The 230,686-nt window shown below is 59.7% G+C and carries 199 protein-coding genes and 2 pseudogenes (2 of these 201 running past the window's edge); 92 read left to right on the top strand and 109 right to left on the bottom strand.

The genetic code is table 11. The features are described 5' to 3' along the window. The 9 genes from lysS to AB4N53_RS25010 form a co-directional block, all read right to left on the bottom strand. Nucleotides 1–1,480, bottom strand: the 5' portion of a protein-coding gene (lysS, locus tag AB4N53_RS25050) for a lysine--tRNA ligase (protein WP_076566067.1). Its footprint begins 23 nt before the window's first position; only the first 1,480 of its 1,503 coding nucleotides appear in the window; the start codon lies at nucleotides 1,478–1,480; its stop codon lies off the left edge, out of view. Nucleotides 1,481–1,559: 79 nt separating this feature from the next. Then, nucleotides 1,560–2,655 (bottom strand): peptide chain release factor 2 gene (gene prfB, locus AB4N53_RS25045; RefSeq protein WP_099758102.1). Its coding sequence is split into 2 segments (ribosomal slippage): nucleotides 1,560–2,582 and nucleotides 2,584–2,655, totalling 1,095 coding nucleotides; the frame shifts between segments, so codons are not numbered across the junction. Nucleotides 2,656–2,857: 202 nt separating this feature from the next. Next, nucleotides 2,858–3,859 (bottom strand): diguanylate cyclase domain-containing protein, encoded by a 1,002-nt coding sequence (locus tag AB4N53_RS25040; protein WP_460124380.1) that lies wholly within the window; start codon nucleotides 3,857–3,859, stop codon nucleotides 2,858–2,860. 48 nt (nucleotides 3,860–3,907) lie between these two features. Further along, nucleotides 3,908–4,918, bottom strand: a complete 1,011-nt coding sequence (gene cheB, locus AB4N53_RS25035; protein WP_460124377.1) for a chemotaxis-specific protein-glutamate methyltransferase CheB — start codon at nucleotides 4,916–4,918, stop codon at nucleotides 3,908–3,910. Then, nucleotides 4,915–7,170, bottom strand: coding sequence for a response regulator (locus AB4N53_RS25030; protein WP_460124374.1), 2,256 nt, complete (start codon nucleotides 7,168–7,170; stop codon nucleotides 4,915–4,917). The genes cheB and AB4N53_RS25030 overlap by 4 nt, the downstream gene beginning before the upstream one ends. Then, nucleotides 7,167–7,850, bottom strand: coding sequence for a chemotaxis protein CheW (locus tag AB4N53_RS25025; RefSeq protein ID WP_460124371.1), 684 nt, complete (start codon nucleotides 7,848–7,850; stop codon nucleotides 7,167–7,169). The genes AB4N53_RS25030 and AB4N53_RS25025 overlap by 4 nt, the downstream gene beginning before the upstream one ends. Continuing rightward, nucleotides 7,847–9,118 (bottom strand): CheR family methyltransferase, encoded by a 1,272-nt coding sequence (locus tag AB4N53_RS25020; RefSeq protein WP_460124368.1) that lies wholly within the window; start codon nucleotides 9,116–9,118, stop codon nucleotides 7,847–7,849. Before AB4N53_RS25020 ends, AB4N53_RS25025 begins: the two co-directional genes overlap by 4 nt. Beyond that, nucleotides 9,115–9,651, bottom strand: a complete 537-nt coding sequence (locus AB4N53_RS25015; RefSeq protein ID WP_460124365.1) for a chemotaxis protein CheW — start codon at nucleotides 9,649–9,651, stop codon at nucleotides 9,115–9,117. Before AB4N53_RS25015 ends, AB4N53_RS25020 begins: the two co-directional genes overlap by 4 nt. After that, a complete protein-coding gene (locus tag AB4N53_RS25010; RefSeq protein ID WP_076566055.1) occupies nucleotides 9,651–11,273 on the bottom strand; it encodes a methyl-accepting chemotaxis protein in 1,623 nt (540 codons plus the stop codon). The genes AB4N53_RS25015 and AB4N53_RS25010 overlap by 1 nt, the downstream gene beginning before the upstream one ends. A 708-nt stretch (nucleotides 11,274–11,981) precedes the next feature. Here AB4N53_RS25010 and AB4N53_RS25005 point away from each other — a divergent pair. The 6 genes from AB4N53_RS25005 to AB4N53_RS24980 all read left to right on the top strand — a co-directional run bounded on the left by AB4N53_RS25005 (nucleotide 11,982) and on the right by AB4N53_RS24980 (nucleotide 22,142). Further along, complete coding sequence (locus tag AB4N53_RS25005; protein ID WP_007949952.1) at nucleotides 11,982–12,497, top strand: Hcp family type VI secretion system effector; 516 nt, start codon at nucleotides 11,982–11,984, stop codon at nucleotides 12,495–12,497. A gap of 134 nt (nucleotides 12,498–12,631) precedes the next feature. Further along, nucleotides 12,632–14,674: a type VI secretion system Vgr family protein gene (locus AB4N53_RS25000; protein WP_460124362.1), complete on the top strand. Its 2,043-nt coding sequence runs from the start codon at nucleotides 12,632–12,634 to the stop codon at nucleotides 14,672–14,674. Then, nucleotides 14,664–15,407 carry a DUF4123 domain-containing protein gene (locus tag AB4N53_RS24995; RefSeq protein ID WP_460125256.1) on the top strand — a complete coding sequence of 248 codons (744 nt, stop codon included), beginning with the start codon at nucleotides 14,664–14,666 and terminating at the stop codon, nucleotides 15,405–15,407. Before AB4N53_RS25000 ends, AB4N53_RS24995 begins: the two co-directional genes overlap by 11 nt. Continuing rightward, the gene (locus AB4N53_RS24990; RefSeq protein ID WP_460124359.1) at nucleotides 15,404–20,134 is read left to right on the top strand and encodes an RHS repeat-associated core domain-containing protein; all 4,731 of its coding nucleotides are present in this window, start codon (nucleotides 15,404–15,406) and stop codon (nucleotides 20,132–20,134) included. The genes AB4N53_RS24995 and AB4N53_RS24990 overlap by 4 nt, the downstream gene beginning before the upstream one ends. Continuing rightward, nucleotides 20,131–20,547 (top strand): hypothetical protein, encoded by a 417-nt coding sequence (locus AB4N53_RS24985; protein WP_460124356.1) that lies wholly within the window; start codon nucleotides 20,131–20,133, stop codon nucleotides 20,545–20,547. The genes AB4N53_RS24990 and AB4N53_RS24985 overlap by 4 nt, the downstream gene beginning before the upstream one ends. 569 nt (nucleotides 20,548–21,116) lie before the next feature. Then, on the top strand, nucleotides 21,117–22,142 hold the full coding sequence (locus tag AB4N53_RS24980) for a hypothetical protein (protein WP_460124353.1): 1,026 nt from the start codon (nucleotides 21,117–21,119) through the stop codon (nucleotides 22,140–22,142). Nucleotides 22,143–22,284: 142 nt separating this feature from the next. Here the strand turns inward: AB4N53_RS24980 and AB4N53_RS24975 are convergent, their stop codons facing one another. The 4 genes from AB4N53_RS24975 to AB4N53_RS24960 form a co-directional block, all read right to left on the bottom strand. Further along, nucleotides 22,285–23,007 (bottom strand): tellurite resistance TerB family protein, encoded by a 723-nt coding sequence (locus tag AB4N53_RS24975; RefSeq protein WP_252875659.1) that lies wholly within the window; start codon nucleotides 23,005–23,007, stop codon nucleotides 22,285–22,287. A gap of 281 nt (nucleotides 23,008–23,288) precedes the next feature. Next, complete coding sequence (locus AB4N53_RS24970) at nucleotides 23,289–23,846, bottom strand: hypothetical protein (RefSeq protein ID WP_042606925.1); 558 nt, start codon at nucleotides 23,844–23,846, stop codon at nucleotides 23,289–23,291. Between the two features lie 5 nt (nucleotides 23,847–23,851). Continuing rightward, complete coding sequence (locus AB4N53_RS24965) at nucleotides 23,852–24,433, bottom strand: ComF family protein (protein ID WP_281924607.1); 582 nt, start codon at nucleotides 24,431–24,433, stop codon at nucleotides 23,852–23,854. Nucleotides 24,434–24,736: 303 nt separating this feature from the next. Next, entirely contained in the window at nucleotides 24,737–24,922 is a 186-nt protein-coding gene (locus tag AB4N53_RS24960; protein WP_016771524.1) for a hypothetical protein, read from the bottom strand. Between the two features lie 403 nt (nucleotides 24,923–25,325). Here AB4N53_RS24960 and AB4N53_RS24955 point away from each other — a divergent pair, with 403 nt between their 5' ends. Continuing rightward, nucleotides 25,326–26,954 carry a glucan biosynthesis protein D gene (locus AB4N53_RS24955; RefSeq protein WP_071174494.1) on the top strand — a complete coding sequence of 543 codons (1,629 nt, stop codon included), beginning with the start codon at nucleotides 25,326–25,328 and terminating at the stop codon, nucleotides 26,952–26,954. Nucleotides 26,955–27,131: 177 nt separating this feature from the next. On the opposite strand, the gene AB4N53_RS24950 is transcribed toward AB4N53_RS24955, so the two are convergent. The 3 genes from AB4N53_RS24950 to AB4N53_RS24940 all read right to left on the bottom strand — a co-directional run bounded on the left by AB4N53_RS24950 (nucleotide 27,132) and on the right by AB4N53_RS24940 (nucleotide 30,811). Next, the gene (locus AB4N53_RS24950) at nucleotides 27,132–28,238 is read right to left on the bottom strand and encodes an NADH:flavin oxidoreductase/NADH oxidase (RefSeq protein WP_460124346.1); all 1,107 of its coding nucleotides are present in this window, start codon (nucleotides 28,236–28,238) and stop codon (nucleotides 27,132–27,134) included. A gap of 266 nt (nucleotides 28,239–28,504) precedes the next feature. Next, nucleotides 28,505–30,214: a single-stranded-DNA-specific exonuclease RecJ gene (gene recJ / locus AB4N53_RS24945; protein ID WP_460124343.1), complete on the bottom strand. Its 1,710-nt coding sequence runs from the start codon at nucleotides 30,212–30,214 to the stop codon at nucleotides 28,505–28,507. 54 nt (nucleotides 30,215–30,268) lie between these two features. Next, nucleotides 30,269–30,811, bottom strand: coding sequence for a YaeQ family protein (locus AB4N53_RS24940; protein WP_083366913.1), 543 nt, complete (start codon nucleotides 30,809–30,811; stop codon nucleotides 30,269–30,271). Between the two features lie 146 nt (nucleotides 30,812–30,957). Here AB4N53_RS24940 and AB4N53_RS24935 point away from each other — a divergent pair, with 146 nt between their 5' ends. Beyond that, nucleotides 30,958–32,157 (top strand): CaiB/BaiF CoA transferase family protein, encoded by a 1,200-nt coding sequence (locus AB4N53_RS24935; RefSeq protein WP_024011725.1) that lies wholly within the window; start codon nucleotides 30,958–30,960, stop codon nucleotides 32,155–32,157. Between the two features lie 222 nt (nucleotides 32,158–32,379). On the opposite strand, the gene AB4N53_RS24930 is transcribed toward AB4N53_RS24935, so the two are convergent. The 7 genes from AB4N53_RS24930 to xerD form a co-directional block, all read right to left on the bottom strand. Then, nucleotides 32,380–32,661 (bottom strand): DUF3509 domain-containing protein, encoded by a 282-nt coding sequence (locus AB4N53_RS24930; protein ID WP_016771530.1) that lies wholly within the window; start codon nucleotides 32,659–32,661, stop codon nucleotides 32,380–32,382. Between the two features lie 162 nt (nucleotides 32,662–32,823). Next, complete coding sequence (locus AB4N53_RS24925) at nucleotides 32,824–33,231, bottom strand: response regulator (RefSeq protein WP_460124339.1); 408 nt, start codon at nucleotides 33,229–33,231, stop codon at nucleotides 32,824–32,826. A 117-nt stretch (nucleotides 33,232–33,348) separates the two neighbouring features. Further along, on the bottom strand, nucleotides 33,349–34,722 hold the full coding sequence (locus tag AB4N53_RS24920; RefSeq protein WP_460124336.1) for a transporter substrate-binding domain-containing protein: 1,374 nt from the start codon (nucleotides 34,720–34,722) through the stop codon (nucleotides 33,349–33,351). A 120-nt stretch (nucleotides 34,723–34,842) separates the two neighbouring features. Beyond that, nucleotides 34,843–36,252: a threonine synthase gene (thrC, locus tag AB4N53_RS24915; RefSeq protein ID WP_460124333.1), complete on the bottom strand. Its 1,410-nt coding sequence runs from the start codon at nucleotides 36,250–36,252 to the stop codon at nucleotides 34,843–34,845. Between the two features lie 106 nt (nucleotides 36,253–36,358). Beyond that, nucleotides 36,359–37,663, bottom strand: coding sequence for a homoserine dehydrogenase (locus AB4N53_RS24910; protein WP_024011722.1), 1,305 nt, complete (start codon nucleotides 37,661–37,663; stop codon nucleotides 36,359–36,361). 131 nt (nucleotides 37,664–37,794) lie between these two features. Beyond that, nucleotides 37,795–38,526: a bifunctional protein-disulfide isomerase/oxidoreductase DsbC gene (gene dsbC, locus AB4N53_RS24905; protein WP_016771534.1), complete on the bottom strand. Its 732-nt coding sequence runs from the start codon at nucleotides 38,524–38,526 to the stop codon at nucleotides 37,795–37,797. A gap of 255 nt (nucleotides 38,527–38,781) precedes the next feature. Continuing rightward, complete coding sequence (xerD, locus tag AB4N53_RS24900; RefSeq protein WP_071174488.1) at nucleotides 38,782–39,678, bottom strand: site-specific tyrosine recombinase XerD; 897 nt, start codon at nucleotides 39,676–39,678, stop codon at nucleotides 38,782–38,784. Between the two features lie 108 nt (nucleotides 39,679–39,786). Between xerD and AB4N53_RS24895 the strand changes: the two genes are divergently transcribed. Continuing rightward, complete coding sequence (locus tag AB4N53_RS24895) at nucleotides 39,787–41,595, top strand: cation:proton antiporter (RefSeq protein ID WP_460124328.1); 1,809 nt, start codon at nucleotides 39,787–39,789, stop codon at nucleotides 41,593–41,595. Nucleotides 41,596–41,765: 170 nt separating this feature from the next. On the opposite strand, the gene rplS is transcribed toward AB4N53_RS24895, so the two are convergent. The 5 genes from rplS to ffh form a co-directional block, all read right to left on the bottom strand. Next, nucleotides 41,766–42,116: a 50S ribosomal protein L19 gene (rplS, locus tag AB4N53_RS24890; protein ID WP_003175895.1), complete on the bottom strand. Its 351-nt coding sequence runs from the start codon at nucleotides 42,114–42,116 to the stop codon at nucleotides 41,766–41,768. A gap of 45 nt (nucleotides 42,117–42,161) precedes the next feature. Then, entirely contained in the window at nucleotides 42,162–42,872 is a 711-nt protein-coding gene (gene trmD, locus AB4N53_RS24885) for a tRNA (guanosine(37)-N1)-methyltransferase TrmD (RefSeq protein ID WP_231507574.1), read from the bottom strand. Nucleotides 42,873–42,916: 44 nt separating this feature from the next. Then, on the bottom strand, nucleotides 42,917–43,453 hold the full coding sequence (rimM, locus tag AB4N53_RS24880; protein WP_460124325.1) for a ribosome maturation factor RimM: 537 nt from the start codon (nucleotides 43,451–43,453) through the stop codon (nucleotides 42,917–42,919). Nucleotides 43,454–43,458: 5 nt separating this feature from the next. After that, nucleotides 43,459–43,710 carry a 30S ribosomal protein S16 gene (gene rpsP / locus AB4N53_RS24875; RefSeq protein ID WP_003185073.1) on the bottom strand — a complete coding sequence of 84 codons (252 nt, stop codon included), beginning with the start codon at nucleotides 43,708–43,710 and terminating at the stop codon, nucleotides 43,459–43,461. 262 nt (nucleotides 43,711–43,972) lie between these two features. Further along, nucleotides 43,973–45,349, bottom strand: a complete 1,377-nt coding sequence (gene ffh / locus AB4N53_RS24870; RefSeq protein ID WP_007967791.1) for a signal recognition particle protein — start codon at nucleotides 45,347–45,349, stop codon at nucleotides 43,973–43,975. 210 nt (nucleotides 45,350–45,559) lie between these two features. On the opposite strand from ffh, the gene AB4N53_RS24865 reads away from it, so the two are divergent. The 3 genes from AB4N53_RS24865 to AB4N53_RS24855 all read left to right on the top strand — a co-directional run bounded on the left by AB4N53_RS24865 (nucleotide 45,560) and on the right by AB4N53_RS24855 (nucleotide 49,215). After that, nucleotides 45,560–46,372 carry a cytochrome C assembly family protein gene (locus tag AB4N53_RS24865; protein ID WP_016771539.1) on the top strand — a complete coding sequence of 271 codons (813 nt, stop codon included), beginning with the start codon at nucleotides 45,560–45,562 and terminating at the stop codon, nucleotides 46,370–46,372. Between the two features lie 12 nt (nucleotides 46,373–46,384). After that, complete coding sequence (locus AB4N53_RS24860) at nucleotides 46,385–47,626, top strand: transporter associated domain-containing protein (protein WP_460124322.1); 1,242 nt, start codon at nucleotides 46,385–46,387, stop codon at nucleotides 47,624–47,626. Nucleotides 47,627–47,898: 272 nt separating this feature from the next. After that, entirely contained in the window at nucleotides 47,899–49,215 is a 1,317-nt protein-coding gene (locus AB4N53_RS24855; RefSeq protein WP_016771542.1) for an MFS transporter, read from the top strand. A gap of 125 nt (nucleotides 49,216–49,340) precedes the next feature. Here the strand turns inward: AB4N53_RS24855 and purT are convergent, their stop codons facing one another. The 5 genes from purT to AB4N53_RS24830 all read right to left on the bottom strand — a co-directional run bounded on the left by purT (nucleotide 49,341) and on the right by AB4N53_RS24830 (nucleotide 52,596). Next, nucleotides 49,341–50,522: a formate-dependent phosphoribosylglycinamide formyltransferase gene (gene purT / locus AB4N53_RS24850; RefSeq protein ID WP_460124318.1), complete on the bottom strand. Its 1,182-nt coding sequence runs from the start codon at nucleotides 50,520–50,522 to the stop codon at nucleotides 49,341–49,343. A 100-nt stretch (nucleotides 50,523–50,622) separates the two neighbouring features. After that, nucleotides 50,623–51,090, bottom strand: a complete 468-nt coding sequence (locus tag AB4N53_RS24845) for a VUT family protein (RefSeq protein WP_016771544.1) — start codon at nucleotides 51,088–51,090, stop codon at nucleotides 50,623–50,625. Between the two features lie 131 nt (nucleotides 51,091–51,221). Then, nucleotides 51,222–51,437, bottom strand: a complete 216-nt coding sequence (locus AB4N53_RS24840; RefSeq protein WP_460124315.1) for a DUF1289 domain-containing protein — start codon at nucleotides 51,435–51,437, stop codon at nucleotides 51,222–51,224. Between the two features lie 2 nt (nucleotides 51,438–51,439). Continuing rightward, nucleotides 51,440–51,958, bottom strand: coding sequence for a gamma carbonic anhydrase family protein (locus AB4N53_RS24835; protein ID WP_460124312.1), 519 nt, complete (start codon nucleotides 51,956–51,958; stop codon nucleotides 51,440–51,442). 38 nt (nucleotides 51,959–51,996) lie between these two features. Then, the gene (locus tag AB4N53_RS24830) at nucleotides 51,997–52,596 is read right to left on the bottom strand and encodes a CoA pyrophosphatase (RefSeq protein WP_460124309.1); all 600 of its coding nucleotides are present in this window, start codon (nucleotides 52,594–52,596) and stop codon (nucleotides 51,997–51,999) included. A 147-nt stretch (nucleotides 52,597–52,743) separates the two neighbouring features. On the opposite strand from AB4N53_RS24830, the gene AB4N53_RS24825 reads away from it, so the two are divergent. The 8 genes from AB4N53_RS24825 (at nucleotide 52,744) to AB4N53_RS24790 (ending at nucleotide 67,396) form a co-directional block, all read left to right on the top strand. Beyond that, nucleotides 52,744–53,298, top strand: a complete 555-nt coding sequence (locus AB4N53_RS24825) for an NUDIX hydrolase (protein ID WP_460124306.1) — start codon at nucleotides 52,744–52,746, stop codon at nucleotides 53,296–53,298. Nucleotides 53,299–53,372: 74 nt separating this feature from the next. After that, entirely contained in the window at nucleotides 53,373–53,888 is a 516-nt protein-coding gene (locus AB4N53_RS24820) for a L,D-transpeptidase family protein (protein ID WP_460124304.1), read from the top strand. Between the two features lie 282 nt (nucleotides 53,889–54,170). Continuing rightward, nucleotides 54,171–54,902, top strand: a complete 732-nt coding sequence (locus AB4N53_RS24815) for a GntR family transcriptional regulator (RefSeq protein ID WP_460124301.1) — start codon at nucleotides 54,171–54,173, stop codon at nucleotides 54,900–54,902. Nucleotides 54,903–54,957: 55 nt separating this feature from the next. After that, the gene (gene nagA / locus AB4N53_RS24810) at nucleotides 54,958–56,064 is read left to right on the top strand and encodes an N-acetylglucosamine-6-phosphate deacetylase (RefSeq protein ID WP_460124296.1); all 1,107 of its coding nucleotides are present in this window, start codon (nucleotides 54,958–54,960) and stop codon (nucleotides 56,062–56,064) included. Continuing rightward, nucleotides 56,045–57,067, top strand: a complete 1,023-nt coding sequence (locus AB4N53_RS24805; RefSeq protein ID WP_460124293.1) for an SIS domain-containing protein — start codon at nucleotides 56,045–56,047, stop codon at nucleotides 57,065–57,067. The genes nagA and AB4N53_RS24805 overlap by 20 nt, the downstream gene beginning before the upstream one ends. A 151-nt stretch (nucleotides 57,068–57,218) precedes the next feature. After that, nucleotides 57,219–59,732, top strand: coding sequence for a phosphoenolpyruvate--protein phosphotransferase (gene ptsP, locus AB4N53_RS24800; protein ID WP_460124290.1), 2,514 nt, complete (start codon nucleotides 57,219–57,221; stop codon nucleotides 59,730–59,732). A 23-nt stretch (nucleotides 59,733–59,755) separates the two neighbouring features. Continuing rightward, complete coding sequence (gene nagE, locus AB4N53_RS24795) at nucleotides 59,756–61,471, top strand: N-acetylglucosamine-specific PTS transporter subunit IIBC (RefSeq protein ID WP_460124287.1); 1,716 nt, start codon at nucleotides 59,756–59,758, stop codon at nucleotides 61,469–61,471. A gap of 201 nt (nucleotides 61,472–61,672) precedes the next feature. Beyond that, nucleotides 61,673–67,396, top strand: coding sequence for a membrane-targeted effector domain-containing toxin (locus tag AB4N53_RS24790; protein WP_460124284.1), 5,724 nt, complete (start codon nucleotides 61,673–61,675; stop codon nucleotides 67,394–67,396). A gap of 167 nt (nucleotides 67,397–67,563) precedes the next feature. Here AB4N53_RS24790 and AB4N53_RS24785 read toward each other — a convergent pair. From AB4N53_RS24785 to purL, 3 genes and pseudogenes are all read right to left on the bottom strand, one after another. Continuing rightward, nucleotides 67,564–67,909 (bottom strand): annotated as a pseudogene (locus AB4N53_RS24785) (DUF6124 family protein); the annotation flags it as partial. A gap of 615 nt (nucleotides 67,910–68,524) precedes the next feature. After that, entirely contained in the window at nucleotides 68,525–68,836 is a 312-nt protein-coding gene (locus tag AB4N53_RS24780; protein ID WP_102356444.1) for a YqfO family protein, read from the bottom strand. Nucleotides 68,837–68,841: 5 nt separating this feature from the next. Continuing rightward, nucleotides 68,842–72,738 carry a phosphoribosylformylglycinamidine synthase gene (gene purL, locus AB4N53_RS24775; protein ID WP_460124281.1) on the bottom strand — a complete coding sequence of 1,299 codons (3,897 nt, stop codon included), beginning with the start codon at nucleotides 72,736–72,738 and terminating at the stop codon, nucleotides 68,842–68,844. Between the two features lie 285 nt (nucleotides 72,739–73,023). Between purL and mltF the strand changes: the two genes are divergently transcribed. Beyond that, nucleotides 73,024–74,484 carry a membrane-bound lytic murein transglycosylase MltF gene (gene mltF / locus AB4N53_RS24770; RefSeq protein WP_460124278.1) on the top strand — a complete coding sequence of 487 codons (1,461 nt, stop codon included), beginning with the start codon at nucleotides 73,024–73,026 and terminating at the stop codon, nucleotides 74,482–74,484. A 126-nt stretch (nucleotides 74,485–74,610) separates the two neighbouring features. Here mltF and pdxJ read toward each other — a convergent pair whose 3' ends face one another. The 8 genes from pdxJ to lptF form a co-directional block, all read right to left on the bottom strand. Next, a complete protein-coding gene (gene pdxJ / locus AB4N53_RS24765) occupies nucleotides 74,611–75,354 on the bottom strand; it encodes a pyridoxine 5'-phosphate synthase (protein WP_076566005.1) in 744 nt (247 codons plus the stop codon). Between the two features lie 39 nt (nucleotides 75,355–75,393). Continuing rightward, nucleotides 75,394–76,083 (bottom strand): DNA repair protein RecO, encoded by a 690-nt coding sequence (gene recO, locus AB4N53_RS24760; RefSeq protein ID WP_041479514.1) that lies wholly within the window; start codon nucleotides 76,081–76,083, stop codon nucleotides 75,394–75,396. Nucleotides 76,084–76,249: 166 nt separating this feature from the next. Continuing rightward, entirely contained in the window at nucleotides 76,250–77,152 is a 903-nt protein-coding gene (gene era, locus AB4N53_RS24755; RefSeq protein WP_016771562.1) for a GTPase Era, read from the bottom strand. Continuing rightward, nucleotides 77,145–77,834 (bottom strand): ribonuclease III, encoded by a 690-nt coding sequence (gene rnc / locus AB4N53_RS24750; RefSeq protein WP_024011703.1) that lies wholly within the window; start codon nucleotides 77,832–77,834, stop codon nucleotides 77,145–77,147. Before rnc ends, era begins: the two co-directional genes overlap by 8 nt. A gap of 169 nt (nucleotides 77,835–78,003) precedes the next feature. Continuing rightward, nucleotides 78,004–78,858, bottom strand: coding sequence for a signal peptidase I (gene lepB / locus AB4N53_RS24745; protein WP_460124273.1), 855 nt, complete (start codon nucleotides 78,856–78,858; stop codon nucleotides 78,004–78,006). Nucleotides 78,859–78,867: 9 nt separating this feature from the next. Beyond that, entirely contained in the window at nucleotides 78,868–80,664 is a 1,797-nt protein-coding gene (gene lepA / locus AB4N53_RS24740) for a translation elongation factor 4 (RefSeq protein ID WP_016771564.1), read from the bottom strand. Nucleotides 80,665–80,837: 173 nt separating this feature from the next. Next, nucleotides 80,838–81,899, bottom strand: coding sequence for an LPS export ABC transporter permease LptG (gene lptG / locus AB4N53_RS24735; protein ID WP_460124270.1), 1,062 nt, complete (start codon nucleotides 81,897–81,899; stop codon nucleotides 80,838–80,840). After that, entirely contained in the window at nucleotides 81,892–83,013 is a 1,122-nt protein-coding gene (gene lptF / locus AB4N53_RS24730; RefSeq protein ID WP_016771566.1) for an LPS export ABC transporter permease LptF, read from the bottom strand. Before lptF ends, lptG begins: the two co-directional genes overlap by 8 nt. Nucleotides 83,014–83,588: 575 nt before the next feature. Here lptF and AB4N53_RS24725 point away from each other — a divergent pair. Genes AB4N53_RS24725 through AB4N53_RS24715 form a run of 3 tightly spaced genes read left to right on the top strand, consistent with a single transcriptional unit; the run spans nucleotide 83,589 to nucleotide 85,966 of the window. Next, entirely contained in the window at nucleotides 83,589–85,079 is a 1,491-nt protein-coding gene (locus tag AB4N53_RS24725; protein WP_460124266.1) for a leucyl aminopeptidase, read from the top strand. 60 nt (nucleotides 85,080–85,139) lie between these two features. Then, a complete protein-coding gene (locus AB4N53_RS24720; RefSeq protein ID WP_460124263.1) occupies nucleotides 85,140–85,568 on the top strand; it encodes a DNA polymerase III subunit chi in 429 nt (142 codons plus the stop codon). Between the two features lie 8 nt (nucleotides 85,569–85,576). After that, a complete protein-coding gene (locus AB4N53_RS24715; RefSeq protein WP_460124260.1) occupies nucleotides 85,577–85,966 on the top strand; it encodes a DNA polymerase III subunit chi in 390 nt (129 codons plus the stop codon). Between the two features lie 51 nt (nucleotides 85,967–86,017). On the opposite strand, the gene AB4N53_RS24710 is transcribed toward AB4N53_RS24715, so the two are convergent. Further along, on the bottom strand, nucleotides 86,018–88,975 hold the full coding sequence (locus tag AB4N53_RS24710) for an RHS repeat-associated core domain-containing protein (RefSeq protein ID WP_460124257.1): 2,958 nt from the start codon (nucleotides 88,973–88,975) through the stop codon (nucleotides 86,018–86,020). Between the two features lie 157 nt (nucleotides 88,976–89,132). Between AB4N53_RS24710 and AB4N53_RS24705 the strand changes: the two genes are divergently transcribed. From AB4N53_RS24705 to rlmF, 3 genes are all read left to right on the top strand, one after another. Beyond that, on the top strand, nucleotides 89,133–91,979 hold the full coding sequence (locus AB4N53_RS24705; protein WP_460124254.1) for a valine--tRNA ligase: 2,847 nt from the start codon (nucleotides 89,133–89,135) through the stop codon (nucleotides 91,977–91,979). A gap of 598 nt (nucleotides 91,980–92,577) precedes the next feature. Next, nucleotides 92,578–93,738 (top strand): hypothetical protein, encoded by a 1,161-nt coding sequence (locus tag AB4N53_RS24700; RefSeq protein ID WP_460124251.1) that lies wholly within the window; start codon nucleotides 92,578–92,580, stop codon nucleotides 93,736–93,738. Between the two features lie 158 nt (nucleotides 93,739–93,896). Next, nucleotides 93,897–94,916 carry a 23S rRNA (adenine(1618)-N(6))-methyltransferase RlmF gene (gene rlmF / locus AB4N53_RS24695; RefSeq protein WP_016771571.1) on the top strand — a complete coding sequence of 340 codons (1,020 nt, stop codon included), beginning with the start codon at nucleotides 93,897–93,899 and terminating at the stop codon, nucleotides 94,914–94,916. Nucleotides 94,917–95,133: 217 nt separating this feature from the next. Here the strand turns inward: rlmF and AB4N53_RS24690 are convergent, their stop codons facing one another. Further along, nucleotides 95,134–95,415: an HU family DNA-binding protein gene (locus AB4N53_RS24690; RefSeq protein WP_003221909.1), complete on the bottom strand. Its 282-nt coding sequence runs from the start codon at nucleotides 95,413–95,415 to the stop codon at nucleotides 95,134–95,136. 485 nt (nucleotides 95,416–95,900) lie between these two features. On the opposite strand from AB4N53_RS24690, the gene yejK reads away from it, so the two are divergent. Together yejK and AB4N53_RS24680 are read left to right on the top strand one after the other, a co-directional pair. Further along, entirely contained in the window at nucleotides 95,901–96,905 is a 1,005-nt protein-coding gene (gene yejK / locus AB4N53_RS24685; protein ID WP_039759184.1) for a nucleoid-associated protein YejK, read from the top strand. Then, entirely contained in the window at nucleotides 96,905–97,255 is a 351-nt protein-coding gene (locus tag AB4N53_RS24680; protein ID WP_460124248.1) for a glutaredoxin family protein, read from the top strand. The genes yejK and AB4N53_RS24680 overlap by 1 nt, the downstream gene beginning before the upstream one ends. An 83-nt stretch (nucleotides 97,256–97,338) precedes the next feature. Here AB4N53_RS24680 and AB4N53_RS24675 read toward each other — a convergent pair whose 3' ends face one another. The 5 genes from AB4N53_RS24675 to AB4N53_RS24655 form a co-directional block, all read right to left on the bottom strand. Further along, nucleotides 97,339–98,274 (bottom strand): glutathione S-transferase family protein, encoded by a 936-nt coding sequence (locus AB4N53_RS24675; protein ID WP_460124245.1) that lies wholly within the window; start codon nucleotides 98,272–98,274, stop codon nucleotides 97,339–97,341. Nucleotides 98,275–98,358: 84 nt separating this feature from the next. Beyond that, the gene (locus AB4N53_RS24670; RefSeq protein ID WP_434767794.1) at nucleotides 98,359–98,661 is read right to left on the bottom strand and encodes a GIY-YIG nuclease family protein; all 303 of its coding nucleotides are present in this window, start codon (nucleotides 98,659–98,661) and stop codon (nucleotides 98,359–98,361) included. A 41-nt stretch (nucleotides 98,662–98,702) separates the two neighbouring features. Further along, nucleotides 98,703–99,173: a nuclear transport factor 2 family protein gene (locus AB4N53_RS24665; RefSeq protein ID WP_460124241.1), complete on the bottom strand. Its 471-nt coding sequence runs from the start codon at nucleotides 99,171–99,173 to the stop codon at nucleotides 98,703–98,705. A gap of 190 nt (nucleotides 99,174–99,363) precedes the next feature. Beyond that, nucleotides 99,364–100,668 (bottom strand): CynX/NimT family MFS transporter, encoded by a 1,305-nt coding sequence (locus AB4N53_RS24660; protein ID WP_460124238.1) that lies wholly within the window; start codon nucleotides 100,666–100,668, stop codon nucleotides 99,364–99,366. Further along, nucleotides 100,658–101,317 carry a FadR/GntR family transcriptional regulator gene (locus tag AB4N53_RS24655; protein ID WP_460124235.1) on the bottom strand — a complete coding sequence of 220 codons (660 nt, stop codon included), beginning with the start codon at nucleotides 101,315–101,317 and terminating at the stop codon, nucleotides 100,658–100,660. The genes AB4N53_RS24660 and AB4N53_RS24655 overlap by 11 nt, the downstream gene beginning before the upstream one ends. Before the next feature lie 166 nt (nucleotides 101,318–101,483). Here AB4N53_RS24655 and AB4N53_RS24650 point away from each other — a divergent pair, with 166 nt between their 5' ends. After that, the gene (locus tag AB4N53_RS24650) at nucleotides 101,484–101,795 is read left to right on the top strand and encodes a type II toxin-antitoxin system MqsR family toxin (RefSeq protein ID WP_122601892.1); all 312 of its coding nucleotides are present in this window, start codon (nucleotides 101,484–101,486) and stop codon (nucleotides 101,793–101,795) included. After that, nucleotides 101,792–102,280 (top strand): type II toxin-antitoxin system MqsA family antitoxin, encoded by a 489-nt coding sequence (locus tag AB4N53_RS24645; RefSeq protein WP_122601891.1) that lies wholly within the window; start codon nucleotides 101,792–101,794, stop codon nucleotides 102,278–102,280. Before AB4N53_RS24650 ends, AB4N53_RS24645 begins: the two co-directional genes overlap by 4 nt. 52 nt (nucleotides 102,281–102,332) lie before the next feature. Here AB4N53_RS24645 and AB4N53_RS24640 read toward each other — a convergent pair whose 3' ends face one another. The 4 genes from AB4N53_RS24640 to AB4N53_RS24625 all read right to left on the bottom strand — a co-directional run bounded on the left by AB4N53_RS24640 (nucleotide 102,333) and on the right by AB4N53_RS24625 (nucleotide 106,495). Then, on the bottom strand, nucleotides 102,333–103,097 hold the full coding sequence (locus AB4N53_RS24640; RefSeq protein WP_016771581.1) for an amino acid ABC transporter ATP-binding protein: 765 nt from the start codon (nucleotides 103,095–103,097) through the stop codon (nucleotides 102,333–102,335). Between the two features lie 13 nt (nucleotides 103,098–103,110). Then, nucleotides 103,111–104,205, bottom strand: a complete 1,095-nt coding sequence (locus tag AB4N53_RS24635) for an amino acid ABC transporter permease (protein ID WP_460124230.1) — start codon at nucleotides 104,203–104,205, stop codon at nucleotides 103,111–103,113. Between the two features lie 10 nt (nucleotides 104,206–104,215). Then, a complete protein-coding gene (locus AB4N53_RS24630; RefSeq protein ID WP_460124227.1) occupies nucleotides 104,216–105,397 on the bottom strand; it encodes an amino acid ABC transporter permease in 1,182 nt (393 codons plus the stop codon). Nucleotides 105,398–105,463: 66 nt separating this feature from the next. After that, nucleotides 105,464–106,495, bottom strand: coding sequence for an amino acid ABC transporter substrate-binding protein (locus AB4N53_RS24625; protein ID WP_016771583.1), 1,032 nt, complete (start codon nucleotides 106,493–106,495; stop codon nucleotides 105,464–105,466). Nucleotides 106,496–106,963: 468 nt separating this feature from the next. Here AB4N53_RS24625 and AB4N53_RS24620 point away from each other — a divergent pair, with 468 nt between their 5' ends. The 5 genes from AB4N53_RS24620 to AB4N53_RS24600 all read left to right on the top strand — a co-directional run bounded on the left by AB4N53_RS24620 (nucleotide 106,964) and on the right by AB4N53_RS24600 (nucleotide 112,236). After that, nucleotides 106,964–107,620 carry an alpha/beta hydrolase gene (locus AB4N53_RS24620; RefSeq protein ID WP_460124224.1) on the top strand — a complete coding sequence of 219 codons (657 nt, stop codon included), beginning with the start codon at nucleotides 106,964–106,966 and terminating at the stop codon, nucleotides 107,618–107,620. Nucleotides 107,621–107,716: 96 nt separating this feature from the next. Then, the gene (gene rhlB / locus AB4N53_RS24615) at nucleotides 107,717–109,195 is read left to right on the top strand and encodes an ATP-dependent RNA helicase RhlB (protein ID WP_460124221.1); all 1,479 of its coding nucleotides are present in this window, start codon (nucleotides 107,717–107,719) and stop codon (nucleotides 109,193–109,195) included. A gap of 118 nt (nucleotides 109,196–109,313) precedes the next feature. After that, nucleotides 109,314–110,258: an ornithine cyclodeaminase family protein gene (locus AB4N53_RS24610; protein ID WP_460124218.1), complete on the top strand. Its 945-nt coding sequence runs from the start codon at nucleotides 109,314–109,316 to the stop codon at nucleotides 110,256–110,258. Nucleotides 110,259–110,397: 139 nt separating this feature from the next. Then, nucleotides 110,398–111,525, top strand: a complete 1,128-nt coding sequence (locus AB4N53_RS24605) for an NAD(P)/FAD-dependent oxidoreductase (RefSeq protein ID WP_460124216.1) — start codon at nucleotides 110,398–110,400, stop codon at nucleotides 111,523–111,525. A gap of 84 nt (nucleotides 111,526–111,609) precedes the next feature. Beyond that, the gene (locus tag AB4N53_RS24600; protein ID WP_016771588.1) at nucleotides 111,610–112,236 is read left to right on the top strand and encodes a helix-turn-helix transcriptional regulator; all 627 of its coding nucleotides are present in this window, start codon (nucleotides 111,610–111,612) and stop codon (nucleotides 112,234–112,236) included. A gap of 101 nt (nucleotides 112,237–112,337) precedes the next feature. Here AB4N53_RS24600 and AB4N53_RS24595 read toward each other — a convergent pair whose 3' ends face one another. The 6 genes from AB4N53_RS24595 to AB4N53_RS24570 all read right to left on the bottom strand — a co-directional run bounded on the left by AB4N53_RS24595 (nucleotide 112,338) and on the right by AB4N53_RS24570 (nucleotide 117,639). Continuing rightward, the gene (locus AB4N53_RS24595; protein ID WP_460124213.1) at nucleotides 112,338–113,114 is read right to left on the bottom strand and encodes an ABC transporter substrate-binding protein; all 777 of its coding nucleotides are present in this window, start codon (nucleotides 113,112–113,114) and stop codon (nucleotides 112,338–112,340) included. Between the two features lie 262 nt (nucleotides 113,115–113,376). Beyond that, on the bottom strand, nucleotides 113,377–113,829 hold the full coding sequence (moaE, locus tag AB4N53_RS24590; protein WP_016771590.1) for a molybdopterin synthase catalytic subunit MoaE: 453 nt from the start codon (nucleotides 113,827–113,829) through the stop codon (nucleotides 113,377–113,379). Between the two features lie 2 nt (nucleotides 113,830–113,831). After that, complete coding sequence (locus tag AB4N53_RS24585) at nucleotides 113,832–114,074, bottom strand: MoaD/ThiS family protein (protein ID WP_460124210.1); 243 nt, start codon at nucleotides 114,072–114,074, stop codon at nucleotides 113,832–113,834. Continuing rightward, complete coding sequence (gene moaC / locus AB4N53_RS24580) at nucleotides 114,071–114,544, bottom strand: cyclic pyranopterin monophosphate synthase MoaC (protein WP_460124207.1); 474 nt, start codon at nucleotides 114,542–114,544, stop codon at nucleotides 114,071–114,073. Before moaC ends, AB4N53_RS24585 begins: the two co-directional genes overlap by 4 nt. Before the next feature lie 237 nt (nucleotides 114,545–114,781). Beyond that, nucleotides 114,782–116,176, bottom strand: a complete 1,395-nt coding sequence (locus tag AB4N53_RS24575) for a PhoH family protein (protein WP_024011685.1) — start codon at nucleotides 116,174–116,176, stop codon at nucleotides 114,782–114,784. A gap of 338 nt (nucleotides 116,177–116,514) precedes the next feature. Further along, nucleotides 116,515–117,639 (bottom strand): polysaccharide deacetylase family protein, encoded by a 1,125-nt coding sequence (locus AB4N53_RS24570; RefSeq protein ID WP_460124203.1) that lies wholly within the window; start codon nucleotides 117,637–117,639, stop codon nucleotides 116,515–116,517. Nucleotides 117,640–117,905: 266 nt separating this feature from the next. Here AB4N53_RS24570 and yaaA point away from each other — a divergent pair, with 266 nt between their 5' ends. From yaaA to AB4N53_RS24490, 16 genes are all read left to right on the top strand, one after another. After that, nucleotides 117,906–118,685, top strand: coding sequence for a peroxide stress protein YaaA (yaaA, locus tag AB4N53_RS24565; protein ID WP_460124200.1), 780 nt, complete (start codon nucleotides 117,906–117,908; stop codon nucleotides 118,683–118,685). An 809-nt stretch (nucleotides 118,686–119,494) separates the two neighbouring features. Further along, entirely contained in the window at nucleotides 119,495–120,811 is a 1,317-nt protein-coding gene (locus AB4N53_RS24560) for a nucleotide sugar dehydrogenase (protein ID WP_016771595.1), read from the top strand. A 230-nt stretch (nucleotides 120,812–121,041) separates the two neighbouring features. Further along, nucleotides 121,042–122,523 carry a mannuronan synthase gene (gene alg8, locus AB4N53_RS24555; RefSeq protein ID WP_371924006.1) on the top strand — a complete coding sequence of 494 codons (1,482 nt, stop codon included), beginning with the start codon at nucleotides 121,042–121,044 and terminating at the stop codon, nucleotides 122,521–122,523. A 35-nt stretch (nucleotides 122,524–122,558) separates the two neighbouring features. After that, complete coding sequence (locus AB4N53_RS24550) at nucleotides 122,559–123,728, top strand: alginate biosynthesis protein Alg44 (RefSeq protein ID WP_024011680.1); 1,170 nt, start codon at nucleotides 122,559–122,561, stop codon at nucleotides 123,726–123,728. Nucleotides 123,729–123,737: 9 nt separating this feature from the next. Further along, nucleotides 123,738–125,246 (top strand): alginate biosynthesis TPR repeat lipoprotein AlgK, encoded by a 1,509-nt coding sequence (algK, locus tag AB4N53_RS24545; protein WP_460124196.1) that lies wholly within the window; start codon nucleotides 123,738–123,740, stop codon nucleotides 125,244–125,246. Beyond that, nucleotides 125,243–126,724 (top strand): alginate export family protein, encoded by a 1,482-nt coding sequence (locus tag AB4N53_RS24540; RefSeq protein WP_016771599.1) that lies wholly within the window; start codon nucleotides 125,243–125,245, stop codon nucleotides 126,722–126,724. The genes algK and AB4N53_RS24540 overlap by 4 nt, the downstream gene beginning before the upstream one ends. A 26-nt stretch (nucleotides 126,725–126,750) precedes the next feature. Further along, entirely contained in the window at nucleotides 126,751–128,322 is a 1,572-nt protein-coding gene (gene algG, locus AB4N53_RS24535; RefSeq protein ID WP_125918316.1) for a mannuronan 5-epimerase AlgG, read from the top strand. Between the two features lie 10 nt (nucleotides 128,323–128,332). Continuing rightward, the gene (locus AB4N53_RS24530; RefSeq protein ID WP_460124191.1) at nucleotides 128,333–129,799 is read left to right on the top strand and encodes an alginate O-acetyltransferase; all 1,467 of its coding nucleotides are present in this window, start codon (nucleotides 128,333–128,335) and stop codon (nucleotides 129,797–129,799) included. An 8-nt stretch (nucleotides 129,800–129,807) separates the two neighbouring features. Next, nucleotides 129,808–130,932, top strand: coding sequence for a mannuronate-specific alginate lyase (locus AB4N53_RS24525; RefSeq protein WP_460124188.1), 1,125 nt, complete (start codon nucleotides 129,808–129,810; stop codon nucleotides 130,930–130,932). Nucleotides 130,933–131,141: 209 nt separating this feature from the next. Further along, on the top strand, nucleotides 131,142–132,707 hold the full coding sequence (locus AB4N53_RS24520; protein WP_024011674.1) for an MBOAT family O-acyltransferase: 1,566 nt from the start codon (nucleotides 131,142–131,144) through the stop codon (nucleotides 132,705–132,707). 10 nt (nucleotides 132,708–132,717) lie between these two features. Next, a complete protein-coding gene (locus AB4N53_RS24515) occupies nucleotides 132,718–133,890 on the top strand; it encodes an alginate O-acetyltransferase (protein ID WP_016771604.1) in 1,173 nt (390 codons plus the stop codon). A 14-nt stretch (nucleotides 133,891–133,904) separates the two neighbouring features. Continuing rightward, nucleotides 133,905–134,561, top strand: a complete 657-nt coding sequence (locus tag AB4N53_RS24510; RefSeq protein ID WP_016771605.1) for an alginate O-acetyltransferase AlgF — start codon at nucleotides 133,905–133,907, stop codon at nucleotides 134,559–134,561. Nucleotides 134,562–134,715: 154 nt separating this feature from the next. Further along, on the top strand, nucleotides 134,716–136,167 hold the full coding sequence (locus AB4N53_RS24505) for a mannose-1-phosphate guanylyltransferase/mannose-6-phosphate isomerase (RefSeq protein WP_315435692.1): 1,452 nt from the start codon (nucleotides 134,716–134,718) through the stop codon (nucleotides 136,165–136,167). A 267-nt stretch (nucleotides 136,168–136,434) separates the two neighbouring features. Further along, complete coding sequence (locus AB4N53_RS24500; protein WP_460124183.1) at nucleotides 136,435–136,899, top strand: multidrug transporter; 465 nt, start codon at nucleotides 136,435–136,437, stop codon at nucleotides 136,897–136,899. Nucleotides 136,900–136,934: 35 nt separating this feature from the next. Beyond that, on the top strand, nucleotides 136,935–137,759 hold the full coding sequence (locus tag AB4N53_RS24495) for an SDR family oxidoreductase (protein ID WP_460124180.1): 825 nt from the start codon (nucleotides 136,935–136,937) through the stop codon (nucleotides 137,757–137,759). A 174-nt stretch (nucleotides 137,760–137,933) separates the two neighbouring features. Further along, the gene (locus AB4N53_RS24490; protein ID WP_460124177.1) at nucleotides 137,934–139,241 is read left to right on the top strand and encodes an NHL repeat-containing protein; all 1,308 of its coding nucleotides are present in this window, start codon (nucleotides 137,934–137,936) and stop codon (nucleotides 139,239–139,241) included. A 45-nt stretch (nucleotides 139,242–139,286) separates the two neighbouring features. Here the strand turns inward: AB4N53_RS24490 and AB4N53_RS24485 are convergent, their stop codons facing one another. From AB4N53_RS24485 to AB4N53_RS24470, 4 genes are all read right to left on the bottom strand, one after another. After that, nucleotides 139,287–140,153, bottom strand: a complete 867-nt coding sequence (locus AB4N53_RS24485; protein ID WP_400556018.1) for an efflux RND transporter periplasmic adaptor subunit — start codon at nucleotides 140,151–140,153, stop codon at nucleotides 139,287–139,289. Nucleotides 140,154–140,163: 10 nt separating this feature from the next. Beyond that, nucleotides 140,164–140,364 (bottom strand): DUF1656 domain-containing protein, encoded by a 201-nt coding sequence (locus tag AB4N53_RS24480; protein ID WP_041479478.1) that lies wholly within the window; start codon nucleotides 140,362–140,364, stop codon nucleotides 140,164–140,166. Further along, on the bottom strand, nucleotides 140,354–142,546 hold the full coding sequence (locus tag AB4N53_RS24475) for an FUSC family protein (RefSeq protein WP_460124172.1): 2,193 nt from the start codon (nucleotides 142,544–142,546) through the stop codon (nucleotides 140,354–140,356). The genes AB4N53_RS24480 and AB4N53_RS24475 overlap by 11 nt, the downstream gene beginning before the upstream one ends. Nucleotides 142,547–142,685: 139 nt before the next feature. Continuing rightward, nucleotides 142,686–144,185, bottom strand: coding sequence for an efflux transporter outer membrane subunit (locus tag AB4N53_RS24470; protein ID WP_460124169.1), 1,500 nt, complete (start codon nucleotides 144,183–144,185; stop codon nucleotides 142,686–142,688). 265 nt (nucleotides 144,186–144,450) lie between these two features. Here AB4N53_RS24470 and AB4N53_RS24465 point away from each other — a divergent pair, with 265 nt between their 5' ends. From AB4N53_RS24465 to AB4N53_RS24450, 4 genes are all read left to right on the top strand, one after another. Further along, complete coding sequence (locus tag AB4N53_RS24465) at nucleotides 144,451–145,419, top strand: LysR family transcriptional regulator (RefSeq protein ID WP_460124166.1); 969 nt, start codon at nucleotides 144,451–144,453, stop codon at nucleotides 145,417–145,419. A 414-nt stretch (nucleotides 145,420–145,833) separates the two neighbouring features. Further along, nucleotides 145,834–146,208, top strand: a complete 375-nt coding sequence (locus tag AB4N53_RS24460; RefSeq protein WP_460124163.1) for a DUF6124 family protein — start codon at nucleotides 145,834–145,836, stop codon at nucleotides 146,206–146,208. Between the two features lie 1,883 nt (nucleotides 146,209–148,091). Further along, nucleotides 148,092–149,066 carry a 2-hydroxyacid dehydrogenase gene (locus tag AB4N53_RS24455; protein WP_460124160.1) on the top strand — a complete coding sequence of 325 codons (975 nt, stop codon included), beginning with the start codon at nucleotides 148,092–148,094 and terminating at the stop codon, nucleotides 149,064–149,066. A 149-nt stretch (nucleotides 149,067–149,215) separates the two neighbouring features. Beyond that, nucleotides 149,216–149,725 carry a DUF2165 family protein gene (locus tag AB4N53_RS24450; protein WP_460124157.1) on the top strand — a complete coding sequence of 170 codons (510 nt, stop codon included), beginning with the start codon at nucleotides 149,216–149,218 and terminating at the stop codon, nucleotides 149,723–149,725. An 18-nt stretch (nucleotides 149,726–149,743) separates the two neighbouring features. Here the strand turns inward: AB4N53_RS24450 and AB4N53_RS24445 are convergent, their stop codons facing one another. Further along, nucleotides 149,744–150,646, bottom strand: coding sequence for a DMT family transporter (locus AB4N53_RS24445; RefSeq protein ID WP_460124154.1), 903 nt, complete (start codon nucleotides 150,644–150,646; stop codon nucleotides 149,744–149,746). 141 nt (nucleotides 150,647–150,787) lie between these two features. Between AB4N53_RS24445 and AB4N53_RS24440 the strand changes: the two genes are divergently transcribed. Further along, entirely contained in the window at nucleotides 150,788–151,663 is an 876-nt protein-coding gene (locus AB4N53_RS24440; protein WP_460124151.1) for a helix-turn-helix domain-containing protein, read from the top strand. Nucleotides 151,664–151,756: 93 nt separating this feature from the next. Here the strand turns inward: AB4N53_RS24440 and AB4N53_RS24435 are convergent, their stop codons facing one another. The 6 genes from AB4N53_RS24435 to AB4N53_RS24410 form a co-directional block, all read right to left on the bottom strand. Then, complete coding sequence (locus AB4N53_RS24435) at nucleotides 151,757–154,186, bottom strand: TonB-dependent siderophore receptor (protein ID WP_460124148.1); 2,430 nt, start codon at nucleotides 154,184–154,186, stop codon at nucleotides 151,757–151,759. A gap of 212 nt (nucleotides 154,187–154,398) precedes the next feature. Continuing rightward, complete coding sequence (locus tag AB4N53_RS24430; protein ID WP_460124145.1) at nucleotides 154,399–155,388, bottom strand: FecR family protein; 990 nt, start codon at nucleotides 155,386–155,388, stop codon at nucleotides 154,399–154,401. Further along, nucleotides 155,385–155,951 carry an RNA polymerase sigma factor gene (locus tag AB4N53_RS24425; protein ID WP_415763603.1) on the bottom strand — a complete coding sequence of 189 codons (567 nt, stop codon included), beginning with the start codon at nucleotides 155,949–155,951 and terminating at the stop codon, nucleotides 155,385–155,387. Before AB4N53_RS24425 ends, AB4N53_RS24430 begins: the two co-directional genes overlap by 4 nt. Nucleotide 155,952: 1 nt before the next feature. Continuing rightward, entirely contained in the window at nucleotides 155,953–156,279 is a 327-nt protein-coding gene (locus tag AB4N53_RS24420) for a DUF3325 domain-containing protein (protein ID WP_460124142.1), read from the bottom strand. Next, a complete protein-coding gene (locus AB4N53_RS24415; protein ID WP_460124139.1) occupies nucleotides 156,279–157,862 on the bottom strand; it encodes a PepSY-associated TM helix domain-containing protein in 1,584 nt (527 codons plus the stop codon). Before AB4N53_RS24415 ends, AB4N53_RS24420 begins: the two co-directional genes overlap by 1 nt. Then, entirely contained in the window at nucleotides 157,859–158,164 is a 306-nt protein-coding gene (locus AB4N53_RS24410) for a DUF3649 domain-containing protein (RefSeq protein ID WP_285407628.1), read from the bottom strand. Before AB4N53_RS24410 ends, AB4N53_RS24415 begins: the two co-directional genes overlap by 4 nt. A 146-nt stretch (nucleotides 158,165–158,310) precedes the next feature. Here AB4N53_RS24410 and AB4N53_RS24405 point away from each other — a divergent pair, with 146 nt between their 5' ends. The 3 genes from AB4N53_RS24405 (at nucleotide 158,311) to fecA (ending at nucleotide 162,283) form a co-directional block, all read left to right on the top strand. Next, nucleotides 158,311–158,841 carry a sigma-70 family RNA polymerase sigma factor gene (locus tag AB4N53_RS24405; protein ID WP_460124135.1) on the top strand — a complete coding sequence of 177 codons (531 nt, stop codon included), beginning with the start codon at nucleotides 158,311–158,313 and terminating at the stop codon, nucleotides 158,839–158,841. Beyond that, on the top strand, nucleotides 158,838–159,770 hold the full coding sequence (locus AB4N53_RS24400; protein ID WP_460124132.1) for a FecR domain-containing protein: 933 nt from the start codon (nucleotides 158,838–158,840) through the stop codon (nucleotides 159,768–159,770). Before AB4N53_RS24405 ends, AB4N53_RS24400 begins: the two co-directional genes overlap by 4 nt. Before the next feature lie 179 nt (nucleotides 159,771–159,949). After that, nucleotides 159,950–162,283, top strand: a complete 2,334-nt coding sequence (gene fecA / locus AB4N53_RS24395) for a TonB-dependent Fe(3+) dicitrate receptor FecA (RefSeq protein WP_460145077.1) — start codon at nucleotides 159,950–159,952, stop codon at nucleotides 162,281–162,283. 91 nt (nucleotides 162,284–162,374) lie between these two features. On the opposite strand, the gene AB4N53_RS24390 is transcribed toward fecA, so the two are convergent. Together AB4N53_RS24390 and AB4N53_RS24385 are read right to left on the bottom strand one after the other, a co-directional pair. After that, entirely contained in the window at nucleotides 162,375–162,782 is a 408-nt protein-coding gene (locus tag AB4N53_RS24390; protein WP_039759281.1) for an HPF/RaiA family ribosome-associated protein, read from the bottom strand. A 200-nt stretch (nucleotides 162,783–162,982) separates the two neighbouring features. Next, nucleotides 162,983–163,930, bottom strand: coding sequence for a LysR substrate-binding domain-containing protein (locus AB4N53_RS24385; protein WP_217864317.1), 948 nt, complete (start codon nucleotides 163,928–163,930; stop codon nucleotides 162,983–162,985). 135 nt (nucleotides 163,931–164,065) lie between these two features. Here AB4N53_RS24385 and AB4N53_RS24380 point away from each other — a divergent pair, with 135 nt between their 5' ends. Both AB4N53_RS24380 and AB4N53_RS24375 read left to right on the top strand, forming a co-directional pair. Then, the gene (locus tag AB4N53_RS24380; RefSeq protein WP_460124128.1) at nucleotides 164,066–165,442 is read left to right on the top strand and encodes an L-serine ammonia-lyase; all 1,377 of its coding nucleotides are present in this window, start codon (nucleotides 164,066–164,068) and stop codon (nucleotides 165,440–165,442) included. A gap of 263 nt (nucleotides 165,443–165,705) precedes the next feature. Continuing rightward, nucleotides 165,706–166,023, top strand: coding sequence for a DUF3509 domain-containing protein (locus AB4N53_RS24375; protein ID WP_460124125.1), 318 nt, complete (start codon nucleotides 165,706–165,708; stop codon nucleotides 166,021–166,023). On the opposite strand, the gene AB4N53_RS24370 is transcribed toward AB4N53_RS24375, so the two are convergent. After that, nucleotides 166,020–166,520, bottom strand: coding sequence for a phosphate-starvation-inducible protein PsiE (locus AB4N53_RS24370; protein WP_016771633.1), 501 nt, complete (start codon nucleotides 166,518–166,520; stop codon nucleotides 166,020–166,022). The genes AB4N53_RS24375 and AB4N53_RS24370 overlap by 4 nt on opposite strands. A gap of 336 nt (nucleotides 166,521–166,856) precedes the next feature. On the opposite strand from AB4N53_RS24370, the pseudogene AB4N53_RS24365 reads away from it, so the two are divergent. Continuing rightward, a pseudogene (locus tag AB4N53_RS24365) lies at nucleotides 166,857–167,111 on the top strand (YebG family protein); the annotation flags it as partial. A gap of 157 nt (nucleotides 167,112–167,268) precedes the next feature. Here AB4N53_RS24365 and AB4N53_RS24360 read toward each other — a convergent pair. Beyond that, nucleotides 167,269–168,288, bottom strand: coding sequence for a Glu/Leu/Phe/Val dehydrogenase family protein (locus tag AB4N53_RS24360; RefSeq protein ID WP_460124122.1), 1,020 nt, complete (start codon nucleotides 168,286–168,288; stop codon nucleotides 167,269–167,271). A gap of 183 nt (nucleotides 168,289–168,471) precedes the next feature. Here AB4N53_RS24360 and AB4N53_RS24355 point away from each other — a divergent pair, with 183 nt between their 5' ends. Beyond that, a complete protein-coding gene (locus AB4N53_RS24355) occupies nucleotides 168,472–169,275 on the top strand; it encodes a SirB1 family protein (protein ID WP_460124119.1) in 804 nt (267 codons plus the stop codon). 90 nt (nucleotides 169,276–169,365) lie between these two features. On the opposite strand, the gene AB4N53_RS24350 is transcribed toward AB4N53_RS24355, so the two are convergent. The 4 genes from AB4N53_RS24350 to hmgA form a co-directional block, all read right to left on the bottom strand. Then, nucleotides 169,366–170,736: an MFS transporter gene (locus AB4N53_RS24350; protein WP_460124116.1), complete on the bottom strand. Its 1,371-nt coding sequence runs from the start codon at nucleotides 170,734–170,736 to the stop codon at nucleotides 169,366–169,368. 161 nt (nucleotides 170,737–170,897) lie between these two features. Continuing rightward, the gene (maiA, locus tag AB4N53_RS24345; RefSeq protein WP_460124113.1) at nucleotides 170,898–171,533 is read right to left on the bottom strand and encodes a maleylacetoacetate isomerase; all 636 of its coding nucleotides are present in this window, start codon (nucleotides 171,531–171,533) and stop codon (nucleotides 170,898–170,900) included. A 12-nt stretch (nucleotides 171,534–171,545) separates the two neighbouring features. Next, nucleotides 171,546–172,850, bottom strand: a complete 1,305-nt coding sequence (gene fahA / locus AB4N53_RS24340) for a fumarylacetoacetase (protein WP_460124111.1) — start codon at nucleotides 172,848–172,850, stop codon at nucleotides 171,546–171,548. Between the two features lie 3 nt (nucleotides 172,851–172,853). Further along, nucleotides 172,854–174,158 carry a homogentisate 1,2-dioxygenase gene (hmgA, locus tag AB4N53_RS24335; RefSeq protein WP_460124108.1) on the bottom strand — a complete coding sequence of 435 codons (1,305 nt, stop codon included), beginning with the start codon at nucleotides 174,156–174,158 and terminating at the stop codon, nucleotides 172,854–172,856. A 163-nt stretch (nucleotides 174,159–174,321) separates the two neighbouring features. Between hmgA and AB4N53_RS24330 the strand changes: the two genes are divergently transcribed. Next, the gene (locus AB4N53_RS24330) at nucleotides 174,322–175,101 is read left to right on the top strand and encodes an IclR family transcriptional regulator (RefSeq protein WP_460124105.1); all 780 of its coding nucleotides are present in this window, start codon (nucleotides 174,322–174,324) and stop codon (nucleotides 175,099–175,101) included. A 38-nt stretch (nucleotides 175,102–175,139) separates the two neighbouring features. Here the strand turns inward: AB4N53_RS24330 and AB4N53_RS24325 are convergent, their stop codons facing one another. The 4 genes from AB4N53_RS24325 to AB4N53_RS24310 form a co-directional block, all read right to left on the bottom strand. Beyond that, nucleotides 175,140–178,610, bottom strand: coding sequence for a dermonecrotic toxin domain-containing protein (locus AB4N53_RS24325; RefSeq protein WP_460124102.1), 3,471 nt, complete (start codon nucleotides 178,608–178,610; stop codon nucleotides 175,140–175,142). A 148-nt stretch (nucleotides 178,611–178,758) separates the two neighbouring features. Next, nucleotides 178,759–181,314 (bottom strand): helix-turn-helix transcriptional regulator, encoded by a 2,556-nt coding sequence (locus AB4N53_RS24320; protein WP_460124099.1) that lies wholly within the window; start codon nucleotides 181,312–181,314, stop codon nucleotides 178,759–178,761. Nucleotides 181,315–181,452: 138 nt separating this feature from the next. Beyond that, on the bottom strand, nucleotides 181,453–182,820 hold the full coding sequence (locus AB4N53_RS24315) for a DUF1329 domain-containing protein (RefSeq protein ID WP_039759308.1): 1,368 nt from the start codon (nucleotides 182,818–182,820) through the stop codon (nucleotides 181,453–181,455). Nucleotides 182,821–182,843: 23 nt separating this feature from the next. Next, nucleotides 182,844–184,637, bottom strand: coding sequence for a DUF1302 domain-containing protein (locus AB4N53_RS24310; protein WP_460124096.1), 1,794 nt, complete (start codon nucleotides 184,635–184,637; stop codon nucleotides 182,844–182,846). Nucleotides 184,638–185,435: 798 nt separating this feature from the next. Here AB4N53_RS24310 and AB4N53_RS24305 point away from each other — a divergent pair. After that, nucleotides 185,436–187,427: an S-type pyocin domain-containing protein gene (locus AB4N53_RS24305; protein WP_460124093.1), complete on the top strand. Its 1,992-nt coding sequence runs from the start codon at nucleotides 185,436–185,438 to the stop codon at nucleotides 187,425–187,427. Next, on the top strand, nucleotides 187,424–187,684 hold the full coding sequence (locus AB4N53_RS24300) for a hypothetical protein (RefSeq protein ID WP_460124090.1): 261 nt from the start codon (nucleotides 187,424–187,426) through the stop codon (nucleotides 187,682–187,684). The genes AB4N53_RS24305 and AB4N53_RS24300 overlap by 4 nt, the downstream gene beginning before the upstream one ends. Nucleotides 187,685–187,727: 43 nt before the next feature. Here the strand turns inward: AB4N53_RS24300 and AB4N53_RS24295 are convergent, their stop codons facing one another. The 4 genes from AB4N53_RS24295 to AB4N53_RS24280 all read right to left on the bottom strand — a co-directional run bounded on the left by AB4N53_RS24295 (nucleotide 187,728) and on the right by AB4N53_RS24280 (nucleotide 191,109). After that, entirely contained in the window at nucleotides 187,728–188,639 is a 912-nt protein-coding gene (locus tag AB4N53_RS24295) for an SDR family oxidoreductase (RefSeq protein ID WP_460124087.1), read from the bottom strand. Between the two features lie 153 nt (nucleotides 188,640–188,792). Further along, nucleotides 188,793–189,695: an alpha/beta fold hydrolase gene (locus tag AB4N53_RS24290; RefSeq protein ID WP_460124084.1), complete on the bottom strand. Its 903-nt coding sequence runs from the start codon at nucleotides 189,693–189,695 to the stop codon at nucleotides 188,793–188,795. Then, nucleotides 189,695–190,477 (bottom strand): class II aldolase/adducin family protein, encoded by a 783-nt coding sequence (locus AB4N53_RS24285; protein WP_460124081.1) that lies wholly within the window; start codon nucleotides 190,475–190,477, stop codon nucleotides 189,695–189,697. The genes AB4N53_RS24290 and AB4N53_RS24285 overlap by 1 nt, the downstream gene beginning before the upstream one ends. 176 nt (nucleotides 190,478–190,653) lie before the next feature. Next, entirely contained in the window at nucleotides 190,654–191,109 is a 456-nt protein-coding gene (locus tag AB4N53_RS24280) for a flavodoxin (protein ID WP_460124078.1), read from the bottom strand. 154 nt (nucleotides 191,110–191,263) lie between these two features. On the opposite strand from AB4N53_RS24280, the gene AB4N53_RS24275 reads away from it, so the two are divergent. Together AB4N53_RS24275 and AB4N53_RS24270 are read left to right on the top strand one after the other, a co-directional pair. Continuing rightward, nucleotides 191,264–191,740: a PAS domain-containing protein gene (locus AB4N53_RS24275; RefSeq protein WP_460124075.1), complete on the top strand. Its 477-nt coding sequence runs from the start codon at nucleotides 191,264–191,266 to the stop codon at nucleotides 191,738–191,740. Nucleotides 191,741–191,794: 54 nt separating this feature from the next. Further along, the gene (locus AB4N53_RS24270; protein ID WP_460124072.1) at nucleotides 191,795–192,400 is read left to right on the top strand and encodes a hypothetical protein; all 606 of its coding nucleotides are present in this window, start codon (nucleotides 191,795–191,797) and stop codon (nucleotides 192,398–192,400) included. 3 nt (nucleotides 192,401–192,403) lie between these two features. Here AB4N53_RS24270 and AB4N53_RS24265 read toward each other — a convergent pair whose 3' ends face one another. Next, a complete protein-coding gene (locus AB4N53_RS24265; RefSeq protein WP_460125253.1) occupies nucleotides 192,404–193,363 on the bottom strand; it encodes a MerR family transcriptional regulator in 960 nt (319 codons plus the stop codon). A 211-nt stretch (nucleotides 193,364–193,574) separates the two neighbouring features. Here AB4N53_RS24265 and AB4N53_RS24260 point away from each other — a divergent pair, with 211 nt between their 5' ends. From AB4N53_RS24260 to AB4N53_RS24240, 5 genes are all read left to right on the top strand, one after another. Then, on the top strand, nucleotides 193,575–194,144 hold the full coding sequence (locus AB4N53_RS24260) for an antibiotic biosynthesis monooxygenase (protein WP_460124069.1): 570 nt from the start codon (nucleotides 193,575–193,577) through the stop codon (nucleotides 194,142–194,144). A 58-nt stretch (nucleotides 194,145–194,202) separates the two neighbouring features. Further along, nucleotides 194,203–194,913: a dihydromonapterin reductase gene (folM, locus tag AB4N53_RS24255; RefSeq protein ID WP_460124066.1), complete on the top strand. Its 711-nt coding sequence runs from the start codon at nucleotides 194,203–194,205 to the stop codon at nucleotides 194,911–194,913. A gap of 72 nt (nucleotides 194,914–194,985) precedes the next feature. Then, on the top strand, nucleotides 194,986–195,357 hold the full coding sequence (gene folX, locus AB4N53_RS24250; RefSeq protein WP_460124062.1) for a dihydroneopterin triphosphate 2'-epimerase: 372 nt from the start codon (nucleotides 194,986–194,988) through the stop codon (nucleotides 195,355–195,357). A gap of 119 nt (nucleotides 195,358–195,476) precedes the next feature. Next, nucleotides 195,477–195,773, top strand: a complete 297-nt coding sequence (locus AB4N53_RS24245; RefSeq protein ID WP_056782977.1) for a DUF1244 domain-containing protein — start codon at nucleotides 195,477–195,479, stop codon at nucleotides 195,771–195,773. Beyond that, a complete protein-coding gene (locus AB4N53_RS24240; protein ID WP_460124059.1) occupies nucleotides 195,766–196,104 on the top strand; it encodes a HopJ type III effector protein in 339 nt (112 codons plus the stop codon). The genes AB4N53_RS24245 and AB4N53_RS24240 overlap by 8 nt, the downstream gene beginning before the upstream one ends. A gap of 188 nt (nucleotides 196,105–196,292) precedes the next feature. Here AB4N53_RS24240 and trxB read toward each other — a convergent pair whose 3' ends face one another. After that, entirely contained in the window at nucleotides 196,293–197,255 is a 963-nt protein-coding gene (trxB, locus tag AB4N53_RS24235; protein ID WP_016771656.1) for a thioredoxin-disulfide reductase, read from the bottom strand. Nucleotides 197,256–197,567: 312 nt separating this feature from the next. Here trxB and cysZ point away from each other — a divergent pair, with 312 nt between their 5' ends. Both cysZ and AB4N53_RS24225 read left to right on the top strand, forming a co-directional pair. Further along, nucleotides 197,568–198,320, top strand: coding sequence for a sulfate transporter CysZ (gene cysZ, locus AB4N53_RS24230; RefSeq protein WP_460124056.1), 753 nt, complete (start codon nucleotides 197,568–197,570; stop codon nucleotides 198,318–198,320). Nucleotides 198,321–198,360: 40 nt separating this feature from the next. Next, nucleotides 198,361–199,560, top strand: coding sequence for a glycosyltransferase family 4 protein (locus AB4N53_RS24225; protein ID WP_460124053.1), 1,200 nt, complete (start codon nucleotides 198,361–198,363; stop codon nucleotides 199,558–199,560). Nucleotides 199,561–199,668: 108 nt separating this feature from the next. Here AB4N53_RS24225 and AB4N53_RS24220 read toward each other — a convergent pair whose 3' ends face one another. The 3 genes from AB4N53_RS24220 to AB4N53_RS24210 all read right to left on the bottom strand — a co-directional run bounded on the left by AB4N53_RS24220 (nucleotide 199,669) and on the right by AB4N53_RS24210 (nucleotide 202,059). Further along, entirely contained in the window at nucleotides 199,669–200,772 is a 1,104-nt protein-coding gene (locus AB4N53_RS24220) for an NADH:flavin oxidoreductase (protein WP_460124050.1), read from the bottom strand. 195 nt (nucleotides 200,773–200,967) lie between these two features. After that, nucleotides 200,968–201,450, bottom strand: a complete 483-nt coding sequence (locus tag AB4N53_RS24215) for a glutathione peroxidase (protein ID WP_252868811.1) — start codon at nucleotides 201,448–201,450, stop codon at nucleotides 200,968–200,970. Between the two features lie 123 nt (nucleotides 201,451–201,573). Then, the gene (locus AB4N53_RS24210) at nucleotides 201,574–202,059 is read right to left on the bottom strand and encodes an FKBP-type peptidyl-prolyl cis-trans isomerase (protein WP_101159261.1); all 486 of its coding nucleotides are present in this window, start codon (nucleotides 202,057–202,059) and stop codon (nucleotides 201,574–201,576) included. On the opposite strand from AB4N53_RS24210, the gene AB4N53_RS24205 reads away from it, so the two are divergent. From AB4N53_RS24205 to AB4N53_RS24195, 3 genes are read left to right on the top strand one after another with little or no spacing between them, the layout of a single operon-like run. After that, nucleotides 202,028–202,354, top strand: a complete 327-nt coding sequence (locus AB4N53_RS24205; RefSeq protein WP_073473919.1) for a DUF3565 domain-containing protein — start codon at nucleotides 202,028–202,030, stop codon at nucleotides 202,352–202,354. The genes AB4N53_RS24210 and AB4N53_RS24205 overlap by 32 nt on opposite strands. Nucleotides 202,355–202,405: 51 nt before the next feature. Continuing rightward, nucleotides 202,406–204,505: a phosphate acetyltransferase gene (gene pta, locus AB4N53_RS24200; RefSeq protein ID WP_024011632.1), complete on the top strand. Its 2,100-nt coding sequence runs from the start codon at nucleotides 202,406–202,408 to the stop codon at nucleotides 204,503–204,505. Continuing rightward, the gene (locus AB4N53_RS24195) at nucleotides 204,506–205,411 is read left to right on the top strand and encodes an acyltransferase (RefSeq protein ID WP_460124045.1); all 906 of its coding nucleotides are present in this window, start codon (nucleotides 204,506–204,508) and stop codon (nucleotides 205,409–205,411) included. A 196-nt stretch (nucleotides 205,412–205,607) separates the two neighbouring features. Here the strand turns inward: AB4N53_RS24195 and cysN are convergent, their stop codons facing one another. The 4 genes from cysN to AB4N53_RS24175 all read right to left on the bottom strand — a co-directional run bounded on the left by cysN (nucleotide 205,608) and on the right by AB4N53_RS24175 (nucleotide 209,936). Then, complete coding sequence (cysN, locus tag AB4N53_RS24190) at nucleotides 205,608–207,506, bottom strand: sulfate adenylyltransferase subunit CysN (protein WP_460124042.1); 1,899 nt, start codon at nucleotides 207,504–207,506, stop codon at nucleotides 205,608–205,610. 53 nt (nucleotides 207,507–207,559) lie between these two features. After that, on the bottom strand, nucleotides 207,560–207,901 hold the full coding sequence (locus tag AB4N53_RS24185) for a four helix bundle protein (RefSeq protein WP_150705949.1): 342 nt from the start codon (nucleotides 207,899–207,901) through the stop codon (nucleotides 207,560–207,562). Nucleotides 207,902–208,005: 104 nt separating this feature from the next. Then, nucleotides 208,006–208,923 carry a sulfate adenylyltransferase subunit CysD gene (gene cysD, locus AB4N53_RS24180; RefSeq protein WP_007912374.1) on the bottom strand — a complete coding sequence of 306 codons (918 nt, stop codon included), beginning with the start codon at nucleotides 208,921–208,923 and terminating at the stop codon, nucleotides 208,006–208,008. A 254-nt stretch (nucleotides 208,924–209,177) separates the two neighbouring features. Beyond that, the gene (locus AB4N53_RS24175; protein ID WP_460124038.1) at nucleotides 209,178–209,936 is read right to left on the bottom strand and encodes a Nif3-like dinuclear metal center hexameric protein; all 759 of its coding nucleotides are present in this window, start codon (nucleotides 209,934–209,936) and stop codon (nucleotides 209,178–209,180) included. Between the two features lie 104 nt (nucleotides 209,937–210,040). Between AB4N53_RS24175 and algW the strand changes: the two genes are divergently transcribed. The 3 genes from algW (at nucleotide 210,041) to AB4N53_RS24160 (ending at nucleotide 214,124) form a co-directional block, all read left to right on the top strand. Next, nucleotides 210,041–211,198 carry a Do family serine endopeptidase AlgW gene (gene algW / locus AB4N53_RS24170; RefSeq protein ID WP_016770590.1) on the top strand — a complete coding sequence of 386 codons (1,158 nt, stop codon included), beginning with the start codon at nucleotides 210,041–210,043 and terminating at the stop codon, nucleotides 211,196–211,198. Between the two features lie 88 nt (nucleotides 211,199–211,286). Next, on the top strand, nucleotides 211,287–213,392 hold the full coding sequence (locus AB4N53_RS24165) for a TonB-dependent siderophore receptor (RefSeq protein ID WP_460124035.1): 2,106 nt from the start codon (nucleotides 211,287–211,289) through the stop codon (nucleotides 213,390–213,392). 12 nt (nucleotides 213,393–213,404) lie between these two features. Then, the gene (locus AB4N53_RS24160; protein WP_460124032.1) at nucleotides 213,405–214,124 is read left to right on the top strand and encodes a DUF4198 domain-containing protein; all 720 of its coding nucleotides are present in this window, start codon (nucleotides 213,405–213,407) and stop codon (nucleotides 214,122–214,124) included. 116 nt (nucleotides 214,125–214,240) lie between these two features. On the opposite strand, the gene hisC is transcribed toward AB4N53_RS24160, so the two are convergent. From hisC to AB4N53_RS24110, 10 genes are all read right to left on the bottom strand, one after another. Beyond that, on the bottom strand, nucleotides 214,241–215,293 hold the full coding sequence (hisC, locus tag AB4N53_RS24155; RefSeq protein WP_460124029.1) for a histidinol-phosphate transaminase: 1,053 nt from the start codon (nucleotides 215,291–215,293) through the stop codon (nucleotides 214,241–214,243). Between the two features lie 3 nt (nucleotides 215,294–215,296). Continuing rightward, nucleotides 215,297–216,634 (bottom strand): histidinol dehydrogenase, encoded by a 1,338-nt coding sequence (gene hisD, locus AB4N53_RS24150; RefSeq protein ID WP_460124026.1) that lies wholly within the window; start codon nucleotides 216,632–216,634, stop codon nucleotides 215,297–215,299. Between the two features lie 125 nt (nucleotides 216,635–216,759). After that, nucleotides 216,760–217,395, bottom strand: coding sequence for an ATP phosphoribosyltransferase (gene hisG / locus AB4N53_RS24145; protein ID WP_016771668.1), 636 nt, complete (start codon nucleotides 217,393–217,395; stop codon nucleotides 216,760–216,762). A gap of 128 nt (nucleotides 217,396–217,523) precedes the next feature. Continuing rightward, nucleotides 217,524–218,789: a UDP-N-acetylglucosamine 1-carboxyvinyltransferase gene (murA, locus tag AB4N53_RS24140; protein WP_016771669.1), complete on the bottom strand. Its 1,266-nt coding sequence runs from the start codon at nucleotides 218,787–218,789 to the stop codon at nucleotides 217,524–217,526. Nucleotides 218,790–218,811: 22 nt separating this feature from the next. Continuing rightward, nucleotides 218,812–219,051, bottom strand: coding sequence for a BolA family protein (locus AB4N53_RS24135; RefSeq protein ID WP_016771670.1), 240 nt, complete (start codon nucleotides 219,049–219,051; stop codon nucleotides 218,812–218,814). Nucleotides 219,052–219,166: 115 nt separating this feature from the next. Beyond that, nucleotides 219,167–219,472 carry an STAS domain-containing protein gene (locus tag AB4N53_RS24130; protein WP_039759362.1) on the bottom strand — a complete coding sequence of 102 codons (306 nt, stop codon included), beginning with the start codon at nucleotides 219,470–219,472 and terminating at the stop codon, nucleotides 219,167–219,169. Continuing rightward, nucleotides 219,469–220,122: an MlaC/ttg2D family ABC transporter substrate-binding protein gene (locus AB4N53_RS24125; RefSeq protein ID WP_076565863.1), complete on the bottom strand. Its 654-nt coding sequence runs from the start codon at nucleotides 220,120–220,122 to the stop codon at nucleotides 219,469–219,471. Before AB4N53_RS24125 ends, AB4N53_RS24130 begins: the two co-directional genes overlap by 4 nt. 11 nt (nucleotides 220,123–220,133) lie before the next feature. Next, a complete protein-coding gene (gene mlaD, locus AB4N53_RS24120) occupies nucleotides 220,134–220,601 on the bottom strand; it encodes an outer membrane lipid asymmetry maintenance protein MlaD (RefSeq protein WP_016771673.1) in 468 nt (155 codons plus the stop codon). After that, nucleotides 220,601–221,398 (bottom strand): lipid asymmetry maintenance ABC transporter permease subunit MlaE, encoded by a 798-nt coding sequence (gene mlaE, locus AB4N53_RS24115; protein ID WP_039759366.1) that lies wholly within the window; start codon nucleotides 221,396–221,398, stop codon nucleotides 220,601–220,603. The genes mlaD and mlaE overlap by 1 nt, the downstream gene beginning before the upstream one ends. Next, nucleotides 221,398–222,207 (bottom strand): ATP-binding cassette domain-containing protein, encoded by an 810-nt coding sequence (locus tag AB4N53_RS24110; RefSeq protein WP_122508228.1) that lies wholly within the window; start codon nucleotides 222,205–222,207, stop codon nucleotides 221,398–221,400. Before AB4N53_RS24110 ends, mlaE begins: the two co-directional genes overlap by 1 nt. A 272-nt stretch (nucleotides 222,208–222,479) precedes the next feature. On the opposite strand from AB4N53_RS24110, the gene AB4N53_RS24105 reads away from it, so the two are divergent. The 10 genes from AB4N53_RS24105 (at nucleotide 222,480) to AB4N53_RS24060 (ending at nucleotide 229,483) form a co-directional block, all read left to right on the top strand. Continuing rightward, entirely contained in the window at nucleotides 222,480–223,454 is a 975-nt protein-coding gene (locus AB4N53_RS24105; RefSeq protein ID WP_039759372.1) for a KpsF/GutQ family sugar-phosphate isomerase, read from the top strand. Next, the gene (locus tag AB4N53_RS24100) at nucleotides 223,454–223,978 is read left to right on the top strand and encodes a KdsC family phosphatase (RefSeq protein ID WP_460124019.1); all 525 of its coding nucleotides are present in this window, start codon (nucleotides 223,454–223,456) and stop codon (nucleotides 223,976–223,978) included. The genes AB4N53_RS24105 and AB4N53_RS24100 overlap by 1 nt, the downstream gene beginning before the upstream one ends. Nucleotides 223,979–223,986: 8 nt before the next feature. After that, a complete protein-coding gene (lptC, locus tag AB4N53_RS24095) occupies nucleotides 223,987–224,559 on the top strand; it encodes an LPS export ABC transporter periplasmic protein LptC (protein ID WP_042608756.1) in 573 nt (190 codons plus the stop codon). Then, the gene (lptA, locus tag AB4N53_RS24090) at nucleotides 224,546–225,091 is read left to right on the top strand and encodes a lipopolysaccharide transport periplasmic protein LptA (protein ID WP_460124015.1); all 546 of its coding nucleotides are present in this window, start codon (nucleotides 224,546–224,548) and stop codon (nucleotides 225,089–225,091) included. Before lptC ends, lptA begins: the two co-directional genes overlap by 14 nt. Next, nucleotides 225,091–225,816 (top strand): LPS export ABC transporter ATP-binding protein, encoded by a 726-nt coding sequence (gene lptB / locus AB4N53_RS24085; protein WP_024011621.1) that lies wholly within the window; start codon nucleotides 225,091–225,093, stop codon nucleotides 225,814–225,816. Before lptA ends, lptB begins: the two co-directional genes overlap by 1 nt. 166 nt (nucleotides 225,817–225,982) lie before the next feature. Further along, a complete protein-coding gene (locus tag AB4N53_RS24080) occupies nucleotides 225,983–227,473 on the top strand; it encodes an RNA polymerase factor sigma-54 (RefSeq protein ID WP_460124012.1) in 1,491 nt (496 codons plus the stop codon). A 73-nt stretch (nucleotides 227,474–227,546) separates the two neighbouring features. Next, nucleotides 227,547–227,855 carry a ribosome hibernation-promoting factor, HPF/YfiA family gene (gene hpf, locus AB4N53_RS24075; protein WP_007912419.1) on the top strand — a complete coding sequence of 103 codons (309 nt, stop codon included), beginning with the start codon at nucleotides 227,547–227,549 and terminating at the stop codon, nucleotides 227,853–227,855. 12 nt (nucleotides 227,856–227,867) lie between these two features. After that, nucleotides 227,868–228,332 carry a PTS IIA-like nitrogen regulatory protein PtsN gene (gene ptsN, locus AB4N53_RS24070; protein ID WP_460124009.1) on the top strand — a complete coding sequence of 155 codons (465 nt, stop codon included), beginning with the start codon at nucleotides 227,868–227,870 and terminating at the stop codon, nucleotides 228,330–228,332. Between the two features lie 2 nt (nucleotides 228,333–228,334). After that, nucleotides 228,335–229,192, top strand: coding sequence for an RNase adapter RapZ (gene rapZ, locus AB4N53_RS24065; RefSeq protein WP_460124006.1), 858 nt, complete (start codon nucleotides 228,335–228,337; stop codon nucleotides 229,190–229,192). A gap of 15 nt (nucleotides 229,193–229,207) precedes the next feature. Further along, nucleotides 229,208–229,483 (top strand): HPr family phosphocarrier protein, encoded by a 276-nt coding sequence (locus AB4N53_RS24060; RefSeq protein ID WP_460124004.1) that lies wholly within the window; start codon nucleotides 229,208–229,210, stop codon nucleotides 229,481–229,483. Between the two features lie 88 nt (nucleotides 229,484–229,571). Here the strand turns inward: AB4N53_RS24060 and AB4N53_RS24055 are convergent, their stop codons facing one another. Both AB4N53_RS24055 and AB4N53_RS24050 read right to left on the bottom strand, forming a co-directional pair. Beyond that, the gene (locus tag AB4N53_RS24055) at nucleotides 229,572–230,465 is read right to left on the bottom strand and encodes a ZIP family metal transporter (protein ID WP_460124001.1); all 894 of its coding nucleotides are present in this window, start codon (nucleotides 230,463–230,465) and stop codon (nucleotides 229,572–229,574) included. Between the two features lie 29 nt (nucleotides 230,466–230,494). Then, nucleotides 230,495–230,686 carry the final stretch of a superoxide dismutase gene (locus tag AB4N53_RS24050; RefSeq protein WP_133334726.1) on the bottom strand. The gene runs 420 nt beyond the window's last position, so 192 of the gene's 612 nt are visible here — the last part of the coding sequence; its start codon lies beyond the right edge, outside the window; it ends in the stop codon at nucleotides 230,495–230,497.

The raw sequence follows: 230,686 nt of genomic DNA, 5'->3' as shown, positions 1-230,686 counted from the left end.
GGAACAGGATCACATCGCGGATCGACGGCGAGTTGGTCAGCAACATCACCAGACGATCGATGCCGATACCTTCACCGGCGGTTGGCGGCATGCCGTACTCCAGCGCACGGACGAAGTCGGCGTCGTAGTGCATGGCTTCGTCGTCACCGGCGTCCTTGTCCGCAACCTGCGCCATGAAGCGCTCGGCCTGGTCTTCGGCGTCGTTCAGCTCGGAGTAGGCGTTGGCGATTTCACGGCCACCGATGAACAGCTCGAAGCGGTCGGTGACGTTCGGGTTTTCGTCATTGCGACGGGCCAGCGGCGACACTTCGAACGGGTACTGAGTGATGAAGTGCGGCTGCTCCAGCTTGTGCTCGACCAGCTCTTCGAAAATCATCACCTGCAGTTTGCCCAGACCTTCGAAGCCCAGCACCTTGGCGCCGGCCTTCTTGGCGATGGCGCGAGCTTTGTCGATGTCGTTCAGATCATCGGCGGTCAGCTCAGGGTTGTACTTGAGGATCGAGTCGAACACCGACAGGCGCACGAACGGCTCGCCGAAGTGAAACACCTTGTCGCCGTACGGCACGTCGGTGCTGCCCAGCACCAGCTGCGCCAGCTCGCGGAACAGTTCTTCGGTGAGGTCCATGTTGTCTTCGTAATCGGCGTACGCCTGATAGAACTCCAACATGGTGAATTCAGGATTGTGGCGGGTCGAAACGCCTTCGTTACGGAAATTGCGGTTGATCTCGAAGACTTTCTCGAAACCACCGACCACCAGACGCTTCAGATACAGCTCAGGGGCGATACGCAGGAACATTTCCATGTCCAGCGCATTGTGGTGCGTTTCGAACGGCTTGGCCGCAGCGCCGCCGGGAATGGTCTGCAGCATCGGCGTTTCGACTTCGAGGAAGTCGCGCTTCATCAGGAAGCTGCGAATGTGCGCGATCACTTGCGAACGCACGCGGAAGGTCTGGCGCACGTCTTCGTTGACGATCAGGTCGACGTAGCGCTGGCGGTAGCGCTGCTCGGTGTCGGTCAGGCCATGGTGCTTGTCCGGGAGCGGACGCAGCGATTTGGTCAGCAGGCGCACGTTGGTCATTTCAACGTACAGGTCGCCTTTGCCGGAACGCGCCAGGGTGCCTTCAGCGGCAATGATGTCGCCCATGTCCCAGGTTTTCACTGCAGCCAGGGTTTCTTCCGACAGCGTCTTGCGGTTGACGTAGACCTGAATGCGCCCGGTCATGTCCTGAATCACCATGAACGAGCCACGGTTGAGCATGATGCGACCGGCAACCTTGACCGGGATTGCAGCCTCTGCCAGCTCTTCCTTGGTCTTGTCCGCGTACTGTTTCTGCAAGGCATCGCAGTAGTTTTCGCGGCGGAAGTCGTTCGGGAAGGCATTGCCCTTGGCGCGCTCGGCAGCAAGCTTTTCCTTGCGCAGGGCGATCAGGGAGTTTTCTTCCTGTTGCAGGGCTTGCGGGTCGAGTTGTAGGTCGCTCATGTCTTTAAGTATTCCATCAGGTTCGTTGCCCCCAGCCTTCGGCTGGGGATCGCGGGCGAGCCCGCTCCCACAGAGGGTGTTACAGGCCGGATTTCAGGCTCGCTTCCAGGTACTCGTCGATGTCGCCATCGAGCACCTTGTCGCAATCGCTGCGTTCGATGTTGGTACGCAGATCCTTGATCCGCGAGGCATCGAGCACGTAAGAGCGGATCTGGTGACCCCAGCCGATGTCCGACTTGGTGTCTTCCAGCGCTTGCGAGGCGGCGTTGCGCTTCTGCATTTCCTGCTCGTACAACTTGGCCCGCAGCATTTTCATCGCGGTGTCCTTGTTGGCGTGCTGGGAACGCTCGTTCTGGCAGCTGACCACGGTGTTGGTCGGTACGTGGGTGATACGTACGGCCGAGTCGGTGGTGTTTACGTGCTGACCACCGGCACCGGAGGAACGATAGGTGTCGATCCGCAGGTCTGCCGGGTTGATTTCGATTTCCACCTTGTCATCGATCTCTGGCGAGACGAAAACAGCGGAGAACGAGGTGTGACGACGGTTGCCGGAGTCGAACGGGCTCTTGCGCACCAGACGGTGCACGCCGATCTCGGTACGCAGCCAGCCAAAGGCGTATTCGCCCTTGATGTGCACGGTAGCGCCCTTGATCCCGGCGACTTCACCGGCGGACAGTTCCATGATGGTCGCGTCGAAACCGCGTTTGTCGGCCCAGCGCAGGTACATGCGCAGCAGGATGTTGGCCCAGTCCTGCGCTTCGGTGCCGCCGGAACCGGCCTGGATGTCCAGGTAGGCGTTGTTCGGGTCCATTTCATGGCTGAACATGCGGCGGAATTCCAGCTTGGCCAGATTTTCCTCGAGACGGGCCAGCTCGGCGACGACATCGCCCACTGCGCCTTCGTCGTTCTCTTCGACGGCCATGTCCAGCAGGTCGCGGCAATCGGCCAGACCGCCGTTCAGTTCGTCGAGGGTGTCGACGATCTGCGCCAGCGCGGCACGCTCGCGGCCCAGCTCCTGGGCGTATTCAGGTTTGTTCCAGACACTCGGATCTTCAAGCTCGCGATTGACCTCGGTCAGACGCTCATGCTTTTGATCGTAGTCAAAGATACCCCCGAATAGTTTCGGAGCGCTCGGACAGGTCCTTGATGGTGTTCAGGATCGGGTTGATTTCCATGACGGGCAGCACTCGTTGGCGAACTTTTGAAAGCCGGCGAGTATAACGTAAACAGGCTGTCGCGGCAGCCCGTCTGGCGGGTGTGGGGGTGATTCACTTGACACAGTCTCACTGTAGGAGCTGCCGAAGGCTGCGATCTTTTGATTTTGCTTTCAAGATCAAAAGATCGCAGCCTTCGGCAGCTCCTACCAGGATCGCGGGCCTATTCGATCCCGACCTGATTACGCCCGTTGTTCTTGGCCAGATACAACCCGCGATCCGCCGCCGAAATCAGCAGCCGGCAATCGCTTCCGGACTGCGGCACCATGGTTGCCAGACCAATGCTGATGGTCAGACTGGAGCCTTCGGTCGGCGTGTTATGGGGAATCTTCAACGCCGCCACAGTCTGGCGCAGCTTCTCTGCCAACAGCCGCGCGCCGCCCGGCGAAGTGTTCGGCAGGACCAGCACAAACTCCTCGCCGCCATAACGCGCCGGCAGGTCCGACGGGCGCGCGCTGGCGTCACGGATGGCTGCGGCGACCTTGCGCAACGCTTCGTCGCCTTCAACGTGACCGAAACTGTCGTTGTACGATTTGAAGTAATCGACGTCGATCATCAGCAGTGAAAGCTGCGTCTGATCGCGCAGCGAACGGCGCCACTCCAGTTCCAGGTACTCGTCGAAGTGGCGGCGGTTGGACAGCCCGGTCAGGCCATCGGAGTTCATCAGCCGTTGCAGGACCAGATTGGTGTCGAGCAATTGCTGCTGGCTGACCCGCAACGCACGGTACGCGGCGTCGCGTTGCAGCAACGTCATGTAGGACCGCGAGTGATAGCGGATGCGCGCGACCAGTTCGATGGTGTCCGGCAGTTTCACCAGGTAATCGTTGGCGCCGGCGGAGAACGCCGCGCTTTTGATCAGCGGGTCTTCCTTGGTCGAGAGGACGATGATCGGGATGTCCTTGGTCGCCGGGTGATTGCGGTATTCGCGCACCAGGCTCAGGCCATCGAGGCCGGGCATCACCAGATCCTGAAGGATCACCGTCGGCTTGATCCGCACCGCCTGCGCGATCGCCTGCTGCGGGTCGGAGCAGAAGTGGAAGTCGATGTTTTCCTGATTCGACAGCCCACGGCGCACCGCTTCGCCGATCATCGCCTGATCATCCACCAACAACACCATGGCGGCGTTCTCGTCGGTTTTAATGTCGTCGATCTGTAAATCATTCATGAGCGGTCACCTGAGTACTGCGGGGGCCTGGATTGCCGATCAACCTGTTCATTTGGGGAAAATCTCCAGCAATCGTGGCGCTATCTTTTCCAGCGGGCGGATTTCCACCGCGGCATCGATCGCCGCGGCGGCCTTGGGCATGCCGTACACCGCACTGCTGTGCTGATCCTGCGCAATGGTCAAATAACCCTGCTGGCGCATGAGCTTAAGCCCTTGCGCGCCATCGCGCCCCATCCCGGTCAATAAAACCCCGACGGCGTCACCGTTCCAAAAACTGGCGACGCTCTCGAAAAACACATCGATAGAGGGGCGATAGATCTCGTTGACCGGTTCGGCGGTGTAGGCCAGCGTGCCGTTTTTCAACAAGCGAATATGGTGATTGGTCCCGGCCAGCAGCACCGCGCCACTTTGCGGCGGCTCGCCTTCACGGGCCAGACGCACATCGAGGCCACTGGCGCTGGCCAGCCATTCGGCCATGCCGGCGGCGAACACTTGGTCGACATGCTGCACCAGCACGATCGCGGCGGAAAAATCTCTCGGCAGGCCTTTGAGCAACACTTCCAGCGCCGCCGGCCCACCCGCAGACGACCCGATCGCCACCAGCCGCTGGCGTGACGGCGAACTGCGCGGCGAACTCGGCGCCGGGCGCGCACGTGGCGCCTTGTCGCCGATCAGCCAGCCGATGTTGAGGATCTTGCGCAACAACGGCGCCGCCGCTTCCTGGGCATTGCCCGCGCCGATCGCCGGGGTGTCGACCACGTCCAGCGCGCCGTGGCCCATCGCCTCGAACACACGGTGCACGTTCTGTTGACGGTCGACAGTGACGATGACAATCGCGCACGGCGTCTCGGCCATGATCCGCCGCGTGGCTTCGACGCCGTCCATGATCGGCATGATCAGGTCCATCAAAATCAGGTCTGGCGTGCACTCGGCGCAGCGTTGCACCGCCTCGGCGCCGTTGCTGGCGACCCAGATCACCTGATGCGCCGGCTCGAAGGCCACCGCTCGGCGCAGGGCCTCCACCGCCAGGGGCATGTCGTTGACGATTGCGATCCTCATGCCCGCGCTCCTCCGATGAGCTCGACCACTGCATCGAGCAGGGCGTCGTCATGAAAACTGGCTTTGGCTAGATAATAGTCGGCGCCGGCGTCCAGTCCACGGCGGCGGTCTTCTTCGCGATCCTTGTACGACACGACCATCACCGGCAGCGATTGCAGACGGTTGTCGCGGCGCAGCAGCGTGACCAGCTCGATGCCGTCCATGCGTGGCATATCGATGTCGGTGATCAGCAGATCGAAGTTCTCCGAACGCAGCGCGTTCCAGCCGTCCATGCCGTCCACCGCCACCGCGACGTCGTAGCCACGATTGAGCAGCAGTTTGCGTTGCAGTTCGCGCACGGTCAGCGAATCGTCGACCACCAGCACCCGTTTGCGCGCGGCTTCGGCAGCTTGGTTGCCATGACGAGCGATGCGCTCCAGGCGCCCGGTGTTGAGCAGCTTGTCCACCGAACGCAGCATGTCTTCGACATCGACGATCAGCACCACCGAACCATCATCGAGCAAGGCCCCGGCGGAGATGTCCTGAACCTTGCCCAGACGCTCGTCCAGCGGCAACACCACCAGCGTGCGCTCACCCACGAAGCGCTCGACCGCCACCCCATAAATCGCTTCGCGCTCGCGGATCACCACAACTTTCAGGGTAGCGCCATCGTTCTGGCTGGCCGGGCGATTGAGCAATTGGCTGGCGGCAACCAGGCCGACATGCTGGCCTTCGTGCCAGAAATGCTGACGCCCCTCAACCTGCACGATGTCTTCCGGGGCCAGATCGCACATGCGTTCGATGTGCGCCAGCGGGAACGCGTAAGCCTCTTCGCCGACCTCCACCACCAGACTGCGCACAACCGACAAGGTCAGCGGCACTTCCAGATGGAAACGGCTGCCCTCGCCTGCCGTCTGCTCCAGCACCACGGCCCCACGCAACTGGCGAACCATGTGCTGAACAGCGTCGAGACCGACGCCACGCCCGGACACTTCGGTGACTTTGTCGCGCAGGCTGAAGCCCGGCAGAAACAGGAAGGTCAGCAGCTCCTCTTCGCTCAACTGCGCTGCGGTTTCGGCTGGTGATAACTGCCGTTCAACGATGCTGCGGCGGACTTTCTCCAGATCGACACCACCGCCGTCATCGCTCAATTCCAGCACCAGCAAACCGGCCTGATGGGAGGCGCGCAGGCGAATCAGGCCCTCTTCCGGCTTGCCTTTGAGCAGGCGTTGTTCCGGGGTTTCGATGCCGTGATCGACAGCGTTGCGCAGCAAGTGAGTCAGCGGCGCTTCGAGCTTTTCCAGCACATCGCGATCGACCTGGGTTTTCTCGCCTTCGATCTCCAGGCGCACTTGTTTGCCGAGGCTGCGGCCAAGGTCGCGAACCATGCGCGCCTGCCCGCTGAGCACGTCGGCGAACGGGCGCATGCGACAGGCCAGCGCGGTGTCATAAAGCACTTGTGCGCGCTGACTGGCCTGCCAGGCGAACTCGTCGAGTTCGGCGTTTTTCTCGCTGAGCAATTGCTGCGACTCGGCGAGCAAACGTCGCGCATCTTCCAGCGACTCGAGCGCTTCCAGGCTCAGCGCATGCTCCTTCAGGTGCACATTGAGATTTTCCAGCGCGCGCAGGCCATTGTTCTGCATGCGCTTGAGGCGCTGCATGGTCGCCAGATGCGGCTTGAGACGCTGGGTTTCCACCAGCGATTTGCTCGACAGATCGAGCAGGCTGTTCAGGCGTTCGGCAGTGACGCGCAAAACGCGCTCGCCGCCTTCGGTGGTGCGTTTGTTTTTACGCGGGGCCGGCTCGACGGGCTCTTCAACTATCGGCGCTGGCTCGATCGACAACTCGGCCATCGGCGGCGTGGCAACCACAGCGGCTGGCGCCGACGGATCGAGCAAACGCCCCATCAGCGCCACGTAGGCATCAATGTCCACAGGTTGCGGCGCATTGGCCGGCGTGGCGATGCGCATCAGCAGATCGGTGCCCTGCAGCAATGCGTCGATGTGCTCGGGCCGCAGCAACAAACGGCCTTCCTGCGCACTGACCAGGCAATCTTCCATGACGTGGGCGACGCTGACGCCGCTGTCGATACCAACGATCCGCGCCGCGCCCTTGAGCGAGTGCGCCGCGCGCATGCACGATTCCAGTTGATCGGCCTGGGTCGGGTTGCGCTCCAGCGCCAGCAACCCGGCGCTGAGCACTTGGGTCTGGGCTTCGGCTTCGAGGCTGAACAGTTCGAGCAGTGAGGCGTCGCGCATTTGCTCGGGGGTCATGTCAGGCTCCGGGTCACGGCGGACAACAGCTGTTCTTCATCCAGCCAGCGCAGGCTGCGACCACGATATTGCAGAACGCCACGGGTGTACTTGGCACTGGCCTGCGCACCGGACTGTGACGCCGCGTCGAGGATGCGTTCGTCGATGGCATGAATGCCGTCAACCTCATCGACCGGCACCACCACCGGCCCGCCATGGGCGGCGATGATCAGCATGCGCGGCATGACTCGCCCGCCGCTGGCCGGCGCAACGCTGCCGTCGAGGTCGAGCAACTCCACCAGCGACAGACACGCGACCAGTGCGCCACGGACATTGGCCACACCGAGCAAGGCCCGCGAGCGCTGGTGCGGCAGGGAATGAATCGCCTGTAACGGCGCGACTTCGACGAGGCTGCGCGTTGCCAATCCGAGCCATTCCTCGCCGAGGCGGAACATCAACAGCGAGCGGGTCTTGACGTCGATTTCGACTTTGCTGACCACCGCTTCGCGCTGATCCTGCTGCAACGAATAGCGGTCGAGCAGGCGCGTGGCGGCGGCGGAATACACCGAGCAGTTGCGGCAATGGATGTGCTCTTCCAGCAACGGGCAGGACTTGTCGCCATGAATGCCGATGCGATTCCAGCAATCGTCGATGGCGCGGGCGTCTTCGTGGGTAACGTTCAAGGTGTCGGACGCGCTCATCGTTTACGCTCACTGTCGGCGGTGCGCCCGCTACGGGCGGCGCGCTCCTGCAATCGTCGGGCACCCGCCGTGTCACCCTGGGCCTGCAGCAACGCGGCCAGGTGCATCAACGCTTCGGGGTGTTGCGGTTCAAGGTACAAGGCCTTGCGGTAATAACCCTGGGCTTCGAGGCTCAAGCCGGCGACATCGCTGAGCAGGCCAAGCCAATAGAACACCTGCGCCACCGGCTCATGGCTGCGCAGATAGTATTCGCACGCGGCACGGGCCTCGGCGCTTTTGCCTTCGTTGGCCAGTGCAGCGATTTGGGCCAGCAATGTCGCGGCGTCGGGGTTGGCAGTTTTTTTCGTTACCGGCAAAGGCGTCACGGCAGCGAAGGGCCGGTTGCGCACTGGCGCTGGCGGCGCGCCGCGCATTGGTTGGCTGGCCGGCACGGCGACCGGTTTAGGCGTCGGCAGCGGTTCGGGGAGCGGCTCGCTGTGACGGCTGAAAGCGAACGACTGCGGGATGCCGATCGAGCGCATGCCCAAACGCCCGAGCAGACTGCCCTCCGCCGGGCCGATAAACAGCACGCCGTCGACATGAGTCAGGCGCTTGAGCACTTCGAACACCTGCTTCTGGGTCGGCTGGTCGAAGTAGATCAGCAGGTTGCGGCAAAACACGAAATCGAAGGCAGGCTCGTTCGCCAACAGCGTTGGATCGAGGACATTGCCGACCTGCCAGCGCACTTGTTCGCGAACGTATTCGTTGACCCGGTGGCCGTCCTGCTCGGCAAAAAAATGTCGTTCGCGGTATTCCAGATCCTGACCGCGAAACGAGTTCTTGCCATACACCGCACGCCGCGCCTTTTCCACCGAAAGCGGGCTGATGTCCATGCCGTCGACCTTGAATTGATGCGGCTGCAATCCGGCATCAAGCAAGGCCATGGCAATCGAGTAGGGTTCTTCGCCGGTGGAGCACGGCAGGCTGAGGATGCGCAAGGCACGCATATTGTTGAGTTCTTTAAGCCGAGCTCGCGCCAGTTTGCCCAGCGTCGCGAAGGATTCCGGGTAACGGAAAAACCACGTTTCCGGGACGATCACCGCTTCGATCAGCGCTTGCTGTTCATCCCGCGAGCCTTGCAACAGCTGCCAGTATTCGTCGGCGTGGGCGGCTTGGGACAACGTCGTGCGCTGGCGCACGGCACGCTCGATGATCGCCGCGCCCACCGACGCGACATCGAGGCCGATGCGTTCCTTGAGGAAATCGAAAAAGCGCTGATCACCACTCATGGCTGCGCCTCTAACTGCGCCGGATCACGCGGCGGATCGGGGAACAGCAAACCGCGCACGGCGTCATCGAGCAAGTCATTGACCCGCACCCATTGCAGCAATCCCTGCGCATCTTCGCGCACCGGGCCGAGGTACGGTGCCTCGCGGTTGTCGAGGCCGTAGGGCTGGAAATCCTGCGGATGACAGCGCAGCGTGTCGGTGGCCTGTTCGAGAATCAGCCCGAGCCATTGCGCTGGTTGCGATTGCTCCGGCTGATAATTGACCAGCACCAGCCGCGTGCTGGTGCGCGCCTCGGCGGGCTGACCGAAAGTGAGCGCGCTGAGGTCGATCACCGGCACCACCGCCCCGCGATAGGCGAACACCCCGGCCACCCACTGCGGCGCCCGGGCAATCGGTTTCAGCGGCAGGCGCGGCAGCACTTCGGCCACTTCCGTGGCGCGCAGGGCGTAGCGTTCGCTGCCGATGCGAAACAGCAGGAACAGCGCCGGCTTCGCCACTGGCGCACTGCCTCGTTTGGCGATGATTTCGCTCATCAGACTTTGAATCGCGAAACGCCGCTGCGCAGGCCGACGGCCACCTGGCTCAGTTCGTCGATAGCGAAACTGGCCTGACGCAGCGACTCGACGGTCTGGCTGCTGGCATCGCCCAACTGCACCAGCGCATGGTTGATCTGCTCGGCGCCAGTGGCCTGGGCCTGCATGCCTTCGTTGACCATCAGCACGCGCGGCGCCAGCGCCTGCACCTGATGGATGATCTGCGACAGCTGCTCGCCGACCTGCTGCACTTCCGACATACCGCGGCGTACTTCTTCGGAAAACTTGTCCATGCCCATCACCCCAGCCGACACCGCCGACTGGATCTCGCGAACCATCTGCTCGATGTCGTACGTGGCCACGGCGGTCTGATCGGCCAGACGCCGGACTTCGGTGGCGACTACGGCAAAACCGCGACCGTACTCGCCGGCCTTCTCGGCTTCGATCGCCGCGTTGAGTGACAGCAGGTTGGTCTGGTCGGCCACCTTGACGATGGTCACCACCACCTGATTGATGTTGCCGGCCTTCTCGTTGAGGATCGCCAGTTTGGCGTTGACCAGATCCGCTGCGCCCATCACCGAGTGCATGGTGTCTTCCATGCGTGCCAGGCCTTGCTGGCCGGAGCCGGCGAGCACCGAGGCCTGATCGGCAGCGGTGGACACTTCGGTCATGGTGCGCACCAGATCCCGCGAGGTCGCGGCGATCTCCCGGGAGGTTGCGCCGATTTCGGTGGTGGTCGCTGCGGTTTCGGTGGCGGTGGCCTGTTGCTGCTTGGATGTGGCAGCGATTTCGGTCACCGAGGTGGTCACCTGCACCGAGGAGCGCTGGGCCTGGGATACCAGCGACGTCAGCTCGGTCATCATGTCGTTGAAGCCGGTTTCGACCGCGCCGAACTCGTCCTTGCGATCAAGGTTCAGGCGCGAACTCAGATCACCGGTGCGCATGATGTCGAGGATGGTCACGATGCGGTTCATCGGCGCCATGATCGCGCGCATCAACAGCAGGCCACAGAGGCCGGCGGCCAGCACCGCGACCAGCAGGGAAATGACCATGCTGACTTTGGCCGTTGCTACGGCGTCGTCGATGTTGGCCATGGCGTTATCAGCGACGACTTTGTTCTCGCCAATGATGTCGTTGAGTTTCATCCGCCCGGTGTACCACGCCGGGGTCAGTTTCTCATTGAACAGCTTGATGGCATCGGCTTCCAGATTGCGCTTGTGCAGGTCCAGCACGGCATCCTGAATCTGCATGTAGGTATCGTGGTACTTCTCGAACAGGGCGAATTCGGAACGGTCTTCATCGGTGGCCATGGTCTTGCGATAGCTGGCCATGTGTTCTTGCAGACGCGCCTCGAACGCCTTGTAGTCGGCAGCGTCTTCACTGGAAACGCCCTGGCCTTCCTTGAGGCCAAGCAGTTTTTGGGTCTGCAAATAACTGTCGACCCAAGCGCCGCGAATCATCGAGCTGTAATAGACGCCGGGGATGGCATCGTCGCGCACGCTGTTTTCACTGGCCTCGATCTTCAACAACCGCGAGTAGGACAGCACCACCATCAACAGCATGATGGCGATAATCACCGCAAAGCTCGCCAAAATGCGTTGGCGCAACGTCCAGTTCTTCACAGTGAATCCTCGTGCCTGATCGAAATGCGGGGAGTATAGCCGAGGGCGGTGTTTCATTTATAAGACGCTTTCCAACCCGCATTTCGCGCGCACCTGTAGGAGTGAGCCTGCTCGCGATAGCGGAGTTTCAGTCACCCCATGCTTTGCCTGACCCACCGCCTTCGCGAGCAAGCCCGCTCCCACATATTCCGGGGTGGGCTCCAGGTTGCGGGCAAACCACAAATCCGGTGTAGGAGTGAGCTTGCTCGCGAAAGCGGTGTGTCAGTCGCCGATGTTTTGCCTGAACAGACGCCTTCGCGAGCAGGCTCGTTCCCACAGGTTTTGCGGCTTAAGCCAAATTCGGGCAACCCATAATTCCCTTGTGGGAGCGAGCCTGCTCGCGAAGCAGACACCTCGGTCCCGGCAAATACCAACTGCGCAAGAAGTTGCGCAGTTGGTCGTAATATTTCAGGGGTGAATTGCCCTGCAGCCCGCGCTGGGCAAGCCCTGCAGCCAAGTGCGCAAGAAGTTGCGCAGTACTGCGCAACTTCTTGCGCACTTTCTCCCGGTTATCCCGGTGAAAATCGCCGCGAAAGATGACCGACCAGCGTGGCGCCCCCGTCATCCGGGCACCGCGCAGAACCTGGCACGCTCCTTGATAACTCTCAGCCACCCACCGGGCGATTTCGCCTCCGGGCACCCTAACCTTATCCGCAAGGAGAGCACCCCATGGCAACACCAGCGTACATGTCGGTTACCGGCGAAAAACAAGGCCTGATCACTGCCGGCGCTTTCACCGCCGACTCCGTTGGCAACACCTACCAGGAAGGCCACGAAGACCAGGTCATGGTTCAGGCGTTCACCCACGACGTGATCATCCCGCGTGACCCGCAATCCGGTCAGCCAACCGGTCAGCGCGTACACAAGCCAGTTGTGATCACCAAGGTCTACGACAAGGCTTCGCCACTGCTGCAAGCAGCTCTGACTTCCGGCGAGCGCATGAGCGAAATCGTTATCCAGTGGTACCGCACTTCGGCTCAAGGCACCCAAGAGCACTACTACACCACCAAACTGGAAGACGCGATCATCGTCGCCATCAACAACAAAATGCACAACTGCCAGGATCCAGGCAACGCGCACTTCACCCACCTGGAAGAAGTGCAGTTCACCTACCGCAAAATCACCTGGACCCACGAAGTATCCGGTACTTCGGGTTCCGATGACTGGCGTGCTCCAGTCGTTTAATTACGGCTGACCGTTACACGCATCGGCCAGCTCTGCTGGTCGATGTTGTTTACGCCCCTCCAGAATTTCGCGTACGTTGAGCCGCTTTTTTGCGGTCGTCGACGAGCGCCGCTGTACAGCACGAGGAACAAGGGATGTTCGCGCCGGCCAATGAAACCCACTTTGCCCTGACCATCGAAGGGCTTTCCGCTGACTTTCAGGTATTCACCCTGCAAGGCCGGGAAGCCATCAGCCAGCCTTTTGTCTTTGAGGTGGAGCTGGTCAGTGAGCAGCCGTCGCTGGACCTCGAAACCCTGCTGCACAAACCGGCCTTTCTGCAGCTGTCGCCTGACGGCAGCGGCATTCATGGCCAGATCTACCGCGCCGCACAAGGCGATTCCGGCAAGCGTCTGACCCGTTATTCGGTGACGTTGCGCCCGCAACTGGCGTACCTCGCGCACCGCATCAACCAGCGCATCTTCCAGAAGCTCAGCGTGCCGAAGATCATCGGCATGGTGCTGGAAGAGCACGGCATTCAAGGCAACGCCTACGAATTCAAGACCGGCTCGATCTATCCCGAGCGCATCTACTGCGTGCAATACGACGAGTCGGATCTGCACTTCATCCAGCGCCTGTGCGAAGAAGAAGGCATTCATTTCCACTTCCAGCACAGCGCCACGGCGCACAAGCTCGTGTTCGGCGATGACCAGACGGTGTTCCCAAAACTTGCGCCTGTGCCCTATCAGCAAGACTCGGGCATGGTCGCCAGCAACCCGGTGATCAAACGTTTCGACCTGCGCCTGGAAACCCGCACCAGCCGCACCACCCGTCGCGACTACGACTTCGAAAAACCGCGCCTGACCCTGGAAAGCGAAAACCGTGGCGACGCCCTGCCCGACCTCGAAGACTACGATTACCCGGGCCGCTTCATCGACCGCGAGCGCGGCAAGCACCTGGCCAAACGTGCCCTCGAACGCCATCGCAGTGACTTCCAACTCGCCGAAGGCAAGAGCGATCAGCCATTGCTGGTCAGCGGCCATTTCCTCGCCCTGACTGAACACCCGAAAGCCAAGTGGAACGACCTCTGGCTGCTCACTGAAGTCCTGCACGAAGGCAAGCAACCGCAAGTGCTCGAGGAGTCGGTGACCAGTGACACCACCGCACTCAAAGACGATTTCCACCAGGGCTACCGCAACCGCTTCCAGGCCACGCCGTGGGACGTGCCCAACCGCCCGCCGCTGCGCCACCCGAAACCGCGCATCCTCGGCAGCCAGAGCGCGGTGGTCACCGGCCCGAAAGGCGAAGAAATCCACTGCGACGAATACGGCCGGGTCAAAGTCCAGTTCCACTGGGACCGCGAAGGTCAGGCCGACGACAAAACCAGCTGCTGGCTGCGCGTCTCCAGCGCCTGGGCCGGCGCCCAGTACGGCGGCATCGCCATCCCGCGCATCGGCATGGAAGTGCTGGTCACCTTCCTTGAAGGCGACCCCGATCAACCGCTGATCAGCGGCTGCCTGTACCACAAGGAAAACACCGTCCCCTACCCACTGCCGGCGAACAAGACCCGCAGCACCTTCAAGACCCTGAGCTCGATGGGTGGCGGCGGCTATAACGAACTGCGCATCGAAGACAAGAAAGGTCAGGAACAGATCTACCTGCACGCCCAGCGCGACTGGGACGAAAACATCGAGCACGACCAGAAAATCCGCGTCGGCAACGAACGCCACGACACCGTCGAACAGAACAGCTACACCGAGTTCAAGGCCGAAGAACACCACACCGTCTACGCCGACCGCAAAGTCGAAACCCGCGCCAACGACCACCTCACCGTCGGCGTCAACCAGCACATCAAGATCGGCACCGGCCAATTCATCGACGCCGGACAGGAAATCCACCTGAGCAGCGGCATGAAAGTGGTGATGGAAGCGGGTGCGGAGCTGACCCTGGTCGGCGGCGGCAGCTTCATCAAGATCGATGCTGGCGGCGTAACCATGAGCGGGCCGGTGATCAACATGAACTCTGGTGGCAGCCCGGGCAGTGGGACTGGTGCTGCGCCGTTGATGCCCGGCATCCTGAAACAGGCTGACGCGGACAAGGCTGGCCAGGTCCTTACCCCGGCGCAGATCAACACCCTAAAACGCAACGCGCCGTTCTGTGAAGAATGCGAAAAATGCAAGGCAGGTGCCTGTGCCATCTGAACGAATCACCCCCAAGGACTGGCTGGCGCAACAGCCACTGCAAAGCGGCGAGCGCCTGTACCTGATCATCAGCGCCGCCAGCGACGCCGATGCGCTGAAAACCCTGTACATCACCGAACCCACCGCCCAGCTCATCCCGATCTGGGGCGGCACGCCCTACTCCACCTGGCAACCGGTGATGCCCTACCTCACCGAACTCAAAGCCAACTCCGCCTTCCTGCCATGGATCGCCGATACCGACGCCCTCGACTGGGGCTGGCTGGCCGTGTCGCGTTCAGAACCGAACGAAGTGTTCGAACATCTGCGCAGCCTGACGCAGGTGAAAATGCCGGATGGCACCGAGGTGTTTTTCCGGTTTTGGGATGGGCGGCATATCTATCCGATCTTGCGAGGGCTTGGGGAGAAGGCTGGAGAAGTGCTGCCGGTGTTTGAACGGTATCTGATCAATGGGCAGGCGCTGGAAGTGGGCACGCGGGTGGTGCCGAAGGTGCGGGATTGGCCGTGGTGGGAGGTGCCGAAGGGGTTGTTGGAGGGGTTGATGGCAGAAAATCCATCAACCGTTATCGGCAACATGCTGCAGTGGCTGCAGGAGGAACACGCCGATCTGTATTTCTCCTTTCCCGAATCGAACCTGAAACAAAAAGTGGCGCGCTTTGTTAAACGCACGCCACTCACGGAAGAAAACTTTACCGGGCTATTGAAGGCCTATCTGGAAAAAGAGGTGGTGGTATGAGCGTTCTAATGGGCGGGATCGTTGGCGGTCTCACAGCAAAACAACCCGATGCTCAGGCCATCATCAACGACTTCAAGAAGTGCCTGAAGGATTACCGCGAGCATGCCGAAGCTTGGTACGGCGGCATTCTGGATGCGGAGCAGCAATTCAAAGTCGGTGACGAAGTTGGCACGGCTGACAAGGACAGCAAGAAGGAAAATACCCTTTATGCCAACTGTCCTGCGAACGGCAAGCTGGTGCTGATCCATAGTTTCGAGTCCGCGCGCTTTGTGCCGATCGGCAATACGCCAGTTCAACTGACACCGGTCGTCAATGGCCGCTTCATTGGCAAAAACGAAGTTGGACCGACCATCAATAAAACCATTGATGCATCAGGGATTCTTGAAGTCTCAGGCCTTACTCCCAATCAGCAGTACAAAATCACCTTCTTCCCGAATCCTACGCGTGCCCAGATCGACAGTTTGTTCAATTCCTACCAAGGCGTGATCGGCGAGTTGGGCGGCTGGCTACAAACTGAATGGAGCACCAGCTTCCTACCGCTATGGCAGGCGCACACCGATGCCTCCCTTGGTGGTCGCGCGTTGCAGGAACTGGAAGCGGCCTGGGAAGGCTTCATGAAAGCGATCATGGGCTTATGGGGCGATATCAAAAGTCTCTACGACCTCATTGCCCATCCTCGCGAAAACTACGAGAAGCTGAAAAACTTTTTTACTGAAGAACAGATCAAGAAGATCTACGACGCCTCTGCCGACGCTATTCACACGGCTTTGTTAATCGCGAGCGATGAGCCGCTGATGTGGATATACGTCGCGGCCATCGTGGCCTGGGTGAAGATGCTGCCGCCGCAGACTTGTACCGAAGTGCTGGCGCAAATGTCGACAGAGTTCCTGCTCAACATTTTGATCGGCGTTGTTTTGACTGGTGGTCTTGGCTTGGCCGTACGCGTGGGTACAAAAGCCGTCAAAGGGGTACAAAGCAGCGGCAAAGTCATAAAGCTGATTGAAGACTTCACCGGCATGTTGATGAAAGTCAGCAAGTCCAAAGCGACGCCGCATACCGAAGCATCGAAGCCGTTGCTACTCAATGGTGATTCGAAATTCAATCCGGCACGCAAAGCGGATGTTCAGATTGCCGCTCCCAAACCTGCCGAAACCGCGACAGCTCCGAAGAGCAAGCCACCGGTCACTGGCGGAAAAGCGGAATCCGATGCGCAGATTCAAACCCGTAAAAAAGATGAGCCAACCTCACGGATCGAGCAGGTAGAGGCCGTCGACAACGCCCCCGAACAGCCCAAGAACCCAGCGAAAAAACCAGCACAATGCGTCGACGACACATGCTCAGACGGCGAACCAGTGTCGATGGTGACCGGTGAAGAGTTACTGACGCTCACCGATGGGGAACTGGGTGGCCTACTGCCTTTTGAGTGGACACGCCTATACCGAAGCAGTGCAGTCGAAATTGATAGCCGCCTCGGCTATGGCTGGAGTCATTCACTGTCTCATCGCTTGCAGATCGACGATGAGGGTGTGCTGTGGACGGACAACGAGAACCGGCAAACCCGTTTCCCGATGCCCACGGAACAGCGGCCGGCCATCACTAACAGTCTGGCTCAGGCAGCAATTTATCTAGGCAATGACCCCGGCGAACTCATTTTGACCCAAGCCGGGGCAAAAACACGCTTTTACCATTTCCGTGCCGGTCGACTGACCGCGATCAGCGATGCGTACGAAAATCTTCTGCACATCAGTTATGACTTCGTTGATCGTATCCAGCGCATAGATAACGGCGCAGGGCGCGCCCTTTTGCTGCGCTACGAAGACAGACACATCGTTGCCGTCGATCAACAGCAACAACGCCCCGAATACGATGAACGCGGCGAACGCCAAGACCCATGGCTGACGATTCATACCCTCGTCACCTACCGATACAACGCACTCAATCAACTGGTTTCTTCCACCAATGCGATGGGCGAAACCGAGCATTACCGCTACAACGATCAGCACGTCATCCTTGAGCGACAAATGGCCGGGGGGGCTAGCTTCTTCTGGGAGTGGGAGCGTGAAGGCAAGCTGTCCCGATGCGTGCGTCATTGGGCCAATTACGCGCAGATGGAAGCGCGTTACGAGTGGGACGATAAAGGCTCAGTCATTGTCCATAACGCTGACGGCAGTGAGCTGGTCTATGTGCATGACGAAAATGCACGCCTGGTCAGTGAGGCCGCGCCCGACGGTGGTGAAACGCAGAACGCTTATGACGATCAGGGTCGACTGATTGCTGTTAAAGATCCCATGGGAGCGATCACCGAGTATCAGTACAGCGATGCCGGACGCTTGATTGCGGTGATTCCACCGGAAGGTGTTCCGACGCGTTACAACTACTTCAACGGTCAACTTATTGATGTCCAGCGCGGCAAGGCCCGCTGGAAATACGAACGCAACCGCCAGGGCGATATTACCCAACAAACCGATCCTGACGGCAACGAGACCTTCTACAGCTATGACCGTCAGGGACGCTTGCTGGAGATCCGTCACCCCGACGGCAGTCGTCATCAACTGGGCTGGAACAACCTCGGCCAGTTGTTGGAAGAGCGCCTGCCGGACGGCGGTCAACGAAAATACCGCTACGATGCCCTCGGCCGGCAAATCACTCGCCAGGACGAATTCGGCGCGATCACCCAATATCAATGGGACGCCGTCGACCGCCTGACCCAAGTCACCCTGCCTGGCGGCGCCACCCGCGCGTTTACCTACAATCCTTATGGCCGCGTCACCGCAGAACGTGACGAGCTCGGCCGCATCACCCGCTACGAATACGCCGACAACCTGCATCTGGTCAGTCGCCGCATCAATCCCGACGGCAGCCAACTGCGCTACCGCTACGACAACGCGCAACTCAACCTCACCGAGATCGAAAACGAGCGCGGCGAACGCTATCAACTCGATTATTACTCGAACGGCCTGATCCAGCAGGAAACCGGCTTCGACGGCCGCCGCACCGCGTACGAGTACGACCTCAACGGCCAAATGCTGAAGAAAACCGAGTTCGGTGACGACGGTAGTGAACTGGTTACCGAATACCAGCGCGATGCCGCTGGCCGTTTGCTGGTCAAGAAGCTGCCCGATGGCGAGGAGATTCACTACAACTATGACGCACTGGGTCGATTGGTTAACGTCGACGACGGCCATTGGCCGCTCGCTTATGAATACGACGTACAAGATCGCTTGATCACCGAACATCAGGGCTGGGGTACCACGCGTTACGCTTACGACAAAGTCGGTCAGCTCAGCCACTGCCGTCTGCCGGATGGCTGCACGCTCGATTACCGTCATTTGTCCGGTGGACGCCTGAGCAGCATCGACCTCAACGGCTCCCGCCTGACCAGCCACCAGTTCAATGCCGGTCGCGAGCAGCAGCGTCAGCAAGGTTTGTTACTCAGCCAATACCAATACGATGAACAGGGCCGACTGCAAGCGCACAGCGTCAGCCAGCGGGAAAAACACCTGTTCCAGCGTCGTTATAACTACGATGCCAACGGGAATCTCGCCGGCATTAACGACAGCCGCAAAGGCAACTGCAGCTATCACTACGATCCACTGGATCGCCTGATCAGCGTACGCGGCGCCATGCCAGAGAGCTTCGCCCATGACCCGGCAGGCAACCTCCTCGGCCAGAATGACCTGCCCGCAGCCAACCTCGCCAACGTCAAAGGTAATCGCCTGCTGATGCAAGGCGACCGCCACTACGACTACGACGCGTACGGAAATTTGATCCGCGAGCGTCGCGGCAACGGCCAAAAGCTCGTCACCGAATACCGGTACGATTGCCAACACCGCTTGATTGGCGTCAGCCTCCCAGGCGGCAGCACCGCCACCTACAAATACGACGCCTTTGGCCGCCGCATCGAGAAAACCGTCGACGGCCATACCACTGAATTCCTCTGGCAAGGCGAACGATTGATCGCCGAAAGCGCAGAAAATCGTTATCGCAGCTACATCTACGAACCGGGCAGTTTCCGCCCGTTGGCAATGCTCGACGGCGAAGGCCCGCTAAAAGCTGCCCCGTTCTATTACCAACTCGACCACCTCGGCACACCGCAGGAACTCACCGACTACAGCGGCGAAATCATGTGGTCGGCAAAATACCGCGCCTACGGCAACCTCGCGGCGCTGGATGTGAGCGAAATCGATAATCCGCTACGTTTTCAGGGTCAGTATTTCGACGCCGAGACAGGCTTACATTACAACCGCCACCGCTACTACAATCCGGGAACTGGACGGTTCTTGACCCCCGATCCGATCAAGCTTGCGGGTGGGTTGAACAGCTACCAGTACGTGCCTAACCCTACGGGGTGGGTGGATCCGTTGGGGCTGGTGTGTAAACAGACAAACGGTGCCACTCCGAAAAAGCCTCCGCAAAAAACGACCCCGCCCGAGGTTGGAGAAACACTTAAATTTGAGCATTTCGAGCAAGCGCGCAATAAGGCACTTGAATGGCTTGAAAGCAATGGATTCAAAGCAGAAAAGCCAACCATTGGGAAGTTTGGTACAAATGCCGGTAAGGTTGTAGGCATGCAAACCGCTGACGGCAAGACTGGCTATCGAATCGAATATGATGAAAGAAGCGGCGCACATATAAACGTTTGGTCAGGAAAAAAGCCAGCACCACATTACCTTTTCAATGCAAGCGAAAAAACTGTATTAAAATTACTGAGGGCATTTAAAAAATGAGTTACTTCGACGAAGAACTTGAGAAAGAATTGTCAGAATCCAGCATTAACTATGTAAAACTTAACAATGATGCGCATGACAACGCCGTCTCACATATCAATGGAAATTTTCCGTTTATTGGATCAAAAATCGCCTGGAGCTCACTCCCCAACAGCGTATCGCATTCAAAAAACGCTATAAACAAAGCCATTGAAGAACTTTCAGAAAAAGCAAAAGATCTCAAAATAACTGAAATTACCTTTATCGGCGACTCGCTTACAGAGAGTGCTTACAAGTTTCACACCGCCGATCTTAAAAAAATAATAACGACTTTTTCTGAAATACCGCAACACACCTATTTTTTCTCCGAGCAGTTTAGTTTGATAGGTTGCATAAGCAGCGAGGGCGAAATAAATTTTAGTGAGACCACTTAAACATGACACATAACAGACAAATAAGGACAAATTGATTTTCTATTGAAAAAAATCCGCCCCCATTTTTCGCGCCATTCAATCAGAGAAAACAAATTTAAAAAAACAGGATAATTATACTTGCCAGCCAAGATACTCTGAAAGCTTTGCAAACACTGAATTTATCTCGATCTCTCTAAAAAATGGTAAGTTACTATAGCGACAAACCGGTTGAAGAATATCGAAAACCAAGACCGACTTTATTGACGATGAAACGTCAGTCAGCGGCCAATCCAAAATCAAAAATTATCAGCAAAAATTCTCACCAATTCCTGGTGAGGATGACACGGATGATATAGAGCGTGATATGTAAGGAGTTGAGTTCTGGAGACCTTAATTGATTAGTTGTACGAAAGATCTGCCGGGCCGCCTGATAAGCGTGAAAGGTGCGTCACCGAGCCCTGCAAGGCCACTGTCAACTTAAAACGCCCCAATCAAGAATAATAAAAAAAGAAAACTTATGCTCAACGCTTAATCACCAGATCACATCTCTGCGACACTCTCACGGATTAAATAACCAAAGGACTGTTATCTTGAAACACTTGAGCCGCACTCTCACCTTGCTTCTAGCTTTTACCTTCTCCCTAAGCGCAATCGCGCTGTCACTTCGATCCGAACAACGTCCCGACGGCACAACTGCCTTGTTGCTCACAAACGAAGCCAGTCCAGAACGGGCTTACAAGCTCAACCAAGACCCGGCGGTTCGCTCTGCACTCGTTAATTTTTTTGGGTACCAAACCGGAAGTTACACCAATGACAATACGATGATCGTGCAGCAGGTTCTTGAAGCGCTCGATTCGCAGATGGCCACGTTTGTTGATGGCGTGCCTCCCGGCAGAAAAATGATCACCGCCATGGACGACGGTAACAACGGATTCGAGCGCGGCGCATTACTGTTGGACGACAAGGGGCATTTGCTCGCCGTAGGATTGGTCAATGGCCACTGCACCGTCAAGTCTCGTGAGGAAGCATTGACTTGTAACGATGCGCCGGAAACAGTGCTGACTATTTTCCAGCCAGAAGGCGCCAAGAAGGCTGACGCTGACTCTTTGGTCTCCTGGAGTAAGCAGTTGCCTCCTATGATGGCGCTGTGGGCGGAGAGTGATGACCCAGAACGCCGAGCCGCTGCGCAGAAGATTGCCCACGTTGAGTACATCGTGACTCAGCCGAAACAGGGAGCCTGGTCTGCGGCTCAATTACCTTCCGATTTTCCAAAAGCGATGCTGGCATTGCTTCCGCAGCGAGCTCACCTGATTGGCGCTGGCGCTCACGGTGTATTTACGACACCGGGTATGGAAGGCACACCAATTGACGGTGATTGGGACAAAATAGCCGGACGCCCTCAGCATGAATATGAGGTCATTCTCAGGACTTTTACCGAATACGCGGATGTTATCGACTTCTATCAGCAGCATGCGAAGGACGCGGAAGTCAGCGGCAACGAGCGCAAAGCACTGGTTGAGGGTCACATTGATGGTGGTACCTATAAAATAGAAATCACCAATAGAAAAGAAGCCGGCACAGTGATCACGTTCTCCGCTTGGCGGCAGGAGGTTTGATTCGCGCTTCCTGCAGCAGCCAGACAGCTGTGATCACAGGCGCAAAAAGCTGATCTTTCTAACCGCGCTCAACTGTCGCTTTCCTCCAGTCCGCAGGCAAAAAAATCGCAGCCTAACACTGCGATTTTTTTAAACGATAACTTTAAGCCCCCGCCAACCGCACCTGCCTCTCCAACTCCACCTTCAACCCCGGCTCCAATTTCAACTGCCGTGCCAGTTCATCCAGATAACTCTTCTCCATGAAATTCTCCTCATCCACCAGCATCACACTGGCGATGTACATCTCCGCCGCCATTTCCGGCGTGCTGGCCGCGCGGGCGACGTCGGTGGGGTCGAGGGGTTTGTTGAGTTCGGCGTGGAGCCAGTGTTGCAGCTCCTGGTCGTTGTCGAGTTTGGTGAATTCGCCTTCGATCAGTTCGCGCTCCCGCTCGTCGATGTGGCCGTCGGCCTTGGCGGCGGCGACCAGGGCTTTGAGGATCGCCTGGCTATGTTCTTCGACTTGCGCGGGGGGCAGGCGGTCGAGAGTTTGTGGTTCGCGTTGGGGTGCGCTGCCTTTCTGGGCGTTGTAGTTGCCGTAGGCCTTGTAGGCCAGCACGCCCAGCGCGGCGAGGCCGCCGTAGATGGCGACTTTGCCGCCGACCTTGCGAACTTTTTTGTTGCCGAGCAGCAGGCCCATCGCGCCAGCGGCCAATGCGCCGCCGCCCGCGCCGGAGAGCAGGCCGCCGAGGCCGCTGGAGCCTGACGAGCCGCCGAGCAAGCCGCCCAGTCCGCTGGCAGCCGACTTGTTGGAAGCGCCACCAGTCTTGTTCTGCAGCATTTCCTGCCCGGACTTGAGCAGTTGATCGAGCAATCCACGGGTGTTCATGTTCCGTCTCCAAACAAGGGTTATCCGGATCTAAGGCCCTCAGCCTAGTTCGAAAGTGCCCGAACCCGCCCCGCGAGTGTGCTTCGAGATGTTGCTCAACCAGCAGCCGTGTGGGATGTACAGCCAATCAATCAAACCAACGACGGTTAACGTCTGCTGCTTACGCTGCGTCAAACCGTCATTTTGGTCTTCCGGCCCGGGGGGTATTTCGGGTGCGTCGCCAACGCCCTTCGCGCCGGCTACCACACTCTGCCGAAATCATAAAAACCCGAAAAGCATCATCAAAACAAAAGCTCTGCCTGATCGTGTTTCAACAAGGAAATACGATCGAACAGCCTGATTTTTTCGTTGGCTTTTTGCCTGGCGTGGTCGGACATGACTGCAATCAACTCCTCAAGCTGGCTGACATCTCCGACCACTTTGAATTGCTTTTCCTTGTTGACGAATACAAGAGACTTCTTTTTTCGCGATAACAGTTCAATGACATTGCTGAGCGTACCGGTACTCTTGGCATCCCAGATCATCAAGCCATAATCAGCCGCTTCGGCCATGACCACGTCTTTTTCGGTGAAAAAGGCTCTTGATCCCTTGGTATGTTTTGAGGCCACGGGCCTGGCGGGCCATTGCCCAAGGTTATTCCTGGGCACCGAGCCGCTGCAGAACACCGTTGTTCTGGAAGCTTCGAGACTCAGCAGGTACTCCTGAATGGAGCTATCAGCGCCACCCGCATCACCCACCACCACCTCAAAATCAGACGCAACGATATTATTGATGCGCTCTTTAACCTTTGGATCAAGGTTCTTGATGTTGATAGAGCCAGCAATAAATACAGTGGTCATTGAGTTCATTTCCAGGTTAGTGCCGCTACGTAGATCTTTCCGACCTTTGGATATTTACGTAAAACGGCGCAGGCCGCGTCCATCGACGCCCCACTATCAAACAGATCATCTACTACCAAAACATTCCAGCGCCCGTCAGTAGTGATTTCATCATTGATGCTAAAACTGTTTCCAATCGCAGCAACTTTCTCTGCTTTGGAATGCAGATCCTTGAGCGACTTTCCCGTCGCCGCCTTTCTGAGCAAATCCGAAAAAACCGGCCGCCCGATGATTCGTCCCAACGCCAGGGCAACCTCAGTCACCGGTTGTCGCTGACGGATATTCGAAGCTGGCATAGGCACTACAAACCCGACCTGGTCCAGTCTGGGGAACACATTCGTCGCTACGGCTTGAGCAAGTGGGCCGACCTGGTTCCAATCCTTCTGGTACTTGAGCTGGTAGGTTGCCTCACCTATCTCGGTACGCTGATTATCGAAACATGGGTGTCCGCGATCATCGTTGCCCAGAAAGGTACTACTTACCATGTGTTTGTCCAGCACCCAGCCCTGATCCCAAGGGCCGTTGATCTGCTTGAGGGATACTTTCATCGAATTCTCCGTTATTCATGACAATCTCTTAAGCCCTGAAACCAAGGGCCGAGCATCTGCAGCGACGCGCAAGAGCAAACAAATAACGGAAAAAACACCTGCTAGGGGTGGTCACGCTGATGCCTGCACAAAAACAGGCATTTCCTACAGATACGACCTTCCTGAAAAACTCCCATTTCCTACGGCATCATCCCGTTGCTGCCAAAAAACTGTGGCGAGGGAGCAAACTCCCTCGCCACAGGTCAGGTTGATTTATCCGTCCACCGTGGAAGCCAAATGGCTTTCACGGTGACTGCTTCAGCGCTAAAACCGCGAAACACTGCGCATCGCATCCACCAGATAACGCATGGCGATCCGGTCACTCTCTGACAGCTCTCGATAACGCTCCACCAATTTCAATTCCTCGGAATTGAGACGGCGTCTTCTGCGCCCGCCGCCCAAGCAAGGAAAGATGCCCAACATTTCGGTGATGCCCTGTATTTTTGCCATGGACGATGTCCTTCTCTATTGAGTCAAGAAACTGCTGAACCTCACATCGCCCTGCCTCTTCGAGCAGCGTCGTGTGCCCCGCCGGCACGAAGGCTTGTATCCGGTCTTGTCCATAGAATAGGAATTAAATCGGCGTTGAAAAGTGGTTTTTAGAGTAATTAATCGAAAAAAGCAGATATGCCCTCTAAATCAGAGAGCCCTGTCAGAAAAATTACAGACATGTCTTGTTTCATTGCCAGATGACGCAACGCAAACAAGCCTTTTTGCCCGACAATCGAACCGATTAAGCTAGCGGGCATCTGTTTATAGTCCGTTGCGTTTGGCCGAAGGCATGACCGAACCGTAATTTCCGATCCGACAGGTGCCAGGAACGGCGCTGGATTGCACACGACAGGTTGTATTTATGCACCGCAGGAATTTGCTCAAAGCGTCCATGGCCATTGCGGCCTATACCGGTCTTTCCGCGTCGGGCCTGTTGGCTGCTCGCGCCTGGGCGGCCAATGGTGGCGCCGCCGATGGCGAGGCCCAGGCCTTCGATTTCGAGGCGTTGAAGCGTCAGGCCAAGCAGCTCGCCGGCAATGCCTATCAAGATACGAAACAGGTATTGCCGCCGACCTTGGCGACCATGACTCCGCAGAACTTCAACGCGATCCGCTACGACGGCGAGCATTCACTGTGGAAGGAAAACAAAGGTCAACTGGACGTGCAGTTCTTCCACGTCGGCATGGGTTTCCGTCAGCCGGTGCGCATGTACAGCGTTGATCCGAAGACGCGCATGGCGCGCGAGGTGCATTTCCGCCCGGCGCTGTTCAATTACGAGAACACTTCGGTCGACACCCAGCAGCTCAAGGGCGACCTGGGTTTTGCCGGCTTCAAGCTGTTCAAGGCGCCGGAGCTGGATCGGCATGACGTGGTGTCGTTTCTCGGCGCCAGCTATTTCCGCGCGGTGGACGCCACTGGCCAATATGGCCTCTCCGCGCGCGGCCTGGCCATCGATACCTACGCGAAGAAGCGCGAAGAGTTTCCCGACTTCACCAAGTTCTGGTTCGAGACGCCGGACAAGAACGCCACGCGTTTTGTGGTCTACGCCCTGCTAGACTCGCCGAGCGCCACCGGCGCCTATCGCTTTGACATCGATTGCCAGGCCGAGCGCGTGGTGATGGAAATCGACGCGCACATCAACGCGCGTACCACCATCGAACAACTGGGCGTGGCGCCGATGACCAGCATGTTCAGCTGCGGCACTCACGAACGGCGCATGTGCGACACCATCCACCCGCAGATCCACGACTCGGATCGTCTGGCCATGTGGCGCGGCAATGGCGAGTGGATCTGCCGTCCGTTGAACAACCCGGCGACGCTGCAATTCAATGCATTTGCCGACAAGGACCCGAAGGGTTTCGGCCTGGTGCAGACCGACCACGAATTCGCCAACTATCAGGACACCGTCGACTGGTACAGCAAGCGCCCGAGCCTGTGGGTAGAACCAACAACCGCATGGGGTGAAGGCTCTATCGATCTGCTGGAAATTCCTACGACCGGCGAGACGCTGGATAACATCGTCGCGTTCTGGACGCCGAAGAAACCCGTGGCTGCCGGTGATTCGCTGAACTACGGATACAAGCTGTACTGGAGCGCGCTGCCACCGGTCGGCACGCCACTGGCACGGGTGCACGCAACGCGTTCGGGCATGGGCGGCTTCACCGAGGGTTGGGCGCCGGGTGAGCACTACCCGCCAGTCTGGGCGCGGCGTTTTGCCGTGGACTTCACCGGCGGCGGCCTCGAGCGCCTGCCACAGGGCACCGGGATCGAGCCAGTGATCACTTGCTCCAATGGTAAGGTGCAAGACTTCAGCGTGCTGGTGCTGGATGACATCAAGGGTTATCGGATCCTGTTCGACTGGTACCCGACTAATGACAGTGTCGAGCCGGTGGAACTGCGCCTGTTCATCCGTACCAATGACCGCACGTTGAGCGAAACCTGGTTGTACCAGTACTTCCCACCGGCGCCGGACAAGCGTAAATACCCTTGAGGTTATAAGGCGGCTGTTCTGGCGTCATTCGCGAGCAGGCTCGCTCCCACAGGGGTCCGCATTCCTATTGTGGGAGCGAGCCTGCTCGCGAAGAAGCCCGCCTGACAACGCAAACTTGTGCCGAATAGAAAAGCCCCGACCATCACCGGCTCGGGGCTTTTGCTTTTCAGCCTTCAATCAATCGCGCAAATCCGATTCATGAATCGGCTGATCCCGATGGGTCGCGCGCTGATACTGCGCCGGCCACACCGCTTTGCGCCCGCCCAGATCATCATCGGCATGCAGCGGCCAGTAAGGATCACGCAGCAGTTCGCGGGCGAGGAAAATGATGTCGGCCTGACAGGTGCGCAGAATATGCTCGGCCTGCGCCGGCTCGGTAATCATTCCCACAGTGCCAGTGGCGATGCCTGATTCCTTGCGTACACGTTCGGCAAAGCGCGTCTGGTAACCCGGCCCGACGGGGATCTCCGCGTTAGCCGCAGTCCCGCCCGATGATACATCGATCAGATCCGCGCCAAGGGTGTGCAGACGCCGCGCCAGCTCCACTGTCTCATCCGGATTCCAGCCGTCTTCGACCCAGTCGGTCGCCGAGACGCGGACAAACACCGGCAATTCCTCCGGCCACACCGCCCTCACAGCTTCAGTGACTTGCAGCACCAGGCGGATGCGATTCTCGAACGAACCACCGTACTGATCGCGGCGTTGATTGCTCAGCGGCGAAAGAAACTGATGCAGCAGATAGCCGTGCGCGGCATGCACCTCGACCACACTGAACCCCGCCGTCAGCGCGCGTTTGGCCGCATCGACAAAGGCCTGGATCACCTCGGCGATCTGCCCCTCATCCAGCTGCTTCGGTTGGGTGTGCTGCGGATCGAAGGCAATCGGCGATGGTCCGACCGGGGTCCAGCCGCCATCTTCGGGTTTGACGCTGCCATGCTTGCCGATCCACGGCCGGTGAGTGCTGGCCTTGCGCCCGGCGTGCGCCAGTTGAATACCCGCGACGGCGCCCTGCGCGGTGATGAAGCGAGTGATGCGTTGCAGCGGGGCGATCTGTTCGTCGTTCCACAGGCCAAGGTCTTCGGCGGTGATGCGCCCGTCGGCGGTAATCGCCGTAGCTTCGGTAAACACCAGACCGGCACCGCCCACCGCGCGGCTGCCCAGGTGCACCAGGTGCCAGTCGTTGGCCAGGCCGTCGACGCTGGAGTACTGGCACATCGGCGACACGGCGATGCGGTTGGGCAGGGTCAGTTGGCGAAGAGTAAAGGGTTCAAGCAGCAGACTCATGGGGCACCTCTCGAATCAGTGGGCAGGCTCCAGGGTTCTGTTTGAAAAGTCGACGAGTGACAGATAAAGGGTGCGACACCCGCCCCCGCGGGCAAAAATTCGACAAGACGTCACAAGGCCAATCAAGCAGTGCTTAGAGCCTAGTCGACAACCGAGGATGACGGAGGGTTCAGAGTAATTCAGTGTGTGAAAGGACGCTTTCGCGAGCAGGCTCGCTCCCACAAGACTGCACCGTACCTGTGGGAGCGAGCCTGCTCGCGAATGGCTTAACGCGGTTCGATATGAGCAATCATCAACTGCACAGTCTCGTTGCCGCGAAACTCGTTAACGTCGAGCTTGTAAGCCAGTTCAACCCATTGAATCGTCGGGTTCGGCCACACATCGCGATCAATGCCAAACGCGATGCCATCAAGCTTCACCGAACCGCATTCGCTTTTCAGCACCACTTTCAAATGCCGCTCGCCAACTACACGCTGCTCGACCAACTGGAACACGCCATGAAACAGCGGCTCAGGAAAGTGCTGACCCCATGGCCCGGCGTGACGCAAGGCGCGAGCCAGTTCGAGGTGGAACTCTTCGACGGCCAGCGTGCCGTCCGACAACATGCGCCCGGTGAGGTCCTCTTCGCGAAGTTGCCTGCGAACCTCAGCGTCGAATGCCTCGGCGAACAGCGGAAAATTCTCCTGCGGCAAGGTCAGACCAGCGGCCATCGCGTGGCCACCGTACTTGGCGATCAGGTTCGGATGCTGCGCCGCGACCACGCTCAGCGCATCGCGAATATGGAAGCCTTGCACCGAGCGACCGGAGCCCTTGAGCAAGCCATCACCGGCATCAGCGAAAGCGATGGTCGGGCGGAAATAGCGCTCTTTCATCCGCGAGGCGAGGATGCCGATCACGCCCTGATGCCACTCCGGATCGAACAGGCACAGACCAAAAGGCATCGATTCGACCGGCAGATCCTTGAGCTGCGCCAGCGCTTCACGCTGCATGCCCTGCTCGATGGATTTGCGATCCTGGTTCATGCCGTCCAGTTGCGCAGCCATTTCCCGCGCCAGACTGGCGTCGGCGGTGAGCAGGCATTCGATGCCCAGGCTCATGTCGTCCAGACGCCCGGCGGCGTTCAGGCGCGGGCCGACGATGAAACCCAGGTCGGTGGAAGTGATCCGCGCAGCATCACGCTTGGCAACTTCGAGGATCGCCTTGATCCCCGGCCGCGCCCGGCCGGCACGAATACGCTCCAAGCCTTGGTGCACAAGAATGCGGTTGTTGGCATCCAGCGGCACCACGTCGGCGACGCTGCCCAGCGCCACGAGATCGAGCAGTTCGCCGATGTTCGGTTGCGGCTTGCTCTCGTACCAGCCAAGGTCGCGCAGGCGCGCGCGCAAGGCCATCAACACGTAAAAAATCACCCCGACGCCGGCCAGCGCCTTGCTCGGAAACTCGCAGCCCGGCTGGTTCGGATTGACCAGCGCATCGGCCTGCGGCAGTTCATCGCCGGGCAAGTGGTGGTCGGTGATCAACACCTTCAGTCCGGCGCGCTTGGCCGCCGCGACGCCTTCGACACTGGAAATACCATTGTCGACGGTGATCAATAACTGCGGTTCACGGGTCAGCGCGACTTCTACGATTTCCGGCGTCAGGCCATAGCCGTATTCGAAACGGTTCGGCACCAGATAATCGACATGCGCCGCGCCCAGCAGGCGCAGGCCGAGGACACCGACTGTGCTGGCGGTGGCGCCGTCCGCGTCGAAGTCGCCAACAATGAGAATGCGCTGACGCTGCTCCAGAGCCGTCACCAGCAGGTCGACCGCTGCATCAATGCCTTTGAGCTGCTGGAACGGGATCAAGCGCGCCAGACTCTTGTCCAGCTCTGCCTCCGACTGCACGCCCCGCGCCGCGTACAGGCGAGTCAGCAGTGGCGGCAGATCACCGAGGAAAGGCAGCGTGGCAGGCAGTTGACGAGGTTCGATACGCATGGGGCGACGGAGGCTTCTTTTTGATTCGTGGGAAATATCAGCGGTGTCGCGACCTCAGCCGCGCTCACCTTGCAGCCATTGCAACTGGACTTCGTGCTGACCGCGATCGTCGGTGACGAAGATCGTGCCTTCGCTGATCATCACGTCCCACTTGATGACGCGGGGCATGTCCTTGGCTAGGGTCTCCAGCACTTCTTGCGGAACGGCGGCGATGTTGACGTTTTTCAGGTTCTTGATCGCCGGGATCACTTTGGTTTCCCAAACTCGCAGGCTGCCGTAGGCCAGCAGGCTGGTGCGTTCGGTGCGGCGCGAGCACCAGGTCAGGCGATCGACATCCGGCTGGCCGACTTCGATCCAGTGCAGGACACGGTCGTCCAGGCTCTTTTCCCACAAGGCCGGTTCATCCACGTCTGACAGACCACGGCCGAACGACAGCTGCTCGTTGTACCAGAGCGCGTAGGCCAGCAGCCGCACGGTCATGCGTTCTTCGGTTTCCGAAGGATGACGGGCGATGGTCTGCTTGACGCTCTCGTAGACGCTGCGGTCGAGGTCGGTGAGGTTCAGTTCGAATTTGTAGGTAGTGGACGGCTGTGCCATGAACGGGCTTCTTGATACGAGGAAAGTCGGCAAGTCTAACCGATGCCACAGGCAATCATCGAATTGATGGCAATCCAGCTGCGGCGTCTGACAGCCGGCTATGTTAAAACCCTGTATCCGTTCAGCCTTGTCCTACAGGATTTCGCATGCCGTTCACCAGCAAACCGCTCTCGGGTCTGAAAGTCATTGAATTGGGTACGCTGATCGCCGGGCCGTTTGCCTCGCGCATTTGCGGCGAATTCGGCGCCGAGGTGATCAAGATCGAATCGCCGGACGGCGGCGATCCCCTGCGCAAGTGGCGCAAATTGTACGAAGGCACCTCATTGTGGTGGTTCGTCCAGGCGCGCAACAAGAAGTCGCTGACCCTCAATCTGAAACACCCTGACGGTTTGGCGATCCTGAAACAGCTGTTGGGCGAAGCCGACATCCTCATCGAGAATTTCCGCCCCGGCGTTCTGGAGAAACTCGGTCTGAGCTGGGAAACCCTGCACGCACTGAACCCGAAACTGGTGATGGTGCGCCTGTCCGGTTTCGGTCAGACCGGGCCAATGAAGGACCAGCCGGGTTTCGGCGCGGTCGGCGAATCCATGGGCGGTCTGCGTTACATCACCGGCTTCGAAGACCGCCCACCGGTGCGCACCGGGATCTCCATCGGCGATTCGATTGCCGCGCTGTGGGGCGTGATCGGTGCGCTGATGGCGCTGCGTCATCGCGAGGTCAACGGCGGACTGGGCCAAGTCGTCGACGTTGCGCTGTACGAAGCCATTTTCGCGATGATGGAAAGCATGGTGCCGGAGTTCGACGTCTTCGGTTTCATCCGCGAGCGCAGCGGCAACATCATGCCGGGCATCACGCCCTCTTCGATCCACACCAGCGCCGACGGCAAGCATGTACAGATCGGTGCCAATGGTGACGCGATCTTCAAACGCTTCATGCTCGTGATCGGCCGCGAAGATCTTGCCAACGACCCGCTGCTGGCCAGTAACGACGGGCGTGACAGCCGCCGCGACGAGCTGTATGGCGTGATTGATCGCTGGGTCAATTCGCTGCCGCTGCAGACTGTTCTCGACTTGCTCAATCAGGCCGACGTACCGGTCAGCCGGATCTTCAGCGCAGAGGACATGTTCAACGATCCGCAATACCTGGCGCGGGAAATGTTCCTGCATGCCAAGCTGCCGGACGGCAAGGATTTCAAAATGCCCGGCATCGTGCCGAAACTTTCCGAAACCCCAGGTTCATCCGAATGGGTCGGACCGCAGTTGGGCGAACACAATGCGCAGGTGCTTGGCGATCTGGGCTACGACGCGGCGCAAATCGCCCGGCTGCGCGAAGACGGAGCCATTTGAGCACGACTGCGCGGTTTGATCATCGAGCGATAAACCGCGCAATGAGCAAACGCCAGGCAAAAAGAAACCCCGAGAAGTGGGGAGACGACTCGGGGTTAAACGTGGTCTGCTTCGAGACCCGTAGCAGCAAGCGACAAGCACCGGAGCACAATGCTTGATCCTGCTGTTATGGGGTCTGACTGACAGGGATGCAGGAAGGTTCCCACAAAAAATATTTCATCTTTACAGGGCCGGACGCTTGTCCAGAGCCGCATTGCGCAACGCCGCGATGACGCAAGGTTCCAGCCGTCCTTCGGCGATCATCACGTCGCGGTGCAGGCCGTCCACCACATCGGTCAGCAAGCGCTTGTCGCTCAACTGGGCCTGATTGAATTCGCGTTCCACCACAATGGCGCCGCTGCTGTTCTTCAGCGTCACCAGACATTCACCATGGCTGCCGCGAGGGGTCAGCGTCACCTGATACGGGCTCAGAGCCTCACCGAGCAATAGACTGATACTTTCCATCTCGATCTCCACTCAATAGTCCGAAAACACAGTGCCTGGGGCGTGTTCACATTAAATGACCACCGGCCCGAGAAGAAAGTTCTGCCTGTCGCGCCCCAATCTCATGGGGCTGCGTCTGACAGAGCATGCACGGTGAAGATGACAGAAAAATAACCGCCGGCTTCAGGCCTCGATGAGTTCCTGCGGAGTGATCAGATAGCTGTCCAGCAGCCCCCTCATCAACACTGCCGAGACCGGCGTTTGCAGACGCCCCAGCAGACGCAGGCGTTGCTGGCGGAGCACTGGTTCCAGATCACTCAATAGGCTCTGCGCGACCGAGCCCAGCAGAATCAGCGCACGCGCCTCATGGTGGGCGGCCAAATGGTGAATCAGGGCCAGGCCATCCCCTCCCTTGAGTTGCGGATCGCAAATGGCAATATCGACCGCACCGCGGTGCCCCAGGGAACACAAGGCTGACGCCAGCGAAGGCGCGGTCAAGACGTCATAGATGCCGATGGCATTGAGCATTTGATGCAATGCCATCAGTTGGAACGGGTTGGGTTCAAGAATCAAAACTTTAAGCGAGCGCATGGGCGACCTCTGGAGCGATCATCGCGGACTCTCACCGCAGTTATCGGTCACTCTAGGGCAGGCGTCTTAAGCCTCCCATCAGAAAAGTAGCCGCGTCTTGCAGGACATTTCCCTTCTTTACTGCAGACAACGACACCCGCTCTCGGTCCGGCGCTGGGTGATGTCGGTCCAGCCGCCCAACAAGCCGCGTAATTTGCCGTCGCCGCTGTAAAAAGGCACGGTCCACTGATAGACCTCTCGAGGCCCGCCATTAAATAGCAACTGGCGCTTGCTGAAGCGCGATTTGCGGGTTTGCAACTGGGCAATGAACTCGTCGTGCAGCATCCGCGCGGTGGCTTCGGGAAATGCGTCAACCTCGATCAGCAACCGCCCCTGCATCTGATCCAGGCGCACCGACAGCGCTTCTTCGTAACTGCGGTTGCAGATGATCAGACGCCCCTGCATATCGCGCACGAATACAGGGTCCGGCATGGAATCGATCAGAGCATGCTGAAAGGCCAGTTGATCACCCAGTTCCTTTTCCGCTTTACAGCGCAACTTGATCACCGCCGCCAGGCGTCGGTTCCATACCAACGACAGTATTCCGAAAACGCCGATCCCCCCCATCGCCCAGCATGCCCACTCGACCAGCCGCTCCCAGATGGACGGCACGGGTGGCGGCGAAACGCCTTCGAGCCATTTGAGACGGATCGCTCGCAGTTCAGCGGCCGGGAAAGCTTCCAGCGCTTTGTTGAGAATACTCAGCAGCTGCGGCATGCCTTTTCGCACAGCCAGATGATCGGCTTCCCACTTGCCTTCTACCAGCCCGCCGACCTTGAGCATGCCCAACGGATAAAGCTGCGCGCCGATCTCGTTTTCGATGGTCGCATAGGCTTCACCGCTTTCCACCAACGCTCGCGCTTCGGCGTATGTCTTTACCGAACGAATTTGAATCGACGGATAATCGCGCCGAATCACATCCTCCAGGGCATGGCGGGCGGGTAGCACCACAACGCGTCTGGCCAGTTGTTCGAAAGATTCCACCCTTGGGGTATTGGCATGTCCGACAAAAACCCAGCCGGCCCCTCCGAAAGCATGACTGAAATCCAGGAAGGTCTTGCGATCATCACTCATGGCCAACGTCGTACTGATGTCCGCGACCCCGCTTTGCAGACGTGCGAGCATATGATCGGTGGAGAACGACTCCTGATGCTCGAATTGCAGCCCCGTCATTGCACTGACGCGCTTGAGCACATCGTTGTTCAGACCGCTCCATTGGCCGTGTTCGTCCTGAAACAGGTACAGCGGATATTGCACCGATGCCACCGTCACTCTGGGGTTGTCGCGGATCCATTGCCGCTCTTGCGCATCCAGCTCGACAGCCGGCACATTGACCGACGCATTGGCCTGATCGAGTGCCATCTGCGCCGCCACGCCGCTGTGCACCCATCCCAGCACCGCCAACAAAAACAACCAGCCCAGTGCCGGTTTCAAACCTCTGTAAAACAGCATAGCCATTTCCTTCGTGATCGACTCACCCGTCCTTCGTGGGTGAAAACCCGAGCAGTGTGGCAGCAGAAACAAAAAAGCCCGTCAGGAGACGGGCTTCAAAATGTGACAGCGCTGGCAGGCTTACAGTGGCATGCCGCGGTTGCCATGCTGACTGACAAAGGCTTGCACGGCTTTCAGGTCGTTTGGCAGAACGGTGCAGCGCTCGTTTCGCTCAAACAAATCAGAAAGATGTGCAGGTAGTTCGAGCGCTTTTCCTACACCCGCTTTCTCCACTGCCTCGGGAAACTTGACCGGGTGGGCAGTGCCCAGAATGACCATCGGAATGTCCAGACTGCGACGGCACTCGCGCGCGGCCTTCACGCCGATGGCGGTGTGCGGATCAAGGACTTCACCGCTCTGCTCGTAGACTTCGGCAATGGTTTCGCAGGTCTGCGCATCGTCCACCGCCAGCGAGTCGAACAGTTTACGCGCTTCGGTCCAGCGCTCTTGTTCGACGCTGAAGCTGCCATCCTTTTTGAACGAGTCCATCAGGCCGGCAATTGCCGCACCGTTACGACCGTGCAGGTCGAACAGCAGGCGCTCGAAGTTCGACGAAACCATAATGTCCATCGATGGCGACAGCGTTGCGTGCAGGGTTTCCTTGACGTACTGGTTGCCGCTCATGAAGCGGTGCAGGATGTCGTTGCGGTTGGTCGCGACGATCAACTGGTTGATCGGCAGGCCCATGTTGCGCGCCAGGTAACCGGCGAAAATGTCGCCGAAGTTGCCGGTCGGCACCGAGAACGACACCGAACGCGCCGGACCGCCCAACTGCAGGGCCGCGTGGAAGTAGTAAACGATCTGGGCCATGATTCGCGCCCAGTTGATCGAGTTCACCGCCACCAGACGCGTGCCTTTGAGGAAGCTCTGGTCGGCGAAGCTGTTCTTGACCATTTCCTGACAGTCATCGAAGTTGCCTTCGATGGCGATGTTGTGGATATTCTCGCCGAAGATCGTCGTCATCTGCCGACGCTGCACTTCCGATACACGCTGATGCGGGTGAAGGATGAAGATGTCGACGTTTTCACAGTGCTTGCAGCCTTCGATGGCTGCCGAACCGGTATCACCGGAGGTGGCACCGACAATCACCACGCGCTCGCCGCGCTTTTCCAGCACGTAGTCGAGCAGGCGACCGAGCAGTTGCAGGGCGAAGTCCTTGAACGCCAGGGTCGGGCCGTGGAACAGTTCCAGCACCCATTCATTAGCGTTCAACTGGCGCAATGGCGCCACGGCGCTGTGGGCGAACACACCGTAGGTTTCTTCGAGGATCTTCTTGAAATCGGCATCCGGGATGCTGCCGGTAACGAACGGGCGCATCACCCGAAAGGCCAGTTCGTGATAAGGCAGGCCGGCCCAGGAAGCGATTTCTTCCTGAGTGAAACGTGGCAGGTTTTCCGGAACGTACAGACCGCCGTCGGTCGCCAGACCGGCCAGCAGGACCTCTTCGAAATTCAGGGCCGGGGCCTGGCCGCGAGTACTGATATATCGCATTTTTTTCAAACCTTCGGTTTGAGCTGCAAGCTGCAAGGTGCAAGTCGCAAGTAAAAGCCAGACTGCTTCTCTCTTGCCGCTTGCAGCTCGAAGCTTGCCGCTGCTTTTAGTTCAAATGTTCGACACGGATCCGTACAACCGGGCCGTCGACGCCAGCCAGTGCTTCCAGCGCGGTGATCGCATCATTTATGCGCTGCTCGACCACGCGGTGGGTCAGCAGGATCATCGGCACCAGGCCGTCATGCTCTTCGACTTCCTTCTGCATGATCGATTCGATATTGATGCCGCGCTCCGACAGGATGCTCGCCACTTGAGCCAGTACGCCCGGATGATCCTTGGCGTGAATGCGCAGGTAGTAAGCGCTTTCGCAGGCTTCGATCGGCAGGATCGGATGCGCCGACAACGAGTCCGGCTGGAAGGCCAGGTGCGGCACACGGTTTTCCGGGTCGGAAGTCATCGCGCGAACCACGTCGACCAGGTCGGCGATCACCGACGAAGCGGTCGGCTCCATGCCAGCGCCGGCACCGTAGAACAGCGTCGAACCGGCGGCGTCACCGTTGACCATCACTGCGTTCATCACGCCGTTGACGTTGGCGATCAGGCGATCAGCCGGAATCAGCGTCGGGTGCACGCGCAACTCGATGCCAGCGTCAGTGCTGCGCGCCACACCGAGGTGTTTGATGCGATAGCCCAGCGCTTCGGCATAGTTGACGTCGGCGGTGGTCAGTTTGGTGATGCCTTCGGTGTAAGCCTTGTCGAACTGCAGCGGAATACCGAAGGCAATCGACGCCAGAATGGTCAACTTGTGCGCGGCATCGATGCCTTCGACGTCGAAAGTCGGGTCGGCTTCGGCATAACCCAGCGCCTGCGCTTCGGCGAGCACGTCTTCGAACGTACGGCCCTTCTCACGCATTTCGGTGAGGATGAAGTTGCCGGTGCCGTTGATGATGCCCGCGACCCAGTTGATGCGGTTGGCGGACAGGCCTTCGCGGATCGCCTTGATCACCGGAATGCCACCGGCGACCGCCGCTTCGAATGCCACGATCACGCCTTTCTCGCGTGCCTTGGCGAAAATCTCATTACCGTGAACGGCTATCAGCGCCTTGTTCGCGGTGACCACATGCTTGCCATTCTCGATGGCCTTGAGTACCAGCTCGCGGGCAACGGTGTAGCCGCCCATCAGCTCTATGACGATGTCGATCTCAGGGTTCGTGGCCACTTCGAAGACATCGTTGGTAATCGCAATACCGGTCGTCTGGAACTGAGGCTTTGGCGTGCGCGTGGCAATTTGTGCCACTTCGATTCCACGCCCGGCACGACGAGCAATTTCCTCGGCGTTGCGCTGAAGTACGTTGAAGGTACCGCCACCGACGGTCCCTAACCCACAGATGCCTACTTTGACCGGATTCACTGTGAACTCCCCATGAAACGGCCGACACAGGGTCGGCCGGAAAACAACCGCGTGCTCGCGGCTCTCTGTTGATGGCCCGGCGCTGTTGCTGCCGGACCACGATCGTCATCGGTTGCCCGAGACGATGCGAATTACTTCGCGCCCAGCGCCAGTTTGGCGACTTGTGGCGCCGGCTGGTAGCCCGGAATGACCTGGCCGTCGGCCAAAACGATGGCCGGTGTGCCATTCACGCCGATCGACTGACCGAGGGCGAATTGCTTGGAAACCGGGTTATCGCACTTGGCGGCCTTGATTTCCTTGCCATCGACCATTTTGTCCATGGCGGCTTTCTTGTCTTTCGAGCACCACACCGCTTGCAGCTGTTCGTCACCCGGGGAATTCAGGCCCTGGCGCGGGAACGCCACGTAACGTACTTCGATGCCGCGCTTGTTCAGCTCGGGCACTTCGGCATGCAGTTTGTGGCAATACGGGCAGGTGGTGTCGGTGAACACGGTGATGTGCGATTTGGTCTCGCCCACGGCCGGGTAGACCACGGTTTCGGCCACCGGAATGGCATTGATCAGTTTGGAAATGCCCAGGCGTTCGGTCTTTTCGGTCAGGTTGACCGGTTTGCCGTTCGCGAGCTGATACAGGTTGCCCTGGACGATGTATTGGCCATCGGCGCTGGCGTAAAGCACGCGGCTGCCTTTGAGTTTGACTTCGTACATGCCAGGCAACGGACTGGCGCTGATGCTCTCGACCGGAACCTCGAGTTCGAGTTTTTCCAGGCTTTGACGAATGGCTTTGTCGGCCGCGTCATCGGCGACGGCAAAGGTGCTCACCAGCGCGATAGCGGCGGCAGCGAAAATCTGGGTCAGACGCATGAGTACTCCTGAGGGCGGGCCAATGAAACGATCAGAACGCCCGTGCGAAACACCGGGTCATAACCGTCCATCGTGCAAACCGGCAAAGCCTAACACATAAGGTCGCGAGGGCCGAATGCGCCTGTCGCCACGTATTCGGGACGACATGATTCCCTGTTGGAGCGAGCCTGCTCGCGAAGAGGCCTGCACATCCAGATTGAGTGTTGCCTGACACACCGCTGTCGCGAGCAGACTCGCTCCCACAGGGGGTAGTGTTCAGCCGCGAGGATGGTGTTTGGCGTGCAGATCCTGCAACCTGGCGCGGGCGACATGGGTGTAAATCTGCGTGGTGGACAGGTCGCTGTGCCCGAGCAGCATCTGCACCACGCGCAAGTCCGCACCATGGTTGAGCAGGTGCGTGGCGAACGCGTGACGCAAGGTGTGCGGCGACAGCGACTTGCTGATACCGGCGACCTTGGCCTGATGCTTGATCCGATGCCAGAACGTCTGCCGGGTCATCTGCTCGCCGCGCTGGCTGGGGAACAGCACATCGCTGGGGCGGCCGCCGAGCAACTCGCCACGACCATCACGCATATAACGCTCAACCCAGACAATCGCCTCCTCGCCCATCGGCACCAGACGCTCCTTGCTGCCCTTGCCCATCACCCGCAAGACGCCCTGGCGCAGGTTGACCTGCTCCAGCGTCAGGCTGATCAGTTCGGTCACGCGCAGGCCACAGGCATACAGCACTTCCAGCATCGCCCGGTCGCGCTGGCCGATGGCCTCGCTCAGGTCCGGCGCCTTGAGCAGCGCTTCGACATCGGCTTCCGACAGCGATTTGGGCAACGGCCGGCCCAGTTGCGGCATGTCGACTCGCAACGTCGGGTCGACGCTGATCAGTTTTTCCCGCAACAGATAGCGGTAAAAGCCACGCACCCCGGAGAGAAATCTCGCGGTCGAGCGCGGCTTGTAGTTTTGCTCCAGCCGCCACGCGAGGTGATCAAGGATCAACTCGCGACCGGCATTGATCAATTCGAGATTCTTCTCCTGCAACCAGCCGTTGAACAGCGCGAGGTCGCTGCGATAGGCGTCGCGGGTGTTGTCGGACAGGCCTTTTTCCAGCCATAAAGCGTCGAGAAATTGATCAATCAGCGGATGGTCGATGGCAGGCATGGGTACTCAGGGCAGGCAGCTTTTCACACTGCGCGCAAATAGACAGTGAACGACGGGAATGGCCGCTAGTCTTTCATAGCCAGCCAGATCAAGGAACAGGGAGCATCAATGAACGAGCAGCAAATTCTCTTGGCATTTGGCGGGATCGGCGCGGCGGCGCTGGGTTGTCAGTGGCTGGCATGGCGCCTGAAGCTGCCGGCCATTCTGTTTCTGCTGCTGACCGGCATTCTGGCCGGCCCGCTGCAGGGTTGGCTCGACCCGCAGGAAATGTTCGGCCCGTTGCTGATGCCATTGGTGTCGCTGGCAGTGGCGCTGATCCTGTTCGAGGGCAGCCTGACTCTGCACCTGTCGGAATGGAAAGAGATCGGCAGCGTCGTTCATCGACTGGTGACCCTCGGTGCGATTTCGACCTGGATCGTCATCGCGGTCGCCACGCATTTTCTGCTCGGTTTCGACTGGATGCTGGCGATTCTGTTTGGCAGCCTGACACTGGTCACCGGTCCGACCGTGATCGTGCCGATGCTGCGGGTGGTGCGGCCAAAAGCCTCGATCGCCAACATCCTGCGCTGGGAAGGCATCGTCATCGATCCGATCGGCGCTCTGCTCGCGGTCGTGGTGTACAGCTTCATCATCGCCAGCGCTGAAGGCCAAGGCCTCAAGCAAAGCCTCTTCACCTTCGGCGGGGTGATTCTCTGCGGCGCCTTGTTTGGTGTCGTCGGTGGTTGGCTGCTGGGGACGGTGATCCGCCGTCAGTGGCTGCCGGAATACTTGCATAACCTGGCCTCGCTGGCAGCGGTGCTGGCGATTTTCATCTGCGCCAACCAAGTGATGCACGAGTCCGGCTTGCTGGCGGTGACGCTGATGGGCATGTGGCTGGCCAACATGAAAGGCGTGGACGTGCGGCACATCCTGCACTTCAAGGAAAACCTCAGCGTGTTGCTGATTTCCGGACTGTTCATCCTGCTCGCGGCGCGCCTGGACCTGGACGCTTTGATCGGTCTGGGACCGCTGGTGTTGATTCTGCTGCTGGTGATCCAGTTGATCGCCCGCCCATTGAATGTTTTGCTCAGCACCGCCGGTTCCAGTCTCAGCTGGCGCGAACGAGCGTTGCTGTGCTGGATCGCGCCACGCGGGATCGTCGCTGCGGCTGTCTCGGCGATTTTCGCCATTCGCCTGGATGAATCCGGACATGAAGGCGCCCTGCTGCTGGTGCCGCTGACCTTCGCGGTAATCATCGGCACCGTGGTTTTGCAAAGCGCAACGGCGCGACCGCTGGCACGGCTGTTAAAGGTCGCCGAACCGGCGCCGAGCGGTTTTCTGATCGTTGGAGCCAACGGCCCGGCCCGCGAACTGGGCAAGTCGCTGCAGCAACTGGGCAGCCGCGTCCTGCTGACCGATTCGAGCTGGGAGAATATCCGCGCGGCACGCATGGAAGGCTTGCCGACTTATTTCGGCAACCCGGCGTCGCAGCATGCGGACGCGCATCTGGACCTGGTGGGGTTGGGGCATTTGCTGGCGCTGTCACCGTCGGGCGAGCTGAACACATTGGCGGCGATGCGCTTTCGTCATGACTTCGGTCATCAGCGCCTGTTCGGGCTGGCCAGCGGCCATGAAAGCCGCCGCAGCGACAAGCACCGCGCAAGCCTGGAACACCGGGGCAATCAATTGGGCAGTGAGGCACTGACCTATTCGAAACTGGCCGGCCAGATGGGCCAGGGAGCGGAGCTTTACAGCACGACGTTGACGGACGGCTTCGGCTGGGAGGATTACCAAGCGCTGCACGGCAATCGCGCGACGCTGCTGTTCATGCGTGATGACAGCGGTTGGGTGCATGTGGTGACGCCGGAAACGGCGTTGAAGCCGGGGGCGGGGTGGACGTTGCTGGCGTTGATTCAACCGGAAGGTTCCAGCGCCTGACGGATCGATTCGCGAGCAGGCTCGCTCCCACATTCGGACCCCCTGTGGGAGCGGGCCTGCTCGCGAAGGCGGCGACTCGGTCACGAATAGACTGTAGATCTTTGCCGCACAAATCCCGGGCAACAAAAAAGCAGCCCGTAGGCTGCTTTTTTCTGCATCGGAAGCTGGGCTTAAGCCAGTTTTTCCTTGATGCGAGCTGCTTTACCCGACAGGTCACGCAGGTAGTACAGCTTGGCTTTACGTACGTCACCGCGACGTTTGACAGCCATGCTGTCGATCTGCGGGGAGTAGGTCTGGAAAGTACGTTCTACGCCAACACCGTTGGAGATTTTACGAACGGTGAACGCACTGTTCACGCCGCGGTTACGCTTGGCGATTACAACGCCTTCGAACGCTTGCAGACGGGAACGATCGCCTTCCTTCACTTTCACCTGAACGACAATAGTGTCGCCTGGGGCGAAGGTAGGGATTTCTTTGGTCATCTGCTCTGCTTCGAGTGCAAGGATGATTTTGTTGGTCATGCTGTGCTCCTAAGGTAAATCGTTCGATCTACCATCGATACGTTGTTAACTATCGTCCCGCTCGCGGATGTATTCCTCGAGCAGCTTCTTCTCTTCTCCAGAAAGCGAGCGGCTTTCCAGAAGATCGGCGCGTCGTTCATAGGTCCTACCAAGGGACTGCTGTAAACGCCAACGCCGGATATGCGCGTGATTGCCACTTAGCAACACGTCGGGAACACGCTGATCCGCATACACCTCCGGTCGGGTGTAGTGCGGGCAATCCAGCAGACCATCCGTAAAGGAATCTTCCTCAGCGGAATCCGCATGCCCTAAAGCTCCAGGCAGCAGTCGTGTAACCGCATCGATCAGGACCATGGCCGGCAGCTCACCGCCAGACAGTACATAGTCGCCAATCGACCACTCTTCATCGACATGAGCCTCAATAAAGCGCTCGTCAATGCCTTCGTAGCGGCCGGCAATCAGGATCAATGCATCCGATTGTGCCAGCTCGCGTACCGCCGACTGAGTCAGTTGACGGCCTTGGGGGGACAGGTAAATCACCTTCGCCGCCTCCCCGGCTGCTGCCTTGGCCTGAGCCAGCGCATCTTCCAGGGGCTTGATCTTCATCACCATGCCCGGACCACCGCCAAACGGGCGATCGTCCACAGTGTGATGCCGATCCGTCGTGTAATCTCGCGGATTCCAACAGGTCAGCTGCAAGAGCCCCTGTTTGACCGCACGACTGGTGATGCCGTAATCGCCAATGGCGGAAAACATCTCGGGAAACAAACTGATCACTTCTACGCGCAAGTTAGCCACGTTCAGAAGTCCGCGTCCCAATCCACCTTCATCTCGCCCGCTGCCAGGTCGATGGCCAACACGCATTGCTCCGTATAGGGCAACAGGCGTTCGCGATCATCCAGGCTGCCAGCGCAAGGCTTGACGACCATTACATCATTGGCGCCGGTTTCCAGAAGATGATCGATTTTCCCGAGCAGTTGCCCAAGGGTGTCGATGACCTTCAGACCTTCCAGCTGGTACCAGTAGTACTCGCCTTCGGTCAATTCAGCGAACAGGTTGCGCGGCACGCAGATCTCATAACCGGCCAGAAGACGAGCTTCTTCACGATCATCGAGACCCTTGAGCTTGGCGACCAGGAACTTGTCGCTCCCGCGTCCACTGACCAGCTCGACCTGTTTGACATTGCCTTCGCGCTTGAGCGTCCAGGTTTTGTACTGCAACAGGTTTTCAGTCGGATCAGTAAAGGAATAAACCTTCACTTCGCCGCGAACGCCATGAACAGAATAAATTTTGCCAATAACGATCAAATCATCGGCAGGGGCTGGCGTCGCGTTCATATTGCTCAGGCCGCAGCCTTGGCAGATTCCTTCAACAACTGAGCAACGCGCTCAGAAGGTTGTGCACCAACGCTCAGCCAGTAGGCAACGCGCTCTTGGTTCACGGACAGACGGATTTCCTGACCACGGGCAACAGGGTTGAAGAAACCAACCTGTTCTTTGTGGGAGCCGTCACGCGGGTTACGCGAGTCGGTTACGGTCAGGTGGTAAAACGGGCGCTTTTTGGAGCCGCCAAGGGCAAGACGGATTGTTAGCATGTGAACATCGTTCCTGTAGTCGGTGCTGCAAATCTAAATGCACAGCGGGCATGGGTGCCCGAAAGGCCGCATATTCTAAGGAATATCCGGACTTTTGCAAATGCCTTTTTCCGGCGCCCATGGCATGCCGTGCAGATTTGCATAGAGAGCCGTCATTAAAAACGGCCAGTCAGCTCCCGCCGAGTGCGGGTTTGCTGTTTGATCCTGCGTCCTTGCAGGGTCTGCGCCGGTGCGACGACCGGCGAAGTCTTAGTGTCCTGACTTACATTTTCGGCATGCCGCCGCCGGGCAACATACCGCCCATGCCGCGCATCATTTTTGCCATACCGCCCTTGGCGGTGAATTTCTTCATCATCTTCTGCATCTGCTTGTGCTGCTTGATCAAGCGGCCGATGTCCTGCACCTGCGTGCCGGAACCCATGGCGATCCGGCGCTTGCGCGAACCGCTGATCAGCTCAGGGTCGCGGCGCTCGGCCGGGGTCATGGAATTGATGATGGCTTCCATCTGCTTGAACTGCTTTTCTGCGGCGTTCTGGGCATTGCCCATTTGCGACAGGTTGACGCCGCCGATGCTCGGCAGTTTGTCCATGAGGCCGCCGAGGCCGCCCATGTTCTTCATTTGTTGCAGCTGATCGCGGAAGTCTTCGAGGTCGAAGCCCTTGCCCTTTTTCAGCTTCTTGGCCAGTTTGTCGGCCTTGTCCTTGTCCAGCGTCGCTTCAGCTTGTTCGATCAGGCTGAGCACGTCGCCCATGCCGAGGATCCGCGAAGCAATACGCTCAGGGTGGAACGGATCTAGCGCTTCGCTCTTCTCGCCCATACCGATGAACTTGATCGGCTTGCCGGTGATGGCGCGCACCGACAGTGCGGCACCGCCACGGGCGTCGCCGTCGACCTTGGTCAGGATCACACCGGTCAGCGGCAGCGCATCACCGAAGGCCTTGGCCGTGTTGGCGGCGTCCTGACCGGTCATGGCGTCGACCACGAACAGGGTTTCGACCGGGTTGATCGCGGCGTGCAGCGCCTTGATCTCGCCCATCATCTCTTCGTCGATGTGCAGACGACCGGCGGTATCGACGATGACCACGTCGATGAATTTCAGTTTTGCTTCTTTAATAGCCGCATTGGCGATGTCGACCGGCTTCTGGCTCAGGTCGGACGGGAAGAACGTCACGCCGATGTCGTTGGCCAGGGTTTCCAGCTGCTTGATCGCCGCCGGACGGTAGATGTCCGCCGAGACGACCATGACCGACTTCTTCTTGCGCTCTTTAAGGAAGCGCGCCAGTTTGCCGGCGGTGGTGGTTTTACCCGCGCCCTGCAGACCGGCCATCAGAATCACGGCTGGCGGAACGGCACTCAGGTTGAGGTCTTCGTTGGCCGCGCCCATCAGGCTTTCAAGTTCGGCCTGGACGATCTTCACGAACGCCTGGCCCGGCGTCAGGCTGCGCGACACCTCCGTGCCGACAGCGCGCTCCTTGACCGAATTGACGAAGTCCTTGACCACCGGCAATGCGACGTCAGCTTCGAGCAACGCCATGCGCACTTCACGCAGGGTGTCTTTGATATTGTCCTCGGTCAGCTTCGCCTTGCCGGTGACATGGCGCAGCGTCTGCGAGAGACGGTCGGTTAAGTTTTCAAACATTGCGCGATCCTTTCAGGCCCTGTACGAACCGGGATAATGGCGGCCCAGACCGGAATCAACATGTGCTCGGCGAGCCTGCGGCGTGGGCAGGTCGCGGATTATAGCGAAGACTGCGGCCGGCGGACACCTCGCCGTCAGCTTGCGGAGTCTTTCGTGCCGTGGCGGTTCTATGCCAAACTCAGCGCCTTTCGGGCTCGCCTAACAGGATTTATGCTCCCCTTGTCACCCAGTTTGCTGACCACCCTCGCCGCCGCCCTGCTCTATGCCGCTGCGACCGTCTATCAAAGTACCCGCCTGGCCACCGGCGCCAAGGCGAACAAGCGCCTGCTGGTCAGCCTCGGCGTGTTCGCCGTGCTCGCCCACGGCGCCAGCCTGCTCACGCATCTATTAACCCCGATCGGCCTCGGCCTGGACTTCTTCAGTGCGTCCAGCCTGATCGCCGCGGCGGTGATTGCCCTGACCCTGCTCGCCTGCTCGCGGATCCCGGTGGAAAACCTGCTGGTGCTGCTGTTCCCGCTGGGTGCGATCACGGTATTGCTGGCGCAGTTCGCGCCGACCGGCACGGTGCAGATCATCGACGAAGAGCCGGGCATCCTCGCGCACATTCTATTGTCGATCCTCGCCTACGGCATGTTCACCATCGCCGTATTCCAGGCGTTGCTGCTGCTGGTTCAAGACCATCAGCTCAAGCACAAGCACCCGTCCGGGCTGATCAAGAACTTCCCGCCCCTGCAAACCATGGAAAGCCTGCTGTTCGGCTTTCTCTGGGCCGGCTGGACGCTGCTGTCGCTGTCGCTGATTTCCGGCTGGCTGTTCGTCGAGAACCTGTTTGCCCAGCATCTGGTGCACAAGACCCTGCTGGCCTGCCTGGCATGGATCGTCTTCAGCGTGCTGCTGTGGGGCCGCAACCGTCTGGGCTGGCGCGGCCACAAGGCGATTCGCTGGACCCTCGCCGGTTTCTGCCTGCTGATGCTGGCGTACTTCGGCAGCAAACTGGTTCGTGAATACATCCTGCACATCTGACGGGCGGCATAAATGGACGGTTTGCCCATAGGGCCGATGCTCGCGGTATTTGTCCTGCTGATTTTATGGTCGGGGCTGTTTACCGCCGTCGAAATCGCGCAGCAGCACCTGCTTGCGCAACGTATCGCCTCGCGCGCCAGCGACAAACCGCTGGCGAAGCTGAGCTTCCCGCTCGACAGCCTGATCCTCTGCAATACCTTGTGCCGCGCCCTCGCAGTGATCATCGCGACGCTGCTGGCGATTTTTCTCTGCGAAGAAAACGGCCCGTGGGCGGCCTGCCTTGGCGCCGGTGCCATCCTGCTGGTGTTCGCCGATTATTTCCCGCGCACTTTGGCCCGGCGCTATCCGGACGCCGTGCTGGCGTTCGGCAATGCCCTGCTGGCCGTGCCGATGAAAATCGTCTACCCGTTCGCGTGGCTGTTCAGCCGGGTCAGCGCTTTGTTGATAACCCCGTTTACGCGCAAGGCGCAGGTGGTGCAACAGAGCGAGGACGAGTTGCCGGCCGATCACGATGATGATCCCGAACATCCCGTGCGCAGCCACCCGGTGTCGGGCATCCATGCGCTGGACAACATCACGGTCAACGACATTCTGGTGCCGCGCAGCGATGTCGACGGTATCAACCTCGACGATTCGATCGAAGAGATCATCGCGCAACTGCGCGAGAACAAGCGCACGCGTCTGCCGGTGTTTCACAGCGACATCAATCAGGTCGAAGCGGTGCTCAACACCCGCCAGATAGGCCATTTGCTCGGCAACGGTGGATTGACCCGCGAGGCGCTGCTGGCGGCCAGCTACGAGCCCTACTTCGTCCCTGAAAGCACGCCGTTGCAACTGCAGCTGCTGAATTTCCACAAGCAGCAGCGGCGCTTGGGCATGGTCGTCGATGAATACGGCGAAGTGCTGGGCATCGTCACCCTTGAAGACATTCTCGAAGAGATCGTCGGCGAATTCGAAAGCGAGCACAGCCTCGACAACCCGCACATCCATCCCCAGGCCGACGGGCGTATGGTCATTGATGGCGCCGCGTCGATCCGTGACCTGAACAAGTGCCTGGGCTGGCACCTGCCGAGCGACGGGCCGAAGACGCTCAATGGTCTGGTCACCGAAGCGCTGGAAACCATTCCGGAAAGCGCGGTGTGCCTGAAGATCGGCCGTTATCGACTTGAAATCCTCGAGACCGAAGAGAACCGGGTGAGCAAGGTGCTGATCTGGCATACCTCTTCTGCTCCTGCTTTGGTGCCCGCCAGATAAAAGATCGAAAGATCAAAAGATCGCAGCCTTCGGCAGCTCCTACCCTGCGATCTGCGCTTGTTTGATCGTTAGCCCCCTTCCTATAATCGAGGCGCTTACCCAAGCGCCGTCGATCCCTGTGCCTACCCGGCACTGCCCGGATCCTGACTGTTTCCGCTGCAAACCGACGACTGTTCCTACTCGAAACAGCGCTCGCGCCCTACCCCACATCCCTGGGTGTTCGACCATAATAATTCGCTCCACTGGAGCTCATGACTGTCAGGGATCACCGCATGACGACCCATACCGCTTACAGCGAAACCGCGCCTGCCCAGCCGACCAATTCCGCCACCCGCGTGGCCACGGCAAGCTTTATCGGCACCGCTATCGAGTTCTACGACTTCTACGTTTATGCCACTGCTGCGGCGCTGGTGATCGGGCCGGTGTTCTTTCCGCAGACCTCCGGCACGGCGCAGATGCTTTCGGCATTTCTGACTTTCGGCATTGCTTTCCTCGCCCGGCCACTGGGTTCGGCACTGTTTGGCCACTTCGGCGACCGCATCGGGCGCAAGTCGACGCTGGTCGCCTCGCTGCTGTTGATGGGCGTGTGCACCACCTTGATTGGCGTGTTGCCGGGCTACGACAGCATTGGGGCCTGGGCGCCGATTCTCCTGTGTGTGCTGCGTTTCGGTCAGGGCCTGGGCCTTGGCGGCGAATGGGGCGGCGCAGCGCTGCTGGCCACGGAAAACGCACCGAAGGGCAAACGCGCCTGGTTCGGCATGTTCCCGCAGCTCGGCCCATCGATTGGTTTTCTTGCGGCCAACGGCCTGTTCCTGACCTTGGCGATGACGCTGGATGACGAACAGTTCCGCAGCTGGGGCTGGCGCATTCCGTTTCTGCTCAGCGCGGCGCTGGTAATGGTCGGTCTGTATGTGCGCCTCAAATTGCATGAAACACCAGTGTTCGCCAATGCGATCGCCCGTCAGGAACGAGTGAAAGTGCCACTGGTCGAGTTGTTCAGCCAATACTGGGCGCCGACCCTGCTCGGTGCGGCGGCGATGGTGGTCTGCTATGCGCTGTTCTATATCTCGACGGTGTTTTCCCTGAGCTACGGCGTATCGACACTGGGCTACAGTCGCGAAACGTTCTTGGGCCTGCTGTGCTTTGCCGTGTTGTTCATGGCCGCAGCGACGCCATTGTCGGCCTGGGCCAGCGACCGTTACGGGCGCAAACCGGTGCTGATCATCGGTGGCGTGCTGGCGATTCTGTCCGGTTTTCTCATGGAGCCATTGCTGACGCAGGGCTCGACCTGGGGCGTGGCGCTGTTTCTGTGCATCGAGTTGTTTTTGATGGGCGTGACATTCGCACCGATGGGCGCGCTGTTGCCTGAGCTGTTTCCGACCCACGTGCGTTATACCGGCGCTTCGGCAGCGTACAACCTGGGCGGGATCGTCGGAGCCTCGGCGGCGCCGTTCTTTGCGCAGAAACTGGTGGCGATGGGTGGCTTGAGCTATGTCGGCGGGTATGTATCAGCGGCGGCGGTGTTGAGTCTGATTGCGGTGCTGTGCTTGAAGGAGACGCGCAATAACGATCTGAATCAGGTTGCCTGACAGAAGATCAAGAGCTTCGCGAGCAGGCTCGCTCCCACAGGGTTTTGGGATTGGTCACAGATTCTGTGTTCACCCAATCCCATGTGGGAGCGAGCCTGCTCGCGAATAGCTGCTGCGCCTCGCTTTTACAGCTCTACAACAACCACCTGCGACGCACGAGTCGCCTTGGCACGCGCGGCCTCGATCGACTCATCACGGGCCAACGCCACGCCCATGCGGCGCTGACCATTCACTTCTGGCTTGCCGAACAGACGCAGCGCGGTATCCGGCTCGCTCAACGCAGCGCCCAGATTGGCGAATGCAGTCTGGGTCGACTGCCCTTCCACCAGAATCACTGCCGACGCCGATGGCCCGAACTGACGGATCAGCGGTACCGGCAGGCCGAGAATGGCGCGGGCATGCAGGGCGAATTGCGACAGGTCCTGGGAAATCAGCGTGACCAGACCGGTGTCATGCGGACGTGGCGAGACTTCGCTGAACCACACCTGATCACCTTTGATGAACAGCTCCACGCCGAACAGACCACGGCCACCCAGCGCTTCCGTCACTGCTTTGGCAACGCGCTCGGATTCAGCCAGAGCAATCGGGCTCATGGCCTGTGGCTGCCATGATTCCTGATAGTCGCCCTTCTCCTGACGGTGGCCGACCGGTGCGCAGAACGTGGTGCCGCCAATGTGGCGCACGGTGAGCAGGGTGATTTCGTAGTCAAAGTCGATAAAGCCTTCGATGATCACCCGACCTTTGCCGGCGCGACCGCCCTCTTGCGCGTAATCCCAGGCTTTTTGCACGTCATCGGCGCTGCGCAGCAGGCTCTGGCCCTTGCCCGACGAACTCATCACCGGCTTGACCACGCAAGGGAAACCCAGGTCCTGAACGGCTTTGCTGTAGTCCTCGAAGGTGTCGGCAAAGTGGTACGGCGAGGTCGGCAGGTCCAGCTCTTCGGCAGCCAGACGACGGATGCCTTCGCGGTTCATGGTCAGTTGCGCAGCGCGCGCGGTAGGGATCACGGTGAAGCCTTCGGCTTCCAGCTCGACCAGCGTGGCGGTGGCGATGGCTTCGATTTCCGGCACGATGAAGTGCGGTTTCTCGGCTTCGATCACTGCACGCAACGCAGCGCCGTCGAGCATGTTGATCACGTGGCTGCGATGGGCGACTTGCATGGCCGGCGCGTTGGCGTAGCGGTCGACGGCAATCACTTCAACGCCCAGGCGCTGCAGTTCGATTACCACTTCCTTGCCCAACTCACCACAGCCACACAGCAATACGCGGGTCGCGGTTGGCGACAATGGAGTTCCGATACGGGTCATCTCAGGTCCTCAAAGGAAGCGGATCATCGAGGAAAGCCACGCAGGTGCGCTTTCCATGGGGAGAAAGCGCGGCATTTTACATGAACCCGAGGGTTTGGCTTCAACTGGCGACAGCCTGTTTGCGATCCCGCCAGGCCATGATCAGCCAGACAGCGGTGACGCCGGCGAACTTGGAGGCCAGCGCGGTGATAATTACCGGCGGCGTCAAGGCATCGATCATGCCGAAAAAAATGAAGGTATCCAGCGGAATGCTCAGCGCCGAACTGATCCACAGACGGTCGCGCAATGGCCGTTTGGTAATGCTGAACACCAGCCAGTCGATGCATTCGGAGACCGCGAACGCCGTGGCGCTGGCCAGCGCAATGGAAGGGTCGGACGTGATGTAGGAGAGCACCAGCGCCGCCAGCATCGCCACGATCGCGCCATGACCGAAGCGCGTTTGCACCATGTCGCGCAGCACGAACACCAGGCCGCCCCATGCGGACCAGATGATGTCCAGGTGCGGCGCGGTGGAAAAGGCGAAGTTGATCAGCACGACGCTGCTGATGTAAGCGATGAGGAAGATCATGGAGGTGGCCTGTCGATTTGGCGCACAGGTTACTTGAGTGCCCTGAAAAGCAAAAGATCGCAGCCTTCGGCAGCTCCCACATTTGGAATGCGTTCCCATGTAGGAGCTGCCGAAGGCTGCGATCTTTTGATCTATTGGCTCGGCGTCTTGGCAATCATCCAGACTAATCCACTCGCCTTCGCCCGTTCATGACACAACCCCAGCACCACCCGGCGCTCGTCATTGTTCATGCGGCCCCAGCGGGTGATCTCCGCGACCGTGCGCTGGCACCCGGTGCAAACATCATCCTCATCCAGAGCGCAGATATTCACGCACGGCGAGGCGACTGGTCGTTCAACAGTCGTCATTGTTACTGCTCGACCAGATCGCGGGCGTACCGCTGCGAGTTATGCACATAGTGCGCGGCGCTGGCTTCGAGCATCTTTTTCTGCGCCTCGGTCAGTTCACGCACAACCTTGCCCGGCGAGCCCATCACCAGCGAACCGTCGGGAATTTCCTTGCCTTCGCCGATCAGCGAATTGGCGCCGATGATGCAGTTCTTGCCGATCTTCGCGCCGTTGAGAATCACCGCGTTGATACCGATCAGGCTGTAATCGCCGACCGTGCAGCCGTGGAGCATGGCGTTGTGGCCGATGGTCACGCCGGTGCCGATGGTCAGCGGGTAGCCCATGTCGGTGTGCATTACCGTGCCGTCCTGCACGTTGCTGTTCTTGCCGATGAGGATCAGTTCGTTGTCGCCGCGCAATACGGCGTTGAACCAGACGTTGGCGCCCTCTTCCAGGAGGACCTTGCCCACCAGCACGGCATTAGGCGCGACCCAGCTCTGTGGATGGGTTTCGACACGGGCGTCGCCCAGGCGGTATTTCATCTTGTTTTCCTCGGGCTCACGGCCGTTCGAATGACGGCTCAGGTATCGATAAAGCTTTTCGGCGGTCGGTGCAGGCTGATTCTGGCGTCATAGAGCAGGTTGATCAACTCGACGATCATGATCGCCGTCAGGCCCCAGATCTTGTACTCGCCGAAGCGATAGCTCGGCACGTACCAACTGCGGCCCTGATAGTCGATGCGGTGGGTGTGCTCGCGGGGATCTTTGCGGAAGAATTCCAGCGGCACGCTGAAGACAGCCGCGATTTCAGCATCATTGGGCTGGTATTCGACAAAGTCGGGAATCACTCCGACATACGGCGTTACCTTGATGCCGTGCAGGGAGATCAGTGGACTCAGCGGGCCGATGACTTCGACCAGGCCCGGCGGCAGGCCGATTTCTTCTTCGGCTTCGCGCAGTGCGGTGAATATGAGGTCCGGGTCTTCCGGGTCGCGGCGCCCTCCGGGGAAGGCGACCTCGCCGCCGTGGGTCGAAAGCCCGCTGGCGCGCAGGGTCAGGACCAGTTCCGGTTCGTCACTGCGGGTGATCGACACCAGCACGGCGGCTTCGGGGAAACGTGCGTCGGTCTCCAGCGTGCGCGGTGTGTGGTTGCTTACCCTATGCAGTAGCTCGTCCAGCATGAGTGTTCTCGATCGGTGCCTTGCTCCGCATCATGCACCAATCAAAGCGAGCGCCCAAGCCCCCGAAACCGGTCATGTCGCGAAACGACAACTTGCCGACCGGCCCCGCTGCACGCCAAGATAGGCGCAGCATTCAGGAACCCGAGCATGAAATTTTGCAGCCACTGCGGTAACCCGGTCACCCAGCGCATTCCCGAAGGCGACTCGCGGCTGCGATTTGTCTGCGACAGCTGTCAGACCATTCACTACCAGAATCCCAATATCGTCGCCGGTTGCGTGCCGACCTGGGGGACGAAAGTGCTGCTCTGCCGCCGCGCCATCGAGCCGCGCCTCGGTTACTGGACACTGCCTGCCGGTTTCATGGAAAACGGCGAGACCATCGAGCAGGCCGCCGTGCGTGAAACCGCCGAAGAAGCCTGCGCCCGGGTGCGCAACCTGAGCATTTACACGCTGATCGACGTGCCGCACATCAGCCAGGTGCATGTGTTCTTCCGCGCCGAACTGGCCGACCTGGAGTTTGCGGCCGGGCCCGAAAGCCTCGAAGTACAGCTGTTCGACGAAGCCGATATCCCTTGGGACGAGCTGGCTTTCCGCACGGTCGGGCGTACCTTAGAATGCTTCTTCGCTGATCGGCGCGTCGAGAAGTATCCGGTTCGTTCGGAATCGATTCCGCCGTTGGTGCAGCCGGTCGTTGTCGGCTAGAAGATCAAAAGATCGCAGCCTTCGGCAGCTCCTACCTAAAACCTGATTGCGTCACTCCCTGGGGAATCGTTTCAATGCGCTGGTTGCTTGCCCTGTTCTGCCTGTCGTTCGTCAGCGTTTCGCAAGCGTCATTCGTGACCACCGTGACGCCGTCCAATAGTCCACTGATCGAAAAAGTCCTGGTACTCAAATCGGCCCACCAACTACAGCTGATTGCCGACGGCAAGCCGCTGAAGACCTATCGCATTTCCTTGGGCAAGGGCGCGAAGAAAGGCCCGAAACTGATCGAGGGCGACAAACGCACACCCGAAGGTTTCTATTGGATCGACTGGCGCAAGACCAGCGAGAAATTCAACCTGTCGATGCACATCTCCTACCCGAACATCAGCGACGCCGCCCGCGCTCGCCGTGAAGGTGTCGAGCCCGGCGGCATGATCATGATCCACGGCACCCCGGACTCGGCAGACAACCCGGAGCAGTTGTTCCATACCCTCGACTGGACCGATGGCTGTATCGCCATGCGCAACGTCGATATGCGTGAAGTGTGGAATCTGGTACCGGACGGCACGATGATCGAGATTCGCCCGTAACCTCGACCGCTGGTCACCGCAAAAAAAATAAATCAAAAGATCGCAGCCTTCGGCAGCTCCTACAGGGTTGATACCACTTCCCACTGTAGGAGCAGCCGAAGGCTGCGATCTTTTGCTTTTCAACGTCCACCACTAATACCACTTAAGACCACCACCCCCTGAAGCCCCGATATTCGCGGGTTACAAGCCATTTACCTGCGTTGACATGGTATTCAAGTGGTATTAGCTTCCGTCGCACAAGCGAGCCACAACAATCCTATACTCGCGACGGAAACGACCTACATGAACGACCTCCAGACCCTACGTCCCGACGATTCCCAGCCGACGCCACTGTACTTGCAACTGGCGCGCAATCTGGAAGCGGCGATTCATGCCGGGCAGTGGAAGGCCGAACAGGCGATGCCGTCCGAGCGCAGCCTCAGCGACCAGCTCGGCATTTCCCGGGTCACCGCACGCAAGGCGTTGGAAGTCTTGCTCGACCAAGGCCTGATCCGCCGCCTGCAAGGCTCGGGCACGTTCATCACTCCCCGCCTGGAACAACCGCTGTCGCGTCTTTCCGGCTTCAGCGAAATGCTGCGCCTGAAAGGTTTCGTGCCGAGCTCGAAATGGCTGGAGCGGGACATCACCCTGCCAACCCACGAAGAACTGATCCGCCTCGGCCTGTCGCCGAACGACAAGGTGGCGCGCATGAAGCGCCTGCGCAAAGCCGATGACACGGTCATGGCGATCGAGATGAGCACCCTGCCCGCGTCGATCATGCCCAAGCCGCAAGCGGTGGGCGATTCGCTTTACGAATACCTCGACGGCATTGGCAAACCGATCGTCCGCGCCCTGCAGCACATCCAGGCGATCAACGCCTCTGACGAATTCGCCGCACTGGTCGGCATCGCCCCCGGTACCGCCATGCTGCTGATGACCCGGGTCGGCTATCTGGAAGACAACACGCCGATCGAAGTCACCGACACCTATTGCCGCAACGACTACTACGACTTTGTTGCAGAGCTTCGCAGATAAAGAGCTTCGTAGATAAAAGCTGCGCCGCTGAGAGCGGCCCCAAGCGAGAACCGAAATGTCCGAAGACAACATCTTCACCGCCAGCGGCTGGGTTCGCGGCCGGCTGATTCACGAACACGGCAAGGTCGTGTCGATCGAAGGCGTGCCCTGCGATCCGGCGACCAACGATTTGCCCTATCTGCTGCCGGGTTTCATCGACCTGCATGTGCATGGCGGCGGCGGCAAAGACATTATGGAAGGCGCCGAAGCCTTCGAGACCATCAGCAAAACCCACGTGCGCTTTGGCACTACTTCGCTGCTGGCCACGACCATGACTGCGCCGAGCGCGGAGATTTCCAGCGTCCTCAAAGAGGTCGGAGAATTCTGCGAACAGCGTCCGAAAGGCGCCGCGCGAGTGCTTGGCGTGCACCTTGAAGGCCCCTACATCAACCCGGGAAAACTCGGCGCGCAACCGAACTTCGCTCACACCGCGTTGATGGCCGAAGTTGAAGAGTATCTGGCACTGGCGCCGATCCGCGTCATCACCATCGCCCCGGAAATCGCCGGTCACGACGGGCTGATCCGTGAGCTGAGCAGCCGTGGCATCCGCATGCAGATCGGCCATACCCTCGGCAGTTACGAGGAAGGCGTCGCTGCGCTGGCTGCCGGCGCCAGCAGTTTCACTCACCTCTATAACGCGATGAGCCCGTTGCATCACCGCGAGCCGGGCATCGTCGGCGCGGCGCTGGCCCACGCCAAATACGCCGAGCTGATTCCCGATCTGCTGCACGTGCACCCCGGCGCCATTCGCGTGGCGCTGCGTTCGATCCCGTGCCTGTATTGCGTCACCGATTCGACCGCCGCCGCCGGCATGCCCGACGGTGAATACAAGCTCGGCAGCCACACCGTGACCAAATGCCTGGGCGGCGTGCGTCTGCCCGACGGCACGCTGGCCGGCAGCACCCTGACCATGGATCAGGCCCTGCGCAATCTGGTGAAGATCGGTTTGCCGATCGCCGAAGCCTCGCAGCGTCTGTCGCAATTTCCCGCCGACTACCTCGGCATCACCGAACGCGGGCGCCTTGCCCCCGGCGCCTGGGCCGACTGCGTGCGGCTCGATCGCTCACTCACACTGACCGCCGTCATGGTCGAAGGAGAAGACATTGACTTCAAAAATGCTTGAAGAGGCGCTGTCCTCGTTCCAGGCCGTGCAAGCGCAACTGCAACAGCTCGACGCGCCAATGATCGAGATCGCCGGGCGCCTGCGCCGGCAGCCGCCGCAAGTGGCGATGACCGTCGCCCGTGGCAGCTCCGACCACGCGGCGAGCTACTTCGCCTACCTGACCATGCAGCAACTGGGCGTGCCGGTGGCCTCGTTGCCAATGTCCGTGGTGACCATGCAGCAGGCGCCACTGAAAGTCAGCGGTCAGGTCGCCTTTGCGTTTTCGCAGTCGGGGCAGAGCCCGGATCTGGTCAACAGCCTGCGCCTGTTGCGCAAGCGTGGCGCGCTGAGCGTGTCATTGGTCAACGCAGCCGATTCGCCACTGGAAGCGGCCTGTGAATTCAGCCTGCCGCTGCTCGCCGGCACGGAAAGCAGCGTCGCCGCGACCAAGAGTTTTATCGCCACCCTCAGCGCCAGCGCGCGTTTGATCGCGCACTGGAAAGAGGACAGCGAATTGCTGCAGGCCCACGATGCGCTGCCAGAAGGCCTGCGCGAAGCGGCGAAACAGGACTGGAGCGTGGCCATCGAAGCCCTGCGCGATTGCCAGCGCCTGATGGTGATCGGCCGTGGCGCCGGTTTCGCGATTGCCCAGGAAGCGGCACTGAAGTTCAAGGAAACCTCGGCGATTCAGGCCGAAGCGTTCAGCAGCGCCGAAGTCCGTCACGGCCCGATGGCACTGATCGACGAACACTATCCGCTGCTGGTTTTCGCCCCACGCGGCGCCGAGCAGGCCGGCCTGCTGAGTCTGGCGGCGGAAATGCGCCAGCGCGGCGCCCGCGTTTTGCTCGCCGCGCCGGATGACGTCAGCGAACGCGACCTGACCCTGAGCCGCGCCGAACACCCGGCCCTCGACCCGATTCTGGCGATCCAGAGCTTTTACGTGATGGCTGCAGGTCTGGCCGTGGCGCGGGGCATGGACCCGGATCAGCCGCGCCATTTGAGCAAAGTGACCCGCACCCACTGATAGCCGTTGACGGATGTACTCCGTGTAGGAGCTGCCGCAGGCTGCGATCTTTTGATTTTTGACGTAGCGAAAAAACAAGATCAAAAGATCGCAGCCTGCGGCAGCTCCTACAGGGGACATTGAACCGAGATTCAACTGATGAGACCCAGCCATGCCCGACAACAATAAAGAGCTGACCCTCAGCGCCCCGCTCAGCGGCCCGGTACTGACGCTCGCCAACGTCCCGGACGCGGTGTTCGCCAGTGGCGCGATGGGCGACGGCATCGCCATCGACCCGCTCAACGACACGCTGTATTCGCCCTGCGCCGGCGTAGTCATCCACGTTGCGCGCAGCAGCCACGCGGTGACCGTGCGCGCCGACAACGGCGCGGAAATCCTCCTGCACCTGGGCCTCGATACCGTTGAATTGAACGGCGAAGGTTTCGCCATGCTGGTCAAGGAAAGCGATCGCGTCAGCCTCGGTCAGCCACTGCTGCGCTATGACCTGGACAAGGTTGGCCTGCGCTGCAAAAGCCTGGTCAGCCTGTTGATCCTGACCAACAGCGCGGATTTTCAGGTACGGCCGATCACCCTTAAAGCGGTGAAAGTCGGCGAGCCGTTGCTGCACATCATCGCGCGCAATGTGGTGGCGGCGAATACCGATACAAATGGCGGGCCCGAGGCTCGCGGTCAAGTGCAGGTCGCTCATCGCGGCGGCTTGCATGCGCGCCCCGCTGCGCTGATCCGCCAGACCGCCCAAGGTTTCAGCAGCCACTCACAGCTGCACTTCAACGGCAAATCGGCGCCGTGCAACAGCCTGATCGGTTTGATGGGCCTGGCGATCGGTGAGCAGGATGAGGTGCAGGTCAGTTGTCAGGGACAGGACGCCGATGCCGCATTGCAAGCTCTGCTCAGCGCATTGGCCACGGCGCTGCCGGACGATCATCACGCGCAAGCGCCGGTCAGCACTAGAGCGCTGAAACGCCCGGCCGAGGCTGGGGTGTTGCACGGTGTTTGCGCGGCGCCGGGGCTGGTCGCCGGGCCATTGTTTCGCTTGAACGCGATCACCTTGCCGGCGGATGCGGGCCGTCACGATCCGGTGCAACAGCAGCCGATTCTTGAAACGGCCTTGAACGCGGTGCGCAGCGAAATCGCCGCCACCCTCGCTCAGGCGAAAAAGCACAAGAACGCCGACGAAGAAGCGATCTTCGCCGCACACCTGGCGCTGCTCGAAGACCCGGCCCTGCTCGACGCAGCCCAGCAATTCATCGAACAAGGCACCGCCGCGACTCATGCCTGGAGTCAGTCGATCGACACGCAGTGCGACATGCTCCAAGGCACCGGCAGTCCGCTGCTGGCCGAACGTGCCAATGACTTGCGCGATCTCAAGCAACGCGTCCTCCGTGTCCTGCTCGGCGAGGCCTGGCAATACCAGGTGCCGGCCGGCGCCATCGTCGCCGCCCACGAACTGACGCCATCGGATCTGCTGCAACTCAGCGCGCAAGGCGTCGCCGGGTTGTGCATGGCCGAGGGCGGCACGACCTCGCACGTCGCGATTCTGGCGCGCGGCAAAGGCTTGCCGTGCATCGTCGCTTTGGGCGCGCAATTGCTTGAGCAGCCGCAAGATCAAGCCGTAGTGCTCGACGCTGATGGCGGGCGCCTCGAATTGACGCCAAACGCCGAGCGCCTGAGCGAAGTGCTACAGGCACAAATCCAGCGCCAGCAGCGCCGCGACAGCCAACAGGCCAAAGCCCATCTACCTGCAGAAACCCGCAATGGCGTACACATCGAAGTGGTCGCCAATGTCGCCTCAAGCAGCGAAGCCGCAGACGCTTTTGCCAACGGTGCCGATGGCGTCGGCCTGTTGCGCACCGAGTTTCTCTTCGTCGATCGCCAGACGGCACCGGACGTCGAAGAACAGCGCAGCGCTTATCAAGCGGTCATCGATGCCATGGGCGACAAGTCGGTGATCATCCGCACCATCGATGTCGGTGGCGACAAGCAACTCGACTATCTGCCGCTGCCCGCCGAAGCCAACCCGGTGCTCGGTTTGCGCGGTATTCGTCTGGCCCAGGCGCGCCCGGAAATTCTCGATCAGCAACTGCGCGCGCTGCTGCAGGTCAAGCCGTTGCAACGCTGCCGGATTCTGTTGCCGATGGTCACCGAAGTTGAAGAACTGCTGCAGATTCGCCAGCGCGTCGACGCCTTGTGTCTTGAGCTGGGCATTGCCGAGCGCCCGGAGATCGGCGTGATGATCGAAGTCCCCGCCGCCGCGCTGCAAGCCGAACAACTGGCCGAACACGCCGACTTCCTCTCGATCGGCACCAACGATCTATCGCAATACACCTTGGCGATGGACCGCGACCACGCCGGGCTGGCGGCGCGGGTCGATGCCCTGCACCCGGCGTTGCTGCGTCTGATCGCCATGACCTGCGAAGGCGCGGCGGTGCACAAACGCTGGGTCGGTGTCTGCGGCGCGCTCGCCTCCGACCCGTTGGCGACGCCGGTGCTGATCGGCCTCGGCGTCACTGAATTGTCGGTGAGCCCGGTGCAGATCGGTGAGATCAAGGACCGCGTGCGCCAGTTGCACGAAGCCGAATGTCAGCGTCTGAGCCGCGACTTGCTCAAGCTGTCCAGCGCCGCCGCCGTTCGCCACGCCTGTCATCAACATTGGCCTCTGCGCTAACAAAAACAACAAGGACAAACGCCATGTACCAACTCTTCATCGAAGGCCTGCAACGCCTCGGCCGCGCGCTGATGCTGCCGATCGCGATCCTGCCGATTGCCGGCCTGCTGCTGCGCCTGGGCGACACAGACCTGTTGAACATCGCGATCATTCACGATGCCGGGCAAGTGATCTTCGCCAATCTGGCGATGATTTTTGCCATTGGCATCGCCGTCGGTTTCGCCCGGGACAACAACGGCACCGCCGGCCTCGCCGGAGTGATCGGTTATCTGGTGATGATCTCCACACTCAAGGTGCTCGACTCGACCATCAACATGGGCATGCTCGCCGGGATCGTCAGCGGTCTGATGGCCGGCGCGCTGTACAACCGCTTCAAGGACATCAAGTTGCCGGAGTATCTGGCGTTCTTTGGCGGCCGGCGTTTCGTGCCGATTGTCACCGGGTTTGCGGCGGTGGGTCTCGGCGTGCTGTTCGGCTATATCTGGCCGCCGATCCAGCAGGGCATCAATGCGTTCGGCGCGCTGATGATGGAAAGCGGCAGCCTCGGCGCCTTTATCTTCGGCGTGTTCAACCGCCTGCTGATCGTCACCGGCCTGCACCACATCCTCAACAACATGGCGTGGTTCGTCTTCGGCAACTTCACCGACCCGACCACCGGCGCGCTGGTGACCGGCGATCTGTCGCGGTATTTTGCCGGCGATCCGAAGGGCGGCCAGTTCATGACCGGCATGTTCCCGATGATGGTCTTCGGCCTGCCCGCCGCCTGTCTGGCGATGTACCGCAACGCTTTGCCGGAGCGGCGCAAGGTGATGGGCGGGATCTTTCTGTCGATGGCCCTGACCTCGTTTCTGACAGGTGTGACCGAGCCGATCGAATTCGCCTTCATGTTTCTCGCGCCGCTGCTGTTCCTCCTGCACGCGCTGCTGACCGGGCTGTCGATGGCGATCACCAACGGCTTGAACATTCATCTGGGCTTCACCTTTTCCGGTGGCTTCATCGACATGATTCTCGGCTGGGGCAAGTCGACCAATGGCTGGCTGGTGGTGCCGGTCGGGCTGGCTTACGCGGCCATCTACTACCTGGTGTTCGACTTCTGTATTCGCCGCTTCAACCTGAAGACGCCGGGGCGTGAAGACGTTGCCACGGCAGAAAAAGCCGTGCTTTCGGAAACCGAACGCGCCAGTGCTTACATCAAGGCACTGGGCGGCGCAGAGAATCTGCTCACGGTCGGCGCGTGCACGACGCGACTACGCCTGGAAATGGTCGACCGCAACAAGGCCTCGGATGCCGAACTCAAAGCGTTGGGCGCAATGGCCGTGGTGCGCCCGGGCAAGGGTGGCAGTCTGCAGGTGGTGGTCGGGCCGCTGGCCGATAGCATTGCCGATGAAATCCGCTTGGCAATGCCAGCGCCAGGCCGTGCGGCTCCGGTTGAAGCGGCTGTCATCGTCGAGGGGCCGAAACCAGTTGCACATGCCAGCAACGAGGCGCAGCAATGGCTGAATGCTGTGGGCGGCAGCGACAATGTGCTGCAACTCGATTGCATCGCCATGACCCGGATTCGCCTGCAACTGGTCGATGGCAAGGCGTTGTCAGAGGCACAGTTGAAAGCGCTGGGCTGTATGGGCGTCAGCCACTTGGACGGTGGCGTCTGGCATCTGCTGGTCGGCGAGAACGCGGCGAATTTGAGCGCAGCGATCGAAGGGTTGGTCAGTCGCCGGGAAATCAACGCGCAGGTTTGAATCGGCGGTGATTGGCGGGCCTCTTCGCAAGCAGGCTCGCTGTCACAGTTGAAAGCATCGGCCTGCAGCCCGCCGTGCGACGCAGCGCAGCGCGCACGGCGGGATATTTTTCCGCCTGCAAACCAATACATATCTACCACCCTGCTCTCGCGCACCCTCGCCATGCTCAGTGTTCATCCCACACGCATGGAGAGCGTGCCCATGAGCACATCCTCAGCCCCGACGTTTGATGAGATCAGAAGCGATCTCAATCAGATCGGGCATCACTTTTTCAACCTCGAAACCGCGCTGCTGCCAGAGCAGAAAAGCACGACCGAACAAGCCTCTCTCAACCGCATCAACGGCTTGCTCAAGAGCCATCGCGAACAGTTTGTGCGGCGAAGCCGTGCGCTGTATCAGGCCTTGGCCGACAGCGATCTGCAGAGCAGCAGCGGCAAATCCTTGCTGGCGGGCCTGAAAGAAAGCCTCGATACGGCATTGCTCGACATGGATCTGCGTGACCGTATCGACGGCAAATCCGCACGATCTTTCCTGACCTACGACGCGGGGTTCACTGCGCTTGAGCACGAGGCGCGGCAGGCTGTAAAAGATCGCCTGCTGCACCCCGATGCCGGCGCGCTAGTGGAAAAACTCACCTTGGGCCCGGCCCTGCGTCCGGCAGCCTACGCTGTGCAGTTCAGCTACCAAGGGGAAACCATCGAACTCGCCGGCGCTTTTGTCGTGACTGAAAAAAGCAGCCCGAAACTGGAGGACCTGGCAACCACGCAAAGCGTCGGCTACCTGCTGTTGTTCACCCCTGCGCGAGGTATCGAAGCCTTCGACTCGCAGAAAGATCTGGATGCCCGTCTGCTGCACTACCTGCAACATCCGGCTAGCCGCGATGAATTCAGGCAGATGCTGCCCGTGCGTTATCACGACTTGAGCGCAGCGGGCATCTGGCCGTTACAGCTGTCGCTGATCGACAGTCGGCCGCTGTTTGAGCATGCCTGTGACGTGGTCGCGAAAAAACGCACGCAGGACATCGAACGGGCGTTGAGCTTCGCTGACAATCCACAACAGGACCCGGCGCAATTGCTCGCCGCCATCGACCGTGCCATCGCCGCTGCGCTACCGGAGCTCACTTCGCGCCTCCAATTGCGCGCCCAGACACTGTTCGAGCGGCACTTGCGCAACAGCGCAGCGGACTGGTTTCGCAGCGCCAGTGCCACGCAACAAACCGAGTTGGCAGAGCATGTAGGCAACTATCAACAGGCGCGACAGAAACTGCTCGACCTGATGGGGCCAATGGTCAGTCTGAAGGAGTTCGCCCGCGAACAATGGCTGCAGCGTCTGAGCGATGACCTGGACATCGACGATCTGGACATCGAAGAACTGCAGATCACTACCGATCGGCGCGTGCCCGGATACGGCGTCTGTATTCATCAGCGCAGCATGCTCGATCTGTCGCTGCGAGGCCCGCACACCGGCGATGAATTGCCGGGTTCGGAATTCCTCAGCTATACCACTATCACCTACGACGGTGCGCCACTGCCCCCAGAATTCTCTGACCTGACGCCCGCCTGGCTGGTCGAGCAGGCAATCGGCTTGCAGCCTCGCGTCGACTTCGCTCAGTTGCAGCGCGAAATGCACGCCCGACGCACCGTCCGGCCAGCCATCGAGCATATGCTCGACCAAAGGATCGTCGCTCTGGCCTACACCGCCATGTTGCAGGGGCACCTGCTCGACAGTGACGTGCAGATGATCCAGCGGCTGCGCAACGCCAACGACCTCCACTTGCAGGCCGCAACACTGTCCTTGCACGGTGCGCAGTTGCAGGACGTCTGGGTGCTGCGCCAGACCGACGCCACCGGCGTCATCAACCGCGTGTTGTTATGCACCCCGCAAGCACCCCGCGACCGACAATTCCAGGCCTTCGACAGCGAAATCGAATGCCAGACCCATGTGCTCGACTGGGGCAAAAGTCTCAAGGACTCCGAGAGCATGGCGGGCTACCTGCTCAACCGCGCCCCGATGCGCTTTCGCCCGAGCATGCGCAAATTGCTCTCAGCGCTGAGCTTCAAGCCTGAGGCCGTGGAATACAAAAAGGTCACCTTCGAGCACTGTGGCAGCCATCTCGATTGCTTGCGAGCGATGGCCGAGCACGTGTTGTCGACGCGAACCGATGACTATGACTTCTCTACGCCGCAATGGTATCGCCAGACCACAGCGGCCAATCGCCGCCAGCTTGCGACTCTGACTGAAAGTGCCGAGGAGACTTTGCGCGCGTTTGCCAGGCATCCGTTATCCGGCAGCCACTTTCCCGCTTTCGATGTTTTCGTGCACGAGCAGGCCAGGATCAGCCTGAACCGCTTGCTCAAGCGCCCGGGCAATGATGTCGACCCGGACACCGTCTGGGCCTACTCGCCGATGTCCGTGATTCCGGCGTTGACCCCCAAACCCGTGAACTACACCCGCCTGTATCGAGACGGATACGCCGGGGGGCTCGGTTTTCTCGATGAAAAATTCTGGCAATCTGCACGCTTCAGGGGGCCGGCAGGAATCGACATCAGCGGCCTCACCGCGCAGAACGTCGCGCGGTCGGTCACCGGGGTCTGGGTTGGGCAACGCTACACCGACAAGGTCAAAGCCGAACTGCAAAGTCCAGCCAGCGAAGGCTACGCGCTCAGGCGCAACACTCTCCTGGCCGTTACTCAGCGGCAGATGAAAAGCGCTGCCCTGGAATGCCAACTGCAGGGGCATATCAGCTCCAGCGATCGGCGATGGCTGGAGCAAAGCATCGCCAGCATGGACGACACTTCGGCGCCAACGCGCACCCGCTACCCGATCCACCGGCTGATGATTGACGGTGAATGGGTCATTGATACCTGGTTGTTCAGCCACGACAAACAGCCGGTGCTGCTCTACACCCCGGATGCCCCCGACGGTGTGGCTTTTCGCGAAGCGCGGCTGTTCAATTACCTGCTCAAGCATACCGACGGGATGATCGAGTATCTGACTGTCAGGGTCGGGGTGCAGTCGCAAAAACGCGTCCGCACGTTTCTCGAAACGGCCAGAAAGGACCTCCCACAGCAGCTCAACCGAACCACGCCAAGCCCTGCCCGCTATGACTCGACGACATCGGTAGATCCGGTCAAGGATCTGCCCAATGTGCTGTATGACATGAAGCTGCAACGCAAGATCGACGATGTCCACGCCACCACGACCAGTCGTGCGCAGATGATCAGCAGCATGGTCTGGACCTGTGTCGAATGGGTCACAGCCATTGCCACCGCGCCTTTTCCCTTGCTGAGTCTGAGCACCGGCCTGTTGCTGGCGTTCAAGGACGCCATGCTGGCGCTGCACGCCTATCGCCAGGGTGAACAGGGCGAAGCGTTCATGCATCTGCTCGGTTATATGTTCAACAGTGCCGGCGCAGTGCTGACCGACCTGCGTCCCGCCCTGCGGTCACTCAAACCGCTCAACCGCCCGCTGCGCCAGACTGCCGTGGCCGCCAGCAAAGAGCAGCAACAGACGGTCAAGCTGATCGACCAGGTGGCCGCAACCCCGGAGTGGGATGGCATGCGCACAGTGGTTTACAAGAGCAAGCTCTATTGGGCCAGTAACCATCCCGACGCGCTCGGCCGTTACTTGTTGTACACCACCGTTCCGGGCAGCCCCGAGCTGGTATCGACCGGCATCCTCACCGTGCGCAACGCAGACGGCACGATGGTGCGCAGTGGCGTGGCCGGCGGCGCGCCAAAATATGACGCCGTGCCAGAGACACCCGGTCCGCACAAGGATTATGGCGTTGCGCCGAAATACCGTGATCGCGTCGAAACGGTGATGAATCCGCAATCCAGAGGAGAGGTCATCAAACGCAGCGTGGATTACATGGTCCCTCCGCAGTCGATCATTGCCGGCGTCGTCGAGGAATTTGCCACAACGCGTAAAGCCTACCTGGAACAGGTGCAAAAACTGACCGCAGACGCCACCCGGCATTTCGCCGACCTCGCCCCGTTACCCCCTCGCGCTCAGGTGGTGGATGTCGCCGCCGACAGCACATTTGCACAGTTGATCGCCAGCGATGCATGTACGGGGAAAAATCTGGTGATTGGCGCCCGGCCCGGTTCGATCGCCAGCAAACAGGTGCTGATCGACAACCTGGACGCGCTCGCTGCCAATGGTTTCAAGCGTCTGTATGTGGAATATCTGGCGGGCGACGTTTTCCATCTCAAGCTGGAGAAGATGAACAAAGGTGAAAGCTGGAAACACATCAAACACCATTTGAAAGCCATTGATGCCGCGCTCGGGCATGGCAAGGACGCAGCGTATTCGTATCTGGCACTCGTCCGTACCGCTCGGAAAAAGGGTTTTCAAATCAGTGCGCTGGATGCCTCGACCAGCTATCAACTTGAGCACGCCATGGTGCTGTCCGAGATCTCACCACTGACGCCTCGAAGCAACAGCATCCGCAATTTCTACTCTCACAAGACGCTGGCTGCCGATATCGCCGATGCACCGCAGCAACGCTGGATCGTCCTCACCGAACAGTCACGCATGTGCACGTTCGACAAGACGCCAGGTCTGGCCGATCTGCATGACGCCGTCGCCGTACGTGTCGAAGATATCGACTTGTATCAACCCTCACGCATTGGCAGGGATACGCCCGGGGCCATTAGCGGAGACGCGACAGCGCAAGGTGATTTCCTCGTCCGGATACCGAGTACATACAAGGCTCCTCTGCCCGTCGCCGAGCCAGCCGCCGCAGCCGCCGCTGCTGATCACTTCAGCGACTTCGATATTGCTTCAGCGCTACGCGATGACATCGCCGACATGTTGCCTCAGCCCAAGTCCCTGGACTCGAACTACGCCCCGACCGTACCCCGTGAAAGAAAGGCCTATGACGCTTTCCTCACCCAGCGCAAACGTCTGGAAAAAACGGCCAGAGACGCGTTCACCGACTACGTCCCTCCCGACGCACCCATCCTGCCGGTGCTCACCTCCGACTGTACATTCGAAGCTTTTTTGCCGCGGTTGCGCGACGGGAATTTAAATCTGCTGATCGGCGAAGCCCACGCCGATGCAGCAAGCAAAGCACTGTTGAAAAAGCACATGAAAGCGCTCAAGGAAGCGGGGTATGACACGTTATATGTGGAGCACATGCTCACCGACCTGCACCAGGCCGATCTCGATACGTTCCTGCGGACCCAGCGCATGCCGGACAGGCTGAAGGCCTATCTGCATCGTCAGGATCGCGGACACATGCCCACTTACAAGGGGAACGATACGTACACAGAGGTCTTCCAGGCGGCGGCCAAGTACAAAATTCGAATCAGGGCCCTCGATTGCACAGCCTCTTACCACCTCAAGGGCATCTATGACGAGGATATTTCGCGCAACGAGATGTTCAGCTATTTCGCGACCCAAGTGATCGAAGCCGATCAACTGGCTCACGGGCCGCATAGATGGCTGGCGCTCATCGGCAGTGCGCACACTAATTTCAATCTCGGTGTGCCAGGTCTGGCCGACACCCTGTCAGCCGTCAGCCTGCACGTACGCGACACGGCCCCTGAGCTGGCCAGGGATATCCACCGTGGCTCGTGGGAGTTTGTCAGCGGCAAGCGCGAGGCCAACGTACGGGCCTTGACCAGCGACTTTCTCATGGAGGTGGCCGTTCCTGGAACGAAAAAGCCTGTCGCGACGCCTTCTGTCAGTCGCAGCAAACTGACCCAACCCGGGCACTTCCTGATCGAGAACGCAGACACCCGTAACGCCAGCGTGGTGCATAAATCCAAGACTGGCGAGATCGTTGTCACGCCGATCCAGGTCAATGACAAAGGCCTGTTCTTCGTTGATCGCTGGGAGAAAAAAAATCAGGGTTTCAAATACCTGCGAACGTTGATCGAGATGCTTGTAGCAGACGTGAAGCTGACCCAGGTGAAGTGACGCCAGTGCGATTGCACGTGATGGAAAACCACCGGGCTTGATGGCCCGGTGGTTTTTTGTGGTTGGAATCCGGCGTTGAATGCCGAGCTCAAAGCCGCGCGGCATCCAACGCGGCCCCGCTCATGGCGGCATCGCCTGGATGATGCGTGCTTTACAGGCGCGAGGATCAACCGATCCAGCGCACGGTTCACCGCCAGCTCGGCAAGCATGATGATCTGCTGAATCGCCAGCGCGGTATTGCGCTGCGGACGGCCCAACTGATCGGCGAAATCGCTGGCCAGGGTGTTGGCTGAAGCGAGTGACTCACAGGCATGGGCGAGCAGGCTTTCGGTGTCGACATCGGGCTGGATCAGAAACATCGTGCTGGGCGGGCGCGCTTTGCTCGGCTGCGGACACAGGTGGAAATACAGAGCACGCATGATCGCTTCGCGGTTTTTCGCGAGGTCTTCGGCGCGGATGGTTTGTTCGAGGGGGTGTGGGTTCGAGGGGAGGGTCGGGAACGATTTTTTCCACGATGCTTCTCCTGCTGATGCTGATGGACAGCCATCGATCGCCGGATCTCACGCGGCGAATAGGTGGCCGCTATGTGCGAGGTGAGATCCACCGGAGCAGGCAACCGGCCAGACCGAAGTCTGCCCGCACACAGCCGCCATAAAGCAGGCAGCAGATTGAGCTGGCGCCAATTATCGTGGTGCTGGCGCCAGTTGCAAGCTATCCGGGGATCTCACTCCCGATCGCTGATTCGCAGCGACGGGAAAAGACTAGAGATCGCACGTCCGACGGACAACCTGAAAACCTTGTGGGAAGGTTCTGGTTATTGGGTAACGGATTTAAACAATCTCAGGTTCTCGGGCGCCTGGACGGGCCTCATCGCGAGCAGGCTCGCTCCCACACTTTGAACGCATGTAGTCAGTGAGAAACAGGTCGGCTGTAAGGGCGCCTTCGCGAGCAGGCTCGCTCCCACAGTTTGATCGCATGCATTCAGTGAGAAACAGGTCGCCTGTAAGGCCGCCTTCGCGAGCAGGCTCGCTCCCACAGTGAAAATGCGCCCGCACAAAAATCAGCGCCAACAAAAAACCCGCAGACAATCCCTCATCTGCGGGTTTAACGTTCCAGCAGCAAAGAAGATCAGAAATCCTCCAGCCGCCACACCTCATAAGCCGGCGTCTCATACGGATGACTGAGCTTCAACGCCGCCACAACAGCAACAATCAACTCATCCGCAACGACAAGCTCAACCTTCCATTCCTCAACCCGCTCAACCTGCCCCGCCTCACCAATAAACGGCTGACTGCCGTCCAACGGTCGAAACTGACCAGAGCCAAGCACCTGCCACGCACAGTGGTCATAGTCACCGATCCGCCCACCACCGGCAGCGAACACAGCCCCTTTGACCACCTCGACATGACTGTCAGGAACAAAAAAACCGAGCTTGTACACAGGCCTTAGTTCACCCAGACGCGCGCGTTACGGAACATACGCATCCAAGGTGCATCCTCGTTCCAGTCTTCCGAACGCCACGAGTTCTGCACCGCGCGGAACACACGCTCCGGGTGCGGCATCATGATCGTTACGCGACCATCACGGCTGGTGAGGCCGGTAATCCCGCGCGGCGAGCCGTTCGGGTTGGCCGGGTAGGCTTCGGTGACCTTGCCGTGGTTGTCGACAAAACGCATCGCCACGCAACCGGACAGATCGGCTTCCAACAGTGCCTCTTCGCTGGCGAACTCGGCATGACCTTCACCGTGCGCGATAGCGATCGGCATGCGCGAACCGGCCATGCCCTGCAGGAAGATCGAATTCGATTCCTGGATCTGCACCATCGCCACGCGCGCTTCGAACTGCTCGGAGCGGTTGCGCACGAAGTGCGGCCAGAACTCGCTGCCCGGGATCAGCTCGTGCAGGTTGGACATCATCTGGCAACCGTTGCACACGCCCAGCGTGAAGCTGTCGTTACGTTCGAAGAAGCCCTGGAACGCATCACGGGCGCGGCTGTTGAACAGCGCCGACTTGGCCCAGCCTTCACCGGCGCCGAGTACGTCGCCGTAGGAGAAACCGCCGCAGGCCACCAGGCCTTTGAACTCGTTGAGATCGACACGACCGGCAAGGATGTCGCTCATGTGCACGTCGATCGCGCTGAAACCGGCGCGGTCGAACGCGGCGGCCATTTCCACCTGCCCGTTGACGCCCTGCTCACGCAGCACGGCAACCTGAGGACGGATGCCTTTCTTGATGTAAGGCGCGGCGATGTCCTGATTGACGTCGTAGCTGAGTTTGACGCTCAGGCCCGGATTGTCTTCTTCCAGCAGCGCGTCGAATTCCTGCTCGGCGCAGTCGGCGTTGTCACGCAGACGCTGGATCTGGTAGCTGGTCTCGGCCCACTGACGCTGCAGCAGACGACGCTGGCCTTCGAACACGGTGTCACCGTTGAAGGTGATGTTGATCTGGCCATTGTTGATCGGCTGACCGATCACCGACACGCAGTCGCCCAGACCGGCGGCGCTGAATTGCGCGAGGATGTCCGGGGTGGCGTCCTGACGAACCTGGATCACCGCGCCGAGTTCTTCGTTGAACAGGATCGCGGCGATTTCCGAAGCGGATTCGGCAACACTGTCCAGGTTCAGGCTCAGACCGCAGTGGCCGGCGAAGGCCATTTCCACCACGGAGGTCAGCAGACCACCGTCGGAACGGTCGTGGTAGGCCAGCAGATGACCGTCGGCGTTGAGGCCCTGGATCACCGCGAAGAAGGCTTTCAGGTCTTCGGCGTCATCGACGTCCGGCGCATGTTGGCCGAGTTTGCCGTGGACTTGCGCGAGGATCGACGCACCCATGCGGTTCTGCCCCCGACCGAGGTCGATCAGGATCAGGTCAGTGGTGCCCTTGTCCATGCGCAGTTCCGGGGTCAGGGTCTGACGGATGTCAGCCACTGGCGCGAAACCGGTGACGATCAGCGACATTGGCGAAGTGACGGTCTTGTCTTCGCCGTTGTCGTTCCAGCCCGTGGCCATGGACATCGAGTCCTTGCCCACCGGAATGGTGATGCCCAGCTCGGGGCACAGCTCCATGCCGACCGCTTTCACGGTGTCGTACAGACGCGCGTCTTCACCCGGGTGACCGGCAGCGGACATCCAGTTCGCCGACAGTTTGATGTCGGAGAGCTTGTTGATGCGCGAGGCGGCAATGTTGGTGATGGTTTCGCCGATGGCCATGCGGCCCGAGGCCGGTGCGTCCAGCAGAGCCAGCGGAGTGCGCTCGCCCATCGCCATCGCTTCACCGGTGTAGACGTCGAAACTGGTGGCGGTGACGGCAACGTCAGCCACCGGCACCTGCCATGGGCCGACCATCTGGTCACGGGCGACGAGGCCGGTGATGGTGCGGTCGCCGATGGTGATCAGGAAGCTTTTGCTGGCCACGGCCGGGTGATGCAGAACACGCTCGATGGACTCGCTGATATCGAGGTTCGACGGATCGAAGTCATCACCCAGCTCGGCTTCGCGGACCACCGAACGGTGCATGCGCGGCGCCTTGCCCAGCAACACTTCCAGCGGCATGTCCACCGGGTTGTTGCCGAAGTGGCTGTCGGTCACGGTCAGTTGCGGTTCGGCAGTCGCTTCACCGACTACGGCAAACGGGCAACGCTCGCGTTCGCAGATCGCCTGGAAGCGCTCGAAATCTTCCGGGCCGACCGCCAGGACGTAACGTTCCTGGGATTCGTTCGACCAGATTTCGTGCGGGGCCATGCCCGGCTCGTCGTTGGGAATGTTGCGCAGTTCGAAACGGCCACCGCGGTCGCCGTCGTTGACCAGTTCCGGGAAGGCATTGGACAGACCGCCCGCGCCGACGTCGTGGATGAAGCTGATCGGATTCTTGTCACCCAGTTGCCAGCAACGGTCGATGACTTCCTGACAACGACGCTCCATTTCAGGGTTTTCACGCTGCACCGAAGCAAAATCCAGATCCGCCGAGCTGGTGCCGGTGGCCATCGACGAAGCCGCGCCGCCGCCCAGACCGATCAACATCGCCGGGCCGCCGAGCACGATCAGCTTGGAGCCGACGACGATCTCGCCTTTCTTGACGTGTTCTTCACGGATGTTGCCCATGCCGCCAGCGAGCATGATCGGCTTGTGGTAACCACGCACTTCGTCGCCGTGCGGGGTAGTGATCGATTGTTCGAAGGTACGGAAATAGCCGGTCAGCGCCGGACGACCGAATTCGTTGTTGAACGCGGCGCCGCCGAGCGGGCCTTCGATCATGATGTCCAGCGCGGTGACGATGCGCTCAGGCTTGCCGTACGGCACTTCCCACGGCTGTTCGAAGCCCGGGATCTGCAGGTTGGAAACGGTAAAACCGGTGAGGCCGGCCTTTGGCTTGGCGCCGCGACCGGTTGCACCTTCGTCACGGATCTCGCCGCCGGAGCCGGTGGATGCGCCCGGGAACGGCGCAATCGCGGTCGGGTGGTTGTGGGTTTCAACCTTCATCAGGATGTGCACCGGCTCCTGCACCGCACCGTATTGGCGGGTTTCAGGGTTCGGGAAGAAGCGGCCGGCGACGTTGCCAACGATCACCGATGCGTTGTCCTTGTAAGCGGACAGCACACCTTCGCTGTGCATCTGATAGGTGTTCTTGATCATGCCGAACAGGCTTTTTTCCTGGCTCTGGCCGTCGATGTCCCAACTGGCGTTGAAAATCTTGTGGCGGCAGTGCTCGGAGTTGGCCTGGGCGAACATCATCAGTTCGATGTCATGCGGGTTGCGCTTGAGACCATTGAAGGCATTGACCAGGTAGTCGATCTCGTCTTCGGCCAGGGCCAGGCCCAGCTCGGTGTTGGCCTTTTCCAGCGCGGCGCGACCGCCACCGAGGATGTCGATTGCGGTCAACGGCTTCGGCTCGGCGTGGCTGAACAGACCGGCGGCCTGCTCGAGGTTGGCCAGCACGATCTGGGTCATGCGGTCATGCAGCGCGTCCGAAATCAGCTGGGCTTCGGCTTCGCTGAACTGCCCTGCAACATAGAAGGCGATACCGCGTTCCAGGCGCTGGATCTTGCTCAGACCGCAGTTGCGGGCGATGTCGCTGGCCTTGCTCGACCACGGCGAGATGGTGCCGAAACGCGGCAGCACCAGAAACAGACGGCCGGTCGGCTCTTGAACCGGAACACTTGGGCCGTACTTCAGAAGGCGCGCTAGCACCTGCTGTTCGTCGCCGGTCAGGACGCCGGTGACTTCGGCGAAGTGAGCGAATTCAGCATACAGGCCACTGACAGCTGGAACCTTCTGGCTCAGTTGCTCAAGGAGTTTGCTGTGGCGAAAGGCAGAAAGGGCAGGAGCGCCGCGCAGGATCAACATCTTCGGGACAGCCTCGGGAAGGGGTGTGCTTTGAGGCCGTGCATTCTAGCCTAAACCGACCTCAACATCACCCGAAACGCTACGCACGGTTGCACTCGGGTAGCAATCTGTGTTTCTGCCTCCGGGGTCAGGTAAATCGAGCGTTTCAGCGCGGCTTATTTTTACTGTAACAAAACGCCCTGAAGGCCCGTATTCAAGGGATTTCGTTCGGATTTGTGATCGCTAGCAGACTAGTCCTACGCTGTCGAGATATGGCGCCCGTGGCCGTTTGCGTATACTGCGCAGATGTTTTTCCCAACGGCTTTGCGTCCGCGATACGCCAAATGGCTGATCGCAACCGGACTCTTCCTGATGCTCGGTGGCTGTGTTGATAAACCCAACACACTCGAGCGCGTAAAGGAGGACGGTGTGCTGCGGGTGGTTACCCGTAACAGCCCCGCCACCTACTTTCAGGATCGCAGCGGTGAAACCGGCTTCGAATACGAGCTGGTGAAGCGTTTCGCCGACGATTTGGGTGTCGAGTTGAAGATCGAGACCGCCGACAATCTCGATGACCTGTTCAATCAGGTTGGCAAGCCGAACGGCCCGGTGCTTGCGGCCGCCGGTCTGGTCAGCAGCGATGAACGCAAGAAGCAGGTGCGGTTCTCCCACTCCTACCTTGAAGTCACCCCGCAGATCATCTACCGCAACGGCCAGTCGCGGCCCACCGATCCGGCGGATCTGGTCGGCAAGAAGATCACCGTGCTCAAGGGCAGCACCCACGCCGAGCAACTGGCGGAGCTGAAACAGAAATTTCCCGGCATCGAATACGAAGAATCCGACGCGGTTGAAGTGGTCGATCTGCTGCGCATGGTCGATGAGGGCCAGATTGACCTGACATTGGTCGACTCCAACGAAGTGGCGATGAATCAGGTGTACTTCACCAATATCCGCGTGGCCTTCGACCTCGGCGACGCACGCAGTCAGAGCTGGGCGGTGGGCCCGGGCGAAGACAACAGCCTGCTCAACGAAATCAATGCCTATCTGGACAAGGTGCAGAAAAACGGCACCCTGCAACGCCTGAAGGACCGCTACTACGGCCACGTTGATGTCCTCGGCTACATGGGCGCCACCACCTTCGCCCAGCACTTGCAGCAGCGCCTGCCGAAATACGAACAGCACTTCAAGAACTACGCGAAGAAAGAGAAAGTCGACTGGCGCCTGCTGGCCGCCATCGGTTATCAGGAATCCCTGTGGCAGCCAACCGTGACCTCGAAAACCGGCGTACGCGGCCTGATGATGCTGACCCAGAACACCGCGCAGGCGATGGGTGTATCGAACCGCCTCGATCCCAAGCAGAGCATCATGGGCGGCGCCAAGTACCTGGCCTATATGAAGGATCAGCTAGACGATTCGATCCAGGAACCGGACCGCACCTGGTTTGCCCTGGCGGCATACAACGTCGGCAGCGGCCATCTGGATGACGCGCGCAAACTGGCGGCGAAGGAAGGCTTGAATCCGGACAAGTGGCTGGACGTGAAAAAGATCCTGCCGCGCCTGTCGCAGAAACAGTGGTACAGCAAGACCCGTTACGGCTACGCCCGGGGTGGCGAGCCAGTGCATTTCGTGGCGAACATCCGTCGCTATTACGACATCCTGACCTGGGTAACCCAGCCGCAGCTTGAGGGCGATCAGGTGGCCGAGGGCAATCTGCATGTGCCGGCGATCGACAAGTCGAAACCGGCGCAGGAACCTGCCCCGCTCTAACAACACCTCAAATCCAACTGTGGGAGCGGGCTTGCTCGCGAAAGCGTCGTGTCAGTCGACATTATCTTTGACTGATACATCGTTTTCGCGAGCAGGCTCGCTCCCACAGGGGTTTTGTGTAGCTGCTCAGGATTTGGCAGCAGCCAGGATCAGCGCTTTCATTTCCGATACGGCGGACTTGAAGCCAACGAACAACGCATGCGCCACCAGCGCGTGGCCGATGTTAAGCTCGTTGATGCCTTTGATCGCAGCCACGGCTTCAACGTTGTGGTAATGCAAGCCGTGACCGGCGTTAACGATCAAGCCTTGGGCCAGACCAAACGCAACGCCATCCGCCACACGCTTCAATTCCTCGGCCACTTCAGTCGGGGTTTCGGCATCGGCGTAACGCCCGGTGTGCAACTCGATGGCCGGTGCTCCGACGCGCTTGGAGGCGGCGATCTGGCGCTCGTCGGCGTCGATGAACAGCGACACTTCGCTGCCGATTTTCGACAACCGCTCGACCGCAGCCCTGATGCGCTCCTCCTGCCCCGCTACATCCAGGCCACCCTCGGTGGTCAGTTCCTGACGGGTTTCCGGGACCAGGCAAATGTGCGCCGGGCGAATGCGCTCGGCGAAAGCCATCATTTCTTCGGTGACGCCCATTTCGAAGTTCATGCGGGTTTGCAGCACATCCTTGAGCAGAAGTACGTCGCGCTCCTGGATGTGCCGACGGTCTTCACGCAGGTGCACGGTGATGCCATCGGCGCCCGCCTCTTCTGCATCCAGCGCCGCCTTGACCGGATCCGGGTAGCGCGTGCCACGGGCCTGACGCAAGGTGGCGACGTGGTCGATGTTCACGCCGAGAAGAATGCGATTGCTGCTGGTCACGGATGCGCTCCTGAATTGAAAGGTTCGGCGCACAGCATATCAGGGCTTGCGAAACAGCTCGCGACTGACGAGCGGACGCCCGCCCAAATGCACCGCCAGCGCCTGGCGCATCAGACGCTTGGCCGCCGACAGCGCACCGGGCGCCGACCAGTCGGCTTCGGCCATGGCCAGCAGTTCAGTGCCGTTGAACAGGCCGGGTTGCAGCAGGTAAACCCGCTCGAGTCCGGCGTCCACTTGCAAGCGATAGAGGCCGTCAGCAGCGACAGGTTCGCCGTGGATGTCGGTATTCATGGAGAAGCCGTAGCCGAGATCATCCAGCAGACGCCATTCGAAGGAGCGCAGCAACGGTTCCAGTGGTCGACCTTCGGCCAGCGCCAGCAAGGTTGCGGCGTAATGATCGAACACTGCCGGATGCGGATCTTCGGCAGGCAACAGCCGAATCAACAGCTCGTTGAGATAGAGGCCGCTGAACAGCGCCTCGCCATTGAGCCACGCCGAGGTGCCGGAGCTCTCCATGCGCCCGACATTCTTCAGCTCGCCCTTGCCACGGAACTCGACCTCCAGCGCCACGAACGGCCGCGCCAGTGTCCCGGCCTTGCCCCGCGCACTGCGCAACACCGCCCGCAGCCGACCTTGTGGCGTGAGGAAATCGACCAGTGCGCTGGTTTCGCGATAGGCGCGCGAATGCAGGACGTAGGCGGGTTGGGCGGGAGGCGGGTTTTGCGACATTGAGTTCTCGATGAAGAAACGCGGTTTTACATACAACCCAAAACCACTGTGGGAGCGAGCCTGCTCGCGAAAGCGGAGTGACAGTCAACATCGATGCTGAATGTTACATCCTCTTCGCGAGCAGGCTCGCTCCCACAGTGAGTAGCGGTGTTTTCGAGATCGCTACTTACAAATCGCCATAACCCAGCGAACGCAGCGCGCGCTCGTCATCGGACCAGCCGCCCTTCACCTTGACCCACAGGTTGAGCATGATCTTGGAGTCAAACAGCAGCTCCATGTCCTTGCGCGCTTCGGTGCCGATGCGCTTGATGCGCTCGCCCTTGTCGCCAATGATGATTTTCTTCTGGCCGTCACGCTCGACGAGAATCAGCGCGTGGATGTGCAAGGTCTTGCCCTGCTGCTTGAATTCTTCGATTTCGACGGTGATCTGGTACGGCAGCTCGGCACCCATCTGGCGCATGATTTTCTCGCGCACCAGTTCGGCGGCAAGGAAACGGCTGCTGCGGTCGGTAATCTGGTCTTCCGGGAAGAAGTGATCATTCTCCGGCAAGTGATCGGCGATGACCTTTTCCAGCGCTTCGAGGTTGTGCCCGTGCTGCGCGGAAATCGGAATGATCTGTGCGTTCGGCAGCTGTTCCTGCAACCAGCTCAGGTGCGGCATCAACTCGGCTTTGTCTTCGATGCGATCGGTCTTGTTCAGGGCGACGATCAGCGGGCCGGTCACGTATTGCACACGTTCGAGAACCATCTGGTCTTCGTCGGTCCACTTGGTACGGTCGACGACGAAGATCACCACGTCGACATCTTTCAACGCCGCCGAAGCGGTTTTGTTCATGTAACGGTTCAGGGCCTTTTCGCCACCCTTGTGCATGCCCGGGGTGTCGACGTAGATCGCCTGCACGTCGCCCTCGGTCTTGATGCCGAGCATGTTGTGGCGGGTGGTCTGCGGCTTGCGCGAGGTGATCGCGAGCTTCTGCCCGAGGATGTGGTTGAGCAGCGTCGACTTGCCGACGTTGGGACGGCCGACGATGGCAACGTAGCCACAGCGAGTTGCGTTTGTATCAGTCATTGCCATTCTCCACGCCCAGGGCAATCAGTGCTGCGGCGGCCGCTACCTGTTCGGCAATACGACGGCTCACACCCTGACCTCGGCTTTTTTCATTCAATAAGACCACTTCGCATTCGACGAAGAAGGTTCGGCAGTGCGGTTCGCCCTGGATATCCACCACTTCGTAGCGTGGCAGTTCGCAACCGCGCGATTGCAGATGTTCCTGCAAGCGGGTTTTCGGATCCTTGTTGGTGTCGACCAGCGTCAGGCCTTCGAATTCGCCGGCCAGCCAGGCCAGCACGCGCTCGCGGGCGACGTCCATGCCGGCATCGAGGTAGATCGCACCGATCAGAGCTTCGAGGGCATCGGCCAGAATCGATTCACGGCGGAAACCACCGCTCTTCAGTTCACCCGAACCCAGACGCAGATAATCGCCGAGGTCGAAACCGCGTGCCAGTACGGCCAGCGTCTCACCTTTTACCAGCCGTGCGCGCAAACGCGACAACTGGCCTTCGCGAGCCAGCGGGAAGCGATCGAACAGCGCCTCGCCAGCGACGAAATTGAGGATGGCATCACCGAGGAATTCCAGACGCTCGTTGTTGCGCCCGGCAAAACTGCGGTGCGTGAGGGCCAGCAGCATCAGCTCCTGGTCCTTGAAGGTGTAACCGAGCTGGCGCTCGAGACGGCTTAGAGAAACGCTCACGGTTTACCCACGCTGAGTTCGTGGCTGGTTTCCACTGCCATCGCCGGGATACGGCGCAGGCCTGGGACAATTAACGCTGTGTTCAAAAAATAAATCCTGGCGATTGCGAAGCCGATTGTGCCGGCTCCAGAAATGCATTCGGCGCTGTGGTCAACAGCGCCGTGTTTGATTACTTGATCAGGCCGACCCGCGAGAAATTCGGCAGGTGGCTGAGTTTCGGCTCCGGCCAGCTCATCCAGACCGCGAAGGCCTTGCCGACAATATTCTTGTCGGGAACCATGCCCAGCAGATCCTTGGGAATGTTCGGATCATCCCAGTAGCGGCTGTCGTTCGAATTGTCGCGGTTGTCGCCCATCATGAAGTAGTGCCCGGCAGGCACTGTCCACGAACGATCCGGGGTGGCGCGGTAGCGGCTCATTTCCTTGCGGATCAGGTGCTCGGCTGCGCCGAGTTTTTCCTGATAGAGCTCCGCGCTGCCCAGCGAACCCGCCTCGGCGCCGACCATCTTCTCGGCAATCGATTCGCCGTTGACGAACAGACGCTTGTCGGCGGTGTAACGCACCGTGTCACCCGGCAGGCCCACCACACGCTTGATGTAGTTGACGTTCGGGTCGCTCGGGTAGCGGAACACCATGACATCGCCGCGCTGCGGGTCACCGACTTCGATGATCTTCTTGTCGATCACCGGCAGACGGATGCCGTAGGAAAACTTGTTCACCAGTATGAAGTCGCCGACGTCCAGGGTCGGTTTCATCGAACCGGACGGAATCTGGAACGGCTCCACCAGGAACGAACGCAGGACCAGGACAATGAACAGCACCGGAAAGAACGACTTGCCGTATTCGACCAGCAGCGGCTCTTTGTTCAGCTTCTCGACCACCACAGGCTCGGGCTGGCTGACACTGCCCTGATACGAGGCAATGGCAGCTCGCCGACGCGGCGCCAGGAACAGCAGATCAATCAACGCCAACAGGCCGCAGACGAACACGGCGATGACCAGCAACAGCGGGAAATTTAGCGACATAGGACCTGATTATTCCAACCTGAGCACGGCGAGGAAGGCTTCCTGTGGAATTTCCACGTTACCGACCTGTTTCATGCGTTTCTTACCGGCCTTCTGCTTCTCGAGCAGTTTCTTCTTACGACTGACGTCACCGCCGTAGCATTTGGCCAATACGTTCTTTCTGAGTGCCTTGACGGTTGTCCGGGCCACGATCTGACCACCGATGGCGGCCTGGATCGCCACGTCGAACATCTGACGAGGAATCAGTTCTTTCATCTTCTCGGTCAACTGGCGACCTTTGAAGTGCGAATTGTCACGGTGCACGATCAATGCCAGGGCATCGACCTTGTCGCCGTTGATCAGCACGTCCAGTTTCACCAGATTAGCCGATTGGTAACGATCGAAATGGTAGTCCAGCGAAGCATAGCCGCGGCTGGTGGATTTGAGACGGTCGAAGAAGTCCAGAACCACTTCGTTCATCGGCAGGTCATAGGTCACTTGCACCTGATTGCCGAGGAACAGCATGTCGACCTGCACGCCGCGTTTCTCGATGCACAGGGTGATGACGTTGCCCAGGTGTTCCTGCGGTACAAGGATATTGGCGCGCACGATTGGCTCGCGCATGTCCTCGATCGCCGACACGTCCGGAAGCTTCGACGGGTTGTCGACGTAAATCGTTTCACCGGTTTTCAGCACCAGCTCGAAAATTACCGTCGGCGCGGTGGTGATCAGGTCCAGGTCGTATTCGCGCTCGAGGCGCTCCTGGATGATCTCCATGTGCAGCATGCCGAGGAAGCCGCAACGGAAGCCGAAACCCAGGGCGTCGGAGCTTTCCGGGGTGTACTGCAGCGACGAGTCGTTCAGGGTCAGTTTCTGCAGCGCTTCGCGGAAATCCTCGAAGTCATCGGAGCTGACCGGGAACAGACCGGCGTAAACCTGTGGCTGGATGCGTTTGAAGCCCGGCAGCACCGGAACGTCTGGCGTGGAGCTCAGGGTCAGGGTGTCACCGACCGGCGCACCGTGAATGTCCTTGATGCTGGCGATGATGAAGCCCACTTCGCCGGCCTTCAGATCAACGGTGGCGGTGTGTTTTGGGTTGAACACGCCGACGCTGTCGACCAGGTGCACCTTGCCGGTGGACTTGACCAGGATCTTGTCGCCCTTCTTCACACGGCCATGGCGCACGCGTACCAGGGAAACAACGCCCAGGTAGTTGTCGAACCAGGAGTCGATGATCAACGCTTGCAGCGGATCTTCGATGTTGCCGGTCGGCGCAGGGATGGTGTGCACCAGACGCTCGAGCACTTCGTCGACACCCAGGCCGGTCTTGGCGCTGCAAGTGACGGCGTCGGTGGCGTCGATGCCGATGATCTTCTCGATCTCGTCCTTGACGCGATCCGGCTCGGCCTGAGGCAGGTCGATCTTGTTCAGGACCGGCATGACCTCCAGGCCCTGCTCGATGGCGGTGTAGCAGTTGGCCACGGACTGGGCTTCTACGCCCTGCCCCGCATCGACCACCAGCAAGGCACCTTCGCACGCGGCCAGGGAACGGCTGACTTCGTAGGTGAAGTCGACGTGGCCCGGGGTGTCAATGAAGTTCAGCTGGTAGGTGATGCCATCTTTGGCTTTGTAATAGAGGGTAACGCTATGGGCCTTGATGGTGATCCCGCGTTCACGCTCAAGATCCATGGAATCCAGTACCTGGGCTTCCATTTCACGCTCGGCCAGGCCGCCGCACATCTGGATGAAACGGTCAGCCAGCGTCGACTTGCCATGGTCAATGTGGGCGATGATGGAGAAATTGCGGATATGACTCAAATCACTCACGGATCAACACTCAAAAAGGCTGCAGGCTTGGCCCGCCGAAAAATAGCCGGGAATTGTACCTGATACACGGCGCAAGCGTCACGTTCGCCTGTCACCCGGATCGCATGCAAAAACGCCCCGGTCTGGCGACCGAGGCGTTTTCAGGGTTCAAGCACTGAATGAAAACTTGTTCATCAGCCCGCGCGCCTGAGCAGCCAGACACCCGCCAGCGCACACACGCCGGCCGGCACCAGCACCGCAAACAGCGGCGAGAATCCGAACACCAGACTCGATGGCCCCAGCAAATCCTGGACGATGCGGAAGGTGAAGCCCACCAGCACACCGGTGAAGACACGCTGACCGAGGGTCACCGAACGCAGCGGGCCGAAGATGAACGAGATCGCCATCAGCACCAGCGCGGCGGTCACCAGCGGCTGCAACACCTTGACCCAAAATGCCAGCCAGTAACGGCCATTGCTCAGGCCCTGCTCGGCCAGATAGTGGATGTAGCCCCACAGGCCGCTGATCGACAGCGATTCCGGCGCCATGACTACGGTGCTGAGCAGTTGCGGGCTCAACGCCACGTCCCACTCCTCGCTCGGGGCACTGACGACTTCAGTACTGCGCTCGTGGAACAGCGTGGTGGCAACGTCCGTGAGCTGCCACTTGGTACCGTCAAACTCGGCCTTCTTGGCGAAGCTGGAGCTGAGCAGATGGCGTTCTTTGTCGAAGTGATAGCGCGTCACGCCATACAACAGGCCGTTTGGCTGAACCGCGTTGATGTGGATGAATTCTTCACCCTGACGATGCCACATGCCGTGCTTGGCGCTTTGCGCATCGCCACTGCCCTGGGCCAGCGAGCGATTGGCCTGGGCCATGCTTTCGGTTGCCGGGGCAACGTATTCGCCGATCAGCACGCCAGCAAGCATCAGCACCAGCATCGGCTTCATGACAGCCCAGACGATACGGCCGATCGACACGCCAGCAGCACGCATCACGGTCAGCTCACTGCTGCTGGCCAGACTGCCGAGACCAATCAGGCAGCCGATCAATGCCGCCATCGGCAGCATTTCATAGAGCCGGCGCGGTGCGGTCAGCAATACAAAACCGAGCACGTCGACCAGCGTGTAGGTGTCGCTGACGTCGCCCATTTCATCGATGAAGGCAAACAACGTCGCCAGGCCGAGAATGATCGCCAGCACGGCGATGATCGCCATGAACACGCTGCTGCCGATGTAGCGGTCGAGTTTAACCACGGGCCACCTCCAGCGCGGCGCTGCGACGGCTGGCCAGTTTCAGGCGCAGCGGCTCCCAATACAGCAGGCCGAGGCCGATGACCAGGAAGATCGCGTGTACCCACCACAGGCCGAGGGCTGGCGGGATCTTGCCTTTTTCAAGGGCGCCGCGAGCGGCAATCAGGATGGTCAGGTAAGCCATATAAAGAAGAATCGCCGGCAGCAGCTTGAGGAAACGCCCCTGACGCGGATTCACCCGCGACAGCGGCACCGCCATCAGGGTCACGATGAACACCAGCAACGGCAGGGACATGCGCCATTGCAGTTCGGTTTTCGAACGGATGTCATCACTGCCCCACAGGGACGAGGTCGGCATCGCGTCACGGTCGGTGACTTCTTCGCTGACGTCCGGCTTGGGCAGCAGTACGCCGTAGGTTTCGTAATGAATGGCGCGGTAATCGGCCTGCCCGGGGCTGCCGTCATAGCGATAGCCGTTGTCGAGAATCAGATAGCGATTGCCATCGGGGCGGATTTCCTGACGGCCCGACTCGGCCACCAGCACGGAAATCCCACGGTCCTTTTTATCGGCGCCGAGGTTCTTCTGCGAGATGAACACGCTGCCCAGATTGACGCGGTCGTCGCTCAGGGTTTCGGTGTAGGTCACCCGAGTACCGTCACGCAATGCCTGGAAGCGGCCCGGTTCGAGGGTATCGAACTCGGTCAGCGCGTCCTGCTTGTTCAGCAGCAACTGAAACTGGTTGGCGCCCTGCGGAGCCAGGCCAAGGCTCAGCCACGCCACCACCAGTGCCACCAGCGTCGCCGGAAACAGGGTCATGCGAAACAGCTTCTGCTGGCTCATGCCGGTGGCCGAAAGCACGGTCATTTCGCTTTCGAGGTACAGGCGACCGTAGGCCAGCAGGATCCCGAGGAACAGACCCAGCGGCAGAATCAGTTGCAGGAAACCCGGCAGACGAAAGCCCATGATCAGGAACAGCGAGCCCGGATCGAGCTGACCGGCCGCAGCCTGCGCCAGGTATTTGATGAAGCGACCGCTCATGATGATGACCAGCAGCACGGCACTTACGGCGCTAAGGGTCAACAGGACTTCGCGGGACAGATAACGGAAGACGATCAAACCAGACACTCCAGGGTTGTCAGGCTAAGGCGGCCAAACAAGCAAACACATCGACCGGCCCGCCATGCAGAGCGGTCGAAAAAAGATGCGGCATTATCCTGTGATTGGGTGCGCCTGTCACTGCGCACACTCATCCATCTCTGTAATCCTTTGCTGATCGTACAACCTAGGGGGCGTTCTCAATTAGTTTTCACACCGCGCCGGGTCTGCTGTTGTGCAGGGCAAGGCGCGAGAAGCGTGGTTTGGTCATTCCAGATAAGCTTCGAGCAACGCAGCCCTGCACAACAGCAGGCCCGGCCCTTCGGGCTGTGCCTTAAAGCCGGCCAGTCTGCGTTGCAGGCCTTGGAAAGGGAACAACCATTCCCAGCGGCCTGCGCCTTGCCTGGCTGGCTTTAAGGCGACAACGCGGTGTGAAAACTAATTGAGAACGCCCCCTAGGGTTGTCAGGCGCGGGGAGCGAGGTTCAAACTGCGGCCCTTGTCGCAGGCTTTGGCCTGCGCCTCTTCTTTTATAAGCAGGCGACTGCGGACAGCGTCGAACGCCTGCGTGTTGACCATTCATTCAGGGATCCGGACATGGAACTGGTTGTAAAAAGCGTTAGCCCAGAAACGTTGAAAACCGCCACCCTGGTGGTTGCCGTCGGCGAAGGCCGCAAACTCGGTGTCGCCGCCAGACTGGTCGACGAGTCGAGCGGTGGCGCGATCAGCGCCGTGCTCAAGCGTGGCGACCTGGCCGGCAAGGTCGGTCAGAGCCTGCTGCTGCACAGCCTGCCGAACCTGAAAGCCGAGCGCGTGTTGCTGGTCGGCGTGGGCAAGGACGAGGAACTGGGCGACCGTCCGTTCCGCAAAATCGTTGCCGGCATCCTCAACACCCTTAAAGGTCTGGGCGGCGGCGATGCCGTGCTGGCGCTGGATGAAGTCATCGTCAAAGGTCGCGACAGCTACGGCAAGACCCGTCTGCTGGCGGAAACCCTGGTCGACGGCGGCTACACCTTTGACCAGTTCAAGAGCCAGAAAGCCGAACCGCGCGCTCTGAAGAAAATCACCCTGCTGACCATCAAGGCTGCACAAGCCGAAGTGCAGCGCGCCGTGAATCACGCCACCGCGATCGCCAACGGCATGGCCTTCACCCGCGATCTGGGCAACCTGCCGCCGAACATCTGCCACCCGACGTTCATGGGCGAACAGGCGAAGAACCTGGGCAAAGAGTTCAAGGATCTGAAAGTCGAAGTACTCGACGAGAAGAAGATCAAATCCCTCGGCATGGGCTCGTTCTACGCCGTGGGCCAGGGCAGCGCCCAGCCACCGCGCCTGATCGTCATGCAATACAACGGCAGCAAGAAATCCGAGAAGCCATACGCGCTGGTCGGCAAGGGCATCACCTTCGACACCGGCGGCATCAGCCTGAAGCCGGGCGCCGGCATGGACGAAATGAAGTACGACATGGGCGGCGCTGCCTCTGTGTTCGGCACATTGCGCGCCGTGCTTGAACTGAAACTGCCGATCAATCTGGTGTGCATCCTCGCCTGCGCCGAGAACATGCCTAGCGGCAACGCGACCCGTCCTGGCGATATCGTCACCACCATGAGCGGCCAGACCGTGGAAATCCTCAACACCGACGCCGAAGGCCGTCTGGTGCTGTGCGATGCGCTGACCTACGCCGAGCGCTTCAAGCCACAAGCGGTGATCGACATCGCCACCCTGACCGGTGCTTGCGTGGTGGCCCTGGGCGCACACACGTCCGGCCTGCTGGGCAACAACGACGAACTGATCGACCAACTGCTCAGCGCTGGCAAGGCTGCCGACGACCGCGCCTGGCAACTGCCGCTGTTCGATGAGTATCAAGAGCAACTGGACAGCCCGTTCGCCGACATCGCCAACATTGGCGGGCCGAAGGCCGGCACCATCACCGCCGCGTGCTTCCTGTCGCGCTTCACCAAGAACCTCAACTGGGCGCACCTGGACATCGCGGGCACCGCGTGGACCAGCGGCGGCAAGGACAAGGGCGCCACTGGCCGTCCGGTTCCGCTGCTGACCCAGTACCTGCTCGATCGCGCCAAAGCCTGACACCGCTGACGGGCGGCGGCGTCCCTTTCGGGTGACGCCGCTTGCCGCTCTGGAACCGCAATGACCAAAGTCGACTTCTATATCTTGCCCAGCGCCGATCCTTCAGCGCGTCTGGATTTCGCCTGCAAGCTCATCGAGAAAGCGTGGCGCATGGGCCATCGCATCTACCTGCATTGCAGCGATGCGGCCCAACGTGACGATCTCGATGCGCGGCTGTGGGCATTCAAGGGCGAAAGTTTCGTGCCTCACGGCCCTGCCGACAGCGAACCGGACGGTTTGATCGTGCTGGGACTGGGCGAAAACTGCGGTGAACATCAGGATCTGCTGGTCAATCTCGATCTGAAAGTCCCGGCCTTCGCCAGCAAATTTGCCCGCGTGGCGGAAGTGGTGGTGGAAGATCCGACCATCCGAGCGGCGGCGCGGGAGAGTTTCCGTTTCTACCGCGAACAGGGCTATTCTCTGCAAGACCACCGTTTACAGCGACTCTGAGCATTCCAATGGACACTCCGAAACCGCAACAGAAATCCGCTCACCTGCTGGACGATCTCGAATCGATCCGCCAGTTGCTCGGCGATGACAACCTGCAACCGCCGCTGTTGACCGATACGGTCGATGACAGCGAACAGGAACAGATTCCGATGCTGTTCGATTCCGTCGGCAACCAGCCGGCGGCCGTCGAGCCAGCACCAACGCCGGCCCCGGCTGCCGCGACTGCTGCAGCGGTCGACAAAGGCCCGGACGCGCTGCTTCATCTGGACAGCGAACTGCGCGCCGCCGCGCAATTGATCATGCAAGACGTGATCGACGACTTCGCTCCGCACATCGAAACCGAGATCAAACGTCGCCTGGATGCGCGGATGGACCGGCTGCTCAGCCAGTACGAGTAGCTTTGGCGCTCCTGCGATCAGCACTGGGTCGGCAACCGGCAAACCTGATTTCTAGACGGTGTTGCTGCGATGCCAATCCAGTGTTCTGGCATGTCGGGGCGTGGCAACCATGCCGTTTCCCCGACTCACAAACTCTCGCGCCCAGTGTTCTGGAACGGCGGTGTTCAACGCCCCGTAAAAATCGAACAGTTCGCGGGTGCTTTCGATAATCGACCACTGTCCCTGGTGCACCATCGCTATAGGGAACGGGCCTGGCCGGGCAACCGCCTCCAGATATCCGTTGTCCTGTTTGACCTTGTCGAATTCATGTCCCCACATATATGAAACGAAGTTCACTTGGGGACCATGACGGATCACATTCATCGGGGTGTTATCGAACGGCCTTGAGGAATCCAGCTCGGCGACAGCATGATTGAGCAAATTCATGACTTGCGTCTCCTCACCACTTCCCGAGCCCGGAACAATGCCCTTACCTTGTCTTATCTGAATAACATCGTGCATATCGTAGTCACCCGTATAAGGCGTGACTATTTTGAACTTTACCCAGGCATCCAGAAGTTCGTGTTCGATGGGACTTTGCAGATTAACGCTGTAGGAAACATCCTCATCGCTGATGCTATTGCGCGCATAAAGTCCTCGAACACCACCCCTGCCCCACTGCCCCACTCGCCCGACCAACCCGCTTTTTTCTGCCTGTGCGAGCATCGCTTCAGCGCCACCCCCGTAAGCAGCTTTCAGCGAAGCCGGCTTGATGGTCTTTTCGAGGATGTTATGGCCCTTGGCAGCGGCACCCTCGCCCAAGGCCTTGATGGTGTAACTTCCGGACTCTCTGACGCTTACTGCGACATTGTGTTCTTTGGATACCTTTTCGAAGGCTGGCATATGCAACGGATGGATAAATGACTCGCCAACCATTTGCCTGGCTTCTTGCCCTTCTTTGTACAAACCATTGCTGTCAAAAAACGTGACTGGATTATTGCCGACCATCGTAAACAGGTTCATGCCGTCCGCCGTTCCTGCGGGATCAGCACTTAACCAGCGCCCTGCCCAAGGCTGATAGTAGCGCCAGCCAAAGTAGTAAAGTCCCGTGGCATCGCGCTCCTTTGCGCAGTACCTGGCGGTTTTATAACTCGCCTCAATGGCACTTCGCGCCACCCATATGGCTGTTCCGCCGAATGGGTAATACTCCTCCTGGCTCACTAGTTTCCCTTCACAGTCCACGACCAGTGCGCTACTGCCAATCAAGTTGTCATAGCTGTAGTACTGCAGGTCGCCGTCGGTGTTCTGCGGCCTCGGACTGTCCCAGTGAAGGATTCGCAGCCGGGATCGACCTGATGCATCCACGTTGATGATTTGCAGACGTTCCGCCGCTGTTGTGCCGACATCCTTTGTTCTCAGTTCCAGTGACGGCAGGTAGACGACCCGTTGCTTCTGTATCCCACTACACACTTTCTGCGCACTGAACTTCAGCACTCGCTGACTACCACTGCCATAGCGATAGGTCTCATGATCATCCATCGCACCATCGCGCACTACCGGCGTCACTTGCAAAAGCTCCTGGCGTGAAGTCCAGGCAAGACGTTGACCGGGCTGCAAAATGTTCTGCTGCCCGCTCGCCGAGAAAAAGCCTTCCACCTCATCGGGTTTTGTTGCCAGGGTGTCCAACACACCGCGATTGCTACGGTTGCTGATAGTGACTCTCGTGGTGTGATTATTCTGGGAGACTGGTGCGATGTGGCATATCTGAATCAGATTGCCGCCCCTATCGTAGCGGTAAGCGCGAGTGTAATTGGTGTAAGCGGCGTCGTCAGAACCGCAGACCAGAGGGGAGTTGCACGGCACCTGGGCATTTGCCATCTCGCGTCCAGTTGCGCTGATCAATTGATAGAGCGAGTCATAGATATAAGTGCTTTGCGCCGGCACCTTCTGGTTTCGCCAGAAACGAGGCATCTGCGAATCGTCGCGCTCAACGCTGACGTTACCAACCGGATCGTAGGCGTACTTCAGATCCTGCAGCACTTTCGCTCCCGAGGCATGCCCAAGCGGTCTTTCCACTCTGATTCCCGAGAGGCGCCGAGTTTCTTCCTCGTATTTCCAGATAGTCACCACACCGTTGCCGCTCTCTTCACGCAGGTTCTGACCCGCCGCCGAATACGTCAGCGACTTCACGACAACCCGTTCCGCGCTACCCTTGAGCGTCACCCAGTGCCCCCGGATTGCGCCTGCCATATCGTAAGCCACGCGCTGCCGGTTGCCCGCTGCGTCCGTAGAGGTATGCAGCGCGCCCGTCGCATCGGTGGTCACCAGGCTGGTAAAGGTCTCGTCATCCAGATCGGCATTCCAGTCCGATGCGTTTTCACCCTGCCAATCGACCACCTCGTCCGGGTTATCTGCGTTCTTGACGAAACGCCGGCTAATGGAACGCGGCACGCCTGTCAGCGCCACGCTATCAGTCTGGGTCAGACCCGCCGTATCGTAATGGCTCACGCACCGGCCGGCCACGTTCAAGGCCATTTCAGCCTCAGTGTTCGCGGCATACACCCTGCGCTCGCTGATTTTCGGTCGTTCGTTCGCCACTTGTTCGGAAACGCTGGTCAAGCGACCGAGAAGGTCGTCCCCTTCATATTGATAGGTGCTGGTAACAAGCTGACTTGTGGATCCCGCATCGTGGTCAGGGCCGGGAATATTGCTCACCACCCTCCAGGAACGACCGACGGCGTCAGGTAGCACCACGCTGCTGCCATTGTCGGCGCCCTGCTGGCTCAACACGCGCCCGGACAGACTCCTGACATAAATGAAATTGGCCAACCCGGCTTCGTTTAATCGTGGGTCAGCGCTGCGCATCAGGAACCCGCGACCATCGTAATAGTGACGGTCAATGCGTTCGCTTGTAACAGCGAGTGAATCGGGATGGCGGTGGTAACGCACATCCCGCACACGAAGGCAGCGGCTATCCAGCACCGTGATCGATGGAGTGTTGGCATGCAGCGATGTTTGAGATGCACACATTTGATCTGCCCTTCGTTCCCTGCGGGAAAGTACTAGCAGACAATTTGCACCACCGCCCGCGCGATGCTTGGCGATTGCGCCCCGCTCGCCCTACTCGGCATGCCCCGCTATACTCATCGGCTTTTCCTGAATAAATGCCAATAGGGTCCCGCCGCGCATGGATAAGACCTACCAGCCGCACGCCATTGAAACTTCCTGGTACAAGACCTGGGAGTCCGAGAACTACTTCGCCCCGCAAGGCGCGGGCGAGTCCTACACCATCATGATCCCGCCGCCGAACGTCACCGGCAGCCTGCACATGGGTCACGGCTTCAACAACGCGATCATGGACGCCTTGATCCGTTTCCGCCGCATGCAGGGTCGCGACACCCTGTGGCAGCCGGGCACCGACCACGCCGGTATCGCCACGCAGATGCTGGTGGAGCGCCAACTCGAAGCCCAGGGCCAGAATCGTCACGATCTGGGCCGGGAAAAATTCCTCGAAAAAGTCTGGGAATGGAAAGATCAGTCCGGCGGCAACATCAGCCGGCAGATCCGCCGCCTCGGCTCGTCCGTCGACTGGAGCCGCGAGCGCTTCACCATGGACGACGGCCTCTCGGAAGCGGTGAAAGAAGCGTTCGTGCGCCTGCATGAAGATGGCCTGATCTATCGCGGCAAGCGTCTGGTCAACTGGGACACCAAACTGCACACAGCGATTTCCGACCTCGAAGTGGAAAACCACGAAGAGAAAGGTTTCCTGTGGAACCTGAAATACCCATTGGCCGACGGTGTAAAAACCGCCGAGGGCGATGACTTCCTGATCGTCGCCACCACCCGTCCGGAAACCATGCTCGGCGACTCCGCCGTCGCGGTTAACCCGAACGACGAGCGCTACAAAGCGCTGATCGGCAAATTCGTCGAGCTGCCACTGGTTGGCCGCCGCATCCCGATCATCGCCGACGATTACTGCGATCCTGAATTCGGCACCGGCTGCGTGAAAATCACCCCGGCCCACGATTTCAACGATTACGAAGTCGGCAAGCGCCACAACCTGCCACTGCTGAACATCTTCGACAAGAACGCCAACGTGCTGCCTGCCGCTCAGGTGTTCAACCTCGACGGCACGCTGAACGAGAGCATCGACGGCAAGATTCCGGCCGAGTTCGCCGGCCTTGAGCGTTTCGAAGCGCGCAAGCAGATCGTCGCCGCGTTCGACGCTGCCGGCCTGCTGGTGAGCGTCAACGATCACAACCTGAAAACGCCGAAAGGCGATCGTTCCGGCACGGTCATCGAGCCGTGGCTGACCGACCAGTGGTACGTATCGACCAAGCCGCTGGCCGAGCCTGCCATCGCCGCCGTTGAAGACGGGCGCATCCAATTCGTGCCCAAGCAGTACGAAAACATGTACTTCTCGTGGATGCGCGACATCCAGGACTGGTGCATCAGCCGTCAGCTGTGGTGGGGCCACCGGATTCCGGCCTGGTACGACGAGTCGGGCAAGGTCTACGTCGGTCGCGACGAAGCCGAAGTGCGTGCCAAGCACAACCTCGGCCCGGACGTTGCGCTGCAACAGGACAACGACGTACTCGACACCTGGTTCAGTTCCGGCCTGTGGACCTTCTCGACCCTGGGCTGGCCTGAGCAGACCGAGTTCCTGAAGAAATTCCACTCTACCGACGTGCTGGTCACCGGTTTCGACATCATCTTCTTCTGGGTTGCCCGGATGATCATGATGACCATGCACCTGATGAAGAACGAAGACGGCACGCCGCAGGTTCCGTTCAAGACTGTGTACGTACACGGTCTGGTGCGCGACGGCCAGGGCCAGAAAATGTCCAAGTCCAAGGGCAACGTCCTTGACCCGCTGGACATCATCGACGGCATCGACCTCGAGTCGCTGGTGCAGAAACGCACCTCCGGCCTGATGCAGCCGAAACTGGCGAAGAAGATCGAGAAGCAGACCCGCGAAGAGTTCGCCAACGGCATCGAAAGCTACGGCACCGACGCCCTGCGCTTCACGTTCTGCTCGCTGGCCTCGACCGGTCGCGACATCAAGTTCGACATGGGTCGCGTCGAAGGCTATCGCAACTTCTGCAACAAGATCTGGAACGCCGCGCGTTACGTTCTGGACAAGGGCGAAGACTGCGGCCAGAACGGCGAAGCCTACGAGCTGTCGCTGGCCGATCGCTGGATCATTTCGCAACTGCAACGCACCGAAGCCGAAGTGACCCGCCAACTCGATCAGTTCCGTTTCGACCTCGCCGCACAAGCGCTGTACGAATTCATCTGGAACCAGTATTGCGACTGGTATCTGGAATTGTCCAAGCCAGTGCTGTGGGACGAGAACGCGCCAGTTGAGCGTCAGCGCGGCACTCGCCGTACGCTGGTGCGCGTGCTGGAAGTCGCGCTGCGTCTGGCGCATCCGTTCATGCCGTTCATCACTGAAGAAATCTGGCAGCGCATCGCGCCGCTGGCCGGTATTCAGGGCAAGACGATCATGCTGCAGCCCTGGCCGGTGGCCAACGAAGAGCGCATCGATCCGGCGGCGGAAAACGACATCGAATGGCTCAAGGAACTGATGCTCGGCACGCGCAACATTCGTGGCGAGATGAACATCGGCCCGGGCAAGCCACTGCCGATCTTCCTGAAGAACGTCAGCGTTGACGACCAGCGCCGGCTGACCGAGAACGAAGCGCTGCTGAAGAAGCTGGCGCGTCTGGAATCGATCACCGTACTCGCCGCTGGCGAAGAAGCACCGCTGTCCGCCACCGCACTGGTCGGCGAGATGGAAGTGCTGGTGCCAATGGCCGGCCTGATCGACAAGGGCGCCGAACTGGCGCGTCTGGACAAGGAAATCCTGCGCTTGCAGGGCGAAGTCCAGCGGGTTGGCGGCAAGCTGTCCAACGCAGGTTTCGTCGACAAGGCCCCGGCCGAAGTCATTGAGAAGGAACGCGCCAAACTGGCCGAGGCCGAACAGGCCCTGGGCAAACTGGCCGAGCAGCACGCGCGGATTGCCAGTCTGTAACGGCAGATCGCACTGAAAAAGGGAGGCCAGCAGTGGCCTCCCTTTCGATAGGCCTTTTACAGACAGCCAATTCGCCACGCGATCCGTCTGACCTTCGCGCCGTCCCCTTACTACGACTGGTTGAGCAGCGTTTTTTTCACATGCAATTCGCTGCTGCATAGACCCTAAACGCACTCAAATGTAGACTCAATCGCTTCAGAAAAAGGACTTTGCATGAATTTCCCTCCCGAGCTCCCTGCTGCTTGCCCGTTACCGTCTTCCAAGGACTGTTCCGGTACCTTTTATATGGTGTGCAAGGAAGACCCGGTTCGTGAAGAAGATTGTTTATCGCAAGCCGAGCGAGGCAGGGCCCCGAATGCAACAGGCGATGCTGCGTGTACACGTCACGGTCTCTCCGTATTCATGAGCTATGATGCCTGTGTGCACCAACGGGAATTGTTCCCCCATCTGGGAAATCGGATTGCCCATGCCATGCTTGATGCAAGTCATGGCAAATCGCTCAGTACGCCGAGCAATGCAAATCCAGGCCACTCGACATGGTGGCCATACGCAAACCTTTCTCGTAGCACTTTGTTCGCCGTAATAAAGGAGTCTTAAGATGAACTGGACAATTACGACTCCAAAAGTGGCGATCGAGCCATTTAATCCCCTTGAAATTTCAGAGGTTCTGTACGAGTTCGATGGTCCGAAGATTTTTGTGACAACTGATAGCGATCGATTGATGCGTTTTTGGTATGAAAGCTTGGATGACCGACTCACTAAAACTCTTCGCTACCTCGTTACGACGACAACAGAATCGCAAATAAATATGTTGAAGAGTGGCAAGAGGACCGTTCATGACCTCCTCAAACAACCTTGGTTATGGGCAGTCGATTGCTCCTATTCAATGGAGCCGAAGAATGCCTGGGTTGTCGATGAAATAAATGACGTTCCGGCAGAATACAAACCGAAGCAAGATGCCACTCTGTATCTGGAACACATGCCCCTGTTGTCATATCGCCTGATCGGTGATGGCTTAAGGGAAGGACAGGTTCCGGCCAGCGTCATCGCCAAGGCGGTAACGGGTCCAACTTCCGCGTTAAAAAGACTCCTCGAAGCCGTCATGCCAAGTGAATCTTACGGCAGACCAGAAGAAAGCTTTAGACGCTCTTATGATTTACCCGCTGTAAGATTCGCCTTTAACAGTTTCGAAGTATCCTTTTCTGCCCCGACTGATGAACATGATGAATCATTGAAGAAAGGCCTGGTGCTTTACGGAAACGGAACGAGCAAGCTGAAGGATGCATTTGCCTGGCTAACCAACCCTACCTCGCATGCAGAACCGGAAGGCTATGTTTTACAGGCGCTCAAAGAATTAGCGCCTCCAGCCCATGGACAGATTGAGAGTGTAGAGCTCCGCGGACAACTGATTGGCAGCTCTCAGAAAATACTTATCAGCCGTTTTGATCGCAAAACCATTACTCAGGCATTGGTTAAAAAGAAAACCGAAGAAGAACAGTTGATGCAAGTCAGTGGAGTAATCCGAGAATTGGACAAAGATCATCGGAGGTTTACTTTGCGTAATCGTCCTGATCAAAAGGAAGATTTGATCTGTACTTTTGACGAAGAACACTACGATGACGTAATTGAATACTTTGCCAATGACACCCTGATCACCGCAACTGGACGTTACAAGACATCAAAAAACCTGTTTGAGGTAGGAGACATAGGGCTTGGTTTTGATATAAGCCTAGACGCCCCCAAACATTTGCTGTCTTGATGCCAACTCCGCTACGTCATATTCGTAGCATTGCGCAAGGGAATGGCGGGATCCTGCAAAATTGACTGAAAGCAAGGCGGACGCATGGGTGGGCTTCTCGTGGCGACTTTGTGGGACAATACCCACCACTTTCAGCCATACCCGAATCGACCACGCCCATGACCGCCCCCCGCACACCAAAACCTGCGCGCAAGAAGCCTGACGCCGCGTCCCCGAGCAAAGCCGTCGAGCCGCGCGAGAAGGCCAGCCTGCATCCGCGCAATCGCCATCAGGGTCGTTACGACTTTCCGGCGCTGATCAAGACCACGCCGGAACTGGCCAAGTACGTGATCACCAACCCGTACGGCAAGGAAAGCATCGACTTCGCCAGCCCCGACGCGGTGCGTGTGTTCAACCGGGCGCTGCTCAAGGCGTTCTACGGCATCCAGCATTGGGACATTCCGGCGGACTACCTGTGCCCTCCGGTTCCGGGGCGTGCCGACTATGTGCATTTTCTCGCCGACCTGCTGGCGAGCATGAACGACGGCAAGGTCCCGCGCGGCGCGATCGTCAATGTGCTGGACATCGGCATGGGCGCCAACTGCGTTTATCCGCTGATCGGCAACAGCGAATACCGCTGGCACTTCCTCGGCTCGGAAATCGACCCGACGGCCGTGGCGGCGGCCCGAGCCATCGTGCAGTCCAACGATCTGAGCAAGGTGATCCAGCTGCGCCAGCAGGAAAACCGCAAGCACATCCTCATTGGCTTGCTGGAGCCGGGCGAGCGTTTCGACCTGACCATGTGCAACCCGCCGTTCCACGCCTCCATGGAAGAAGCGACCAAGGGCAGCGAGCGCAAATGGCGCGCCTTGGGCAAGGCTGATCCGAAACGCAAATTGCCGGTGCTGAACTTCGGCGGGCAATCGGCGGAGCTGTGGTGTGAAGGCGGTGAAGCGCGCTTCGTGACGCAGTTGATTGCCGAGAGCGCGAACTTCCAGCACAAGGTGTTGTGGTTCAGCACGCTGGTGTCGAAGGCCTCGAACCTACCGGCGATCGAGACAGCATTGAAGAAGGCTGGCGTGCTGGAAAGCCAGGTCGTGGAGATGTCGCAGGGGCAGAAGCAGAGCCGCTTTGTTGCGTGGACGTTCCAGACCAAGTCCGAGCAGCAGATCTGGCGGCGCGAGCGCTGGGTGCGCTGATAGCTGCGCAGATGCCCCTGTAGGAGCTGCGGCACGCTGCGATCTTTTGATCTTGATCCTGATCCTGGATTGGCAAAAACAAGATCAAGAGATCGCAGCCTTCGGCAGCTCCTACGGGACGTGCACCCACAAAGACCTTGGTGACATCAACGAATCACAGACACAAAAAAACCGTGCCCCGGATCACTCCGAAGCACGGTTTTTTTATCGCTGCGTCTTACTTGTTCACAGCGTCGGTCAGGCCTTTGGCCACAACCAGCTTGATCACTTTCTTTGCAGGGATTTCGATGGCAGCGCCAGTCGAAGGGTTACGGCCGGTGCGGGCAGGACGCTCGGTCACTTTCAGCTTGCCGATACCTGGCAAGGTGATTTCGCCGCCGTTTTCCAGCTGATCGGCAACGATTTGGCCCAGTTGGTCCAGAGCGTTACGCGCGGTGGTTTTCGGCGCGTCGATAGCTTCAGCGATGTCGGCGATCAGTTGGTCTTTAGTAAGAGCCATGTAGTGTTCCTTCCCTATCAAATTCATATGGATTGCAGAGTGCAGTGTCAGCCATCGAGCCCGATCTTCTGGATCTGGCACCCTCGGCGATAACCACGACGAGTCGGGTTATAGATGCCGAAATCAGGGTTTGGTTCGACCTGACAAATGCTGAATGCACGCTTAACGCAGTGACTTCGCGTAAGACCGGGCAAAACTAGCACAGCGACAAGGAAATATCCGCCTCTAGCTACCCATTTGGTCAGCTTTATTGCGCTAAATCGGTAAAAAACCGCTTAAGGCCGGCCGCTTGCGTCGATTTAAGCCTTGGCCCCCCTGTGGGAGCTGCCGAAGGCTGCGATCTTTGGACTTTGCTTTTTCAAAAACAAGATCAAAAGATCGCAGCCTTCGGCAGCTCCTACGCAGAGCCTCGGCTGGAGATTCGGTTACACTGAGCGCTTTTTCGGGGGAGCCTGCCCTCCTCCCTTCCAACAGCCGAGAAGCCCATGCCGATCCGTCATTGCATCGTCCACCTGATCGACAAAAAACCCGACGGCACGCCCGCAGTTCTGCACGCCCGTGACTCTGAACTGGCCGAGTCCGCAGCCATCGAAAACATGCTCGCCGACCTCAACGAAAGCTACAACGCCAAACAGGGCAAAGCCTGGGGCCTGTTCCATCCGGAATCCGGCGCGTTCCCCTTCAGCGGCTGGCTGAAGGAGTACATGGAAGGCGGCCGTGACTTCACCGCGTTCAGTAAAGTGGCGGTTGAGCATCTGCAGAAGCTGATGGAAGAATCCAACCTCTCCGTGGGCGGCCACGTGCTGTTTGCCCACTATCAGCAGGGCATGACTGACTACCTGGCAATTGCCCTGCTGCACCATAGCGAAGGCGTGGCGGTGACCGACGAGCTCGACGTAACGCCCTCGCGCCATCTCGACCTTGGCCAATTGCATCTGGCAGCGCGGATCAATGTCTCGGAGTGGCAGAACAACAAGCAGTCGAAACAGTACATCTCGTTCATCAAAGGCAAGAACGGCAAGAAAGTCTCGGAGTACTTCCGCGACTTCATCGGCTGCCAGGAAGGCGTCGACGGCCCCGGCGAGACGCGCACACTGCTCAAGGCCTTCAGTGACTTTGTCGAAAGCGAAGACCTGCCGGAAGATTCGGCCCGGGAGAAGACCAAGACTTTGGTCGACTACGCCAGCAGCCAGGCCAAGCTCGGCGAACCGATGGGTCTTGAGGAGCTGTCGGAGCTGATCGACGAAGAACGCCCGAAAGCCTTCTACGATCACATCCGCAACAAGGACTATGGCCTGTCGCCGGAGATCCCGGCAGACAAACGTACCCTCAACCAATTCCGCCGCTTCACCGGCCGCGCCGAAGGCCTGTCGATCAGCTTCGAAGCGCATCTGCTGGGTTCGAAGATCGAGTACGACGAAGAGAACGGCACCCTGATCATCAAAGGCCTGCCGACTTCGCTGACCGACCAGTTGAAGCGGCGTAACTGATGCTCGGCAATGTGCTGAAAAAAGTCGCCCTGGTGCTGCTGGTGGTCGTGATCTATCAGAACTGGGGCAAGATCGAGCGGGTGTTCAACCCCTCGCAAATGGTCTCGGAGCAGACGCGGGCGCAGGCCAATGTCGTGCTCTACGCTACCGACTGGTGCGGCTACTGCAAGCAGACCAAGCGCTTTCTCGACAGCAAGGGTATTGCGTTCAAGGAGTTCGATATCGAGAAGGATGCCGATGCGCGCAAGGCGTATGAGGCATTGGGTGGACGCGGGATTCCGCTGATCGATGTGAACGGTACGTTGATTCGCGGGTTTGATCCGGAAGAAATCCTCGCTGCCCTGAAATAACATCAAGATCGAAAGATCGCAGCCTTCGGCAGCTCCTACATGAGATCGGTGCAGGAGTTGCCGATGGCTGCGATCTTTTGCTTTTAGCGCGCTTCGATACGGAACCCAAAGCGCGGGAAGTGCACATGCACCACGCCGCCACGCTCGTCTTCACGGCGAATGATCAACTCTTCGCTACCGGCAAACAGCAACTCACCGACCACCGGGTCGACGCCGTAATCGATAGCGGCAATCGCCACTTGCTGGCCCGCCTTGAAGCCGTTCGGATCAACGAACTGCTCATCCGGCAATCCCGCCGGCGTCGCGTTACGCGCGATCTCCAGTGCCTCGGCGGAAGACATCTCGCTCGCTGCGCCATGGCCGAACCCCAGCACTCTACCCAGCCACGCCGCAACCGCCGGATATTCATCCACCAGCGGCGCCGTGACGTGGGTCGCCTTGAGGAACCACAGCGGATGCGCCAGCGCGAAGTCGGCAATCGAAGGCTCGCCGAAAAGGAAGTCGCCCTGCTCGCGCTGCAACTGCTGTTCCAGACGCGCCATGATCGTCGGCCATTGATGCTTGGCCTGCTCGGCAGACAAACGCGTAGCGCTGCCACCGCTGAACAAACCGGCGCGATCGGCCAGGAATGCCTTGATCGCTTCCGGCGGCAATTTGCCGAAACGCACGGCCACCGATTCCGGCTGGAACACCAGACTCACCGCGTGCTGAAACACTACCGAGTCGGCCCACGCCGCAAAACTGGCGCTGGTCATTTCCTGGCCTTCGGGGAAGAACGCCGGCAGGGCTTTTTCCTGTTCCAGGCGTCGAGCGATCAACGCGGTGTCGCAATAGATGTCAGCACCGATCTGCAGCACTGGGGTCTTGCGGTAGCCGCCGGTCAGGGCGGTCAGATCCGGCTTTGGCATCACCGGGGAAATATGCACCGAACGCCAGGACAGGCCTTTGAAGCCCAGCAGCAGGCGGGCCTTTTCGGCAAATGGAGAGGTCGGGTAATGGTGCAGAATCAACTCGGACATGCTCGGCTCCGCCGCTGGAAAAGTGAATCCGCAGCTTAGCGTGCATTACCTGGCAGGCCTACCGATCTGCCTGATGGGAACCAATCAGTCAGATTGATAAGACGCGACGAGGCATTCCTTGGCGCTCTTGCGCAGCTTCTTGATCAGCCGTTCTTGACGCAGAGCATCGCTCTTGTCCTGGCAACGTTCTGTATAAACCAGCGCCATCGCCGGGCTGGAGAGGAAGAACCGCGCGCCCTTGCCGCTCTGGTGCTTGGCGAAACGGCGCACCGGGTCGTCGCTGATTCCGCAGTACAACGAGCCATTGGCGGCACGCACGAGGTAGACGAACCAGGATTTGCTCACTGGCTCGGCAGCATCGACGGATTGTTCGCTAAGACTGGTCACTTGGGTGATCTGAACATGTAGGAAAACAGGCGGCGATCTTATCAGCGCCCGGCCTGAAATGCCTTCAGGCCCTTGCGCGCCTGAGCACGCACGGCGTTGCGCACCAGCGGTGTCCAGCCCAGTAGCAAGCCCTTGAAACCCAACGCCTGCCGCGACCAACGCCACAGATCGAAGTGGTCGTGGTGCTCACAGATCTTGCCGTCACGGAAGACGAAGCGCGCCTGGATATCGTTGACCACGACATTGCCGGTCTGGCTGAACAGGTAAGTCGCCACCCAATGCGCGCCGCCGGTGCGCTCGTCGGCGCGGACGTTGTCGAAGGCCAGGGAGAAATCCTTGGCGCGGGTAGTCAGCATGCGCCACATGTCGCCGGCATCGCGCCCGCGCAACTCGCCGAAGGCCGGATCACTGAAGACCACGTCATCGGTGTAGCAGGCGGCCATGGCTTCTGCGTCAAGGCGCTGAAAGGCTTGGTAGAAGCGGTTGATGAGGGCGCTATGGGCTTCGCTCAAGGCAGTCTCCAAAAAAATAGGTACAGATTGCCAGCACGATAATCTGCCGCGCGCAGAAACACTATCGGCAATACGCAAAACCCTTGTGGGAGCGAGCCTGCTCGCGAAGGCAATTCAACATTCAGCATCTATGTTGACCGAAACACCCTTTTCGCGAGCAGGCTCGCTCCCACATTTGCACCCAGTGCATTCAGATCTTTTCGCTTTGCACCTGCACATACAACGCGCGCCCTGCACCCAGCCCGGCGAGGATCGCACCGGCGCCGATAATGCCGAAAATCCAGCCCAGCGCATTCCAGCCGCCGGTCCAGTCATGCACCACGCCCACGGCAAACGGCCCCATGGACGCCAGGGTGTAGCCAAAGCCCTGCGACATGCTCGACAGGTTCGCCGCGACATGGGAGTCGCGTGAGCGCAGCACGATCAGGGTCAGGGCCAGACTGAACGTACCGCCCTGCCCCAGCCCGAGCAGAATGGCCCAGCCCCACAAACCTTCGATCGGTGCATAGAGGCAACCGAACAGGCCGGCCAGGGTCAGCGCCATGACCACAACGATCGCCAGACGCTGATCTTTGCCACGGGTCGCCAGCCACGGCGCGGCCAGCGAACTGGCCAGTTGAATGATCACCGAGCCGGACAGCACCAATCCGGCCTGAGTCGGTGTCAGCCCGCGCCCGATGAGGATCGACGGCAACCAGCCAAACACAATGTAGGCCAGCGACGATTGCAGGCCCATGTACAAGGTCACCTGCCAGGCCAGCGGATCACGCAGCAACCCGCGCACGCGATAAGCGACGTTGTGCGCACCGTGCTTCGAGCCGACTTGTGGCAACCAGAATACCGCCGCCACCAATGCCGGAATTACCCAGAACCCCAGGCCCATCGCCCAGCTGTTACCGAAGTGTTCACTCAGCGGCACGGTCGAACCCGCGGCCATTGCCGCGCCCAGGCACAGGGCCATGGTGTAGACGCCGGTCATGGTCCCGGCATGTTTGGCGAAATCGCGTTTGACAATGCCTGGCAGCAGCACACCGACAATGCCAATACTGGCGCCGCCAAGGACGCTGCCGGCGAACAACCCGATCTCACCGAAATTGCTGCGCAGGATAATCCCCCCGGCCAGTGTCAGCAGAATTCCCAACACCACGCGCTCGGCACCAAACCGCCGCGCAAGGATCGGCGCCAATGGTGCGAACAAGCCCAGGCACAGCACCGGCAACGTGGTCAGCAATCCCGCCTGCGCCGCAGACAGCCCGAGGCTTCTGGAGACCTCGCTGAGCAAGGGCGCCATGCTCGACAACGCCGGGCGCAGGTTCAGTGCCACCAGAATCAGCCCGAGCAGCAACAGCCATGGGCGTTTTACCACCGGATGGCTTTGCTGCACCTGCTCGTCATCCGCCTCGGCATCGATCAGCAACTCTTCAAGTTCGGGGGAGCGCTGCGACGCTGTGGATAACTCACTGCGGGACATGGTTTTCTCGGTTTCAAGGTTCATTGATCAGTTGCCTCGATAAGGCTTTGGCCCGTTCCGGGTCGCGTTGCTCGACCGCATCGAGCAACGCGATGTGCAGATCGAACACTTCCTGACGGCGCGGGGAGATATTCAGGGTCTGGCGCAATTGCGCGCCGACGATGCTGGAGAAATAGCGATACAGCTCACTAAGGGTCGGGTTATGCGCGGCGTCGACCAGTCGGCGATGGAACACCAGATCGCAGGCGATATAGGTATCGAGATCGCCGTGGTAGTGGCTGCCGCTGGTGCCGAGCGCTTCGCGCAGCGCCGCCAGATCCTCATCGGTACGGCGCAACGCCGCCAGGCCGATGGCCTCGACTTCAAGGATGTGTCGGGTCTCCCGGGCCTGCTCCAACGAACAGCGGGACAAGGCTTTCAGCGTATCCAGCGGATCGACCACCGCGCGCAGATAACTGCCGTCGCCCTGGCGAATTTCGATCAATCCCGAGAACGCCAGAACACGCATCGCCTCACGCACCGTGTTGCGGCTGATGCCCAGCTCGGCGCACAGCTCCGGCTCGGTAGGCAAGCGCTCGCCGACCTGCCACGCACCGCTGTTGATGCGCTGACGCAGTTGATCCAAAGCCTGATCGACCAGGGATCGCTTGATCAAAGGGGAAATTTCAGACATGAGCCTCGCCTTTTCATCCAATCATAGGATGAATTTTCCGACATGTTAGTCAGACCCATGTAGGACGGCAACCACCTAGGGTCAATCGGAGACACATGGAGCGGCATTTTCGATTGGTCAAAATTACCCTTTAAGGGTAATTTCAGGGACAGGGTTTTGGCTTCTTATGGAAAAGAACACACCCCATTACGACTTGGCGCTGATCAAGTCTGAAGTGAGGCGACTGGGTCAAAACGCTTTCACCAAAACTTCAGTAAGGTCAGCTGAGAAGCTCGGTTTCAATGTCAGCGAAATGCAGGAGATTGTTTTCGAGCTACAAACCAGGATGTTGTACAAATCGATGACTACTTATGAGGATCATCGAATCTGGCAAGACGTGTATCACATCAATTCACGAGATCAGGAGATTTACATCAAGGTGACCTACCGCCCCGGCGGCAGCCCACCGGTGATCTCCTTCAAGGAGAAAAACCCATGAAAACCCAGCAATGTGTCAGTTGCGGTGCACGTGAGGGAATGAGGCATTTTCAGGGGCGCGGCGAAACCCTGAAAGTCAAAGGCATGGAGCGGCGTGTGGATGATCTTTCTGGCTGGGAGTGCCAGAACTGCGGCGAGGTCGAATGGGACGCCGATACCGATAGCGCGGAACGTTATTGCGACGCAGGTGATGAGTTGGTCATCGCTGCCAGGAAAATGATCGGCGACGAGATGAAGCGTATCCGCCGCAAATTGCATCTGACGCAAAAAGAGACGGTGCAACTGCTATCTGGGGGTGGGCATAACGCATTCTCTCGCTACGAGCGCGGCGAAATCTTGCCGCCCAAGGCACTCATACTGCTGATGCGTTTATTGGATCGTTACCCATATTTGCTAACCGATGCAAAGACTCTTGGCGAAGGTGCAGATTTGAGAGGTTTCGAGCACATCGTCCACAAAGAACATGAATCCCTTTCGGTTTCCTGAGCCCGAAAAAACAACCCGGCACATGGCCGGGTTGTTTTTTACTCATCCACCATCAATGCAAAATCTGACTCAAGAACAACTTGGTCCGATCATTCTGCGGATTGTCGAAGAAGTCATTCGGCGCGGCCTGTTCAACGATTTCGCCCTTGTCCATGAAGATCACGCGATTGGCCACGGTGCGGGCGAAGCCCATTTCGTGGGTCACGCAGAGCATGGTCATACCGTCTTCGGCCAGACCGATCATGGTGTCGAGCACTTCCTTCACCATCTCCGGATCGAGTGCTGAAGTCGGTTCGTCGAACAGCATGATTTTCGGCTTCATGCACAAGGCGCGGGCGATCGCCACACGCTGTTGCTGACCGCCGGACAGTTGCCCCGGATATTTGTGCGCCTGCTCCGGAATGCGTACGCGTTCCAGGTAGTGCATGGCAATTTCTTCGGCCTTGCGCTTGGGCATCTTGCGCACCCACATCGGCGCCAAGGTGCAGTTCTGCAGGATGGTCAGGTGCGGGAACAGGTTGAAGTGCTGGAACACCATGCCGACTTCGCGACGGATCGCTTCGATCTGCTTGAGGTCGTTGGTCAGTTCCACGCCATCGACGACGATGCGGCCCTGCTGGTGTTCTTCCAGACGATTCAGGCAACGGATCGTGGTCGATTTACCGGAACCCGACGGGCCGCACAGGACGATGCGCTCGCCCTGTTTGACGTTGAGGTTGATGTCCTTGAGTACGTGAAACTGGCCGTACCACTTGTTCACGCCCTGCATCTGGATGATGCCTTCCGGACCCACAGGCTTTTTGATTGCTTCGCTCATTTACAGAGAACTCCTAACGCTTGTGGCCAGTGTCGAGCTTGCGTTCCAGATGCATGGAATAGCGCGACATACCAAAACAGAAAATCCAGAACACCAAGGCGGCGAACACGTAGCCTTCGGTAGCCATGCCCAGCCATTTCGGGTCGGCAGCGGCTTGCTTGACGCTGTTGAGCAGATCAAACAGGCCGATGATGATCACCAGACTGGTGTCCTTGAACAGCGCAATGAACGTGTTGACGATACCCGGGATCACCAGCTTCAGCGCTTGCGGCAGAATCACCAGGCCCATCGAACGCCAGTAACCGAGGCCCATCGCTGCAGCCGCTTCGTACTGCCCTTTGGGAATCGCCTGCAGACCACCGCGCACTACTTCGGCAACGTAGGCCGACTGGAACAGGATCACACCGATCAGCGCCCGCAGCAGCTTGTCGAAGTTCATGCCTTCGGGCAGGAACAACGGCAGCATCACCGAGGACATGAACAACACCGTGATCAACGGCACGCCGCGCCAGAACTCGATGAAGGTCACGCAGACCACACGAATCGCCGGCATGTTCGAACGTCGTCCCAGCGCCAGCACGATGCCCAGCGGCAATGCTCCGGCGATGCCGACGGTGGCGATCACCAGGGTCAGCATCAGGCCACCCCACTGGCTGGTCGGCACGGTGGTCAGACCGAAACCGCCATGCAGCAAAGTGAAGGCGATGATCGGGTACAGCACCAGGAAGCTCAGGCCGTACACCGCTTTACGCGGCACGCGCGAGATGAACAGGGGGGCTGCGCCAATGACCGCCAGCCACACGGTCAGGTCGACGCGCCAGCGCAGTTCGGTCGGGTAGTAGCCGTACATGAACTGGCCGAAACGCTGCTGAATGAACACCCAGCAGGCGCCTTCCTTGGTGCAGTCGGCGCGTGTGGTGCCGACCCAGTTGGCGTCGACGATCGCCCAACTGAGGATCGGTGGCACGACCAGGTAGATCAGGTAAAACGCGAACAGGGTCAGCAGAGTGTTGAGCCAGCTGGAGAACATGTTCGCGCGCATCCACGCCACCACACCGATGCTGCTGTTGGGTGGAGGCATGTCGGGTTTGAAAGTATGAGTACTCATGCGCTTTTCCTTACCGCTCGATCAGCGCAATGCGCTTGTTGTACCAGTTCATCAGCAGGGAAATGCTGATACTGATCGCCAGGTACACGCTCATGGTGATGGCAATCACTTCGATGGCCTGCCCGGTCTGGTTGAGCACGGTGCCAGCGAACAGCGAAACCATTTCCGGATAGCCGATACCGGCGGCCAGCGAGGAGTTTTTCGCCAGGTTGAGGTATTGGCTCGTCAGCGGCGGAATGATCACGCGCAGGGCTTGCGGGATGATCACCTTGCGCAGGGTCGGGCCGTTGCGCAGGCCGAGGGAACGCGCCGCTTCGGTCTGACCGTGGCTGACCGACTTGATCCCGGAACGCACGATTTCAGCGATGAACGCTGCGGTGTACACGGTGAGCGCCAGGGTCAACGCCAGCAATTCCGGGATCAGCACCCAGCCACCGACAAAATTGAAGCCCTTGAGCTCAGGCAACTCCCAGTGCAGCGGAGCGCCGAAGATCAGCGCGCACAGGGTCGGGATCACCAACAGAATCGCCAGGCCAGTCCAGAACTTGTGGAACGGTACGCCGGTTTCTTCGAAGCGCTTGTTGGCCCAGCGGCACATCAGCACGATGCCGACGATCGCCAGCACGATGCTGACCACGAAGGCCCAGAAGCCGTCAGCGGCGATTGCGGCCGGCATGTTCAGGCCACGGCTGCTGACGAAGAAGGTGTCGCCGAAGTTGTGGCTGTTGCGCGGCCCCGGCATGGTCAGGAACACCGCGAAGTACCAGAACAGGATCTGCAGCAGTGGCGGAATGTTGCGGAACACTTCCACATACACCGTCGCCAGCTTGGCGATGATCCAGTTCTGCGACAGCCGCGCTACACCGACGATGAAACCGAGGATCGTCGCCAGGATCACGCCGATAAAGGTCACCAACAGGGTATTGAGCAGGCCGATGACAAACACCCGCGCGTAACTGTCCGCTTCGGTGTAGTCGATCAGGGTTTGAGCGATGCCGAATCCGGCACTGCGCTCCAGAAAGCTGAAACCGGAGGTGATGCCCCGGTGCTGAAGGTTGGTTTGGGTATTGTCGAACAGGTACCAGCCAAGCGAGACCACCGCCACAACGGTGATGATCTGGAATAGCCACGCACGCACTCGTGGATCGCTGAGGCTGAACCTCTGCTTTGGTGCGCCGATAGAATTTTGCATGAAGTGCCCCGGAAGAAATGGAACAAGAACATCACCCGGCGGTTGGCCCGCCGGGCGATAGAACCATTAGCGCACTGGTGGTGCGTACTGAATGCCGCCGTTGTTCCACAGGGCGTTCAGGCCACGGTCGATTTCCAGCGGAGTGCTCTTGCCGAGGTTTTTCTCGAAGATTTCACCGTAGTTGCCGACCTGCTTGACGATCTGCACAACCCAGTCTTTCGGCAGCTTCAGGTCTTTGCCGTATTCGCCGTCAGCACCGAGCATACGGGCCACGTCCGGGTTCTTGGTCGACTTGGCTTCAGCTTCGACGTTCTTCGAAGTGATGCCGGCTTCTTCGGCATTGAGCAGCGCGTAGCCTACCCAACGCACGATGGCCAGCCACTCGTCGTCGCCATTACGCACGACCGGGCCCAGTGGCTCTTTGGAAATGGTTTCCGGCAGAACCACGTAGTCCTTCGGCGAAGCCAGCTTGCTGCGCTGGGCGAACAGCTGGGATTTGTCGGAGGTCAGCACGTCGCAACGACCGGATTCCAGCGATTTGGCGCTTTCATCGGAGGTGTCGAAAGTGATCGGGGTGTATTTCAGACCGTTGCCACGGAAGTAGTCGGAAACGTTCAGTTCGGTGGTGGTACCGGCCTGGATGCAGATGGTTGCACCGTCCAGCTCTTTGGCACTCTTCACGCCCAGCTTGTTGTTCACCAGGAAGCCGATGCCGTCGTAGTAGGTAATGAAGCCCGGAAATTTCAGGCCCATGCCCGCGTCACGGGAGCTGGTCATGGTGGTGTTGCGCGACAGGATGTCGATCTCGCCGGACTGCAGCGCGGTGAAGCGCTCCTTGGCGTTCAACTGGCTGAACTTGACCTTGTTGGCGTCGCCGAAAACGGCTGCGGCCACAGCGCGGCAGACGTCGGCGTCGATGCCGAGGATCTTGCCGGTCGCATCCGGTACCGAGAAGCCCGGCAGACCGTCGCTCACGCCACACTGCACGAAACCTTTTTTCTGTACCGCATCCAGGGTTGCACCCGCCTGAGCGAACCCGCTGACACCGAGTACTGCTGCAGCAGTCACGACCGCCAGAGTGGATTTCAACATCTTCATTCAAACCTCCAGTTTTGCTCTTGTTGTGTCGGAGCTTGAGTCCTGTCGCACCCTTTTGAGGCGTTGTTGACCCGTGTTGGCTTTTTTTGGGGTCAACCGACGTAAGACCTTCGCTATGAGTCTAGTAGGAGAAAATCCACATCATGGATCACTCACTTCTCACCAATCGGCCGAACGGGCTGTAGCCCTTTCACGTTCGCTAAGCCCGTAGCGGCCATTGGCGAACATCCATCACCGGATTCGTTGCTATCCCATCGCGCGACTGACACTGATAGTGTTACCGCCGCGCAACGGATGCTTCGTACGCAAAGCTCCATAGCAAACGCCGTACCACACCGCTTGCCGAAGTGATTGCGCGACACGTCAATAGCTAAACTTGTAACCTTGCGACATCTTGTTAACGGATCAACCGGGCGCGCACTTCAATCACGCACTCAATGAGAGCGCCCGCACATTATTGGAGCAGACATGACCGAGCCCTTGATTCTTCAGCCTGTTAAGCCCGCAGATGCCTGCGTGATCTGGCTGCACGGCCTCGGCGCCGACCGCTACGACTTCCTGCCGGTGGCCGAGGCGTTGCAGGAAAGCCTGCTGAGCACGCGTTTTGTCCTGCCGCAGGCACCGACGCGTCCAGTGACGATAAATGGCGGATATGCCATGCCCAGCTGGTACGACATCAAAGCCATGAGCCCGGCCCGGGCGATCGACCGCGACGAGCTGGAAGCTTCGGCAGACCGCATCATCGAACTGATCGAAAACGAGCGCGCCAGCGGAATAGACGCCTCGCGGATTTTTCTTGCCGGGTTTTCGCAAGGTGGCGCGGTGGTACTGCACACCGCTTTTCTGAAATGGCAGGGACCGTTGGGCGGGGTGCTGGCGCTGTCGACTTACGCGCCGACGTTCAGCGACGAACTGGAGTTATCCGCCAGTCAGCAGCGCATTCCGGTGCTGTGTCTGCACGGCCAGTTCGATGGCGTGGTGCAGAACTCGATGGGACGCAGTGCCTATGAGCATTTGGTGAAGCATGGTGTCACCGTGACATGGCAGGAATACCCAATGGAGCACGAAGTGTTACCTGAAGAGATTCGCGACGTCGGCGTCTGGCTGAGCGAACGCCTGCGCTGATTCGCGAGCAATGCCCGCCCATTGATCCCTCCTACTACGCCGCGCCCGATTCTTGCATTACACTGGCCGGCGTACATTCCTTAACCAACTGATGAGATGACCGTGCTCAAAGCACTCAAGAAAATGTTCGGTAAAAGCGAGGCTGAGCAGCTCGCGCCAGTTCCCAGTGCGCCGTCGCACGCCCCCGGTCATCGCACCGATGCCCCGCAGGCCGACCGCCCCGCTTCCATAGCGAAACCGAAGCCAGAAGAAAAACCCGCTGCGGCCGCGCCTGTTGCCGCCGAGACTGCGCACAGCGAAGCGCCGAAACCGGCCAGACCACGTCGCGAACCGAAGCCCAAGGCACCGGTAATTCCATGGAAACTCGAAGACTTCGTCGTCGAGCCACAGGAAGGCAAAACCCGCTTTCACGATTTCAAACTTGCACCGGAACTGATGCACGCCATTCAGGATCTGGGTTTTCCTTACTGCACGCCGATCCAGGCGCAGGTGCTGGGTTTCACCCTCGCCGGCAAAGACGCCATCGGCCGCGCGCAGACCGGCACCGGCAAGACCGCCGCGTTCCTGATCTCGATCATCACCCAATTGCTGCAAACGCCGCCGCCGAAAGAGCGCTATATGGGCGAGCCGCGTGCGCTGATCATCGCGCCGACCCGCGAGCTGGTGGTGCAGATCGCCAAGGACGCCGCTGACCTGACCAAATACACCGGCCTCAACGTAATGACCTTCGTCGGTGGCATGGATTTCGACAAACAGCTCAAGCACCTCGAAGCGCGTCACTGCGACATTCTTGTTGCGACGCCGGGCCGCCTGCTCGACTTCAACCAGCGCGGCGACGTGCACCTGGACATGGTCGAAGTGATGGTGCTGGACGAAGCCGACCGCATGCTCGACATGGGTTTCATCCCGCAGGTGCGGCAGATCATTCGTCAGACCCCGCCGAAATCCGAGCGCCAGACTCTGCTGTTCTCCGCGACCTTCACTGAAGACGTGATGAATCTGGCCAAGCAATGGACCACCGACCCGGCCATCGTCGAAATCGAGATCACCAACGTCGCCAATGAAAACGTCGAGCAGCACATCTACGCCGTCGCCGCTGCCGACAAATACAAGCTGCTCTACAACCTGGTCAACGATAACGGTTGGGAGCGGGTCATCGTGTTTGCCAACCGCAAGGACGAAGTGCGCCGCATCGAAGAGCGCCTGGTGCGTGACGGCATCAACGCCGCGCAGCTGTCCGGCGACGTGCCGCAGCACAAGCGCATCAAGACTCTGGAAGGTTTCCGCGAAGGCAAGATTCGCGTGCTGGTCGCAACCGATGTCGCCGGTCGCGGCATCCACATCGACGGCATCAGCCACGTGATCAACTTCACCCTGCCGGAAGTCCCGGACGACTACGTGCACCGCATCGGCCGTACCGGGCGTGCCGGCGCTGACGGCGTGTCGATCAGCTTTGCCGGCGAGGACGACTCTTACCAGTTGCCGTCCATCGAAGAAAAACTCGGTCGCAAGATCAGCTGCGAAACCCCGCCGACGCATCTGCTGCGTGCGGTTGAGCGCAAGCGTCCACAGTAAGCGTCGCGATACGAAAAAGCGCAGCCGGAAACGGACTGCGCTTTTTTTTACGCCTGATGGTTGCCCAGCTAAACTAAAAGTCCATAATGGAAAAATAAGTTTAGTTTCGGAGCGCGAAATGTCCACTACGCCTTACGTGATCGATCAAGCCCGGGCCCATGAGCTGTTGGCGCGTATCGATGTGCCGCAGATCCTGCGCAAGCTGTTCCGCGATCTGGCGGCCGGTAACGCAATGCAGCCGGCGCAGCAACTGGTGGAATTCCCGCAGGGCGCCGGCGACTTCATCAACTACTTGGGCGTGCTGGCCGAGGATGGTGTCTACGGAGTGAAGACTTCGCCGTACATCGTGCGTGAGCAGGGTGCGCTGGTGACGGCCTGGACCCTGCTGATGTCGATGAAAACCGGTCAGCCGCTGTTGCTCTGCGATGCCGGCGAACTGACTACCGCACGTACCGCCGCGACCACAGCGGTGGCGGTCGACGCCCTCGCCCCGTTGAACGTTCAACGATTGGCGATCATCGGCAGTGGCAAAGTTGCTCAGGCGCATCTGCATTACGTCAGAACCTTGCGCGACTGGCAAAGTATCAACGTGTACTCGCCGTCGCTGCTGGAAGATGCGGAAACACAGGCTGCGTTGAAGTCCATCGCGCCGTCACTGAAGATTGCCGACAGCCGCGAGACCGCCGTTGCCGACGCGGATGTGATCATGCTCTGCACCTCGTCGGCCGGGCCGGTGATTGATCCTGCAACGTTAAGCAAACCGGCGCTGATCACCTCGATCAGCACCAACGCCCCCCGCGCCCATGAAGTACCAGCGCAAAGCCTCAGCGACATGCAGGTGTTCTGCGACTATCGTCAGACCACGCCGGGGTCGGCAGGTGAGATGCTGATTGCCACTGAACAGCATGGCTGGAGCAAGGATTCGATTGTCGGCGACCTCGCCGACTTGCTCAGCGAAAAAGTGCAGCGCCCGGGTTACGACCGTCACGTGTTCTTCCGTTCAATCGGCTTGGGCCTGGAAGACATTGCCCTCGCCAATGCGGTTTATCACCTGCACCACTGACACCACACATCTCCTGTAGGAGCTGCCGAAGGCTGCGATCTTTTGATCCTGTTTTTCAAGGACAAGATCAAGATCAAAAGATCGCAGCCTCGTTTCACTCGGCAGCTCCTACAGGGTTCTCGATAACTTGGGAGTTTTCATGAGCCACGCAGATTTCATCATCATCGGCGGCGGGATTGCCGGCGCTTCCACCGGGTTCTGGCTGGCGCCGCACGGCAAAGTGATCGTGCTCGAGCGTGAAACCCATCCCGGCTATCACTCCACAGGACGCTCCGCTGCGCTGTACACCGCAGCCTACGGCACCGCACAGGTACGCGCACTGACTCAGGCCAGCCGCGCGTTCTTCGACCATCCTCCAAGCGGCTTCTGCGAGCATCCGCTGCTGACCCCGCGTGGCGAAATGACCGTCGACTTCATCGGTGATCCCGCCGAGCTGAACAATCAATACCTCAGCGCCAAAGCCACCGTGCCGCAGATGCAACTGCTCAGCGCCGACGAAGCCTGCGCACGCCTGCCGATCCTGCGCCGGGACAAAGTCCACGGCGCGATCTACGATCCTTCGGCCTGCGACATCGACACCGACGCGCTGCATCAGGGCTACCTGCGCGGCATTCGGCGCAACCACGGCGAAGTCCGCACCGATTGCGAAGTGCTTGGCCTGCGCCGCGAAGCCGATGGCCTGTGGCACGTGCAGACCAATGGCGAGACGTTCCGCGCCCCCGTGATCATCAACGCCGCCGGTGCCTGGGCCGACAAGATCGGTGCCCTGGCCGGTGCGCAGCCGCTGGGGCTGCAAGCGAAACGCCGCGCCGCATTTATCTTTGCCGGCCCTGAGGGTGTGGACACTCATCATTGGCCGATGCTGGTCAGCCTCGACGAATCCTTCTACATGAAGCCCGACGCCGGCATGTTTCTCGGCTCGCCGGCCAACGCTGATCCGGTCGAACCACACGATGTGCAGCCGGAAGAACTCGACATCGCCATGGGCATTTATCAGATCGAAGAGGCCACCACGCTGACGATCCGCCGCCCGACCCGCACGTGGGCAGGCCTGCGCAGTTTCGTCGCCGACGGTGATCTGCTCAGCGGCTTCGATCCGCAAATACCGGGGCTGTTCTGGGTCGCCGCGCAGGGCGGTTACGGCATTCAGACGTCGCCGGCGATGGGTCAGGCCAGTGCGGCGCTGGTGCGCGGCGAACCGCTACCTGAACACTTGCATGAATTCGGTCTGGACAGCGCCATGCTCTCCCCGGCCCGGCTGGCTTGATCGCATCGACTCGCCCAAAAGATTGCGGCACACTCGCAGCGCCCCGGCACAAGGGGCGCTGACGCTGCCTGGAGCTCCACTGTCATGACTGCCCCCGAATTCGACCCGGCGCTGGATAACTTCCGCGCCATCGCCGACGCCATCGCTACGCTGTTCTTTCCGCACGCCGAGGTGGTGCTGCACGACCTGCGCACGCAGAAGGTCGACTACATTGCCAATAACCTGTCCAAGCGCGAGATCGGCGACGATTCGTCGCTGGAAGACATGCTCAGCGAGGATGTCAGCGACAGGAATATCGGCCCCTACGAAAAGCTCAACTGGGACGGTCAGAAAATTCGCAGCCTGAGCACCGTGCTGCGCGACAGCGAAAGTCGTCCGCTGGCGGTGCTGTGCATCAATCTGAATATTTCCCTGTTCGAGAACGCCAAAGCGGCGCTGGACCTGTTTCTGTCACCGAGCAAACTGATTCCGCAGCCGGACTCGCTGTTCCGTGATGACTGGCAGGAGCGCATCAACACCTTCCTTCACGCCTGGCTGCGCGAACGGCAGCTGAGCCTGAATCTGCTGACCCGCGATCACAAACGCGAACTGGTGCTGGCACTGCACGCCGAGGGCGCGTTCAAGGGCAAGAGCGCTTCGAACTACGTGGCCAATGTGCTGAACATGGGGCGGGCGACGGTGTACAAGCATTTGAAGGAATTGAAGGGCTGAAGATTTGCATCGCTAGCGCTGGCCTCTTCGCGAGCAGGCTCGCTCCCACATTTGGAATGCGTTACCCCTGTGGGAGCGAGCCTGCTCGCGAAAGCGCTTGATCAATCGCCGTAGATATCGGCCTTGAAATACTTCTCGGAAATCTTCTGATACTCGCCACTCGCGCGAATCCCGTCGATGGCGCTGTTCAACTGGCTGACCAGTTCACCGTTGCCCTTGCGCACGGCAATCCCGGCACCCTCGCCGACGTACTTCGGGTCCTTCAGCTCCGGCCCGACAAACGCATAACCCTGGCCGCGCGGCATCGACAGAAAGTCGTTAAGCGGAATGGTGTCGGCGAAAATCGCATCGAGGCGCCCCGCCGCCAGGTCCATGTAGATTTCTTCGTTGTTGCTGTAGCGCTTGACGTTGATGCCCTTGGGTTCGAACACTTCGGTGGCATAACGATCGGTGGTGGTCGCGCGCTGCACGCCGACGTTCTTGCCTTTGAGGCTGGCGTACTGATCATCCACCGTCGCGCCCTCCTTCATGACCAGATGCGAGGAAGTGAAGTAGTACTTGTGGCTGAAATCCACCGACTTCTTGCGATCTTCATTGATGGTCATCGATGACAGCGCCATGTCGATCTTCTTCACTTTCAGCGAAGGAATCAGCCCGTCGAACTCACCTTCAACCCACACGCACTTGACCTTCATCTGCGCACACAGGGCATTACCGATGTCGTAGTCGAACCCGACGATTTCACCTTTGTCGGTTTTCGACGCGAATGGCGGATAGGCCGCTTCGATACCGATGCGCAGGGTTTTCTCGGCAGCGAAGCTGCTGGCACAGGCCAGCAGACTGAAGGCAAGGCCGGTGATGAGGGGGAGTTTCTTCATGTTCGTTCTCTCGCGGGTTGTTGTTGGTTTGGCGAAGAAGAGCAGCTACAAGCGGCAAGCTGATAGCTGCAAGACAGAAGCTTTTTTGTACTTGGAAATCCATACTGGACTCTCAGGTACAAATCGTCAATCGGGTAGAGAGGGGAGGATTTTCGGTGTCACAGATGACGCCTTCGCGAGCAGGCTCGCTCCCACAAGGGAACGCTTTCCAATTGTGGGAGCGAGCCTGCTCGCGAAGACTGACCAGAGGACGCTACAGGAATTACTTTTTCCAGCGATCCGCAGCCGCATGATCACTGTCGCGCCCTTCGACCCAACGTGGTCCATCACTGGTGTTTTCTTTCTTCCAGAACGGCGCGCGGGTTTTCAGGTAGTCCATGACGAAGGCGCAGGCATCGAATGCGGCCTGGCGGTGGGCGCTGGCGGCGCCGACGAAGACGATCGGTTCGCCCGGCTCCAGCGCGCCGATGCGGTGCAGCACTTCAAGTTTCAGCAGCGGCCAGCGCTGCTCGGCTTCGACAGCAATCTTGCCGAGGGCCTTTTCGGTCATGCCCGGATAGTGCTCGAGAAACATCCCGGCCACGTCGAGCCCATCGTTGAAATCGCGTACGTAACCGACAAAACTCACCACCGCGCCAACGCCGACATTGGCCGCGTGCATCGCATTGACTTCAGCACCCGGATCGAACGGCGTGGCCTGCACGCGAATCGCCATGGTCAGCCTCCGGTCACGGTGGGAAAAAACGCCACTTCGTCGCCATCGACCACCGGCTCGTCGAGCTGGCAGAGATCTTCGTTGCGCGCGCACATCAGGTTCTGCTCGCTCAAGACCTCGGCGCCATCACGTTGCGCAAGCAGTGCGCGAACGTCATCGATGGTCGCGAAATCACCTTCAACCGCAACCGAATCCACGCCCAGCGCTTCACGGTAGCGGGCAAAAAATTTCACGGTCAGTTTCATGCCTGCTCCGCCTGGAAGTGGCCGCTCTTGCCGCCGACTTTCTCCAGCAGACGCACGCTTTCGATGGTCATGCCACGATCGACGGCTTTGCACATGTCGTAGATGGTCAGGGCGGCGACGCTGGCGGCAGTCAGTGCTTCCATCTCGACGCCGGTCTGCCCGGACAACTTGCAGCGGGCGACGATGCGCACGCTGTCTTCGCCTTCGGCGCTGAGTTCGACTTTGACGCCAGTCAGCATCAGCGGGTGGCACAGGGGAATCAGATCGCTGGTTTTCTTCGCCGCCTGAATCCCGGCAATGCGCGCCACGGCGAACACATCGCCCTTGGGGTGGCCGCCGCTGACGATCATCTGCAGGGTTTCAGGGAGCATGCGCACCAGCGCTTGAGCCGTCGCTTCACGGAACGTCACGGCTTTTTCAGTGACGTCGACCATGTTGGCGCGACCTTGGGAATCGAGATGAGTCAGCACGGGATTACTCCTGATCAGGAGCGTGGATTGTAAACCTGTGGGTCAGATATCCGCGAGCGCGATTACCGCCATGACGCAAATACCCTGTGGGAGCGGGCTTGCTCGCGAAAGCGGTGTGTCAGTCACCTTTGATACTGCCAGACATACCGCTTTCGCGAGCAAGCCCGCTCCCACATTTTGATGGTGTAGGCCATAAAAAACCGGGCGGCTTGAGGGCCGCCCGGTTTGGGTGAAGGGTTACAGATGCGATTCGGCGTATTCGGCCAGGATCGAGCGAGGCACCCCTTGCAGGGTGATGTGCACACCGTTGGGGAAATCCTTGAAGCGTTCGGTCAGGTAGGTCAGCCCGGAGCTGGTCGCGGACAGGTAAGGGGTGTCGATCTGCGCCAGGTTACCCAGGCACACCACTTTGGAACCGGCGCCGGCACGGGTGATGATGGTTTTCATCTGGTGCGGCGTGAGGTTCTGACATTCGTCGATCAGGATCAGGCTCTGCTGGAAGCTGCGACCACGAATGTAGTTGAGCGATTTGAACTGCAGCGGCACTTTGCTGAGGATGTAGTCGACGCTGCCATGGGTGTTTTCGTCATCCATGTGCAAGGCTTCGAGGTTGTCGGTGATGGCGCCCAGCCAAGGCTCCATTTTTTCCGCTTCAGTGCCGGGCAGGAAGCCGATTTCCTGATCCAGCCCCTGCACGCTGCGGGTAGCGATGATGCGGCGATAACGCTTGCTGACCATGGTCTGCTCGATCGCAGCGGCCAGCGCCAGAATGGTTTTACCGGAACCTGCGGCGCCGGAGAGGTTGACCAGATGAATGTCCGGATCAAGCAACGCGTACAGCGCCAGACTCTGATAGATGTCACGCGGCTTCAGGCCCCACGCCTCCTGATGCAGCAGCGGTTCCTGATGCAGGTCGAGGATCAGCAGGCGGTCCTCCTGGATTTCCTTGATCCAGCCGACGAAACCCTGCTCGTCGATGATGAATTCATTGATATGCACGGCCGGCAGGTTGTCGATCAGTTGCACCTGATGCCAGGTGCGGCCGTGATCCTGACGGGTTTCGACCTTGCTCACGCGGTCCCAGAAGGAGCCGGTCATGTTGTGGTAGCCGTTGGGCAGCAGGGACACGTCATCGACCAGTTGGTCGGTGCTGTAGTCCTCCGCGTCAATGCCACAGGCGCGCGCCTTCAAGCGCATGTTGATGTCTTTGGTGACCAGCACCACCGGTTTCTGCGGATCGCGGGTGTGCAGATCTATCAGTTGGTTGATGATTTTGTTGTCGTTCAGATGCTCGGGCAGAATCAGGTTCGACTCGGCCTGCTTGCTCATCAGAATTGACAGCAAGCCCTTCGGCCCGCCCTTGCCGCGCTGGATCGGCACGCCCAGTTCGACGTCCTCGGGGGACGCATCGCCCAGGGTCTTGTCGATCAGGCGGATCGCCTGACGGCATTCGGCGGCCACGCTGTGATGGCCGCTCTTGAGCTTGTCCAGCTCTTCCAGCACGGTCATCGGGATGGCAACGTGGTGTTCTTCGAAATTCAGCAGGGCATTTGGATCGTGAATCAATACGTTGGTATCGAGTACATACAGGATTGGCTGGTTGGAGGAAGGGCTGCGTCCGTGATCATCCATACTCGGTCACCTTTGTGGGAGCCATTCGACGCAATACCGTGACAGTGCTGCGCCTCGAGGTGACTGCCGAATTCATCCACGAGGGCCTGGATGAACTGCACACAATAGGAGTCTGGGAAGACGCCACCTGTGTTGCAGGTTTCGGCGGTCTGTCTTCGTAATACTCCAAAACCGATGACATAAAAAAGCACTTTGACGGTTTTTTTAAGTTTATTTTGCAGAGTGACGAAAAGCCCTTGGCGGACTCCCCGTACCCCGCTAAAGTCGGAAGTCCGCCTGCATCGAATTCCTTTTGAAAATCGCCCCAAGCCCAATGTTTCCGGGCTTTTTGTCGTTTCTCAACGAAACGCGTCCTGACAGTCTTCCCAGCCGATGCCGCTCTGCGCAGTCTGGGTGATCAGCCACGGCAAGGACGTCTTCACCGCATCCTGTTTCATGTTGAAATTGATCACCCCGTGACGCCACAGCAGCATCAGGGTCAACACCCGCTGCGCGCTCGCCGGCCCCTTGAGCTTGCCGGCGCCGTCCTGGGCATCGATGTCCCATAGCGCCACTTGCAGGCCCTGGCTGTTGAAGAAACCTTGTGCGTCACTGCGGCGCTGGCCATCCGGCGGACGGAACAGCGGCACGTAGTTTTCCGGCAATTTGTTTTTCACCAGATCGGCGCTGCGCCGTACCGAATCCTGCCAGTCCTGCCAATGACTGTGGGAGCGGAACTCCCAGCCCTGCACGCCAACGCACTGCCGGGAGAAACTCGCCTGCAGGCTGCTGACCGAACGGCCGGTGAGTCGCGCCTGAATATCCTTGCCCAGGACAAAGAATGTCCCGCTCAGATTCGATTTTCGCAGGTACTCGCTCAGCCAGTCGGTGTTGTCCGGTTGCACGTTGGCGGCGCTGTCGAACGTCAGCAGAAACAGCCGGTCGTGCATGTCGTCGCCGTTGCGCTCGTAGTCGCCAAAACGATCGAATTCGTTACTGGTTTGCGGTGACAGCGCGGCCTTGCGCATCAACTCGTCCAAGTACTGCAAATGGAAGATCCGGCTCGGCTCGGCCCATTTGGTGTAATAACTGTCGTCGCTGACCACGAACTTGGCCGCCTGCTCGCGCAGGGTCGGCAGGTCTTCAACGAGGAAGCAGAACGAGGCGTCCTGATCACAGCTTTGCTGGGCGTGGTTGTAGTTGCTCAGCAAGCGTTGCCAGAGACGCTGGCGCAGTTGATTGACCGCATCGATATTGACCGTGCGCAGCCCCAGGCGCTGGGCCAGTGCCGCCTCGTCGATGGACTCGGTGCCGAGCAGGCCGCGAGCGAACATGAGGATTTCCGCCCGCGACGCGACGTCGAACAGGGTCGGATTGCTGAGCTGTTCCGGCCAGGTCGTGCGATCCAGCGTCGCCGCATCACCGGGCGCCGCGACGGCCGCGAAGCTCAGCAGCCACGCGGTGAATAAAAGAACAATGCGCAAAGGGATGTCTCCATAACAAAACCCGCGCGGCACTATATCGCGGGTGGATCAAAACAAAGATCAAAAGATCGCAGCCTTCGGCAACTCCTACCTGACCCCACTGAATTCATTACGGTTTCATGTCGAGCGCAGTCTGTAGGAGCTGTCGAGTTCCAGCGAGGCTGCGATCTTGTTCCATGACACCACCGATCACCTATCACGCTCATAGCTGGAGTCAACACGGACAACCCCCTAGAATCGCCCCCACGATTAAAGGAGACGACTTCATGCTGATGGTGATTTCCCCCGCCAAGACCCTCGACTACGAAACACCGCCGGCGACCCAGCGCTTTACCCAGCCGCAGTACCTCGACCATTCGCAGGAATTGATTCAGCAACTGCGCGAGCTGAGCCCGGCGCAGATCAGCGAGTTGATGCACGTGTCCGACAAGATCGGTGGCCTCAACGCCGCGCGTTTCGGCAGTTGGACACCCGCCTTCACCCCGAAAAACGCCAAACAGGCGCTGCTCGCATTCAAGGGCGATGTGTACACCGGCCTGGATGCGCAGTCCTTCAGCGAGGCGCAATTCGATTACGCGCAAAAGCACCTGCGCATGCTCTCCGGCCTTTATGGCCTGCTGCGCCCGCTGGATCTTATGCAACCCTATCGCCTGGAAATGGGCACCAAACTGGCCAACGCCCGTGGCAAGGATCTGTATGCGTTCTGGGGCACGCGCATCAGCGAGTGGCTGAATGAAGCGCTGGCCGAGCAAGGCGATGACGTACTGCTCAACCTTGCGTCCAACGAATACTTTTCTGCGGTCAAGCGCAGCGCTCTTAATGCGCGAATCATCAACACCGAGTTCAAGGATCAGAAGAACGGCCAGTACAAGATCATCAGTTTCTACGCGAAGAAAGCGCGCGGCCTGATGAGCCGTTTTGTGATTGAGGAACGCATCAACGACCCGGCTCAGCTCAAGCAATTCGATGTGCAGGGTTATCGCTACAGTGCCGAGCAATCGAAACCCGACAATCTGGTGTTTTTGCGCGACCACGCCCCGGAATAAAGCATGCCCTTTGCACGACTCTTTTCTTCGAGAGTCGTGCAGTCCGCCCGAAGTCAAAATCCCCCCGCTGCATATCGCCAATTTCATGGCGCCAATAAAACCACACTCCGTTTTCTAATTTTAGTTTCACTCGACACTGAAGTTTTTTTTCAGTAGTGGCACTTAAATTTTTCACCCGTAGTGGCACAAAACTATCGACCCCGGTTTCACCCCGATAACTAAAGGCCGAAATCGTTAGTGCTATCAATTTGCACCCAGTGCCATCTTTATCAATATTTCAAAAAATTTCGGCTGGCACGATGAGCGGGCTGGAACTATGTCCAAATGCGTTGCTCATACCACCGGTAACGATTCTCGCCGAGTTTGTACGAGATAACTTACGCAGAGCTGATAGCCATGTAACCAAGTTGTCACAGCAACTTGCCTGAGTGACTAACGAGTCTCAAAACAATCGAAGGACAGGAGATACGCACCATTAATATCCCCTACAAAGGCCAAGGCCGCGCCCCTATAAACGTGCTCGCCTGAGCACCTAACTGCTTGATTTACCGGCCCCCTACCGGACGTCGAGCAGGCTACACGACTGCACTAGAGTCTTCCCGCACGGAAGATCGGCTGCATAACAGGGCAAGTCATAACAACAAGGCCTAGTTGCGCACATCTTGAGTGCACTTATTAGACACTCGGAACTTTGTATGCCTGCACACGGCATTGTGGCGCCTGTAAGCCGCACTTCCGAGTGCACTAGTGACCGCTGAACACCATTAACTCCGGCCTTCTAAGGCCTGATATATACAGAGGTAATTGCGATGCGCATCAGCATATTTGGTTTGGGTTACGTTGGCGCAGTATGTGCCGGTTGCCTGTCTGCACGGGGCCATGACGTAGTTGGCGTCGATGTTGCCAAAGACAAGATCGACATGATTAACGCCGGCAAATCGCCGATTGTAGAACCAGGCTTGGGCGAACTGCTGCAGCAGGGTATCCAGACCGGTCGTCTGCGCGGCACGACCAACTTCGCCGAGGCGATTCGTGATACCGACCTGTCGATGATCTGCGTCGGCACGCCAAGCAAAAAGAACGGCGACCTGGAACTGAACTACATCGAGGCCGTGTGCCGCGAGATCGGTTTTGTCCTGCGTGAAAAAACCACCCGCCACACCATCGTCGTGCGCAGCACCGTGCTGCCAGGCACCGTGGCCAACGTGGTCATCCCGATTCTGGAAGACTGCTCGGGCAAGAAAGCCGGCGTCGATTTCGGCGTTGCGGTCAACCCGGAATTTCTCCGCGAATCCACCGCCATCGCTGACTACGATCAGCCCCCAATGACCGTTATCGGCGAGTTCGATACCGCGTCGGGCGACGTTCTGCAATCGCTGTACGAAGAACTCGACGCACCGATCATCCGCAAGGACATCGCCGTTGCCGAGATGATCAAGTACACCTGCAACGTCTGGCACGCGACCAAAGTGACCTTCGCCAACGAGATCGGAAACATCGCCAAAGCCGTCGGCGTCGATGGTCGTGAAGTGATGGAAGTGGTCTGCCAGGACAAGACTCTGAACCTGTCCCAGTACTACATGCGCCCGGGCTTCGCCTTCGGCGGTTCGTGCCTGCCCAAAGACGTACGTGCGCTGACCTACCGCGCCGGCTCTCTGGACGTCGAAGCGCCGCTGCTCAACTCGCTGATGCGCAGTAACGAATCGCAAGTGCAGAACGCTTTCGACATCGTTGAAAGCCATGAAAAACGCAAAGTCGCCCTGCTCGGTCTGAGCTTCAAGGCCGGCACCGACGACCTGCGCGAAAGCCCGCTGGTCGAACTGGCCGAAATGCTGATCGGCAAGGGTTACGACCTGAGCATCTACGACAGCAACGTCGAGTACGCCCGTGTTCACGGTGCGAACAAGGACTACATCGAATCGAAGATTCCGCACGTGTCGTCCCTGCTCAACTCCGACTTCGACTCGGTGATCGACAACTCCGACGTGATCATCCTCGGCAACCGCGACGAGAAATTCCGTTCGCTGGCCCAGGAAGCGCCGCAGGGCAAGCAAGTCATCGACCTGGTGGGCTTCATGTCCAAGGCCACCAGCGCCGGTAGCCGCACCGAAGGGATCTGCTGGTAAGCAGACATTGCGCGGCACCGCATACCGCGTCGCCGCGCACTGACTGTGTGAACCCGTGGTAGGAGCTGACGAGTGAAACGAGGCTGCGATCTTTACCGGGGTCACTTGAGTCGTGAGTGAACACCCAGAAGATCAAAAGATCGCAGCCTTCGGCAGCTCCTACAGTGGGCCATTGATGAGCCTGCCTTAACCCCATCGGGCCCAGCCCGAGATAGAGACGGATGCAGATTATGCACAGGCTAAAACACGGCCTACTTCAGGCCGCCGGTTGGCTGTTTTACCTAAGTTTGTTGATGGGCCTGGCCTTGATGCTGCCCACGTCCACATTCGACTCCGAGTCGAAGGACTTCATTTTCCTGATTGGCGCCGTGGGTATCTGGCGCTACTCGATGGGTGCAACGCACTTTGTGCGCGGCATGATTTTTCTCTACATCGTTTACCCGCATCTGCGTCGCAAAGTACGCAAGCTGGGTAAAGCGGCCGACCCGTCGCATGTGTTTCTGATGGTCACCAGCTTTCGTATTGACGCGCTGACAACCGCGCAGGTCTACAGCTCAGTGATCCGCGAAGCCATCGACTGCGAACTGCCGACCACCATTGTCTGCTCGATCGTGGAAATGTCCGACGAGCTGCTGGTCAAGGCGCTGTGGGCGCGGATGAATCCGCCGGAGCGGGTCAAGCTCGACTTCGTGCGCATTCCCGGTACCGGCAAGCGCGATGGTCTGGCCTTCGGTTTCCGCGCGATCTCCCGTCACCTGCCGGATGACCGTGCCGTGGTGGCCGTGATCGACGGCGACACCGTGCTCGGCGAAGGCGTCGTGCGCAAGACCGTGCCGTGGTTCCAGCTGTTCGGCAATGTCGGCGGCCTGACCACCAACGAGTTCTGCGAAGTGCGTGGCGGCTACATCATGAGCGAATGGCACAAGCTGCGTTTTGCCCAGCGCCACATCAACATGTGCTCGATGGCCCTGTCCAAGCGCGTGCTGACCATGACCGGTCGGATGTCGGTATTCAAAGCCTCCGTGGTAACCAATCCGGAATTCATCGCCGACGTTGAAAGCGACTCGCTGCAACACTGGCGTCTGGGCCGTTTCAAGTTCCTCACCGGTGACGACAAGTCGAGCTGGTTCAGCCTGATGCGCCTGGGTTACGACACCTTCTACGTGCCGGACGCAGCGATCAACACCGTTGAACATCCGCCGGAAAAGAGCTTCATCAAGGCCAGCCGCAAGCTGATGTTCCGCTGGTACGGCAACAACCTGCGCCAGAACTCGCGTGCACTGGGTCTGGGTATCCGCCGCCTCGGCGCGTTCACCTCCGTGGTGCTGTTCGACCAGCGCGTGTCGATGTGGACCTCGCTGCTCGGCCTGACCGTCGCACTGATCGCCAGCTTCAAGTACGGCACCGCGTTCATCCTCGTGTACCTGCTGTGGATCGGCATCACCCGCCTGATCCTGACGCTGTTGCTGTCGTGTTCCGGTCACCGCATCGGCCCTGCTTACCCGGCGATTCTGTATTACAACCAGATCGTTGGCGCCCTGGTGAAGATCTACGTGTTCTTCCGCCTCGACCAACAATCCTGGACTCGCCAGCCCACATCCCTGACCCGTGATCTCGCCAGCTTTCAACGTTGGTTCAACACCTGGTCGTCTCGGACCATGACCTTCTCCGCCGGCAGCATTTTTGTCGCCGTGCTGCTGATGATGGTCTGACCCGCTCCTATTGAATTAACAAGGAAATCGCCCCTATGAATACCGCCGTCAACGTCAACGTAGTGCATGAATCCGAAGCCCAGCGCCAGCACGCTCGCGTGAAAATCCCGGCCAAGCTGCGTTTCTTCGGCCCTGACCGGACTCCGCTCGAAGCGCGGGTCCTAGATCTGTCGGCCGGCGGTCTGGCGTTCAACGCCGGACAGATGCCGCTGACCATCGGCGAGGTGTACAAGGCGCGTCTGCAATTTGTCATCGACAACCTCGGCCTGGCCATGGACGTTGAACTGCAGGTGCGCTCCTTTGACCGCGCCACCGGCCGCGCCGGCTGCCAGTTCCAGAACCTCGAGCCGCAGGACATTTCCACTCTGCGCCACCTGATCACTTCGCACCTGGCCGGCGACATCGTCAGCATCGGCGAAGTGCTGGCAACCCTGCAGCGCGACAATTTCACCAAGGCGCGCAAGAACAAGACCAACGACACCGGCATGACCCCGTTCGGCCGCCTGAAAGCCGTGACCTTCAGCGCCGGTATTTTCGCTGTTGGTCTGGTCGCTGCCGGTTTCATCTTCAAGTCGGTGTATGGCATGTACTTCGTCAGCCACGCGCAGGCCGGTCTGGTCAGCGTCCCGGGGATGAACATCACCATGCCGCGTGACGGCACCGTGCAGAGCCTGGTCAAGTCCGACGGCGTCGCCGCCAAAGGCGCCCCGCTGGCAACTTTCAGCACCAGCATGCTCGACGTACTCAAGGGCCATCTGGCCGAAGACCAACTGGCCCCGGCCAAGGTTGAAGAACTGTTCGGCAAGCAAATGACCGGCACCCTGACGTCGCCGTGCGATTGCACCGTGGCCCAGCAACTGGTGGCTGACGGTCAGTACGCGAGCAAGGGCGACGTGATCTTCCAGTTGGTGCCGCGCAACACCCAGGCCAACGTTGAAGCACGCTTCTCCTATCGCCAGTTCGGCGACGTACGTCCAGGCACCCCGGTGAGCTTCCAGATCGCCGGCGAAGACAAGACCCGCACCGGCAAGATCGTCAGCAGCACCAGCCTGAAGAGCGCCGACCTGTCCTCCGACATCCGCGTACAGATCCAGCCAGACGAGCCGCTCGACAGCAGCCTCGCCGGCCGCCCGGTGGAAGTGAACAGCGACCGTGGCCCGAACCTGAACTGGCTGATCGACAAAGCCATGGCTGCCGGTCTTTAAGTCGAGGACATGCCTGTGACTATCACCAGTCTCTTCAGAACACCGCGATCCCTGTGGGAGCTGGCTTGCCAGCGATTGGATCAGTGCGGTCTTGCTGAAACACCGAGTCGCCTGAATCGCTGGCAAGCCAGCTCCCACAAGGGCCCCATGTGTGCCTTGGCACTGGCAGTTTCTCTGGCCGGTTGTGCCGGCCTGCCCGATCAGCGCCTGGCCAACGAAGCGCTCAAGCGTGGCGACACCGCCACCGCTGCGCAGAATTACCAGCAACTGGCCGATCTGGGTTACAGCGAGGCGCAAGTCGGCCTGGCCGATATCCAGGTCGACAGCCGCGACCCGGCGCAGATGAAACAGGCCGAAGCGACTTACCGCGCAGCGGCCAGCGTGTCGCCGCGTGCCCAGGCACGTCTCGGTCGCCTGCTGGTGGCCAAGCCGGGCTCCACCGAAGCCGAGCACCACGAAGCCGAAACCCTGCTGAAAAAAGCCGCCGCCAATGGCGAAGGCAACACGTTGATCCCGCTGGCAATGCTGTATCTGCAATACCCGCACAGCTTCCCCAACATCAACGCCCAGCAGCAGATCGATCAGTGGCGCAAGTCGGGCTACCCGGAAGCGGGTCTGGCGCAGGTGCTGCTGTATCGCACCCAAGGCACCTACGACCAGCACCTGGATGACGTGGAAAAGATCTGCAAGGCTGCGCTCAACACCACCGACATCTGCTACGTCGAACTGGCTACCGTTTACCAGAAACGCGGCCAGCCGGAGCAACAGGCCGAGCTGATCAAGCAGATGCAGGCCGGTTACAGCCGTGGCACCGTCACCGCGCAGCGTGTCGACTCCGTAGCCCGCGTGCTGGCCGATTCGACCCTGGGCAAGACTGACGAAAAAACCGCGCAGGCGCTGCTCGAGCCGATCGCTCCGGGCTACCCGGCGTCGTGGGTCACCCTCGCGCAACTGCTTTACGACTTCCCCGAACTGGGCGACGTCGACCAGATGATGAAGTACCTGGACAACGGCCGCGCCGCCGACCAGCCGCGCGCCGAACTGCTGCTGGGCAAGGTCTACTACGAAGGCAAAATGGTCCCGGCCGACGCGAAAGTCGCCGAGGAACACTTCCAGAAAGCGGTTGGCCGCGAAGTTGCCGCCGATTACTACCTCGGTCAGATCTACCGTCGTGGCTACCTGGGCAAGGTCTATCCGCAGAAGGCTCTCGACCACCTGCTGACCGCTGCGCGCAACGGCCAGAACAGCGCCGACTTCGCCATCGCCCAGCTGTTCTCCCAAGGCAAGGGCACCAAGCCTGACCCGCTGAACGCTTACGTGTTCAGCCAACTGGCCAAGGCGCAGAACACCCCGCAAGCCGATGAACTGGCAGCGACCCTCGAGGCGCAACTGCCGCCCGAGCGCCTGCCCGAAGCCCGCCGCCTGTTGCAACAGGAACAGGCCAGCCGTGGCGCCCTGAACTCGAACACGCTGCAACTGCACGCCCTGCAAGAAGAAGACGGCGAGGAAAAACTATGAAGCTGAACCCATTCGTGAAGGCCGGTATTGGCCTCACCTTCGCGCTGCTCTGGTCTTGCCCGACACTGGCTGCGATGACTGAAAGCAAGAACTTCGGTCTGGAAGTGAAACTCACCGGCCAGTCCGAAGACGACCGTGACCTCGGCACTGCCGGCGGCGGCGACGTCAACGGCGTCGGCCTCGACCTGCGTCCTTGGATCTACGGCGAAAGCGGCGCGTGGAGCGCTTATGCGATGGGTCAGGCGGTGACCTCGACCGACATCATCGAGACCGACACCCTGCAACAATCGGACGGCGAACAGACCACCGACAGCGGCGATCGCGAAACCAAGAAAAACTACCTGGCGATGCGCGAGTTCTGGGTCGGCTACAGCGGCTTCACGCCCTACCCTGGCGAGATCCTCAAGTTCGGTCGTCAGCGTCTGCGCAATGACGACGGCCAATGGCGCGACACCAACATCGAAGCGCTGAACTGGACCTTCGATACCACCCTGCTGCGCGCCAATGCCGGTGTCGCCGAGCGTTTCAGCGAATACCGCACCGACTTGAAAGAGCTGGCGCCGAAAGACAAGGATCGCCTGCACGCCTACGCCGACGCTGCTTACCAGTGGACACCGGGGCAGTGGGTCGGCATTCGCGGCCATCACACTCACGATGACGGCAAACTCGATTACGCCGAGCCGGGCGTCCCGCGCGACTCGCTGGACAAGACCGAGAACGGCGACATCAGCTGGATCGGCCTGACCGCCGACAGCGACGCCTACAACTGGCGCAACACCAACACCGTCAACTACTGGGGCAGCATCACCGGCATGAGCGGCGACCGTGACACGGTCAACGCGCTGAACGCCGACGGCACGCGCCCGACACAAGCCAAGCGCAGCGATGACATCAGCGGCTGGGCAGCCGACGTCGGCGTACGTCTGCGCCTCGATCCGCAGTGGCAAGTCGGCGGTGCCTACGCCCGCGCCAGTGCCGATTACGAACAGAACGGTCTGGAGAGCAACCGCTCCAACTACACCGGTACCCGCTCACGCGTGCACCGTTTCGGTGAAGCGTTCCGTGGCGAAATGAACAACATGCAGACCGCCACTCTGTTCGGTTCGTGGATGGTCAACGACGAATACGACGCCAGCCTGATCTACCACAAGTTCTGGCGTGTCGACGGCAACAAGCCGGTCGGCAGCAACGGCATCAACGCGGTGGAAAACAACACCGACGACGTCACCGGCGCGATCCTCTCCAGCACCTCGCTGCCGCTTGAAGATGGCAACAAGGACCTGGGTCAGGAAATGGACCTGGTCGTCACCAAGTACTTCAAGCAAGGCCTGTTGCCGGCGGCGTTGAGCCAGTCGATCGACGAGCCTTCGGCACTGGTGCGTTTCCGTGGCGGTGTGTTCAAGCCGGGCGATGCCTATGGCAGCCAGGTTGATTCCTACATGCACCGCGCATTCATTGACGTGATCTGGCGCTTCTGATGCAAACCGCCAAGGGAGTGCCCGACATGATCAGCACCAGAACAGGCTCACTCAGCCTGCTGGCCGGCGCGATGCTGCTGGCCAGCGCCGGCGCCTTCGCCAATGTTGAACCGGCGAAACCTGCGACCGTGGCCAAAGAACTGCAACAGGCCAAGACCTACACCGTCAGCAGCGCGCCGACCGACGCACTGAAACTGGCCAAGCCGACACTGCCCGACCTGTCCGGCTTCACCGCCGAAGCCGCTGCCGCGAAGATCGTGCGCAGCAAGCCGGGCAAGATCAGCGTGCGCCGGATGATGCAGGAAAACGCCCTGAAGGACTTCATCGGCGGCGATAACAAGATGGCCGAATGGGTGGTGCGTCAGCACGGCATCCCGCAGGCGATCTTCATCGACGACGGCTACATGAACCTCAAGGACCTGGCGAAAAAACTGCCCAAGCAGTATTTCAGCGAGACCGCTCCGGGCGTGTATCTGGCCAAATTGCCGATCGTGGTCGGCGAGAAAGGCATCCTCGAAATCGACGGTCAGACCCAGGAACTGCGCCTGTCCCAAGAGGCCGGTTCGTTCCTGGTCAACGACGGCAAACTGTTCGTGCGTGACACCAAAGTCACCGGTTGGCGCGAGAAGGACAACGGCCCGGCGACCTTCCGTTCGCCGAAGGAATTCCGTCCGTTCCTGCTCGCCTGGGGCGGCACCGAGACCTACATCGTCAACAGCAAAATGGCCAGTTTCGGTTACGCCAACAGTAAGTCGTACGGGGTGAGTATTTCCCAGTACACGCCGAACATGGCCAAGGTTCTCAAGCGCCCGGAACCGACCGGCTGGATCGTCGGCTCCGAGTTCTCGGACATGTGGTACGGCTTCTACTGCTACGAAACCAGCGACTTTGTGGTCAAGGGCAACACCTACAAAGACAACATCGTCTACGGCATCGACCCGCATGACCGCTCGCACCGTCTGATCATTGCCGAGAACACCGTGCACGGCACGAAGAAGAAGCACGGGATCATTATTTCCCGTGAGGTCAACGACAGCTTCATCTTCAACAACAAGAGTTTCGACAACAAGTTGTCGGGCCTGGTGATCGACCGTAACAGCGTCAACAACATCATTGCCTACAACGAGATCTACAAGAACCACACCGACGGCATCACGCTCTACGAGTCCGCCGACAACCTGCTGTGGGGCAACAAGGTCATCAGCAATACCCGTCACGGCATTCGTATTCGTAACAGCGTGAACATCCGCCTCTACGAAAACGTCGCCATGACCAACGGCCTGACCGGTATCTACGGCCACATCAAGGACCTGACCGACACCGACCGTGACATCAAGCTCGACCCGTTCGACGCGCAGGTCTCGCTGATCGTCGTCGGCGGTGAACTGGCGGCCAATGGCAGCGGCCCGCTGTCGATCGACTCGCCGCTGAGTGTCGAGCTGTATCGCGTGTCGATGCTGGCACCGACCAAGTCCAGCGGGATCAGCTTCAACGGCATCCTCGGCGAGCGCCAGGATGAAATTCTCGACCTGCTGGTGCGCCAGCAGAAAGCCGTGCTGATCGACCCTGTCGAACGCCAGACCGAATTGCAGGACTGAGGATAATTTTATGCACCCACACATGATCAAACTGCTCAGCCTCTCGGCCCTGACCCTCGGCATTCTCGCTGCCGGCAACGCCCGCGCCGACGCTGACGGCGCAAGCGTCACGCCACCGAAGTTCACCGCCGAGCCGTGCTGCAACCTGTGCCCGGCTGCCCATGACGCGAAGAACTACACCACGCGTTATCAGCAGAACTTCACCACGCTGGTCCAAGCCCAGGGCGACTGGCTGTTCCGTACTCAGGAAGACCTGCGCACCGAGTTCAACACCACGCCGGCCGGCTACAAGCGCTTGCAGCAGTTGCACGACGCGTTCAAGAGCAAAGGCGTGGAGCTGGTGATCGTTTACCAGCCGACCCGTGGCCTGGTGAACCGCAACAAGCTCAACCCGCAGGAAAAAGCCGCGTTCGATTACGAGAAAGCGCTGGGCAACTACAAGACCATGCTCGGCCGTTTCGCCAAGATGGGTTACGTGGTGCCGGACCTGTCGCCACTGACCAACGAATCGCTGCCGGACACCCTGCCCGCCCACGATTTCTACTTCCGTGGCGACCAGCACTGGACACCTTACGGTGCCCAGCGCACGGCAAAAATCGTCGCCGAAAAGGTCAAGCAGATCCCGGCCTTCGCCGACATTCCCAAGCGTGAATTCGAGACCAAGCGCTCCGGGCGCATGGGCAAGACCGGCACCCTGCACAACATGGCCGGGCAACTGTGCGGCACCAGCTACGCGATCCAGTACATGGACCAGTTCACCACCGAGCCGAAAGGCGAGGCCGGCGACGGCGATCTGTTCGGCGATTCCGGCAATCCGCAGATCACCCTGGTCGGTACGTCGCACAGCGGCAAGAACTACAACTTCGCCGGTTTCCTCGAAGAAGCCATCGGCGCCGACATTCTCAACGTGGCCTTCCCCGGCGGCGGTTTCGAAGGTTCGATGCTGCAGTACCTGGGCAGCGAAGAATTCCAGAAGACCCCGCCGAAGATTCTCATCTGGGAATTCTCGCCGCTGTATCGCCTCGACCAGGAAACCATCTATCGCCAGATGATGGCGCTGCTCGATAACGGTTGCGAAGGCAAAGACGCGCAGATGTCCGCCAGCACCACGCTGAAGCCAGGCAGCAAGCAAGAACTGCTGGTCAACAGCAAGAACCTGAACCTGCAAAACGCCAACCATCAGGTCGATATCCGCTTCGCCGACACCTCGGTGAAAACCCTGCAAGCCACCCTCTGGTACATGAACGGTCGCCACGAGGACATCAAGATCGAGAAACCGGAAACCTCCGACACCGACGGTCGTTTCGCCTTTGAGCTGCGCACGGACGAAGACTGGGCCTCGCAAAATCTGCTGGCCGTTGAAGTCCAGGGTCCTGAAGCCGGACCTGGCGCCACGCCACAAAAAGTCGAAGCGAAAATCTGCAAACGCAACGTATTCCCGGGCGTCGGTCAACAGACCGCGCAGCTCGGGCAATGAGGTCTGCTATGCGAAATCCGAAACTGAAAAACCTGTTGGCACCGACACTCCTGAGCCTGGCGATGTTCGCCGGGGCGACTCAGGCCGCCGCGCCATTGCGTCCGCCGCAGGGCTACTTCGCCCCGGTGGATAAATTCAAGACCGGCGACAACAGCGATGGCTGCGACGCCATGCCGGCGCCGTACACCGGTCCGCTGCAATTTCGCAGCAAATACGAAGGTTCGGACAAGGCCCGCGCAACGCTGAACGTGCAGTCGGAAAAAGCCTTTCGCGACACCACCAAAGACATCACTACGCTGGAGCGCGGCACCGCCAAGCGCGTCATGCAGTTCATGCGCGACGGTCGCCCGGAGCAGCTCGAATGCACGCTCAACTGGCTGACCGCGTGGGCCAAGGCTGACGCGCTGATGTCCAAAGACTTCAACCACACCGGCAAGTCGATGCGCAAATGGGCGCTGGGCAGCATGGCCTCGTCATACATTCGCCTGAAGTTCTCCGACTCGCATCCACTGGCCCAGCACCAGCAGGAAGCGCAGCTGATCGAAGCCTGGTTCAGCAAAATGGCCGATCAGGTGGTCAGCGACTGGGACAACCTGCCGCTGGAAAAAACCAACAACCACTCGTACTGGGCTGCCTGGTCGGTGATGGCCACCGCCGTCGCCACCAACCGCCGCGACCTGTTCGACTGGGCGGTGAAGGAATACAAGGTTGGCGTCAACCAGGTCGACGCCGACGGCTTCCTGCCCAACGAACTCAAGCGCCAGCAACGCGCCCTCGCCTATCACAACTACGCCCTGCCGCCGCTGGCAATGATCGCCAGTTTCGCCCAGGTCAATGGTGTGGATCTGCGTCAGGAAAACAACGGCGCGCTGAAGCGTCTGGGTGATCGGGTGTTGGCCGGCGTGAAGGACCCTGACGAGTTCGAAGAAAAGAACGGCAAAAAGCAGGACATGACCGACCTGAAAGAGGACATGAAATTCGCCTGGCTCGAACCCTTCTGCACGCTCTACACCTGCGCGCCGGAGGTGATCGAGAAGAAACGCGACATGCAACCGTTCAAGACTTTCCGTCTTGGCGGCGACCTGACCAAGGTCTACGACCCGTCGCACGAAAAGGGCAACAAGGGTTCGTAAGGCCAGACGCAAAGCCCTGTAGGAGCTGCCGAAGGCTGCGATCTTTTGATCTGGCTTTTGAAGATCAAGATCAAAAGATCGCAGCCTGCGGCAGCTCCTACATGAATCGGTGTCAGGTTTGAGATTTGTGAGTTGACCCTCCGGTTTTTCGTGGGGGGTTTGGGGGGGCTTTGGCCCTTGACTGTTGGTTCAAACATGGAGAGATCGGGATGGTATTTTCATCCAACGTGTTCCTGTTTCTGTTCTTGCCGATCTTTCTCGGCTTGTACTACCTGAGCGGGCAACGCTATCGCAACCTGCTGCTGCTGATCGCCAGCTATGTGTTCTACGCCTGGTGGCGGGTGGACTTCCTCGCGCTGTTCGCAGCGGTCACGCTGTGGAACTACTGGATCGGCCTGAAGGTCGGTGCCGCCGGCGTTAGAACCAAACCGGCGCAGCGCTGGCTGCTGCTCGGTGTGGCCGTCGACCTGTGCATCCTTGGCTACTTCAAGTACGCCAACTTCGGTGTCGACAGCATCAACGAAATCATGACTTCGTTCGGTCTCGAGCCGTTCATCCTGACCCACGTGCTGCTGCCGATCGGTATTTCGTTCTACATCTTCGAATCGATCAGCTACATCATCGACGTGTACCGTGGCGACACTCCGGCCACGCGCAACCTGATCGACTTCGCGGCATTCGTGGCGATCTTCCCGCACCTGATCGCCGGCCCGGTCCTGCGTTTTCGCGACCTCGCCGATCAGTTCAACAACCGCACGCACACCCTCGACAAGTTTTCCGAGGGCTGCACGCGGTTCATGCAGGGTTTCATCAAGAAAGTCTTCATTGCCGACACCCTCGCCGTGGTCGCCGACCATTGCTTCGCCTTGCAGAACCCGACCACGGGCGATGCCTGGCTCGGTGCGCTGGCGTACACCGCGCAGCTGTATTTCGACTTCTCCGGTTACAGCGACATGGCCATCGGCCTGGGCTTGATGATGGGTTTCCGCTTCATGGAAAACTTCAAGCAGCCGTACATCAGCCAGTCGATCACCGAGTTCTGGCGCCGCTGGCACATCAGCCTGTCGACCTGGCTGCGTGACTACCTGTACATCACCCTCGGCGGTAACCGTAAAGGCACACTGATGACCTATCGCAACCTGTTCCTGACCATGCTGCTCGGTGGTCTGTGGCACGGCGCGAACATCACTTACATCATCTGGGGCGCCTGGCACGGCATGTGGCTGGCGATCGAAAAAATGCTCGGCCTGAACACTTCGCCGCGCAGCCTCAACCCGATCCGCTGGGCACTGACTTTCCTGCTGGTAGTGATGGGCTGGGTGATCTTCCGTGCCGAGAACCTGCACGTTGCCGGGCGCATGTACGGTGCAATGTTCAGCTTCGGCGACTGGTCGCTGTCGGAACTCAATCAGGCCAGCCTCACCGGTCTGCAAGTAGCGACTCTGGTGGTGGCTTACGTAACCCTGGCGTTCTTCGGCCTGCGTGATCTGTACACCAATCAGCCGCCAGCCAAGACCAAGCCGGAAGTCAACGTCGAGGCCGATGGCCCTGCCACCGCGACCCCGGGAATGATCAAGGCAGCGCCTGGGGAAAATCCGGCGAGCATCCACGAACCTGGCTACACCGTCGGCGTCGAAGCCCAGGTGCAACCGGCCTACTGGACCGCTGACTGGTCGCGCTACGTGATGCGCGGGCTGATCCTGCTGCTGTTCATCGCCTCGATTCTCAAACTCTCGGCGCAAAGCTTCTCGCCGTTCCTTTACTTCCAGTTCTGAGGGATCTGACATGACCCGCTCATTACGCATCTTCTACATCGCCCTGTTCCTGGTGACGCTGTTGGTCCTCGGTCTGTGGTCGATTCGCAGCTTTTTCGGCTTCAGCACCAATGCCGATGCGACGGTGCTCAATGGCCGCTGGACCAAGGCGGTGGAAACCCACTACGACGATGAATTCCCGATCAAGCGTCTGGGCACCAACCTCTGGGCCGCGCTGGATTTCAAACTGTTCAACGAAGGTCGTCCGGGCGTCGTGCTCGGCCGCGACCAGTGGTTGTACAGCGATGAGGAATTCAACCCGATCGTCAACGAACAGCAGAACCTGCAAGGCAACTACGCGCTGGTCGAAGGCGTGCGTCAGACCCTGAAAGAGAAAGGCGTGAAACTGGTGATGGCGATCGTGCCGGCCAAGGTGCGTCTGTATCCGGAGCATCTGGATGAAGTGAAGCCTTCGAGCATTCACCAGAACCTCTATCAGGATTTCCACGCCCGTGTCGCGGCCGACAAGATCCTCGCCCCTGACCTGCTCGGCCCGCTGCAACAGGCCAAGCAGAACGGTCAGCAAGTGTTCCTGCGCACCGACACCCACTGGACGCCGGAAGGCGCCGAGATCGCAGCCAACACGCTGGCGAAAACCATTGCCGAGAAATTCCCGCTGAGCGGCGAGCCACAGCGCTTCGTCACCACGCCAGCAGAGAAGGTCACGCACAAGGGCGATCTGCGTCTGTTCCTGCCGCTCGATCCGCTGTTCGAAAACATGATGCCGGCGCCTGAGCCGCTGCTCAAACGCAACACCGTTGCCGCCGAGCAGCCTGCCGGTGACGACGCGCTGTTCGCCAACAGCGAAGTACCGGTCGCGCTGATCGGCACCAGCTACAGCGCCAACCCCAACTGGAACTTCGTCGGTGCGCTCAAACAAGCGCTGCACAGTGACGTCGTCAACTACGCCGAAGACGGCCACGGCCCGATTCTGCCGATGCTCAGCTACTTGAAAAGCGATGACTTCAAGAACAGCCCGCCGCAAGTGCTGATCTGGGAGTTTCCTGAACGATATCTGCCTGTGAACAACGAAATCGGCGACGCCGACCCGCAGTGGGTCGCAGAGCTCAAACAAGCCGGCGCCCGCCAACAAAACGTAGCCATCAACACTAAATCCGAGACGCCCGATCGGGCGCAAAACTGAAAGAGAGGTACACCATGACTTTCACTACTACTCCTCGTCGTCTCGCTAAAAGCTTCGCACTGGTTGCTGGCCTCAGCGTACTTTCCGTCCCAGCCTTCGCCGGTGGCGACGCCGCGCTGTACGGCCCGACCGCACCGAAAGGCTCGACCTTCGTGCGCGTCTACAACGCTAGCAACGCTGAGGTCAGCGCGACCGTCGGCAGCACCAACCTGAGCGATATCGCGCCATTGGCCAGCAGCGATTTCAGCTTCATGCCGGGCGGCGACTACAGCGCCAAAGTCGGCAGCCAGACCCTGCCGGTGAAACTCGCCGGTGACCACTACTACACCCTGGTCAACAACGCATCCGGCGCGCCACAACTGATCGAAGAACCGCCGTTCAAGAACAAGCAGAAATCCCTGGTACGTGTGCAGAACCTCAGCGACAAGCCGCTGACCCTGAAGACCGCCGACGGCAAGACCGAAGTGGTGCCGAACGTGGCAGCCAAGGGCCGTGGCGAACGTGAAATCAACCCGGTGAAAGTCAGCCTGGCGCTGTACGAAGGCGACAAGAAAGTCGGCGACGTGAAACCGGTCGCGCTGGAGCGTGGTGAGGCAGCCGTGCTGTACGTCACCGGCAACGGCAGCAACCTGTCGCCAGTCTGGGTGAAACGCCCGGTGTCGACTCGCTAATCCTTTTGTGAACTGACGCAGTACCCCTTGTGGGAGCGAGCCTGCTCGCGAATACGGTCTGACATGCAACATCAATGTCGACTGAGCCATCGCCATCGCGAGCAGGCTCGCTCCCACAGGGCTCTAACCAAATTGATTTTATGGAGTAAACACTATGATTCCGGTGATCTTGTCAGGTGGTAGCGGTTCGCGTCTGTGGCCTCTTTCGCGCAAGCAATTCCCCAAGCAATTCCTCGCCCTGACCGGCGAACACACGCTGTTCCAGCAAACCCTCGAGCGTCTGGTGTTCGAAGGCATGGACACGCCGATCGTGGTCTGCAACAAGGAACACCGCTTCATCGTCAACGAGCAACTGGCCGCGCGCAATCTGGAGTGCCAGCGCATTCTGATGGAACCGTTCGGCCGTAACACGTCGCCGGCCGTGGCCCTGACCGCGATGATGCTGGTCAATGAAGGTCGTGACGAACTGATGCTGGTGCTGCCGGCCGACCACGTACTGGAAGACCAGAAAGCCCTGCAACGCGCGCTGGCCCTGGCCACCGTCGCTGCGGAAAACGGTGAAATGGTCCTGTTCGGCGTGCCGGCGACCAAACCGGAAACCGGCTACGGCTACATCAAATCCACCGCTGATTCGCTGCTGCCCGAAGGCGTCAGCCGCGTCTCGCATTTCGTCGAAAAACCGGACGTCAAGCGCGCCACCGAGTACGTCGAATCCGGCGGTTACTACTGGAACAGCGGCATGTTCCTGTTCCGCGCCAGCCGCTTCCTCGAAGAACTGAAAAAGCACGATCCGGACATCTACGACACCTGCCTGCTGACTCTCGAGCGCAGCCAGCAGGACGCCGACACCATCACCTTCGACGAAGCCACCTTCGCCTGCTGCCCGGACAACTCCATCGACTACTCGGTGATGGAAAAAACCCAGCGCGCCTGCGTGGTGCCGCTGACTGCCGGCTGGAGCGATGTCGGCTGCTGGTCGTCGCTGTGGGAAGTCAACGAGAAAGACGCCAACGGCAACGTCAGCAAAGGCGACGTGGTGATTCAGGACAGCAAGAACTGCATGATCCACGGCAACGGCAAACTGGTCTCGGTGATCGGTCTGGAAAACATCGTCGTGGTCGAAACCAAAGACGCGATGATGATTGCCCACAAGGACAAGGTTCAGGGCGTCAAGCAGATGGTCAACACGCTCAACGAGCAGGGCCGCAGCGAAACCCAGAACCACTGCGAAGTCTATCGTCCGTGGGGCTCGTACGACTCGGTGGACATGGGCGGGCGTTTCCAGGTCAAGCACATCTCGGTCAAGCCGGGCGCGTGCCTGTCGCTGCAGATGCACCACCACCGCGCCGAACACTGGATTGTGGTCAGCGGCACCGCCGAAGTGACCTGCGACGAAAACGTGTTCCTGCTCACCGAAAACCAGTCGACCTACATCCCGATCGCCTCGGTGCACCGCCTGCGCAACCCGGGCAAGATCCCGCTGGAAATCATCGAAGTGCAGTCGGGTTCGTACCTGGGTGAAGACGATATCGAGCGTTTCGAAGATATCTACGGCCGCTCCACCCCGATCGAACGCGGCGTGTCGGTGAAGACCATCGCGCAGTAATCGATCGCTAAAACGAGAAGCCCTCGTCCAGCCCGTTGCGTTCCCTATCCGCAGCGGGCTGGGCGGGGGCTTTTTTTTGTCCTGATTCTGCGTCGCCAGAAATGGCCTCTTCGCGAGCAGGCTCGCTCCCACAGGGGAATGCGTTTCAAGTGTGGGAGCGAGCCTGCTCGCGAAGAGGCCCGGTCAGACACCGCAAGTCCCGATGCCCATCGCCAACCTCACCTACGCTTAGGTAGGATGACCCTCTCTCTCTCGAGGTTGTGCGACATGTTCATCGGCATTTTGCTGGTCATCACCTGGCTTATCCTGCTGTTGCGCTATCCGGCCAAGGCCCTGCCGGTGTCGGTGGCGGCGGCGATTGGCCTGGGCTTCGTGGCCATGTGGGTCGTCTGGCTGGACAACCGCGAAATCAAGCAACTGGCGCGCCTTGAGATGCGTATTGCTTATGCCCCGGAACAATGCCCAGCCGATCGCCCGCTGCAATTGAAAATGAAAAACGGCAATGATGTGCCCCTGACCGAACTGCGCTGGCGCATCGCCGCCTACGCCCCGGGCGATACGGTCAACCTGGCAGACAACCAATACACCGCGCCACGCTATCGCGGTCCCGGCGAATTGCAGGCCGGCGGCGAATGGGAGGACTGTCTGCCCCTGCCACCGCTACGCCCCGGCTATCGCCCGCAAACCCTGGAGTTTCGCGCCGAGCATTTGCAGGGCAGTTTCTCCGACTGATCCCCTCCTCCGATTTTTTGCACAAGGAATGCGCCATGCCCGTTGCGTTGATCACCGGTTGTTCCAGCGGCATAGGCCGCGCCCTCGCCGATGCCTTCAAAGCGGCCGGATACGAAGTCTGGGCCAGTGCGCGCAAGACGCAAGACGTCGCCGCGCTCAGCGCCGCCGGTTTCACCGCGATCCAGCTGGACGTCAACGATGGCGCCGCGCTGGAACAACTCGCCGAGCGCCTCAACCAGCAACACGGCGGCCTCGACGTATTGATCAACAACGCCGGTTACGGCGCCATGGGGCCATTGCTCGACGGCGGCGTAGCGGCCATGCAGCGCCAGTTCGAGACCAATGTCTTCTCGATCATCGGCGTCACCCGCGCGCTGTTTCCGCTGCTGCGTCAGGCCAAAGGTCTGGTGGTGAATATCGGCAGCGTTTCAGGGGTCTTGGTCACGCCATTCGCCGGCGCCTACTGCGCCTCGAAAGCGGCGGTGCATGCGCTGAGCGATGCCCTGCGCATGGAGCTGGCGCCGTTCGGTATCCGCGTGATGGAAGTCCAGCCCGGCGCGATCGAATCGAGTTTCGCAAAGAATGCCGGGCATGAAGCCGAGCAGTTGATCAACGAGCAATCACCATGGTTTCCATTGCGTGAAGGCATTCGCGCACGGGCCAAGGCATCTCAGGATAAACCGACACCGGCGATTGAATTTGCTGCGCAGCTGTTGATGGCTGTGCAACAGAGCAAGCCGCCAAGGCTGGTGCGCATCGGCAATGGCAGCCGGGCGTTGCCGTTGTTGGCGGCGTTGTTGCCGAAAGGTTTGCTGGAATCGACTTTGATGAAGCGCTTCGGCTTGCGCGCACAACTCTGACACTCACCGTCACCCTCCATAGTGAGACCAACGGTATCCAGACCTGTCAGAGTTGACAGTAGGCGACCCTCGAAGGAAGGCCTACTGTGAGTCCAGGCCCGGTGAGCGCATGGTCGAGACCTTGTCATAGCCCGGCGAGCAAACAACCTCACAGCTACCAGCGCAGGGACGTGTATGACAACCGTAAACAAAGCCGCGAACATCAGGGCGACAATCGACGCTACATGGGGAAGTGGCCAGGGCAAACTTCGACTGGACGACATATTCCGCGATGACCCGACAAGGTCTCGCCCGCTGACCGGGTCGGCTCTGCTGGATGATAAATCGCTGATGGTTACCAGTACCTTCGACAAGGGTGTCTTCTTCATTTCGAAGCTGAACCACTTGGGTGCCGTCGACCTGACGTTCGGGGTCGAAGGGCGAGTCACGGGATCGTTCTTTCCTAATGAGCAGGCCGCTGGCGGGCCGATTGCCGCAGGCAACGACGGACGATTGTTCATGGCGGGCAGCACCACCAACGGGAAGGCGGGCGAGGTGCTCCCAGCGATTCTATGCCTTGACCGCAAGGGCAACCGAGTGAGCGAATTTGGCGACAATGGCCAAGTCATCATCAACCATAGCCAAGCGCCGTGGCCCGTAATACAAGGGCCCAGGTTCGTACTCGCGTTACCCGATAACAGCGTGGTAGTTGGGGTGGATCATTACACCGGTGCTCCATTCAATGTGAAGTTGTACAAGGCGTTTCTGTACAAATTCAACGCTGAGGGCCAACCCGAGAACGCATTCGGCAAAAACGGCTGCGTTGAAATCGTCGGCATCCAGCCGAGCTCTGTCAGCTCCCTCAGCGACGGATGCGTACTGGATGACGGACGCTTGTTATTCGCGGGCTACGAAAAGAGAGACAACGACTTGAACTCGGCTGGTCTCATCGTAATGTTGAACGCGGATGGCACGCTCAACCAGGCATTCGGCGAACCGCAAAGACCCGGTTTTCTGGTGGTAGATCCCAGTTCCCGCGGTGCCGAACTGCATACCGTAAAGCAGCGAGCCCCTGGCAAATTTACGGCATCTGGCTACACCAAAAAGTCCAACATCTGGACTAATCAATTCGGCATGTTGATCGCCTTCGACGAAAAAGGCGGCAAAGACTACGAGATCAATGGCGGCGAAATTACCCGGCCCCTTCTACCGGAGTTCGGCGACAACAGAGTGGTTAACTGGACGGACCATGCAACTTTCAACCATAACCTGGTGTTCTCCGGCGCAGACGAAGCGGGCAATTTTGTCGGCTGCCTGATATCCAGTGACGGCAACTACAGCCCTGACTTTTATGATGGGCGAAGCATCATTCGCGAGGACGTACCCACGCTACCACTCTCCACACTTCATTATCAGCAGGACCCGAGCAAACTGGTGGTTGCCCTGAACATCAATCCGGAAAACCCTGTGGGCTGTCTGTATCGCTACAACATTGCCCAGTAGGTGGCAGGATCACCGCGTCGCCCGGTTCAAGGGCGACCCGGTCGATCAATTGTCTGCCAGGTCCTGCTTCACCACTACCGTGCAAGTAATCCCTGCCGCCAGCAACACTCCTTCCGGCACCTCATCAATGTGTATCCGCACCGGCACGCGCTGCGCCAGGCGGACCCAGTTGAACGTCGGGTTAACGTCAGCGATCAGCTCGCGGCTCTCCGGGTTGTCGCGGTCGTAGATGCCACGTGAAATGCTTTCGACATGGCCCTTGAGCACTTCACCGCTCATGAGCTGCATGTCGGCTTGGTCACCGACTTTGACGTGCGGCAGTTTGGTTTCTTCGAAAAAGCCGTAAACCCAGAATGAATTCATGTCGACCACGGCCATCTTCGCCTCGCCGATGCGCGCGTAGTCGCCGCGATGCACGTTCAGGTTGGTCACGTAGCCGTCCACCGCGGCGCGCACTTCGGTGCGTTTGAGGTTGAGTTCGGCGGCTTCAAGCTGCGCCTGGGCGTGTTGGTAATCGGCCAGCGCGGCGTCAGCGATGTTGCTGGCGTCGTCGCGGTTCTCTTTGGAGATCACCAGATTGTCGAGGTCGGCGCGGCGGTGGGCGTTGACCTTGCGCATTTCCCAGGTCGACTTGCGCGAAGCCACCAGTGACTGCGCCTGCTTGACCGCGATGCGGTAGTGCTCGGGGTCGATGCGCATCAGCAGATCGCCCTTCTTCACCAGCTGGTTGTCACGCACCGGCACTTCAACCACTTCGCCGGTGACGTCGGCGGCGACGTTGATGATGTCGGCGCGCACGCGGCCATCGCGGGTCCACGGCGTGTTCATGTAGTGCTCCCACAGCGTACGGCCGATCCACAGCGCCAGGGCCAGCACCAGCAGGGTCGCGAGCAGGCTGAAAAACTTTTTCATCAAGATGTTCTCAACGGTAGACAGTCAGCGCCATGGCGCCGAACAGACAGGTAAACAGGCTCAGACGCAGCAGCGCCGGGTGCCAGAAAAAACGGTACAGGTCGAACCCCGAAAGGAAGCGGTCCAGCGCCCAGGCAAGTCCCGCAGCGACAAAAAACATCAGGGTCATGGTCGGCATGTACACGCCGTGGAAGGCAATTTCACGAGGCATGGGTGAGTCCTTCGGGCCGGGCGGGAGCGAATTCGGCCAGGGGTGATTGCGGGTCGAGCAGCGAGGTGCGGATAAAGTGCAGATAGCTCTTCACCCGGCGCAACGCCGAGGTATCAAAGTGCGGTGCGAACGGCTCATCGGTGGCGGCAACGCGGCTGATCGCGTGGTCGACCGCCACCAGTGCGCGCTCAAGATTGCTAGCGTTCGGCTGCAGAAACAGACGCACCAGCGCACGCCCCATCACGCGGATTGCCTGGCGCCAAGACTGCGATTCGGCATACGCCGGGTGCACCGGCAGGATCGCCTGCTCCTTGCGCAACTCGATGATCGCGTGGCCGACTTCAAGCACCACGAACATCCAGCGCAGCAGACTCTTTTGTACCTTCGGCTGCCCTGCCGCGAGGCCATAGGCCTGATGCAGCAGATCGCGGGTGCGGCTCTCGAAACGCGAGGCCAGGCCCTTGAGTTTGCCGCTGATCGCGTAGACCACTTGCCCACGCAAGTCCTGCTCCAGGCGCTGCCACAGCCAGCGACTGTTCGGCGGCAGAATGATCGCCCCCGCCGCCGCACACACGAGCATGCCCATGACCATGGCGATGTAGTCGTTGATGAAGGTGTAGGGGTTGTAGATCGTCAGGTTGTCCGGCACTGAACCGGTGCTGAAAAAAATCAGCAGGCCCAATCCGACACCGGCGTATTGCGGTCGTGAAGCGAGAAACGAACCGAGCACAATGACCGGTGCGAGCATTACGCACAGCAAAGGAAATCCATCGATCCTGGGGAAGATGAAAAACATCTCCACGAAGCCGATCAGTGCACCGAGAAAAGTCCCGCAGGCCATTTGAAAGGCCATGCGCTTGGGGTTCGGTGTGGCAGCGGACAGGCCGACGGTGGCGGCGGCGATCAGGGTCATGGTCGCCCCGCTCGGCCACGCCGTGGCCACCCAGTAACTGCCCAGCACAATCAGGATGAACGAGGCACGAATTCCCGACGCGGCTGCCGCCCACCAGTTGGTTTGCGGAGTGAAAGGCTCGTCCCAGCGCTCACGTTCGTGGCGATGATCAGCGAGTGAAGCGTGGGTCTGTGCATAACTGTGCAGGTCATCGACGAAGCGATAGAGCAATTCGTAGGCGGTGTGAAAATCCAGTTGTTCGGCTTCGCTTGGCCCCGTGTCCTGAAAGATCCCGCGCAAGGTGCGTACCCGCGCGGGCAAGCCTTCCTTGTAGCTCGCAAGCGCGGTGGCCAAACGTGCCGCATCGGGGCTGGTCAGGGCGCGACCGCTGAAGCCGTCGAGCACTTCGGCGAGATCCTGCAGACCCGGTTTGATCGCCGCAACAACATGTTCTTCGCTATTGCCGCGCAGGCGTTCAAGCAATTGATGCAAGGCGTTGAAGCGCGTGGTGATGCCCATGAACTCGCTGTTCAAACGACTCAGCCGACCGTTGCGCCGGCGCATGTGTGGGTCTTCGAACACGGTCACGCTGCGCAGTCCTTCCAGGCCCACGGCTTCGGCAATGAAACGCACGTTGCTGGCCTCGAACGCCTCGGCTTTGCTGCGCCCGCGCAAGCCGTCGGTGACGAACAAGGCGAACACGCCGAAGCGCTGATACAAGGCGTTGCGCATCGCCGCGCTGGCGGTTTGCGGCAGAATCGCCGCGCTGATCAGCGTCGAACAGAGAATCCCCAGCGAAATCTCCAGCACTCGCCAGACTGCCGCCATAAAGGCGCCGTCCGGGTGCGCCAGCGCCGGCAGACCGACCATCGCTGCGGTGTAACCGGCGAGAACAAAACCATACGCGCGAAAGTTGCGGCAACGCGCGGCACCGGCCGAGCAGATGCCGACCCAGATCGCCAGCGTGCCGAGAAACAGCTCGGTGTTCTGCGCGAACAAAGCGATCAGCGTGACCATCATCGCCGACCCCGCCAGCGTGCCGAGCAAGCGATAAAAACTCTTGGCGAACACCTGACCGCTCTGCGGCTGCATGACGATAAACACGGTGATCATCGCCGTACGCGGTTGCGGCAGTTCCAGGCGCATGGCCAGCCACAGGGTGAGAAACGCGGCGAGCAACACCTTGAAGATATACACCCAGGTCACGCCATCGCTGCGTGCCCAGTCGAAAAAACCGCGACGCCATTCCAGGGAGTGGAGCCAGCGTAGAGGGGCGGGCAAGGAGGTCATTGAAAAAACTCAGGCATGCAATCCGGACTCGAAACCTGTGGGAGCAAGCCTGCTCGCGAAAGCGCAGTCTCAGGCAACATGTTCATTGACTGATACGCCCTCTTCGCGAGCAGGCTCGCTCCCACACTGGATGCTGTGTTCAACGCAGGAGCGCCGGGGTTTTCGGGGCCTGGGTCTGCTCGGCTGTCGGCACGTCATCACCCGCTCCGAGGCCGCCGCCGAGCGCCGTCACCAATTCGGCATGCGCACTCAACCGCGCCGCCTGCACTTGCTGCTGCACTTGCTGCTGTTTGAACAGCAACGTCTGCGCATTGAGTACGTTGAGGTAATCAGTGAGGCCGCGTTGATAGGCGATCATCGCGATGTCGTAGGTCTTCTGCGCTGCGGCCACGGATTCGGCGGCGAAGTCCTGCTGCTTGTCCATCGACTCGCGGCGGATCAACTGATCGGAAATGTTCTTCAGTGCGTTGATCAGCGTCTGGTTGTAGTGCGCCACGGCGATGTCATAACCGGCCGCCGCTTCGCCCAATTCGCCACGCAGGCGGCCGCCGTCGAAGATCGGCAACGAGATCGCCGGGCCAACGTTGTAGTTGAGTTTCTTGCCGGTCAGAAACTCCAGCGCCCCGCCGCCGGTAGCCATGTAGCCGAGGCTGCCGACCAGGTCGACATTGGGGTAGAAACCACCGTGGGCGACATCGATGCCGCGCGCCTGCGCCGCCACTTGCCAGCGACTGGCGACCACGTCGGGACGCTGGCCGAGCAGTTCGGCGGGCAATGCCGAGGGCAGTTTCAATGGCGTCGCGAGGGACAGCGTCGGCCGTTGCAGCTGTGCAGCAGCGCCCGGGCCTTTGCCAGCGAGTGCAGCAATCTGGTTGCGGCTCAGGGCGATTTCCTCGTCCAGCGCATCGAGCTGGCGATGAGTCTCCGGCAGCGGTGTTTCGGCCTGGCTGACTTCGAAGTGCGTGCCGATCCCGCCGCTCAGGCGTTTCTGTGCCAGATCGAGAATCTGCTGTTGCTGCTGAAGCGTCGCCGCGACGATGTCGCGCTGGGCGTAATGCAGCGACAACTCGATGTAGGCGCGGACCAGATTGCTCTGCAGTTCCAGCTGCGCCAGTCGCGCCTCGGCCACGCTCACATGGGCCAGATCCACCGCGCGTTCACTGGCATTGCGCTCGCGGCCCCAGAGGTCGAAGGCGTAGCTGAAGCCGAGCGCGGCGTTGTTGTCCCACGTGGTGGTGTTGGCCAGATCGCCGGGGCCGTAGAATTGATCGGTCGGCCAGTTGTGGCGCTTGAGGGTCGACTCGCCATTGATCTGCAACGCCTCGGCCGCTTCGGCAACACCGGCCATGGCCTTGGCCTGACGCACCCGCGCAGCAGCCATGGCCATGCTCGGGCTGCCTTGCACGGCGAGGTCGATCCAGTGATCGAGTTGCGCATCGCCAAATGCTCGCCACCATTGTGCGCTCGGCCAGTGGGCATCCTTGGCAGCCTCGGCAATGGCCGCGTCGGTGGCCAGTGAATCAGCCGCAAGCGTCTCGCCGTGAGGGGCAATGCCTTGGGTAGAGATGCAGCCGCCGAGAGCCAGGGTTAAAGCCAGAACACTGAGCGGCAAAAGCGCTCTGTTGATGCGACGCGGCACAGCTGCGAATTCCTGAGAGAGGGATAGATCGAGGGACTTGTGTAGGAGCTGCCGAAGGCTGCGATCTTTTGATCTTTTTAAAGACAAAGATCGCAGCCTTCGGCAGCTCCTACAGGGATCGGCGCAATTCTATGGAGGTGCCTCTGCGGCGATAAGCTGGGATTTCTGTGAATCTTTGTTACGGTTAACGAGATAATCCCTTGGTCGGGGGTCTCAGCCCCTGAAACTTCGTGTCACAATTTGCCATCTCCCTTGAGAGCACCCCATGGACACTTTGCAAAACATGCGCGCCTTCAGTTGTGTTGCCGAAGCGGGCAGCTTCACCGCCGCCGCCGTGCAACTCGACACCACCACCGCCAACGTCTCGCGCGCGGTCTCCAACCTCGAAGCCCATCTGCAAACCCGTCTGCTCAATCGCACAACCCGGCGCATCGCCCTGACCGAGGCCGGCAAACGCTACCTGCTGCGCTGCGAACAAATTCTCGCCTACGTCGAAGAAGCCGAGGCGGAAGCCAGCGACGCCCACGCGCGCCCGGCGGGGCAGTTGAAAGTACACACCATGACCGGCATCGGTCAGCACTTCGTCATCGACGCCATCGCCCGCTACCGCAAGACCCACCCCGACGTGACCTTCGACCTGACCCTGGCCAACCGCGTGCCGGACCTGCTCGACGAGGGCTACGACGTGTCCATCGTGCTGGCCAGCGAACTGCCCGATTCCGGCTTCGTCTCGCAACGCCTGGGCATCACCTACAGCATCGTCTGCGCCTCGCCGGCCTACGTAAAAGCCAACGGCGCCGCACAGAAACCCAGCGACCTGCTCAACCACGCCTGCCTGCGCCTGGTCAGCCCGGTGATCCCGCTGGAGAAATGGGCCTTCGACGGCCCGGACGGCCAGGAAACGGTCACCATCAACAGCTCGCCATTCCTGGTGAACTCCGCCGACGCCATGAAAACCGCGATCACCAGCGGCATGGGCGTCGGCGTGCTGCCGGTCTACGCCGCCATCGAAGGCCTGCGCAACGGCACCCTGGTGCGCGTAATGCCAAACTACCGCTCGCAGGAACTCAATCTCTACGCGATCTACCCGTCGCGGCAGTACCTGGATGCGAAGATCAAGACCTGGGTGGAGTATTTACGCGGATCGTTGCCGGAAATACTGGCGGCGCATCAGGCGGAACTGGTTGCGTATGAACTGACCGGGAGCCTGGCTGGCGCCCGCGTCGCCACCTGAGTTTAAACACTCGCAGGTTTCCTGTAGCAGCTGACGAGTGCAACGAGGCTGCGATCTTTTGATCTTGCTGTTTAAAAATCAAAAGATCGCAGCCTACGGCAGCTCCTACATCGCGGTGTTTACCGGGAAGTTTCCGACAGGTTTTGCAGGTTGTCCGTCGGAAGTGCGGTGGCTAGGATTTGGTGGTTGCTGACGAATCAGCGACCGGGTCTGGAAAACCCGCAGGATCACAGCGCATGACATAATGCCGCGCTCTTTCAGCGCCGGTATTCAGTTATGGCGGCTGTACGTGGGAGACCTTCGGGTCTGCCGGGTTTGATCCTTTGCCGGTTTTTCCAGTCCGCGTACAGCTGCCACCCCTTTCGCCTGGAAAACGAAAAATGGCAGCTCCATTAATCCAAAAGGATCTTTGCCATGTTCAAGCCCACACCCAATCCCCCCGAATCCGAAAGCACCTCACCCTACCAATCCCCCGACTCAACGAAACTCCACGACGCCGCCGAGCGTGCGCTGGATCACTACCTCAAACCGGCCACCACCGCGCAGCAAAGCCACAGACCCAGCACCATGTTCCAGGTCGCCCCCGACCAGGACAACGAAAGCCTGCTGGCCCACGCCTGCGAATCCCTCGCCTCGGCGAGCATCATGAGCAGCGACATCGCCGCCTACGTCGACAGCCCCCAACGACACACGATACTGGCCATCCAGCAGGTGATCATGCTCGCGGAACTGGCAGTGAATCGGGTGCTGGATAATTACGAAATCCATCAATCGCCGACACGTAGCTGACCCTGTGGGAGCGAGCCCGACCCTGAGGGCTTCGGCACATTCAATATTCGAGGTGTCAGATAAACCGCTTTCGCGAGCAGGCTCGCTCCCACAATTCTGGGTCGTGTACACCGGCAAGATAGGAGTCGGCTGTCAGGCCGCCTTCGCAGGCAAGCCAGCTCCCACAGGGACAGGGTGAATCTGGCAGAGATAGGTTGGCAGTGAAGACGCTTTCGCGAGCAGGCTCGCTCCCACAATTCTGGGTCGTGTACATCAGCAAGATAGGAGTCGGCTGTCAGGCCGCCTTCGCTGGCAAGCCGGCTCCCACAGGGACGGGGTGAATCTGGCAGAGATGGGTTGGCAGAGGAGACGCCTTCGCGAGCAGGCTCGCTCCCACAATTTTGGGCCGTGTACATCAGCAAGATATGAGTCGGCTGTCAGGCCGCCTTCGCTGGCAAGCCAGCTCCCACAGGGACAGGGTGAATCTGGCAGAGATAGGTTGGCAGTGAAGACGCTTTCGCGAGCAGGCTCGCTCCCACAATTCTGGGTCGTGTACATCAGCAAGATAGGAGTCGGCTGTCAGGCCGCCTTCGCTGGCAAGCCAGCTCCCACAGGGACAGGGTGAATCTGGCAGAGAGAGGTTGGCAGTGGAGACGCTTTCGCGAGCAGGCTCGCTCCCACAATTCTGGGTCGTGTACATCAGCCAAGATATGAGTCGGCTGTCAGGCCGCCTTCGCTGGCAAGCCAGCTCCCACAGGGACAGGGGGAATCTGGCAGAGCGAGGTTGGCTATGAGGACGCTTTCGCGAGCAGGCTCGCTCCCACAATTCTGGGTCGTGTACATCAGCCAAGATATGAGTCGGCTGTCAGGCCGCCTTTGCTGGCAAGCCAGCTCCCACAGGGACAGGGTGAATCTGGCAGAGATAGATTGGCAGTGAAGACGCTTTCGCGAGCAGGCTCGCTCCCACAATTCTGGGTCGTGTACATCAGCCAAGATATGAGTCGGCTGTCAGGCCGCCTTCGCTGGCAAGCCAGCTGCCACAGGGACAAGGTGGATCTGGCAGAGATAGGTTGGCAGTGAAGACGCTTTCGCGAGCAGGCTCGCTCCTACAATTCTGGGTCGTGTACATCAGCCAAGATATGAGTCAGCTGTCAGGCCGCCTTCGCTGGCAAGCCGGCTGCCACAGGGACAGGGGGAATCTGGCAGAGATGGGTTGGCAGAGGAGACGCCTTCGCGAGCAGGCTCGCTCCCACAATTCTGGGTCGTGTACACCGGCAAGATATGAGTCGGCTGTCAGGCCGCCTTTGCTGGCAAGCCAGCTGCCACAGTTTGAATCGAGTACATCAGCGAGAAACAGGTCGGCTGTCAGGCCGCCTTCGCGAGCAGGCTCGCTCCCACAAAAGCAAAAGCAAAAGCAAAGCAAAGCAAAGCAAAGCAAAGCAAAGCAAAGCAAAGCAAAGCAAAGCAGCTGCCCGCGGCGAAGCCGCCCCACTCAACAATGAGCGCAAGCTCGAGTACCGCTCTTGATCTTGATCCACCGGCGACGTCGGAAGGCTGAGTGGAGGGATTGATCCGGGCGTGGGAGCGCAGCGACCGTCTGGCGCAGCCAGACACAGCGGAAGGAGGTGCAGCGAAGCAAACCGTAGCCGCTGCGCCCGGATCGATCCCGGAGCGAAGGGACCCGAGCCTGCGAGGGCCGAACGTAGGAGCAAGCCTTTTGGGTTACCTTTTTGGCGTTTGAAAAAGGTGACCCGCCGTAAGGGCGGAACCGTAATCAGCAACACCCGAAGAAACGGATATTCACCCAAAACCCCAAGAACCTGGTCGGCCCAGAGGCCGCCAAGACAACCCGAGCGAGAAAATGTTAGCGTGCTTGCAATCAAGCCCCGACGAGCCCAACCCCAATGAAAAAAACAGTCCTGGCCTTCAGCCGCATCACCCCGCCCATGATCGAACGCCTGCAAGAAGAGTTCGACGTCATCGTCCCCAACCCCAAGACCGGTGACATCAACGCCCAGTTCAACGAAGCCCTGCCCCACGCCCACGGCCTCATCGGCGTCGGCCGCAAACTCGGCCGCGCACAATTGGAAAGCGCAACAAAACTCGAAGTGGTCTCAAGCGTCTCGGTCGGCTACGACAACTACGACCTCGACTACTTCAACGAACGCGGGATCATGCTCACCAACACCCCCGACGTGCTCACCGAAAGTACCGCCGACCTCGCCTTTGCCCTGATCATGAGCAGCGCCCGCCGCGTCGCCGAACTCGACGCCTGGACCAAGGCAGGCCAATGGCAAGCCAGCGTCGGCGCGCCGTTGTTTGGCAGTGATGTGCACGGCAAGACCCTCGGCATCGTCGGCATGGGCAACATCGGCGCCGCCGTTGCCCGACGCGGTCGCTTCGGCTTCAACATGCCGATCATCTACAGCGGCAACAGCCGCAAGACCGAACTGGAAGAGGAACTCGGCGCGCAGTTCCGCAGCTTGGATGAGCTACTGGCCGAGGCCGATTTCGTCTGCCTGGTGGTACCACTGAGCGACAAGACCCGTCACCTGATCAGCCATCGCGAACTGGCGCTGATGAAGCCAAGTGCAATCCTGGTCAACATCTCGCGCGGGCCGGTGGTCGACGAACCGGCGCTGATCGACGCTCTGCAAAACAACCGCATCCGAGGCGCCGGGCTCGACGTCTACGAAAAAGAACCGTTGGCCGAATCGCCGCTGTTCCAATTGAAAAACGCCGTGACCCTGCCCCACATTGGCTCGGCGACCACCGAGACCCGCGAAGCCATGGCCAACCGCGCACTGGCCAACCTGCGCAGCGCCCTGCTCGGCGAACGGCCGCAGGATCTGGTCAACCCGCAAGTCTGGCGTCGCTGAACAAAAAGGCCAGTGCACTGTTGCACTGGCCTTTTATTCTCTTTGATTACATAACTTGCAACTGAACAAGCAAGCCCATTTCAGTAACTGCAATATAAGCTCTCGCAACTTATCAACTTATTGATTGATTGCCATGGAGAGCCATTCCCGTGAACACCCTGACAACTGACAAACTTATTCGTTACAGCAAAGTCATCCTGATGGCTTATATAAGCTTCTTCGGCCTGCTGGTGATGATTCACAACTTCACCGACTATGAATCCAATTACACCTATGTGGCGCACATCCTGAGTATGGACACCACCAACGCCAGCGAAAACATCATCTACCGGGCTATTGACTCGCCCATGATCCACCACCGGATCTACTGGTTCATCATCACCATGGAAGTCACTTACACGGTGCTCTGTCTGATCGGCACTTACCAGTTATATCGCTACATTGATGCTTCCGCTGCAGCTTTTCATGAAGCCAAGAAGTTTTCGATCATGGGCATATTGGTCGCCATCTTCATTTATTACGTGTGCCTGCAAACTGTCGGTGTTGAATGGTTCGACATGGACACTTCGCAATCATGGAACGCCAAGGACTGGGCACGACACATTGTCGACTTTATCTTCCCGGTAATGATCTACATCACCTTGAAAGTCGAGCGCTGAACAGCAGCGCTCGTTTTATCAAGCCAACTTCCCCTGCCCGGCGGACAACAGTGGTTTGGGTTTACGGAACACCAGCACGTTGCCCAGCATCACCAACACCAAACCGGCCAGCGCCGGCGCGGTCCATTGATAGCCTTCGGCAAACGCCGACACGTTCAGCGCCACCACCGGGAACAACACCGTGCAATAAGCTGCACGCTCCGGGCCCATGCGCCCGACCAGCGTCAGGTAGGCGGTAAAGCCGATCACCGAGCCGGGAATCACCAGATACAGTAACGCGCCGACATAACGTGGTGACCAGTCCATTTCGAACGGGATGCCTTTGAGCAGACACCACACCGACAACATCGCCGCGCCATAGGCCATGCCCCAGGCGTTGGTGGTCAGCGGTCTCAACCCTGCTTTCTGTTGCAAACTGGAGAGCATATTGCCGGCCGAAAAACACAAGGTTCCGCACAACGCCAACCCGAGGCCGAGAAGGGTTTGCGGAGTGGCCTGATGCCCGGCCACCTCCGGCCAGAACAACAGTCCCAGACCGAACAGCCCGAGCGCGCCACCCATCAATACATTGCGAGCAATGCGCTGCCCGAAGAACACCCGCGCATTCAGCGCGTTCCACAGTGTTGCCGTGGAAAACACCACCGCCACCAGCCCGCTGGGAATCCACTGACTGGCGGTCAAAAAGCACATGAAGTTGATGCAGAACAGGCACAGGCCCTGCAAGACGCAGATAAGGTGCCCGCGCCGATTCATCGGTTGCAGACGGCGGCTGAGCAGCAGCAACGCAAACAACACCAATGCAGCCAGGCCGAAGCGATAGACAATCGACACCGGAATTTCGACCACGCCCAATTGCCATTTCAAGGCGATCCAAGTGGTTCCCCAGATCAGCACGGTCAGCAGATACAACGACAGGTTCATGGCAGACACTCCTTAAACAGGCCTTGAGTGTCTGCCTCGGCCATCCTTCGGCGCTTGCAGAATCTTGCGCTTTTGTCTGCCAGCAGGCTGGCAGCGCCACGTCTACGGAGTAGGATGCGAAGGCGTTGAAGAGAACCGCACATGGCCGCCATCGATACCCTGCAAGTCTTTCAAGCCCTCAACCGCTCGCCGAATGCACGCCTGGTGCACAGCGCCGAACTCGGCGACGGCTTGTCTGCGGCTTTGTGGACCAACCACCACGACGCCCAGGAATACGAAGCACCGAGTCATCACACCTTGTCCTGCTACATCGCCGGCGGCACCGGCACGTTTCGTCGTGGCCAACCGGGCCGCAAGGGCGGGCCGGACAAGCTATGCATCCTGCCGGCCGAGCATGAATCGGGTTGGGTGATCAATGGCGATATTCGTCTGGCGCACCTGTATTTCAGCGCCGAACAATTCGCCCTCGGCTGCGTGACTTTGCTCGATCGCGAACCGCGCGAGATGCAGTTGCGCGAACAGACCTTTCTCGAAGATCCGCAACAGGCGCAACGCTTTCGCCAACTATTGAGCCTCAACTGGCAAGAGCCGGCCGAACGCTTGCTGACCAGCAGCCTTGCCCACGAATTGATCAGCCACACGCTGCTCAGCCAGGTGGGTGCGCGCCAGGGCTTGCGCTTGAAGGGCGGACTGGCGCCGCATCAGCGGCGGCAACTGGTGGAGTTCATCGACAACCAGTTGAGCGAAGCCATCAGCCTCGGGCAACTGGCCGGGCTGTGCGCGCTGTCGGAATATCACTTCGCGCGGATGTTTCGCCTGAGCTTTGGCCTGCCGCCGCATCAGTACGTGCTGGCGCGGCGCTTGAGCCGGGCACGGGAATTGTTGCGCGGGACGGCGCTGCCATTGGGGGAGATTGCGCTGGCGTGCGGGTTTACCAGTGCGAGTCATTTCACCAACCGGTTCAGGCAGGTTTTAGGTGGGACGCCGGGCGAGTATCGGCAGGCGTTTTTGCGGTAGAAGGTCAAAAGATCGCAGCCTTCGGCAGCTCCTACAGGGGAAACGCATTCCAAATGTAGGAGCTGCCGAAGGCTGCGATCTTTTGACGTTGACTCAAAACTCCAGAGTGCTCGACAAGGAAACCTGCCGCGAGTCCCCCATCGAGACAAAGAAGCGGCTCGCTGATGACGTGTAGTAGGTGCGATCAAACAGGTTCTTCACGTTCAACTGAAACTTGACTTTCTGCCCTTCGACTCTGGTGTCGTAAGTAGCAAACGCATCCGCCACGGTATAGCTCGGCAGATCAAAATCATTCACCGCGTTGCCTGCGCGCTCTCCGACATAGCGCGCGCCTGCCCCGATACGCAGCTGATCGCCGCCAAACACATTGCCGAAGTCATAAACCGCCGACAGCGAGCCGGAATTCTTCGCTACGTTTTGCAGGCGCTTGCCTTTGTATTCCGGGTCTTCGGTGACTTCGGCGTCGGTATAGGCGTAGCTGCCGATCAGGTTCCAGTGCTCGCTGAGTTGCCCGCTGACATCGACTTCCAGGCCGCGTGAACGCACTTCACCCGCCGCGCTGTAGATCGTCGTCGGGCCTTCGGAATTGGCCACCAGCACGTTGCGTTTCTTGATGTCGAACAACGCAATATTGCCGGTGATGCTGCCCGGCATATCCAGCCGCGCACCCAGCTCCCACGACTTGGCTTCTTCTGGCGCAATGCTGCCGTCGAGCACAGTGCTGCTGCCGCTCAGCGGGGCAATGGTCGAGTTGGGTTTGAACGATTCGGTGTAACTGCCGTAGAACGACAAGGCATCGGTGTAGCGGTACACGAGCCCTGCGCGCGGCACCCACTTCTGCCCGTTGCTGTCGGTGTTGGCCTTGAACGGCACGCCTTTGCCGGCGTACTGGTCGTACTCCTGAAAACGTCCGCCAGCGACCAGGATCCACTGCTCGTTGAGGTGAATCGAATCCTGCAGGAACAGCGAGTCGCTGCGCAGTTTGTCGGTCTGCGCGCTGTCGGGCGCACTCACCGTAGTGCCCATCACTTCGCGACCATACACCGGATTGAGGTAGCTGAACGTGGTCAGGCTTTTCTGCCGGATCAGATCCTCGCGGTAGATCTTGCGATATTCGTCGTCGACGCCGAACACCAGATCATGCTGCATGCCCAGTACATTCACTTTGCCTTCGAGGCTGGCGGTGGTGAAACGGTCGGTGCTGATCGCATTCTGGGTGCCGTCCATACTGCGGGTCAGTGTGCCTTTGTTGGTGTCGATCGCAGTCACGCGCACCTGGCTGGCGTCGTAGGTTTCGCGGTTCCAGCTGTAGCCGAAGTGGGCTTTCCAGTCGTCATTGAGTTCATGGTCGGCTTCGAAATGGTACAGATCCGAGCGCCCTTCCATGTCGTTGAACGGCTCATCGAGACGCTGCTTGCGCGAGATATCCAGCGGATGGTTGGTGCGCGGATCGATCAAGGTGCCACGGTCGAACGGCGTGAGAAATTCGCGGTGCTCGTAGGCGAACAGCAGCTTGGTGCGCTCGCCGTACCAGGCCAGCGAAGGTGCGATCAGCGTCTCGCGGTGGGTGCCGAAGTTGCGCCAGTAATCTTCGTCTTCATGATCGACGACCATGCGATAGGCGAAGCCGGAATCGCCCAGCGCGCCAGTGCTGTCGAAGGCGCCGCCGCTGCCATTCTTGCCGTCACCGTAGGTCGAACCGCGCACGGTTACGGCGTTGTACTGGGTCAGTTCGGGCTTCTTGCTGACCAGGTTGACCACGCCGCCCGGATCCTGAATCCCGTAGAGCAACGAGGCCGGGCCCTTGAGCACTTCGACGCGATCCACAGTCGCGTTCATGCCACGGCCCTGCACCAGCGGCATGCCGTCGCGCATGATCGAGCCGTTGCGGTTGTCGCCGAAGCCGCGAGTCATCACTGAATCCTGGGTACTGCCCAAGGTGTTGCCCTGGGTGATGCCGCTGACATTGGCCAGCGCGTCATCGAGATTGCGCGGCGCCTGATCGCGAATGACCTGCGCCGGGATGACATTGACGGTTTGCGGAATCTCTTGCAGCGATGCCGATGAGCGCATCACTGAACTGGTATCGGGCGGCTGATAACTCAGCGATTCATCGCGCGTAGACGTGATGGTCGTGGCGCCGAGATTGAGCGCGCCTTCGGTCGGCATCGGCTCCAGCGCCAACGTGTGGTTGTCGGTGCGGCGAAAGCTCAGGCCGGAGTTGCCGAGCAGACGTTGCAGGGCCTGTTCGGCGCTCATCTGGCCGTTGACTGCCGGAGCATTGAGGCCGTACGGCGCTTCGTCGGTGTAGACCACGCTCTGCCCGGTCACGCGGCTGAAGTCACTCAGGGCCTGGGGCAACGGTTTGGCGGCCAGGGCAAAATTGAATTGCTGTTGCGCCTGACTGCTCACCGCTTCAACGGCCAGCGCCATACTCATCGGCAGCAATGCCAACGCGGAAAAACTCAACGCCGACATGCCCAACCACTGTTTGACCGAACCGGATTTTGCCCTGGACTTCATTGCTCAATGACCTGTGTAGAACCGCAACGGATGCGAATGGCTCGCAGTTTCAGTCACTACACGGATGGGGCTCGGGGTTACCTCACCTTTAATTTGAAAATATTTTTCGGGGGATTTGTTGCCTGGGCTGACGCCTTCGCGAGCAGGCTCGCTCCCACCTTTGGAATGCGTTCCCTGTGGGAGCGAGCCTGCTCGCGAAGAGGCCGGCAGCCTCAGCGCAGAATAATCAGCTGCCCCAACACCCGATGCTGCTCAAATCCCAATACCCCCTGCAACGAATTGAGCACTGCTTGCGGGTCCTTGCTCGGAAAGCTGCCGCTGACCTTGCGCGCCGCCAGCTCATCGTTGAGCAGCACAATCCGCCCCGGGTAATAGCGGCGCAGATCCTCGACGACATCGGCCAGCGTGGTCTTGTAGTAAGTCAGCCAACCCTGACGCCAGGCCAGTTGCGCTTCACTGTCCACGGCATGCAGTTTTTCCGCTGAGCCCTCGGCGTAGGCAACTTGCTGGCCGGCCGTGAGAATCTGCTGTTGGCCATGCTCATCGGCCGTCACCGCGACACGCCCGGACAATACCGTCACTTGCGCGCCGTGAGGTTGCCGGCGCACTTCGAACTGGGTGCCGAGCACCCGCGCCTCGCCCTGCTCCGCCGCCACCACAAACGGATCGCCAGTGTGAGTGACGCTGAAGTAAGCAGCACCTCTGATCAATTTCACGCGGCGCTGGCCATGACTGAAATTCACAGCAATCGCACTGTCGGCATCCAGTGTCACTTGCGACTGATCGGCCAGAGTCACCGTGCGGATTTCCCCCGGTGCCGAGACATGATCAGCGCGCAGATCGTCGAGCCAGCGCTGCGCCTGCCACCCCGTGCCGAGGCTGACCATCAGCAGCAAACACGCGGCCAGCGCCAGCGCGCCCGACCAACGTAACATCGGCGAACGACGCGGGACGTCCATCGCCTGCAGATAACCTTGCAGCGCGAGCGCATCTTCATCGGCCAGCGTGCGCGCGGGGCTTTCGCTGAGTTCCCAGATCACCTGCGCCTGCGCATACGCTTGGGCATGGGCCGGATCGGCGCGCAGCCACTGGCTGAAGGTGAGTTGATCGCCAGTGCTCGGGCGGTCGTGCAACAGGCTCAGCCAGGCCAGCGCGGCCTGTTCCTGGGCCGGTGTCGGTGTGATCGGGTTGGATGGCTTCACGGTGCTTTCCCTGGCAAGCGTGGCGCGGGTTCGCGCAGGCTGGCCTTGCAGGCCTCGAGGGCGCGCATCATATGTTTTTCCACGGCACTTTGGGACAGGCCCATGGCCTTGGCGATCTCAGCGTACTTGCGCCCGTGAATGCGATTGAGCAGAAAGATCTGCCGGGTACGCTCGGGCAAGGCGCGCAACGCGGCTTCGACGTGACGCAGATCATTGCCGGCTTCGAGTGCGGCCTGGGGTTCGCTGCCATGGCTGTCGGGTTCGTCCGGCTGCCAGCCTTCATTGACGCGCGTGCGCGTGCCTTCGCTGCGCAGATGGTCGATGGCGATGTTGCCGGCGCAGCGCAGCAGATAGGTGCTGAGCTCTTCAACCTGGACCAGCGGCCGGCGCCAGAAGCGCAAAAACAGATCCTGGACCAGATCCGCCGCCGTCGCCCGACAACCGACGCGCCGGTTCACCAGCGCCTCCATTTGCGCACGCTGGGACAGAAACACCTGGAGAAAATGCGCACGCGCGCCACGCGCTTCGTCATCGCGTGATTCCGGTGGCAGACCGATCAGCACTTCAGCACTGCGCCCAGGCTGCAACCGGGCTGGCCAGCAGGCTCAACCCGGCCAGCGCCAACGCCAGACGCGGGCGATACGGCAGCAACAGCACCAATGCCAAAGCGCTGAGCATCAGCACCGCGAACCAGTCGACCAGACCGAAACTCCAGCCATTGGCCGCGACCGCTGCCCACAATGACAGCACCAGCAACAGCCATCCCGCCAACGCCAGACCCTGACGGCGGCGCGTCGACGGTTTGGCGCCGAGCAATTCGGCGTGATGAGGTGGCATCGACAGGCACAACGCGGTGAAGCCGGCATAGGTGAGCAACAGGGCCAGGAGCATCAGTTGGCCCCCTGTTCGACTGTGATCGAGCGAGGCGAAGGACTTGCTTTGCGAACGCTGACGGAGTCGCCCGTACGCTGCATCTTGCGCGCAGCCCAGCCGAGAAAAAGCCCCGTCGCCAGACATGTCAGATCAAATCCGGCCAGTGCCCAGTCGCGCTGCATCAGGGTCGCGCCAAGATTCCACGGTGTGGTCAGCGCATTGATCAGCGGCACCGCGATAAACAGCGCGGCGCCGAGCGTCAGCTGTTCGACCCAGGCCTTGCGCCCCGGACGCAACACCGCGTGCACCACGCTCAGCCCCCAGGCCATGAAAAACGCATTCACTTCCCAATCGGCCCGCCCCGCCAGACTCACCGGCAACAGTCGATTGGCCAGAAAGAACACCGCCACCGCCGATACCAGGCCGGCCATGCTGGCGATATTCAGCACCTCGACCAAGCGCAATTCGAACGGCAGCGCCGCGCTTTTCACGTGCTTGAGCTGCCGCTTGCCGAGCCAGATCACCAGCCCGGTGCCGATCATTGCCGTGCCGGCCAGTCCGCAAATGAAATACAGCCAGCGCAACAGCGGCCCGGCGAAATGGCCCATGTGCAAACCGTAGAACGCGCCACCCACGGCCATCGCTACGGGTTGATCGGGGGTACTGCTCAGAAGCTGCCCGGTGACGCCGTTGAACGTCACCGCCCGGCCGAAATCATGCACCACCCGATCGCCCGCGCGGGACAGCACCACCGTGGCGCCGGCATCGCCCGGGTTGCTCACCGACAGGCGCGCGGTGTGGCCGCCCGACCATTGCTCGCTGGCCTTGGCCAGTAGCGGCGCCATGGCGGTCAGCGGTGCGGCGACATCGGCGCGCTCGGGCGTCTTCGAGGCGGGAAAAACTTCGTCGTAGAACTTGCGCACGTCGCTGCCGTAAGAGGCAACGATGCTCGCCGGCATGACCATCGACATGAAAATCACCAGGCTGCTGTAAGTGATCATCAAGTGAAACGGCAGCACCAGCACACCCACGGCGTTATGCCCGTCGAGCCAGGAACGCTGGCCCTTGCGCGGGCGAAAGGTGAAGAAGTCCTTGAAGATTTTCTTGTGGGTGATGATGCCGCTGATCAGTGCAACGAACATCACCATTGCGGCGATGGTCGCCAGCCAGCGGCCCCACGGATAAGGCATCTGCAACTGGAAGTGAAAGCGATAAAAAAACTCGCCGCCCATGCTTTCGCGGCCCTGTACCTCGGCCCCGGTCTGAGCGTCTAGGGTTCTGGATTCGAAGCGGCCGCGCTCGCCTGGTTTGCCCGACGCCTGCTGCCAGCGCACCGTCAGACCGGGGTCGCGGGCATCGGGCAAATCGATCAGCCAGCGCGAGGCACCGGCGGCGTGTTGCTGCAGATAATCTTGCGCCAGTGCCAGGCTCGCTTCGCTATCAAGCGAATGTGCAGCAATTTCCGGCTGCATCCAGTGGCTGATTTCATCTTTGAAATAAGCGAGCGTGCCGGTGAGAAAAATCGCGAACAGCAACCAGCCGAACACCAGCCCGGCCCAGGTGTGCAGCCAGGCCATTGCCTGCCGGAACCCTTCCTTCATGCCAGCCCCAGACCGCGCGCGGCGCCGGAAATGGTGGCGAGAATCACGCTCGGCACCAACAGGCCGACCCACGCCGACCATGCGCTGCGGCAGGCGAAACACCAGAGCACCGCGACCAGATAGACCAGAAAGGACACAGTCATGCCAGTGACCACCGCTTCGGCGCGGTTCAGCGGCAGCCACAACGTCAGGGTGACACTGGCCAGCGCCGCGACCAGATAGCCGCCGAAAACCGCCGCCAGCACTCGCGAAGTGACGGCCAGACGATAGGACATGGGAAGGGTGGCGAGTTTGCCTTTCATGTTTCGACCCTGAAACGAAAAACGTCCGGCCGACAAGCCGAATCTACAGGCGAGCAATATTAATGATAAATATTCTCATACGCAAAAGCATCTGATTGCCGGACACTGTCGCCAGCCTCTACAATGCGAACCGTTCTTGTTCTCTAATGCACGTTCTCTACGCAAGTTTTGCGTCCGGAGTCATTTCGTTGCCGCCCGCCCATCCCGTCGAATCGCTCTACCACGCTCATCACAGCTGGCTCACCGGCTGGCTGCGGCGCAAGCTCGGCTGCCCCGAGAGCGCGGCGGATCTGGCCCAGGACACCTTCATCAAGGTGCTCACCGCCCGCGAGCCACCGTTGATCATCGAACCGCGCGCCTTTCTCACCACGCTGGCCAAGCGCGTGCTGTTCAACCATTACCGGCGCCAGGATGTGGAACGTGCCTACCTCGAGACGCTGGCGCAAATGCCTGAGATGGTCGCGCCGTCGGAAGAGCACAAAGCGATCATCCTGCAGACGTTGATCGAACTCGATGAGCTGCTCGATGGTTTGCCACGCCAGGTCAAACGCGCCTTTCTGCTCGCGCAGGTCGATGGTCTGACTTATCCACAGATCGCCGCAGAACTGGGCATCTCGGTGGCCACGGTCAAACGCCATTTGAACAAAGCGGCCATGCGCTGCTATTTCGCCCTGTGAATCGCGCGCCGGATTTCTCCGCGCAAGTCGCCGAACAGGCGGTGCACTGGCTGCTGGAAATGCAGCAGGGCGCCCTGAGCCCGCGCCAGCAGACGGCGATGCAGCAATGGCTGGAGGCGCACAGCGAACATCGGCGGGCGTGGGAACACATTCAGCGGGTCAATCAGCGGTTGCGCGGTGTGTCTTCACCGCTGGCGCATGCGGCGTTGAACGGGCCGAAGTCGGGCAGTCGGCGTCAGGCGCTGAAATTGTTGCTGATTCTTGGCGCTGGTTCCGCTGCCACTTGGGGCATGCGCGAGCACAATCCGCTGCCGTCGCTGCTCGCCGATTACCGCAGCCCGGTTGGTCAGCGGCGCAAGGTGGCGTTGGGTGCGGGCGATCAATTGCACCTCAACACGGCGAGTGCAGCTGACGTGCGGATTGATCAGCGTCTGATTCGTTTGCTTGAGGGCGAAATGCTCCTGACCGCGTCGCACGCGTTTGAAGTGCGCACGGCGCAGGGCGTTCTGAAAACCCAGGGAGCGCGTCTTAATGTGCGGCAATTGGCTGATCGCACGCAGGTGGCGTTGTTTGAGGGACGGGTCGAATTGAGTGCGGATGGGCGTGCGCCGATGCTGCTGCCGGTGGCGCGGCAACTGAGTTTTACCTCGACGTTTGTTGGTGACGCGAAAGCGCTGGATGCCAACAGTGGCGCCTGGGTCGATGGCATGTTGGTGGCGGCGCATATGCGTCTGGGGGATTTTCTCGAGGAGCTCGGTCGCTATCGTCGCGGGCAGCTTAATTGCGACATAAAGGTTGCTGATTTGTTGATCTCCGGGACGTATCCACTGGACGACAGTGAGCGGATTCTTGATCTGCTGGAAATCAGTCTGCCGGTGAAGGTGAAGCGCTTTACCCGGTATTGGGTGACCGTTGAGGCGCGGGTGTAAGGAACAAGATCAAAGGATCGCAGCCTTCGGCAGCTCCTACAGGAGATATGCATTGCAAATGTAGGAGCTGCCGAAGGCTGCGATCTTTTGATCCTTGAAAAATAAATGAGCCGTTTTTCAGATCTGGCGTGACAGAGAAGGAAAGCCCCCTTGATTCAACCTTCTCAGGATCATCCACCATGCACCCCACCCGCCTCACGCCACTGGCCCGCAGCCTGCGCAATCTCGTCCTCGGCGCCAGCTTGAGCTTCAGCGCACTGCCCGCCGCGATGGCGGCCGACGCCAAGGCTTACCACATCGCACCGTCGTCGCTGGAAAACGCCCTCAACCAGTTTGGCCGTGAAGCGGGCGTGCTGATTTCTTTCGGTTCACAAGTCACCAACGGCGTACAAAGCCGTGGTCTGGAAGGCAGCTATACGCCTGAGCAAGGTTTGAATGCGCTGCTCGAAGGCACCGGTCTGCAAGCACGCGCCGAAGGTAACAACGCGTTCAGCCTGCAACCGATCACCGATGCCGCGCTGGAGCTGGACACCTCGAAAGTCGTCGGCGACTGGCTCGGCGATGCCGCGCAGATCAATGTCTTCGAACACCCCGGCGCGCGTGATGTGATCCGCCGCGAAGAGTTCGAACGCCAGGGCGCGACCCAGGCCCGCGATGTGCTCAATCGCATCCCCGGTGTGAATGCGCCGGAGAACAACGGCACCGGCAGCCATGACATGGCGCTGAACTTCGGCATTCGTGGTTTGAATCCGCGCTTGGCCGCACGCTCGACAGTATTGATGGACGGCATCCCGGTGCCTTTCGCGCCGTATGGTCAGCCACAGTTGTCGTTCGCGCCGATCAGCATGGGCAACATGGATGCGGTGGACGTGGTGCGCGGCGGCGGCGCGGTGCGTTACGGCCCGCAGAACGTCGGCGGCGTGGTCAACTTCGTGACCCGGGCGATTCCCGACGAGCCAACGGTCAAGGGGGGGTTCCAGACTGAAACCAGCCCATCGTCGAGCCACGACGGCTTCAAGACCAGCGCCAATCTGCTGGCCGGCGGCACCAACGCCAACGGCCTCGGTGGTGCTCTGTTGTACTCCGGTACCCGTGGCGGTGACTGGCGTGAACACAGCGACACCGAGATCGACGACCTGATCCTCAAGGGCAAGTACCAGCTCGACGACGCCAACAGCTTCAACGCCATGGCCCAGTATTACGAGGGCAAGGCCGACATGCCCGGCGGTCTCAACGTCGCCGATTACGATGCCGATCCGTATCAGTCGACGCGCCCGAAAGACCAGTTCTGGGGCCGCCGGACGATGTTCAACTTCGGCTACCGCTATCAGGAAGATCGCCGCGAATTCACCGCCAACACCTTCTTCACCAAAACCCTGCGCAGCGGTTACCTCGATCAGGGCACATTCCTTTCACTGTCGCCGCGCGAGTATTGGGTACGTGGCCTGGAAACCCGTTTCGCCCAAGGCTTCGACCTGGGTCCGAGCAGCCACGAAGTCGGCGTCGGTTACCGCTACATCAACGAGGCCGGCCACGAACTGCGCTATCGCACGCCGATCAGCGCCAACCAATACCCGACCACCAGCAGCCGCAACGACCGTGACACTCGCGGTGGTACCGAGGCGAACGCGTTCTTCGTCGATGACCGCATCGACATCGGCAAATGGACCATCACCCCGGGCGTGCGCTACGAGATGATCGAGTCGCAACAGACCAACAACCTGACCAACGTCAAATACAAGGGCGACTACAACACCGCGCTGCCGGCGCTGAACGTGCTCTATCACCTCACCGACAGCTGGAACCTGTACGCCAACACCGAAGGCTCGTTCGGCAGCGTGCAGTACAGCCAGATGCCCAATCGCGTGAGCAGCGGTGAAGTGAAACCGGAAAAGGCCCGCACCTGGGAACTCGGCACGCGTTATGACAACGGCGCCCTGCGCGCGGAAATCGGCGCATTCCTGATCAACTTCGACAACCAGTACGAAAGCAACCAGACCAACGATTCGGTGATCGCTCGCGGCGAAACCCGCCATCAGGGCATTGAGACCAGCGTCAATTACGCACTGGATGACTTGAGCCCGGCGCTGGCCGGTTTCGATGTCTACGCCACGTATGCCTACGTCGACGCCACCATCCGCGAGGATGGTCCGAACAAAGGTAACCGCGTGCCGTTTTCCTCCAAGCACAAAGGCACGATTGGCGTCGGTTATACCGAAGGGCCGTGGAAGCTGAATCTGGACAGCAGCTTTCAGAGCGACCAGTTCGCCGACAACGCCAATACCTCGAAGGAAAGTGCCGATGGCAGCACCGGCAAGATCCCAGGTTACATGCTGTTCAGCAGCCGCGCCGGGTATGACTTCGGCCCGCAGTTGTCTGATCTGAATGTGGCGGTGGGCGTGAAGAACATCTTCAACACGCAGTACTTCACACGCTCGTTCGATGACAACAACAAGGGCAAGTATGTAGGTGAGCCGCGGACGGTTTATGTGCAGACGTCGGTGGCGTTCTGAACAGGTTCTGAAAATCCCCCCACACCGCGCAAAAAAAAAACGGGCCTGCATCAGCAGGCCCGTTCTCCTTGTGACTTGTGCAATCAGCGCATCAACTGTTGATCGCTGCCTGTTCGTTCTCGTCGAATTCTTCCGCCAACAGCTTGTCGTTGGCTTTGCCGCTAAATGGCACTACAGCGGCGCGTGGTTTACCTCGCAGTTTGCCGAACAGGTGATCCAGCTTGTGCTCGAGTTTCTCGGCAGCACCGTCGATCGCCTGTTCCAGCGAATCGGCTTTGTGGGTCACGGAAATCGGTTGGTGGCCTTTTGGCCGCGCTTCCAGTTGGCAGCGCAAGTCATGGGGACCTGGTTTCTCGCCGTTCTCGTCGCTCAGGTGGACTTCGACACGGGTCAGGTCTTCTTCATAACGGTCGAGCGTGCTCTCAATAGTTGTACGTACCCACTCCTCCAGTCGCTTACTGCTTTGAATATGGTTATCACTGTTGACTTGGATTTGCATAGTTCATCCCTTATTTCAGCTAGCTCGCTGGAGGCCTTGAAGTGAATTTCCTGACCTCCTGGTTACAACAATCGGCCCGAGCGACGAACATTTCAACCCCTGAAAAAAGAAAAATATTCATTCGCAAAAAAAGCCGGACAACCGAGCGAGGCGCTGTTAATGTCGGGAGTTGGGTCGCCTCGCCTCTTGGCAAAATCTGCTCACAATTGCCCGTCATTCAGCGGGTGCAGGCTGCGAAAAATCCCCGCCTCTTCCACCAGCCAGTCATGCACCGCGCGCACGCCCGGATGGCTCAACGCCCCCGGTGCATACAGCAGCACATAACGTTTATGGTTGGGCACCGACAGGCCGAACGGCACGATCAACGTGCCGCGCTCCAGCTCATCGTTGAGCAACGTGCGCCGGGCAATCGCCACGCCCATGCCGGCAATCGCCGCTTCGATGGTCAGGTGGTTGCGATTGAACGTATGCCCGCGTCGCACGTCGGCGCCTTCGAAGCCGATCGCGTTCAGATAGAACTCCCATTCCGCATATTCATAACTGCCACGCCAGGCGGTGATGTCGTGCAGCAGCGGGAAATGCACCAGATCGGCCGGCCCGTGCAACGGCGGTCGCCCGCGCAACAGGCTCGGCGCACACACCGGGAAAATCTGCTCGTCGAGCAAGGCTGTGGATAACAATCCGGGGTAGCTGCCGTCGTTGAGGTCGATGGCCAGATCGAAATCGCCCTCGTGCAACGGCACGCTGCTGTCCTCCGCCACCAGGCGCAACTGGATATCCGGAAAGCGTTGCTGCAAGCGCGGCAGGCGCGGGGTCAGCCACTTGCCGAGAAACGACGGGATCGACCGCAACCGCAGCGTCCCGCTGATCATCCCAGCGTCCAGCCGGCGCAGTTCCGCATCGATGCTGCCATAGGCTTCGTTGACGGTAATCGCCAGCCGCTGCCCCTGCGCACTCAACTCAACGCCCCGCGCGCGCCGATGAAACAGGCGAAAGCCCAAGCGCTCTTCCAATTGGCGAATCTGCTGGCTGACCGCGCCCGGGGTGATGTGCAGCTCTTCGGCACATCGGGTGAAGGACAGGTGCCGCGCGGCGCAGGCAAACACCTGCAGCCAGACATAGGTCTGGGCATGCAATTGACGACTCATTGTTTAGTCCTGCTAAAGGCTGTCTTAGGAGGTTTCGTTGGTCACCTCCAACCGAGGCAGGCAGTATCGCCGAGATTGCGCTTGTCCGACAAAAAATGGCAGCGATTCCTACTCCATTGCTTGTAAGGGTTTAGCATGGCTATCAGTGTTTTCGATCTATTCAAAGTGGGCATCGGCCCGTCCAGTTCTCATACCGTCGGTCCGATGCGTGCAGCGGCGACCTTTGCCCAGGCTCTGATCGATCAGCATCTGCTCAATGATGTGCGACGTGTGCAGATCCGTCTGTACGGTTCGCTGTCGGCCACCGGTGTTGGCCACGCCACTGACCGCGCAACGGTCATGGGCCTGATGGGCGAGTGGCCGGACAGCATCGATCCTTCGACCATCGATCCACGCATTCAACAACTGCGCGAAACCGGGCAACTGTCCCTCGCCGGTCAGCGTTCGATTGCTTTCGACTGGCACAGCGATCTGCTGCTGCTCGACGAGAGTCTGCCCTACCACCCCAATGCCATGTCGCTGACCGCATTTGGCGAAAGCGCCGAGCTGTTTGCGCAAACCTATTATTCGGTGGGCGGCGGTTTCATCGTCGAAGCGGCTGAAGCCGAGTCAGGCGTGGCGCCAACCAGCGACGTGGTGTTGCCGTACGATTTTTCCAGCGCCGCCGAACTGCTCGCCCTGTGCAAACAACACAAGCTGCGCGTGTCCGAACTGATGATGGCCAACGAGCGCGCCTGGCGCAGCGATGCCGAAATCCGTCAGGGCCTGTTGCACATCTGGTCAGTGATGCGCGAGTGCGTCGAACAAGGTTTGCGCCACGAGGGCATTCTGCCCGGCGGTCTGAAAGTACCGCGCCGCGCGGCGAAACTGCACCGCAGCCTGTTGGAAATCGGCAAACCGAACGTGATCAGTTCGACCCTGTCGGCGATGGAATGGGTCAACCTGTTCGCTCTCGCCGTCAACGAAGAAAACGCTGCCGGCGGGCGCATGGTCACCGCGCCGACCAACGGTGCCGCCGGGATCATTCCGGCCGTTCTGCACTACTACATGAAATTCAACCCGGATGCGTCTGATGATGACGTCGTCGCGTTCTTTCTCGGCGCAGCCGCTGTCGGCATTTTGTGCAAGAAAAACGCCTCCATCTCCGGTGCCGAGGTCGGCTGTCAGGGCGAAGTCGGCTCAGCTTGTGCGATGGCTGCCGCCGGCCTCGCCGACGTGCTCGGGGCGACACCGGAGCAACTGGAAAACGCTGCCGAAATCGGCCTGGAACACAACCTCGGCCTGACCTGCGATCCGGTCGGTGGCCTGGTGCAAGTGCCGTGCATCGAGCGCAATGCCATCGCGGCGGTGAAGGCGATCAACGCCACGCAAATGGCCTTGCGCGGCGACGGCAATCACTTTATTTCCCTCGACCGGGTGATCCGCACCATGCGCGACACCGGCGCCGACATGCATGACAAGTACAAGGAAACTTCACGGGGCGGCTTGGCGGTGAACTGGGTCGAATGCTGATCGGCCTGTTTGCACTGTCAGCGATCATCGCCTCATTCCTGCCCTGAAAACGCGCCACAAAAAACGGCGAGCCCCGAGGCTCGCCGTTTTTTTCGCCGTGTTTATTGTTCGACAATTTTTCCGGCATGCGCCTTGCTATATCACCCTTGAGGCAAACGGACATTGCAAACCTCAGCGAACGAGATGCCAGTGGTCTGGTGTTGCGAACCAAATCGGATCATGGCCGGTCAACAACTGCACGTTCAATCAGGCGGTGACGCATCATGGACAACCCATTTCAGATCATTACCGATGCCTTCGCGCCGGACTATCAGATCAATCTGAGCATTCAGGGCCTGGACGGCAGCATCATGCTGACCCTGTCCAACGCCGGCCGCATCGTGGCCAAACGCATGATCAGCGCTGAACAGCGCAACGATCCCGAGCGTTTGAAAAGGCTGGTGCAAAGCATTCAGTTCGGCATCGCCATCGAACAGGGCCACAGCGCCATGTCGATTCTCGAAGCCATGACCAGCGGCGCCGGGCTGACCCCGCCACCGCCACGCGGCAAAGGTCAGCCGGGCCAGGCGGCGAGCCTTTAAAGCTCGCCCTTTTCCACTTCAGGATGTTCGCTGGAGCCCGTGCCGATCTTGCGCTGCGGGTTCTCGATCTTCACTGAGGGGAACTGCGACGAGGCGTAACGCACCACCAGGATCGCAAACGCCAGCAGCAGAATGCCGCCGCACAGGTAGATGATGCCCATGTCCGGCGGGTTGTGGTGCGAGACATTGGAGATCAGCAGGCGCGTCAGCGCAGTGATCGCCACGTAGATCAGGAAGCGCACCGGCATGTGGTTGGTCTTGAAATAAATCCCGACCATCGCGCCCAGTTCCAGATAGATGAACAGCAACAGGATGTCATCGATCTTGATGTGCCCGACTTCGAGCATACCGAGAAACTCCATCACCGCCGCCCACGCCGTCACCGCACCGATGGCGAACAGCGCCAGATAATGGAAGGTTTCGACGAACAGGTTGCCCAGGGACTCGGCCAGTTGATGCACGTTACGCCGCAGTTTCTCGGCCCAGTTTATTTTCACGATGAGTTTCCTTAGCCCGTTTCGGGCGGATGATGCGTATCGCACGTGACGGTTTTGCGCGCGCGCCTTGTTGCAATGGTTTTCATGCAGGTTCAGGGCCACGCATCATGGCGATCCGCCGCAAATCACGCGCCGTGGCGTTTGGTCGCACCACTGGAGTTTCTGTGGGAGCGAGCCGGCTCGCGAATAGCAGCCGCACGTACCCCTGACAAACGCCAAATCCGGTCTACATTGAAAAGCCACTACCCATGGCGCTGGGATTCGCTTATCCTTTTCGCTGTATATGGATACAGTAGTCGTCAAGACAACTTAACGTGAAGGCATGTGAGGTGGTGAATGGCCGTCGAAGTGGTATACCGCAGCAGCCGAGATCTGGAGCGCTTGTTCATGGATAAAGCCGAAGCTGATCGTCATGACAAAATGCTCGAACTGGCCGAATATCTGGCTGATGTGCTGCAAAAAGCCGTTCCGTCCCTGACCGAACAGCAAGTGGAAGAAGCCGGGATCTACATGGCGAAGAATCGTGATGTGTTCGCCCGGGCATTCAAGAGCCAGCCCGATGCGCTGTCGGAGCTGATCAACGCGCCGGCCGATCCTGTCGAAAAAGCTGATGCGGCCGAACCTGATGAGGCGCCGGCGAAGCCCGCCAAAGCAGCGAAAGCGCCGAAGTAATAAGAAAGATCGCAGCCTTCGGCAGCTCCTACACTCGGAATGTAGGAGCTGCCGAAGGCTGCGATCTTTTACTTTTTCAGCGATACAAAACCTTCTCCGCCAACTCATCCGCCACCCGCGCCGGCGAACGTTTTTCCGCCTGCGCGTGAGCGAAGACTTCCGTGAGCCGCGAACTGATTTTCGACAGATGCGCCGTAATCGTCGGCAACTCCTCACCCCGATGCTTCAGCGAGACGTAGATCAGCCCGCCGGCATTGATCACATAATCCGGCGCATAAAGAATCCCGCGCCGTTCCAGTTGATCCGCCACATCCAGATGGGAAAGTTGATTGTTCGCCGAACCGGCCACAGCGGAACAGCGCAGTTGTGACACCGAGTGACTGTTGAGCACACCGCCCAACCCACAAGGCGCGAGAATGTCGCACGGTGTGCTGAGCAATGCGTCGTTGGCGATCGGATGGGCATTGAGCTGTTCCATCGCCAGCTGCACCTTGCCGTGGTCGATGTCACTGACGAGCAACTCGGCGCCTGCCGCGTGCAGTTGCTCGGCCAGTGCAAAACCGACATTGCCAAGCCCCTGAATGGCAATGCGCAGGCCTTCGAGGTTGTCGCTGCCCAGGCGCGCCATCGCCGTAGCGCGAATGCCGGTGAACACACCCATGGCCGCGTGCGGTGCCGGGTCGCCTGCCGAAGTGGTGCTGGTGACATGCCGCGTCTGTTGGGCAATGCAGTCCATGTCGGCCACTGAAGTACCGCTGTCGATGGCGGTGATGTAGCGGCCATCGAGTTGCTCGATACAACGACCGAAAGCCTCGAATAATGCGGCGCGATTCTCGACATGGGCCGGGCGCACGATCACCGCCACCCCGCCACCCTGCGCAAGGCCGGCCAGCGCCGCTTTGTAGCTCATGTTTTGCGCCAGGCGAATGGCGTCCTCGACCGCAGATTCGTCGTTGGGATAGGCAAGGTAACGGCAGCCACCCAGGGCTGGCCCCAGCCGACTGTCATGAATGGCAATGACCGCCTTCAACCCGGTGACCGGATCCACGCTCAGGTGCAGCGATTCCAGGCGAGTGCTTTGCATGAGAGCGAACATCGACAGGCTCCCGAATCACTTCTTGTAGAACGCCAGTATAGGCTTGCCCCTGAAAATTGCTGGCGCGCACCGGCATGAGCCGCCGAGCGGACACTGTCTTGCCATATAACTCGCGTCCACGGAGTCCGCTACTGGACGAACCCCCCGGACGAGGCTAAAACGAGGCATTGGAGGGAGATTTAAATGAGTGCGCGCCAACACTTTTTCGAATGCCTGCATCGTTCACCGCCAGCCCTGCTGGAAGCTGCGCTGTGGATAAGTGCCGAGCACGACAAAACTCTCGAGCCCGAGGCATGGTTGCGAACCTTCAGGGATCTGCAACTACGCGTCAGCTATGGCCTGCCGATGCTGCCGGTCAGCGAACTGGCACAACCGCTGTTGCGGCGCATGGTCGATCTCGGTTTCGCGCAGGATGATTTCCTGCCGCTACGCCCGCAGGCGGCGCTGCTGCATCGTGTGTTGCACACCCAGCGCGGTCAACCGCTGGCCTTGGCGTTGATCGCCCTGGAACTGGCGCGTGGGCTGGAGATTCCTCTGGTCGGGGTGAACTTCCCCGGTCACTTCCTGCTGAGGGTTCCCGGCGCCGACCACTTGCTCGACCCTTGCGGCGGTCGACGCTTGTATCCCAATGACTGTCGCGAATTGTTGCAGCGCCAGTACGGGCCGAACATGCAGCTCAGCGCCGAGCACTTGCTCACCGCGACGCCAGTGCAGATGCTGCAGCGCCTGTCGCGCAACCTGCGTCAACTGCACCTGACCCACGATGACCTTATCGCCGCGCTGATCGACGCGGAACGAGTGCTCGAACTGGGTGGCGCGAAGGCTGCCGATTACATGGCTCGCGCCAGTCTGTATCAACGGCTGGATTGTCCGAACGCTGAACGTTTCGATCTGGAGCACGCGCTGTTGCTCAGCGAAGATCCGATCCAGCGCCTGCGCCTGACCGAACGCCTCGGCCATCTGCCGCCCAACTCCGTCGTGCATTAACCATCCCCTGCTGGCTTGCCCCCATCCTTGAGGCCTGCGCAAACCTGTGGGAGCGAGCCTGCTCGCGAAGCAGGCACCTCAGTCTCCCGGTCAAACCGCGTTATCGTTCTTCGCGAGCAGGCTCGCTTCCACAGAGGATCGGCGGGTCTCAGTCGGCGAGCGCACCTGAATGATCAGCAGCGCGGCAATCACTGCCGGGATCGCGCAGAAAAAGAAAATCTGCTCCACCGGTATATGCATCGCCAGCAGCAGGCTGCCGAACAGCGGCCCAAGGATCGAACCGAATCGCCCCACGCCCAGTGCCCATCCTGTACCGGTGGCGCGTACATGGGCCGGATAGAAATTACTGGCGAAGGCATTCAGCGTCAGTTGCCCGCCGATGATGCAGAACCCGGCGGCAAACACACAGGCCACCAGAAAACGCGGATCGTCGTGGTTGAGCCCAAGCAGGATCGTGCACAACGCAGCTCCTGCCAACACTCCGGACAGCAGGCGCACCTTGCGTTGCAAACGGTCGGCGAACCAGGCCATGCAAATCGCGCCGAGGGTCCCGGCGAACAGGAACATCGACGTCACCAGGTTGGCTTCGTTGAGTTTCAAACCGCTTTCCAGCAGCAGTGTTGGCAGCCAACTGATCATGAAATACAACAGAATCAGGCTGACAAAAAAAGTCGCCCAGATCAGCAGGGTCGGCCGCGCATAGCCGTTGCGAAACAACTCGACCACGGTCAGTTTGCTGCCCAGCTCGCGCTCATTCTGCTCGACACTGGCCAGCGGTGGCTGCCAGTCCGGCAACATCCGCGTGGTGACCTTGCGCAGCCGTGCATACGGCGGTGCATCACGTAGCAAGCGCGGAAGCGACTCCGGCAGCATCCACCACAGGAAAGGAAACAGCAGCAATGGCGTCACGCCGCCAGCGAGGAATACTGCCTGCCAACCGAACTGATCGATAAAACCGGCCGCGACAAAACCGCCCGCCGCCCCACCGAACGAGAAACCACAGGCAGCCAGCGTCACCATCAGCGTGCGCAGACGCGGCGGTGAATATTCCGACATCAAGGCCATGGCGCTGGGCATTGCGCCGCCCATGCCGATGCCGCAGATGAATCGCGCGATCATCAGCGTGTTGAGCGAATCGGCGAAAACCATCAGCACCGTCAGCGTGGCGTAGATCAATACGCAGGCAAGCAGAATTCGCCGCACACCGAAACGGTCAGCCAGTGGCGTGACCGCCAGAGAACCGAGGGTGAGGCCGAGCAGGTTGGCGCTGAAAACCGGGCCGAACGCGGATTTTTCCAGCCCCCAGTCTTGGGCCAGCGCCGGCACTACATAACCGAGCACCTGGGCGTCATAACCGTCGGTGACCAGCAGCAACGCCAGCAGAATCAACAGCAACCACTGATAACGGGACACAGGCCGGGCGTCGAGCGCCGCGCGGAAGCTGGCAATCTGGTTATGCATCGCAAGGTACCTGTTTTTTGTTTTTATGATTATTTCGCTATTGCCACCTCGATCCCTGTGGGAGCGGGCTTGCCCGCGATGACGGCGGCACATTCAACACAAGGGTGTCTGGACGATCGCTATCGCGGGCAAGCCCGCTCCAACAGGTTTTTGGTTTTCAGTTACGGGGTGTCCGGTTGATTGGCTGGATGCGCCTTGATAAACGCCGGATGTTCAGCCGCCAAGGCAGCCACACGGCAAATCTTTGGATAAGCCTCAAGGCTGACGTTGAACCGCTCTGCGGCATACAACTGCGCAATCAAATACACATCTGCCACGCAAGGCCATTCGCCAAAACAGAAACCGCTGTCACCGATCAACTGCTCCACCGTCGCCAACCCTTGGCTGATCCAGTGACTGATCCACTCCACCACCTGCGCCTCGTCCTGCCCCGACTGGCGCAGACGATTGAGTACGCTGACATTGTGTAGCGGATGCACATCGCAGCCGATCACTGCCGCCACACCGCGCACCTGCGCGCGCGCCACCAGATCATCCGGCAGCAGCGGCACCTGTGGATAACGCTCCTCCAGGTACTCGATGATTGCCGGCGACTGAATCAGCAGCGCGCCGTCATCGGTGCGCAGGGCCGGCACCCGACCCTGCGGATTGAGCGCCAGATACGCCGCTTGCCGATGTTCTCCGCCCGACGGTGCGATCAGGTTGACCGGCAGCGCCTGGTAATCGAGCCCTTTCAATGCCAGCGCAATGCGCACCCGGTACGACGAGGTGGAACGGTAATAGGTAAAGAGATCCATGAGCCGCTCCTGTCAGCGTGCAGCGATCACGGTGCCGCGACATTCGCCGAAGCCGATCGAGGCAAAACCTTCGCGGGCGCAGCGGGCGCGCAGGATGATTTCGTCACCGTCCTCAAGGAATTTGCGCACTTCGCCGGAGGGCAGTTCGATCGGTTTCTTGCCGCCCTCAGTGATTTCCAGCAGGCTGCCGAACTGACCGTTTTCCGGGCCGGACAAAGTGCCCGAACCGAACAGGTCGCCGGCCTGCAACTGACAACCGTTGACGCTGTGGTGCGCGACCATTTGCGCGACGGTCCAGTACATGTGGCGAGTGTTGCTCAGGGTCAGACGATGGGCCGGTAGATTCTGTTCGCGCATGGCTTCGGTGCGCAGCAGCACTTCCAGCTCGATATCGAAGGCACCACCGTCCTGATCACGTTTGTCGAGCAGATACGGTAACGGCTGCGGATCACCTTCCGGACGCGCCGGTTGTGCAATACGGAAAGGCTCCAGTGCTTCAGCCGTCACTACCCAGGGCGAGACGCTGGTGATGAAACTTTTCGACAGAAATGGCCCGAGCGGCTGGTATTCCCAGGCCTGGATATCCCGCGCCGACCAGTCGTTGAGCAGGCAGAAACCGGCGATGTGCTCGGCGGCGTCAGCGATGGCAATGGGCTCGCCCATCTCGTTGCCCGGGCCGATCCAGATGCCCAGTTCCAGTTCGTAATCCAGACGCGCACACGGGCCGAAGACCGGGTCGGTCTGGCCGGCTGGCAGCGTCTGGCCTTTCGGCCGGCGCACGTCGGTACCGGAGGCTCGCACCGTGGACGCGCGACCGTGGTAACCGATCGGCACGTGCTTGTAATTCGGTAGCAACGGATTATCCGGACGGAACAGCTTGCCGACATTCTGCGCATGCTCGATGCCGACGTAGAAGTCGGTGTAATCGCTGATTCGCGCCGGCAGGTGCATCTGGCAATCGGCAGCCAGTGGCAGCACTGTCGCACCTTGCGCTTCGATGTTGCCGCGCAGGGTGCTGCCTTCACTGAACAGTTCGATCAGCCGTGCGCGCAGGGCCACCCGAGCCTCACGGCCGAGTTCGAAGAACGCGTTCAATTGCCCGCCCTGCATGGATTCCACTGCGCTGCGTGCAACGCCGTCGAACAGACCGGCCTCAAGCGCCACTTGCAAATCGAAGATGTGCTCACCGATCGCTACGCCTGCGCGCGGCATCGAACCGTTCAGGCTGAACACGCCCAGCGGCAGATTCTGCAAGGGAAAATCGCTGTGACCGTTGGCCGAAGCGACCCAGCTGCGGGGGAAGGAATTCTGTGTCATGAGTTATCTCCGGGTCGGGTCGAACGTGGCGGGCAGCGTCGCCCAACAGGCGTCGTAACTGGTTTGCAATTGTGGGCAGTCGAGGGCAAAGCGGCTTGGCCGCAGCACCTGGCTGGTCTCGAACATGAAGGCCATGGTGTTGTCGATTTTTGTCGGCGCAAGCTCGGCATTGATCGCCCTGGTGCAGGTCTCGCCGTCCGGGCCGTGGGCGCTCATGCAGCTGTGCAGCGAAGCGCCACCGGGCACGAAGCCTTCGGCCTTGGCGTCGTATTCGCCCTGGATCAGGCCCATGAATTCGTTCATCAGGTTGCGGTGGAACCAAGGTGGCCGGAAGGTGTTTTCGGCGACCATCCAGCGCGGCGGGAAGATCACGAAATCGAGGTTGGCCAGACCGTGCACGCTGGTCGGCGAGGTCAGTACGGTAAAAATCGACGGATCGGGGTGATCGAAACTCACCGTGCCGATGGTGTTGAAACGGCGCAGGTCGTATTTGTACGGCACGTTGTTGCCGTGCCAGGCGACCACGTTCAGCGGTGAATGATTGAGTTCGGTGGCCCACAACTGGCCAAGGAATTTCTGCACCAGGGTCGTCGGTTGCGGCAGGTTTTCGTAGGCAGCGACCGGGGTGAGGAAATCGCGCGGATTGGCCAGACCGTTGCTGCCGATCGGCCCCAGATCCGGCAGGCGCAGCGGCGCGCCATGGTTCTCGGCGAGATAACCGCGTGCCTGTGGATCGAGCAGTTCGACGCGAAACTTCAGGCCACGCGGCAGCACCGCAATCTCCAGCGGCGCGACTTCGAGCACGCCCAGTTCGGTGGCAATGCGCAGGCGGCCGAGTTGCGGCACCAGCAGCATTTCTCCATCGGCGTTGAAGAACACGCGCTCCATCGAGCGGTTGGCGGTGTAGCTGTAAATGCTGATGCCGGACGGTTTTTCAGCGCCAGCGTTGGCCGCCATGCTGACCAGGCCATCGATGAAATCCGTCGGTTCGGTCGGCAGATCCAGCGGATTCCAGCGCAGGCGATTAGGGGTTACTTCACCCAATGGCCCGCCCGCCAGTTGCCGCTCCAGTTTGACGAACGCCGGGTGATTGGCCGATGGCTGAATCCGGTACATCCAGGTCCGCCGCGCTTCGCTGCGCGGCATGGTGAACGCGGTGCCGGAGAACAATTCGGTGTAGAGGCCGTACGGGGCTTTTTGCGGGGAGTTCTGCCCAGCGGGCAGTGCGCCGGGCAACGCTTCAGAGCTGAATTCGTTGCCGAACCCGGACTGATACGTCAAATCCTGAGCGGTTGAATCGGAGTTCATGGAGCCTCCTGAACAGGGAGTCGGCAGTGGCCCATCGCTCTGGCTCAGAGTTCTCGGCACGCCGGGGTTGTTATTATCGTAATCTGATTACGCATAACGTAATTTGCTCGCTATCCAGCGTCAAGCTATAAAGACGCCCATTCGAACCGGAACCGCCAGCCCCATGGAAAAAACCAGCGACAGCAACGGCAAACAGAAAGTCCGCTCCGCCGAGGTCGGCACCGACATCCTCAAGGCACTGGCCGAGTTATCGCCGTCGACGTCACTGTCGCGTCTGGCCGAGCACGTGCAGATGCCGGCAAGCAAGGTGCATCGCTATTTGCAGGCGTTGATTGCCTCGGGCTTTGCCGAACAGAACGCCGCCACCAACCATTACGGCCTCGGCCGTGAAGCGCTGCGCGTAGGGCTGGCTGCACTCAACAGCATGGACGTATTGAAAGTCGCCGCCCTGCCGCTGTCCGAGTTGCGCGATGAACTCAACGAAACCTGCTTCCTCGCGGTCTGGGGCAATCAGGGCGCAACCGTCGTGCACATCGAACCGGCGGTGCGCGCGGTAACGGTGGTGACGCAATTGGGTTCGGTGCTGCCACTGCTCAGCTCGTCCACCGGGCTGGTGTTCAGCGCCTACCTGCCGCACCGCGAAACCGATGAATTACGCGAGCAGGAAATCGCTGTCGCGGAGCATCCGCTCAAGGACGAAAAAGCCTATGCAGCGCTGTGCGAACAGATCCGCGAACGGGGTCTGCATCACGTGCATGGTTTGTTGATGCCGGGTGTGGATGCGCTTTCTGCGCCGGTGTTCAACGCAGTCGGGCAGATCGCTGCGGTGCTGACCATCGTTGGCCCGACCTCGCTGTTCCACGCCGATGAAAACGGCCCGGCGGCGCAGCGGTTGTTGGCTGCGACGCGGGCCGTGAGTTGGCGGATGGGCTACGAAAGCTGAGTGTTGTTCGTTGATCGAGTCGGGATACTCGAAGATGATCAATGAACGGTTGTTTTACTTACTCCGGTATCCGTGGCTTCCATCAATGTCTGGAAGAATTCTACCAACATCTCTTTCGACTCTTTCTGGCCAGTGTAGTGCGTGACCAGTTCCGCGACCGTCCGCGCATCGTCGAACAGACTGAGGAACGACCGTTGCGCCTGGGTGATTTCCTTGACAGGTGCCCCCGCCGCTGCGGCTTTGCCCAATGTCAGCAGCCCGGTCAGCGCTTCTTTTACATGGCCCAACGCGGCGCGGTAGTCGCCACGTCGGTGCGATTGTGATGCGTCATAGATGCTTTTCATCATTTGCACAGCCACCACAACTGTACCCACGGGAGGAACCACCAGGCTCACGATACTTGCAGCTTTCAACAAATTTTCATAAACCAGACCGGCAATTATTTCATTCAAACTGATAGTGCGTTCATCGATATCGCTGAGCACACGGTGTATACGCTCATCGTGAAAAGTGAACAGGTCAGAGAGCCTCGCGCGATTTTGCGTGCGGATTACCGGTTTGATATCGACAGTGGCGACCAGGTCATCGAAATAATCTTCAACCACTTTTTGATCAACCAGCAGTATCCGCGCGCTGTAGTAGTCCCGAAACGGGCCATAGCGAAAACGAATCGAAGGAATGAACTCCGCCATCGGCCGGAAGCTGACAAGATCTGGTGCGTCAGGCGTGTAGAGCAGATCGTGGAACCCCGACAGCAGTTTCAGGCGGAATATATAAACACCCCCAACAGTGCGGTCCCCAGCAGCGGTCAATCCCAGCGAATGGATGTTGAATTTATATAATCCCTCGCCGCCTTCAAAAGTGTCATTGTCGATCGACTGATGACCGCCGCTTTCTTTCAGGCTATCAATGATGTGCTGCACCGCTGATAACGCTTCCGGAGACAACCTGCCATTAACAAAATCGGAAAACGCATTGCAGCTCATTTCACAACGAATTTTCCGGGCATGCACAGCGCGTTTGAATGCGTAATCCGAATGAGCCTTGTCCAGATACTGCTCCTTCAACATCGCGCTATACCGATCACCGGGACGGAAGGTTTTCGACAGCGAAGAAAGGTCTCGGATATCCAGTTTGTCAACATTGGGATGTCCATTCACCAAATAGTACTTGGGGCTGAATTTCGTTTCATAGGCCGGATGCACTGCTTCGAAAGTAGCGCCCTCAAGCAGGACGTCGGTAACGCTCTTGCGAAACTCTTCGGTCTGAACAATGATCTGGTCCGGATTGACTGAAACGATACTGCCACGCGCACGCAAGATATCTTCTATTTGTGCTTTCACTGCGTCATAAGTGAATTGCTCGAACGTCGGGAAGCCGTTGTCTCGCGCGTCAACCGTGGACAGCGCTTTGAGTTCGGTGGTCAGACGAGCGAAGCGCTTGCGGCCCTCGAAACCAAGCGCCCGATAACCCGTCGGTGCAATAGCCTTATGCAAGGCCACTTCAGCTTGGTAAGCAACATTGACGTAGTCCGCCAACGCCACCTTTGGATTCAGCTCCAGATCCACAGGGCGACTATCCAGCGCGTAGCGGTAACTGAGCTGTGTGCGAGCGTTGCCGAGCAGTTGACCGGCCTTGTGCAGGTAGTCCGGATGGATTAACAGTGCCGCGTACTCGCGATCTGCGGACAGCGCCGACTCCAACCAGCGGTTCGCCGCGTGCTTATCGGCAAACTTTCGCAGCTCATACTCGCCTTCCGGCATTTTGATAAACATCAGCGACGGCAGATATCCTTGAGCCGAAATGTTCAGGACATCTTTCAACGCCGGCCCGTGGTGTTCGATCTTTATCCCTTGAATCCTTACCGCTGGGTCGTTGGCCATGGCGCGGGCGACGATATTCGCATCGGTGGAATTCAACTTCCCGGAGTGGCGAGCACAGAAAACTGCAAACTCCATTTGGCTGAACAGATAATTACGGTAAGCCTCTTGGTAATCAGCAGAAGGCATCGGTGCGAGATCGTCTGTAAATTCCAATCGAAGGTTGCGATGCGCCAGCCACCGTTCAAGCGCCTCGGCTGTCAGACGACTTCCGCTGGGCGCGCCGATGACAGTAAGGCGCGCGTCATAGCCAGAGTCATGGACACCGACAACGATAAATTCTGTCAGCGTTCGGGTTTCTTCCTGCTCAATAGTGCGCCCGGCAACCACCAGGGTATACGAGCTATGCACGCTGATTGTTTCTGGATCCAGTTGTTCGCCGAGAACCCTCGCTGCCCAGCCGGCGAAGGTGCGCAACACATAATCCTTAAACGAAAAGCACGTATCGAACACACGAGAGTAATCAGCCAGGTATTGATCTTTGGAGGCCTCAAGCTCGGTATACCGTTCTTGAACTTGGCTGCCGGCATCCACCAGCCACAGCGGCCAATCGGTACGTTTCAAGGCAGCCCACAGGAGATAGAAACGCGTGTCGATACCGTAGCGCAGCACGTGCAGGCCCTGATTTTCCTGAAGCGCGGAGATAAGCGGGGTTTCAAGTTGTTGCTGGCCACTGATCAGCGACTTCACATTTTCAAGCTGGCCCTTGAGATGAGCCTCTACGCAGAAGGCGTGAGGACTTTGCATGGCTTTCATGTAGCTGATCTGATGGCTGCGCAGGGACAGCCGCTGCTGCAACTTGCTGTGCAAATCGGTATTTTTTTCGAAGTACTCAAAGCCGTTTTCCGGCGTGTGCATGAGGTAGGAGGTCGACTCGTTGACCAGCTTCATTTCTGCATCCGAACGCTCGGCGTTGTCCAGAACGAAACAAGGCTGGCGCGAGAGCAGGTAATCCTGCGACGGTTGCAGACAGACTTCGAACGCTGCGCGACCGGTGTCTGCGTCGAGCAGATGAGCAAATCGCTCACCCAGACGGGCGTCGAAATTGTTCGCCATGACCGACAGGGACAGCTCTGCACTGGTGACCGCGGCGTACGCTTGGATAAAAGCCTGCTTATTGGACAAAGGTGCACTTTGCGTGCGCATGGATTTGGCCGGCGCCGACCAGAATCCTGCGATTTCGGTTCGCAACGTTTGTTCCAGACCGGCAGTAATTGCAGCGATCAGGTCTTCGACAATGAAAGTATTCAGGGTATTGACCCTGAATTGTGCACTGAACGTATCCGGCAGAGAGAAAACACCATCACCGCCCGCTATGTAAGCAGGGCTGATATTGTTATTCAAACAATGAACTGTCACATCCCACAGAGTGCCGGAAGGACGATTTTCACTGGCAGAAAAAGCCGGATCCGTGTTGACATAGACCTTGTCGATATCGATTGTTTTGCCCAAACGGATTAATTCACGCTGCAGCATGTTACGAAGAATATCCAGCACGCTCGGCATGGCACCGACTATCTTGAAAAGATCTGATTTCGCCTGATTTGCCTTTTCCCATTCTTCAGGCCAAGTGACCTGCTCACCAAAGGAACCACGCATCAAACTTTGATATAACTTCCTCACAACCATTCCTTACTTGACTATCCAGAGGCGCGGATGCAGCCACTGCAGATAGTTGCAAGGTAGGTTCTTTTGCAATCGACTTGAAGCGCCAACAATTTACAAAACATGCCTACGACAACGAAAAGTATTTATGCTGAAAAAATAAACCAAAACATTAAACCAGTATGCCCATCAACTTTGCTTTCGCCACAGCCTGAGTTCTACGCTCTACGCCCAACTTTCCATTTATTCTTCTCGCGTGAGTTTTTACCGTATGCAACGAAATATAAAGTTGTTCGGCAACTTGCTGATTTGAAGCACCTTGAGCGATCAACATCAGCACTTCTCGCTCACGGCGACTGAGGCCCTGCGCAGGATCAGCGTTCTCGCATGGCAAGCCGGGAAGCGGCTGGTCAGCTGCCGTGCCAAGATTGCCTTGGCGTAACTCCCACTCCCGCATGGCTTGTTGCAACCGGCAGCGTTCCACAAGCGTCCCGGCTCGCTGGAGAGCTCGCTGCGCCGCCGCTTTGTCGCCGTTCGATTCAGCCAGCTCGGCGAAGGCCAGCAGCAACTCCGTTTGCGCCGTCAACATGCCTCCGGCCTCGGTCTTGTTCAACAGTCGCTCAATGGTTGGCAGAGAGTTTTCATGCCGGTTCAATTGCGCATGGGCGCAGGCCAGCAGGTATTCAATCCGAATAATCAGTTCGAACGTCGCGGGCGGCGCCTGCAGCGCAAAGGGCCCACGATAATGCCGTAATAGCCGGCCCAACGCTTCTTGCACCAACTGCGGTCGACCCTGCTGTAACCAGAACTGACTGCTGACCTGCAGCACGACACCGCGATAGACCGTATCGGGAATCTGCCGCTGCTGCATGACCCTTTCGGCCTCGCGCAGGCGCTCGAAAGCGCAGGCATAATCGCCGCGATTACCGGCCAGTTGCGCCTGTCCCAGGTAGCCATACAAGACCCGTTTGTCAGCACTGCGCGAGCAATCTTCAAGGCCGCGGCTGAACAGCTCCGCAGCCTGCGCTTCAAGACCCATGCACAGCGCCAGCCGTCCGCGGCGCAGGGCAATCCGGCCGAGCAGCGGCACGGGCACCGTGGCGCGCTGGCGCAGCAAGTGCTCGATGTCCACCAGCAGAGTCTCTGCACGCAGGGGCGCCCCGCGCTGCTCGAGCCATTGTGCGTGGTCAAGCTCAAGCAACCCTTCGAAAAGCAGTGAGCCGTGAGCACGCGCCAGGCACAGCGCCTCACGGTTGAGGGCATGGGCCTGATCGAGTGCACCGCACAGTAACGCCTGCTGGGTCAGGCCCGACAGGCACATCAGACGCGCCTGCCAGGCATCATCCGCCAGCGCCGCTAGCGCCTCCTGAAAGCAGGCGCGCGCCGGCTCCATCTGCCCTTGCAGATGACTGAGCCAACCCTGTTGCGCTTGCCAACGCGCCAGCAACTGCTGTTGCAGATGCGCTGTCGGCTGCGGTATGAAGCGGGCAAGATGGGCCAGGCATTCCCCGGCCTGTTCGAATCGGCCGGCGAATAACAAAGCCCCGGTGACCAGCCCGATCATCTGCGGTGTCATCAGGGTCAGTTCCTGGCTTTGTTGCTCGTGCAAGCGCAACAGCAGGACGACGGTCTGGTCTTCGAACAAATCCTCGAAACTCAAATACTGCAGCAGGCTGACGGCGGTTTCGTATTCCTCGGCCAACAACGCTTGCTCGAACGCTGCTCGCCAATCCTGTGTCGCGCTGAACCACTGACAGGCGCGCCGGTGCCAGGAACGCGCACACGGCCAATGCGACTCCTGGATGATTCGCGACAGCGGGCAGAAGACCTGTAGCCAGTCAGCGGAGTCCTGCCATGGCTCAATAAAACAGCCCTGCACTTGCAGATCGTGCAGCAATTGCGCGCCTTCGCCGGGGCCGAACAAATGCTCGCATAACGGCGCGTTGAACCGTGGCAGGTGAGCCAGAACACGCCACGCCTCGTCCTGCTCCGGCGTCAGATTGCTGAAGAGTTCGTGCTGCAGATAGTCGAGCAACGTGTCGACACGCTGCTGCGGCTGCGGGTTTTGCGCCCAGTCGCACTTTTGCAAAATCGCCATGCGCGCACCTGCGCACCAGCCGCCGGTACGCTGGATGATCCGAGCGGCGACTCGATCCGCCTGATCTGGCGGCAAATGGCGCAACACCGATACAACCTCATCGTGAGTCAGCGCCAGACTGGCGGGCTCGGACTCGTAAAGTTCGTCATCGAGCAACAGCCGCGGCCAGTTGCACTGCGGCCGGCGGCGAGTACTGATCCACCATGTGAGCGCCGGGCTGCTGACCGCCAGCAACCGATCCAGCAGAGCATCAACAGGCGGATTTGGCTGACGACAGTAGTCGTCGATAAACAGCGAAGTCGGCCTGGACCAATGAGCCAGCTCCGTCATCAGTTGCGTTATGTCGAGACCTTCGACCAGCCCGAGCGCCCGAGTCACACGCAGGCAAAACTCTTCGGCGCTGAGCGCTGCTCCCGCCAGCGGCAGCCAGATTGCCTCGCACTCCGCACGCACCTGAAGCAGACATTCGGTCAGCAGTGCGGTTTTGCCGCTGCCAGCGGGCGCACACAACAGCCTGACCCGCGCGCTTGATGCCAGCAACGGTTCGCTCAAGCGATTGCGAGACTGATGATGCGAAGAAAGCCTGGGCAGAAATCCGGGTCGATCCAGGCACGGGGACATGGCGGTCATCGGGTGAGCCTTCTTATCGTTGTGCGCTCACCCTAGCCCTCTCCCGCGCGCTTGTTGACGAGTATTCAGCACGCTGATTGATGACCATAAAAAAGGCGACCGTGCGGTCGCCTTTTGTCCAGCGGTGTTGCAGACCCGTTACCTTACGCCCTCGGCGCGCAGGGCCGATGGCGTGTAATCGGCGGCCTTGGCTTCAAAGCCGAATTCGAAGCTGTGCTTCTCTTCGTTCTTCATGCCCAACGCAATGTAACGGCCGGCGATGATGTCGTAGAGCGCTTCCAGGGTGTAAGCCTGAGCCTGATGATCGTAGTAGTACTGCGCGTGACCTTCAGCGACGCGCCACAGTTGCCCGCGACCATCGTAGTGATCGGCCAGCGCCACTTGCCAGCTGTCCTCGTCGATGTACATGTGGCGCTTGGCGTAGATATGCCGCTCATTCGGCTTCACCGTGCCGATCACTTCCCAGACGCGGTGCAGTTCGTAACGGGTCAGGTCCTGATTGATGTGCCCGGCCTTGACGATGTCGTCGTATTTGAGCTTCGGCGAGTCGAGCTTGTAGCTGTTGTAGGGAATGTACATTTCCTTCTTGCCGACCAGTTTCCAGTCGTAGCGATCCGGCGCGCCGGAGAACATGTCGAAGTTGTCCGAGGTGCGCAGGCCATCGGCCGCTGTACCTGGACCGTCATAGGCCACTTGCGGCGCACGCCGAACGCGGCGCTGACCGGCGTTGTAGATCCACGCCAGACGCGGTTCCTTCACCTGATCGAGGGTCTCGTGCACCAGCAGCACGTTACCGGCCAGGCGCGCCGGAGCGGTCACCGATTGCTTGAAGAAGGTCAGCACGTTGGCGGCTTTTTCCGGGTCGATGTCCTTCATCAGTTGCGGCACGGCGATCTCTTCTTCGAAGCGGATCGGCGTGTAGCTGCCGTTGGTCTGCGGTGTCACCTGGGTGATGATCCGCCGCAGGTTGCCACCGTGATAGCGGGTGATGTGGTTCCACAGCACCTCGACGCCGTTCTTCGGAATCGGGAACGCGTAGTAGCGATTGCCGGTGAAATTGGCGAGGCCGTTGCCGTCGTTGATCGCGTTGACGTTCAGCGCGCTGCGCTTGGCCGACTCGTAGATTTCCGCCGGCGCGCCCACAGTGCGGTGGGTCGGGTAGACCGGGATCTTGTAGGTTTCCGGGTAGCGTTTGAACATCGCCACCTGGCCATCGGACAGCTTGCTCTTGTACTGCTCGACGTTGGCAGCAGTGATGGTGAACAACGGTTTTTCGTTGGCAAACGGGTCGGCGAGGAAGCCCTTGCTGTCCACCGCACCGGCGTTTTTCGGGATACCGCCGGTCCAGGCCGGAATCGAACCGTCCGCATTACCGGCCTTCTCGGCGCCGAGCGGAGTCAGGCTGGTGCCAAGTTTGTTCGCTTCATCCGGCGACACCGCCGCCATCACGTTGGCCGCCAGCAGACTCAAGGCCAGCACGCCACATTGCAGAATCGTTTTGCGCATTGCAGTCATCCTTCTCGGGCAGATCAGAAGTTCACGCCGAAGCTCAGGGCCACGAAGTCACGGTCTTCGAGGACGTTGTAATCGCCACCGAAAAAGTCGGTGTAACTCAGGCTCGCGGTGTAGGTGTTGCGGTAGTCGGCATCGACGCCGAAGCTGATGGCTTTCGCACCTTCGTTGAACAGACCGTTGGGGCCGTAACCGGCGACGTCATGCGACCACGACAGGTTGGGCTTGAGGTTGATCCCGCCGATAACGTTGGCGTAGTCGAGAATCGCCCGGGCGCGATAGCCCCACGAAGTCGATGTGACGAAGCCGTCGGTATCGCCGCCGAAACCATATTGGCCATAGACCGAATCACGACCGTAACGCAGCTCACTGCGTGACTCCAGACCACCGACATGCACCACCGCCGCTTCGCCGACCACGGTCAGGCGTTCGGCGCCCAGCACCTGGTCAAAGAAGTGCGTGAGCGTGCTCTGGACCTGCGTGACTTCCTTGCGCCGGTAGCCTTTGTTATCAGCACCCGGCGAGGTCGCAAGTGGCGATGCGGTGCCACCGGCGATCGGATTGACCAGCGCCAGGGTCAGGTCGTTGGTGTTGACCTGTACCGGTGCGTTCGGCCGATAGCTGATCTCGCCGGTCCACGCGGTGCCGGTGGGCAGAGTGGTGGAGAAACTCGCGCCGTACAGACGAATGTCTTCCGGGTATTCGAGGTAGTACTGACCGCGCCCGAGCATCACGCTTTGCGCCAGACCTGCGCCGCTGCCAGGCGCGAGGCCGTTGGCAATGCCGACCATGCCTGGCAATGCCGCCAGTGTCGACAGCCCCGCCGTCGTGGTGCCGACCGTCGGCGTACGGCTGTGGTAGTTCATGAAGTAGAGGCCGTATTCGGTGTCTTCGCCGAGCCAGCGCAACGCCGTGCCCCACTGCCCGGAATCGCGCGCATCGCGATCGCCGCCACGGGGAATCACCACGCCTTCGCGTGTGACCTGAATGCCTTGGCCGAACGCGGTGGTCAGCGGCACCAATGGCGCCACCGCCGGACTGCCGACGGTGTAGCCGTTGTTGCAGCCGTCCGCCGCGACGTCGACGCCAAAGAAGGTGCCGCAGTTGTCGAGGACGGTCTGGTCCCACTCCAGTTGGTAAAAGCCTTCGACGGAAAGTTTGTCAGTCAGGCTCTGCGAACCAAACAGCATGTTCACCGGAATCAGGCCTTCCTTGATCTCCGCACCGGGACGGCGAAATGCCGAGACGTCGACCGGGTTGATGCTGTTGATCGAGTTGCCGATGAAAGTACTCTCACCCCAGCTCACCACCTGCTTGCCGGCCCGCACCGTGCCGGGCAAATCGGCGATGGCGTAGTTCTGATAGACGAAGGCATCGAGGATCTGCGCGCCGGAAGACTTGGCGCCCTCTTTGCGGCCGCTGTCGCTGATCTGCTTGAACTCGCGGTCTTCGTCCTTGAGTTCGAAGTCGTACCAGTATTTGCCCCGAACGAACACGCCGGTATCGCCGTACTTCAGTTCAAGGTCGTGAATGCCCTTGAAGATCTTCGAGAAGGTCTCGCCCTTCTTGAAATTCAGGCGCCCGTCATCACCGGTGGACGATTGTCCGCTGCCGCCATTGACCGTGCCCACCAGCGAACTGTCGGCATCGCGCAGCCCCCAGCTCGCGCCGACCGAAAGTGACGAGTCGAAGGTGCCTTCGATTTCGCCGATGTTGAAGGCGACCGCGTGCGCCTGGGCGCAGCAACCCATAGCCACCGCAGCGGCCAGCGCCTGCGGTGTGAAGATGGCGCGCATTGTTGTTTTTGTCATGCGTCTTCCCCGGTGAGTGACAGAAGGCCCCACCCTACTGCCGGGCGGTGCGAGCGATAAGCGCACCAAGGAGGTATTTGCGATGTCGCTCGAAAGGATGAATGGCCTTGTACGACGGGACCTGGAGCGGCCCATGGACTGGCTGGATGGCGCATCATCAGCGCCATGCATGTGCACGCCACTGTTGCGCGCCCCGTAACAGTGCATGTCTGGAATCGGTATTTTTCCTACAGGCGCAAGCCCGTATTCTGAGCGCGCTCTCCCGGCACACGCCGGAAAGCGCCAAGCCCGCTACGCTGAATGCGCAGGCGATTGGTTAAAGATTTCAGATAAATCGGTGTTTTCGGTTTATCGCACCGCTGTTCACTGACGTTGATTTGTAGCTCCTTGATCCAACGTCTTACCTTGGCCGCTGCGTTTGCAGCGGCCTTTTTTATGGGCGTTCAAAAAGGCTGGATAGCGGTTCGGCAACGCTTGCGATCAGCGCGTCAGACATTTCTTCGACGCTCGGACGAATTCCCTCTGCATCGATAAAAACCAGCGAAAACCCTTTCGATATAACGCCCTGTTACTGACGGGCTTCTCGGATTTGATAACCGCCACTCTGAGGTAACTTGAAACACCTCAACCATTCGCTGGTGACACGGATGTCATCGCCACCCGTGCGCACTTTTCGAGCGAGTGAAAACGCACATTCAAAAGGACATGAATATGCCAAAGCCTCCACCGTTGGAACTGGATCCAGTACATATCAGGGAGTTCGGTCCTGATGGCTTCGAACCATTCAAAGAACGCGACATGAATTACTCCTACAGCGGCATGTTCGGCCCTGCCGGCGCCAATCCGCAGACGCGTGAATTGATGCATGAAACGCAAGTCGCCGTGGAACAGGAATTCAACGCAAGAACCGCCTCTATTCCACAAACCATTGAGGTCGAACTGGCGGCGACCAGGCTGGAAGGACCGACCAATCCTCTGCCACCTGCCGCAGCACTGGCCCGCGAAGTTGGCGTCAGGAACACCTTGATTCAACGCAAGAGCGCCGAGTTTCAACGGCAGACTGCCATCGCCAACCGCTTTTATGGCAGCGATCCACTGGGAAAAACCTTCAAGGATTACCTGAATCAGGCATCGGCCAATCGGCGCGCGCAGGGCGCAGCGGTCCGCAGCAGAGCGTTGTGGAGCGAGTCCTTTCGGGCCGCCCACGAAGGCCAGACATTGGCGCTGCTCAACCAGCAACAGGCTGGCGTACTCAATTGGCTGGCCACCGTACAAGCTCAGGATCAGGATCAGGCACAGGCGGCAGCGGCAGAGGCGCAACGCCAAGCTGCAGAACGTGCCCGCATTGCCGCGGAGCAACAGCGCCAGCGTGACATTGCCGAAGCGGTGCGCCGGGAGCAGGAAGAAATCCGCGCACGCGAACAGGCGCTTCTGGCCGCGTTGGCAGAGAAACAGCGTCGGGATGCCGAACAGGCTCGATTGGCGGCTGAGACCGCGCGCCTTAATGCCGAGGCTGAAGCTCGGGAGAAAGAGCGGCTGGCTAAGTTGAAAATCGCCCAGGCCGAGGCACGAGCCAAAGCTGAAGCAACGGCGCTGGCCCATGCGGCAGAACAGCGTCGGTTACAGCAGGACAGGAAGCATGTCTTTCCGTCCTCTGGAGCAATGGCCAGCAACGGCCCGGCCGTTTCTTTCGTTTCGACAGCCGTCCCGCTCAGCCCGGCTATCTCGGCGGGAATACTCAATGCGCTACGCACCGCAAAAGCGACCCTGACAGCGACGGGCACGGCGCTGTTCGGCAGTCCAGTACTGATGGGGTTCGCAGCGCTATTGATGCCGTCACCTCTGGGCAACAGCGAACGCTTCGCCATGAGCGTTCCACTGGCCGAGTTGTCGTCCGAGCCGGCCGAGACGCTACGTGAAATCGCGGACCGGCAGGGTAGTTTGGAGATGCAGGTCGGGCTAGGCGTCAGGCGACTCGGGGCTGGCACGCAAGTGTTCGTCGCTACGAGTGATGACTTCCATATTCGCTCAAGTGTGCTGGTCCTCAATGCCGCATACGATTTGCTCAACGACGTATACAAGGTCGCACTATCGGACTCGCCTACCGACTTGCTGACATGGACGCCGGCAATCTCGCAGGGCGACCAATCGACCGCTTTGCCAATAGTGGATACCGGTTCGCCCGCCTATTCCGGCGCCTCCGTTGTTCCGGTTGAAGGGCGGCTGGATCTGAACCCGATTCTGATTGAAGGCTGGGATCGATTCATCATCGTGTTTCCGGCTGATTCGGAGATTGAGCCGCTTTATGTGGTGTTCAGTAGTCCTTATGAAGGGGCGACCGAAGAGGGGAAGCACAGCGGGCGTAGTTTCAACCCTGACGAGATTGGAGATGAAATATCAGATTTGCAGTGGGCAACAGCCGCTGTTTCATCGGAAGGAACGGACATCGTGAAGTTACACATTTCAAAGTTTCCGCAATCAGCTGCCAATGACGTAATGCTTGATCGCCTGGAGCGAATCGCTCGTGGAGAACTCGAAGCTTCCGACACTGACAAACGTTTCTACACTCACGAGATAAGGGAGTTCGAAAGATTCAGAGCTTTAGGCTTTGGTGATACCGAGATGCCAGAGATCGGGTCACCGATCTGGAATAACGTGCATACGGCAACGTTGGAAGATTTCCAGTTGAAAGACGATCCCGCACTTCTCTACACGCCCGAAGCACTGGCTGCTGCAACGGAGCAGGAAGAACGTGATTACCAGAAATTGCTGAAGGAGATGTGGCAGTGAGCACCGTTGAGATGATCGTTAAAAATGAACCTCTGGATGACATAGTCACGGTGTTCGCGTTACTTCAGGCAACGCCACATCTGGACATGATGATCAGACGCCACAATCGAGACCTGATCGACGAGTATGGGACCCTGGAAGCATCGTACTCTCGGCTCTTCGCTGCAGGAGTTTTGCTGGAGGGAGAAAAGGGCCTTGCTATCAAAGGACCTAACTGGAAGCCGCCCAAGTTCATGACAGAAAAAAAATACATTTGAAAACTGGAGCCACCCGCCGCGAGGGCTGGTGGCTCCGTTAACTTCAAATCGAATACTTCTGCAAATTCGCCATCATTTCCTTCAATGCTTCAATATTGTCCTTCGGATGCGCCGCCCCTTCGAAATCACAAATCTGCTGCCAGTGCGCCGCCACATCCTCTGGCGAGAATCCCTCGCGCGGATCGAAGCCGGCACCGAGGCTGCGTTCCCAGCGCACCTTGCCCATCCAGCCGCCACCAACCTCGAACAGGCCGGACGTTTCCTGACATTGCTCGCTGCCCAGATACACTACCAACGGACTGACCAGTTCCGGCTTCAGTTGCTCGAATACCTGCGGCGGGATCAGACCTTCGGTCATGCGCGTGCCGCCAGTTGGGGCGATGGCGTTGACCAGAATGTTGTTCTTGCGGCCCTCGATCGCCAGCGTTCGGGTCAACCCGTACAGCCCGAGTTTGGCCATGCCGTAGTTGGACTGGCCGAAATTGCCGTAAATGCCCGAAGTCGACGCTGTGAAAATCACCCGGCCATAGTTTTGTTCGCGCAGATGCGGCCAGGCGGCACGGGTAACCTTGTAGGCGCCTTCAACGTGGACGCGGTAGACCAGATCCCAGTCGGCATCGTCCATTTTGTGAAACGACTTGTCGCGCAGGATCCCGGCGTTGTTCACCACCACATCCACGCGGCCGAAAGCATCGAGAGCGTTCTGCACCAGTTTGTCGCCATCGGTGACCGAGTCATGGTTGGCTTGGGCAATACCGCCGGCCCCGCGAATTTCCGCCACCACGCGGTCGGCAGCCGAGGCGTTGGCGCCCTCGCCCTGTGTCGAGCCGCCGAGATCGTTGACCAGCACCTTCGCGCCCTGTCTGGCGAACAACAGCGCATGGGCACGCCCGAGGCCGCCACCGGCGCCGGTGACAATCACGACTTTATCTTCGAAACGCACGGGTTCATTCATCGCAGCAACTCCAGCAGGCCAAGGGTTAATGCTCCCGAGTGTCAGGCACGACGCTTTGGGTCACAACGAACACGGCTGGGGCTGAATGGTGTGCGATAAGGTTGGGGGATGGTCGAGACTGTAAAGCGCCGAGAGTGAGTGTTTCCGGCGAAATCAGGAGTACGCCACTTTGCGCGGAGGCAATACCAGACGATCACGAAACGCCAGGTAGTGCTTGAGCACCTGCACCGGCGCTTCGGTTTGCGGGTAGTGGCCAATACCCGGCAACAAAACGGTGTCCGCATCAGGGATGAGTTCGCGATAACGCTCGACCATGTGTACCCCGGAAATCGGATCGACCGCGCCGTCGATGACCCGCAGAGGAACGTCGCCACGCTGCATGGCCGCCACCCAACGGTCGCGCTGCACCCGGCGTTCGGGGATGTAGGTGATCAGTTTGTGCAGGATGCGCGGGCCATGGTTGCTGTCGACCAGACTCCAGTAATCATCCAGTTCGCTTTCGCTCGGCTGGGTCTGCGGGCCGAAGATCTCCCGGAAACCTTTGACCAACGCCTCTCGGCTGAAGGCGCGGCCAAGCAGCCAGCCAATCGGGCTGAGCAGCAATTTCTGCATCAGTAACGGCCGGTGGGTTTCCGGAAACAGACCGCCGTTGAGGAACACGCAACTGGCGACCTCGATGCGCTGTTCGTAGTGCCGCGCGAGCAGTTCCTGAGCGACGCTGTCGCCATAGTCGTGGGCAAGAATGTGCACCGCTTGTTCGATCTGCAGATGGGCGAGCAGCGCCTGTTGCAGATCGGCCTGTTCCAACAGGCTGTAGGTGTGGTTGCGCGGTTTTGCCGAATCGCCGAAGCCAAGCATGTCGCAGGCGATCACCTGATAACGCTGCGCCAACGGCTGCCACAGGTAGTGCCAATCCCAACTGGCAGTGGGGAAACCGTGAATCAGCAACAGCGGCTCACCCTGTCCCGCTACCCAGTAATGGATCGTCTGGCCACGAAAAACAAAGCTCCGGCTGCGCTTGCGCCAGATACACAGGGGAATCTCGGCGAGTGGCATTAGAATTTATACCCCGGATCCTGGAGATCGAGTTTGCGCAGCAGCGCCGGCCACGCCAGCGCGCCGCCCATGCCCTGCGCGCTCTTGGTGACGCCGGCAATCATTGCCTTGGCGCCGGCGAGAATCTGCGGTTCGATGGCGATCAGTTCCGCCCCTCCAGTCTGCGCCATGACCTGGATATCGCAGGCTCGCTGGAAGGTGAACATCATCAGAAAGGTATCGGCAATGGTGCCACCACAGGTCAGCAGACCGTGGTTGTGCAGCATGAGGAAACTGTTGTCACCGAGATCGGCTTGCAGGCGCGCCTTTTCTTCATGGTTCAGTGCCACACCTTCATAGGCGTGATAGGCCAGGCTCGACAACACGAACAGTGATTGCTGACTGATCGGCAACACCCCCTGCTTTTGCGCCGACACCGCAACACCCGGCGCGGTATGCGTGTGCAGCACGCAAACCACATCGTGGCGAACCTCGTGAACGGCGCTGTGGATGGTGTAGCCGGCGGGGTTGATTTCGTACGGGCTGTCCATGAGTTTGTTGCCGGCCTGATCGACCTTCACCAGGCTTGAGGCGGTGATCTCATGGAACATCAGGCCAAACGGATTGATCAGGAAATCTTCGGTGCCGGGCACCTTGGCCGAGATATGCGTGAAGATCAGATCGTCCCAACCGTGCAGCGCGACCAGGCGATAACAGGCGGCAAGATCGACACGGGTCTGCCACTCGGCAGCGCTGACCTGGTCTTTGACATTCGGCGACGATTGGACGGGGGCTACGCTCACTGTATGCACCTCTGCGTTCTTCTTGTTCTGCTCGTGTCAGCAGTCTAGTCAGGCGCAGGGCATCGCGTAGTTGCATTGGCAGCCAGCTTGATGACTGAACGAGTCAGTCAGGCAAACAGCCTGAGTCGCTCCCAACGCAACGGCGCTTGCCCAGGTGCAGCGATATCGTTGGTTGATCAGCCCTTGAGCGCTTCGATCAGTTGCGCCAGCCACGGCTCGGCATCGGTTTCCGGCGTGACGCTTTCGCTGGCGTCGATGCGCAACATTTCCTGCACCTCCTTTACACCCAGTTCGGCAAACAATTCCCGCATCTGCTCGCCGCCGCCACAAAAGGTGTCGCCGTAGCTGGCATCGCCGAGGGCAATCACAGCTCCCGGCAAGCCGCGCAAGGTAGCGGGCAATTGATCGCGCAGGCTGGAATACAACGGTTGCAGGTTGTCCGGCAGCTCGCCCATGCCAGTGGTCGAAGTCACAGCGAGAAGGGACTCGGGACCGAACGCCTGAATATCGGCCAGCGCCGCACGCGAGTTATAGAAGGTTTCAAAGCCGGCGGCTTTCAACAGGTTCTGGGCGTGGCGGGCGACTTCTTCGGCGGTGCCGTAGACTGAACCTGAGAGGATGGCGACTTTCATCAATCTGATCCTGAAACTGGAAAAAAAGAGCCGCGATAGTAACAGCCCACGCCACGAAGTTGCGATTGGCTCTCAATGGAAGCTGCTGGCCTGTAGACAGTCTGCGGCTTTCTTCTAGAATGCCTGCCACTGACACAATGGAAGGGATTCTCGGATGATCAACGCCAGTCTGCTGCAAATGGTGATCAACGCATCAAACGATGGGATCGTGGTCGCTGAAAAAGAAGGTGAGCAGGACAACATCCTTATTTACGCCAACCCCGCTTTTGAACGGCTGACCGGCTACAGCAGTGAGGAAATTCTCTACCAGGACTGTCGCTTCCTGCAGGCGGGAGACCGCGATCAGCAAAGTCTGCAGCTGATTCGCGAGACATTGCGTGAAGGCGGTTCCTGCCGGGAAATCCTGCGCAACTATCGCAAGGATGGCACGCCGTTCTGGAACGAATTGTCACTGTCGACGGTAAAAAATGCCGATGACGGGCAGACTTATTTCATCGGTGTGCAAAAAGATGTGACGGTTCAGGTCAAGGCGCAGCAGCGAGTTGCACAGCTGGAAGCGCAAGTGGCGGCGCTGCAAAGCGAGCTTGCGGCGTTGAAAGCGACGAACGGCGCAAACAAAACCGCGAACTGATGGTCATTAACTACAATCACCAATGACTTTGTAACTATTCACTTCGAGTTAGCCATGCAGCGCGACGCCCTCCTCACCCAGGACGAGCTGGATTTCATCCAGACCATGCAGCACAACCCGCAACTGAACGTGCGGGATGCGACGTCGAGTCTGCTGGTTAATGGCGGTTCGCAGATCCGTGATCTGCTGACACGTCTGGCTGCTCATGAACAAGTGACGATCCAGGCCAATTTCGAAAATCAGCAGATGACCTTTCCGCTGCATCTGGTGGAAGACGAGTTCCATGCGCTGCATCTGCGTCTCGGTGTACCGAGCATTTACGAAGACGGCCCGATGGTGCGCCCGTGGCGTCTGGTGCTTGACGAGCCAGTGGCACTGGAAAATGCCAAAGGCCAGCCCGGCACCCTGTGGGTGCACGAGGTGTCGCACAAAGGCGTATTGCTGGAAGTGCGCAACAAGACCAAGCCACCAAAACATTTCGCCCTGTGGTTCAGCCCTTCCGGTTATGAGCGGATTTCCCTGCGCGGCCATTTCGAACGGGAAACCGAGCAAGGTTTCTTCGCTTACGAACTGAGCCAGACCGATGCCGACGAAACCGAGCGCCTGCGCCAGTTCATCCTGCAGCAGCATCGCCTCACCCACCCCGCCCTGCACGCCTGAGTTTCAGGTATCCAGTTTGCCTGCCATGAATTGCTTCATGCGTTGACGCATGGTCGCGCCCTCGTTACCGAGACAGGCCACCGATGAGCCGGCCAGGCTGTCCTCAGCCAAATCTGCTGCATCCCCGGCCAGCATCAACTGACAATCCAGGCTCATTGCCAGGCGATTAAGGCGCCGGGGCAGTTCCGGCCCTGGGGCATGGTTGGAAAACAGCACAAGCGCCTCAGGTTTGACTTTTTCGCAGACCAGCGTCAGTTCGTCGAAGGGTTGGCCGGTGGTCAGCACCCGTACACCGGAATCGTTGCCGCTGAGAAACAGCGCCGCCACCAGTAATTCAAGCTCACGACACTGGCCGGCGAGTGCACTGACGATTATTCGACGCGGTTGCGCGCCACGCAGCATGACAATGCGCTGCAATACGCGCGCTCTGAGAAAACCATCGAAAAACAACCATTCGCTGGTTTGCCCGAAGGCGTCCTGACGCTGGAGCAGTTGCCGCCACAACGGCATGATGATGGCTTCGAACACGACCGGCAGCGTGTACGACGAGAAAATCTGCCCGTAGACGCGATCCAGTTGCTGATCGTCGAACGAACTCACTGCCTGCTGAATCTGCTCCTGCCATTGCTTGTAATCGGCCTGCACATGGTCATCGGGAATAAAATTGGCCAGCACCTTCAAAGGTTCTGTCTTCGCCAGGATCTTGCCGACTTTACTTACAGCCACGCCGCGATCGATCCAGTCGACAATGCTGCGAACGCGCTCGATATCGTTCATCGAGTACAGACGATGCCCGCTTTCAGTGCGGGTCGGCTCGATCAATCCGTAGCGGCGTTCCCAGGCACGCAGAGTCACCGGGTTGACACCGGTCAACCGCGCCACCTCGCGAATGGGGAACAGCTCTTCGCGCTCGATCGTGCCGAGTACTGTTGAAGCCGGGCGAGCGTCCGTGTTTACAGGCATCTGGCGGTCAACTTCCATGTCGGTTCATTGGATCCCATTTTAAACATGATGGACTGGAAACCTACAAGTGGTGATCTACGAGGAAAGTGGTCGGTTTAATCATCAAAATCAGGAATAATCCTTGCTTGTTGTAAAGCGCAGGCCTCTACCCCGGCCTGCGTCAGGCGAAGCTCTTACCCGGAACGACGCACTCGAAATACGGAGATACAAAATGTCTACTTCCCCCGTCACGCTCATGGTAGCGCGTCGCGTCGCCGATGGCCGCTATCACGATCTGATCGCCTGGCTGCGCGAAGGCGAACAATTGGCCACCGATTTTCCCGGCTACCTCGGCTCCGGCGTCCTCGCGCCACCGCCCGGTGACAACGAATTCCAGATTATCTTCCGCTTCGTCGATGAGCAGACGCTGCATGCGTGGGAGTACTCGGCGTCGCGTACCGCCTGGCTGAACCGTGGCAGCGACCTGTTCGAACATCCGAAAGAACACCGGGTCAGCGGCATTGAAGGCTGGTTCGGTGCTGCCGGCCAACGCCCGCCGCGCTGGAAACAGGCCGTGGCGATCTGGCTGGCGTTTTTTCCGGTGTCGCTGATTTTCAACTTTGTCCTCGGCCCGCTGCTCGCTGAGTTGAGCCTGTTGCCACGCATATTGATCGGCACGGCGTGCCTGACACCGCTGATGGTGTATTTCTTTATACCGTTGTCGACGCGTCTGCTGGCGAACTGGTTGAACAGCACGCCGACGCGGCCACTGGCGACCACACCGTCGGCGCACAATCGCTGATCTGCAGCGGGCGGCGAGCCTGTTATAGTTTTCGCTTCAACCGCGATGCGAGCCGCCCATGCCAGATTCCGCAGCCCCGATCCTCATCACCGGCGCCGGCCAGCGTGTCGGTTTGCACTGCGCGCAGCGCTTGATCGAGGACGGCCACCCGCTGATTTTCACTTACCGCACCGAGCGACCGGGCGTGCAGGCCCTTCGCGATCTTGGCGCGACAGCGCTGTTCGCCGACTTTTCCAGCGAGACAGGAATACTGGCCTTCATTGATTCACTGAAAGCGCACACCGACAGTTTGCGCGCCATCGTGCACAACGCCTCCGAATGGCTGGCGGAAACCCAGGGCAGCGAAGCACAAGCCTTCAATCGCATGTTCAACATTCACATGCTCGCGCCTTACCTGATCAACCTGCACTGCGCCGAGTTGCTGCAGCGCTCGGCGCCAGCCGACATCATCCATATCAGCGACGACGTCACCCGCAAAGGCAGCAGCAAGCACATCGGCTATTGCGCCAGCAAGGCCGGGCTCGACAGCCTGACCCTGTCGTTTGCCGCGCGCTTGGCCCCCGCCATCAAGGTCAACGGCATCGCTCCGGCGCTGCTGTTGTTCAACCCCGACGATGACGCGGCTTACCGCATCAAGGCGCTGGCCAAATCCGCGCTGGGCATCGAACCCGGCAGCGAAGTGATCTACCAGAGCCTGCGCTATCTGCTCGACAATCCTTATGTCACTGGCACAACCCTGACCGTCAACGGCGGCCGGCACGTCAAATAGGCCGTCCCGCTTCGGCCGCGAGTCGAGTAAGATCCACCAGAACGCCTGCAATAGACTGGACGGAGCAAATCAATGCCACAACTTCAACCGGGAATGGCGCGCATCCGGGTCAAGGATCTGCGCCTGCGCACCTTTATCGGCATCAACGAGGATGAAATCCTCAACAAGCAGGACGTCCTGATCAACCTGACCATCCTGTACGCGGCTCAAGAAGCGGTGCGCGATAACGATATCGACCACGCGCTGAATTACCGCACTATCACCAAAGCGATCATCGCTCATGTCGAGGGCAACCGCTTCGCGCTGCTCGAACGCCTGACGCAGGAATTGCTCGACCTGGTGATGACCAATGCATCGGTGCTGTATGCCGAAGTCGAAGTCGACAAGCCCCACGCGCTGCGCTTCGCCGAGTCGGTATCGATCACGCTCGCGGCAAACCGCTGAGCTTCAAGCTTCAAGCTTCAAGCTTCAAGCTTCAAGCTTCAAACGGTAAGCTAACAGCCGACTCCGATCCATCTTGCAGCTTGAAGCTTGCCGCTTGAAGCTGTCTCGCAGAGACCCCCATGACTGATCAACAACGCCTGGAACTCGAAGCGGCCGCCTTCCGCCGACTGGTTGCTCACCTCGACAGCCGCAAGGACGTGCAGAACATCGACCTGATGAACCTCGCCGGGTTCTGCCGCAACTGCCTGTCGAAGTGGTACAAGGCCGAAGCCGACCAACGCCAGATCGAGGTCAGCCTCGATGACGCCCGCGAAGTGGTGTACGGCATGCCCTACGCCGAGTGGAAAGCCCAATACCAGCAAGAAGCCAGCGCCGAGCAGCAAGCAGCGTTTGCCAAAGGAAAGCCCAATGACTGATCTGAACACCCTGCGCGCCAGCCTCAAAAGCGGCGAACACGCTTTCGCCGATACCCTGGCGTTCATCGCCTCCGGTTACGACTACGAGCCTCAAGCGTTCAACAACGGCGGCGTGGAAAATGCTGCCGGGCAGAACGAAGGTTCGTGCAAGACGCTGGGTCTGGCCCTGCTGGAAGGCTTGAGCGATGAAGAAGCGCTGCTGGCGTTCGGCGAGCATTACCGCTCGGTGCTGGCGACCCCCGAAGGCAGCGATCACGGCAATATTCGCGCGTTGATCAAGCACGGCCTGGCCGGCGTAAAGTTCGACGCACAACCCCTGACCCGCCGCTGATCCCGACAGCCCCACATAACCCCTATGGGAGCGGGCCTGCTCGCGAAGACGGACTGACATTCAACGTTGATGTCGATTGATAGACCACTTTCGCAACAGGCTCGCTCCCATACTGAATGCGTGGCGACTGCGAATCTCGGGCACAAAAAAACCGGCCAATCTGGCCGGTTTTTTTATGCCCTGCGGTCTTAGAACGTGGCGTTCTGCAGGCCGTCGAGGTAACGCTCGGTGTCGAGTGCCGCCATGCAACCGGCGCCGGCCGAGGTGATGGCCTGACGATAAACGTGGTCAGCCACGTCACCGGCAGCGAAGATGCCTTCTACGCTGGTGGCCGTCGCGTTGCCTTCACGGCCGCCTTGCACAACCAGGTAACCGTCTTTCAGGGTCAACTGGCCTTCGAACAGCGAAGTGTTCGGGGTGTGGCCGATGGCGATGAACACGCCGTCGACTTTGATTTCGTCGAAGCTGCCATCGTTGTTGCGCAGACGCGCACCGGTCACGCCCATGTTGTCGCCGAGGACTTCGTCCAGGTTGGCGTTCAACTTCAGGATGATCTTGCCTTCGGCCACACGGGCGTTGAGCTTGTCGATCAGGATCTTCTCGGCGCGGAAGGTTTCGCGACGGTGGATCAAAGTCACGGTGCTGGCGATGTTGGCCAGGTACAGCGCTTCTTCGACAGCGGTGTTGCCGCCGCCAACCACGGCGACCGGCTTGTTGCGGTAGAAGAAACCGTCGCAGGTCGCGCAGGCCGATACGCCTTTGCCCATGAACGCTTCTTCAGAAGGCAGGCCCAGGTAACGCGCACTGGCGCCGGTAGCGATGATCAGCGCATCGCAGGTGTAAACGGCGCTGTCGCCGGTCAGGGTGTACGGCTTGGCAGCGAAGTCCACGGCGTTGATGTGATCGAAGACGATCTCGGTCTCGAAACGCTCGGCGTGCTCACGCATGCGCTCCATCAGCACCGGACCGGTCAGGCCGTGGACATCGCCCGGCCAGTTGTCGACTTCGGTGGTGGTAGTCAGTTGACCGCCAGCCTGCATGCCAGTGATCAGCAGTGGCTTGAGGTTGGCGCGGGCCGCATAGACCGCAGCGCTGTAGCCGGCGGGGCCGGAACCGAGAATGATCACTCGCGAATGACGGACTTCAGACATGAATCTGCTCCTGTTGGCCGGCCATGAAAAATCTGGCGCGGACGCCGGACGGCCGGCGGAATAAAAAAGGACCGTGGACACCTTGGGGAAGGCTTGAACTCGACAGTCCTGTAAAAAGTTGGGTGCAGCGTATCGAGGGGGGCAAGATTAAGGAAATACGGTTTAACAATCCAGCTCATAGGTGGTCTCTATGCCGAGACGCTGACGACATAGACCGCTTTGTTACAGTGAATGTCGATTGCTCTGCCGCGCTTTCGCCACTGTGGCAAAGCCGGTAACGTCGGCGCGTTTTCCCTTGCTTCGGAGCACCTTATGCCCGCCCCTGTTCTGTCTGGCCCGCAATACCTGCGCGAAGGCCTGAAACTGGTCTTGAGCCCAGGCCTGCGCCTGTTCGTGTTGTTGCCGCTGGCAATCAACCTGGTGCTGTTCGTCGGATTGATCTATCTGGCCGGCCACCAGTTCAGCCTGTGGGTCGACACACTGATGCCGTCGTTGCCTGAATGGCTGAGTTTCCTCAGCTATATCCTGTGGCCACTGTTTGTAGTGCTGGTAGCGCTGATGGTGTTTTTCACCTTCACCATGCTCGCCAACATCATTGCCGCACCGTTCAACGGCTTCCTCGCGGAAAAAGTCGAAGTGGTGGTGCGCGGTACCGATGATTTCCCGGCGTTCAGTTGGGGCGAACTGATCGCGATGATCCCACGCACCCTTTCCCGGGAAATGCGCAAGCTCGGCTACTTCCTGCCGCGTGCGATAGGTCTGTTTATTCTTTCGTTTATCCCGGTAGTAAACATCGTCGCCGCGCCGCTGTGGCTGCTGTTTGGCGTATGGATGATGGCGATCCAGTACATCGACTACCCGGCGGACAACCACAAACTGGGCTGGAACGAAATGCTCGCCTGGCTGCGGCAGAAGCGCTGGCAGAGCATGAGTTTTGGCGGGATCGTCTATCTGATGTTGCTGATACCGGTGGTCAACATCCTGATGATGCCGGCGGCGGTAGCCGGGGCGACATTGTTCTGGGTGCGCGAACGTGGCGCCGAAAATCTGGTGATACAACACTGATCGCGTCACAAATCCATCATCCGGATGTCACAACGTCGACATGGCTTCAGCCGACACTGAAGTCATGACGACAGCTCTACACATCACCCTCATCAGCGAAACCTTCCCACCGGAAATCAACGGCGTGGCCAATACCCTTGGCCGCTTGTGCGAGGGTTTGCGCGCGCGAGGGCATCAAGTGGAGCTGGTGCGCCCGCGCCAGGCGGGCGATCCGCTACGCAGCGAAGATGAAGCGCTGCTGTTGTGTCGCGGATGGCCATTACCCGGCTATTCGGGGTTGCAATGGGGCCAATCGTCAATGCATAAGCTGCTGCGCCGTTGGAAACGGCAGCGCCCGGATGTGCTGTACATCGCCACGGAAGGCCCGCTCGGGTTATCGGCATTACGTGCGGCACGGCGCCTGGGGATTGCGGTGGTGAGCGGTTTTCACACCAACTTCCAGCAATACACCAGCCAGTACGGCCTCGGCCTGCTGACGCGGATGCTCACCCATTACCTGCGCTGGTTTCACAATCGTTCGGCAATGACCTTGGTGCCGAGTATCAGTCAGCGGCTGGAGCTGGAGCGGCGGCACTTCGAGCGCCTGGCGCTGTTGTCGCGGGGTGTGGACAGCCAGTTGTTTCATCCAAGCAAACGTCAGAGCCAGTTGCGTGAGCAATGGGGACTCTCTGATACGGATATCGCGGTCATCCACGTAGGAAGGCTCGCCCCGGAGAAGAATCTTGGCTTGCTCAAACGCTGCTTTGAAACCCTGCGGGAAACTTATCCACAGCGCCATCTGAAGCTGATCGTGGTAGGAGATGGTCCGCAGCGTTCGGCGCTGGAAAAAGAATTGCCGGAAGCGATCTTCTGCGGCGCGCAGCGTGGGGAAACGCTGGCAGCACACTATGCCTCCGGGGATCTTTTTGTCTTTCCCAGCCTCACCGAAACTTTCGGCAATGTGGTGCTGGAAGCCCTGGCTTCGGGACTTGGCGTGGTGGCATATGACCAGGCAGCGGCGGCGCAGCATATTCGCCATGGCTACAACGGCGTGTCGGCCATGCCCGGCGATGAGCAGGCATTTTGTGAAGCGGCGGCGTGGTTGCTGGAGGAGGAAGAACGGTTGCGCTGCGTCAGGCTGAATGCGCGGCAGCATGGCAGTCGCCAGGGCTGGGCAGCGATTATCGAGCAGTTCGAGGGGTATTTGCGTGGGGCTTGTGTGGGGGAGCTGGTGGTGCCTGGGGCGCAGACACAACCTTAGATTTTCGTCTACATAGAAACAGCTTTCGCGAGCAGGCTCGCTCTCACATGGGTACCGCATTCCAAGTGTAGGAGCGAGCCTGCTCGCGAAAAGGTCGACTGGCGCCGCTTAAACCAGCGTCATCAACGCCTCACGACTGAACGGCAAAATATCCTGCTCACGCCCTTCACGGACTTTCTGCGCCCAGTCCGGATCGACCAGCAGCGCGCGGCCCACCGCCACCAGATCGAATTCCTCTTTGTTCAGACGCTCCAGCAGGTTTTCCAGGCTGGCCGGTTGCGCGACCTTGTCGGTGTTGACCATGAACTGCAGGAACTCGCCGTCCAGGCCGACGCTGCCAACGGTGATGGTCGGTTTGCCGGTCAGCTTGCGGGTCCAGCCAGCAAGGTTCAGATCCGAGCCGTCGAACTCCGGCTCCCAGAAACGGCGCGTCGAGCAGTGGAAAATGTCCACGCCAGCGTCGGACAGCGGCTTGAGAAATTCGCCCAGCGCTTCGGGGGTTTGCACCAGACGCGCGGTGTAATCCTGCTGTTTCCATTGCGAGAAGCGGAAAATGATCGGGAAGCCTTCACCGACCGCCGCGCGCACCGCTTGAATCAATTCGATGGCGAAACGCGAACGGTTGGCCAGGCTGCCACCATATTCGTCAGTGCGCTGGTTGCTGCCTTCCCAGAAGAACTGGTCGACCAGATAACCGTGGGCGCCATGGATTTCTACGCCGTCCATGCCGATGCTTTGCGCATCTTTGGCAGCCTGCGCAAACGCAGCAATCACGTCCTGGATGTCCTGTTTGGTCATGCCGTGAACCACGACCTGACCGTCCTTGAGTTTTTCCGACGGACCGTAGCCCGGCACGCTGGCGTCCGGCTCGGTGCCGAGGCGACGTACGCTGCCGACATGCCACAGTTGCGGGACGATCTTGCCGCCTTCGGCGTGCACGGCGTCGACAACTTTTTTCCAGCCGGCGAGTGGCGCTTCACCGAAAAACTGCGGCACGTTTGGATAGCCATTGGACGCGATGTGGTCGACCGTGGTGCCTTCGGTGATGATCAGACCAACGCCAGCGGCCGCCCGACGGCGATAGTACTCAATGACTTTGGAATTCGGCACGCCGCCCGGCGAGAACGAGCGGGTCATTGGTGCCATGACCACTCGAGTCGGCAGTTCGAGGGCACCGAGGTGAAACGGTTTGAACAGGGCTTGAACAGGCATCGAGAGGCTCCACGGCGATTGCTTTATGACGGCGATAATATGGAGAGCCGGAGCCTTTGAACAGCATTATTGATTTTGGTGATTAAGGATTAAAAGAATGAAAAGCAAAAGATCGCAGCCTTCGGCAGCTCCTACACGGAATTTGTGGTCCCCCTGTAGGAGCTGCCGAAGGCTGCGATCTTTTGATGTTGCTTTTCAGCTCAGCGCTTTTTCAATCGCATGCACGATGGTCGGATCATCCGGCGCCGTACGCGGCGAGAACCGTGCCAGCACGCGGCCGTCCTTGCCGAGCAGAAACTTCTCGAAATTCCAGGTGATGTCGCCGGGAAACTCGGCGCCCTCGCCCGCCAGCAGGCGATACAACTGATGCCGTTCGTGGCCGTTGACTTCGAGCTTGCTCGCCAACGGAAACGTCACGCCATAATTGAGGCTGCAGAACTCCTGGATTTCTTTCTCCGAGCCTGGCTCCTGACCGGCAAACTGGTTGCACGGCAGGCCCAGCACAGTGAAGCCTTTGGCCTTGTATTGCTGGTAGAGGTTTTCCAGTGCCGCGTACTGGGGGGTCAAGCCGCATTTGGAGGCCACGTTGACCACCAGCACGACTTGGCCCTTGAACGGCGCCAGCGGTAGCTCCTGACCATCCAGGGCGGTCAACTTAAGGTCGTGAAAAGCACTCATGCCGAACTCCAGGATTCTCGTGTTCTACTCGAAACAGCCACTTGGCGAGGCCACCAAGGACAGCCGCGGACTAAAAAGGCGCCCACAGGCGCCTCTCCAGTACTCGAAGCTTAGCGCAGAAAATCAGTGGTGATGGCCACCTTCGCCGTGGACGTGACCATGAGCGATTTCTTCCTGGCTGGCGTCACGGATATCAACGATCTTCACTTGGAAGTTCAGGCGCTGACCGGCCAATGGGTGGTTGCCATCAACGGTGACGTCGTCGCCGTCCAGGTCACGGATGGTGACGATCTGCATCTGGCCGTCCGGCGCCGAAGCGTGGAACTGCATGCCGACTTCCAGCTCGTCTACACCTTCGAACATGCTGCGGCTCAGGGTGCTGACCAGCTCGGCGGCGTATTCGCCGTAAGCGTCTTCCGGCTCAACGGCGACCTGGAGCTCGTCGCCAACGGCTTTGCCTTCGAGGGCTTTTTCCAGGCCCGGGATGATGTTGCCTGCGCCTTGCAGGTAAACCAGCGGAGCGCCGCCGGCGGAGCTGTCGATGACCTCACCAGCGTCGTTGGTCAGGGTATAGTCGATGGAGACAGCCTTATTGGCGGCGATCAGCATGGGGCGAGACCTTTTGCATAAGAATATAGAAAGGCCAAGTTTAGCGAAGCAATCGCGTGAAAGCGACCACAACCCGGACAAACGGGTTTCGACCATCACCGGCTTTCATCAGGACGAAGATGGCCATTGGGTGGTCGAGCTTTCCTGTGGCCACACCCAGCACCTGCGCCATCAGCCGCCGTGGCAAACCCGCGCCTGGGTTCTGGATCCGGCGCAACGTATTGAAAAAACAGGTCAACCCTTTGCCTGCGGTTGGTGTGCACAAGGCTCGGTTAGCGCTAACCTTGGCGACTGAATTTCGGTAGTCGGCCAGACATAGGCTGACACCCTTGCATAGAGAATTCCCATGCAAACTTTTTTTATCGCCCCCACCGATTTTGGCGTGGGTCTGACCTCCATCAGCCTCGGGCTGGTGCGCACGCTTGAACGCGCCGGGCTGAAAGTCGGCTTCTTCAAACCGATCGCCCAGCCACATCCGGGCGACACTGGCCCTGAGCGTTCCACCGAACTGGTGGCCCGCACCCACGGCCTGAAACCACCGCAACCGCTGGGCCTGGCGCACGTCGAACGCATGCTCGGCGACGGTCAGCTCGACGAACTGCTCGAAGAAATCATCGCCCTGTATCAGCAAGCGGCCGTCGGCAAGGATGTGCTGGTGGTCGAGGGCATGGTGCCGACCCGCAGCGCCAGTTACGCCGCACGGGTCAATCTGCACTTGGCCAAGAGTCTGGATGCCGAGGTGATTCTGGTCTCGGCGCCGGAAAACGAAGTGCTCGCCGAACTCTCTGGGCGGGTTGAGCTGCAGGCACAATTGTTCGGCGGCCCGAAGGATCCGAAGGTCCTCGGGGTGATCCTCAACAAGGTCAAGACCGACGAGAGCATGGACGCCTTCGCCACGCGTCTGAAGGAGCATTCGCCGTTGCTGCGCAGCGGTGATTTCCGCCTGCTCGGCTGCATCCCGTTTCAGCCGGAACTCAACGCGCCGCGCACCCGCGACGTCGCCGACCTGATGGGCGCACAAGTGCTCAACGCGGGCGACTACGAAACCCGGCGCATGAGCAAAATCATCATTTGCGCGCGGACCATGCGCAACACCGTCGAGCTGCTCAAACCCGGCGTGCTGGTGGTGACGCCGGGTGATCGCGACGACATCATCCTCGCCGTCAGCCTTGCGGCGATCAACGGCGTGCCGCTGGCCGGCCTGCTGCTGACCAGCGATACGCTGCCCGACCCGCGCATCATGGACCTGTGCCGAGGCGCGTTGCAGGCCGGTTTGCCGGTGTTGTCGGTGAGCACCGGCTCGTACGACACCGCCAACCTGCTCAATGGCCTGAACAAGGAAATCCCCATCGATGACCGCGAGCGCGCGGAGATCATCACCGATTTCGTCGCCAGCCACCTCGACGCCAACTGGCTGCACCAGCGCTGCGGCACGCCACGGGAGATGCGCCTGTCACCGGCGGTATTCCGTTATCAATTGATCCAGCGCGCGCAAGCGGCGAACAAGCGCATCGTGCTGCCCGAAGGCAGCGAGCCGTTCACCGTGCAAGCGGCGGCGATCTGTCAGGAACGCGGGATCGCCCGCTGCGTGCTGTTGGCCAAACCGGAAGACGTCGAAGCGGTCGCCCGCGCCCAAGGCATCGTGTTGCCGCCGGGGCTGGAGATTCTCGACCCGGACCACATCCGCGAACGCTACGTCGAACCGATGGTGGCTCTGCGCAAGAGCAAAAGCCTCAACGCACCGATGGCCGAGCAGCAACTGGAAGACACGGTGGTGATAGGTACCATGATGCTGGCGCTGGATGAGGTCGACGGCTTGGTTTCGGGTGTGATCAACACCACCGCCAATACCATCCGCCCCGCCCTGCAACTGATCAAGACCGCACCGGGCTGCACGCTGGTGTCGTCGGTGTTCTTCATGCTCTTTCCGGAAGAAGTGCTGGTCTACGGCGACTGCGTGATGAACCCGCACCCGAGCGCTGCCGAACTGGCAGAGATCGCCCTGCAAAGCGCTGACTCGGCGGCCGCATTCGGCATCACCCCACGGGTGGCGATGATCAGCTACTCCAGCGGCGAATCGGCGCGCGGTGAAGAGGTCGAGAAAGTCCGCGAGGCGACTCTGCTGGCTCACGAGCAACAAAATTCGCTGTTGATCGACGGCCCGTTGCAATACGACGCCGCCGCCAACGCTGACGTCGCCCGGCAACTGGCGCCGAACAGTCAGGTCGCCGGGCGCGCCACAGTGTTCGTGTTCCCCGATCTGAACACCGGCAACACCACGCACAAAGCCGTACAACGCAGCGCCGATTGCGTCAGCCTCGGGCCGATGCTGCAAGGCCTGCGCAAACCGGTGAACGACCTGCCGCGCGGCGCGCAAGTCGATGACATCGTCTACACCATCGCGCTCACCGCGATTCAAGCCGCCAACCGACCTATGGATGTGTAAATGCTGGATTTTCTACCCGCACCCGTGCGCGGCGTGATCGCCTCGCTGCTGTTGGCGCTCAACACGATTCTGCTGTGCTCGTTCCTGTTCTGCGTGGCGCTGGTCAAGGCCCTGCCGTTTGCCGTGACCCAGCGCATTGCCGGTTGGCTGATGAGCCACACCCACGAGGCGTGGATCAGCAACAACAAAGGCTGGATGAACCTGGTTCGACGCACCCGCTGGCACGTCAGCGGCCTGCAAGGTCTCGACTATCAGCACTCGTACCTGATCACCAGCAACCACCAGAGCTGGGTGGATATCCTGGTGCTGCAATATGTGCTCAACCGCAAGATTCAACCGCTGAAGTTCTTCCTCAAGCAGGAGCTGATCTGGGTGCCGGTGATTGGCTTGGCCTGGTGGGCGCTGGGCTTTCCGTTCATGAAGCGCTACTCCAAGGCGTACCTGGAAAAACACCCGGAGAAGAAAGGCAAGGACCTGGAGACCACGCGCAAGACCTGTGCGAAGTTTCGTCATAACCCGGTAGGGATTTTCAACTTCGTCGAAGGCACACGCTTCACCGAAGGCAAGCATGCGCAACAGCAATCACCGTTCAAATACCTGCTCAAGCCCAAGGCAGGCGGAATCGCTTTTGTGCTCGACGCAATGGGCGAACAGCTGGAATCGATCGTCAACGTGACGATTCATTACCCGGCCGGGCGTCCGGGGTTCTGGGACTTGCTCTGCGGCAAGGTGCGCGATGTGGTGGTGCATTTTGAAGAGATCAAAATTCCGCCGGCCTTCATCGGCAAGAACTACGACCAGGACGGCGAGTACCGTTTGCAGTTTCAGGGCTGGATCAATCAGCTGTGGCTGGACAAGGATGCGTTGCTCGAGCAGATGCACCGCGAATATCCCCCCAAACACTGACCCCTGTGGGAGCGAGCCTGCTCGCGAAAGCGGTGGATCAGCTTGCAAAGATGTTGAATGAGATAAAGCTTTCGCGAGCAGGCTCGCTCCCACAGTTTTAATTGCAGCGTTCTCAAATAAAAAAGCCCGCCGATGATCACTCACCGGCGGGCTTTTTCTTGCCGCTTGCAGCTAGAAGCTTGTCGCTGCTTCTGCCTTAGATGGCGCCACGCTGACGCAGCAGCTCCAGCACTCGCTTGACGCTTTCTTCCAGGCTCAGCGACTGTGTGTCGATCACCAGATCGGCGTTCAGCGGCACGTCGTACGGGAAGGATTCGCCCGGAATGTTGTCGCCGCCAGCAGCGTACAGCCCTTGCGGATCACGCTCGGCGCACACGGTCGGCGAGGCCTGCACGTAGACCGTCAGCAAGCGATCCTTGCCGATCAGTTCCTTGGCCTGCTCGCGACCTTCGGCACTTGGCGCGACGAACGCGGCCAGGGTCAGCAGACCGGCTTCGTTGAACTGACGCGCCACGTGGGCGGCACGACGCCAGTTCTCGGTACGCCCGGCACGATCCTGCGGCAGACCTTTGTTCAGATCGTGACGCAGGTTCTGGCCATCGAGGACAAACACCGCGCGGCCCATGTCGAACAGCTTGCGCTCGACCGCATACGCCAGGGTGCTTTTGCCCGCGCCGGACAGGCCGCTGAACAGCACGGTTGCCGGTTGCTGGCCGAAGCGCTGGGCACGTTCCTCGGTCGCCACGTGGGCCAATTTGCCGTGGTGGGTGGCGGTGCCATGGGCCACTGGCTGAGCGACGATCATGCCGGCGCCAACGGTGCCGTTGGTCAGGCGATCAATGACGATGAACGCGCCGGTGGTGCGGTTGCTGTCGTAACCGTCGAGGGCGATCGGCGCGTCGAGCGCGATCTTCACCTTGCCGATTTCGTTGAGCTGCAACGCGCTCGCCGGGCCTTCTTCCAGAGTGTTCACGTCGACCTTGTTGACGATGCTGGCGATCGAACCCGGCACGTAACTGGTGGCGCGTTTGATGTCGTATTTCTTGCCCGGCAGCATCGGCTCTTCAGCCATCCACACCAGCATCGCTTCGAAGCTGTCGGTGACCGGCGGCACGTTGTCGGCATGCACCAGCAGGTCGCCACGGGAGATGTCGATTTCGTCTTCCATGGTCAGCGTTACGGCCTGACCTGGACCTGCGTGTTCCAGCTCACCTTCGAAAGTGACGATGGACTTCACCCGGCTGCTCTTGCCCGACGGCAGCACCACGACTTCGTCGCCCTTGTGCACGATGCCGCTGGCCAGCGTGCCGGCGAAACCACGGAAGTTCAGGTTCGGACGGTTGACGTACTGCACCGGGAAACGCAGATCGGTGAAGTTGCGATCGCCGGCGACTTCGACAGTCTCGAGGATTTCCATCAGCGACTGGCCTTTGTACCAAGGCGAGCGCTCGGACTTGTTCACCACGTTGTCGCCTTTAAGGGCAGACATCGGCACGAAGTGCATGCTGGTCGGCTTCATCTTCAAGCCTTCGGCGAACTTCAGGTAGTCGGCCTTGATCGACTCGAACACGCCTTCGTCAAAGTCCTTCAAGTCCATCTTGTTGATGGCGACGACGATGTGTTTGATGCCCAGCAGGGAGGCGATGAAGCTGTGGCGACGGGTCTGGGTCTGAACGCCGTAACGGGCGTCGACCAGAATGATCGCCAGGTCACAGGTGGACGCACCGGTGGCCATGTTGCGGGTGTACTGCTCATGGCCGGGGGTGTCGGCGATGATGAATTTGCGCTTGGCGGTGGAGAAATAGCGGTAAGCCACATCAATGGTGATGCCCTGCTCACGCTCGGCCTGCAGGCCGTCGACCAGCAACGCCAGGTCGATGTCGTCACCGGTGGTGCCGGATTTTTTCGAATCGCGGGTGATCGCCTCGAGGTGATCTTCGTAGATCATTTTCGAGTCGTGCAGCAGGCGCCCGATCAGGGTGCTCTTGCCGTCATCGACGTTACCGCAGGTCAAAAAGCGCAGCAGCTCTTTACGTTCGTGCTGGCCCAGGTAGGCGAGGATGTCCTCGCTGATCAAATCAGAAACATGGCTCATTGCATTCAAGCTCCGAGCTGTAAGCTTCAAGCGGCAAGCTTGTCGGCGTACAGCTAGTCAGAAATTTTGTTGATCAACCCGCCCAGCATTCTAGAAAGCTCACGGGTTTCCATAATCCAATTTTCAGCCAGCGGTTCTGCGATGTAAGCGATATCTCGGCCTATCAGGATCTGGGTCCGCAACTCTCCGCAAGAAGCCTTCGCGATCCAAAGAAAGTGCACCTTTTCTTTGCAACTCCGACGCTCCATGCCTTCAGCAATATTGGAAGGCACTGACAGTGCAGAGCGGGTGATCTGATCCTTGAATCCAAAATCCCCGCATCGCGCAAACTCTCTAAAAATCCCCACCGCTAAACATTTGCTTCGCTGCCAAACAACCAGTTTCTCGAAATCCATTACGAGTCATCCGATTCCGGCTCGCAGCAACCGGCCGCAAGCGCCAAACTGCAAAGTTACGCATACCGCCTTTAACTTGCAGCTTGCCGCTTGTAACTCGAAGCTTAAAAGTACCCCTGACGTTTTTTGTCTTCCATCGAGCCTGCGCCATCGTGGTCGATGACCCGGCCCTGGCGCTCGGAAGTTCGCGTCAGGAGCATTTCCTGAATGATGTCCGTCAGGCTTTCGGCCTCGGACTCCACCGCGCCCGTCAACGGGTAGCAGCCAAGGGTGCGGAACCGCACTTTCTTTTTCACGATGCGCGCTTTGTCTTCGTCGGACAGGTGCTCGAGGATGCGCTCGTCGTCGATCATGATCAGCGTGCCGTTCTTCTCGATCACTTCGCGTTCGGCGGCAAAGTACAGCGGCACGATCGGGATGCCTTCGAGGTAGATGTACTGCCAGATGTCCAGCTCGGTCCAGTTCGACAGAGGGAATACACGGATGGATTCGCCCTTGTTGACCTTGCCGTTGTAGACGTTCCACAGCTCGGGACGCTGGTTTTTCGGGTCCCAGCGGTGCTTGCTGTCGCGGAACGAGTACACGCGCTCTTTGGCGCGGGATTTCTCTTCATCGCGACGGGCGCCGCCGAATGCTGCATCGAAACCATGTTTGTCGAGTGCCTGTTTCAGGCCTTCGGTTTTCATGATGTCGGTGTGCTTGGCGCTGCCGTGGGTGAACGGGTTGATGTTCTGCGCCACGCCATCGGGGTTGATGTGGGTGATGAGGTCCAGGCCCAGTTCTTCGACCATCTTGTCGCGGAACTTGTACATCTCCTGGAATTTCCAGCGGGTGTCGACGTGCATCACCGGAAACGGCAGTTTGCCCGGGAAGAACGCCTTGCGTGCCAAGTGCAGCATCACGGCGGAGTCTTTACCGATGGAGTACAGCATCACCGGGTTATCGAACTCGGCGGCCACCTCGCGGATGATGTGGATGCTTTCCGCCTCCAGCTGTTTCAGATGCGTCAGTTTGTCGACCATGGCTACTCACGAAAGCTTTCTTATGAACGGCCAGCGGGCCGTGTTCGAGCGAGGAATCCTAGCACAGCGACCTCTTCTAATCAGGACGCCAACTAGATCGAAAGGGTATATGAATATGCCTGCTCGTTTGGCTGAAACGCGACTACTGTGGGAGGGGGCTTGCTCCCGAATGCGGTGTGCCCGTCAACGCTGATGCTGGTTGGCGCAGCGCTTTCGGGAGCAAGCCCCCTCCCACATTGGATTAATGGTGAGCTTCAGATCGGGTTGGGGCAATCGATGAACATGTGCTCAAGGGCAAAGCGCTTCGCCAGATACTCACCCAGCGCCTGCACACCATAGCGTTCGGTGGCGTGGTGGCCGGCGGCGATGAAGCTGATGTCGTTTTCCCGGGCGCTATGGAAGGTCTGCTCGGAGGCCTCGCCGCTGATGAACAGATCGACACCCGCCGCCACGCCCTGATCGATGTAACCCTGGCCGCCACCGGTGCACCAGCCGACGCGACGGATCATGCCGCTGCCTTCGATCAACAGCGGCTCGCGGCCCATGACTTCCTGCACCTTGCGCGCGAAATCCCGTGCGGTCATCGGCTCATTCAGCGAACCGACCAGCCCGACGACTTTCGGATTGCTCGGGTCCAGCGGTCCTTCGACAGTGATATCGAGCTGACGCGCCAGTTGCACGTTGTTGCCGACGTCCGGGTGCAGATCCAGCGGCAGGTGGTAAGCGAGCAGACTGATGTCGTGCTTGAGCAAGGTTTTCAGGCGGCGCTGTTTCATGCCGGTGACGCAGGGGTTTTCGCCTTTCCAGAAATACCCGTGGTGGACCAGGATCAGGTCGGCCTCGGCTTCGACGGCGGCGTCCAATAAAGCCTGGCTGGCGGTGACGCCACTGACGATGCGCATCACCTGCGGGCGGCCTTCGACCTGTAATCCGTTGGGGCAATAATCGGCAATTTTCGCACTGCCCAGGTAACGGTCGGCTTCTTCGACAAGGGTGCTGAGGGCAACGGCCATGAAAGACTCCTAAATATCCCGTTCAGAGGCACGCGCGGCCTCGTATAATGCGCGACATTATGGGCGGTCTGACCTCGCCTGCAACCTTTCCAGGAACGTGCTTAATGCTCAAGGCGCTGCGTTTTTTTGGCTGGCCGCTGTTGGCCGGTGTGCTTATCGCTCTGTTGATTATTCAGCGTTACCCCGAGTGGGTCGGGCTGCCGAGCCTCGACGTCAATCTGCAACAGGCGCCACAGACAACGATCGTGCAACAGGGGCCGGTGTCCTATGCGGATGCAGTGGGCATCGCCGCACCGTCGGTGGTCAACCTGTACACCACCAAGGTCATCAACAAACCAGCGCATCCCTTGTTCGAAGATCCGCAGTTCCGCCGCTTCTTTGGTGACAACTCGCCGAAACAGAAGCGCATGGAATCGAGCCTCGGCTCCGGCGTGATCATGAGCCCGGAAGGCTACATCCTTACCAACAACCACGTCACCAGCGGCGCCGACCAGATCGTCGTGGCGTTGAAGGATGGCCGTGAGACCTTGGCCCGAGTGATTGGCAGCGATCCGGAAACCGACCTGGCTGTCCTGAAAATCGACCTGAAAAACCTCCCGGCAATCACCGTCGGCCGGTCCGACAGCATTCGCATCGGCGACGTCGCGCTGGCCATCGGCAACCCGTTCGGCGTCGGCCAGACCGTGACCATGGGCATCATCAGTGCCACCGGCCGCAATCAGCTGGGGCTGAACAACTACGAAGACTTCATCCAGACCGATGCGGCCATCAACCCGGGCAACTCCGGCGGTGCGCTGGTCGATGCCAACGGCAACCTCACCGGCATCAACACGGCGATCTTTTCCAAATCCGGCGGCTCGCAAGGCATCGGTTTTGCCATCCCGGTGAAACTGGCGATGGAGGTGATGAAGTCGATCATCGAGCACGGCCAGGTGATTCGTGGCTGGCTGGGCATCGAAGTGCAACCGCTGACGCAGGAACTGGCGGAGTCGTTTGGCTTGTCCGGGCGTCCGGGGATTGTCGTCGCCGGAATCTTCCGTGACGGCCCGGCGCAGAAAGCCGGCTTGCAACTGGGCGATGTGATCCTGAGTATCGATGGCGAACCGGCCGGCGATGGCCGCCGCTCGATGAACCAGGTGGCGCGGATCAAACCGACCGACAAGGTGACAATCCAGGTCATGCGCAACGGCAAGGAGCTGAAGCTGACCGCTGAAATCGGCCTGCGTCCACCGCCGGCGCCAGTCAAAGAAAAAGAAGAATAAAAATGTTTTCGCGCCAGCGGCGCGAATAACAGACATTCTCAACAGGCATGTTATATTGTTTCAATTCTAGCAATTGGAACAACATAACATGTCGTCTCGCAAAAAGGCCTCGCTGCTAGGCCTGACTCTGGGTTTGCTCTGCGATCCCGCCTTCGCCGATGAGCCGCAGCCCTTTGAGCTGGAAGCCATCAGCGTCACTTCCGACTACGAATCCCCGACCGGCCGGGTCAGCGGTTATCGCGCGACTCGCTCGGCCAGTGCGACCAAAACCGACACAGCGATCCGCGATATCCCACAAGCCATCAGCGTGGTCCCGGCCAGTGTGCTCTCGGATCTGGGCAGCAGCAGCGTCGAGCGCGCCCTGGATTTCGCCGGCGGCGTGTCGAAGCAGAACAACTTCGGCGGCCTGACCCTGTACGAATACAGCGTGCGCGGCTTCACGACGTCCGAGTTCTACAAGGACGGCTTCAGTGCCAATCGCGGTTATCCGAGCACGCCGGATGCCGCCAACATCGAGCGCATCGAAGTGCTCAAAGGCCCGGCCGCCAGCCTTTACGGCCGGGGAGATCCGGGCGGCACGGTGAACATCGTCACCAAGAAACCACAGCCCGAAGCGTTCACCACTCTGCAAACCAGCGCTGGCAGTTGGGACCGCTATCGCACCGCGCTGGACGTCAACACGCCCCTCGATGAACAGGGCGATGTGCTCTCGCGCATCAACCTCGCCGTAGAAGACAACAACAGCTTTCGCGACCACGTCGACAGCCAGCGGGTCTTCGTTGCGCCTTCGATCAGTTGGCAGTTGAGCCCGGATACATCGCTGCTGGTGGAAAGCGAAATCGTCCGTCACAACTCGACGTTCGATCGTGGCGTCGTGGCGCCGAACAACAAATGGAGCGGCGTATCGCGCTCGACGTTCTTGGGCGAGCCCAACGACGGCAACATCGACAACCACAACAACCTGCTCCAGGCCACTCTTGTACACCATCTGAACGACAGCTGGAAACTGCGCCTGGCCAGTCACTACAAGGAAGGCAAGCTCTGGGGCGACGCCTCGGAACAGCGGGCGCTGAACGCCGATGGCCACACGGTGAACCGCCGCTTTCGCGAACGCGACACGAATTGGCACGACAGCATCACCCAACTGGAACTGCGCGGTCTGTTCGATCTCGGGCCGTGGCAGCACGAATTACTGATCGGCACCGAGTACGAGAACTATCGCAAGGACGAGCGCGTCACCACCATTGCTGGCGGCCCCTACGCCATCGACATCTATAAGCCGCTCTACGGCCAGCCGAAACCCAACGGCGCACGCTCGGGCACCGACTTCTTCGAACACGTCGAAAGCCAGGCGCTGAATCTGCAGGACCAGATCATCTTCACTGACAATTTGCGCGGCATGCTCGGTGCGCGCTTCGAGCACTTCGATCAGCGCATCGACGATCACAGCCGTAATGCCAGAAGCCAGCAGCGCCACGACGCGCTGACTCAACGCGCCGGCCTGCTCTATCAGCTCACGCCAAATACCGGCCTGTTCGCCAACGCCTCGACCTCGTTCAGACCGAACAACGGCCTGGATGCCTCCGGCAAATCCTTCGATCCGGAAGAAGGCGTAGGTTACGAAGTGGGGATCAAGAACGAGCTGTTCGATGAGCGCGTGAGCAGCACCCTCGCCTTCTTCCACATCGACAAGGAAAACGTCCTCGCCCTCGATCCGGGCACCGACACCAGCCGCGCCATGGGCAAGGCGCGCAGTCAGGGTTTCGATTGGCAAGTGAGCGGTCAGGTGACCGACGCAGTGCGGGTCATCGGCGCCTTCGCCTACATCGACGCCGAGGTGACCAAGGGCGACGCGACCATTCCTACCGGCAGCCGCATCCTCGGCGTGGCCAAACGCAGCGGCAGTCTGCTGGGTGTTTATGAATTTCAGGATGGCCGACTGCGCGGTTCAGACGTCGGTGCAGCGTTCACCTACGTCGGCGATCGCTCGGGCGAATCCGGCAGCGACTTCGAATTGCCGGCCTACCAGACCGTCGACCTGCTCGCGCACTACAAGGCCAGCGACAACGTCACGGTCGGCCTGAACCTGAACAACATCTTCGACGAGAAATATTACGAGCGCTCCTACAGCAACTACTGGGTCAACCCCGGCGAGCGGCGCAATTTCACTGTCAGCCTGACACTCAACCTGTAAAAGGACGTCACCATGCACTACGGCAAATCCCTTCTGCTCATCGCTGCGCTGTTCACCGGCCAGGTGTCGGCGCACGGCCTGTGGACAGAGGAGCGACGCGGCAACATCGAAGTGGTCTACGGTCACGGCGCCGAAGACAACGCCTTCAAGGCACAAAAAATCAGCGGTGCCTGGGCTTATGACGCAAGCGGCAAAATGATCCCGGTCAGCGTCGAGCGCCTGGCCGATCATGCCCGGCTGAAACCGTTGAAGCCGCCGGCGTTGATGGCCGTGGCGCTGAGTAATGGCATGTGGTCGCAGACGGCGGACAAGAAGTGGATCAACGAAGGACGCAGCAAAGTGCCCGGCGCCACCGAGGCCACGCAGACCTTCAAGTACAGCCTGGCGATCTATCAGCCGGGAGCGAAGTTGCCGAAACTGGAGCAGATCAAACTGCTGATCCTGCCGGAGGTCGATCCGCTGACGGTCGGGCCGGGCAAATCGTTACCGGTGCGGGTGCTGCTCGATGGCAAACCGGCTGCGGGTGTGAAGTTGATTGGCGACTATCGCAGCGCGCCGAACACGCTGAGTACCGAGACGGACAAAGATGGCCGTGCGCAGGTATTGGTGAGAAATGAGGGTTTGAATGTGATTGCGGCGCAGGTTGAAGTGCCGGTGAAGGACAGTGTGGATGTGGATAGTCGTGGGTTGTTCAGTTCGCTGACATTCGTTGGCGAGCCGCATCACGACTAAACACAATGAGCAAATGTGGGAGCGAGCCTGCTCGCGAATAGGTACAACATTCAGCACTGGCATTGAATGAAAGACCGCTTTCGCGAGCAGGCTCGCTCCCACAAGTTCAGTGTCGCTTAAAGGGCGCCGAGGCCGTCAATCAGCGCCTGATTCTGCTCCGGCGTACCAATCGAAATCCGCAAGAACTGCGCAATCCGCTCCTGCTTGAAGTGCCGTACGATCACACCCTGCTCACGCAACTTGGCCGCCAGCCCCGCTGCGTCATGCTGCGGGTGGCGAGCGAAAATGAAGTTGGCCGCCGACGGCAGGACTTCAAAGCCCTTGGCCTGCAATTGCGCAACGACCCAATCACGACTCTCGATCACCTGACGACAGGTCTTGTCGAAATACTCGCGATCTTCGAAAGCCGCCGCCGCACCGACAATCGCCAGACGATCCAGTGGATAGGAGTTGAAGCTGTTCTTGATCCGCTCCAGCGCCTCGATCAGATCCGCATGCCCTACCGCCAGACCGACGCGCAGGCCAGCCAGCGAGCGTGACTTGGACAGAGTCTGCGTCACCAGCAGATTCGGATAACGATCGACCAGACTGATCGCCGTCTCGCCACCGAAGTCGATGTAGGCCTCATCCACCACGACCACCGAATCCGGGCTGGCCTTGAGGATTTGCTCGACGGCTTCCAGCGCCAGCAGGCAACCGGTCGGCGCGTTCGGGTTGGGGAAAATGATCCCGCCATTCGGTTTGGCATAGTCGGCGGGGTTGATCTGGAATTGCGCATCCAGTGGCACCGCATCGAATTCAATGCCGTACAGACCGCAGTAGACCGGATAAAAGCTGTAGCTGATGTCCGGGAACAGCAGCGGCTGATCGTGTTGCAGCAGACCATGGAAGATGTGCGCGAGCACTTCGTCCGAACCGTTGCCAAGGAACACCTGACTGGTTTGCACGCCGTAGTATTGGGCCACGGCGTTTTTCAGCAGGTCACTGTTCGGGTCCGGGTACAGGCGCAGGTTGTCGTTGAGCTCGGCCTGCATCGCGGCCAGCGCTTTTGGCGACGGGCCGTACGGATTTTCGTTGGTATTGAGCTTGACCAGCTTGGTCAGCTTCGGCTGTTCGCCCGGCACGTAGGGCACCAGATCCTTGACGAACGGGCTCCAGAATTTACTCATCGCTCAGTTCCCCTGCCCTTTCAGAAAGTCTTCGTCTTTGATGCGGTATTCGGCGCTGCGCGCGTGGGCGCTCAGTGATTCGCCACGGGCCAGTACCGATGCAGTTTTGCCCAGCTCGGAAGCGCCGGCCTCGGAGCAGAAGATGATCGACGAGCGCTTCTGGAAGTCGTAGACGCCCAGTGGCGAGGAGAAGCGCGCGGTGCCGGAAGTCGGCAACACGTGGTTCGGGCCCGCACAGTAGTCGCCCAACGCTTCGGAAGTGTGGCGCCCCATGAAGATCGCACCGGCGTGACGAATCTGCGGCAGCCAGGCTTGTGGATCAGCGACCGACAATTCCAGGTGTTCCGGGGCGATGCGGTTGGCGACTTCGATGGCCTGCGCCATGTCGCTCACCTGAATCAGCGCACCACGGCCATTGATTGAAGTTTCGATGATGGTCGCGCGGTCCATGGTCGGCAGCAATTTATCGATGCTCGCGGCCACCTTGTCGAGGAACTCGGCGTCGGGGCTGACCAGAATCGCTTGCGCGTCTTCGTCGTGCTCGGCCTGGGAGAACAGGTCCATGGCGATCCAGTCCGGATCGGTCTGGCCGTCGCAGACCACAAGAATTTCCGAAGGGCCGGCGATCATGTCGATGCCGACCTGGCCGAACACATGGCGCTTGGCCGTGGCCACATAGATATTGCCCGGGCCGACAACCTTGTCGACACGCGGCACGCTTTCGGTGCCGTAAGCCAGGGCGGCAACCGCTTGCGCGCCGCCGATGGTGAACACGCGGTCGACACCGGCGATGCAGGCAGCGGCCAGCACCAGCTCGTTGATTTCACCGCGAGGGGTTGGCACGACCATGACCACTTCGGTCACGCCGGCGACCTTGGCCGGAATCGCGTTCATCAATACCGACGACGGATACGAGGCCTTGCCGCCCGGCACGTACAGGCCTGCGCGATCCAGCGGCGTAACCTTCTGGCCGAGCACCGTGCCGTCAGCTTCGGTGTAGCTCCAGGAATCTTGCTTCTGTTTTTCGTGATAGCTGCGCACCCGGGCGGCGGCTTTTTCCAGGGCCTCGCGTTGCGGCACCGTGATGCGGGTCAGGGCCAGTTCGAGGCGCTCGCGCGGCAGGATCAGGTCGGCCATCGAGGCGACTTCAAGACCGTCGAACTTCTGGGTGAACTCGACCAGCGCTGCGTCACCACGTTCGCGCACAGCCTTGATGATGTCCAGAACGCGCTGATTGACCGAGTCGTCAGACACACTTTCCCAGCTCAGCAGATGATCCAGATGATGCGCGAAATCCGGGTCAGCAGCGTTGAGTCGGCGAATTGCAGTGGTTGCGGTCATAGCGAGAGCCTCATAGGAATGGCAAATAACTCAGGCGCCCGAAACTAGCATTCGATCCGCTTGGGCACCTGAGAATTCTGGCTATGAGGCGGATAGACGGCGCGGCCTCGGGCCGCGCAGGTAGATCAGCCGCGGTGTCGCGATTCCACTGCGTTGCGCAGGGTGTCGATCAACGCCTGGATTCGGGCGTGCTGCATTTTCATTGAAGCCTTGTTGACGACCAGACGCGAGCTGATCGTGGCGATCAGTTCCTGTGGCTCCAGGCCGTTGGCGCGCAGGGTGTTGCCGGTGTCGACCACGTCGATGATCTTGTCGGCCAGCCCGATCAGCGGCGCCAGCTCCATCGAGCCGTACAGCTTGATGATGTCGACCTGACGGCCCTGCTCGGCGTAATAACGCTTGGCAACGTTGACGAACTTGGTCGCCACGCGCAGACGGCCCTTGGGCTCGGCCGCGCCGATCTTGCCGGCGGTCATCAGCTTGCACTGGGCGATCTGCAGGTCCAGCGGCTCGTACAGACCCTGGCCGCTGTACTCCATCAGCACGTCCTTACCGGCGACGCCGAGGTCGGCCGCGCCATGCTCGACATAGGTCGGCACGTCGGTGGCACGCACGATCAGCAGACGCACGTCGTCCTGGGTCGTGGGAATGATCAGCTTGCGGCTCTTGTCCGGATTCTCGGTCGGCACGATGCCCGCTTCAGCGAGAAGCGGCAGGGTGTCGTCAAGGATGCGGCCCTTGGACAGTGCGATGGTCAACATGGGAAACGTCAGTCCTTATCAAGGTACTCATGCCCGGTCGCAATCGACGCCGGACACACATCGAGGGTGCGCACACCCTCGACTCGAAACGAATTCAGTGGACACGTCCGTGTGTCCCGATGCAGCGATCAGCCCGGAACGCGACGGATCTTGGCACCCAGCATTTGCAGTTTTTCTTCGATGCACTCGTAACCACGGTCGATGTGGTAGATGCGGTCGATCAGCGTGTCGCCTTCGGCAACCAGCGCCGAAATCACCAGACTGGCCGATGCACGCAGGTCGGTGGCCATGACTGGCGCGCCCTTGAGTTTCTCGATACCGGTGACGATGGCAGTGTTGCCTTCAACTTGGATGTGCGCGCCCATGCGGTGCAGTTCGTACACGTGCATGAAACGGTTTTCGAAGATCGTCTCGATCACCGCACCAGTGCCTTCGGCAATGGCGTTAAGCGAGATGAACTGGGCCTGCATGTCGGTCGGGAACGCCGGGTACGGCGCAGTGCGCACGTTGACCGCTTTCGGGCGCTTGCCGTGCATGTTCAGCTCGATCCAGTCTTCACCGCAGGTGATTTCCGCACCGGCTTCACGGAGCTTTTCCAGCACCGCTTCGAGGATGGTCGGATCGGTGTCCTTGACCTTGACGCGACCACCGGTCACGGCAGCGGCGACCAGGTAGGTGCCGGTTTCGATACGGTCAGGCATGACTTTGTAGAAAGCCGAACCCAGCCGCTCGACGCCATCGATGGTGATGGTGTCGGTGCCGGCGCCGGAAACCTTGGCGCCCATGGCATTGAGGAAGTTCGCCAGGTCGACTACTTCAGGCTCGCGCGCGGCGTTCTGCAACACGCTGCGGCCCTTGGCCAGAGCAGCGGCCATCATGATGTTTTCGGTACCGGTCACGCTGACGGTGTCGAAGAAGAAGTGCGCGCCGCGCAGGCCGCCTTCAGGCGCCTTGGCCTTGATGTAGCCGCCTTCGACGTCGATGACCGCGCCCATGGCTTCGAGGCCACGGATGTGCAGGTCGACCGGACGCGAACCGATGGCGCAACCGCCAGGCAGTGCCACTTCGGCTTCACCGAAACGCGCGACCATCGGGCCCAGTACCAGAATCGACGCACGCATGGTTTTCACCAGTTCGTACGGGGCGATCAGGGTCTTGATGGTGCGCGGGTCGATTTCGACGCTGAGCTTCTCGTCGATCACCGGCTCGATGCCCATGCGCCCGAACAGCTCGATCATGGTGGTGATGTCGTGCAGGTGCGGCAGGTTGCCGACGGTGACCGGGCCATCGCACAGCAAGGTCGCAGCCAGAATCGGCAGGGCGGAGTTCTTCGCGCCGGAAATGCGGATCTCGCCATCAAGACGAGCGCCACCGGTAATAATCAATTTATCCATTAGTATCTCGACGCCCTAGGGCTCAGGTGCGCTCGGCCCAGGCCGCGCGGCTGAAAAATTTCATAGTGACCGCATGGATGCTGCCATCGGTGATCCATGGGTTCAAATGGGCATAGACCTGCTGCTGACGCTTCACCGGGCTCAACGCCGCCAGTTCATCGCTGATCACGTTCAGCTGGAAGTTGCAGCCTTCGCCTTCAACTTCTACCAGCGTTCCTGGCAGCTTTCCTTCTAGGAAGCTCTTCACTTCTACGGCCTGCATGCTCAACCTCAATCGGCGCCCTGTGCGCACGGGTCGGACATCATACAAAAAAGCCCCGCGCCTGCGAACCCCGCAACGCAGGACTCTGACGGGGGGCTTCTTTATAGATGCGGGTTCAGGGGTGCGCCAGCAGCTCGGTCAACTCGCTGACCTGAGCAATTTCGCGCATGTCTTCGGGCATCGCGCGGATGCTGACGGCCTTGCCGGCCGCCTGCGCATCACGCATGAAGCACAGCAGCAACGACAGGCCGACGCTGCTGGACTTCTGCACCGCCGAACAATCGATGACCAGCGCCGATGCCTTGCTCGACTTGATCAGCGCCTGCCCTTCCTTGCGCAGGTCAGGCCCGGTGCGGTAATCCAGCACGCCGCTGAGCACCAGCTCGTCGACATCACTCATACGAACTGCCGCCTCACTCATTGCGCTGGCTTCGCGGCGGCTTTGTCGGTTTCCTGCTTGGCCTTGGCCACTTCACCGGCCCAGCCATCGATGGTCTTGTCCAGATCGTTGCCATTGCGTTGCATGGCGTCGGCGAACTGGTCACGGAACAGCTTGCCGATATTGATGCCGTTGATGATCACGTTGCGCAGTTTCCACTCGCCGCTGATCTTCTCAAGCGTGTATTGCACCGGATAGATCGCGCCGTTGCTGCCCTTGACGGTCATGTTGACGCTGGTGCGGTCGCCCGATTCGTCTTTGGCCGGGTCAACGGTAATACCCTGGTTGTTGTATTCCAGCAAAGCGTTGCCGTAGAACTGGAACAGGCCGCGCTTGAAGTTTTCCTGAAAGCGTTGCATCTGCTCAGGCGTAGCCTTGCGCGAATACTTCACGGTCATGATGCTTTTCGAGATGCCCTCGGCATCTACCACCGGACCAACGATGCTGTTCAGCGCCGCATAGAAATCCTGCGGATCCTGCTTGTACTTCTCTTTGTTGGCCTGCAAATCGGCAAGCATCCGGTTCGTGGTGTCCTGAATCAGGTCATGAGCCGATTGCCCCGGTGCAGCGTTAGCCATCAACGGCAGGGCCGCGAGCAACACCAACAGGCCACGTCGCAAGATAGAGATCATTCAAAAGCTCCTCATTTGGCGTCTTTGCTAACGGTATTGAGCAGGAATTTACCGATCAGGTCTTCCAGTACCAGTGACGACTGCGTGTCGTGGATGGTTCCACCGTCTTTCAACTGGGTGTCCTCGCCGCCGACGCTGATACCGATATACTTCTCGCCCAGCAGACCCGCGGTGAGGATAGACGCTGTGGAATCGACCGGCAGGTTGTCGACCTTTTTATCCACTTGCAGCGTGACCCGACCGGTGAAGCTGTCGCGATCCAGATCGATAGCGGTGACCTTGCCGATGGTCACACCGGCCATGGTCACTTTGGCTCTGACCGTCAAACCGGCGATATTGTCGAAATACGCATACAACTTGTAAGTGTCGGTGGACGAAGTCGGAGACAGGCCGCTGACGCGCAAGGCGAGCAGCAGCAAAGCCAGGATCCCTGCCAGCAGGAACAGGCCGACACCGATTTCCAGGGTGCGGTTTTGCATCAGAAATCTCCAAACATCAAAGCGGTCAGAATAAAGTCCAGGCCGAGCACTGCCAGCGAGGCAAACACCACGGTCTTGGTGGTGGCGCGACTGATTCCCTCGGAAGTGGGTTCACAGTCATAGCCTTGGAATACGGCGATCCAGGTCACGACAAAGGCGAAAACGACACTTTTGATCACGCCATTGAGCACGTCGCTGGTGAAGGTCACGCTGTTCTGCATGTTCGCCCAGTAGGAGCCTTCGTAGACGCCCAGCCAATCGACCGCGACCCACGAACCGCCCCAGATGCCGACGACGCTGAAGATCATCGCCAGCACCGGCAGGGAAATGAAGCCGGCCCACAGGCGCGGGGCGATGATGTACTTGAGCGGATCGACACCGATCATTTCCAGGCTGGACAGCTGCTCGGTGGATTTCATGTTGCCGATCTCGGCGGTCAGCGCCGAACCGGCGCGACCGGCAAACAGCAACGCGGTGACCACCGGCCCCAGTTCACGCAGCAGCGTCAGGGCGACCATCTGCCCCACCGCCTGCTCTGAACCATAGCTGGAAAGAATGCTGAAGCCCTGCAGCGCGAGCACCATGCCGATGAAAATGCCGGAGACCACGATGATCACCAGCGACATGACGCCGACCGAATGCAGTTGTTTGATCAACAGGCCGAAACCACCGCTGATACCGCCACGGCCCAGCAGGGCGTGAAACAGGAACAGGGTCGCTCGACCAAACACCGCGACCGCGTCGATCGCCGATTCGCCGAACCGACGCACGCGTTCCATCAATGAAATTCTGCGCATCAGCGCTTCCCCAGAAGATCTGCGCGGTAATCCGTCGCTGGAAAGTGATACGGCACCGGGCCATCGGGATCGCCGGTCATGAACTGGCGGATACGCGGTTCATCCGAATTCATCAGTTCGTCCGGCGTGCCCTGCCCCAGCACCTGACCATCGCCCACTACATAGATGTAGTCGGCAATGCTCGCGGTTTCCGCCAGGTCATGGGAGACCACGATACTGGTGATTCCCAGTGCATCGTTGAGCAGGCGGATCAGGCGTACCAGCACGCCCATGGCGATCGGGTCCTGGCCCACGAAGGGCTCGTCGTACATGAGAATCTGCGGATCGAGGGCAATCGCCCGGGCCAGCGCAACGCGGCGCTTCATGCCACCGGACAGTTCGTCCGGCATCAGTTCGATCGCGCCACGCAGCCCCACCGCCTGCAATTTGAGCAGGACGATGTCGCGGATCATGTCTTCCGGCAGCTGGGTGTGCACCCGCAGCGGGAAGGCTACGTTCTCGAACACATCGAGGTCGGTGAACAGCGCACCGCTCTGAAACAGCACGCCCATGTGCTTGCGCGCATCGAACAGATCACTGCGCGACAGCGTCGGCAGGTTCTGCCCGTTTACCCAGACTTCGCCGCCGGACGGCCGCAACTGCGCGCCCATCAGGCGCAGCAGCGTGGTCTTGCCGCAGCCGGAAGGCCCCATGATGCCGGTGACCTTGCCGCGCGGGATGCGGATATCGACGTTATTGAAAATGCTCCGCGCACCGCGCTTGAAGGAGACTCCCTTCAGCTCGACCGCGTAGGCGTTATCGGCACTCATCTAAACTCCTTGCGATGCAGCCTCTCACTGGGATGCCAGACTTTCCTCGGAAACACCTGCATCCCGGGCAGGCCGAACTGGCGGCGAACTATATCACTGCAAAGGCTGAGCGCCCAAGCGAGAACCCGGCCAAGATCGCCGACTGAAGAGGGCCTGAGCGAGTTTCAGAGGGTTTTGGTAACCAGTAATGACAAAGCACGTCGAACTTGCGTGAGGCTTTGCCACATAACCGCTATAATCGCCGCCTTTTCATCGGCCCATACGATTCTGACATGAGCAAAACCCGCGACCTGATTCAATCGGCACAACGCACCATCCGCCTCGAAGTGGAAGCCGTCCAAGGCTTGATGGCCCATATCGACGCCGATTTCGTACGCGCCTGCGAGATGATTCTGGCCAGCAAGGGCCGCGTGGTCGTAGTCGGCATGGGCAAATCCGGGCATATCGGCAACAAGATCGCCGCGACCCTGGCCAGCACCGGCACCCCGGCGTTTTTCGTGCATCCGGCCGAAGCCAGCCACGGCGACATGGGCATGATCACCCGCGACGACGTTATTCTGGCCCTGTCGAACTCTGGTTCGACCAATGAAATCGTGACTCTGTTGCCGTTGATCAAGCGCTTGGGCATTCAACTGATCAGCGTCACCGGCAATCCGCAGTCGCCATTGGCGAAGGCAGCCGAGGTCAATCTCAATGTGCATGTCGAGCACGAAGCCTGCCCGCTGAATCTGGCACCGACCTCTTCGACCACCGCCGCGCTGGTCATGGGTGACGCTCTGGCCGTGGCCTTGCTGGAAGCGCGTGGTTTCACCGCTGAAGATTTTGCCTTCTCGCATCCGGGTGGCGCCCTTGGCCGTCGCCTGCTGCTGAAAGTGGAAAACGTCATGCACGCCGGGCAAGAGCTGCCACAGGTACAACGCGGCACCCTGCTCAAAGACGCACTGATGGAAATGACCCGCAAAGGTCTGGGCATGACCGCTATCCTTGAAGCCGACGGCAAGCTCGCCGGGATCTTCACCGACGGTGATTTGCGCCGCACGCTGGATCGCGCCATCGACATCCGCAGCGCCACCATCGATCAGGTGATGACCGCACACGGCAAGACCGCCCGGCCCGACATGCTCGCTGCCGAAGCCCTGAAAATCATGGAAGACCATCGAATCAACGCCCTGGTAGTCGTCGACGAGGAGGATCGCCCGATCGGCGCCTTCAACCTCTCCGACCTGCTGCGCGCAGGAGTCATGTAATGAGCAACGATCTGCTGCAACGCGGCAAAGCGATCAAACTGGCAGTCTTCGACGTCGATGGCGTACTCACCGACGGGCGCCTGTACTTCCTCGAAGACGGCAGCGAGTTCAAGACCTTCAACACCCTCGACGGCCAGGGCATCAAGATGCTGATGAATGCCGGCGTACAAACCGCGATCATCAGCGGTCGCAGGACCCCGGTGGTCGAGCGTCGCGCGAAAAACCTCGGCATCCCCCATCTGTTTCAGGGGCGTGAAGACAAACTGGTGGTACTCGACGGTCTGCTCGCGCAACTGGGCCTAAGCTATGAAGAAGTCGCCTATCTCGGTGACGATCTGCCAGACTTGCCGGTAATCCGCCGTGTAGGGCTGGGCATGGCGGTGGCCAACGCTGCCGATTTCGTCCGCGAACACGCCCACGGCGTTACCCGCGCCCGTGGCGGCGAGGGTGCCGCCCGCGAATTCTGCGAATTGATCCTGCGCGCCCAGGGCCGCCTCGAAGCGGCCAACGCCGCGTACCTGTGAGCCTGACCATGTTTAGCAAAAAGTTTCGCAACTTCCTGCTGTTCGGCTGCATCGCGGCGATTTTCGCTGCGGTCGGCTATTGGAACATCAGCCCGGAGCGTTTCCTCGACAAGCCGCCGGTCTCGACCGCCGAGAATCCGATCGACTGGTACGCGACCAACACGCACACCATTCAGTACCTGCCCGACGGCAAGGTGCAGTACGAGATGACTTCCGACAAGGCCGAGCACGTCAAGGCGACCGATGTCACCCTGGTGACCAAGCCTGACTTGAACATGTATCGCGGTACCGACTTCCCCTGGCACGTGACCAGTGAACGCGGCGAAGTGAACTCGGGCGGTACCGAAGTGGAATTGATCGATTCGGTCCGCGTGCAGCGCACCGATGAGAAAAAGCGCGGCACCCTGATCACCAGCACCCGCATGACCGTGTTCCCGCAGCAGGAATATGCGCAGACTGCGCAACCCGTTAGAATCGAGGGCGCTGGTGGCGTGTCGACTGGCGTCGGAATGAAAGCGTACCTGAAGGACAGCAGGATACACCTGCAATCGAACGTAAGAGGACAGTATGAGGCTCGTTAAAACCCTCCCTATTTTGCTCAGTCTGGGCGCAGCACTGGGAAGCGCGAGCGCCTGGTCCCTGCCGAACGATCAGCAGCAGCCTATCCGCATTCAGGCCGACGACGCCCAACTGGACGACAAGAATGGCATCGCCACCTATAAAGGTGACGTGATCATTACCCAGGGTTCGATGAAGGTCACCGGCAACACCGTGACCATCACCCGCACCCCGACCGGTGATATCGACGTGGTGACTTCAGTCGGCAACCTCGCCTACTTCGAACAGATGCAGACTGCTGGCGACACCAAGCCTGTACAGGGCTGGGGTGTGACGATTCAGTACCATGCCGCGCAAAACCGCGTCGTACTGATCGACAAGGCCAAGGTTGTCGACAAGGACAACAACACCACTCAGGGCGAGAAAATCGTCTACGACACCGTGAAGAAACTGGCCAGCGCCGGTCGCGCCACGGGCAGCAAGGTCACCGAATCGCGTCCGCGCATCGACATGGTGATCCAGCCGAAGAAGAAAACCGAAGAGAAATCCCAGTAATGGCAACTCTGAAAGCTCAGCACCTGGCCAAGGCCTATAAAAGCCGCCAGGTCGTGCGTGACGTCAGCCTGTCGATCGACAGCGGGCAGATCGTCGGCCTGCTCGGCCCGAACGGCGCCGGCAAGACGACGTGCTTCTACATGATCGTTGGCCTGGTGCAGGCAGATCAGGGCCGTGTGCTGATCGATGACCTGGACGTCAGCCACCAGCCGATGCACGGCCGCGCCAAGGCCGGTATCGGCTATCTGCCGCAAGAAGCTTCGATCTTCCGCAAACTGTCGGTTGCCGACAACATCATGGCGATCCTCGAGACCCGCCCGGAACTCGACAAGGCCGGCCGGCGCAAGGAGCTGGAAAGCCTGCTGCAGGAATTCCACATCAGCCACATCCGCGACAACCTCGGCATGAGCCTGTCCGGTGGTGAGCGCCGCCGGGTGGAAATCGCTCGTGCCCTGGCCACTGCGCCGAAATTCATCCTGCTCGACGAACCGTTCGCCGGTGTCGACCCGATCTCGGTCGGCGACATCAAGCAGATCATCCACCACCTCAAGGCCAAGGGCATCGGTGTGCTGATCACCGACCACAACGTCCGTGAAACGCTGGATATCTGCGAAACCGCTTACATCGTCAACGACGGTCAACTGATCGCCGAAGGTGATGCCGAGACCATCCTGGCCAACGATCTGGTCAAGGAAGTGTATCTGGGTCACGAGTTCCGCCTGTAAGCGCGACAGCGCTGTATCGATTCAAGGCGCATTTATCCGCTTTAATTGTTACAGCGCTCTAGGCAAACACTTCAGTTTCAGGCATATAATTTGCTTAAGTTTGGCGCTTCGGCGCCCTGTAGTGTATGGCGCAAAGCGCCGGCGAATAAGGTGTTAAGCCCCTGCCATGAAACCATCGCTAGTCTTGAGAATGGGCCAGCAGCTGACGATGACACCGCAGCTGCAACAGGCCATCCGTCTGCTCCAATTGTCGACCCTGGACCTGCAACAGGAGATCCAGGAGGCTCTGGAATCCAATCCGATGCTCGAGCGCCAGGAAGAAGGCGACGACTTCGACAACGCCGATCCTCTGGCCGACAACGCCGAACAGAAGTCCGCCGAAATACAGGAACCCTCCTATCAGGAAACCGCTCCGACGGTGGACAACCTTGAGGATGGCGAATGGAACGAACGCATCCCTAACGAACTCCCCGTGGATACCGCGTGGGAAGACGTCTACCAGACCAGCGCCAGCAGCCTGCCCAGCAGCGATGACGACGAGTGGGATTTCACCACCCGCACGTCGGCCGGCGAGAGCCTGCAAAGCCATCTGCTGTGGCAACTGAACCTGGCACCGATGTCCGACACCGATCGCTTGATCGCCGTAACTCTGATCGATTGCATCAACAATCAGGGCTATCTGGACGAAACACTCGAAGAAATTCTTGAAGCGTTCGATCCGGAACTGGACATCGAGCTCGATGAAATCGAAGCCGTCCTGCATCGCATCCAGCAATTTGAGCCCGCCGGGATCGGCGCCCGCAACCTCAGCGAATGCCTGCTCCTGCAACTTCGCCAGTTGCCGGCCAAAACACCGTGGCTGGCTGAGGCCAAGCGCCTCGTCGCCGATTACATCGACCTGCTGGGCAGCCGCGATTACAGCCAGTTGATGCGCCGCATGAAGCTCAAGGAAGACGAGCTGCGCCAGGTCATCGAGCTGGTACAGAGCCTCAATCCGCGTCCGGGCTCGCAGATCGAATCGACCGAAGCCGAATACGTCATTCCCGATGTGATCGTGCGCAAGGACAACGAGCGCTGGCTGGTCGAGCTGAACCAGGAATCGGTGCCACGCCTGCGGGTCAACGCCCAGTACGCCGGTTTTGTGAAACGTGCCGACACCAGCGCCGACAACACTTTCATGCGCAACCAGCTGCAGGAAGCCCGCTGGTTCATCAAGAGCCTGCAGAGCCGCAACGAAACCCTGATGAAAGTGGCCACGCAGATCGTCGAACATCAGCGCGGTTTCCTCGAATACGGCGACGAAGCGATGAAGCCGCTGGTGCTGCATGACATCGCCGAAGCGGTCGGCATGCACGAATCGACGATTTCCCGGGTGACCACGCAAAAGTTCATGCATACCCCGCGCGGTATTTATGAGCTGAAATACTTTTTCTCCAGCCACGTCAGCACCTCCGAAGGCGGCGAATGCTCGTCCACGGCGATTCGCGCGATCATCAAGAAACTGGTCGCCGCGGAAAATCAGAAAAAGCCGTTGAGTGACAGCAAGATCGCTGGTTTACTGGAGGCACAAGGCATTCAGGTGGCTCGCCGCACCGTCGCCAAGTACCGCGAATCCCTCGGAATCGCGCCTTCGAGCGAACGCAAGCGGTTGATGTAAGCCACGTTACAGCGTTCCAGTGGCAGGCTTTTCGGCCTGCCGCTTTATGCACTGGCAACGAAGGAGAAGCTGTATGCAAGTCAACATCAGTGGACACCAACTGGAAGTGACCCAACCTCTGCGTTCCTACATCGAGGAAAAACTCCAACGACTGGAGCGACATTTCGACAAGATCACCAACGTGCAAGTCACGATGTGCGTCGAAAAGCTGAAGCAGAAGATCGAAGCCACCTTGCATATCCCCGGCAGCGAAGTGGTCGCCAACGCAGAAGATACCGACATGTACGCTGCGATCGACTCACTCACCGACAAGCTGGATCGCCAACTCAAAAAGCATAAGGAAAAGACCCAGAGCCTCCTCCAGGGCGCAACCGGTCGTTAACACCCCTATCCCATGATCCGACTTGAAACCATCCTGACCCCCGGCCGTTCCCAGGTGAACGCGCCGGGCGGCAGCAAGAAAAAAGCCCTCGAACAAATTGCCAACCTGATCCACCGCGAAGTGCCGGATCTGGCGATGCAGGATGTTTTCGAGGCGCTGATCGCCCGTGAAAAACTCGGCTCCACCGGTTTTGGCAACGGCATCGCCATCCCCCACTGCCGCCTCAAGGGCTGCGCGGGACCGGTGAGCGCCCTGTTGCACCTCGAAGCCCCGATCGATTTCGACGCCATCGACGGCGCCCCGGTTGACCTGTTGTTTGTGCTGCTGGTCCCGGAAGCCGCGACCGATGCGCATCTGGAGTTGCTGCGCCAGATCGCCAGCATGCTCGACCGCAAGGAAGTGCGCGACAAATTGCGCAGCGCTCCGAGCAATGAAGCCTTGTTCCAGGTTGTACTGGACGAGCAGAACGGGCACTAATCATGCGTTTGATCATTGTCAGTGGCCGTTCGGGCTCGGGTAAAAGTACCGCCCTGAATGTCCTTGAGGACAACGGCTACTACTGCATCGACAATCTGCCGGCCGGTTTGCTGCCGGAACTGGCCGAGCGGGCGCTGATTCACACGGAGCTGGCGCAGCCGCTGGTCGCCGTGTCGATCGACGCACGCAACCTGCCGAGCCATCTGTCACGCTTCCCTGAATTGCTCGAAGACGTGCGCGCCAAACACATCAAGTGCGATGTGCTGTATCTGGACGCCGACGAGGAAACCCTGCTCAAGCGTTTTTCCGAGACCCGTCGTCGCCACCCGTTGAGTAACGCCAATCGCTCACTGGCTGAAGCAATTCATGATGAAAGCGCCCTGCTCGGCCCGATCGCCGATTTGGCCGACCTGAAAATCAACACCACCAGCCTGAACCTCTATCAGCTTCGCGACACCCTGAAGCTGCGCCTGCTGAATCAGCCGGAACCCGGTACTGCGTTTCTGGTTGAATCATTTGGCTTCAAGCGCGGCATGCCGGTCGATGCTGACCTGGTCTTCGACGTGCGCTGCCTGCCCAACCCGTACTGGAAACCGGAGCTCCGTGCGCAGTCCGGCCTTGATGCACCGGTGGCCGAGTACCTGGCGCAGCAGCCGGATGTCGAAGAAATGTATCAGGACATCTACACCTATTTGAGCAAGTGGCTGCCACGTTTCGCCGCCAGCAACCGCGCCTACGTCACCATTGCCATCGGCTGCACCGGCGGGCACCACCGCTCCGTCTACCTGACCGAACGTCTGGGTCAGGCCCTGCAGAAAACCCTGAAGAACGTCCAGGTTCGCCACCGCGACCTCACTTAAAGGATTCACACCGCGATGCCTGCTCGTGAAATCGAAATCATCAATAAGCTGGGTCTGCATGCGCGGGCATCAGCCAAGTTCGTCGGCGTGGCCGGTCAGTATCCAGACTGCACGATCAGAGTGGGCCGTACGCCTGAGACGGCTGTCGACGGCAAGAGCATCATGGCGATGATGATGCTCGCGGCGGGCAAGGGCACCAAAATTTATTTGAGTACTGAAGGGCATCAGGAACAGGAAGCGCTGGATGCGCTGGTGGCGTTGATCAACAACTATTTCGACGAAGGTGGCTGACAGCCAAAGTCAAAATATCGCAGCCTGCGGCAGCTCCTACAGGGAACGCATCAGGAGCTGCCGCAGGCTGCGATCTTTTGATCTTCTTTCACCCCAACGCCGTATCCATCACCATCATCAGACAAAACCCGATCAACAGGCCCAGACTGGCCAGCTTGTCGTGCGCATGACGACGCGATTCCGGAATCACTTCGTGGGTCACTACCAGCAACATCGCCCCCGCCGCCAGTGCCAGCCCCAGCGGCAACAGCACCTGAGCCAGACTGACCAGCCACGCACACAGCAGCGCAAATACCGGTTCGACCAGCCCTGACGCCGCGCCGATCAGAAACGCCCTGACCCGCGACATTCCCGCCCCGGCCAACACCAAAGCAATCACCAGACCTTCCGGCACATCCTGCAACGCAATGCCCATCGCCAGACTGTCGGCGTCCGCCATCCCGCCTCCGGCAGATACGCCAACCGCCATGCCTTCCGGAATGTTGTGCGCGATAATGGCGAACACGAACAGCCAGATTCGCGGTGGAATCACCGGATGCTCCAGCGTGCCGACGAGCATCTCCGGCGAGGCACCGGAAACGCGCCGATCCACCAGATACAGGCCGAACGCACCGAGCAGAATGCCAAAGCAGATCAGGCCACTGGCGGCCCACGGCGTCAGACCAAGACTTTCGGCCGCAGCGATCCCCGGCACGATCAACGAAAATGCCGTCGCCGCCAGCATCACCCCGGCACCAAACCCAAGCAAGGTATCGCTGAGTGCCTGCGGCATGCGCCGGATCACTAGCACCGGCACCGCGCCGAGCGCCGTGCCCAAGGCGCAAATGGCGCCGCCCTGCAATGCGCGCAGCAATCTGGGTTCCAGATTCAGCCATTGCACACCGTGGGCGACCAGTAAAGTCATACCCGCCAACAGCAACAGCGAACCCACCGCGTAACGAAACATGCGCCCGCTGCCAATCGCCAGTGTTTCCGTGCCCATACTCAGCCCTGATTGTTTTTATTGAAGGCTTAAACCAGTGCGGCCTGATAGCGCGCAGCAACTTCCGGCCAGTTGATCACGTTGTAAAACGCGTTGATGTATTCCGGACGACGGTTCTGGTAGCGCAGGTAGTAGGCATGTTCCCAGACGTCGAGCCCGAGAATCGGGGTGTTGCCGTTCATCAACGGACTGTCCTGGTTACCGCTGCTTTCCACGACCAG

The sequence above is a fragment of the Pseudomonas sp. H3_E04 genome (assembly GCF_054668915.1).
The sequence above is the reverse complement of the archived record's forward strand: the minus strand, read 5'-3'. Positions and strand labels throughout refer to the sequence as shown.

Excerpts from the sequence above, each read along its gene's own strand:
- AB4N53_RS25040 (WP_460124380.1), bottom strand. The coding sequence starts at position 3,859 with ATGAATGATTTACAGATCGACGACATTAAAACCGACGAGAACGCCGCC.
- cheB (WP_460124377.1), bottom strand. The coding sequence starts at position 4,918 with ATGAGGATCGCAATCGTCAACGACATGCCCCTGGCGGTGGAGGCCCTG.
- AB4N53_RS25030 (WP_460124374.1), bottom strand. The coding sequence starts at position 7,170 with ATGACCCCCGAGCAAATGCGCGACGCCTCACTGCTCGAACTGTTCAGC.
- AB4N53_RS25025 (WP_460124371.1), bottom strand. The coding sequence starts at position 7,850 with ATGAGCGCGTCCGACACCTTGAACGTTACCCACGAAGACGCCCGCGCC.
- AB4N53_RS25020 (WP_460124368.1), bottom strand. The coding sequence starts at position 9,118 with ATGAGTGGTGATCAGCGCTTTTTCGATTTCCTCAAGGAACGCATCGGC.
- AB4N53_RS25015 (WP_460124365.1), bottom strand. The coding sequence starts at position 9,651 with ATGAGCGAAATCATCGCCAAACGAGGCAGTGCGCCAGTGGCGAAGCCG.
- AB4N53_RS25005 (WP_007949952.1), top strand. The coding sequence starts at position 11,982 with ATGGCAACACCAGCGTACATGTCGGTTACCGGCGAAAAACAAGGCCTG.
- AB4N53_RS25000 (WP_460124362.1), top strand. The coding sequence starts at position 12,632 with ATGTTCGCGCCGGCCAATGAAACCCACTTTGCCCTGACCATCGAAGGG.
- AB4N53_RS24990 (WP_460124359.1), top strand. The coding sequence starts at position 15,404 with ATGAGCGTTCTAATGGGCGGGATCGTTGGCGGTCTCACAGCAAAACAA.
- AB4N53_RS24985 (WP_460124356.1), top strand. The coding sequence starts at position 20,131 with ATGAGTTACTTCGACGAAGAACTTGAGAAAGAATTGTCAGAATCCAGC.
- AB4N53_RS24975 (WP_252875659.1), bottom strand. The coding sequence starts at position 23,007 with ATGAACACCCGTGGATTGCTCGATCAACTGCTCAAGTCCGGGCAGGAA.
- AB4N53_RS24970 (WP_042606925.1), bottom strand. The coding sequence starts at position 23,846 with ATGACCACTGTATTTATTGCTGGCTCTATCAACATCAAGAACCTTGAT.
- AB4N53_RS24965 (WP_281924607.1), bottom strand. The coding sequence starts at position 24,433 with ATGAAAGTATCCCTCAAGCAGATCAACGGCCCTTGGGATCAGGGCTGG.
- AB4N53_RS24960 (WP_016771524.1), bottom strand. The coding sequence starts at position 24,922 with ATGGCAAAAATACAGGGCATCACCGAAATGTTGGGCATCTTTCCTTGC.
- AB4N53_RS24955 (WP_071174494.1), top strand. The coding sequence starts at position 25,326 with ATGCACCGCAGGAATTTGCTCAAAGCGTCCATGGCCATTGCGGCCTAT.
- AB4N53_RS24950 (WP_460124346.1), bottom strand. The coding sequence starts at position 28,238 with ATGAGTCTGCTGCTTGAACCCTTTACTCTTCGCCAACTGACCCTGCCC.
- recJ (WP_460124343.1), bottom strand. The coding sequence starts at position 30,214 with ATGCGTATCGAACCTCGTCAACTGCCTGCCACGCTGCCTTTCCTCGGT.
- AB4N53_RS24940 (WP_083366913.1), bottom strand. The coding sequence starts at position 30,811 with ATGGCACAGCCGTCCACTACCTACAAATTCGAACTGAACCTCACCGAC.
- AB4N53_RS24935 (WP_024011725.1), top strand. The coding sequence starts at position 30,958 with ATGCCGTTCACCAGCAAACCGCTCTCGGGTCTGAAAGTCATTGAATTG.
- AB4N53_RS24930 (WP_016771530.1), bottom strand. The coding sequence starts at position 32,661 with ATGGAAAGTATCAGTCTATTGCTCGGTGAGGCTCTGAGCCCGTATCAG.
- AB4N53_RS24925 (WP_460124339.1), bottom strand. The coding sequence starts at position 33,231 with ATGCGCTCGCTTAAAGTTTTGATTCTTGAACCCAACCCGTTCCAACTG.
- AB4N53_RS24920 (WP_460124336.1), bottom strand. The coding sequence starts at position 34,722 with ATGCTGTTTTACAGAGGTTTGAAACCGGCACTGGGCTGGTTGTTTTTG.
- thrC (WP_460124333.1), bottom strand. The coding sequence starts at position 36,252 with ATGCGATATATCAGTACTCGCGGCCAGGCCCCGGCCCTGAATTTCGAA.
- dsbC (WP_016771534.1), bottom strand. The coding sequence starts at position 38,526 with ATGCGTCTGACCCAGATTTTCGCTGCCGCCGCTATCGCGCTGGTGAGC.
- xerD (WP_071174488.1), bottom strand. The coding sequence starts at position 39,678 with ATGCCTGCCATCGACCATCCGCTGATTGATCAATTTCTCGACGCTTTA.
- AB4N53_RS24895 (WP_460124328.1), top strand. The coding sequence starts at position 39,787 with ATGAACGAGCAGCAAATTCTCTTGGCATTTGGCGGGATCGGCGCGGCG.
- rplS (WP_003175895.1), bottom strand. The coding sequence starts at position 42,116 with ATGACCAACAAAATCATCCTTGCACTCGAAGCAGAGCAGATGACCAAA.
- trmD (WP_231507574.1), bottom strand. The coding sequence starts at position 42,872 with ATGTTTTCCGCCATTGGCGATTACGGCATCACCAGTCGTGCGGTCAAA.
- rimM (WP_460124325.1), bottom strand. The coding sequence starts at position 43,453 with ATGAACGCGACGCCAGCCCCTGCCGATGATTTGATCGTTATTGGCAAA.
- rpsP (WP_003185073.1), bottom strand. The coding sequence starts at position 43,710 with ATGCTAACAATCCGTCTTGCCCTTGGCGGCTCCAAAAAGCGCCCGTTT.
- ffh (WP_007967791.1), bottom strand. The coding sequence starts at position 45,349 with ATGTTTGAAAACTTAACCGACCGTCTCTCGCAGACGCTGCGCCATGTC.
- AB4N53_RS24865 (WP_016771539.1), top strand. The coding sequence starts at position 45,560 with ATGCTCCCCTTGTCACCCAGTTTGCTGACCACCCTCGCCGCCGCCCTG.
- AB4N53_RS24860 (WP_460124322.1), top strand. The coding sequence starts at position 46,385 with ATGGACGGTTTGCCCATAGGGCCGATGCTCGCGGTATTTGTCCTGCTG.
- AB4N53_RS24855 (WP_016771542.1), top strand. The coding sequence starts at position 47,899 with ATGACGACCCATACCGCTTACAGCGAAACCGCGCCTGCCCAGCCGACC.
- purT (WP_460124318.1), bottom strand. The coding sequence starts at position 50,522 with ATGACCCGTATCGGAACTCCATTGTCGCCAACCGCGACCCGCGTATTG.
- AB4N53_RS24845 (WP_016771544.1), bottom strand. The coding sequence starts at position 51,090 with ATGATCTTCCTCATCGCTTACATCAGCAGCGTCGTGCTGATCAACTTC.
- AB4N53_RS24840 (WP_460124315.1), bottom strand. The coding sequence starts at position 51,437 with ATGACGACTGTTGAACGACCAGTCGCCTCGCCGTGCGTGAATATCTGC.
- AB4N53_RS24835 (WP_460124312.1), bottom strand. The coding sequence starts at position 51,958 with ATGAAATACCGCCTGGGCGACGCCCGTGTCGAAACCCATCCACAGAGC.
- AB4N53_RS24830 (WP_460124309.1), bottom strand. The coding sequence starts at position 52,596 with ATGCTGGACGAGCTACTGCATAGGGTAAGCAACCACACACCGCGCACG.
- AB4N53_RS24825 (WP_460124306.1), top strand. The coding sequence starts at position 52,744 with ATGAAATTTTGCAGCCACTGCGGTAACCCGGTCACCCAGCGCATTCCC.
- AB4N53_RS24820 (WP_460124304.1), top strand. The coding sequence starts at position 53,373 with ATGCGCTGGTTGCTTGCCCTGTTCTGCCTGTCGTTCGTCAGCGTTTCG.
- AB4N53_RS24815 (WP_460124301.1), top strand. The coding sequence starts at position 54,171 with ATGAACGACCTCCAGACCCTACGTCCCGACGATTCCCAGCCGACGCCA.
- nagA (WP_460124296.1), top strand. The coding sequence starts at position 54,958 with ATGTCCGAAGACAACATCTTCACCGCCAGCGGCTGGGTTCGCGGCCGG.
- ptsP (WP_460124290.1), top strand. The coding sequence starts at position 57,219 with ATGCCCGACAACAATAAAGAGCTGACCCTCAGCGCCCCGCTCAGCGGC.
- nagE (WP_460124287.1), top strand. The coding sequence starts at position 59,756 with ATGTACCAACTCTTCATCGAAGGCCTGCAACGCCTCGGCCGCGCGCTG.
- AB4N53_RS24790 (WP_460124284.1), top strand. The coding sequence starts at position 61,673 with ATGAGCACATCCTCAGCCCCGACGTTTGATGAGATCAGAAGCGATCTC.
- purL (WP_460124281.1), bottom strand. The coding sequence starts at position 72,738 with ATGTTGATCCTGCGCGGCGCTCCTGCCCTTTCTGCCTTTCGCCACAGC.
- mltF (WP_460124278.1), top strand. The coding sequence starts at position 73,024 with ATGTTTTTCCCAACGGCTTTGCGTCCGCGATACGCCAAATGGCTGATC.
- recO (WP_041479514.1), bottom strand. The coding sequence starts at position 76,083 with ATGTCGCAAAACCCGCCTCCCGCCCAACCCGCCTACGTCCTGCATTCG.
- era (WP_016771562.1), bottom strand. The coding sequence starts at position 77,152 with ATGACTGATACAAACGCAACTCGCTGTGGCTACGTTGCCATCGTCGGC.
- lepB (WP_460124273.1), bottom strand. The coding sequence starts at position 78,858 with ATGTCGCTAAATTTCCCGCTGTTGCTGGTCATCGCCGTGTTCGTCTGC.
- AB4N53_RS24725 (WP_460124266.1), top strand. The coding sequence starts at position 83,589 with ATGGAACTGGTTGTAAAAAGCGTTAGCCCAGAAACGTTGAAAACCGCC.
- AB4N53_RS24720 (WP_460124263.1), top strand. The coding sequence starts at position 85,140 with ATGACCAAAGTCGACTTCTATATCTTGCCCAGCGCCGATCCTTCAGCG.
- AB4N53_RS24715 (WP_460124260.1), top strand. The coding sequence starts at position 85,577 with ATGGACACTCCGAAACCGCAACAGAAATCCGCTCACCTGCTGGACGAT.
- AB4N53_RS24710 (WP_460124257.1), bottom strand. The coding sequence starts at position 88,975 with ATGTGTGCATCTCAAACATCGCTGCATGCCAACACTCCATCGATCACG.
- AB4N53_RS24705 (WP_460124254.1), top strand. The coding sequence starts at position 89,133 with ATGGATAAGACCTACCAGCCGCACGCCATTGAAACTTCCTGGTACAAG.
- AB4N53_RS24700 (WP_460124251.1), top strand. The coding sequence starts at position 92,578 with ATGAACTGGACAATTACGACTCCAAAAGTGGCGATCGAGCCATTTAAT.
- rlmF (WP_016771571.1), top strand. The coding sequence starts at position 93,897 with ATGACCGCCCCCCGCACACCAAAACCTGCGCGCAAGAAGCCTGACGCC.
- AB4N53_RS24690 (WP_003221909.1), bottom strand. The coding sequence starts at position 95,415 with ATGGCTCTTACTAAAGACCAACTGATCGCCGACATCGCTGAAGCTATC.
- yejK (WP_039759184.1), top strand. The coding sequence starts at position 95,901 with ATGCCGATCCGTCATTGCATCGTCCACCTGATCGACAAAAAACCCGAC.
- AB4N53_RS24680 (WP_460124248.1), top strand. The coding sequence starts at position 96,905 with ATGCTCGGCAATGTGCTGAAAAAAGTCGCCCTGGTGCTGCTGGTGGTC.
- AB4N53_RS24675 (WP_460124245.1), bottom strand. The coding sequence starts at position 98,274 with ATGTCCGAGTTGATTCTGCACCATTACCCGACCTCTCCATTTGCCGAA.
- AB4N53_RS24660 (WP_460124238.1), bottom strand. The coding sequence starts at position 100,668 with ATGAACCTTGAAACCGAGAAAACCATGTCCCGCAGTGAGTTATCCACA.
- AB4N53_RS24655 (WP_460124235.1), bottom strand. The coding sequence starts at position 101,317 with ATGTCTGAAATTTCCCCTTTGATCAAGCGATCCCTGGTCGATCAGGCT.
- AB4N53_RS24650 (WP_122601892.1), top strand. The coding sequence starts at position 101,484 with ATGGAAAAGAACACACCCCATTACGACTTGGCGCTGATCAAGTCTGAA.
- AB4N53_RS24645 (WP_122601891.1), top strand. The coding sequence starts at position 101,792 with ATGAAAACCCAGCAATGTGTCAGTTGCGGTGCACGTGAGGGAATGAGG.
- AB4N53_RS24640 (WP_016771581.1), bottom strand. The coding sequence starts at position 103,097 with ATGAGCGAAGCAATCAAAAAGCCTGTGGGTCCGGAAGGCATCATCCAG.
- AB4N53_RS24635 (WP_460124230.1), bottom strand. The coding sequence starts at position 104,205 with ATGAGTACTCATACTTTCAAACCCGACATGCCTCCACCCAACAGCAGC.
- AB4N53_RS24630 (WP_460124227.1), bottom strand. The coding sequence starts at position 105,397 with ATGCAAAATTCTATCGGCGCACCAAAGCAGAGGTTCAGCCTCAGCGAT.
- AB4N53_RS24625 (WP_016771583.1), bottom strand. The coding sequence starts at position 106,495 with ATGAAGATGTTGAAATCCACTCTGGCGGTCGTGACTGCTGCAGCAGTA.
- AB4N53_RS24620 (WP_460124224.1), top strand. The coding sequence starts at position 106,964 with ATGACCGAGCCCTTGATTCTTCAGCCTGTTAAGCCCGCAGATGCCTGC.
- rhlB (WP_460124221.1), top strand. The coding sequence starts at position 107,717 with ATGACCGTGCTCAAAGCACTCAAGAAAATGTTCGGTAAAAGCGAGGCT.
- AB4N53_RS24610 (WP_460124218.1), top strand. The coding sequence starts at position 109,314 with ATGTCCACTACGCCTTACGTGATCGATCAAGCCCGGGCCCATGAGCTG.
- AB4N53_RS24605 (WP_460124216.1), top strand. The coding sequence starts at position 110,398 with ATGAGCCACGCAGATTTCATCATCATCGGCGGCGGGATTGCCGGCGCT.
- AB4N53_RS24600 (WP_016771588.1), top strand. The coding sequence starts at position 111,610 with ATGACTGCCCCCGAATTCGACCCGGCGCTGGATAACTTCCGCGCCATC.
- AB4N53_RS24595 (WP_460124213.1), bottom strand. The coding sequence starts at position 113,114 with ATGAAGAAACTCCCCCTCATCACCGGCCTTGCCTTCAGTCTGCTGGCC.
- moaE (WP_016771590.1), bottom strand. The coding sequence starts at position 113,829 with ATGGCGATTCGCGTGCAGGCCACGCCGTTCGATCCGGGTGCTGAAGTC.
- AB4N53_RS24585 (WP_460124210.1), bottom strand. The coding sequence starts at position 114,074 with ATGAAACTGACCGTGAAATTTTTTGCCCGCTACCGTGAAGCGCTGGGC.
- AB4N53_RS24575 (WP_024011685.1), bottom strand. The coding sequence starts at position 116,176 with ATGGATGATCACGGACGCAGCCCTTCCTCCAACCAGCCAATCCTGTAT.
- yaaA (WP_460124200.1), top strand. The coding sequence starts at position 117,906 with ATGCTGATGGTGATTTCCCCCGCCAAGACCCTCGACTACGAAACACCG.
- AB4N53_RS24560 (WP_016771595.1), top strand. The coding sequence starts at position 119,495 with ATGCGCATCAGCATATTTGGTTTGGGTTACGTTGGCGCAGTATGTGCC.
- alg8 (WP_371924006.1), top strand. The coding sequence starts at position 121,042 with ATGCACAGGCTAAAACACGGCCTACTTCAGGCCGCCGGTTGGCTGTTT.
- AB4N53_RS24550 (WP_024011680.1), top strand. The coding sequence starts at position 122,559 with ATGAATACCGCCGTCAACGTCAACGTAGTGCATGAATCCGAAGCCCAG.
- algK (WP_460124196.1), top strand. The coding sequence starts at position 123,738 with ATGCCTGTGACTATCACCAGTCTCTTCAGAACACCGCGATCCCTGTGG.
- AB4N53_RS24540 (WP_016771599.1), top strand. The coding sequence starts at position 125,243 with ATGAAGCTGAACCCATTCGTGAAGGCCGGTATTGGCCTCACCTTCGCG.
- algG (WP_125918316.1), top strand. The coding sequence starts at position 126,751 with ATGATCAGCACCAGAACAGGCTCACTCAGCCTGCTGGCCGGCGCGATG.
- AB4N53_RS24530 (WP_460124191.1), top strand. The coding sequence starts at position 128,333 with ATGCACCCACACATGATCAAACTGCTCAGCCTCTCGGCCCTGACCCTC.
- AB4N53_RS24525 (WP_460124188.1), top strand. The coding sequence starts at position 129,808 with ATGCGAAATCCGAAACTGAAAAACCTGTTGGCACCGACACTCCTGAGC.
- AB4N53_RS24520 (WP_024011674.1), top strand. The coding sequence starts at position 131,142 with ATGGTATTTTCATCCAACGTGTTCCTGTTTCTGTTCTTGCCGATCTTT.
- AB4N53_RS24515 (WP_016771604.1), top strand. The coding sequence starts at position 132,718 with ATGACCCGCTCATTACGCATCTTCTACATCGCCCTGTTCCTGGTGACG.
- AB4N53_RS24510 (WP_016771605.1), top strand. The coding sequence starts at position 133,905 with ATGACTTTCACTACTACTCCTCGTCGTCTCGCTAAAAGCTTCGCACTG.
- AB4N53_RS24505 (WP_315435692.1), top strand. The coding sequence starts at position 134,716 with ATGATTCCGGTGATCTTGTCAGGTGGTAGCGGTTCGCGTCTGTGGCCT.
- AB4N53_RS24500 (WP_460124183.1), top strand. The coding sequence starts at position 136,435 with ATGTTCATCGGCATTTTGCTGGTCATCACCTGGCTTATCCTGCTGTTG.
- AB4N53_RS24495 (WP_460124180.1), top strand. The coding sequence starts at position 136,935 with ATGCCCGTTGCGTTGATCACCGGTTGTTCCAGCGGCATAGGCCGCGCC.
- AB4N53_RS24490 (WP_460124177.1), top strand. The coding sequence starts at position 137,934 with ATGACAACCGTAAACAAAGCCGCGAACATCAGGGCGACAATCGACGCT.
- AB4N53_RS24485 (WP_400556018.1), bottom strand. The coding sequence starts at position 140,153 with ATGAAAAAGTTTTTCAGCCTGCTCGCGACCCTGCTGGTGCTGGCCCTG.
- AB4N53_RS24480 (WP_041479478.1), bottom strand. The coding sequence starts at position 140,364 with ATGCCTCGTGAAATTGCCTTCCACGGCGTGTACATGCCGACCATGACC.
- AB4N53_RS24475 (WP_460124172.1), bottom strand. The coding sequence starts at position 142,546 with ATGACCTCCTTGCCCGCCCCTCTACGCTGGCTCCACTCCCTGGAATGG.
- AB4N53_RS24465 (WP_460124166.1), top strand. The coding sequence starts at position 144,451 with ATGGACACTTTGCAAAACATGCGCGCCTTCAGTTGTGTTGCCGAAGCG.
- AB4N53_RS24460 (WP_460124163.1), top strand. The coding sequence starts at position 145,834 with ATGTTCAAGCCCACACCCAATCCCCCCGAATCCGAAAGCACCTCACCC.
- AB4N53_RS24455 (WP_460124160.1), top strand. The coding sequence starts at position 148,092 with ATGAAAAAAACAGTCCTGGCCTTCAGCCGCATCACCCCGCCCATGATC.
- AB4N53_RS24445 (WP_460124154.1), bottom strand. The coding sequence starts at position 150,646 with ATGAACCTGTCGTTGTATCTGCTGACCGTGCTGATCTGGGGAACCACT.
- AB4N53_RS24440 (WP_460124151.1), top strand. The coding sequence starts at position 150,788 with ATGGCCGCCATCGATACCCTGCAAGTCTTTCAAGCCCTCAACCGCTCG.
- AB4N53_RS24435 (WP_460124148.1), bottom strand. The coding sequence starts at position 154,186 with ATGAAGTCCAGGGCAAAATCCGGTTCGGTCAAACAGTGGTTGGGCATG.
- AB4N53_RS24420 (WP_460124142.1), bottom strand. The coding sequence starts at position 156,279 with ATGCTCCTGGCCCTGTTGCTCACCTATGCCGGCTTCACCGCGTTGTGC.
- AB4N53_RS24415 (WP_460124139.1), bottom strand. The coding sequence starts at position 157,862 with ATGAAGGAAGGGTTCCGGCAGGCAATGGCCTGGCTGCACACCTGGGCC.
- AB4N53_RS24410 (WP_285407628.1), bottom strand. The coding sequence starts at position 158,164 with ATGAAAGGCAAACTCGCCACCCTTCCCATGTCCTATCGTCTGGCCGTC.
- AB4N53_RS24405 (WP_460124135.1), top strand. The coding sequence starts at position 158,311 with ATGCACGTTCTCTACGCAAGTTTTGCGTCCGGAGTCATTTCGTTGCCG.
- fecA (WP_460145077.1), top strand. The coding sequence starts at position 159,950 with ATGCACCCCACCCGCCTCACGCCACTGGCCCGCAGCCTGCGCAATCTC.
- AB4N53_RS24390 (WP_039759281.1), bottom strand. The coding sequence starts at position 162,782 with ATGCAAATCCAAGTCAACAGTGATAACCATATTCAAAGCAGTAAGCGA.
- AB4N53_RS24385 (WP_217864317.1), bottom strand. The coding sequence starts at position 163,930 with ATGAGTCGTCAATTGCATGCCCAGACCTATGTCTGGCTGCAGGTGTTT.
- AB4N53_RS24380 (WP_460124128.1), top strand. The coding sequence starts at position 164,066 with ATGGCTATCAGTGTTTTCGATCTATTCAAAGTGGGCATCGGCCCGTCC.
- AB4N53_RS24375 (WP_460124125.1), top strand. The coding sequence starts at position 165,706 with ATGGACAACCCATTTCAGATCATTACCGATGCCTTCGCGCCGGACTAT.
- AB4N53_RS24360 (WP_460124122.1), bottom strand. The coding sequence starts at position 168,288 with ATGTTCGCTCTCATGCAAAGCACTCGCCTGGAATCGCTGCACCTGAGC.
- AB4N53_RS24355 (WP_460124119.1), top strand. The coding sequence starts at position 168,472 with ATGAGTGCGCGCCAACACTTTTTCGAATGCCTGCATCGTTCACCGCCA.
- AB4N53_RS24350 (WP_460124116.1), bottom strand. The coding sequence starts at position 170,736 with ATGCATAACCAGATTGCCAGCTTCCGCGCGGCGCTCGACGCCCGGCCT.
- maiA (WP_460124113.1), bottom strand. The coding sequence starts at position 171,533 with ATGGATCTCTTTACCTATTACCGTTCCACCTCGTCGTACCGGGTGCGC.
- fahA (WP_460124111.1), bottom strand. The coding sequence starts at position 172,850 with ATGACACAGAATTCCTTCCCCCGCAGCTGGGTCGCTTCGGCCAACGGT.
- hmgA (WP_460124108.1), bottom strand. The coding sequence starts at position 174,158 with ATGAACTCCGATTCAACCGCTCAGGATTTGACGTATCAGTCCGGGTTC.
- AB4N53_RS24330 (WP_460124105.1), top strand. The coding sequence starts at position 174,322 with ATGGAAAAAACCAGCGACAGCAACGGCAAACAGAAAGTCCGCTCCGCC.
- AB4N53_RS24325 (WP_460124102.1), bottom strand. The coding sequence starts at position 178,610 with ATGGTTGTGAGGAAGTTATATCAAAGTTTGATGCGTGGTTCCTTTGGT.
- AB4N53_RS24320 (WP_460124099.1), bottom strand. The coding sequence starts at position 181,314 with ATGACCGCCATGTCCCCGTGCCTGGATCGACCCGGATTTCTGCCCAGG.
- AB4N53_RS24315 (WP_039759308.1), bottom strand. The coding sequence starts at position 182,820 with ATGCGCAAAACGATTCTGCAATGTGGCGTGCTGGCCTTGAGTCTGCTG.
- AB4N53_RS24310 (WP_460124096.1), bottom strand. The coding sequence starts at position 184,637 with ATGACAAAAACAACAATGCGCGCCATCTTCACACCGCAGGCGCTGGCC.
- AB4N53_RS24305 (WP_460124093.1), top strand. The coding sequence starts at position 185,436 with ATGAATTACTCCTACAGCGGCATGTTCGGCCCTGCCGGCGCCAATCCG.
- AB4N53_RS24295 (WP_460124087.1), bottom strand. The coding sequence starts at position 188,639 with ATGAATGAACCCGTGCGTTTCGAAGATAAAGTCGTGATTGTCACCGGC.
- AB4N53_RS24290 (WP_460124084.1), bottom strand. The coding sequence starts at position 189,695 with ATGCCACTCGCCGAGATTCCCCTGTGTATCTGGCGCAAGCGCAGCCGG.
- AB4N53_RS24280 (WP_460124078.1), bottom strand. The coding sequence starts at position 191,109 with ATGAAAGTCGCCATCCTCTCAGGTTCAGTCTACGGCACCGCCGAAGAA.
- AB4N53_RS24275 (WP_460124075.1), top strand. The coding sequence starts at position 191,264 with ATGATCAACGCCAGTCTGCTGCAAATGGTGATCAACGCATCAAACGAT.
- AB4N53_RS24270 (WP_460124072.1), top strand. The coding sequence starts at position 191,795 with ATGCAGCGCGACGCCCTCCTCACCCAGGACGAGCTGGATTTCATCCAG.
- AB4N53_RS24265 (WP_460125253.1), bottom strand. The coding sequence starts at position 193,363 with ATGCCTGTAAACACGGACGCTCGCCCGGCTTCAACAGTACTCGGCACG.
- AB4N53_RS24260 (WP_460124069.1), top strand. The coding sequence starts at position 193,575 with ATGTCTACTTCCCCCGTCACGCTCATGGTAGCGCGTCGCGTCGCCGAT.
- folM (WP_460124066.1), top strand. The coding sequence starts at position 194,203 with ATGCCAGATTCCGCAGCCCCGATCCTCATCACCGGCGCCGGCCAGCGT.
- folX (WP_460124062.1), top strand. The coding sequence starts at position 194,986 with ATGCCACAACTTCAACCGGGAATGGCGCGCATCCGGGTCAAGGATCTG.
- AB4N53_RS24245 (WP_056782977.1), top strand. The coding sequence starts at position 195,477 with ATGACTGATCAACAACGCCTGGAACTCGAAGCGGCCGCCTTCCGCCGA.
- AB4N53_RS24240 (WP_460124059.1), top strand. The coding sequence starts at position 195,766 with ATGACTGATCTGAACACCCTGCGCGCCAGCCTCAAAAGCGGCGAACAC.
- trxB (WP_016771656.1), bottom strand. The coding sequence starts at position 197,255 with ATGTCTGAAGTCCGTCATTCGCGAGTGATCATTCTCGGTTCCGGCCCC.
- cysZ (WP_460124056.1), top strand. The coding sequence starts at position 197,568 with ATGCCCGCCCCTGTTCTGTCTGGCCCGCAATACCTGCGCGAAGGCCTG.
- AB4N53_RS24225 (WP_460124053.1), top strand. The coding sequence starts at position 198,361 with ATGGCTTCAGCCGACACTGAAGTCATGACGACAGCTCTACACATCACC.
- AB4N53_RS24220 (WP_460124050.1), bottom strand. The coding sequence starts at position 200,772 with ATGCCTGTTCAAGCCCTGTTCAAACCGTTTCACCTCGGTGCCCTCGAA.
- AB4N53_RS24215 (WP_252868811.1), bottom strand. The coding sequence starts at position 201,450 with ATGAGTGCTTTTCACGACCTTAAGTTGACCGCCCTGGATGGTCAGGAG.
- AB4N53_RS24205 (WP_073473919.1), top strand. The coding sequence starts at position 202,028 with ATGGAGACAGCCTTATTGGCGGCGATCAGCATGGGGCGAGACCTTTTG.
- AB4N53_RS24210 (WP_101159261.1), bottom strand. The coding sequence starts at position 202,059 with ATGCTGATCGCCGCCAATAAGGCTGTCTCCATCGACTATACCCTGACC.
- pta (WP_024011632.1), top strand. The coding sequence starts at position 202,406 with ATGCAAACTTTTTTTATCGCCCCCACCGATTTTGGCGTGGGTCTGACC.
- AB4N53_RS24195 (WP_460124045.1), top strand. The coding sequence starts at position 204,506 with ATGCTGGATTTTCTACCCGCACCCGTGCGCGGCGTGATCGCCTCGCTG.
- cysN (WP_460124042.1), bottom strand. The coding sequence starts at position 207,506 with ATGAGCCATGTTTCTGATTTGATCAGCGAGGACATCCTCGCCTACCTG.
- AB4N53_RS24185 (WP_150705949.1), bottom strand. The coding sequence starts at position 207,901 with ATGGATTTCGAGAAACTGGTTGTTTGGCAGCGAAGCAAATGTTTAGCG.
- cysD (WP_007912374.1), bottom strand. The coding sequence starts at position 208,923 with ATGGTCGACAAACTGACGCATCTGAAACAGCTGGAGGCGGAAAGCATC.
- AB4N53_RS24175 (WP_460124038.1), bottom strand. The coding sequence starts at position 209,936 with ATGGCCGTTGCCCTCAGCACCCTTGTCGAAGAAGCCGACCGTTACCTG.
- algW (WP_016770590.1), top strand. The coding sequence starts at position 210,041 with ATGCTCAAGGCGCTGCGTTTTTTTGGCTGGCCGCTGTTGGCCGGTGTG.
- AB4N53_RS24165 (WP_460124035.1), top strand. The coding sequence starts at position 211,287 with ATGTCGTCTCGCAAAAAGGCCTCGCTGCTAGGCCTGACTCTGGGTTTG.
- AB4N53_RS24160 (WP_460124032.1), top strand. The coding sequence starts at position 213,405 with ATGCACTACGGCAAATCCCTTCTGCTCATCGCTGCGCTGTTCACCGGC.
- hisC (WP_460124029.1), bottom strand. The coding sequence starts at position 215,293 with ATGAGTAAATTCTGGAGCCCGTTCGTCAAGGATCTGGTGCCCTACGTG.
- hisD (WP_460124026.1), bottom strand. The coding sequence starts at position 216,634 with ATGACCGCAACCACTGCAATTCGCCGACTCAACGCTGCTGACCCGGAT.
- hisG (WP_016771668.1), bottom strand. The coding sequence starts at position 217,395 with ATGTTGACCATCGCACTGTCCAAGGGCCGCATCCTTGACGACACCCTG.
- murA (WP_016771669.1), bottom strand. The coding sequence starts at position 218,789 with ATGGATAAATTGATTATTACCGGTGGCGCTCGTCTTGATGGCGAGATC.
- AB4N53_RS24135 (WP_016771670.1), bottom strand. The coding sequence starts at position 219,051 with ATGCAGGCCGTAGAAGTGAAGAGCTTCCTAGAAGGAAAGCTGCCAGGA.
- AB4N53_RS24130 (WP_039759362.1), bottom strand. The coding sequence starts at position 219,472 with ATGAGTGAGGCGGCAGTTCGTATGAGTGATGTCGACGAGCTGGTGCTC.
- AB4N53_RS24125 (WP_076565863.1), bottom strand. The coding sequence starts at position 220,122 with ATGATCTCTATCTTGCGACGTGGCCTGTTGGTGTTGCTCGCGGCCCTG.
- mlaD (WP_016771673.1), bottom strand. The coding sequence starts at position 220,601 with ATGCAAAACCGCACCCTGGAAATCGGTGTCGGCCTGTTCCTGCTGGCA.
- mlaE (WP_039759366.1), bottom strand. The coding sequence starts at position 221,398 with ATGCGCAGAATTTCATTGATGGAACGCGTGCGTCGGTTCGGCGAATCG.
- AB4N53_RS24110 (WP_122508228.1), bottom strand. The coding sequence starts at position 222,207 with ATGAGTGCCGATAACGCCTACGCGGTCGAGCTGAAGGGAGTCTCCTTC.
- AB4N53_RS24105 (WP_039759372.1), top strand. The coding sequence starts at position 222,480 with ATGAGCAAAACCCGCGACCTGATTCAATCGGCACAACGCACCATCCGC.
- AB4N53_RS24100 (WP_460124019.1), top strand. The coding sequence starts at position 223,454 with ATGAGCAACGATCTGCTGCAACGCGGCAAAGCGATCAAACTGGCAGTC.
- lptC (WP_042608756.1), top strand. The coding sequence starts at position 223,987 with ATGTTTAGCAAAAAGTTTCGCAACTTCCTGCTGTTCGGCTGCATCGCG.
- lptA (WP_460124015.1), top strand. The coding sequence starts at position 224,546 with ATGAGGCTCGTTAAAACCCTCCCTATTTTGCTCAGTCTGGGCGCAGCA.
- lptB (WP_024011621.1), top strand. The coding sequence starts at position 225,091 with ATGGCAACTCTGAAAGCTCAGCACCTGGCCAAGGCCTATAAAAGCCGC.
- AB4N53_RS24080 (WP_460124012.1), top strand. The coding sequence starts at position 225,983 with ATGAAACCATCGCTAGTCTTGAGAATGGGCCAGCAGCTGACGATGACA.
- hpf (WP_007912419.1), top strand. The coding sequence starts at position 227,547 with ATGCAAGTCAACATCAGTGGACACCAACTGGAAGTGACCCAACCTCTG.
- ptsN (WP_460124009.1), top strand. The coding sequence starts at position 227,868 with ATGATCCGACTTGAAACCATCCTGACCCCCGGCCGTTCCCAGGTGAAC.
- rapZ (WP_460124006.1), top strand. The coding sequence starts at position 228,335 with ATGCGTTTGATCATTGTCAGTGGCCGTTCGGGCTCGGGTAAAAGTACC.
- AB4N53_RS24060 (WP_460124004.1), top strand. The coding sequence starts at position 229,208 with ATGCCTGCTCGTGAAATCGAAATCATCAATAAGCTGGGTCTGCATGCG.
- AB4N53_RS24055 (WP_460124001.1), bottom strand. The coding sequence starts at position 230,465 with ATGGGCACGGAAACACTGGCGATTGGCAGCGGGCGCATGTTTCGTTAC.